This window comes from Lentzea californiensis (assembly GCF_024648825.1).
In the GTDB taxonomy this organism is placed as follows: domain Bacteria; phylum Actinomycetota; class Actinomycetes; order Mycobacteriales; family Pseudonocardiaceae; genus Lentzea; species Lentzea californiensis.
The window spans coordinates 342,198-532,705 of sequence record NZ_JANBBE010000005.1 but is presented as its reverse complement, the minus strand read 5'-3'; the positions used below and the strand labels follow the sequence as shown (position 1 = coordinate 532,705).

The window sequence follows — 190,508 nt, the reverse complement described above, 5'->3', positions numbered from 1 at the left end:
CCGTCACGGGACCAGCCGCCGCCGTTCTGCACGAAGAACCGTGCCTGCGTCGCGCCGTCGGAACGGTTCGGCAGCGCGAAGTGGTAGGAGCCCCTGATCATGCCGACGGCCGCGGAACCGTTGTACTGCTGGGTGAAGTTGGGGTTGCGGTAGGTGGTGCCCTCGGTCGCTTTGATGTAGACGAACCGCTTGCCCGAACGCCACCAGTGTCCCCAGTCGACGTTGCCCTGGTGGCTGCTGACGTCGATGCCGTCCACCCTGCCCACGTTGCCGGCGCCGAGATCCGGTGGTGTCATGAGCATCTCGCCGGTGCCTTCGTGCTTGGCGATCTGCGACCCCGCGGCGTGGTCCTCCGAACCTTCCTGCGCGTGAGCGGTCACCGGAACCAGAACGCTCACGACCACCGCGATCGCAGCAACGCCTGCGACGCGCCGACGAGCACGTGTTCGGGACGACATCGGCTACCTCCAGATGGATCGATGGTCCTGGAAACCAGCTACCCCCGCCCAGAAAGGGAAAACCGGACGTCGTTTTGTTAACACGAGCGAGTGATCGCGGTCCGGGTTGAGGCACTCCCGGTGACGGAGTTCCTGTGCTCTGTTCATCCGCCGGTGGACACCGCGCCGGATAACGCACGGGCATGAAGAACTGACATTGGTACGACCGAACCCCGCGCGCACAGACTGGACGGACCCCTGCCACTGTCCTGAGAGGTCTCCCAATGGCTGTGCGGAATCGACGAACACACTCCCTGTCGCTCTTCGGTCTGTCGCTGTGCTGTTCACTCCTGACCCCGGCTGTGGCGCACGCCGACGACACGATCGGCTCCGACGGTTACGTGCACGTCGCACCCAACGGTGTCGTGCTCGGCGTCGACCCCTACTACCCCACCGACGGCAACGGTGGTTACGACGTCGGCGACTACACCGTCGACCTGTCCTACGACCCGGTCTTGCGTTTCCTCAACGCCAAGGCCCTGGTCACCGCCACCACCACGCAACGTCTCAGCCGGTTCAACCTGGACCTGCGCGGCCTCACCGTGACCGCGGTGAAGGTCAACGGTGTGCCCGCGTCGTTCGTCCGGGCGAAAGTCCACGAGCTGGTGATCACGCCCGCCACCGAACTGGCGGCGGACACGTCCTTCACCGTGGAGGTCGTCTACTGCGGCCGCCCCCAGCCGGAGTACGTCCCCGGCCGGGGCGCCACCGGCTGGCGCACGACGCGGTCGGGTGGTGCGCTCGCGGCCGGTGCACCCCATTCCGCCGTTACGTGGTTCCCGGTCAACGACACCTCGGCGGACAGGGCGACCTTCCACCTCAACGCCACGGTTCCCGCCGGGTGGAGCGTGGTGTCGACCGGAGTGCGCGAGGCCGTCCACGAAGGAACCCACAGCTGGGCGGAGGAGGTCCCGGTCACGCCTTCCGGCACGATGATCGCCATCGACCGGTTCACCGTCCGCGAGTCCACGCTGCCCGGCGGCACCTCCGTGCTGGACGCGTTCGCGCCCGGCTCCGACACGACGCTCGCCCAGAAGCTGCCCGCGGTGATGGAGTTCCTGACCGGCAAGCTGGGCCCTCATCCCCTTCCGGCCACGGGTGGCGTGTACCTGCCCGACTGGGTGGGCTACTCGCATCCTTCGCAGGGACGACCGGTGCACGGTGCCGCCGCGGACCAGGCGGCGTTGGTGCAGGGCCTTGCATCGCAGTGGTGGGGCAACCAGCTCGCCATCAAGATGTGGAAGGACCAGCCGATGGTCGAGTCGTTCGCCCGGTACGTGATGTGGTTGTGGAACGAGGCGAACGGCGGGCCTGCCGTCGAGCAGCGTTACCAGGACGCCCTGCGCCGGGCGGGCGCCGACGCCCGGTTCTGGGGTCGCGAGCTGGCCGATCCCGGTGCGGGACGGGAGTTCTCCGTCGCCGACAAGGGCGTGTTGATGGTGCACGCGCTGCGCAAGCACATCGGTGACGACAAGTTCTTCACGGTGTTGCGGGACTACCCGGAGATCGCGACGCAGCTGAACCAGGGCTGGTACGACTGGGAGCTCTACACGGCGGCGGTGGCGGACAAGGACCTCACAGCGTTCCACGAGGCCTGGGTTCACGGGACGACCCTGCCACCGGCGGAGCTCCGCTGACGGTTCCGGCGGCGGTGTGCTCCTCCGGTTCCGGAGGGGCACACCGCTTCGTCAAGCCAGGTAACGGGAGTAGACCGGCGAGGCCTCGCACTCGAGCCGGTAGGCCAGCGCGGCGTCCCCGAGGACGTCGCCCGCCACCCGCGCGAAGTCGCTCTCCCGGTGCCACACGAGCAGGAACCTGCGCGACAGCGCGTCGTCCGCGAGCAGCCGGGCGGCGACCTGCAGGTGCCCCTCGCACGCGGCCTGCGACAACCCGACGGCGCCGTTGCGCACCGCGGCCACGGTCATCCCGAACGACTCCGAGACGTACTGCACCCGAGGGGTGAAACCCTTGCGGCGGCAGGACCTGTGGAAGTACTCGTGGAAACGCGTCGAGTCGGGCGGGGGCAGCACCCACGGCTCGCCGGCCAGCTGTTCCAGGCCGATCACCTTGTGCCGGGCCAGCGGATGGTCCTCGCGCAGCAGCACCAGCGTCCGGTCGTGCGCCACCACCGCGAAGTCCACCGACGCGGGCGCGACCGCCTCGAACCCCGGGTAGTCCTTGACCACGCCCACTTCCAGCCGTCGCTGCACCACCATGTCCACGACGAGGTCCCGGCATTCGCTGTCGAACAACGACGCGGACGGCCCGTGCGGCCGGTGGCTGTCGACGATCGCGGGCAGGTGGCACAGGACCGGTGAGCACACCCCGCCCACCCGCACGAGCTCGGACGGGCTGGTGCGGACCTCGATGTCCCGCGCCAGCCCCTCCATCATCGGCAGCACCGCGCTGATCCGGTCGAGCAGCAGTTCACCGGTGGGTGTCGGCACGACCGGCGCGGTGCTGGAGCCGCGGTCGAACAGCCGTTGTCCCAACGCGTTCTCGAGGCGCTTGAGGTTGCCGCTGACGGCGGGCTGGCTGATCCCGAGCCGCACCGCCGCTTCGGACAGGCTGCCAGTCTCGCCGATCGCCCGCACGAGCTTCAGGTGGTGGACGTCGAGTTCCATGCCGTCACTTCCCCATCAGCGGTGAGTGTCGACCCGGGATCGCGGGGCCGGCCGCATGATCCCGGCCGCCCTTCCGATCGCAGCGTACAACGCGAACGCGACCACCACGGAGTTGATCGTCGGAATGCCGAACGGCACCAGGAAACCGACCGCGGTTCCGGCCGCCCAGCACACCAGCGAGGCCGGGACCCAGTCCGGCGGAACGGCCGGCAGCTCTCCTCTCACGCGCGAGGAGTCCAGCTCCGCGCGCCACGTGCGCACCACGAAGTACTCGGCGATCATGATGCCCGCGACCGGTGGTGTGATCACCCCGACCCAGGTGAGGAACACCGTGAAGTGGTCGAGGATGCCCAAGGCGGACAGCACCGTGCCCAGGCCGCCCAGGCACAGCGTCGCGATCGATCGGCTGATCCTGCGGCCCAGCAGCACGTCGACGGTGTTCACCAGGCCGAGGGACGCCGAGTAGAGGTTCCAGTCGTTGATCTTCAGGATCGCCGTGATCATGATCAGCGTGCCGACCACGCCCGAGCTGGACATGATCATGCCGACCACGTCGGCGCTGCCGGCGGCGTGCGCGAGCAGCACTCCGGTCAGGCCGATCAGGTACTCGCCGAGGGTGACGCTGATCAGCGTCTGCTTCACGACGTCGGAGGGACGCCGGTTGAACCTCGTCATGTCGGGGGTCATGACGGCGCCCATGATGAACGCGCCCGCGACCAGCGTGGTGCCCTGGGCGAGGCTCAGCGCCGGGCCGGGCGGGGTCGTGCCGACCAGGTCCGAGAGGTCGTGCCGGTGCAGCTCGGAGACGATCGTCCAGCCGGTCAGCAGCAGGAACGCGGGAACGGTGAGGTAGGCCGTCCACGCCATGGTGTGGAAGCCCGCCACGACGATCACGGTCACCACGAGGCCGCCGAGCACCGCCCACGCCCAGACCGGCGGGCCGCCCATCAGCCGGTGCAGGCCGTGCGCGAACACGTCGTTCTGCACGCCGAACCAGCAGGCGAGGCTGAGCGTCACGAGCAGGCCGACCAGCGCGGAACCGCGTGCCCCGAACCCGGACCAGCGGGCCAGCACCGACGTCGACACGTTCTCCCGCACGCCCGCGATCCCCATCAGGATCGTGACGACCTCGAGCATCACCGACCCGAGCGTGATCGCGAGGACCGCGTTCCAGAACGTCATCCCGAGGCCGAGCGTGGCGCCGAGGAGGAACTGGTGGAACGCCGAGACCTGCCCGAACCGTTGCACGGCAACGGAGACCCACGACCTCCGGGCCTCGAGAGGCAGCCTGCTCAGCGAATAGTCGTCGTGTGCCACCGTCAGGCCGCCTCTTCACGAGGCGTCAGGACGACGAAACCCTGTGCGGGGTTCGGCAGCCAGGCCAGTTCCCTGGCGTACAGGCGTTCCAGGAACGCCACCCTCTGGTGGTAGGCGAACACGGAGCTGTCGACGCCCGCGATCGCCGGTGTGTCGATGAACATCGGCAGTTCCGCGAGGAAGTACCGGACGGCGCACCGCAGCTGGTCCTCGGTGGGCGCCTGGCCGTCGGGCAGACGGCGGTCGAGCACCCAGCGCGTGGCCTCCAGGCACTCCGCGGCGAAGGCGTCGTCGGTCATGAACCACGCACCCGCGTCGCGCAGCAGCTCCCGGTACCTGTCGTTGCGGGCCAGCGTCGCGCCGTCGAGCAGGTGCTCCTCCGGCTCCGGCACGCCGACGTCGCGCAGGGCGCGGCAGATCTTGTTCACCACGTACTGGCCCTGCCGTCCGGCCTTGCGCTGCGCACGGCCGGGTTCGTAGCCGAGTGCCTCCAGCGTGTACACGGCCGCGTGGTCGGGCACGAAGAAATGGAAGCGCTCGAATTCCCGCATCGCCCAGCGGGCGAGTGCGGTGATTCGTTCCACCGAGAAATAACTGTTGAACGGGCTCACACCGATGCACACGTGCCTGCCGCTCCGCAAAGGGGCGGCACAGTGCTCGGTCAGCGGAGTTGTCAGCAACACCGTCGGCTCCGAAAGGTTTATTCACAGGGGCAGGGAAATCCGGATTCGACCACTATCGGCAGATGCGGAACCGGTGGGTACTGCCGGAAGGTCATGCCGTCGCCTTATGCGTCCAACGCCCGAACGTCCTGCTCCGTTCGGCGCCGAACTGCTGACAGCGTGCGGCCAGGCGTGTCTGATGAGTGACATGGAGCTCCAGGTCCGCCATCTGCGGGTGCTCGTCGCCATCGCACGAGCGGGCAGCCTCAACCGGGCGGCCGGCGAGCTGCGACTGGCCCAGCCCGCCCTCAGCCACCAGCTGCGCCGCATCGAGCAGCTGGTGGGTGAACGGCTCTTCGACCGCGGCCCGCGCGGCGTGCGCCCGACCCGGATCGGAGAGCTGGTGCTCGCCCGCGCCGCGGCGATCATCCCGGCGTTCGACGAGCTGGACCGGGACTTCCGCCTGCAGCAGCCGTCCCCCGGCGGCCTGCGGATCGGCTGGAACGACAGCAGCCTCGTGCCCGGCCTGTTCGGGTGCGTCGAGCGGCTGCTGCCCGGCCACGAGCTCACCAGCCGCGCGGACCTGTCGCACAGCAGGCTGGTCACGCAGGTCGCCGGCGGGTGCGTCGACCTCGCGGTGGCGATGATCTGCGGTCCGCGGACGCTGGCCGTGCCGGACGGCGTGCGCGCCGAGCGGGTGGTCGTCGAGCCCTCGTTCGTGGCGCTGCCGGCGCGCCACCCGCTGGCCGCCTCGCCCGTCGTCGAGCTGGGCGACCTGGCGCAGGAGCAGTGGATCGTGTCCAGCTGCGGCGACGGCTGCCGGGTCGTGTTCCGCGAGATGTGCCTGGCGCACGGGTTCACCCCACGCATCGCGCACGACGTCGACGCGCTGAGGCACCGCCTGGTGTCCGGCGAGCACGGGGTGTGCCTGGTCCAGCCGACCACGCCCGAACCTCCCGGCATGGTGATCCGGCCGCTGGCCGGTGACCCCATGAAGGTGCAGCACGTCCTGCTCTGGCGCGCGGACCACCCGCTCGGTGACCGGTTCGCTGCCGTGCACCTCGCCGCCGTGACCGTTTACGAACGGCTCGTCGCGCAGAACGACCGCTATCGCGAATGGCTCGATAACGGCGTGGCATAGCGCGCTGGCAGTGGGCGTGAACCCCTGACCCGGCCACACTCGGAATCGGCGCGAAACACCGCGCGAACCGTGCCGGAAAGGGATCGCTCCGATGTTGCCGTTGATCTCCCGAGAGGAACTCCGAAAAGGAATCGACGCGGGCACGCTGGTGGTGGTCGACACCATGCCCGCGGGCTACTACGAGAGGGAACACCTGCCCGGCGCGGTGAACATCCCCGGATTCCCCTACGAGCAGGCGGCCGAGCTCACCGACCGGCACGCACCCGACGTCCTGCCGGACAAGGCCGCCGAGATCGTCGTCTACTGCGCCAACGTGCCCTGTCGCAACAGCGAGCTCGTGGGGTCCCGGCTGCTTCGACTGGGTTACTCGAACGTGCGCAAATACCGCGAGGGCATCGAGGACTGGGTCGGTGCCGGCCTCGCCACGACCTCCGGCTGAGCGCCCACGGGTGCCTGTACTTCCCCTGCCTACCAAGGAGTTCTGATGTCCCTGCTCAAGAACTGGCTGCGCGCGGGCGTCGCCGTCGTGGCGCTCGTGGCCTCGACGGTGTTGCCCGCGGCGGCCCAGGCCGCTCCGGTGGCCGGCTCGACCATCCAGATCAGCGCGGAGAACGTCGTCAAGGTGACGTCCGCGAACTACCAGCAGGTGATGGAGGAGTCCAAGACCAGGCTGGTCGTCCTCGACTTCGGCGCCACCTGGTGCCCGCCCTGCCGTCAGCTCAAGCCGGTGATCGAGAAGCTCGCCGCGGAGTACGGCGGCCGGTTCCTGCTCGGTGAGGTCGACGTGGACGTCAGCCGCGACCTCTCCTCCCGCTACCGCATCCAGTACCTGCCCACGCTGGTGCCGGTGCGCAACACGGCGGAGCTCCCGGGCTCCCGCATGATCGGGTTCAAGGGCGAGACCGCGCTGCGGACGTGGATCGACGCCCAGCTGGCCAAGGGCTGACCCCGGTCCGCCGCCCCGGCACGGGTGTCCTGCTCCCGTGCCGGGGCGGCTCCCACGCGAGAGGAACCCCTTGTCCCAGAACAGGCTGCCGTGGCGGGCGCTGCTCGCACTGACCCTGACGGTGCTGCTCGGCTGTCTTTCCGAGGTGCTGCCCGCGGGGCTGCTCCTGGGCATCTCCGAGGAGCTGCGGGTGTCGCCGTCCGCCGCCGGACAGCTCGTCACCGTCTACGCGGTCACCACCGCGGTCACCGCGATCCCGTTGACCGCGCTGACGTCCCGACTGCCCCGCAAGCGCGTGCTCGTGGCGCTGGTGCTCGGGTTCGTCGTGACGAACCTCGCGATCGCGGTATCCACTGGTTACGGTGTCGTCCTGGGCGCACGCGTGATCTCCGGCGCCATCACCGGTGTGATGTGGTCGCTGGTGGCGGTGTACGCGATGAGGATCGCGCCGCCGGGACAGGCTGGACGCGCGCTGGCGATCGCTATGGCGGGCACGCCCATCGGCTTCGCGGCGGGAGTGCCCGCCGGCACGGCTCTCGGTGAACTGGTCGGCTGGCGCTGGTCGTTCGCGGTCATGGCGGCGATCGCGGTGCCGTTGCTGTGCTGGATCCTGCTCGTGGTGCCGGCGGTCACGACCGAGCCCGCCCGGCCGGCGCGACATGCGTTGCCGATGCTGCGCCAGATCCTGGTCATGGTGTTCGTGTACTCGTTGGCACACAACATGCTCTACACCTACATAGGTCCGGTCCTCTCTCGGTTGGACCAGGAGGACCTGCTGACCACGGCGCTTCTGCTCTTCGGTGTCGCTGCCGTGGGCGGAATTCTCGCGGTCGGATCCACAGTGGACCGCAATCCCCGTGGTGTGCTGGGCTGGTGCCCGTTGCTGACCGCGGTCGGCATGGTCTTGCTGGCGGTGTCCGACGACCTGGCCACAACCCTGATGGCGTGCGCGGTCTGGGGCCTGGCGTTCGGCGGCGCACCCACGGCGTTCCAGTCAGTCACGGCTCTGATCGCGGGACGAGACGCGGATCGAGCCCAGTCGCTGACCATCGCGGCCTGGAACGGCGCGGTGGCAGGGGGTGCCGCGGTGGGCGGAGTGGTGCTCGACGCCGCGGCACCCGCGTTGGCCTGGGCGGCCGCGGCACTGGTGGTCGTGCCGTTCTGGGTCGCGATCCGCCTTCCCACCGCCGTGGGACGCAGCGCGCCCACAGTCTCCTGATGGTGAGGTACCCGATCGGTACACCTCCAGCGTTGCTCAGCGGTGACGCAGCGACTGCCTCACCACGTACGCGCCCGCCAGACATGCGCCCAGGAACAGCACGATCGGCATGATCAGGGGCCATTCGAGCAGCAGGGTGGCCACTCCGGCGGCACTGATCAGGAACACGGCCACCATGCCGTTGCGAATCTTCGGATCCACCTCACTCCTCCCTGTCAGCTCCCGGGAGCCGGACCCGGACGTTCGCCGCCGGGGTGAGGTAGGCGTCGCCGAAACGGCGCTGCAGCGAGATGTCCGTGGAACTGGCTGTCCGCGGACGGCCGTCGGGAACGGCTTTCACGACGAACTCCTGGATGCGCGCCGGCTCCACGGGAGTCAGGTGGATCATGCACAGCAACTCCCCGCGCTCACCGGGGATCGACCAGGTGACGTCGGCGGCGGTGGAGGCGGAGACGACGGAGGACGGTCGGGAGTCGAGCAGAGGGCCGACCTCGGCCACGAGCCGGTCGAGTTCCGCGCGGCGTTGCGACAGCGGCCGGTCGAAGTCGATGTTCTCGGCGAAGATCCGTGCGGCCAGCGAGTCGTCCCACTGCCGGATGAGCGAGTCCGCCTGCGCGCGGAGCGCGACCGTTTCCGGCCACAGCGTGGCGGTGGTCGCGTGGGCCTGGTTGTGGTTCAGCACGCGTCCGAGCGCCTCGACGCAGAGCCCGCCCGGATTGCCCCGGTTGCCGTTGGTCAGGACGACCGCGCCGTGTCCCGATTCGGGGTGCCAGGCCATGTAGAGCCAGAAACCGGGGAGTCCGCCGCCGTGGGAGACGACCGTCCCGCGATGCAGGTCGGTCGCGACCCCGAGGCCGAGGGCGTATCCGCTGGAGCTCAACCGGAGCTGCCCGATCCCGCCCAAGGTCAGCGATGGTGGCATGAACACGCGAACGCGCTGCAGGTCCCGCCGGGACAAGCGGCTCAGCACCGGGGTGTCGTCCTCGGGTCGCTCGGGCCGGAACGCGGAGCCGAGCCAGGTGATCCACCGCGCGAGGTCGCGCACCGTGCTCACCAGTCCACCGGCGCCGAGGAACGCGTCCGAGGTCTGCGGTGGGTAGGCGACCCAGTTCCCCTCCGGGTCCAGCGAGTAGCCGACGGCGCGCGGGAGGTGATCGGGCACGGCGGTGTCGCAGAACGTCGAGGTCAGGCCCAGCGGCCGCAGCAGTTCCTCGGTGACGAACTCCGCCAGGGGCCGGCCCACCGCCCGGCTGAGGGCCAGGGCGGCGATCGTGAAACCGAGGTTGGAGTACTCGAAGACCGCGCCCGGCAGGTGGCTGAGGCGGACTCCCTTGGACACCTGGGCGAGGAGGTCCTCGGTGGGGGTGTTGATGAACGGGTCCACCCAGGAGTTGTCCTCGGTGAGGCCGCCGCACATGCCCAGGAGCATCTCGATCGTGGGGACGTCCCGCTGGCCACCGGCGACAACGAACTCGGGGACGTGCCTGGTGATCGGATCGTGCAGGGACAGCCTGCCCTGGTCGCGGGCGATCAGCACGGCACAGGCGATGAAGCTCTTCGTCATCGAGGCGATCGGGAAGACCACGTCCGCGTCGGGAACGCCGCCGTGCTCGTCGACCCTTCCGAAACCAGCCGCGTGCGACAGCCCGTCCTGGTCGGTGACGCCGTAGACCAACGCCCGCGAGTGCCCGGCCGCCGTGTGCTGGCCGAACAACGCGTCGAGCTCCTTGTGGAGCGGCACCTGGAGCACTTCATCGGACATCCGCCAACCAACTCCCCCACCCGCACGGCCTGCGGTTCGACCGGGTCAGATCACTTCGCGCCACCGACGCTACCGAAAGGGGCCGGTCACGGGCGCGCAGTTGATCACGGAACGCAGGGCCGTCGACACCGTTGCGCACAAGGGCCGGGCTGGTTGGATGACGCCGTGCACTACGACGAGGTGGAGCAGGCCGTCCGCGAACTGGTCACGGCCGCCGGCGACGAGAAGCGCCACCGGTTCGGCGCGGAGACCGTCGTCCGGCTGACCGCGGGCGACGACCTCGCACACGCGGCGGAAGCCGAGTTCGACGACGACGCCCGGCAGGCGTTCGAGCAGGCGCGCACGGACCCGGCCGGCAGCACTCCCGACCGGCTTCGGGCGTGGCTGGACACGATCGACAAGGGCACGCTGTCCGACGGCGACATGGACCCGCAGGTGCTGTGGGCACTGGAGGCCCTGGAGCACTGGGCGAGCTTCCTCGCCGACCGCGACCCCGAGACCGTGGTGCAGCTGGCGATCCGGTCGCTGGAGGCGGTGGACCACGAGGTCTCCGCGCGCCTGGACGACTTCCTCGCGTCCCCGGAGATGGCGGCCGAGTTCGACCGCATCAGCGGGCACCTGCGCTAGACGAGCAGCGATGGCGACGCAGATTCACCTTTGCGGCGGCTACGCGCGACTTGGATCACGGCCGGCGGCGCGGTTGAGCGAGGAAACGGTGGGGTAGCTAAGACGAGGAAGGCAATCGACACCAGGAGGCTGACGTGATCGGGTTCATCGTCGCCGGCCTGATCATCGGTGCACTCGCCCGACTGATCAAGCCCGGCAAGCAGAACCTCGGCATCGTGGCGACGCTGCTGCTGGGGCTGGTCGGCTCCGTCATCGGCGGCGTCATCGCCAACCTGCTCGGCACCGGAGACATCTTCGAGCTCAACGTGCTGGGCTTCATCGTCGCCGTGATCGCCTCGGTGCTGCTCATCGGCGTCGCGGAGGCTGTCGCCGGCCGCAACCGCACGAGCGTGCGGTAGAGCACGACTGAACCTCCAACGGCCCCGGTCACCGCACAGGTGACCGGGGCCGTTCCCTGCCCGCCCCCGGCGGGGACAGCCGCCGGGGACCGGTGTGAGGTGCTGCCGTCAGAGCCGCTGCCAGAGGGCAGGGGTGTTCGGCGGCTCCCATCCGGGAACGGACGTGTGCGGCTGGATGACGCGGTAGGACGCGCCGCCGTAGGTGACCTGGGCGCCGTCGCCGTAGTTGGTGTACGGGGCCCACGAACCGCCACCGCCGGGGGGCGTCGTGGTCGTCGTGGTCGTGCTGGTCGGCTGGGTGGTCGTGGTCGGGCCGCCGGTGGTCATCAGGCGCAGGTTGTAGACCTGCAGGATCTCGGTCAGCGGCTGGAAGTAGATGGTGCCGCCGGACTGGCAGTTGCCGGACCCGCCGGAGGTGACGCCCTGGGCCTGGTCGCCGGTCAGCCACGAGCCGCCGGAGTCACCGGGCTCGGCGCAGGCGTTGGTGCGGGTCAGGCCGGTGATGGTGCCTTCGGGGTAGCTGACCGAGGCGTTCTTCTGCTGGATGGTGCCGCAGCGCCAGCCGGTGGTGGAGCCGGAGCGGCAGACCGAGGAGCCGACCGGAGCCTCCTGGGAGCCCGCGACCGGCACGGTGCCCGGGTAGCGGTTGACCAGGGCACGCGGGGTGTTGCCCGCGTCGGTGCGGACCCAGGCGTAGTCGTTGCCGGGGAAGCTGCTGCCCTGGATGGTGCCGCCGGGGTTGGTCGTGCGGCCGCCTGCGGCTCCGCAGTGGCCCGCGGTGACGAAGCCGCCCTCGACGGCGAAGCCGATGGAGCAGCGGCCGCCGCCGGGCAGGCCGTAGGCGTTGCCGCCGACGACGTCGATCAGCGGCTTGGGGTCCTCGGTGCTGGCCTCGAAGGCGATGATGTCGCCCCGCAGACCTGCCTCGGCCGTCCACGCCTTGGCCTGCGCCTCGCCTCCGGCGCGGGCGAGCACGACGATCTTGTTGGTGCGCACGTCGACGTACCAGCCGGGGACGGCGTCGGGTGCGGTGGTGGCCTTGGCGTCCAGCTTGATCTTGGCGCTGTCCAGAGCGGACGCGCTGTACTTCGCCGTGGTGGCGACGGCACCTCGTGAGCGCACCGCGCTCGCCAGAGCCTCGTCGGTGACCGCGACGGTGAGGGTGTGGCCGGTGCCGTCCAACCAGGATCCGGCGTACGCCGAGCCGAGGCGCGACTTCAGCGCGGCGTCGGTCTGGCCTGCGGCCTTCTCGGCGTCGAGGCGCTCACGCGCCTGCTCCGACGAGATGCCGAGGTCACGGGCCATTGCGGCCAGCAGGCCAGGGTCAGCCGTGTTGGCAGCCGTGGCGCTGGTTGTCAGCGCCACCGCGACGGTCAGTCCGACCGCCGTGGCCGCCGCCGTGGCGGCTGCGATGAGCTTGCGGTTCATGTCCGCTCCTTGCGTGCAGGGTGATTGCGCGCAGACCGTACGACGCGGATCACACCAAGTGGTACATACCAATTGGCCATAAGGTCGAGCGGCAGGAACCCGTGCTCGACGCATCCTCGCCGTCGCACGTTCTGGAGGGACATCGGTGCTCAGCCCGGTGCGACGGTGTGGTCACGGCGCCTGTTCCGGCCAGATGGCGATGCGCCGGCGTTCGATGTCGCGGATGTTCTCGCGCCGGTCGTGATGGCGTGCGTTGCAGGTGCTCTCACGCCCTTCGCACGCCACAACGCAGCTGATCGTCCCAGCGGCAGGCGCGGGCACTTGGAGGGCTGGGTGGTTCTCGCTGTCGAGGAGGGCGATCGTGTCCGACGAGCTGGTGAACGAATACAGCGGTTGCCGGCCGAACAGCTCCGGTGGAACGTCGGCGGCGCTGTCGAACACTTCGAGCCTGACGTGCGCCTGGTGTTCGCTGGTGACGCTGTTCAGCCCGAGACCGTCCCTGGCGGAAACAGCCAGTTCTCCTTCCGGCCCCCGCTTCAGCCGGGGATCCTCCTCGAACTGCTTCGGGTAGCTCACGAGGTAGAACCGCGCGAAGTAGACGGAAGTCGAGACCTCGTGGACAGCCATCAGGTGCTGAACTCCCTTGTCAACAGCGGTGTTCAGAAGCTGACCCAGAACAAGGAACGGCCTGCAGGCGCTAGGCCGGCTTGGTGAAGCCGGCTTCGGGGGCGGGAGAACCACGACCTCTCCGTGCCACCATGTTCGAGCAAGTCGGCCTCGACCGAAGGCGAAGGGCAGGCCCCGCGACGACACATCACCCCGGCGGCGTGAGCGACCGTTGTCCGAGATCAGGGACTCTCAGAGGTGGAGTGTGATGGAACGACGCGTGTCCGTGGCGACGCACTGGGGAAGTTTCGTCGCCGTAGTGGATTCCGGCCGGTTGGTGCGGATCGAACCGCGGCACGACGACCCCGTGCCATCGCCCATCGGCCCTGGAATGGTGACGGCCGCCGACGACAGCGCTCGCATCCTGCGTCCCGCGGTGCGCGAAGGCTGGCTGAACGGTGAGTCCCACAGGGCCAGAGGCTCGGACACCTTCGTCGAGGTGAGCTGGGACCACGCGATCACGCTGGTGAGCGACGAACTCCGTCGAGTCCGTTCACAGCACGGGGACAGCGCGGTGTTCGGCGGGTCCTACGGCTGGGCGAGTGCGGGCAGGTTCCACCACGCGCAGGGACAACTCCACCGGTTCCTCGCGCTGGGCGGCGGGTACACCGACTCCCGCAACACCTACAGCACCGCGGCTCTGGAGGTCATCCTCCCGCACGTGATCGGCGGTCATCCGTGGAGCTACCAGAGCCGGATGCCCATGTGGGACAAGATCGCCGAGAACTGCGAGCTCGTGGTGGCGTTCGGAGGGCTGGCCCTCAAGAACAGCCAGATCAACCCCGGCGGACTGGCCAAGCACCAGACGGAGGACCTGCAACGCCGGTGCCGTGAGGCCGGGGTGCGGTTCGTGAACATCAGCCCCATCCGCAGCGACGCCGCCGGCTTCCTCGACGCCGAATGGCTGCCCGTCGTGCCCAACACCGACACGGCCGTGATGCTCGGCATCGCACACACGATGCTGGTCAACGGGTGGCACGACGAGGACTTCCTCCGCCGGTGCTGCGTCGGGTTCGACCGCTTCGCCTCCTACCTGACCGGCGAGCTCGACGGCGTCGCGAAGGACGCCGGCTGGGCCGCGAAGATCTCGGGCATCAGCAGCGACACGATCATCGACCTCGCTCGCCGCCTCACCGCGCAACGGTCTCTCATCATGGTCAACTACGCGGTGCAGCGGGCGGACCACGGCGAACAACCGATCTGGATGTCCGTGGTGCTGGCCGCCATGGCGGGCTCGCTGGGCCGGCCCGGATGCGGCTGGGGTGCGGGGTACGCGACGATGGACGCGACGGGCGTCGCCCCGGACCGCGCCTTCGTGGCGACGATTCCGGCGGTTCCCAACCCGGTCGCGGACTTCATCCCCGTCGCGAGGATCGCCGACACCCTGCTGCGTCCGGGTGAGGTCATCGACTACGACGGCAAGCGCCTCACCTTGCCGGAGCTGCGCCTGATCTACTGGTGCGGGGGCAACCCGTTCCACCACCACCAGGACCTGCACCGGTTGACCCGCGCCTGGCAGGCCCCTGACACGGTGGTGGTGCACGAAGCGTGGTGGAACACGACGGCCAAGTTCGCGGACATCGTCCTCCCCGTCGCCACCAGTCTCGAACGCGACGACTTCGCCGCCGGGTTCTCCGACCCCCACGTCGTCGCCATGCCGAAGGTCCGCGAACCGGCGGGCGAATCCCGCACCGACCACGACATCTTCGCCGCCTTGGCCTCCCGGCTCGGGTTCGAGCAGGAGTTCACGGAGTCGCGCTCCGAGAGCGAATGGGTCCGGCACCTCTACGAGCAGACGAGGGCCGCGCTCGGCGACGACGCCGCCCTGCCGAGCTTCGACCACTTCTGGCAGAGCTCCACCGCTGAGCTGCCGGCGTCGACCGGGCCGTTCCCCGGCAGCTTCGAGGACCTCCGCTCAGACCCGGAGCGTTTTCCCCTGGCGACGCCGTCGGGCCGGATCGAGATCTTCTCCGAGGAGATCGACTCGTTCGGCTACGACGACTGTGCCGGGCACCCGAAGTGGTTCGAACCGGCGGAGTGGCTGCACGCCGATCTCGCGGACCGGTTCCCGCTGCACCTGATCTCGAACCAGCCCGCCTCACGCCTGCACAGCCAGTACGACAACGGCGGCCACAGCCTCAGTTCGAAGATCGGTGGACGCGAACCGGTGACGCTCAACCCGTCGGACGCCGCGGCGCGCGGCATCGAGAGCGGCATGATCGTGCGGGTCTACAACGACCGAGGCAGCTGTCTCGCGGGTGCGATCCTGTCGGACGCCGTCATGCCGGGCGTCGTACAGCTGTCCACGGGAGCGTGGTGGGATCCGGTCAAGCCGGGCACGAGCGGGACGATGGACCGCCACGGCAACCCGAACGTCCTCACCGCGGACCGGCCGTGCTCGCGCCTGTCCCAAGGACCGAGTGCCCACAGCGCGCTGGTGGACGTCGAGTGCTACGACGGTTCCCTTCCCGACGTGCTCGCCTTCGCACCACCGAACATCGTTCCGCCGGCAGAAGTAAGGCACGGTGATCGGCACCACCCGAACGAATGACCTGATTTCCCCTTCGGGTCACGCCGCTGGACCCCCACCTACCGGCCTGATTACGTTGCGCGGTCATGACTGCAGTTCAGGATCTCAAGTATCGCCAGTGGTTCAAGGGCGCGGACGTCGACGGCGACGGGGTGATCACCCGCCTGGACGTCCGGTTGATGGGCGAGCGCTACATCGCGGCCCGTGGTGCCGCACCGGAGTCCGCGATCGCCCGCCGGCTGACCGAAGGGCTGGACGCGTTCTGGGCCAACGTGATCGCGCCGATGGACCGGGACGGTGACGGGCAGGTCGACCTGCGGGAGATGACCGAGGGGTTCCGGCAGGCGCTGGCTGATCCCGCCCTGTACCCGCAGCAGGTCGGACCGGTGGCCGACTGCTACTTCGACCTGATCGACCTCGACGGTGACGACAGGGTCGACCAGGAGGAGTTCGAGGAGATCTTCAGCCTGGCCGGCAACGTGTCGTCCGAGGACTGTGCCGCGGTCTTCAGCGCGTTGGACCAGAACGGCTCGGGCGGACTGGATCGCGCCGAGTTCCACCAGGCGCTCACGGAGTTCTTCTACGGCGACGACCCGGACGCCCCCGCCACGCACCTGTTCGGCAGAATCGCCGCCTGACCGCTCCCGCAGCCCAGTAGGCTTCGCCCCCACATCGGATTCCGTTGTGGGGGCGAGGGGTTCTGAGCTGTGCTGGATCAGGTGTGGTGGGCACTGGACGCCATCGTCTTCGTGTTCTCGGATCCGCTGACCGCGGGCGGCGTGGTGGTCGGAGCGGCGGTGCTGGGCGTGGGTGCGTGGTTCGCGGCACGGCGGTTCGGGTGGCGGGCGGTTCCCTCCGTGTTCGCGGGGATCTTCCTCGGCGTCGTGCTCGCCGTGACGTTCTCGCGGTCGCAACCGAGCTGGGCGTTGGTCGGCACGCAGTTCTGCCTCCTCAACGGCTTTTCAGTGCACGGGGTGTCGGAGCTGTTCAACGCGCTGCTGTTCGTGCCGCTGGTGTGGTGCGCCGTGCTCGCGACGCGACGGCCGCTCGCCGTGCTGGTCTCGGCGGTCGCGTCGAGCGCGGCGATCGAGGTCCTGCAGCCTCTCGTCGGGCGGGGTCTGTGCGAGACGCAGGACTTGTTCAACAACAGCGCCGGAGCCGTGGTGGCGGCTGCTCTTGTGGCCGGCTACGTGGCGTTGCGCGACCGTGCGGCGGCACACCGCTGAACGGGGATCACCGACTGCTTGCGGACCGTGCGCGGGCCAGCGTCTCCAGGAGCGGGGCGGTGCGGTGCCAGCCGAGGCAGGCGTCGGTGAGGCTCAGGTCGTGCCGGTCCGGGGTCTTCTGGTTGCCGTCGGCCAGGTAGGACTCGATCATCACGCCGGCGATGCCGCTGCCGCCCGCCGCGATCTGGTCCGCCAGGTCCTCGACCACGGCGGGCTGGCGGTTGTGGTCCTTGCCGCTGTTGCCGTGGGAGGCGTCGACCACGACGCGGGGCGGGAGGCCGGCCTCGGTGAGCGCGGTGCGTGCCGCGGCGACGTGCGGGGCCGCGTAGTTGGGGGTCGGGCCGCCCCGCAGGACCAGGTGGGTGTCGGGGTTTCCCGTGCCGCGCAACGTGGTCAGGCGGCCATCCGGTCCGATGCCGGGAAACGCGTGCGGCTGGCGGGACGCCTGGACGCCGGCGATCGCGGTGTCGAGACGACCCGAGACGCAGTTCTTCAGGCCGATCGGCATCGGCAGCCACGACGCGAGATGCCGGTGGGGCTGGGCGGCGACGGTCCGTGCGCCGATCGCGCCCCACGAGATCGTGTCGGCCACGTGGTGGGCCAGCAGCGGGTCCACGAACTCGTAGGCCAGCGGCAGGCCGGTGGCCGCCGCCTCCACGAGGAACTCGCGGCCACGGCGCACGCCGGTCGCGATGTCGCCCTTGCCGTCGAGGGTGGGGTCGGTGAGGAAGCCGGTCCACCCCGCGACGGTGCGCGGCTTCTCCAGGTAGGCGCGCAGGACGACCACCAGGTCGTCGGACAGGCGCCGGGCCTCGTGCGCGAGCAGCGCGGCGTACTCGAGCGCGGCGTCGGTGTCGTGCACGGAACACGGCCCGACGACGACCAGCAGGCGCGGGTCGCGGCCGGCCAGCACGTCCGACACCGTCTCCCGATGTCCTGCGACACCGGGGTTCACCGGGTGCGCGGCGGTCAGGTCGGCAGGGGCGGGGATGAGGTCAAGAGGCATCGGAGGGTTCCCTCTCGGGGGCGGGACGGGGAAGTCTGGTCGCCGCGACGGCCGCGACGAGCACCATGCCGAGCACCCACCAGAAGGCGTCGGCGAACGCGGCGGACACGTCGGTGCCGCGAACTCGCAGCCGGTGCTCGAGCACGACGGCGAGCACCGCGGTGCCGACAGCGCCACCGACGGTGCTGAGCAGGCTCAACGCACTCGCGGCGCGCGGCAGGGCGGCGGGCTCGATGCTGCGGTAGACCAGGGTCATCACGGGAGTGCCCACCAGCGGCGCGCCAAGACCGCGGGCGAACAACACGAGCGCGATCGCCAGGTCGGGCAGACCGTGGTCTATCTGGGTCAGCGGGACGGTGCCGACGGCGATGAGCAGGATGCCGGCGAGCACGAGCGTGCGCGGTGCGACGGCGTCCACGAACCTGGTCACCAGCACCGAACCGAGCACCGCTCCCGCGCCCTGCGGTGCGAGCAGCAGGCCTGCCTGCAACGCCGTGAGGTCGGCCTGCAGGAAGAGCGGCAGCAGGAACATGGTGCCGAAGACCGAGGCGCTGAGCACCGCCAGCCCCAGCGCCGCGGGGCCGAACGGCGGCCTGGTGAACAGCCGCGGGTCGAGCAGCGGCACGCGGGTGGTGCGCAGGCCGTGCACGACGAACAGGACCAGCGCGGCCACCCCGACCGGCACGGCCACCACACCGGCGCCGGTCGTGAGGCCGTAGACGAGGGCGGCCAGGCCCGGTGCCAGCAGCAACGCGCCGCGCAGGTCGAACGCTCCCGGCTCCTCCGCACGCGGCACGGCGGGTACGTAGCGGCGGGCCAGGAGCAGGGCGGCGAGGCCGACCGGCAGGTTGATCAGGAACAGCCACGGCCAGTCCGCCACGCTCAGGATCACACCGCCGGCCAACGGCCCGAGCACGGGCGACAGCAGCGGGACGACACCGACCACGGCGATCAGGCGGCCGATCCGCTCCCGCCCGGCGACGCGCGCGAGCAACGCCTGACCGGCCGGCGGCAGCACGCCACCGCCGAGTCCCTGCAGGACGCGGAAGACGATGAGGCTCGGCAGCGACCACGCCAGCGCGCACAGCAGCGAGCCGAGCAGGAACACCACCACGGCCCCCAGCCACAGGTTCCGCCCGCCGAAACGGTCAGCGAGCCACCCGGACGCAGGCACGGCGGTCACGACCGCCAGCAGGTACGCGGTGGTGGCCCACTGGACGTCGGTGACCGACGCGTCGAACTCGCCGGCCAGGGTGTCCAGGCCGACTGCGACGATCGTGCTGTCCAGCGACGCCATGAAAGTGCCGAGCACCAGGACGAACGCGACCCGCCACAAGGAACGGTCCACTGTGGACGCGGTCACGGCAGATCACCCACGACCTTGGTCAGGCACTCCCCCAGCGACGTGATCTCGTCGGGCGTGAACAGCGCGGCGGGCCAGGTGAAGCGCACACCCAGCCGGCCCTCGCGCTCCACCGCGGTGATCATCAACGGGTGCGGCAGAGGCATGTCGTCGGCGGCGGCGGAACCGAGCGGGTCAGCGCCGGGAGGCACCTGCCACACCACCTCCGTCGTGGGTACAGCGGACATCCGGCCCAGGTAGTTGAACTCCAGGTGCGCCGGCGCGGCGACGGACTCGATCGTCGGCAGCGGGGGCCGGACGCGAGCGGTGCGCGTGGTCGTGAACCACCCGACGCTCTGCGCGTCCTCCTCGGTGCGGCCGTGGTTCTTCAACGCCACCAGCAGATCGGGCTCACCGCCACGCCACGCGCCCACGGCCAGCGCCAAGACCGTCGGCAGCACGGCCTCCGGGTGATCGGCGAGCACCTTCCTGGTGCTCTCCTCATCCAGTTCGATGATGTGGTGCACGGCGGTCGCGGCCGTGTCGCGCGCGAGATCGAGCACGGCGAGCGGCGCGGGCGGAGCTTCCAGAGGCACCGGTGGTTCGTCCCGCCGGTTCCGCGCCCAGGCGAGGAACGACCGGCCGTGCCGTGGCAGCGGGTTGCCCTCGTACGCGTGGACGAGATCGTCGACCAGTACACGCCACGACAGCGCGTCCATGACCATGTGGTGCGCCACGAGCAGAAGCCGCCCGAGCCGGTCCGGCCCGGCGTCGAACCACACGGCGCGCAGCAGCGGGCCGGTGCGCAGGTCCATGTCCTGCCGCGCCCGGGCCAGGTGTTCGTCGACCGCCGTGCGCAGGTCGGTCGCGGTCACGTGGGTGAACACATCGGCGGCGGTGACCTCTCCGGGTGCGGGGATGCGCAGCACAGGCCCCTCAGCGAGGTGGGCACGCAGCACGTCGTGCCGGGCAAGCAGTGCGTCGATCACGCGGCGCCAGGTGCCGGCGGACCCGCCGGCGGGCACGCTGATCTCCTGCCACACGCAGAACCTGGCCACGTCGCCACCGCGCCGCAGCAGGTCGTGCATCACCGGGCTCAGCGGCGCGTCGCCGACGGCAGGTTCGTCGTGCACCTCCTCGGCGATCCGGCAGCGCGCGGCGATGCCCGCGACCGTGACGCCCTCGAACACGTCGCGCGCACCCAACTCCAGCCCTTCCCGGCGGGCGCGGGACACCAGGCGCAGCGACACGATGCTGTCCCCGCCGACGTCGAGGAACGAGTCGTCCAGCTGCACGTCCGCCCGGCCGAGCACCTCGCGGAACACCCGCAGCAGCACGGTTTCCGCCGGTGTGGCGGGTTCGCGGGCCGCGGTGGCGACGAGCTCCGGCGCCGGCAGTGCGACCCGGTCGAGCTTGCCTCCCGGCGTCAACGGCAACGCGGACAGCTCCACGAACGCGGCCGGCACCATGTGGTCCGGCAGTTCGGTCGCGAGGTACGCGCGAACGCCGGCCAGGTCGAGGTCCGCGTCATCGGTCGGGATGACGTAGCCGACGAGCCGTCCGTCACGGACGATCACGGCGCACGCCCGCACGTCCGGGTGCTGAGTCAGCACGGTCTCGATCTCGGACAGCTCGATCCGGAACCCGCGCACCTTCACCTGGTGGTCGGCGCGGCCCAGGAACACGATCTGCCCGTCCGCACGCCACCGCACCAGGTCGCCGGTGCGGTACATGCGGGAGCCCGGCGGGCCGAACGGGTCGGCGACGAACCGCTCGGAGGTGAGGCCGGGCTTGTTCACGTAGCCACGCGCGACCTTCGGGCCCGCCAGGTACAGCTCTCCCGTCACACCGACACCCACCGGTAGCAACCCGCCGTCGAGCACGTACGCCCGCACCTCGGGGTCGGGCAGGCCGATCGGCAACGGGCCGGGGTCGTCGGGGTCGTAGTGCCAGGTCACCGAGTTGATCGTGGCCTCGGTCGGGCCGTAGGCGTTGAACAGCGCCCGCCTGGCGCCCCAGCGCCGCGCGAGCTCCGGGTCGAGACGTTCCGCACCGACGACGAAGAACACGTCCGGTGGCACGGTGCGGTCGTCGGGCATGGCCGCCAGGAACGACGGCAGCAGGTTCACCCCCGTGACGCGGTGCTCGGCGATGTAGTCCAGCAGCTCGTCACCGGGCACCCGCACCTCCTCCGGCGCGATCACGCAGGTGCCGCCGGACAGCAGCGGCAGCATGAACTGCCAGAACGCCACGTCGAAGCTGGTGGACGCGAAGTGCAGGTAGCGTTCGCGCTCGCCGATGCCGACGACGTCCTCCTGCAGCGCCACCAGGCTCGGCACGCCGCGGTGCGGGATGCCGACGCCCTTGGGCTTGCCGGTGGTGCCGGACGTGTAGATCACGTAGGCCAGCGACTCGCCGGTGATGCCCGCGCGGGCGTGCAACGGATCGGTGTCGGCGCCGCCGGAATCCGGCCGCACCAACGGGTAGGAGCCGAACGCCTCGTGCGCGATCACCGCGGCGGGCTTGATGTCGCCTGCCATGTAGGCGAGACGGTCGTGCGGGTAGTCCGGGTCCATCGGCACGTACACCGCGCCCGCCTTCAGCACGGCGAACAGCGCGACGACCATGTCCACGTCGCGCGGCAGCAGCACCGCCACCGGGTCTTGCGGGCGAACACCGCCGTCCAGCAACGCGTTCGCGAGGCGGTTGGCGTGCCGGTCGAGTTCGGCGTAGGTCAGCGACCGGTTGCGGCACACCACGGCTTCGGCCTGCGGGGTTCGCTCGACCCAGTTGCCGAACTCCTCCAGCGCCCCACCGCGTTCCCGCTTGGGCTCCGGGCCGTCGCTCATGCTCAGCACGGCCTTGTGCTCGTCGGCGTCGAGGTTGCTCAGCCGCGCGATCGGGCTGTCCGGCTCGTCGACGACGTGCCGCAGCAGGGTGACCAGCCAGCGGCCGTAACCGCGGACCGTGGCCTCGTCGAACTCGCTTGGCTGGTAACCGAATCCGAGCGTGATGTCCGCACCGGGCAGGACGATCACGGTGAGGGGGTAGTGCGTGGCGTCGATGATGTCCACGCCGGCCAGGTCGAGACCGGGAGCGAGGGTTTCGGTGCCCCGGCTGGAGAGCGGGAAGTTCTCCATCACCAGCATGGTGTCGAACAGCTCACCGATGCCCGCCGCGCGCTGGATGCCGGGCAGGCCGACGTGGTGGTGCTCGGCGAGCGCGACGCTGTCCGCGTGCACGCGGTCGAGCACGTCGGCGGCGGCGTCGCCGGGCTCGTACCGCACCCGGACCGGGATCGTGTTGCCCAGCTGACCGATCATCGCCTCGACTCCGTCCACTTCGGACGGGCGACCGGAGACGGGGCAGCCGAACACCACGTCGCGGCGGCCGGTGAGGCGGCCCAGCAGCACTCCCCAGGCGGTCTGCAGCACGGTGGCCGGGGTGACGCCGCGGTCGCGGGCGAACCCGCGCAGCCGCTCGCTGAACTCGGCACCCAATCCGACCGTGACCCGCTCAGGACGGGCCACCGCGGACGACTCGCGGGCCAGGCGGGTGCCGTCGTCCAGTCCGGAGAGCGCTTCCCGCCACGCGGCGAGCCCGGCCTCGTGGTCACGGGTGGCGAGCCAGCGGTGGTAGTCGCCCAACGCGGGCGCCGCCGGTACCGCCGGACCGCCACCGAGCTCGGCGTAGATCGCCAGCAGGGCGCGGCCGACGATCGGCATCGACCAGCCGTCGAGCAGGGCGTGGTGGATGGTGATGGCCAGCCGGTGGTCGTCGCGGCCGGAGGTGCCGAGCAGGAACCGGATCAGCGGCGGCCGGTCCGGCAGGAACGACCGGGTCTGGTCGGCGCGTACCTCGGCCTCGAAACCCGTGTCCACGCAACGGAAGTCGAGGGTCACCTCCGACGGGACGACCTGGACGACCTCTCCGGCCGCGGTGGTGTGCAGGTGGACGCGCAACGCGGGGTTGCGGCGCAGCAGTTCCCCGGCGGCGGCCCGCATCCGTTCCACGTCGACCAGCCCGCGCAACAGCGTGACGGCCTGCACCACGTACACGTCGGCGTCGTCCTGGCCGCGGACCAGGCTGTGGAACGCCAGCCCTGCCTGCAGCGCTGTGGCGGGCAGCACGTCCTCGACGCGGCCCAGGGCGTCGATGTCCGCCTGGTCCAGCGACACGAGCGGCAGGTCGGACGGGGTCAGGCCGCCGTAGTCACCGACCTCGTCGGCGTGCGCGGCCAACGCGTCGAGCGCGGCGTCCCAGGCCTCCTGGAGCTGAGCGACCCGCGTCGGCGGGAGGATGTCTCCCGCAGCGGTCCACTCGACGACCAGACGGTCACCGGAGTACACGAAGCTGTTGAGCGCCAGCACCTGTTCGAGTGCCTTGGCCGGCGGCTCGGTGACGGCGAACGCGTCACCCTCGGGCAGCCGCCACGGGCCGGGCAACGGCGCGAAGCGGCCGAGGTGGTTGAGCACCACCTCGGGACCGCGGAACTCGTCACGGGTGGCGGGGTCGAGGTGGCGCAGCACGCCGTAGCCGATGCCGTTGTCGGGGACGGTCCGCTTGGCCTCCTTGGCCGCGCGCAGCTGACGACCGGGATCGGGATCGACGGGCACGCGGACGGGGTACTCGCTGGTGAACCAGCCGACCGTGCGGGAGAGGTCCGCGCCGGGCAGCTCGCGGCCGTGGCCCTCGACGGTGAGGGTGACCGACGCGCGCCCCGTACCGAACGCCATCGCGGCCGCGGCGAGCAGCACCTCGTCCACGCCCGCGCGGTAGGCGGCCGGCAACGCGGTGAGCACGGCACGGCTCTGCCGTTCTGTGGCGGTCGTCGTGCTGCGGTGCGCGGTGGCGACGGTGTCCCGTGCCGGGTCCAGCGGCCGGTCGCCGAGGCGGAAGCCGTCGTGCGCGGAACGCCAGTGGCCGAGCTCGTGGCGCCGCGCGCCGGAGCGGCCCTGCTCGGCGAGCGTGACGGCGTGGTGCCGCCACGACGTGCCGACCGGCGTGAGCGCCTCACCCCGGCACGCGGCCTGCAGGTCGGGCAACAGCACACGCCAGGACACACCGTCGATCACCAGGTGGTGCGCGACGATCACCAGCCGGTCGCCGTCCGCGGTGTGCACGAGCGTCACTCGCAGCACGTCGCCGGTGCGCGGATCCAGTTGTGTGTCAGGGAACTCGGTGCTCTCCGTGACGTCCGGGTAACTGGTGCCCTTCGGCCGGATCTCCAGGCCGCCGGGGGTGAGCCGCAGGCGGAGCGCGTCGTGGTGGTCCACGACCGCGCGAACGCCCTCGTTCAGCGCTTCGAGCGTCAGGTCGTCCACGTGGAGCGCGGTCCACTGGGTGTAGCCGGGGACGCCGTCCGGGTGCGGGTCGAGCAGGGCCCGCACGATCGGCGGCGCGGGCACCTCACCGACGGGCTCGTGTTCGGGCACGTCCGTGCCGCCGATCTCGCGGGCCTCGGCCGCGAGCGAGGCCAGGGTGCGGCGGCCGAGCAGGTCACGGGGACGCAGCTCCAGGCCGTGTGCGCGCAGGCGGCTGCTCACCGCGATCGCGATGATGCTGTCGCCGCCGAGCGCGAAGAAGTCGTCGTCCACTCCCACGCCGGCCGCTCCGGTGGCCTCGGCGACGACGTCGACGAGCACGCGTTCCCGTTCGGTGCGCGGCGCCCGGCCACCACCGGACGTGCGCGGGGCGGGCAGTGCGGCGCGGTCGAGCTTTCCGTTGTGGTTCACCGGCAACGCGTCCAGCGGCACGACCACCGCGGGCACCAGGTGGTCCGGCACCCGCTGCGCCATCGCCTCCCGCACCTCGTCCGGTGCGAGATCCCCGACGACGTAGCCGACCAGGCGGGTGCCGTCGATCGCCGCGGCGGCCGCCCGGACTCCCGGCAGCGCACCGAGAACCGCCTCCACCTCGCCCAGTTCGACGCGGTGACCGCGGATCTTCACCTGGCCGTCGCGCCGTCCGGCGAACTCCAGGCCGCGACCGGGCACCCAGCGGGCGATGTCACCGGTGCGGTACATCCGCGCGCCGGCCGGGCCGAACGGATCGGCGACGAACCGTTCCGCGGTGACGCCGGGCTGCCCGAGGTAGCCGCGGGCGAGGTGCGGACCGGCGACGTACAGCTCACCGGAAGCACCGGCTGCAACCGGGCGCAACGCGTTGTCCAGCAGGTAGATCCGCGTTCCCGACACCGGGTGGCCGATGGTCGGGGTGTCGCCGTCGATCCGGGCCGTGGTGCTGTCCACGCTCGCCTCGGTCGGGCCGTACATGTTGCGTGCCGCGACACCGGTGGCCACGACTCGCCGCCACAGCGCGGGCGGGGTCGCCTCACCACCGAGGACGAGCAACGACGGCTTGTGCTCGCCGTGCAGCAGACCGGCGTCCAGCAATGGCCCCGCCAGCGACGGTGTGGTGTCCACGACGTCGATCCGGTCGCGCCGGTAGGCCGCCAGCAACGCGTCGGCGTCACGGGCCGTGTCGGCGTCATAGAGGTGCAGTTCGTGGCCGCACAACAGCCACAGCAACTGGTCCAGCGCCGAGTCGAACGCGAAGGAGTACGTGTGCGCGACCCGCAGCCTGCGTCCACCCGCGGTCTCGGCCACAGTGGTGGCGCGGTGGTGGTGGATCAGCGACAGCAGTCCGCCGACCCGGCCGAGCACGCCCTTGGGCCGCCCGGTCGAACCGGACGTGTGGATCACGTACGCCAGGTGTTCCGGTGAACGGTCGACGGTGAACTCTGGGCCGTCCAGTTCGGACAGTCGGACGTGGGGAACGCCCAGGTCCTTCCCGATCGTCAGCACGGCCTTCGTGTCGGCGACCAGCTCACGCAGTCGTTCGGCGGGATGGTCCAGGTCCAGCGGCTGGAACGCCGCACCCGCCTCCAGCACGGCGAGCAAGCCGACGACGAGGTCCACCGACCGGGGCAGCGCCAGTGCGACCACGTCGTCCGGCCGCACTCCCCTGGCTCGCAGCCCACGCGCCGCCCGGCGCACGCGGTCGACCAGTTCCGCCGCACCGACCCGTTCGTCACCGTGCACGAGCGCGGTCGCGGACCCCAGTGCCGCCACCGAGTCCAGCAGCGCGGGCACGTCGGCGGGCGCACCCGGCACCGCCGGGGTGGCCCACTCCGGCAGCACTTCCGCGCCGGCCAGCTCCACGGCACCGACGGGCGGCAGGTCCGGCCCGGTCAGCCCGTCGGCCAACGCGAGCAGGGACGCCAGCACGCGGTCGACCCCGGCCTGGTCGTGGCGGCGAGCGTCGACCTCGAAGCCGAGCAGCAGTCCGCCGTCCGCGGTCGGCAGCACGCTCAGCCCCATGTCCTCCGGCGGCCCGCCCGCGACGTTGCGCATCACGCCGGCCGCGCCGGCGAAGTCCAGTGCGAGGTCGAACGCCTTGAGGTTGACGCCTCGTCCATGCAGCAACGCACCCGCGCCCGGCACGTCCCGTGGCAGGTTCTCGCCCCGATAGCGCTGGTGCGCGCGCATTTCGCGCATCACGGTGGCCACCCGCCGGCTCAGCTCGTCGAGTCGGTCGTGGCCCCGCACGTCCACTCGCAGCGGCAACACGTTGACCGCCATCGCCGGGGTGCGCAGCGCCACGCCGGTGCGGCACATCAACGGCAGGGCGAACACGACGTCCGTGCGGCCCAGCACGCGGTGCAGGAACGCGGCGTAGCAGGAGATCAGCACCTCGCCCCAGGTGGTGCCGGCCGCCGACGCGACCTCGTGCAGGCGAGCGACCTGCGCCGCGTCCAGCACGGCGCGTGCGGTCAGGACGCTCCCAGGCGTACCCGAACCGGAGGCGGCGTCGACCTCGGGCAACGGCGTGAACCGCTCCCGCCAGTAGGCCCTGTCGGTCTCGGCCCGCTCGCTCGCCCGGTACTCCAGGTCAGCGGCGACGACGTCGGTGAACCGCCCGAACGGACAGGGAGGCGGCTCTTCGCCGCGCGTGAGCGCCGTGAAGTGGGCCGCGGTGCGGCGGGCGATCATGGCCGCGGTGTAGCCGTCGAACACCAGGTGGTGGCCGAGCTGCGTGAACCACGTCTCGTCGTCGCTCACCCGGATCACGGTGTGCGAGAACAGCTCCCGGCCGGTCATCTCCCGGCACGCCGCGGCGACCCGCTCCCGTTCCGCGGTCACGAACGCCTCGGCCGCGGCCCTGGGTTCGGCTCGCAGGTCGACGACGCGGGGCAGCGGAACAGGCTCGCCGGACAGCGCTTGGCGCGGTCCGTCCGGAGTGTCGAACACCCGCAGCCGCAACGACTCCGCCTCTTCGACGGTCGCGCGGACGGCGGCGGCCAGCAGGTCTGGATCGACGGCGCCCGTGATCTCGACGACGTCACCGACGACGTAGTAGCCCGACTCGGGCTCCAGCCGCTGGGCGTGCCAGATGCCCAGCTGGGCGCCGGTCAGCTCGAGCAGGGTCACGGGTGCGGTGGTCAACTCGACGCTCCTGGGAGTGGTACCACCATCGGGGTACCGGTGACGGGATCGGGGACGACGACGCACGGCAGCTCGAAGACCTCCTTGAGCAGCACGGCGTCGACGATGTCGGCGGCGGCTCCCTCGGCGACGATCCGGCCTTCCTTCATCGCCACCAGGTGGTCGGCGTAGCGGCACGCCTGGTTGATGTCGTGCAGCACGGCGATGACCGTGCGGCCCTGGTCGCGCAGCCCCCCGAGCAGCTCGAGCAGCTGGTACTGGTGGGTGATGTCGAGGAACGAGGTGGGCTCGTCCAGCAGCAGGTAGGGCGTGTCCTGGGCGAGGACGACGGCGATCCACGTGCGTTGCCGCTGCCCGCCGGACAGCTGGTGCACGGGCCGGTCGGCCAGGTCCTCGACCCCCGCCGCCTCCATGGCCGCGGTGACCGCGTCCTCGTCGGCGGCGGACCAGGTGGACAGCAGGGACTGGTGCGGAAAACGGCCGCGCGCGACCAGTTGCCGCACCCGGATGTCCTCCGGGGCAACGGGATCCTGAGGCAGGAACCCGAGCGAACGGGCCAGTGCCTTCGTCGGGTACGCGGTGACGTCGCGGTCGTCCAGCGTCACCTGCCCATCGGCGGGCTTGAGCAGCCGGACGAAGGCGCGTAGCAGCGTGGACTTGCCGCACGCGTTGGGTCCGACGATCGCGGTGAACGCGCCGTCCGGCACGTCGAGCGTGAGGCGCGCGGACACGACCCTGTCGCCGTAGCGCAGCGTCAGTTCACGGGCAGTCAGGCGGGCGGTCATGGACGCCGCACCTCCTTGGTGAGCAGCCAGATGAGGTAGCAACCGCCGATGGCCGTGGTGACCACGCCGACGGGGAGGGACACGGGCGCGAGCAGCATCTGCGCCACCAGGTCCGCGCCCTGCAACAACAACGCGCCGGTGAGCGCGGCGGGCAGCAGTGGCACACCGGGTGCCTTCGCGAGGCGCCTGCCGATCTGCGGCGCGGCCAGCGCGATGAACGCGATCGGCCCGGCGACGGCGGTGACCGTGGCGGTGAGCCCGACGCCGATGACCACGAGCTGCAGCCGCAGCCGGTCCACCCCGACGCCGGTGGTGACGGCGAGTTCGGTGCCGAGCGCGTCCTGGTGCAGCGCCTGGGAACGGACCACCATCGCGACCAGCAGCAGGCCGATGATCCCGAACGGCAGCCGCACGTCGGACCAGTCGACGCCGTTGAGGGAACCCGCGCTCCAGCCGACGGCGGCGATCGCGACCTCCAGGTCGGCCCTCAGCACGATCCACGAGTTGAGCGCCATGAGGATCGCGTTGACGGCGATGCCGATGACGACCAGCCGCAACCCGGACAGGCCGCCGCCCAGCGACAACAGGTAGACCGCCGCCGCCGCGACCGCGCCGCCGAGGACGGAGCCCACGGCGAGCTGCACGGAGGTGCCGGACAGCACGGTGATCGCGACGAGCGCCCCGGTGTACGCCCCGGCGTCGAGGCCGATGATGTCCGGGCTGCCCATGGGGTTGCGGGTGATGTTCTGGAAGATCGCGCCCGCGATCCCGAGCGCCGCGCCGAACAGCAACGCGGCGGCGACGCGCGGCAGCCGCCACTCGCGGATCACGACCCCGCCCCGGCCGCCGGACAACGCGTCGAAGACCTTGGCGGGGCTGGACCACGTTGCGCCGTAACTAAGTCCGAGCAGACCGACGCCCGCGATCAGGGTCAGCAGCACGGCGGTGAGCACGACCGTGCGGCGTTCCACGCGGACGGACACCGGGCCACCGCGCAGGACGAGTGCGCTCATGCCGCCGCCACCGCCCCGTGCCGGCGAACCGCCCAGATCAGCACCGGCCCGCCGAGGAACGCCGTCACGATCGCGACCGGCACCTCACCGGTCGGCAACAGCACCCGCGACCCGATGTCGGCCACGAGCAACAGCACCGGTCCCAGCACCGCGGCGAACGCGGTCAGCCACGGCACCGACGAGCCCGCGAACCTCCGCGCCAGGTGCGGCACCATCAGGCCCACGAACAGGATCGGTCCCGCGATGGCCGTCGCCGCGCCGGACAGCACGGTGATCAGCACGAGCGCGGCGAGCCGCACCCGGTGCACGTTCACGCCGAGCGTCTGCGCGACGGTCTCGCCGAGCTCGACGGCGTCGAGCTGCCGGGCGAGCAGCAGCGCGCACGCCACGGCGACCGCGATCACCAGCAACGGCACGGTGTTCGGCGCCTGCTCGCGTCCGGCCAGCGAGCCGACCGACCAGAAGCGGTAGCGGTCGAACACGTCCGGCAACAGCAACCGCAGTCCCAGCGACAGGCCGCTGAGCACGGCGGTCAGCGCCACTCCGGTCAGCACCAGCCGAAGCGGCGACCGGCGACCCACGGAGTACACCAGCAGCGTGGCGATCACCGCCCCTGCCACCGCCGCCCCCAGTTCCCCCGCGGGGGACGCGGCGAGGCCGAGCGCCGAGCCCGCGGTGATCGCGAACCCGGCACCCGCCGTCACCCCCAGAACCCCCGGTTCTGCCAGCGGGTTGCGCATCAGCACCTGGATCAGCACCCCCGCCACGGCCAGCGCCGCGCCGGCTCCGACCGCCAGCAGGGCACGTGGTGCACGGACGTCGCGCACCACGACGTGGTCGGGAGATCCGTTGTGGTCGAGCAACGCCCGGACTACCTCCACGACCGGGACGTGGTGTGCGCCGATGCCGACGCCCACCACCGCCACCACCACGAGCAGGACCAGTGCGCCGCTCAGCAGCGCGACCCGCCGGCCCGTCACTTCTTCAGCAGTGGCGCGAACGCCTCGTCGACGGACGCCAGGGCCTTCATCGCGCTCTGGTAGGTCGCGGCCTCGGTGTAGCGGAGGGGGAACGCCTTGCCCGCCTTCACGGCGGGCAGTTCCTTCCACAGCGGCGAGTCCAGGACGTACTGCACGCCGGCGGACGGCTTGCCGTCCGGGCCGACCGAGTAGCTGATGGCGTCGGCCTCGGCGAACGCCGCGGTCAGCTCCTCGATGGACGGGTACTCGCTGACGTCCTTCGCACCGCCGCCCTTGACCTTGACCTTGCCGTAGTAGTTCGCGCCCGCGTCCTGGGCGACGTTGGTGCCCCAGGAGCCGTTGAACTCGCGCTGGAAGTTGCCCTTCGCGACCTCGCCGTACGCGCCGACGTGGCCCAACTCGAGCTTCGGCAGGACGTCGGCGTACTTCTTGGCGACCTCGGCCGCCTTCGCCTTGTACTCGTCGCGGACGGCGTCGAACCGCTTCAGCGCGCCCGCCGCGTCGGCCTGGTTGCGGGACAGCTCTCGCCACGCCGACGGCACCGACGGCCCGATCGCCACGACCGGAGCGATGGCCTCCAGCCGCTTGACGTCGATGTCGGCGAGCACCGGCTTCGGCACGCCGATCACGATCAGGTCGGGCTCCGCCTGGGCGATGGCCTCGTAGTTGGTCTCCGCCGCCGCCTCACCCGCGATCTTCGGCAGTTCCTCGTAGGACTTGCGGTCCTCGTCGGTCATCAGCGGGATGCCGCGCTTCCAGGTGGAGATGCCGACCAGTGGTGCGTCGGCCTCCAGCAACGCGGGCACGGCGTAGCCCGTGGCCACGACGCGCTTGGGCGCGCCGGGAATCTTGATCTCGCCGTTGTCCGCCTTGAAGACGCGGGTCTCGGGTGCGGACTCGGCGGCGGGCGGCTCGGCGCCGCTGGAACCGCAGGCGGTGAGTGTCAGGGCGGCGGCTGCCGCGGCGGCGGCGAGGCGGATCGTTCTCATCAGTCTTTCCTCGGAGGTCGGTTCGTCAGTGGTCGTGGTCGTCGTAGGCGGAGACGCCGCGCTTCCAGTAGCCGGTGATGTCCTGGTCGGACTTCGGCAGGCGCAGCTCGTGGCGGGCCCAGGCGCGCAGCGGCTTGATCGCGCCCGCCTCCCCCGCCACCCACAGGTAGAGGCGTTCGCCGTCCGGCACCTCGACCGAGCGCACCGCGTCGGCCAGTGCGGTGGACGTGCCGTCGCCGTGCAGCCACGTCACCTCGACGCCGTCGGGCGCGTCCAGCGGGATCTCCGCGGACGCGCCGGGGACTTCGGCGAAGACCCAGCCGGTCGCGTCGCGCGGCAGCTCCTCGAGCGTGCGGGCGATCGCCGGCAGTGCCGTGACGTCACCGGCCAGCAGGTAGCGGTCGTAGGCGTGCGGCACGATCAACCCGCCGGGCGGGCCCGCGACGTGCACCTGGTCCCCCGGCCGCGCGGCCAGTGCCCAGGCCGAACCCAGTCCGCCGTCGTGCAGCGCCACGTCCAGGTCCAGCTCGCCGGACACCGGGTCGTACCGGCGCACGGTGTATTCGCGCGCCGTCGGCATCGGGCGCGGCCAGCGCAGCATCGTCCCGTCCCGCTCGGGCAGCCGCAGCGTGCCGTCCGGCTCCGGGAAGATCACTTTCACGTGCTCGTCCGGCGCGTGGGCCTCGAACCCCTCGGTGCCGGGTCCGCCGAGCGTCACGCGCACGAGCGCCGAGCCCACCGTCGTGGTCCGGACGACCTCGGCCTGGCGGATCCCGATCGGATAGCCGACCTTCTCCGGCGTGCCGCCCGCGCGCACCTCGGCGATCCGCTCGTGGTGCCGGTGCCGCTGGTCGGCGCGCGTCACGAGGAGCTCCCCGTGACGACGGCGGTCCAGCGGGCCAGCTCCGGCTGCTCGGCGAGATCGGCGAACTCGAGGCCGGGCACCCCCGCGGCGCGCCACCGCTCGACCAGGCTCATGATCCTCATCGAGTCGAGGCCCAGGTCGAGCAGGTCGGCCCGGGGGTCGAGACCGTCCGGTTCGACGCCGAGCAGAGCGGCGACGTCGGCGCGGACCTGGTCGGCGGTGATCATCGAGCTGCTCCGGCGGTGATCGGGCTCGACAGCGCGGCGAGCGCGTCGGCGGTCGTCGTGAGGGCCCCGCAGCGCTGTGCCACGTAGTCGCAGGCCTGGTCGTGCCGTTCGCGGGAGAAGTCGGCCATGGCGTCGGCCACCAGGAACGGCCGGACGTCGCGCATGAACGCCTCCACCGCGGTGGACTGCAGGCCGATGTGCCCGTAGACACCGGTGATCAGCAGCTGGTCGCGGCCGGCGGCGGCGAGCCGTGCGGCGAAGTCGCTGCGCTGGAACGCGCTGTAGCGCCACTTGACCAGCACCGTGTCACCCGGCCGCGGCGCGAGGTCGTCGACGACGTCCGCCGCGCTCGGGTCGGCGTCGATGACCGCCCCGATGCCGGCTCCCCAGAACTCGGTGAGCAGGCCGCGGTCGGCGGCGTCCTGCTGCCCCGGTTGCGCGGTGTAGAACACCGGCACGCCGGCGGCCCGTGCCACGTCCAGCAGCGCGCGGATGTTGGCGGTCATCTCCGGCACCGGCGCGCCCTGGTAGGGGGCGAGGAAGTAGCGCTGCACATCGTGGACCAGCAGCGCGGCCCTGCTCGGCTCCGGCCGCCAGGCGACCCGGCCGGGCGGCAGCTCAGCCGCTGTGGGCAGCGGATAGGGCTTGATCTTGGGCAATGACATCGTTCACCCCTTCTCGGCGACGGCCGCCAGTGCGGCCCGCAGTTCGCGCTTGCTGGTCTTGCCGACCCCGGTCACCGGGAACTCGGCCACCACCTGGACCAGGTCCGGCACCTTGAACGCCGCGACACCCCGCTCGCGGACGAACCGGCGCAGCTCGGCCGCGGTCGGGGCCGCGCCCTCCGCCGGCACGACGTAGGCGCAGGTGCGTTCCCCCAGGTACGGGTCGGGCACGGCCACCACGGCGGCGTCGAGCACACCGGGATGTGCCATGAGGTGGTTCTCCACCTCCTCCGCGGCGACCTTCTCGCCGCCGCGGTTGATCTGCTCCTTGGCCCTGCCGACGACCTCGAGGTGCCCGGTCGCGGTGCGCCGGACCAGGTCGCCGGTGCGGTAGAAGCCGTCCTCGGTGAACGCGGTCCTGTTGTGATCGTCAGCGTTGTAGTAGCCGCGGATCGTGTAGGGACCGCGGGTCAGCAGCGCACCGACCTCGCCGGGCGCCACCACGTCGGCGGACGACGCGGCCGGGTCGTCCGGGTTCACCAGGCGGATCTCGTCGTCCAGCGAGATCGGCCTGCCCTGTGTGCTCAGGACGAGCTCGTCCGGGTCGTCCAGGCGCGTGTAGCAGACGAGGCCCTCCGCCATGCCGAAGACCTGCTGCAACCGGCACCCCAGCGCGGGTCCGATGCGTTCGGCCAGCTCCCGCCCGCACTTCGCGCCACCGACCAGCAGCACCTCCAGGCTGGACAGGTCGCGATCGGTGCGGGCGGCCGCCTGCACCCACGCGGCGGCCAGCGGCGGCACGACACCGCTGATCGTGACGCCCTCTGCCTCGATGAGACCGAACACGGTGTCGGCGTCGGGACGGGGCGCCAGCACGGTCTTCGCACCCGCGTGCAACGCACCGAGCACACCGGGCGAGCTGAGCGGGAAGTTGTGCGAGACCGGCAGTGCCGCCAGGTAGACGCTGTCCGTCCGCAACCCGCAGATGCGGGCGCTTTCCCGGACGCTGTAGAGGTAGTCGTCGTGGGTGCGCGGAATCAGCTTCGGCAGCCCGGTGCTGCCACCGGACAGCTGCAGGAACGCCACCCCTGACGGGTCGGGGTCGGGCAGCTCGCGCGGCGCCGTCGCGGCGAGGCGGTCGAACTCGGGTGAGCCCACCACGAGGACGTCTCGCACCGAGGCCACCTCGTCCGCGACGGCACGGACCATCGTCGCGTGGTCGTGGCGTTCGTGTTCTCCCACGGTGATGATCGCGGCGGCCGCGCTGTGCCCGGCGAAGTGCCGCAGTTCGCTGCTCCGGTGCGCGGGCAACGCGAACACCGGCAACGCGCCCGCGCGCCACAGCCCGAACACGACGGACAGGAACTCCGGCACGTTCGGCAGCTGCACGACGACCCGCTCCCCCGGCTCGATCCCGAGGGCGGCGAATCCGGCGGCGAGGCGGTGCGCACGCTCGTCCAGTTCGGCGAACGACCACCGCGCGCCCTCTCCCACGACGGCGGTGCGCTCGCCGTGGGCCTGCGCCAGTGAGGTCAGCAGCGCTCCGAACGTCTGCCCGCGCCAGTGCCCGGACGCCCGGTAACGGGCGGCGAAGTCGGCCGGCCACGCACTCATACCGCGTCCTCCAACCCCAAGGCGCGCAACATGGTGCGAAACTTCGCGGACGTCTCGGCGAGCTCGGCCCGCGGGTCGGAGCCCGCCACGATCCCGGCTCCGGCGAAGAGCCGGACGGTCCGGTCGCACACCTCGGCGTTGCGGATCGTCACCACCCATTCGCCGTCGCCGCGCGCGTCCGTCCAGCCGACGAGACCGGAGTAGTAGCCGCGGTCGGCCGCCTCGATGCCGGCGATCGCGTCGCGGGCGTGGTCGACCGGCACCCCGCACACGGCCGGAGTCGGGTGCAACGCCTCGGCCAGCGCCAGCGCCGAGGAGCCCGGATCGGCCGGGTCGGCCAGCCTGCCCGTGACCGTGGTCGACAGGTGCCACATGGTCGGCGTGCCGATGACGACGGGTTCGGCGGGCGCGTTCAGCTCGACGCAGGAACGGCCGAGCACCTCGGCGACCTGTGCCGACACGTAGGCGTGTTCCGCACGGTCCTTTTCGGACTTCAGCAGCGCGGCGACGCGGCGGCGGTTCTCGCCTTCGTCGGCGACACGGGGAACGGAACCGGCGAGCGGGTTGGAGGTGACCGTGTCGCCGCGCCGGGTGACGAGAAGTTCCGGACTCGCGCCGACGAGCGTCCGCGGCGCGGGATCACCGGGCGCGCTCACGTCGACGGCGAACGCGTGCGCCGCCGGGTCGGCGTGCACGAGACGGCTCAGCAGCGCGGGCACCGGCACCGCCTCGTCGGCTTCCAGCTCGAGGCACCGGGCGAGCACCACCTTGCGCAGGGCGCCTTCGCCGATCAGGTCGAGCGCGCGGAGCACCCCGCGGGCATAGACCTCAGGCTCGGGTCTGGGCGTGATGTCCCAGCTGCGGAGGAACGGCGTGACCGGCCGCTCGGCCGCGGTGGGCGCACCCGCACGACGTACGACGGCGGGCACGACAAGACTCGCCTCGGCGTCGTGCCGGAAGCCGATCGCGCCGACCACCAGGGGTTCTTCCACACCGGTGGTCCTGTCCAGCAGCTCCGCGGCGGCGAGCGCGCGGCTGCCGTGCTGGGCGTCCACGACCGCGTGCACGCCGTCAGCGAGCAACGATCCACGTGCCGACGAGAAGTAGAACGACCCCGGCAGGTAGGCGGCGAGCAGGTCGGCCGCACGGTGCACCGGCCGCGGTCGCGCCAGCATTGGTAAGGACACGGCGTGATCCCTTTCGAGGACGTCTTAGTTTGGCTAGGCTAACCTTAGTTACCGGCGCCTAGAGGGCCGGTGGAGCGTCACGAAGATCACGCACAGAGCGTGGCGCCACCGTCGACGAAGAGGTTCTGCATCGTGATGTGGCGTGCCTGGTCAGACGCGAGGAAGAGCACCGCGCCGGCGATGTCGGCCGGATCAGCCAAGCGCCCCAACGGAATCCCGACGCGGAACGCCTCGAGGTCTCCCGCGACCACCTGGGCGGCCGCGGCGTCGTCCGTCCACAACAGACGTTGCATGTCGGTGTCCGTCGAGCCCGGCGAGACCACGTTGCACCGGATGCCGTGGCTCGCGACCTCCAGCCCGAGACACCGGGTGAGCATCGTGGCAGCGGCCTTCGACGCCGCGTACGCCGCCATCCCCTTGCGCGGCACGCCGGACGCGTTCGAGCCGACGGTCACCAGCACGCCGTCCCTGCGCGGAACCATCCTGCGAGACAGCTCGCGCAACACCGTGAACACACCGGTGGCGTTGACGGCGAAGGTCGCGGCCCAGTCCTCGTCGGAGGTCTCGCACACCCCGCCCGGCCGCAGCACGCCGGCGACCGACACGCCGATCCCGACAGGCCCCACCCGGCGTTCGACGTCGTCCACGACCCTTGCCACCGCGGCCGGATCCCCTACGTCGCAAACAAAAGGAACCACCCGGTCCCCCGCCCGCCCGGCCAGCCGATCGGCATCCACGTCCACCGCGGCGACCGTTGCTCCGGCCTCCACCAGGGCGTCCACCACGGCGGCCCCGATCCCACGCGCGGCCCCCGTGACGAAGGCGACCCTGCCCGCAACCCCGACTACGTCCACTTCATCCTCCACCCAGACTTAGGAAAGCCTCACCTAACAAGAGGGAAGAAGTCAACTGGGTGATCGCCCATGTGAACGTCGCCATACTGGTGATCGATTTGGGCGGTTTCGCTTGAAATCGAGCCGATTCAGTGCGAGAGGCAGGCTTTCCATGGGGATCTCACTCCACGCCGCCGACGTCCTCCCCCAGGACGCAGCGGTCGCCGCACTCGTCGCGAGGGTCTTCGACCCGTACGCCGGCGGCCCTTCGGTCGTGACGATCTGCGGCGACGAGGTGGTCGACCTGTCGCCGCTGGCGTCGACGGTGTCGTCCTTGCTCGAGCGGCCGGACGCGCTGGAGGTCGTCAGGAACCACCCAGGCGGCACGTCGTGGCCGCTCGCGGATGTGCTGGCCGCGACGACGAACCCGGCCGGTGCCGTTCCCCGGTTCCTGGCACCGGTCGACCTGCAGGTGCTCAAGGCCGCCGGCGTGACCTTCGTCCGCAGCATGCTCGAGCGGGTCATCGAAGAGCGCGCCGACGGGGATCCCAAGCGGGCCGAGGAAGTTCGCGAGAAGGTGGGCGCGATCGTCCAGGGTCACATCTCCCACCTGAAGCCTGGGTCCGCCCAGGCCGCGGAGGTGAAGAGGGTTCTCCAGGCCGAGGGCCTGTGGTCGCAGTACCTCGAGGTCGGCATCGGCCCGGACCCGGAGATCTTCACCAAGGCCCCGGTGCTCTCGGCCGTGGGGCTCGGAGCCGACATCGGCGTTCTCGCCCGATCAGCCTGGAACAACCCCGAGCCCGAGCTCGTCCTGGTGGTGGACTCACGCGGGAACCCGGTCGGCGCGACGCTCGGCAACGACGTCAACCTGCGCGACTTCGAGGGCCGCAGCGCCCTTCTGCTCACCGAGGCGAAGGACAACAACGCCTCCTGCGCCATCGGACCGTTCCTCCGGCTCTTCGACGAAGGGTTCACCCTGGCGGACGCCAAAGCCACCGAGATCGCGTTGGACGTCACCGGCCCCGACGGTTTCGAGCTGCACGGCGTGAACCCGGTCTCCGAGATCAGCCGGGAGCTGGAAGACCTCGTGTCCCACGCCTTCGGCGCCCACCACCGCTACCCCGACGGCTTCGTCCTGTTCACCGGCACGATGTTCGCTCCGACCGAGGACCGCGACCAGCCCGGCGAAGGGTTCACGCACAAGGTCGGGGACGTCGTCCGCATCTCCTCGCCCCGCCTGGGCGCGCTGACGAACGTCGTGAACACCGCCGAGGACGCGGAGGACTGGACGTTCGGCATCACCGCGCTGATGGAGAACCTCGCCGCCCGCGGCCTGCTGGGCTCGCCGCGCTCGTGACCTGGGCACCAACCTGCTCAACGCTCAGTGGGCGATCACGATCCAGGCACTGGCGCCTCGGGGAAGCCGGGCGAAAGCGGCCGTCTGGCTGGTCTCGTCGCGCGCGACGACGAACAGTGCCGCCCCGGCGTCGATCGTGTCACCCCAGACGAGACCGAACTCCGCACGCACCACACGCCGTCCGCCGCACTGGTGAAGGCGTTCCTGGTCAACGGTGCCGTGCCGCTGCGCGACCCCTGCGGGTTCGGCCGGGTCGACGTGAGCCGTTCGGTCGCGGCGGCCTGGTTCGCCGACGATCCCGAGGCGGCTGTCGGTACCGGGGAGGTGCGGAGGTACGAGTTCGACGTCGAACCGGTTCGTCTCGACGTGACTCCCGTGTGGACGGACGCTCCGTCGTCGCCGGGGGTGGGCGGGTTGGTCAACGAGCTGTACCTGCAGCTCCGCACGCCGGGCGGGACGGTCCTCGACGGTGACGAGCGGGGCTTCGGCGAGGCCGTCGACAACGTCCAGCGGATCCGGGTGCAGGCGCCGGAGCGCGGGACGTACACCGTGCTGGTGTGGGGCGTCTCGGTCGTGCTCGCGCCACCGGCGTCCCCCGAGGGCGCCGATCCGCGGCAGCCGTTCGCGCTGGTGGCGTCGAACGGACGCCTTCGTCAGCTTTCGTAAAGCGGTCTTCCAGCGGCTCGAAGCTGGTCCCCGTCACCTCGTCCGAGGCTGACGAACCCCCGCTGAGGAGCAGAAAGATGCGTTCCTGGAAACACTCGCTCTGCGCGGCGCTGGGCGTGGCCGCCATGGCGCTCGGCAGCACCACCGCGACCGCGGCACCTCCCAAGCCCACCCCCGCACCGGACACCACCTACGAGAACCTGCCCGCCGCCGACCGTGCCGCGATGAGGGCGCAGGACAAGGCCCGCACCGCTGCCGACCGCATCCGCCGCGCGGTCGAGGCCGGGCACGGGTTCGCGGGGCTGGAACTGCACGACGGCGGCGTCCGCCTGTGGTACCAGGGCACCGTGCCCACGGCCGTGCGCACGGCCGTGGACGACGCCCGCCGCACCGCCCCTGTCGAGGTCCTGCCGGCGCGGTACTCGCTCGCCGAGCTCACGGCGGCGTCCGACCGCGTGGTCGACCACCTCCGCGCACACCCCGGCGGTCCGGCACACCGCGTGTCGATCGCCGTCGACGGCAGCGGCCTGACCGTGGGCGTGGACGGTACTTCGGGCGTTCGGTCGGCCGGCCTGCCCGACGTCGGCGCGCCGGTGCAGGTGGTCGTGCAGGACCGCGTGCGGCCGGCCGGACGGAGCAACGACACCTCGCCGTTCTACGGCGGCGGCTACCTCGTCGCCCAGGAACGCTGGGCCTGCAGCGCCGGCTTCGGCGTGTGGCGCGGCGGCAGGAAACACCTGCTGACCGCGGGTCATTGCGGGCGTCCGGGCCAGACCTGGCGCAACGGCAACCAGTCCCTCGCGGTCGGCACCGCCGTCGACGAGAACCCGAGCCAGGACCTGCTGCTCATCGCCGCCAGCGCCGACAGCCACATCTTCACCGGCGTCCAGGCCGGCACCTCCATCGGCCACGTGATCGGCTGGCAGGGAGTCTTCACCGGCGAGGAGCTCTGCTCGTCGGCGGCGACCACCACCTGGCTGTGCGGCCACGTCGTTCTCGACGCGGGCAACTCCTCCTACTGCGGCCACGACGCGTACGGCACCTGGGAGTGCTACACCGGCCTGGTGCGCAGCAGGCAGGAGGACAACGTGATCGCCGTCCGTTCCGGCGACAGCGGCGGCCCGGTGGTCCTGCCCACCCCGTCCGGCGTGATCGCCAAGGGCATGATCTCCGGAGGCTCCGGCGCAGACCTGCTGTGGCAGGACTTCGCCACCGCGAACGCGATCTGGGGCGTCACGCCCGTCGTCTGACTCCATCGTCCGACCCCACCGTGTGCGCCCGTCTTGACCGCGGGCGCACACGTTCTCACGTCAGGGACAGCTGCCGGCGTCCGGCGCGCAGGGCCGCGATCACGCCGTCGACGAGCAGGTCGTTCCGGTGACGAAGGCGGCGTCGGGTCCGAGGAGGAAGGCCGCGGCGGTGGCGGCCTCGTCGGTGGTGCCCACTCGCCCGGCCGCGGAGGTGTCGATCATCTTCCGGTAGCCCTCGGCTCCGTGGCCGGACATCTCGTCGCGGGCCGGTGGCGTGAGGGTGATGCCGGGGCTGATGGAGTTGACCCTGGCGGCGCACGGCAAGTCGGTGGCGCAGGTGGTGCTGCGCTGGCTGGTCCAGCGCGACGTGGTCGTGATCCCCAAGTCCGTCCGCGCCGAGCGGATGGCCGAGAACCTCGACGTCTTCGGCTTCGCACTCACCGACGACCAGATGGCCCGCATCGCCGGCCTGGACACCGGTGCCTCGCTGTTCTTCGACCACCGCGACCCCGCCATGACCGCCCTGCTCGGCAACCACCGCCTGACGGACTGAACCACCGCTCAGCGCCGCGAACGCAAGGCGCCCCGTCAGACGGTGATCACGCAGCCGTGGTCGTCTTGCGCCGCCGCGTCCGAGTCGTCGAACCAGTGGCCGTCCGAACCGAGGTAGCGGAAGCGCAGCGTCGTGCCGCGCGGGACGACCACCGCGGCTGTGCGGCGGCCGTTGGAGCGGGCGCGGAGCTCGGTCGCTCCCGGCGTCCAGCCGTTGAAGTCGCCGACCACGCTCACCGGTCCCGGCGGCTCGTGCCGGGGCAGCGCCCAGGTCACCTTCACGTGCTTGTCCTTGGCGGGCATGATTCGAATCATTCGCTCGTCGTTCCTTCCCCGTGTTCCAGTCGCGACGCCGTGACAGCCTGCCGGTCGCGTCCACATCGGACGAGTCGGCGCGCCTGGGAAGGGCGTGAGATCGCCGGATCGGGTGATCCCGCCGAGGTCACCGGGTACCGACCGCCTCGTCGAGGAAGCCGCCGGACTGGTGACGCCACAGCTTCGCGTACGTCCCGTCGAAGTCGAGCAGTTCCGCGTGGGTGCCCTGTTCGACGATCCGGCCCCGGTCGAGCACGATCAGCCGGTCCATCCGCACGACCGTGCTCAGCCGGTGTGCCACGACGATCGCGGTGCGGCCCTCCATGAGCCGCCACAGCGCCTCCTGGACCAGCACCTCGCTCTCCGAGTCCAGCGCGCTGGTCGCCTCGTCCAGCAGCAGGATCGGCGCGTCGCGCAGGATGGCGCGGGCCAGCGCGACCCGCTGCCGTTGCCCGCCGGACAGCTTGATGCCGCGTTCGCCGACCATCGTGTCGAACCCGCCGGGCAGCGCGTCCACGAACTCCGTCACGTGCGCGGCGTGCGCGGCGCGGTGGATCTCGGCGTCGGTCGCGCCCGGCCGTGCGAACGCGATGTTCTCGCGCAGCGTCCGGTGGAACATGGCCGGGTCCTGGGGCACGTACCCGATCAGGCCGCGCAGGTCGCCTTGGCTGAGGCGGGCGATGTCCTGGCCGCCGATGAGGACACGGCCGCGATCGACGTCCATCAGCCGCAGGAGCAGCCGGGTGAGCGTGGTCTTGCCGCCGCCGGAGCGGCCGACGAGGCCTATCCGCGTGCCCGCCGGGATGTCCAGGTCGAGCCCGTCGAACAACGGCTCGGCACCGCCGTGCGTGAACACGACGTTCTCGAACCGGACCTGGGAGTCCTTCACGCGCAACGGTTCCGGGTGCTGCGGGTCGAGCACGGTCGGCGGGTCGAGCAGCAGTTCGGTGAACTGAGCCGCCTCGGTGAGCGCACTCTCCACCTGCCGGTAGATCTGGTTGAACTCGAACATGATCCGCGTCGCGTTCCCGAAGTAGGCGAACGTCACCACGATCGCCTCCACGCCGAGCCCGTCGCTGACCCCGATCGCGACCACGAGGCCGAGCACGTTGGTGAGCACGGACAGCGGCGCGATCACGGTGTCGATGCGCAGGTTGTTGTAGTCCCACGACCGCAGTGTCAGCCTTCGCTGCCTGGCGGCTCGGGTCCGGTGCTCCGCGCCCTCACGCCGCTCGGCCGCGAACGCCCGTACCGTCTCCATGTTCGTGAGCGTGTCCGAGACGTGGCCGGACACCTCGGCGATGGCGGCCTCGCGCTGGTCGACCAGCCGCTGGCGGTGGCGGATGAGCGGTGCGACCACACATCCCGTGACCAGGATCAGGCCGATCAGCACGGCGACGAGCACCGGGTTGTAGCTCCACAGCACGACGCAGGCGAAACCCAGCGGGATGACGTTGGCGAAGATCTTGAACGCCAGCGTGTCCACGAAGTCCTCGAAGCGGAACGCGAAGCTCAGCACCCGTTTGGTGAGCGACCCGGCGAAGTTGTCGTGGAAGAACGCCGCGTCCTTCCCCAGCAGCTCGTCCATCGCGAACGCGGACAGGTTCTCGATCCCGCGGCCGTCCACGCGGTTGAGGCAGTGCAGCCCGATGCGCCACAACAGTTCCGACAGCAGCATGAAACCGCCGAAGGCCAGCACGTACGGCAGCACGGTGCTCAGGCCCGTGTCGCCACCACCCGCAAGCTTTCCCACAAGCCCGCCCACCGCCAACGGTGCGAGGTAGAGCTGGCACGTGACGCCCAGCGCGGGCAACACGAGTGCGCCGATGGTCATGAACCCGTGGCGCCGCAGTTCCTTGCCGTACAGGCGCACGGCGAGCGGGACCGCGTTCTTGCGGACAGGCTTCTCCGATTCTGGCGCTACCACCCGATCCCCTCCGGACACCTCGGCTTCCTCATGCTGCCGCAGAACGCCGGGTCGTAGCGATCGAATATCGCGGCGTGTGGCGGGATCGGAAATGGGTTGCGCAGGTCCGGCCTGCCGTAGAAGCTGCGCCACGTGGGAATGTTGGACGTCGTCGCGGCTCGGGTCGCGCGCGGCGAAGAGGTGCAGTTCCGTCCGACCGGCTCGTCAATGGTGCCGCTCATCCGCAGCCGCCAGTCGGTGACCGTCGCTCCGGTCGACACGGCCAAGCTCGAGGTGGACGACATCGTGCTGGTGCGGGTCGCCGGAACGACGTACCTGCACCGGGTGACCGCGATCGCCGGGCAGCGGGTGCAGATCGGGAACAACCGCGGTCGAATCAACGGCTGGACCAACAGGGACCGCGTCTTCGGACTCTGCGTGGACGTGGACGGCGTGCCGCGCAAGAACGTCGAAGGCAAGATCGTCCACAGCGACCCGGCCGAGAACACCTGACCCGTTGCCTCAACCGCGGGAAGGACTTCTGGCCGCCACTCCCACGGGCTGGTCGCCGCGGACGGTGATCCGGTGCATGACGCGGTGCTGGTCGCCGTAGTCGTCGACGGCCAGGTGCGCGGTGCTGCGGTTGTCCCACACCACGACGTCACCGGGTGCCCAGCGGTGCCGGATGCTGTACTCCTGACGACCGATGGCGGCGAAGAGCAGGTCGAGCAGGGCGCGGCTCTCGATCTCCGACACGTTCTTGACGTGAGTGGTGAAGCCGGGGTTCACGAAGAGGCTGCGGCGGCCGGTCTCCGGGTGCACGCGCACGACCGGGTGCGTCACGGGGTCGAGCGACCGGACCCGCTCGCCCTCCCACAGGTTGCCCTCGCCGGACTGCCTGACGTGCAGGAGTTCCTCGAAGTCCTTGCGGCCGTCGTGGACCGCTTCGAGCTTGTCGGCCAGCTCGCGCAGCGGCGGTGACAACCAGAGGTAGGCGGCCTCCAGGTCGGTCCAGCAGGTGTCGCCTCCGGTCGGCGGCAGGTCCACGGCTCGCAGGACGGAACCCAGCGGCGGGGTGCGGGTGAACGTGACGTCGGTGTGCCATTCCGGCGCCTTGCCGCCGTCTCCGCTGTCCAGCACGTAGATCTCCGGGTGGTCCTCGTCGAGGCCGGGCACCACCGGGTGGGCCGGCGTGAGCTCGCCGAGCGACGCCGCGAACGCCCGGTGCGCGGACGGGTCCAGCCGCTGGCCGCGGAACACGAGCACCTTGCGTTCCAGCAGGGCCTGCCGGATCTCGGCTGCCACCTCGGGAGTGAGCTCCGCCGCCAGGTCCACTCCGGACACCTGCGCGCCGATCGCGACCGTCAGGGGTTCGAACGAGAGCGTCATGACTTCTCCGCGAGTTGGTCGGATCGGGAGGACAGGGTCGCCCGCACCGCGGCGCTCACTTCGCCGCGCAGGGCCGCGAACCGCGGCGATCCGCGCAGTTCGTCGGCCGGGAGGCCGTGGCGGGGCAGGTCGACGGGCAGGCTCAGCGAGATCCGGCCCGGCCGGTCGGTGAGCACGATGATGCGACTGCCGAGGAACACCGCCTCGTCCACGCTGTGCGTCACGAACACTACCGATCTGCCGTCGCCCGCGAGTGAGCGCACGTCCTCCTGGAGGCGCTCCCTGGTCAGGGCGTCCAGTGCGGCGAACGGCTCGTCCATCAGCAACAACCGGGGACGTGCGGCGAGTGCGCGGGCGATGGCGACGCGTTGCTGCTGGCCGCCGGAGATCTCCCAGGTGCGTCTCGGGCCGAGGCCGTCGAGGCCGACCAGCGACAGCAGTTCCGCCGCCCGCGCCGGCCGTTCCGGCTTCGGCACCTTCGCCCACTTCAACGCCGTGGTGATGTTGCCGTCGACGGTGCTCCACGGGAACAGCCGGGGCTGCTGGAACACCACCCCGACCTCGCGGCCCGGCACCGGCGGGTGGCCGAGCAGCGTCACGTCCCCTGTGGACGGACGTTCGAACCCGGCCAGCATGCGCAGCAGCGTGCTCTTGCCCGACCCCGACGGGCCCACGACGACCAGGAACTCCCCCGGCGCCACCGCGAGGTCCAGCGGCCCGAGCGCCGGCACCGGGCCCGCCTTCGTCGGGTAGGCGTGTTCGACCCCGCGCAGTGCGGCGATGTCAGCCACGCCCGGCTCCCGGTGCTCGCAGCGCGGCCTGGAAGGTCGTCAGATCCGGCACCTGTTCGACCTTCTTCTGCGCATGCAGGAACTCCGCCGTGTCGCGCAGGCGGTTCGCCAGCTGCCCCGGCGCCTGCGCGGTGCCGAAGTAGCCGGCTCCGCGTTGCTCGTCGTGGTCGAGGTAGATGTTCTGCTTCAACTGGGACAACGCATCGGCCTCGCCGATGCCGATCTGCCGGCTGACCGCGGCCGCGACCGTCGCGGGGTCCGTCTTGATCAGCTTGATCGCGTCGTTCGTCGCGGCCAGCCACTTGTCGACCACGTCGGGGCTGGCGTCAGCGAACTCCTTGCGGGCCACGGTGAACGTCAGCGTCGGCTTGCCGGCGGCCGCGAGTTTCGCGCTGTCGGTGAGCGTCACGCCGTCCTGCTGCAGGACGCTCAGCACCGGTGTCCAGACGTAGGCGCCGTCGATGTCGCCGCGCTGCCACGCTGCCTGGATGTTCTGCGGTTCGAGGTCGACCAGCGTGACCGAGGCCGCGTCCACCCCGCCCAGTTCCAGCGCGGCGAGCAGGCTGTAGTGGGCCGTCGAGCTGAACGGTGCGGCGATCTTGCGGCCGGCCAGCTCCGAGATCTTCGTGATACCGGTGGCCTTGCGCACCACGAGCGCCTCGCTGTCACCGATGACGTTCAGGAGCTCGATCACCTGGTAGGGGATGTTCAGCGGCGGGCAGAGGCCGGCGGCGGCAGGGCTGCTGCCGATGACCGCGAGATCGATCGCACCTCCCAGGAAGGCGGTGTTGATGCTCGCACCGGAGTCGAACGCGGTCCAGGTGAACTCGTGGTCCGGTAACGCCTTCTCCAGTGTCTTCTGGTCCTTCAGCAGCAGCGTGCTGTCAGCGAAGTTCTGGAACGCGATCCGCACCTTCTTCCCGCCGGTCGCCGACGAACCGCCCACGCCGCACGACGCGAGCACCGGCGCGGAAGCGAGCAGGGCGAGCAGGGTCCTGCGTGAGATCGGCATGAACGACTCCTCGGTTTCAGGCGCGTCCGCGCCACGGGGACAACGCGCGTTGGGCGGCCACGATCAGCGAGTCGATGACCAGGCCGGTGATGCCGATGACGAAGAGACCGAGGATGACCACCGCGGTCTGGTTGAAGCGCTGGGCGTTGAGCACCATGCCGCCGATCCCGTCCGCGCCGTTCACGGTCTCGGCCGCCACCACCGAGCTGTAGGCGATGCCGACGGCCAGCCGGACACCCGTCAGGATCTCCGGTCCGGACGCGGGGAGGATCACGGCGCGGATGACGTGGAACGCGTTGGCGCCCAACGCCTGCGCCGCCTCGACGTACTGCCGGTTGACCCCGCTCACCGCGGCCGCGGCGGCCACGGCCACCGGCGGGAACGCGGCGATCATGAGCAGGTAGACCTTGGGTTCCTCGTCGATGCCGAACCAGATCACCAGAAGGCTCAGGTAGGCGAGCGGCGGAAGGGCGCGCAGGAACGCCACGGCGGGTTCGGTGACCGCCCGGACGACCGGGATCAGCCCCATCGCCAGACCGAGCACGAGGCCCAGCAGCACGCCGTAGAAGCACCCGTAGCCGACCCGCCGCAGGCTGACGCCCAGCCGTTCGGCCAGCGTCGAGCCGGCGTAGCCGCCTTGACCGTTCGTGAAGTCCGATGTGGACAGCAGTTGCTGCCACACCTGGCCGGGACTCGGCAGCACGGCGGCCGGCCAGAGCTGGGCCAGCGCGACCAGCTGCCACACCAGGAACAGTGCCGCGACGGCACTCAGCCGCACCAGCAACCACCGTGACGCAAGGATCTTGGACACGCCGGTGAATGTACTGACGTACACATCTCCGGTCAGGACCGTTCCGTATCGTGGTCTCCGGCGAGAACGACTCTTGCGCGAAGGCTCACCGAACCGCTAGGGGACGAAGAAGATGGCACGGCGGCACGACCCCCACCGCCGAGAGCGGATCATCGAGGCCGCGGTCGAGGTGATCTCCGAGTCCGGCCTCGCGGCGCTGACCCACCGCACCGCCGCCGCACGCGCCGACGTGCCTCTGGGCTCCACCACCTACCACTTCCTGAGCCTGGACGAACTGCTCGATGCCGCCGTGCACACCGTTGCCGAACGCAACGTCGCACGCTTGCGCGACTGGGCGCTCTCACTCCCCGGCGACGCCGATCTGAGCACCGAGCTCGCGAGCTTCATCGTCCTGCTGGCAGGCGAGCACCGGCAGACCAGCGTGCTCGCCTACGAGCTGTACGGCGGCGCCCTGCGACGGCCGGCGCTCCGTGCCGCCAGCACGTCGTGGGACGAGATGCTCACCGAAGTCTTCGAGTCCAAAGTAGACGGCGTCACCGCACGGGCGCTCACCGCGATGTTCAACGGGTTGCTGTACCAGGCCCTGGTCTCGCCGGGCCGTCCCGAGCACGCCGGCCTCGAGGAGGTGCTGCGCCGCCTGCTGCGGTAGAGACCCCGCGGGTCACCCCAGCGCTCTCCTGGCGTAGGCGCGCACGTCGGCGTCGGTGTCGTCGGTCGCCCGCTTGAGCGCGAGGACCACTGACGGGTCCTCCAGCCACCTCGCCAGCGCGCGCACCGCCGCCTTCCTGACGTCGAGGTTGGTGTCGCCCGCCAGTCCGATCACGAGCTCGGGATCGGTGAGCGCCTTCGCGGCTCCGACGCGGACCTCCCACGCGGGATCGTCGCGCAGCCCGGCGGCCAGGTCGTTCAACGGCGCCGGGTGCCCGACCCGTTCGGCGGCCTCGAGTGCGGCGGCGCGGACCAGCGGGTCGTCGTCGCCGGTCAGGGTGGCGAGGACGGAGATGTCCGTGATCCCCTTCGCCACCTGCACCCGCAGTTCCCGGGAGGGGTCGCTCGCCGCGGTGGCCAGCAGCCCGTCCTCCCGCAACGCCACGAGGCCGCGCACGGCCGCCTGCCGGACCTCCAGGTCGTCGTCGGTGAGGCCGGCCGCGTAGACCGGGGCGGTGCCCAGTTTCAACGCCCACAGCACCTCCAGCGCGATCGCCCGTGCGGGCGAGAGTTCCAGCGCCTCCCGCAACGCCTCCGACGCCGGCACGACCTCGACCAGTTCGCGCAGGCCCGCCGCCGCGACAGCACGCGTCTCGGTGTCCGCCATGGCTTGGACGAGGGCGAACTCGAACCCCTCCGGCACCGCCTCGGTCAGTGCCGACACCGCCGCCCGGCGCACCACCGGATCCAGGTCGGCGAGGTACGGCTCCAGGTCCGCGAGTGCCGGCTGCGCGTCGGCCAGGGCCAGCACCTCCAGCACCCGTGCCGACTCGACCACGGCTTCGTCGTCGGCCACCTGTGCGACCTCGGACGCGACGCTGACCGTCCGGACGCCGAGGAACTCCTCCACGCCGGTGCGGTGGGGTACACCGTCGACCGGTACTAGGTAGGGCGCCACCGGGCGTTTGATGAACTCCATGGCACCGTCTGCGTTCTTGCGCAGGTTGAGGTGGTGGAACCACCGTTCGTCGTCGCGTTCGGGCAGGTCGACCCGCGAGTGGTAGAGCCCCCACCTCGACTCGTCGCGCATCAGTGACGACGCGGCCGCCATCTCCGCGCAGTCGCGGATGAACGAGACCTCGACGCAGCGCATGAGTTCGTGCGGTGAGCGGGCACCCATCGCCGCGATCTCGGACTCCATCCTGGCGAACGCCTCCAGGGCCAGCGACAGCTTCGTCTCGCTCTTGGGCGGCGCCACGTAGTCGTTCACGAAGCGGCGCAGCTTGTACTCGACCTGCGGCTGCGGCGGGCCGTCCGGCTGCCGCGAGTGCCGGAAGATCAGCTCGTGCGCCTCGGCCACCTGGCCGGCGGGAAGTGCCGCCGGGCGTTCGAAGTGCGCGGAGGCGTGCGCGCCGGCCAGGTCGCCGAACACGAAGGCGCCGATCATGTAGTTGTGCGGCACGCACGCCAGGTCGCCCGCCGCGTACAGGCCCGGCACCGTGGTCAGTCCGTTCTCGTCCACCCACACACCTGATGCGGAATGCCCGCCGCACAAGCCGATCTCCGAGATGTGCATCTCGATGTCGTGCGTGCGGTAGTCGTGCCCGCGTCCACTGTGGAACGTGCCGCGCGACGGTCGTTCGGTGGAGTGCAGGATGCCTTCCAGGGCGGTGATGGACTCCTCGGGCAGGTGCGTGGTCTTGAGGTAGATCGGCCCGCGCGCCGAGGCGATCTCGGCGGCGACCTCGGCCATCATCTGACCGGACCAGTAGTCGCAGTCGACGAACCGCTCCCCCAGCGAGTTCACCTGGTAGGCGCCGAACGGGTTGCCGACGTAGGCGCACGCGGGGCCGTTGTAGTCCTTGATCAGCGGGTTGATCTGGAAGCACTCGATGCCGGAGAGCTCGGCGCCCGCGTGGTAGGCCATCGAGTAGCCGTCGCCCGCGTTAGTCGGGTTCTCGTACGTGCCGTAGAGGTAACCCGACGCGGGCAGGCCGAGTCGACCGGAGGCGCCGGTCGCGAGGACCACCGCTCCCGCCGACACCGTGACGAACTCGCCGGTCCTGGTGTGGAAGCCCGCCGCGCCGACGGCACGCCCGTCCTCCACCAGCACGCGGACGGGCATCACGCGGTTCTCGATGCGCAGGCGTTCCCGCAGGCGCCGCTCGCGCATCACGCGGTACAGGACCTTCTTGACGTCCTTGCCCTCCGGCATCGGCAGGACGTAGCTGCCCGACCGGTGCACCTGGCGCACGTGGTACTCGCCGAACGAGTCCTTCTCGAACTTCACGCCATAGCGTTCGAGGCGCTGCACCATGTCGAAGCCGCGGGTCGCGGTCTGCATGACGGTGCGCTGGTTCACGATCCCGTCGTTGGCACGGGTGATCTCGGCGACGTAGTCCTCCGGCCGTGCCTTGCCCGGGATGACGGCGTTGTTGACGCCGTCCATGCCCATCGCGAGCGCACCGGAGTGCCGGACGTGCGCCTTTTCCAGCAGCAGCACGTCACGGCCCGCCTCGGCCGCGGTGATCGCGGCCATCGAGCCGGCCGTGCCGCCGCCGATCACCAGGACGTCGCAGGACAGTTCGATGGTCATGCCTTCACCGCCGCGAGGATCGCGTCACGCCGGCGCTCGACCTCACCCGTGCCGAGGACGACCACGCGGTCACCCAGCAGCACGGCCTCGTCGACGTCGTGCGTGACGAACAGAGTGGTGGTGCCGGAGAGCACCTCGGTCACCAGGGCCTGCATCGACGCGCGGGTCTGCGCGTCCAGAGCGCCGAACGGCTCGTCCATCAGCACGACGGACGGCTGTTGCGCGAGCGTCCTGGCGAGCTGGACGCGTTGGCGCATACCGCCGGACAGCTCGCGCGGCAGGTGGTCCTCGAACCCCGCGAGGCCGACGCGGTCGAGCCACTCCCTCGCTCGTGCCCGCCGTTGCGCCCGCGGAACGCCCTGCAACGCAAGGGGGAGCTCGACGTTGCGCGCCGCCGTGCGCCAGGGCAGCAGTCCGTCGTCCTGGAAGACGAGCGCCCGGTCGCGGGAGGACCCCCGCACCGCCTGACCGGCCACGGTGATCGAACCGGCGAACGGCACGAGCCCGGCGACGGCACGCAGCAAAGTGGACTTGCCGCACCCGGAGGGCCCTGCCACCACGACGAACTCGCCGGAGCCGACGTCGAGCGAGAAGTCGGACAGCACCGTGGCACGGCCGTAGCCGACGGTCAGCGAACGGACGTGCAGGCTCATCGCAGCGCCTCCCGAGGCAACCACCGGGTGACCCGGCGACCGAGCAGTTCCACCGCGGCGGACGTGAGGTAGCCGAGCGCTCCGATCGTGACCATGCCGACGATCACGCCGGGGTAGTCGACGATGGTGTAGGCCTGCCACGTGCGGTACCCGACACCGAACTGGCCGGAGATCATCTCGGCGGAGATCACGCAGATCCACGCCACACCCATGCCCACCGACAGGCCGCCGAACACACCGGGCAACGTGCCCGGCAGCACGACGCGGAACAGCACCTGCGGGGTGCTCGCGCCCATCGTGCGGACCGCGTCCTCCCAGATCGTCGGCAGCGCCCGCACGGCGTGCCGGGTGGACACCAGGATCGGGAAGAACGCCGCGACGAAGGTGATGAACACGATGCCCTGCTCGTCGGTCGGGAACAGCAGGATCGCGATCGGCACCAGCGCGATCGCCGGGATCGGCCGCACCACCTCGAGCGGTGGCCGCAGCAGGTCGCCCAGCCAGCGCGACCGCGCGATCACCACTCCGAGCGCGACCCCCAGCACGGCGGCCAGCAGGAACCCCGCCATGATCCGCCCGAGGCTCGCGCCCAGGTCGTGGTAGAACTCGGCCGCACCGATCTGCACCGCGAACCGCTCGACGACCTCGACGACCGTCGGCAGCTGGTCGAACCGCAACCAGGCCCGCGTGTCCGACGCCGTCAGCAGCTGCCACAGCACCAGGACGGCGGCCAGCGACCCGATCCGCACCGCCCAGCGCATCACCGCTCCACCGAGTCGAGCGCCTGTTGGAACGTCAGCACCGCACCGCGCTTCGCCGCGGCCGCCTCCGTCGTGAACGGCAGCAACTCGGCACCGGACCGCACCCAGTGCGCGTGCTCGGCGAACCACCGCGTGCCCGTTTCCGCATCCGGCACGTACGCGACCCGCAGCTTCGTCCCACTGTCGCGCACCAGCTCCAACAACGCGGTCGGCGACGCCACGGGCTCCGGTTCGGCTCCGTCGAACCACACCTCGCTCGCCGTCTTCGGGTCACCGCCCAGCGAGGCCGGGTTCGTCAGCTCCTCCGTCGGTTCCAGGACGTCCCGCAGCGGCTTGTCGTCGATGAACCGGTCCACGTCGAGCTCGTCGATGTTCCCGATCGACTTCAGGAACGGCACGTCCTCCTTCAAGGCCCCGCGCAGCACGGACTTGAGCGACAGGTCGAAGGTCGCGATGCCGTTCGGTCCGTTGTAGAGGTACACGACCTCCACCGGCAGCCCGGTCGCCTTCGCGACGATCTCGGCGGCCTGCAGGGGTTGCCCGTGCAGGAACTTCGTCGCGTCGAGCTGTGCCCGCAGGAACTCCCGCAGCACCTCGGGTTGCTGCCGGGCGAACGGGTTGCGGACGACCGTGCCGTGCAACGTCGGCAGGTTCAGCGCCGCGCCGTCGTAGAGCAGCTCGGCCTGCTCGGCGAACACGAGCTGGCCCGGCCAGGCCACGAACTGCGCGAGCGCGGCGACGTTGCCCGACTGCAGCGCCGAGGCACCGACCGACGGCTGCTGGTTCTCCACCGTCACCCGGGTGTCCCCCAGCGCCCGCACCAGCGTGCCGTGCCCGGCAGAGCCCACGCTCGCGGACACCTTCTGCCCGCTCAGGTCCGCGAGCGTCCTGGCCTGCGAACCGCGCGGCACCACGACCATGTTCAGCGCGCCGCGGGCGTTGTACCCGGTGACCGCGACCATCCGGGTGCCCTGGTCGCCCTGCTTCTGCGTGCGCGACCCGTTGATCAGCAGGGGGTAGTCGCCCATGGACCCGATGTCGATCTTGCCGGCGATCATCTGGGCGGTGATCGGCGCGCCCGTGTCGTAGTCCTGCCACGCCACCCTGTAGGTCTTGCCCGTCTTCTTGCCGAGCTCGGCGAGCCGTTGCTCGAAGAACCCCTTGTCCCGCAGCAACGTGCCCGCGGTGACCGTGTTGATCGTCTTGGACTGGTACCCGATGACGACCGGCACCTCGTCGCCGGACGCCGCCTCACCCGTGCCGCAGGCGGCGAGCAGGAGGACGGACGCGAGAACTGCGCGCTTCACCGTTTTTCCCTTCACCGCAGGAGGTAGGGCATGTTGATGGTCACCGCACCCGTGGGGCAGCGAGCGGCGCACGGGCCGCAGTACCAGCACTCGTCGACGTGCATGTGCGCCTTGCCGGTCTCGGGGTTGATCGACAGCGAGTCGAGCGGGCACATGTCGACGCACAGCCGGCAGCCGTCGATGCACTTGGATTCGTTGATCGTGACCGGTACGTCGGCACGGTTGTTGACCAGAGCCATGACTCAACTCCAGGAGATGTGGTGGGAATCATGAGGTTTTGTTAGCGGCAGATCTCCGCGCGCATGGTCAGGCGGTCGCCGCGCATGCGGATGAACTCGAGGTCGACCGGCCGGCCGTCCGCGAAGTGGCTGAGCCGTTCCACGACCATCAGCGCCGACCCGCGTGGCACCTCCAGCACGGTCGCGGAGTGCAGGTCGGCGTTCACCGCCTCCAGCGTCACCGCCGCGGTGCCGAGCCGCTGCCCGCAGGTCTGCTCGATCAGCGAGAAGATGTCGCGGTTGACGAGGTCCTCACCGAGCACCCGCTCCCCCACGTCCAGCGCGAGGTACGTCAGGTCCAGCGACAACGGCAGCCCGTTGAGCCGTCGCAACCGCTCCACGTACACCACCGAGGCGTCGAGTGGGAGCCGGAGTCGTTGCGCCACCGACGAAGGCGCCCGGATCACGGTCGCCGCCCGCACGTCGTTGGTGACTTCCCCTTGTTCGTGCAGGGTTTCCGCGAGTCCCATCAACTGGTTCAGCCCGTGCTCGACCTTGTGCGCCACGACCACCGTGCCGACACCGGGTAGCCGCTCGACGAGCCCTTCCTCGCGCAAAAGGTCCAGCGCCTCGCGAATGCTGTTGCGCGACACCGAGAACTCGGCGGCGAGGAACCGTTCGTCGGGCAGCACGCCGTCCGGGAAGGCACGGCGCACCACCTGCTGGCGGATGACGTCCGCGGCTTGGCGCGCCCGGTCGGCGCGCAACCGCCGCGCTGGTCGCGGGCTGCTGCTCATAGCCCACAGCATGGACGGGACGAGACGATCAGTTTGTTACGCTCGTGTTACGCCGCCTGGTCAGGGCGGCGAGCAGGCAAAAGGCGGCCGCTACGCCAGTCCACCATGTGGACTCCCGCAAAACAGGCCGATACCTCTGAATACGAGGTATAGCACGGACTCCAGCACCTTGCAGGCCGCGCTGATCTCACTGAGCGAGCAGCTTGGCGATCCCGAACTCGAACCGCGCGTCGAACGACTCCTCGGCGAGGAACGGAAGAACGCGCTCCAGCGACGGCCGCCCCCCGACGGCGAGCTCGCCCGAGCCGTGAGGCAGCGCCTGCTCCTCCTGCGCCAGCCCGAGCATGAAGTAGATGACGCTCCAGCACGTCCACGCGGCGTCACGAGTGGACAGTCCGCCGTCCAGCAGTGCGGCGACGAGCGCTTCCGCCATGTCCAAAGTGGCCGGTTCCGCGGCGTAGGTGCCCGCCACGACAGCGGCGCCGTCGCGGTGTGCCAGCAGCGCCTGCCGGTAGCGGCGTGCGATCCCGGCGGCGCGGTCGCGCCAGTCCTCCGGCAGGCCGTCGAGGGAGACGCCGGCGACGATCGCGTCGGCCATCAGCTCTTCCAGCCGCGCCTTGGTCTTGACGTGCCAGAGGACGGTGTTCATCCGCACGTCGAGCTTTTGCGCGATGGCGCGCATCGACACCGCCTCGGCGCCGCGCTCGTCGAGGATCTCCAGCGCGGTCCGCACCACGTCCGCTTGACTCTTGGTCACTGACCTAGTCTACTCGACCGCGAAGCGTTGGTCAGTGACCAAGGGAGAGAGTCGTGCACGACGTCGTCATCGTGGGAGCGGGGCCCACCGGGCTCTGGCTGGCAGGAGAGCTGCGGCTCGGAGGGGCCTCGGTCGTGGTGCTGGAAACGCGGCCGCGGCGGGACGAGAACTCCAAGGCGCTCACGATCCACCCCCGCACGATCGAGGTCCTCGACTGCCGCGGAGTGGCGGAGCCGTTCCTCGCGGAGGGCATCCGCATCCCGAACGGGCACTTCGGCGGACTGCCCGACCGCATGGACTTCTCCGTGCTGGACACGCCCTACCCGTTCACGCTGGCATTGCCCCAGGCCCGCACCGAGGAACTGCTCGAACAGCGCGCCGTCGGCACGGGCGCGGCGGTGAGACGCGGCTGCCGGGTGGTGGACCTGGCTCCTGAAGGAGTCGAACTGGCTGATGGCGAGATCGTCGCCGGACGCTTCGTGGTCGGCTGCGACGGCACGCGCAGCGTCGTGCGGGAGGCCGCGGGCATCGACTTCCCCGGCACCGACGCCACGACGTGGGGCTGGCTCGGCGACGTCGTCCTCGACGCACCGCCCGAGCGTGGGTTCGCGAGCATCACAGGCCCCGACGGTGGTCTGATGGTCGTGCCGCTGCCGGGTGGCGTGCACCGGATCGTCGGCGGCGACCCGGCCACCAACCGCCCTGAGTGGCCCGGCGAGCTGACGTTGGACGAGCTGCGCGCCACCGTCAAGGCGATCGCGGGTACCGACTTCGGCATGCGCGACCCGAAGTGGTTGTCGCGCTTCGGCAACGCCACCCGGCAGGCCGCCGCCTACCGGTCCGGCCACGTCCTGCTGGCAGGAGACGCCGCGCACATGCACTTCCCGACCGGCGGAGTCGGCATGAACGCCGGCATCCAGGACGCGCACAACCTCGGCTGGAAACTCGCCGCCGTCGTCACCGGCCGCGCGGACGACGCACTGCTCGACACCTACCACTCCGAACGGCACCCGGTGGGCGCGGACCTGCTCCGGAACACCAGGGCGCAGACCGCTTTGATCACGGCGTACTCAGCGGAAGGGCAGGCGTTGCGAGCGGTCGTCAGCGAACTGATCGCGTCCGCGCCGGACATGTCCGAGGTTCTCGCCGAGCGGCTGTCCGGCCTGGACGTCGCCTACACCACCGGCAGGCGTGTGCGTGACCAGCCGCTACCGGACGGCGGCACGCTTTTCGCACGGCTGCGCACCGGGGATCACGTCCGAACCGACGAGGGACTCGTGCGGCCCGACGGACATCTCGTCTAACTGTCGCCAAGAGGTTCGCCACTCACGGCGAACACCGTTCAGTCCTCGAACTCCAGTCGGCTCAGCCGGAGGAAGCCACGGGCTGTGCGTGGGTGGGCGCTGGTCAGGTCGAGCCGGAGCCGGGACGTGGTCACCGGGCCGAAAGTGATCAACGTGGGCTCGTCGGACCTGTCGGTCCAGGTGATCCGGATGTCCTGAACCGGGACGAAAGCGCTGCCGTCCCACCGGCTCACCGTGATCGCCGAGGGACGGGAATGGGCGCTGTCGGTGGTGAAACTGGCTCGAACGCCAGAGCAGCGCCGCTCGTCGTGCCAGTCGACCGATACCCAGGCCGTCTCGTGGGCCGAGCTGATCTCGGGCAGCAGCGCGGTGGCCTCCTGCCGGAAGTAGGTCGACCAGCCGGTGGCGGGATCGCCGTCCAGCATCGCCGAGGGAACGGCGGTGGCCGTTCCGGAGAAGCTCGCGTCCGCGCGGGGAAAGGCCTGCGCAGCGGGCGCCGGCGAGATCGGTTCCGGGAAATTGGCTGCGTAGTGGGAAGTGCGGCCCGCGGCGATCACGGTCGCCGTGCCGGTGCGCAGGCCGTCGGAGACTGCGCGGACGCGAATCCGTCCGGAACGGCCGTTGGCACGCACGATGGCGAGCGCGAGCCCGTTGAACGCGGTGCGCGCGGTGGACTGGTAGTTCTCGCCGCTCTCCTGCCTGCCGTTGTCCAGTCCGGCGAGCCGGCCACCGTCGACTTCGAACCGGATGAGGTGACCGGCGTCGGGCACGGTCACGCCGCGTGCGTCGACCACGCGGGCGCTGACGAAGCACAGTGACCGGCCGTCCGCGTCGATCCGGTCGCGGTCGGCGTCGAGCAGGACGGCGACCGGCGCACCGGCGGTGCGCACCGAGTCGCGGGCGACCTCGGTGGCACCGCGGCGGGCGATCGCGACCAGTTCGCCGGGCTGGAACGGCACCGTCCAGCTCAGGTACAGGTGGCCCGCGCTGCCGTTGGGACTGGTGTAGCTGCCGGGGAACGGTCCGCCGGCGACGGTCCGGTCGTCGCCGGTCGGTTCGGTCGTCTCCAGGTACGGCTCGCCGTGGACGGTCGTCTTGCGGTCGAACCGGCGCACGCCGAGAGACCTGCCGTCGAGGAACAGCTCGACGGTGTCGACGTTGCTGTGGACCCGGACGGCGACCGGTGCGCCCGGCCGGTGCGTCGTCCAGTCGACCGGCAGCAGGTGCACCATGGGCTCAGTGGTCCACTGGGAGCGGAACAGGTGGTAGAGGTCCTTGGGGAAGCCCGCCGTGTCGACGGCACCGAAGAACGAGGACTTCACCGGGAAGTCGTCCCAGAACGGGGTCGGCTCGCCGAGGTAGTCGATGCCGGTCCACAGGAACTGACCGGCGAAGAAGGGCCGGTCGCGATCTTTCTTCAGCGCGTACTCGCCGCTCATCGTCCACGACGCCAGGTTGTTGTCGTAGGAGGACATCCCGCGACGGCCCGGCGTGTGGTCCTGACCCGTGTTCAGCAGGTCCGGGCGGTCGTAGACGCCGCGGGTCATCGTCGACGAGGCCGACTCCGACTCGTAGAAGAACTTGTCCGGGTACTTCGCGTGCAGCGCGTCGACCGCGCCGGCGGTGTTGTAGTTGAGCCCCATGCCGTCGAGGAGCCGCAGGATGCGGTCGTTGGCCGAGCCGTCCGCCGGCACCGTCCGGTACCGGTCGGAGCCCATCGTGACCGGCCGGGTGGTGTCCACCGACCGCACGTGTGCGATGAGCTGCTCGGTGATCCGCACACCTGCCTCGGTGCCCATGTCCCACACCTCGTTGCCGATCGACCACAGCACGACCGACGGCGAGTTCTTGGCCGCGTGCACCATTTCCTTGATGTCGGACTCGCTGTGCTGGTCGAAGAAGCGGCCGTAGTCGTACTTGTTCTTCGGTGTGCGCCAGCAGTCGAACGCCTCGACGATCATGACGATGCCGAGTTCGTCGCAGAGTTCGACCACATCGGGTGCGGGCGGGTTGTGCGAGGTGCGCAGCGCGTTGACGCCCATGGACAGCATCAGCCGCAACTGCCGTTCGGCGGCGTCGCGGTGGAACGCCGCTCCCAGGGCGCCCAGGTCGTGGTGCAGGTTGACGCCGCGCAGCTTGACGCGCTCGCCGTTGAGCGAGAAGCCGTCGGCCGGGTGGAAGGAGAACCAGCGCAGACCGGACCGGGTGGTGGTCGTGTCGACCGTCCGGCCACCGACCTCCAGGCGGGTCTCCACGGAGTACAGGTACGGGTCGCGCATCGACCACAACCGCGGGTCGCGCACCCGCAGCTCCAGCGTCGTGGTGAGGGGTGTGCCGTCCAAAGCGGCCGGGGCACTGCGAGTGGCGACCCGCCGCCCACGCGCATCCCTGATCGTCACGACGACGGTGGCCCGCTCGGCTCGCGCTTCACTGACGGCGGTGACCGCCACGCGCACGGTGGCCGTTTCACGGTCCAATTGAGGCGTGGTCACGAAAACCCCGTGCCGGACGACGTGGACCGGGTCGGTGACCACCAGACGCACCGAGCGGTGGATGCCGCTGCCTGAGTACCAGCGGCTGCTCGGCACCTGGTTGCGGGCCCTCACGGAGATCACGTTCGGCGTCTTGCCGTCGGTGTGCGCCAGCCCGGTGAGGTCCACGGCGAAACCCGTGTAGCCGTAAGGGTGGTAGGCGACCTCACGACCGCCGAAGTAGACCCGCGCGTCCATGTAGACGCCGTCGAACTCGATCGACACCCGCTTGCCCGCCAGCGAACTCGGCAACGTGAAGGTTTTGCGGTACCAGCCCGTCCCGCCGGGCAGGAACCCGCTGCCGGCCGTCGTGTGCGGCCCGGCGACGGGATCCAGGCCGATGCTCCAGTCGTGCGGCAACGTGACATCACGCCACGTCCGGTCGTTCACAGCGGGCTCCCCCGCCTCCGCACCGTCGGTGTTGACCAGCGCGAAACGCCACCCGCCGGTGAAGTCCTCACTGCGCGCCGTCTTTTCCCGGCCCGGCGCGGAGAACGCGACTCCCGGCGACGCCACACCGCCGCCGACGACGACAACACCGGCCGCGCTGATGACCGCTCGCCGTGAGACCGGCATGGATTCCTCCTGATGTGCCGTCCAGAAGACTTCACCGAAGCCAATCGGTTGACCGGGCCGCAGGGCAACCCCGCGTCAGTTTCACGAATCGAACAGGTCGAACGTTCGTCGAAACGGGCGGGCTGAAGCCGGCCGACCGGCCACCGCTCAAGGTTTTGCGCAAGGTTTTGGGCAAGGTCGATCGCGCAGACTCCGGCAGCGCAAGCAACTTCGACCCTGAGGGGGGACGAACGTGAAGATTTCCTCAGCTGTCGCGGCCGTGCTGTTCGCGGCCTCGACATCACTCGCGTTGGTGGGAACGGCGAGTGCCGCGGACGAAAAGCCGCTGCCCGTCACCACGGGCGCCGCGGACACCGACCAGTCCAGCGTCGGCATCATGGCGTGCACCGGCCACTCGCACACCAACCGGGACTCGCGGACCGGCCGGCTCTTCGACGGCAGCAACGTCAACATCCGCCGCGGCCCGCACACCTCGTGCACGTCCGACGGCCAAGGCCAGCTCACCCACAACGTCGACTACCACTGCTACGCCGTGGGTGACGCGGTCACCAGGAACGGCATCACGTACAGGACGTGGACGTACCTGCGGGACACCACGACCGGTGTGCAGGGCTGGGTCAGCGACTCCTTGCTGGACCTCAACCCGAGTGGCGCGACGCGGGGCAGCCTGCAAGCGTGCTGACCCGGCCGCGGCGCTCCACGTGATCAGCCGCGGGTGAGTTCGGCCGGCAGCGTTGTGGTGTCGTCGTGACCAAGGCGGTGGCCGGTGCCGAGGTGGATCCCCAATGCCTCCTCGCAACCGGCCACCGCAACCAGCAACGCCCGCGACTCACACGCCGAGCTGGCGGGCGTACAGCCGCAACAGGCCGTGCATCACGAACCGGTCCGGCGCGGTCTGCTCGATCAGGTGCGCGGCTCTGAGCACGTCCAGCAACCGCCGCGCGGCGGGCAGGTCCACTCCGGCCAGCGCGGCGGCTGCCGCGGCGCTGTGATCGGGTCCGGGATGCCACCCCAGCAGGCGGAACAGCCGTGCGGCCGGCAGCGGCAACGCCCGGTAGGACCACGAGAACACGCTGCGCACCGAGGAGGCGGGGTCGCCGGGCACGTCCAGCGCGTCGAGGTCACCCAGGCCGTTCAGCTCCGCCACGAGGTCCGCCAGCCCGGCCGGCCGTTCCGCGGCGACGCGCAACGCGAGCGGCAGTCCCGCGCACCGCCGGGCCAGCTCGACCGCCGCCGGGAACTCCGCGTCGACCCGGTCCGCGCCGAGCATCTGCCGCAGCAGCTCCAGCGCCTCCGATTCGGTCAGGCGCCCCAACGTGATCCGGTGCGCGCCGTCGCGAACCACCAGCCCGGCCAGGTCGTCCTGGCTCGTCACCAGCACGACGCAGCCGTCCCGGCCCGGCAGCAGCGGCCGCACCTGGTCGGCCGACCGCGCGTTGTCCAGCACCACCACCATCCGCGACCCGGCCAGTGCCGAGCGGTACAGCGCGGACCGCTCGGCCACACCCGGCGGGATCCGCTCCACCCCCAGCGCGCGCAGGAACCCTTCCAGCGCGGCGGAAGCGGTCATCGGCTCGGCGGCGTCGTAGCCGCGCAGGTTCACGTACAGCTGCCCGTCGGGGAAGTCGCCGCTGTGCAGGTGCGCCCAGTGCGCGGCGAGCGCGGACTTCCCCACGCCACCGGTGCCCACGATCACCGACACCGGACGGCCGAGCTCCCGCAACGCCTCAGCCCGGCCGCCGAAGTGCGGAACACCGCCGGGCACCTGTGCCGGTGGCTGGACCTCGACCGGTGACGCCACCTCGCGCCCCTGCCGCAGCAACGCGGTGTGCAGTCGTTGCACTTCGGGCAACGGGTCGACACCGAGCGCGTCGGCCAGCCGGTCGCGCAGCCCCTGGTAGACCGCGAGCGCTTCCGCCTGCCGCCCCGACCGGTACAGCGCCAGCATGAACTGACTGGTCAGCCGCTCGTCCAACGGGTGCTCCCGTACCGCCGCGGCCAGTTCGGTCACCAGTTCGCCGTGCAGGCCCAGCGCGAGCCGCAGGTCCACCCGGTCCAGCTCGACGCCGAACCGTTCCTTCTCGAGGTTCTCGCGCACGTTGTCGAGCCACGGCGTGCTCATCCCCGCGAACGCCTCGCCCCGCCACAGCGCCACCGCCCGGTGAACAGCGCCAGGCGTGCCGCGAGGCCGCCCTCGGCCCGTCCGTGCGCCAGCAACCGGTGGAACCGGTGCAGGTCCACGGCCTGCGGGTCCACCGCCAGCACGTAACCGCCGGACCTGCGCGTGATCTCCACGTCCAGTCCGCGGAACACGTGCCGCAGCCGGGAAAGGTACGTGTACAACGTGTCGCGCCCCTGCTGCGGCACGCCGTCGCCCCACGCCCGCTCCAGCAGTTGCTCCGCCGACACCACCTGGTTCGCGTCGACCAGCAACGCCGCCAGCACACACCGTCTTCGGCCGTGCCCGAGCTGGACGGCCTGGTCCCCACTCCAGGCCCCCACAGTTCCGAGCAGCCGGAACTCGACTCCCCCCACCCGACTGGGATAGCACGCGGGCGAGGAGCGGCGGGCCGGGTTACCGTGCCGTTCGCCCGAGGGGACCAATGTCGCGATTCGCGATGAGTAGCGGCCGGGTCGGTGGTCTGCACCTGCATCCACCTTCCGTTTTGGAGGCGACTTTGAAGCTCTTGCTCACGTCAGGCGGCGTCACGAACCCGAGCATCCACTCGGCGCTCGTGCGGCTCCTCGGCAAACCGATCTCCGAGTGTCACGCCCTCTGCGTCCCGACGGCCCAGTGGGGGAACCCGATGAGCAGTCCGGCATCGGTGCGGGGATTCCTTGCCGCCACCGACCCCCTGTCGCGGCACTCCTCCGGCCTGGGCTGGGCGTCGCTCGGCGTCCTCGAGCTCACCGCCCTGCCCAGCATCGGCGCCCAGCGATGGGTCCCCTGGGTCCGCGAGGCGGACGTGCTCCTGGTCAACGGCGGCGACGCGACGTTCCTGTGCCATTGGATGCGGGAGTCCGGGCTGGCCGATCTGCTGCCTTCCCTGCCCGGCAAGGTCTGGGTGGGCGTGAGCGCCGGGAGCATGGTGATGACACCCCGCGTCGGCACGGAGTTCGCCGAGTGGCCCGCGGCTCCGGACGACCGCACCCTGGGCGTCGTCGGCTTCTCGATCTTCCCGCACCTGGAGGTCTTCCCCACGAACACCATGGCCGACGCGAAGCGGTGGGCCGCCGGCATCGGCGTCCCCTCCTACGCGATCGACGACCAGACGGCCATCGAGGTCGTCGACGGCTCCGTCGAGGTGGTCTCCGAGGGGCAATGGACGAAGTTCGAGGCATAGCCGCGCGGCAATCACGGCGTACCACCACAACACGCGCCGGAAGCGAACGGGCGACCCCGACTGGACCGTCGGCGCCCGGCTGCACCCCGACGTCGTCAAGAGCGTGCGACACGATCAGTTCGCACTGGACGGACGTGGTCTTCGTGCGGCTCCGCCGTGCGCTGGGACTGTGACAGCTCGGCGTCGGGCCGTGGCAGTTCGTCGTGCAGACTCTCGAAATCGTTCGACGGCAAGGGATGATGGACGGCGATGCGCGGCGAGCTGCATGCACGGCCGCGCCTTGATCTCGTCTACGACTCGGGTCCGTCCACGCCAGCCCCGTACACCGCATCTACATGCGCCAGAAGGCCAGGACCGGCCTCGGGCACAACGTCGTGCGCCGTCATTCGTTCTCCGCAGCAGTCGCACGCCAGGGTGACCCGGGCCTCGCCGGCGCAGTCGCGATGCCGGTAGTGCACCGGCGGCCCGTCAGGCGCCATGTGGGCGTCGCCCCAGTCCCTGATCGCCATCAGGATCGGGTAGAGGTCGTGACCCTTGCGGCTGAGCCGGTACTCGGCGTGGTCCCCGTCGGCGGCCTGCTGCCGCACCAGGATCCCGTGGTCCACCAGCCGCCCGAGCCGGTCCTGCAGGCGGCTGCGCGGGATTCCGAGGCCGCTTTGGAACGCGTTGAACCGCCGCACACCCGCGAACGCCTCCTTCAAGATCAGCAACGTCCACCTGTCCCCCAGCACCACCAGCGGGCGGGTGATCGAGCAGGGCAGGTCGGCGAGCTGTTCGTACCGCATGAACAGACCCTACCGAACGCGGTCTCTTTTCGAGACCACCTCGTGCTAGCGTCGGTCTCGAAAAGAGACCGCCTTTGGAGGTTCCCGTGAGCGCGGCCGTCGTCATGCCCCCAGACCCGCACGAGACGCTGCAGAGGTTGCTCGCCGAGAGGTGGACCTGCCGCCAGTTCCTGCCCGAGCCGGTCCCGAGGAAGACCATCGAGCAGGTGCTCGCCCTCGCCCAGCGCACCCCGTCGTGGTGCAATACCCAGCCGTGGCACGTGATCGTCACCGAAGGTGCCGCAACGGACAGGCTGCGCACGCGGCTGCTCGATCACCTGCAGAACAATCCAGGCCTGCCGGACTTCCCCTTTCCCGCGCAGTACACGGGCGTCTACCAGGAACGCAGGCGGGAGTGCGGCAAGCAGCTCTACACCAGCCTCGGCATCGAACGCGGCGATCACCAGGGCACGGTCCGGCAGATGCTGCGCAACTTCGAGCTGTTCGACGCACCACACGTCGCGATCATCACCACCGAAGCCGACCTCGGCGTCTACGGCGCGATCGACTGCGGCCTCTACCTCAACTCGTTCCTGCTCGCCGCACAGAGCCTCGGCCTCGCCGCGGCGCCACAGGCCGCGCTCGCGGGGTACTCCGGCTTCCTCCGCGACCACTTCGGGCTCCCGGACTCCCGGCGCGTCGTCGTCGGAGTGTCGTTCGGACACCCCGACACAGCGCATCCGGCCAACGGCTTCCGCACCACTCGCGCGAACCCCGACACCGCCGTGACGTGGCACTCCACCTGACGGCGAGGACGCGCCGGCTCGCACCGGGGTCGATCGACGGCGCGAAGGGCGCGATACTCCCGCCATGACGGCGAAAGCAGGCGCGGTGGTGACCGGAGCCGGGCGCGGCGTGGGCAAACTGGTCGCGCGGATGCTGGTCGAACGCGGCTACACGGTGCTGGTCACCGACGTCGACGAAGCGACCGCGACCGCGACGGCCACCGAGATCGGCGCGATCGCGCGGGTGTTGGACGTGCGCGACGACGCGGCCGTGGAAGCGGCCCGCGACGACATCGTCGCCCGCGCGGGCCGGCTCGACGTCTGGGTCAACAACGCGGGGGTCCTGGTGACCGGGCCCGCGTGGGAGCAGGACGCCGCCACCCGCAGGCTGATGGTCGAGGTCAACGCGCTCGGGACCATCAACGGCACGGTCGCCGCGATCCAGGCCATGCGCGGCAACGGCGGCGGACACGTCGTGAACATCGTGTCCCTCGCAGGCATCACGGCCGTCGTGGGCGAAGCGGTGTACGCCGCCTCCAAGCACGCGGCCATCGGCTTCAGCCTCAGCACCCTCGCCGATCTCCGCCAGGCGGGTGTCCAGGACATCGACATCTCGTGCGTCTGCCCGGACGGCATCTGGACGCCGATGCTCCACGACAAGGTCGACGATCCTGCTGCCGCGCTGTCGTTCTCCGGCACGCTGCTGCAGCCCGCCGGCGTCGCCGCCGCCGTCGCCGCTGTTCTCGACGAACCGAAGCCGGTCACCACCATCCCGAGGTGGCGCGGAGCACTGGCCCGGCTGGCCGACACGTTCCCGCGCTTCGGACTGCGCGCGATTCCGTTCATGGTGGCGCAAGGCCGCCGGACCCAGCGCAAGCTCGCGGCGCGCGACCGGTCTCGAACATAACCGGCGGACTCGGCACGTGCCCCTGATTTCTGCGGCCGAGTGGATCGATCACGGCAGCGTGCCGTTGCTGCGCAGGTGGTTTCGTGCGTGCTCGATGGCCTCGGGTGTGCTGGCGAACGTGCGGACACCGTGGGTCTCCAACTGATGACGGTGCTCGTCGCGCACGCCGGAGAGCAGCACGGTGACACCCCTGTGCTCCAGTCTCTCGACGGCGTCGCGCAGGACCAGCACGCCGGTGCCGTCCATTGTGGATACCCGGGACATGCGCAGGATCACCACGGAGACCGCCGCGATCTCGGTGAGCTCCAGCAGGAAGCGATGTGCCGCGGCGAAGAACAGCGGTCCGTCCAGGCGGTAGGCCACGATGTGCTGGGCGAGCAGTGCGTGCTCCTCCAGGGGTGTGGTCGCCGGGCTCCAGCGGTTCCTCGTCGATCCGCGCAGACCTGGCGACGGCTCGCAGGGCCAGCGCTCCCGCCACGACGAGGCCGACGATGACGGCGGTGACCAGGTCGAGCGCCAGCGTCGCGATCGCGGTGAGGGCGAGCACCACCGCGTCGGAGCGGTTCGCGCGCATCAGGACGCGGACCGAACCGACCTCGACCATCCGGACGGCGGTAGCGAGCAGGACCCCGGCCAGCACGGCCAGCGGGATGCGTCCGACCATCGGCGCCGCCGCCAGCATGATCGCGGCCAGCGTCACGGCGTGCACCAAGGCCGCCAGTCGTGAGCTCGCACCGGACCGGACGTTGACCGCGGTCCTGGCGATGGCCGCGGTCGCGGGCACGCCGCCGAACATCGGCGTGATGACGTTCGCGATGCCCTGGCCGAAGAGCTCGCGGTCCGGGTCGTGGCGCTGGTTCACGCTCATGCCGTCGGCGACCGTCGCGGACAGCAGGCTCTCCAGGGCGGCGAGCGCGGCCACCGCGACCGCGGACGGCAGCAGTGACCACAGCGCGTCCAGGTCCAGAAAGGACAGTGACGGCGCCGGTAGCAACGCGGGCAACGTGCCGATTCGAGGCACGGGGAGGGACCGGGTCTCCGCCACCACCGTGCCTGCCGCGACGGCCAGCAGCGAGAACGGGATCGCCGGCCTCCAGCGCGCGCCGACGAGCATGATGAGGACGACTCCGCCTGCGAGGGCGACAGCGGGCAGAGCGGGGCCGGAGCCGAACGCGCGGACGGCGTTCACCACGACGTTGTGCCCGGCGGGGGTGGGTACACCGAGTGCCGCCGGGATCTGTTGCAACGCGATGACCGCGGCGATCCCGAGGGTGAAGCCCTCGACCACCGGAGCCGGCACGTACCGCATGTAGCGTCCGGCTCCGGCGAAGGCCAGGGCGACGAGCAGCACGCCCGCGAGCAGGCCGACGGTCAGCACGCCGCCCGGCCCGAACATCGCGACGATCGGCACCAGCACCACCGTCATCGCGCCGGTGGGACCGGACACCTGCAGGCTGGAGCCGCCGAAGATCGCGGCCAAGGTGCCTGCCACTATCGCGGTCGCCAGTCCCGCGGCGGCGCCGAGGCCCGACGCCACGCCGAATCCCAGTGCCAGCGGCAACGCCACGACCGCGACCGTCAGCCCCGCGACGAGATCCCGCGGTGTCGCGGCCGACCAGTCCGCCTTGACGGGCAGGAAAGCTCTCACGCGGAGTCCTCGCGCAACTGCGCGAGCAACTCGTTCTGCCCGACCAGGAGTTCGGTGAGGATCCGCCTGGCCGCCTTCATCAGATCCGCCACGTCCGCACCCGCGAGCGCGTACACCACCGTCGAACCCTCGCGGGTCGCCGTCACGATGCCGGACCTGCGCAGCACGGCGAGCTGCGCGGACAGGTTGGACGCCTCGACCTCGATCTCGGCGAGCAGGTCACGCACCGCCTTCGGGCCGTCCTGCAACAACTCCAGCACCCGGATGCGCACGGGGTGCCCGAGCATCCGGAAGAACTCGGCCTTCGCCTGGTACAGCGGAACCGGCACCGCTCAGCCCTCCTCGGGCGAGTTGATCGGCACGCCGTGCTCCGCCGCCAGGCGCCGCAGGTTGGCGAGATCAGCGCCGTGCACCTCGGCCGCGTACTCGTCCTGCTGCTCCACCGCTCGCCGCACCGCTTGTTCCGCCTGCTCGACGCGGATGAGCAGGCTGTCCACGAACTCGTTCATCGGACCACAACCTGTCGAATTGAAGAACTCTTCAATTCGACAGCCTACAACTCCTCCGGCTCTGGTGGCGCCCCGTCTTGGTGAACGACTCGTCGACTCGTCCGGGTGCTCGGACAGCGTGTCCCGGTGCCCGACGAAGAACTGCTGCGCCGATGGGAAGAACTCTGGCCGGACTGCCCGCCCATCGGCCACGAACTGCGCTGTGAGCGGAATCGGTGGGTGCGCTTCCACAGCTTGCCGGAGTCCAAGCGCTACCCCGACACCGAGGACGAGTGGGCGATCGTGCTGGACCGCCACAACACCGTCCTCGACGAACTGTTCGCGGGCCTTGAGGTCTACGTCGCCTCATCGGACTGCTCCCGCACCCCGGTGCCACCCGAACGCCCGCACGTACAGACGCAGTGGCACCCAGGGGCCCATCACTGGACCTCGGCCTGTGCAGATCCGGATCCGGACGATCCGATCTACACGCACGTGTACGTCAGCCGAATCCCGTGGGAACGCGGCCACATCGACACACTGCTGCGCGCCGTCGCCGACGCCGTCACCCAGGGGGTGCTGATCACCGACATCGGTCTGCAACGGATCTACAACCCGTACGACGGCGGCGCCGACGTCATCCTCGCCACGAACACCGAACGCGACCAACTGCGCTCGCGGCACACCGGCTGGCTCTCCGCGCACCCGTTGGGGCTGTAGAACTTCAGCGGTCTGATCTGCGCATCCGCCAAAGCTGACAACTCCGCCCTCCACGTGGTGCGACGTCGCGGCCACATCCTCGATCAGCCTGTACATCGGCCCTGCACCGGCCGCGTTCTGTGGCCGAACCGGACCAGCGCATCCCGATTCGGCCAGATGCCCGAATACAACGCAACAAGGCAACTCTCTGCGGTATCTCTGTCACTGAGGGCAACATCGCTCTCGGTAACGCAGAACATGGGGGGTTCGCGTTGAAGAAATCGATTCTCGCCGCAGGGCTGGCGGCCGCCGTGGGTGTCACCACGGCGGCCGTGCCTGCGGCCATGGGGGAAATCACTGCGGCGCAACACGTCGACGCGGGTGGTGGTCTGACGACGACGGTCACGCTGATCACGGGTGACCTCGTGCACGTGTCTAACGGGAAGGTGCAGGCGCACGCGGCGAAGGGCCGTGAGGGCGTCCGCTTCCACCACTACACAGACGACCGGGGCGACCTGCACGTCATCCCGCTCGACGCCCAGCCGCAGATCACGGCGGGCACGCTCGACCGGCGGCTGTTCGACGTCTCGCTGCTCGCGCGGTCCGGGTACGACGACGCCGGGCGCGACACGATCCCGTTGATCGTCCAGGGCGGGGCGGCGCTGCGGTCGGCGGACGCGAAGTCGTTGCCGAGCATCGGCGCCTACGCCGTGAAGGCCGACAAGAAGGGCGGCTTCTGGTCGGCGGCACGCACCACCGGCGCGGCCAAGGTGTGGCTCGACGGAAAGATCACCGCCTCGCTCGACCGCAGTGCCGCGCAGATCGGCGCTCCGCAGGCGTGGCAGCAGGGCTTCACCGGGTCCGGCGCCACGGTCGCCGTGCTCGACACCGGCATCGACACCACTCATCCCGATCTGCAGGGCGCTGTCGTGGAGGAGAAGAACTTCACCCCGGCCGCCACCACCGACGACAAGTTCGGCCACGGCACGCACGTCGCGTCGACGATCACCGGTGACGGCAGGTACAAGGGCATCGCGCCGGACGCCAGGTTGTTCAACGGCAAAGTGCTCGACGACAACGGCGGCGGCAGCGAGTCCGGCGTCATCGAGGGCATGGAATGGGCCGCCTCCAAGGCCGACGTCGTCAACATGAGCCTCGGCACCAACGCGCCGAGCGACGGCACCGACCTCGTGTCGCAGGCCGTCAACCGGCTCACCGCGGAGCACGGCGCGTTGTTCGTGGTCTCGGCGGGCAACTCGGGCGGCCCGGTCGCTTCCCCCGCGGCCGCCGACGCGGCGTTGACCGTCGGTGCGGTCGACCGCACCGACAAGCTCGCCGACTTCTCGAGCCGCGGCCCTCGCGTCGGTGACGGCGCCATCAAGCCGGACATCACCGCGCCAGGCGTGGACATCGTTGCGGCGAAAGCGAAGAACGGCGTCATCGGCACCCCGGTCGGCGAGGGGCACGTGTCCCTGTCCGGCACGTCGATGGCGGCACCGCACGTCGCCGGGGCGGCGGCGATCCTCGCGGCGAAGAACCCCGCGTGGTCCGCACAGGACATCAAGACCACGCTGATGAACTCCGCCAAGCCCTACGCGGACTCCGGCGTGTTCGACCAGGGTGCCGGCCGCGTCGACGTGGCCCGCGCGGTCACCACGAGCCCGGTCGCCACACCGGCCAGCGTCGGCTTCGGCACGGCGCTGTGGCCGCACGACGACGACCAGCCGATCACCAAGAAGATCACCTACCGCAACACCGGCACCGAGCCGCTCACGCTCGACCTGACCGTCGCCGAGCAGAAGCCGGCGGCGGACGGCCTGTTCAGCGTGTCCCCGGCGAAGCTGACCGTCCCGGCGGGCGGCACCGCGGAGGCCGTGGTCACCGCCGACACCCGCGTGGCGGTCCCGGACGGCGTGTACGGCGCCGCGATCGTCGCGTCCAACGGCGTCCGCGTGCCGATCGGCGTGCACAAGGAGCCCGAGAGCTACGAACTGACGCTCAACTACATCGGGCACGACGGCAAGCCCGCCGACGCGTGGCGGTACCTGCTGCTGGGCTACGACCGCCGCACGTTCGTCGAAGGCGCGGCCCCGACCGGCACGGCGAAGATCCGGGTGCCCAAGGGGAAGTACCTCGTGAGCACGTTCTTCGACACGCCTTCCGGTGACCCGGCCGTGCGCAACAAGCTCACCGTGGCGTACGAACCGTCCGTCGAGATCACCGCTACCAAGACCCTGACCTTCGACGCCCGCACGGCCAACGAACCGTCGATCACCGTCGACCGCCAGGACGTCACGCAGGCGAGCGGGTCACTGAGCGTGCAGCTCGACGCCGGGGACTTCGGCTTCGGCAGCGGCTGGGGAACCCCGGACTGGACTGATTTCTACGTCCACCCTTCCGCCACGTCGGCCGAGGGCTTCACGTGGTCCGCGAGCAGTGTGCTGGCCAAGCAGAACGCCGAAGGCTCCTTCTACGGCAGCCCGTACCAGTTCCACTCGCAGGCCGAGGGCGAGGACAGGCTGCCCGCCGCGATCAGGCACAGCGACCGCGAACGGGACATGGCCCAGGTCGACGCCACGCTGAAGGCCCGCCTCCCCGGCTCCAGCGGCGGCCGCAACAACGGCGTCTACGGCCCGCTTCCCTTCAAGCTCAAGGAGTTCTACACGCCCGGCGTGGCGTGGAGCCGGTCGCTGTTCGAGGACTTCGGCCCGGCCGTGCCGCCGACCGTCGTCGCCGACGTGAACCAGAAGACGTTCCAGCGCGGCGCCAAGAGCACCGAGCAGTGGAACACCGCGGTGTTCGGGCCGGCCTTCCCGGCGATACCGGCCGAGGTGACCGGAGGCTGGGCGGGACGGCTGGGTGACCAGCTGTTCGTGAACACCCAGCTGTTCGCCGACGGTACCGGCGAACGCCAGACGATCGACTTCGGCAACGCCAAGGGAGGCACCAGGCTGACCGCGAACGGCAAGCTGGTGGCCGAGTCCGCGGAACCGGGCTACCTGTACGCCCCGGTGAGTGCGGCGAAGACCACCTACCAGCTGCACACCGAGGGCAACCGCGCCGCGCTGTCGTCGAAGGTGACGGCGGACTGGACGTTCAGCTCGGAAACCGTGCCGGGCGACCGCGCCAAAGCGTTGCCGCTGCTCGCGGTCCGGTTCGAGCCGAAGCTGGACGACCACAACCAGGGCCGCGCGGGCAGCGTGCTCACGGTTCCGGTGACGGTGCAGCGCAACGGTGCCAAGGCTGACGTCACCGACGTCCGCGCGCCCCAGGTCGAGGTCTCGTACGACGAGGGCAAGACCTGGCAGCGGACGATCGTGTTCAAGGCCGGCGACAGGTGGCTGCTCACGCTGCTGCACCCGAAGAACGCGAAGTCGGTGTCGTTCAAGGCGAAGACCGGTGACGCGCAGGGTTCCGTCGACCAGACGGTGATCCAGGCGTACACGCTGAAGTGACGCGAGTGGGGAGGGGCTGCCCGCCTCTCCCCATCTCCGGTCGAGCGCGCGGCCTCAGTTCAGGACGAACGTCCTGATGCTGCGAGCAGGCAGCTGGGCGTTGAAGGACCCGTTCGACATGGTGAAGTCGTTGTAGTGCGCGAGGGTCGCACTTTGACTGGTCAGCCAGGTCGAGATCGCCGCGGAACCGGTGTCCCGGACGGTGAACACGTGGTCGACCGGTGAGGTGTTCTTGTTGATGGCGACGATGACGATCCTGGCCCCGCTCTTGAACGCGGAGATGTAGACGTTCGACTGCGGGTTCGCGGTGGCGGTGATGCGCGAGTAGCCGGGGCGGACCCACTTCGAGAAGTGCGCCATGTTGGCGCCGCGCTTGCTGATCTGCCCGTCCTCGCGCATCGGACCGTAGGAGCGGCGGATGTACCACCACACATAGGTCTGGAACCGGCCGTCCACCAACGCACGGTGGACGTGCTCACCCACGTCGAGCGCCTGTGGCCACAGGTCGGCCGAGTCGCTGCTGTTGGGGTGGTAGACCTCGGTCATCCACAGCTCTTTGCCGTTGCCCTTCTGCCGGAAGAGCGGGTAGGGGAAGTCCGCGGGCTGGGTGCCGTAGAGGTGGGCGCCGATGACGTCCACGTTCGCCAGCGCGGCGGGGTCGTTGAGGATGGGGTCGGAGAGGTTCTTGCGGTACTGGAACGACTCCGGGGCGATGACCCTGGTGTTGATCGAGCCCGCGTTCTCGCGCAGGAACCTGACGATCTCGGCGGAGGTCCACGCCGTCCATTCCTGCGCGTAGTCCGGCTCGTTCTGGACCGAGATCCCGTAGAGGTTCACGCCGTTGTTCGCCATGAACGAGGAGAAGTCGTTCAGGTGCTGCGCATAGGCGCCGTAAGCGGAATAACGCAGCCGCTTTCCCCCGGAGAAGCTCTCGGTCATCGAGGCAGGCGGGTTCCACGGCGAGGCGATGACCTTGGCCCCGAGCCCGACCGCGCGTCTGGCCGTCGCGACCTCACGACTCCAGTTGGCCCTGTCCTCGTGGACGGGGATGCGCAGCACGGTGAACCCCAGCTGCCCCGCACCGTTGCCGAACGCCGTGTCGCGCTGGGCGGCGGTCAGATCGCTGATCCACACGGTGTGGTTCATCCCGCCGAAGCCCAGGATCGTCTGCTGCACGTTCGACGGCTCGACGACCACCGAGGTGGCCGCCGCCGCGGGTGTCCCTGCCGCCAGCACCGGTAGCGCGGCTCCCGCCGCCAGCAACGTCCGCCGGCGCAAGGGCTGCGAATCCGCGCTCTCGGAATGGTCTCGACCTGCTGGCATCGCATCTCCCCAAAGTCGATCTCGTTCAGGGTTGAGACGAACTCGGATGTCCGAACGGGACGAACACTCCGGGAGCGCTCCCAGCAATCAGTCCTAACAGTGCTCCTGGCTCACGGTCAAGTGGACCGATAATCGAACGAATCGAATGGCAGGAGTTGCTGCCGTCTCTCTCCAGGCTGACCTTGTCGAACGATTGTCGATCGGGACGCGATGTTTTAGAGCGTTCACGATTCCTCGTAGCCGAGCCAGTCGAAATTGATCGAACCGGTGTCGCCCGCGCCGTAGGACAGCGTCACCGCCGGGTCGCGGCCGCTCACCGGAACGTTGTCGAACGTGACGGTGCCCCAGGCGTCCCAGCTATCAGAGACCTTCGGGAGACTCACCTGGCGCACGGCGCGTCCGTCCACCGACAGCGTCATCGTCCGCGCGTCGCTGTGGGCGTTCGCGTACCGGACGGTGATCGCGCCCGAGCCTTGCCCCGCCGACGCGCGGTGCAGCGTGAACGACGACGTGGCGCCCTGCGCCCAGAGGCCGTCGATGAACGCCCTCCCTGAATAGCCCGCGTGGTTGACGTTCGTCTTGACGCCGCCGGTGTTGCGCGCGTCCTCGGCTTCCAGGCGAGCCGGTGCCGGGCAGCCGGAGACGGTGCCCGCGGTGTCGGCGCAGCGGTCCCCCGCGTCGGACACGCCGTCGCCGTCGCGGTCACCGCCGGCCGCTCCGGTCAGGGTGATCTCGACGGTGTGCGCACCCTTGAGCGTGGCAGGGATCTCGGCACGGGACGGCCGGCCGTCGACCGTGACCGAGCGGATCGTCGTGCCCGCACCGCGCAGCGTGAGCGTCAGGTCCGCGTCGCGGTAGCGCAGGTTGCGAAGGGTGACATCTCCCCAGCCCGCAGGCAGGTTCGGCGCGAACGACAACCCTCGTTCGCCGTACCTCAGTCCGAGAAGTCCACTGTGGACCATATCGATGAACGCCGTGGCGGACCAGGTCTGGTCGGGCTCGGAGCCCCAGTGGAACTTCACCGTGTCGCCCAGCCGCTGGTAGCCGCCGTCGACGACACCGGTCGTGCCGTTGTAGATCTCCCAGAACCCGCTGTTGTTGTTCGCGAGCTTCGCGAGCCGCGCGGTCTCCGCGGCGAAACCGCTCTGGTCGCCTTGCAGCGCTTGAGCCTTGGCCCACAGGCCCTGGACGAGCGGCCAGACGATCGCGTTGTGCCGGCCGGGCTGCGCCTCGGAGTAGCGGTCCCAGTGCGGGTAGGTGTCGGGCATGCCCCACGTCATCACGCGGGCCTTCGCGAGGATCGACCGCGCCTGAGCCGGGTTCGCGATGCCGAACAGGATCGCGAACGCGAGCCCGGTGCCCTCCTGGTGGGCGCCGGGCGTCCCGTCGGCGAGCAGCTGGTAGTTGTACAGGCCCGTCGCCGGGTTCCAGAAGTACCGGTTGATCGCGGCCTTGAGCGCGACGGCCTTCGCACGGTGCCCGGCGGCCTCCTGCGGCTGCCCCAGCCGCTCCGCCATGTTCGCCGCGTTCACGTAGGCGGCGTAGTAGACCTCGTTGGTGCTCAAGTACATCCCGCTCGCGATGCCCGGCCACGGCATGCTGCCGGTGCTGACCGACTCCGTGGCGTCGGCGGGCGGCGCGGGATAGCCGGCGATGCCGTCGTTGAAGAACGACGCGCCGGTGAACAGCCCGTAGGCGGGGTTGAAACCGGCTGTACCGGCGCGCTCCCGGATGGTCAGGGTGTTCTTGGCGGTGCGGTAGGCGTTGCCGAGGAACTCCTGGTCCCCGGTGACGAGGTAGTGGTGCCACGCGGCGGTGAGCCAGATGACCTGGTCCCACTGCTGGTCGTCCTGCTGCACCCTCAGTGCGCCGGCGGGATCCTTGTCGACGACGGCCCAGAGCGTGTTCCTCGCCAGGGCCGGGGACAGCAGGCTGGTCGCGTTCCAGCTGTTGATCGACGCGTCGCGCGTCCACGGCTGGGCGTACCCGCCACCCGCGCGGACCATGCCGGTGGCCGGGTCCATCAGACCGCTCTTGTCGTACTGCGCGTCGTAGCCCACGGTGTTGACTCGCAGCAGGTTGTCCAGCGCGGCAACGTAAGCGGTGCCGTACAGCGCCTGGCTGTGCGGGTTCACGAAGGTCAGGGACGGCGGGGTGGCAGCGGTCGCCGGCGAGGCACCGGTGACCACGCCGCACACCGTCATCGAGGCCACGAGCACACGAGCGATCCGCCGCCGGAAACTCATTCCGCGCACCTTTCCCGGCGCCCGGACCCGACCGGAGCCGAAACTGCAGTGCACCATGGAAACGCTCCCATGGAGAACGCCCGCCGAAGATCCTGTCCGCTTTTGCACGAGTTCGACACGATCGCGCCAGCGCCGCTCCCGGCTGATCGGCCCCACGTCCACGGCGTTCGGAGCATCCGCCACCAGGCTCAGCCGTCGGTGATGGAGCAGCGCGCGGCTCCATCACGTTCGGCCAGAACGCGCCGATCCTTGCTCCTGGATCACCGCAGCGGCACGGCGCAGTTCGTCGAGGACCGCTTGAACGGCTTTGCGCGCCAGGCGTTCGGGCCGGTGCAACACGTCGATGTCCCGGCTGGCCTGCACACCGCTCAGCGGTCTGAGCACCACGCCGGGGTGTGGACGGCCGGTCCACCGCGGCATCAGTCCGAGTCCGCCGCCGGCGGCCACCACCTCGGCGCTCACCGTGAAGTCGTTGATGCGGTGAACGATGTCGAGGCGGCGGTGGGCGACGCTGGCGATGGCCTCGATGATCGCCATGAGCGGAAAGCCGTCGCGGACGGTGATCCACGGCTCGCCGGCGACGTCCTCCGGCGAGAGTTGCGGCTTGGAGGCCAGTGGGTGTCCCGTGGGCAGGGCGACGTCGAGGGGTTCGTGCAACAGGGTCGTGGCGACCACGGTCCGCGGCCACGGCGGAGCGTGGTCGAGACGATGCGCGAGCACCAGGTCGTAGTCGCGGGTCAGGGCCGGGAAGCGTTGCTGGGTCACATCTTCGTCGGCGAGAGCCACCCGCGGGAGGCCCGGGCCGGCGAGACCGCGCAAGAGGAGTGGCCAGAACACCGAGGCCGCGCTGTGGAAGGCGGCCACTGCTACTTCGCCATCGGGTTGTTCCACGAAGTCGGTGACGGCGCGGCGCGCCCACGCCAAAGCGCTTTCCACCTCGATGGCTGCCGTTGCCAGGGCCTGACCGGCGTCCGTCAAGGACACCCGCCGGCCGGTGCGTTCGGTCAGCGGAACGGGAATCGAGCGCTGGAGCAGGCGCAGTTGCTGGGAGATCGCGGACGGCGTCACGTGGAGCGCCGCTGCGACCGCGGTGACGCTCCCGAGCTCCCCCAGCTCCCGCAGGATCCGCAACTGCCTCTCGTCCACCGCGATAGTGTAGGGCTGCTACATCTTCGTTGAAGAGTTTGGTCGTTTCCTTCAACGACCTGGTGATGCAGCGTGAACACCATGTTCGCCACCCGCCGCGCCGATCTCGTCCTGATCCTGGTCGCGCTCATCTGGGGCTCCAGCTACCTGTCGGCCAAAACGGCCACCGCCGCGCTGCCGGTCCTCGCGGTGCTGCTCGCCCGGTACGCCATCTCCGCCGTCGCGTGCGGCGCGTTGATCGGACTTCGACGACGACCGCGGCGCTGGACCCGGGACGAGATCCGCAGCGGATCTGTCCTCGGGATCACCCAGGCAGCCGTTCTGGCCGTGGAGACCTACGGAGTCGCACACACCAGCGCCGCCAACGCCGGCCTGATCATCAGCCTGACCATCGTGCTCACTCCCCTGCTCGACCGCCGCGAGGGCCGCCGCCTGCCACCGGCGTTCTTCGTCGCAGCGGGCCTGTGCGTCCTGGCTGTCGGGCTGCTCACCTCGAGCACCGGACTGCACGCACCTCGTCTCGGGGACGCGCTGATGCTCGCGGCCGCCGTCATCCGAGCCGGCCACGTCGCACTCGTCGGCAAGCTCACCGTGGGACGCCCCGTGAACCCGCTGCACCTCACGACCGTTCAGACCGTCGTCGGCACCGCGCTGTTCCTGCCGCTCGCGATCCCCCACCTGCCCGAGCTCGCCCACAGCAGCGCCACGACCTGGTACCAACTGGTCTACCTCGCCCTGTTCTGCAGCGTGTTCGCTTTCCTGGCCCAGACGTGGGCCGTGCAGGGCACCTCCGCCAGCCGGGCCAGCCTGCTGCTGGGCACCGAACCGATCTGGGCGGTCGCCATCGGAATCAGCCTCGGCGGTGAACGGCTCACCGTGTGGACCACTCTCGGCGCCGCCTTGATGATCGCCGGGACCTACTGGGGGCAGGCCGTCGAACGCGCCCACCGCACGACCACACCGGCGGAGGAGGAACTCCTGAGCCCTACGCAGCCGTCCTGCGGGGCCAGGCGATGAGGGTCGTCGCCAGGGCGGCCACCGCGAGCCCGGATCCGGCGACGAGCACGGCGACCGGGTTCCACAGGCCGCTCAGTGCCTGCACCAGCACGGGGAAGGCGAACCCGGCGTAGGCAAGGCTGTAGAAGACGGCGATCGCGGTGGCGGCGTGCTGCGGCGGGGCCAGCGACTCCACCAGCCGCAGTCCGCTCACCAGGAGCATGCCGTAGGCCGAGCCCAGCACGATTGCGGCGGTCACCAGCAGGACCAGGGAGCCGGTGCCCGCGGTGAGCGCCGCGAGCAGCATGCCGGCGATCGCGGCCGTCATGCCCGTGCGGAACGGGGCTGCCGGGGAGCGTCGCGCGAGCCGGCCAGCCCATGGCTGCACCGCGATGCCGGTGCCCAGCGTGATCGCGGCGACGACGCCGCTTCCGACGGACCCGAAGTCGCCGAGGGACACCAGTGCGGGCAGCACCGTGAACGACACCGTGGCGGCCCCGAAGATCCATGGTGCTGTGGGCACCAAGGCGGCCAGGAATGCCCGGTCGGTCAGAAAGGTCCCTGGGTCGCGGCCCGGTGCGGTGTGCCGCCGGCCCGTCTCAGGAGCTCCGAACACGAGAGGCAGCGCCAGCGCCACGAGTGCGATGTGGACGAGGTAGGACGTGGTCTGCGGCGAGGGAAACCACTGGACGACGGCCCCGGACAGGAGGGGCCCGGCCGCGAAACCAGCGGTCAGCGCCACCGCCGCACGTCGTGCTCCGCTGGATCGCGTCGGCGCGGTGCCGGACAGTTCCTTGATCCATGCCGTCCCGGGTCCGAACGCCGCGCCGGCACTGATGCCGATGAGGATCCGCCCGATCAGGACCGCCCCGAACGCCCCGTGCGAGAGCGCCAGCACCGCCGAACCGAACGCGGAGAGCAGCAGGGCGGCGAGGAGCGCCCGGCGCCGGCCGACCCGGTCCGACACTCGGGCCGCGATCAACAGGGCCGGGATGAGACCCAGGGCGTAGGCGCCGAACAGGCCGTTGGCCTGGGTCCCGCTCAGGTGGGTGTAGGCGTGCAGCAGGGACGCGAACATGTTCGCTCCCCACCCGACGACGAAGACCGCGGCGGCGGGCCGGGCCCACGCGAAGCGCTCGGTCTGCGGAGTGGTGGGCGGGCGTGACGGAGCATCGATGTTGTGGGGTCGGGTGTGAACGAGCATCGGTTCTCAGTCCCTGTGCGGCTGTCGGACGGCGTGGGTTGACGGAGCGGCTCGCCGGGCTGGAGCCGTGTCGGCCTCCAGCCCGGCGAGCCGCTCACGCGGCATCACGACCTAGGCGCTGGTCTTGGTGACGAGTTCGATGAGCGCATCGGCGGCCGGACCGGAGGAGGCGGGGTTCTGCCCCGTGATCAGCAGGCCGTCCCGCAGGACGTACGGCGCCCAGTCGTCACCCTTGGAGTAGTCGCCGCCCAGCTTCACGAGCTCGTCCTCGACCAGGAAGGGGACCACGTCGGTGAGCTGGACTCCCTCTTCCTCGCTGTTGGTGAAGCCGGTGACCTTCTTGCCCCGCACCAGCGGCGTGCCGTCCTCGTTCACCGCGTGCCGCAGGACACCGGGGGCGTGGCAGACCAGCGCGAGCGGCTTGCCGGCGCGCAGGGTGGTCTCGATCAGCCGGATGGAGGTGGTGTCCTCGGCCAGGTCCCACAGGGGGCCGTGACCGCCGGGGTAGAAGACCGTGTCGAAGTCGTCGACGGAGACGGAGTCGAGGCGGACGGTCTGGCCGAGAGCGTCCATGGCCTCGGAATCGGCTTCGAAGCGGCGCGTCTCGTCGGTCTGGCTGGCCGGCTCGTTGCTCTTGGGGTCCAGCGGGGGCCGGCCGCCCTTGGGCGAGGCGAGCACGACGTCGAAGCCGGCGTCCCGGAAGCGGTAGTAGGGCGCGGCCAGTTCCTCCAGCCAGAAGCCGGTCTTCCTGCCGGTGTCGCCGAGCTCGTCGTGCGAGGTGAGGACGAGGAGAACCTTCATGATTGCTGCTCCTTCAGGTGGTGTACTGCTAGTAGACCAGTCGTCTCTAGAGTGCCAGACCGCGCGGAACCTTGCCGGGCGGCCCGGTGGTGCTACAGGTGCAGGAGTCGGCGAGTGACCGTCATGGTCGTGTCCAGAGGGCCGATGTCACGGTGGATCTTGGCCATGACGCTGCCGCCGAGCCACATGTCGTACAGGGCCTGCGCGGTGGTGCGGGCGTCGTCGCCGACCGCGATCGAACCGTCCTCCAGGCCGGCGGCGATCACCTTTTCCAGTCGGTCGACGATCGCGGTGGTGCCTTCCTTCAGCGCGAGCCGCATCGACTCCGACAGGTCGGCGACCTCCGCGCCGAGCTTGACGGCCAGGCACTTGCCCTGGCACTCGTCGACGCTCTGCGTCTCGCGCCAGCTCTGCCAGTAGTTCATCAGCCGCTCCGCCGAGGTCAGACCGGGCCCTGCGAGGACTCGGTCCATGTCCGCGAGGTAGTCGATGAAGTACGACCGCATCATCGCCTCGCCGAAGGCGTCCTTGGAGTTGAAGTAGTGGTAGAAGGACCCCTTGGGCACTCCGGCCTCGGAGAGGACCTCGTTGATCCCCACCGCGGCGAACCCCTTGTGCGACATGATCCGCTGAGCCGCGTCGAGAATGCTGCGACGGGTGTCGCCCTGGGTGCCTGGCATGGGAGTGATCCTATCAGCGATTAGACCGGTCGTCTACTCAGCGACTGAGGAAGTCGAGCAGGACCTCGTTGACCTCGGCGGTGTGGGTGGTCAGGAGTCCGTGGGGAGCGCCTTCGATCTCGGCGTACCGCGCGGTGGGCAGCGCCTCGGCGAAGCGGCGGCCGGTGGCGTCGATGGGCAGGGTGCGGTCGGCGGTGCCGTGGACGATCAGCGCCGGCACGTCGATGCGCGGGATGTCGGCGCGGAAGTCGGTGGGCCAGCTCAGGGGCGCGGCCGCCGAAGCGATCGCACCGGCGCTCGTCGCCACGTTCCAGGCGTTGCGCACCGCTTCCTCGCTCACTCGGGTGCCGAGGTTCTCGTCGAGATTATAGAAGTCGTTGTAGAAGCTGGTGAAGAAGGCGTAGCGGTCCTTCTTGACGGCGTCGGAGACGCCCTGGAAGAAGGAGGCGGGCGCCGCACCGCCGGGGTTGTCGTCGGTGACGAGCAGGAAGGGTTCCAGCGACGCCAGGAAGACGGCCTTGGACACGCGGGCGGAACCGTAGGTGGAGAGGTAGCGGGCGACCTCACCGGTGCCCATGGAGAAGCCGACGAGGACCGCGTCGCGCAGGTCGAGGGTCTCCATGAGGGTGTTCAGGTCGGCGGCGAAGGTGTCGTAGTCGTAACCGGTGGCGGGCTGGCTGGACTTGCCGAAGCCGCGCCGGTCGTAGGTGACGACCCGGTTGCCGGCCGCCAGCAGGGCCGGGACCTGCCCCTCCCAGGAGTTGCCGTCCAGCGGATAACCGTGGATCAGCACGACCGGGCGGCCGTCCCCCTTGTCCTCGTAGTGCAGTTCGACGTCGGTGCTGTTCTCCGTGCCGACCTTGATGCGTCCCACGATGCTTGCCCCTCGAGTAGGTGACGCCGGCGAGTGCCGCGTTCCGTTGATGAGAAATATACGACCGGTCTACTTGGGCCGTCAAGGCCGCATGGGCGTTATGGGCTCGCTCACTTCAGAACGCGTACCGGACGCGCAGGTACGGGGCGTGTGCCTCGACGAGCGCGAGGAAGGAGTCGAGGAGGTCCCGCTTGAGCCCTCGCCGGTAGCGGACGTTGATCCCGCCACCCTCGCTGCGTTTGACCTCCTGCAGGTCCGGGCGCCACAGGAGGTCCTCGGCCCGTGGGTGCCAGCGCAGGTTGACCTCGTGCAGTGGCTGGTTGTGGGTGAGCATGATGACCTCGGCGGCCAGCTGGTCGCGCGTGGCGGACGAGGTCGCATCGCCCAATGAGTCGAGCAGCTGTCGCCAGTCCTCGAGCCAGCCGTCGTAGACGACGACCGGACTGAGGTTCACGTGCACCTCGTAGCCCGCGTCGCGGAAGTCGTCGAGAGCGGCGAGGCGTTCCGCGACGGGGGTGGTGCGGATGTCGAGCAGTTTCGCGGTGCGTTCGGGCATCAGTGAGAACCGGATGCGAGTACGGCCCTGCGGATCCCACTGCAGCAGGTCGCGGTTGACGTACTTGGTCGCGAAGGACGCCTTCGCGGTGGGCAGGCCGCGGAACAGCCCCACCAGGTCCTTCACGTTGTCGCTGACCATCGCGTCCACCGAGCAGTCGGAGTTCTCTCCGATGTCGTAGACCCACGCGTGGTCGTCGATCTGGCCGGGCTCCGCCATGGGGCCCTGACGGGCTACATGGCGGGCCAGGTAACCGGTGATCTGCTCGATGTTCGCGAACACCGTGATCGGGTTCGAGTAGCCCTTGCGCCGCGGTACGTAGCAATAGGCGCAGGCCATCGCGCACCCGTTCGCCGTGGACGGGGCGATGAAGTGCGCCGAGCGCCCGTTGGGCCGTGCGCTGAGGGACTTCTTCACCCCCAGCACCAGCGCTTCGCTCTTGATGCGTACCCAACGCCGTGCGTTGGCCTCGTCGCCGTGCAACTCGGGAATGCGCCAATGGCTGTCGACCTCGACGCGGTCCGCGTCGGGAAATCTGTCGAGCACCTCACGGCCCCGCGGCAGCAGCGCCGCGGCGGGCTCCACGTAGATCCGGGTCGGGCTCAGCAGTGGTGTCGAGGTGCTCACCCCTCCAGTGTCCACATGACACCGACAAAAACCGCCACTGGCGGATCCGGGGCGGGTGAATCGGTTCGTCGTCGATTCGATGGGTACCCGGACGGCAACTGAACTCACTCGCAGGGAGTCGCCGATGCCGGCCCTGACCCGCTTGATCGGGGCGGCCGGACAGGTTTGCTTTCGAAGAAGGGGACTGCACCGCTCATGAGCACCATCACCGAATCCGTCGACGTCGAGGTCGACGTCAGGACCGCCTACAACCAGTGGACCCAGTTCGAGTCCTTCCCCCAGTTCATGGAGGGCGTCGACCAGATCCGGCAGCTCGACGACACCCACACCCACTGGAAGATCACCGTCGCCGGAGCCACTCGGGAGTTCGAGGCGACCATCACCGAACAGCACCCGGACGAACGAGTGGCCTGGCGGTCCGACACCGGCCCCGAGCACGCCGGAGTGGTCACCTTCCACCGCCTCGACGACACCCGCACGCGCGTCACCGCGCAGATGGACATCGACCCCGAGGGATTCGTGGAGAACGTCGCCGACAAGCTCGGCATCCTGAACCTCCGGGTCAAGGGCGACATGAAGCGGTTCAAGGAGTTCATCGAGAACCGCGGCGGCCAGGAGACCGGTGCCTGGCGCGGCGACGTCGACCGCCCCGGCGCGTGACGCCGAGCCGACGATGACCTGGTGAGCAGCACGGCTCTCTCGGCCGCTCCCGCGGACCAGGACACCACCTGGACCGCGGGAGCGGTCGCGCGCCTGCTGGGCCTACCTGCTTCGACCCTGCGCGGCTGGCACCGCCGCTACCGCGTACCGGCCGGCCACACCGCCGCCGGCGCGGGGTCCGGACGGCACCGCCGCTACACCGCCGGCGACATCCAGGCGTTGCGGCGCATGAAAGAACTCATCGACCACGGCATGTCCGCCCAGTCCGCGGCACAGCAGGCCTTCTACCCCGCCCCGGCCACCACCGGTGACCTGCTCGCCGCCGTGTCGCGAATGGACACCGACGCCGCGGTCGCGTTGCTCGAAGCGCACGTCAGAACGCACGGCGTCGTGCACACCTGGCAGACGCTGTGCCGCCCCGCGCTCAACCAGCTCGGCGGCCCGCGAGCCACGGATGCCGGCCGATGCGTCGACCTGGTCCACGTCCTGTCCTGGTCCATCACCGTGGCCCTGCACCGCATACCCGTGCCCGCACCCATCGGACCGGTCGTGCTGCTCGCCTGCGTCGAGGACGAGCGCCACACCCTGGCACTCGAAGCCCTGCGCGCCGCCCTGGCCCTCGACGGCGTCCCCGCCCGCCTGCTCGGTGCGTCGATACCGCTGCAGGCCTTGCGGGAGGCACTGCGCCGCATCGACCCCGCGCCCAGAGCCCTCGTGCTCTGGGCTCATCGGCCCACCCGCCTCGACGCCGTCGCCGAACTGGCCACACCCGATACCCGGCTGCTGCTCACCGGCCCCGGCTGGCCCACCGCCCACGCACGATCGCTGGCCGACGCACTCAGCCTGCTCACGCCGTGAAAGGCGCCCTCAGAGCGAGGAGAAGTGGGCCGCGTCGCCGACGATCGTCGTGCTGGGCACTCCCTCGACGCTGACCGGCACGTCACCGGCGATCGTGATGCGGTGCAGGCGGCGCCGCTGGTCGTCGTAGTCGGCGACGCCGTAGTGCTGGGTGGCGCGGTTGTCCCAGATCGCGATGTCGCCGTCCGCCCACTGCCAGCGCACGGTGTTCTCCAGCCGCGTCACGCGGTTCTGCAGCAACTCGAAGATGGCCCGCGACTCCTGCGGGCTGACGCCGACGATCCGCTTCACGAAGTGGCCCAGCAGCAGTGCCCTTTCCCCGGTCTCCGGGTGCACGCGGACCACCGGGTGCTCGGTCTCGTAGCGTTGCGACACGAACTCGGCGCGGTAGGCCTGCTCCTTCACGTCCACTCCCCCGATGCGGTTCGAGTCGGCGTGGCCCGCGTAGTCGTAGACGTTGGTGTGCACGGCCCAAAGCCGGTCCACCAGCGCCTTCAACGCCTCCGGCAGTTCCGCGTACGCGCGGGCGGTGTTGGCCCACACGGTGCTGCCGCCGTAGGGAGGGAGCTCGATCGCGCGCAGGATGCTGATCGCGGGCACGCGGTCGACGAAGGTCACGTCGGTGTGCCAGCTGTTGGCCTTGCCGTGCTCGGAGTCGATCGCCAGCACGTTGCTGTGCTCCTGGCCCGCCACCGTGGGGTGGGCCAGCGTCGGCTCGCCCAGCAGCCGCGCGAACGCGAGCTGGCCCGCGTCGTCGAGGTGCTGCTGGTCGCGGAGGAACACGACCTTGCCGGCCAGCAACGCCTCCCTGATCTCGGCGACCGCGGCCGCGGGCATGTCCCCGCCGAGCCGGACGCCGTCGATCCGCGCGCCGATGCCCGCGCCGAGTTTGTGCACGGTGACAGTGCCCGAAAGCTGTGCGGTCATCGCGGAACTTCCTTTCCTGGAGCGGTGAACCTCCTCTCCACGGTGCTGAGTTCCACACGGCCCGCGCAACTCTTGCGACGAAGAAGAACAAGTCGTCCCAGCAGCTGGAAGAGTTCGCCCGGCGCAGTTTCTTCCAACGTGAAAGATAAACGCGACCGTCCAGCCCGCCTCCATGATGTGGGAAGGACGTTCCGGCCGTTGACCCGTGCCCGGCGCGGATGTGACGCTCCTCCCCGTGAGCCAAGCCGCCAATCTCACCTCGCGCCGGCACGTCGACCTTCGACGCCATGCCAGCGCCTTCTGTCGCGACGGTCGCTGAAACCACCTCACGCATTCCACTCGGGACAGATCGTCCCGCTACTTCGGCGTGCCCATTTTCCCTTCAGCAAAGGACCTGCCGTGACCACGACGCGACGGAACTTCCTCGGCCTCACCCTCTTCGGCCTGACCGCGGCGACGGTCGGCTGCTCGACCGCGTCCGGCGCGGGCGTGGAGACCAAGACGCTGCGCTACCAGGGCTGGGCGGGTGACGTGTCACTGCCCGAACTGGCCGCGGACCTCGGCTACCTCGGTGACGTGAAGCTGGAGTGGGTCGGCAACACGATCAGCGGCCCGCAGGACATCCAGTCCGCCGCCACCGGACAGGTGGACTTCGGCGGCGCGTTCAACGGAGCCGTCGTCAAGCTCAAGGCCGCCGGCGCGCCGATCCGGTCGGTGATCGGCTACTACGGCTCGGACGAGCACGCCTACAGCGGCTTCTACGTGCTCGACGACAGTCCGGTCAGAACGGCGCGCGACCTGCTCGGCAAGAAGGTCGGGATGAACACGCTCGGCGCGCACCACGAGGCCATGCTCGGCATCTACCTCAAGCGCGCGGGCCTGAGCCAGGACGAGGTCAAGAAGGTCGAGCCGATCGTCGTGCCGCCGGTGAACGTCGAGCAGTCGGTGCGGCAGAAGCAGATCGAGGTCGGCGTGCTCGGCGGCATCCTGCGGGACAAGGCCTTGGAGAAGGGCGGCGTCCGCAAGCTGTTCTCCGACTTCGACCTGCTCGGCCCGTTCACCGCCGGCACCTACGTCTTCACCGAGAAGTTCCTGCGGGACAGCCCCGGCACGGTCCGCACGTTCACCGGCGGCGTCGCCAAGGCGATCGAGTGGAGCCGCACCACGCCGCGCGAACAGGTGGTGGCGCGCAAGGTCGAGATCCTCACCAGGCGTGGCCGCAACGAGGACCCGGCGGCGCTGAGGTACTGGAAGTCCACCGGGGTCGCGCAGAAGGGCGGCAAGATCCTCGACGAGGAGCTCTCCATCTGGGTCGACTGGCTCGCCGAACGCGGGGAGATCACCAAAGACCAGGTGAAGCTCACCGACCTGTACACCAACGAGTACAACGAGCTCGCCCGATGAGCGCCCACATCGAGTTCCGCGGCGTCACGAAGCGTTTCGAGGTCAAGGTTCGCGGCTCCCGGCAGCACACCGAGTTCACCGCGGTGGACACCATCGACCTCGACGTGGAGCGGGGCGAGTTCGTCGTGCTGGTCGGGCCCAGCGGGTGCGGCAAGTCGACGTTGCTCGACCTGCTCGGCGGCCTTACCGCGCCGACCGGGGGCGAGATCGTGCTCGACGGCAAGCAGGTCACCGGGCCGGGGCTCGATCGCGGCATCGTGTTCCAGCAGTACGCGCTGCTGCCGTGGCGGACCGCTCAGGGCAACGTCGAGTTCGGGCTGGAGGCGACCGGCGTCCCCCGCCGGCAGCGCGCGGCACGGGCTCGCGAGTTCCTCGACCTGGTCGGCCTGACCGGGTTCGAGGACCGCCATCCGCACCAGCTGTCCGGTGGCATGCGGCAGCGCGTCGCGATCGCCCGCAGCCTCGCCTACGACCCGCAGGTGCTGCTGATGGACGAGCCGTTCGCCGCACTGGACGCGCAGACCAGGGAGTCGTTGCAGGACGAGCTGCTGCGCATCTGGCAGCGCACCGGCAAGACCGTCGTCTTCATCACGCACTCCATCGACGAGGCCGTCTACCTCGGCCAGCGCGTGGTCGTGCTGACGTCCCGCCCCGGCCGGGTCAAGGAGACCGTGACCATCGACCTCGGCGACCGGACGAAGCAGGACGACCTGCGCTCCAGCACCGAGTTCGCCCGCTACCGGCACCGCATCTGGGACCTGCTGCACGACGAGGTGTCCCGGGCACAGCAACAGGAGAAGGAGGTGGTGGGCGCATGACCGCAGTGCTGGAAACCCCGCCGAAGATCGATGACCGCCGTGCGCCCGCACCGAAAAGTCCACAAAGGACCTTGTCGCGGGTGGCCGACGCGCTGCTGACCGGCATCAGCAAGATCGCGGCGATCGCGGTGCTGCTGGCGGTCTGGGAGGCCGCTCCGCGGCTCGGACTGGTGGACGCCACGTTCCTGCCGCCGTTCTCGACCGTCGTGCAGGCCTGGTGGGACCTCGCGGTGAGCGGGAAGCTGCTCGACAACACCCAGGCGAGCCTGGTGCGGTCGTTGTCCGGCTTCGGTCTCGCGGTCGCCGCCGCCGTGCCGCTCGGTCTGCTGATCGGCTGGTACAAGCCGGTGGCCACCCTGCTCGGGCCGCTGCTGGAGGTCTTCCGCAACACCGCCGCGCTCGCGTTGCTGCCGGTGTTCGTGCTGCTGCTGGGCATCGGTGAGACGTCGAAGATCGCGATCGTGTTCTACGCCTGCGCCTGGCCGATCCTGCTCAACACGATCAGCGCGGTGCGGGCGGTCGACCCGACCCTGCTGCGGCTCGCGCGGTCGATGGACCTGTCGGGGTTCCGGTTGTTCCAGAAGGTGATCCTGCCCGCGGCGGTACCGACGGTGTTCACCGGCATCCGGCTCGCGGGCGCGGTGTCCATCCTGGTGCTGGTGGCCGCGGAGATGGTCGGTGCGAAGGCCGGCCTGGGCTACCTGATCAACGCCTCGCAGTTCAACTTCGCGATCCCGCAGATGTACGCGGGGATCATCACGATCTCCGCCATCGGTGTGCTGTTCAACCAGGTGCTGGTCAGCCTGGAGCGCCGCTTCACGTCCTGGCGCGTCCCGGTCGGAGCATGAGGGAGACTTCCATGACGCTCACAGCTGACGTGCTGGTGGTGGGCGGCGGACCGGCCGCCACCTGGGCCGCGCTCAAGGCCGCCGGACAGGGCGCCTCGGTGGTGCTGGCGGACAAGGGCTACTGCGGGACCAGCGGCGCGACCGCGTCCGGTGGCACCGGCGTCTGGTACGTGCCACCGGAGGAGAAGGCGCGGGAGGCCGCCATGGCGAGCCGGGAGGCTCTCGGCGGTTACCTCGCTGACCGGCGCTGGATGGCGCGAGTGCTCGACGAGACCTACGAACGGATAAACGAACTGGCCGATGCAGGCCGCTACCCGTTCCCCGTCGGCCTCGACGGCACCTCGCTGCGCAACGGGCTGCAAGGTCCGGAGTACATGCGGCGCCAGCGGATCCGCGTCAAACGCGCCGGAGTGACGATCCTCGACCACAGCCCTGTCACCGAACTCCTGGTCGATGCCGACGGCGCGGTCGCGGGTGCGGCCGGGTACCAGCGGCAGGCCGGCCGCCCGTTCGAGGTGCGCGCGGGCGCGGTGGTGCTCGCAACGGGCGGTTGCGCGTTCCTGAGCAAGGCGTTCGGCTGCAACGTCAACACCGGCGACGGCGCGCTGCTCGCCGCGGAGCTCGGCGCCGAGCTGTCCGGCATGGAGTTCTCGAACGCCTACGGCATCGCGCCCGAGCACACGTCGGTCACGAAGACCGCGTTCTACAACTACGCCACCTTCTACCGCGCCGACGGCGAGGTGCTCGAAGGCGCGGGCAGCCAGCGGGGTCGTTCGGTGATCGCGCGGACCCTGTTGTCCGAGAAGGTGTTCTGCAAGCTCGACCTGGCCGACGACGCGGCGCGGAAGGCGATGCGGCTGGCCCAGCCCAACTTCTTCCTCACCTTCGACCGGCTGGGCGTCAACCCGTTCACCGACACGTTCGCGGTCACGCTGCTGGCCGAGGGCACCGTGCGCGGCACCGGCGGGATCCGGATCGTGGACGACGGCTGCGGCACCACGGTTCCCGGCCTGTACGTGGCGGGTGACGCGGCGACCCGGGAGCTGATCTGCGGCGGGTTCACCGGCGGTGGCAGCCACAACGCCGCGTGGGCCATCTCGTCCGGCTCGTGGGCCGGCCGGGCCGCCGCGCAGTTCGCCCGTGCGCTGGGACGCGGGACCCGGCAGGTGAGCGCCGCGGGTGGCGCCGGACTGCGTCCCACCGGTGGTTCCTCGGACGTCGACGTGGCCGAGATCATCCGGACCGTACAGGCCGAGGTGCTCCCTTACGACAAGAACTACCTGCGCCACGGCGACGTGCTGCGGACCGCACTGAAGGAACTCGACGGTGCCTGGTCGTCGGTGCGGTCCGGGCTGCGCGCCGAGGGTGCCGCGGCCGTGCCCGCCCGCCAGGCGGCGGCGATGGTCGCGCACGCACGGTGGATGTACACGTCCGCACTGGCGCGCAACGAAAGCCGTGGCATGGCCAAGCGACTCGACCGCCCCGATCTCGACCCCGCCCAGCACCATCGGATCACCTCCGGCGGGCTGGACGAGGTGTGGGCACGACCGGAGGGAGCACTGACGTGATCGAACTCGTGTCGGCGGAGCGGTGCATCACCTGCGACAAGTGCATCGAGGTGTGTCCCACCAACGTGTTCGACCGCGGTGAGGACGGGCTTCCGGTCATCAGCAGGCAGTCCGACTGCCAGACGTGCTTCCAGTGCGAGGCGAACTGCCCGGCCGACGCGCTGTTCGTCGCCCCGCAGACGCACCCGCTGCCCGCGGAGTCGTTCGCGCACGACGAGGAACACCTGCGGCACAGCGGTCTGCTCGGCAGCTACCGCAGGGAGATCGGCTGGGGCAGCGGCCGCACGCCGGGAGCCGCGCGGGCGATCGGTCCCGCGCTGTCCCCGGCCGGCCAGCCGTTGATCTCGTGAGCGCGGCCGCGTCGGTGGTGCTCGGCGCGGTGCTGCGGCACGGGCCGATCGCGCGCAGTGCTCTCGCCAGGGCGTGCGGCCTGAGCCCGGCCGCGGTGACCCGTGCCTGCGCCGCGCTCAGCGACCTCGGTCTGCTCGTGGAGGTCCCGGAAGCGGTGCCCTACCAGGGAATCGGCCGTCCACACGTGCCGGTGGACATCGACACCACCAGGCACGTCGTGGCCGGCATCCACGTCGCGCACCTGCACTGCACGCTGACGCTGGTCGACCTGCGCGGTGGCGTGCTGGTCCGGCGGGAGATCCCGCACGGCACCCCGGACGACCCGCACGAGGTGCTCACCACGGCCGCCGACCAGCTGCTGGCGTTGCACGCCGAGCGGTTGCCGGGGCACATCCCGATCGGTCTCGGCGTGGCCGCGGGTGGCTGGGTCGACCCGGCGCACGGCGTGATCGTCCGGCACGCCTCACTCGGCTGGCGCGACACCGAGGTCCGGGACCTGCTGACCGCCCGCACCGGGCTGCCCGTGCGGGTCGACAGCCACGCCAGGGCACTCGCACGCGCCGAGCAGCTCTTCGGCGCCGCACGTGGCCGCGAGTCCTTGCTGCACCTCTTCGTCGGCAACGTCGTCGGCGCCGCGATCGTCACGGGCGGCGCAGCGCACCTCGGACCGCGCGCGGCGGCCGGCGACGTGGCGCACCTGGCCCTCGGTGACCCGGCCGTCACCTGCGCGTGCGGCAAGCGCGGCTGCCTGGAGGCCACCGTGTCGGACCGGGCGTGGGCCACGAGGGCGTTCCGCGCCGGGGTGATCAGCAGGCCGCTGATCTTCGACCTCGTCGACGCCGCGCTCGCCGGATCGGCCGAGGCCAAAGCGAACCTCGCCGAGCGAGCGCGCCTGGTCGGGCGTGCCGCGGCCGTGCTGTTCGACTTCCTCGACCCCGAGGTCCTGGTCGTCACCGAGCTCGGCACGAACCGGCTGCCCTCGTGCGCCGCCGCGTTGCGCGACGAGGTGGCGGCGATGTCACGCGCGTCCGGCGACGTGGTGCTGGCGAGCAGTTTCGGCGAGGACGTCCTGGCCGTCGCGGCGGGTGCCGTGCAGCTCGACGCCCTCTACGCCGACCCCCTGAGCATTCGAAACCCCGTCTGGCAAGGAGTCTGAAGTTGTCCGCACGCGAGCTCCACCTCAACGCGTTCCTGATGGGCGTCGGTCACCACGAGGCCGCCTGGCGGCACCCGCGCACCGACCCGCGCGCACTCGACGACGTCGCGCACTTCCAGAACCTCGCGCGCATCGCCGAACGCGGTACGTTCGACTCGGTGTTCCTCGCCGACGGCGTGCAGATCTGGGGCGACGTCAAGCACACCGCCGCAGGCCGGTTCGAGCCCCTGACCCTGCTCACCGCGCTCTCGCAGGTGACCGACCACATCGGACTGATCGCCACCGCGTCCACCGGTTTCAGCGAGCCCTACAACCTCGCCCGCCTGTTCTCCTCGCTCGACCACATCAGCGGCGGCCGCGCCGGCTGGAACATCGTCACCACCGCGCAGGACCGGTCCGCGCAGAACTTCAACCGCGAGGTCAACACCGAGCACGCCGAGCGCTACCGGCGCGCCGGCGAGTTCCTCGACGTCGTCACCGCCCTGTGGGACTCGTGGGAGGACGACGCCCTGGTCATCGACCAGGAGACCGGTGTCTTCGCCGACGACACCAAGGTGCACGAGATCAACCACAAAGGCCGGTTCTTCTCGGTGCGCGGCCCGCTCAACGCCGTCCGCAGCCCGCAGGGCCGTCCGTTGCTCGTGCAGGCGGGTTCCAGTGAGGACGGCAGGACGTTCGCCTCGGCCTGGGCCGAAGCCGTGTTCACCGCGCAGCAGACCCACGAGGAAGCGACCGCGTTCTACACCGACCTGAAGCGCCGCGTCGTCGCGTTCGGCCGTGCCGAGAACGACCTCCTGGTCCTGCCCGGCATCGTTCCCGTGCTCGGTGGCACCGAGGCCGAGGCGCTCGCACTGGCCGCCGAGCTCGACGACCTCATCATCCCCACGCGGGCGGTGCGCCAGCTGACCGAGCTGATCGGCATCGACCTGACCGGGCATCCGCTGGACGAGCGGCTGCCCGAACTCCCGCCGGTCAGCCACGTCAACGGCGCCAAGAGCCGTTTCGAACTCGTCCGCGACCTGGCCGAGCGGGAGAAGCTCACGTTGCGGCAGCTCCTCGGCCGGCTCGGTGGCGGACGCGGTCACCAGGTCGTGGCCGGCACTCCGGAGCAGATCGCCGACCACGTCGAGCTGTGGTTCACCACGGGCGCCGCCGACGGCTTCAACGTGATGGCACCGCTGTTGCCGTCCGGGCTGGAGGACTTCGTCGACCAGGTCGTACCGCTGTTGCGGGCACGCGGCCTGTTCCGGACGGAGTACACCGGCCGGACGTTGCGGGAGCACTACGGCCTGGCGCGGCCGGTCAGCCGGTACAGCCGCGTCCCGGTGTAGATCGACCCTCAGGCGTTCGCGATGTGCAGCACCAGCGCGGCCGCCGCGAGCAGCGTGAGCACGGCCGCGGGCACGGTCTCGGCGACCTTGTCCTTGGCACGCACGTGGACGATCACCGCGCCCGCCATCAGCACCGTGAGGCCGAGAGCCGCAGCGATGCCCAGCGGCGCCCACCACAGGCCGATGAGCAGACCCGCGGCGCCCGCGATCTCCAGCAGGCCGATGTTGCGGTAGCTGTCCGCGGTGAACCCGTGCGCCTCGGCGGCGGTGACCATCGCGGGCACCTTCATGACCTTCGAGACCCCGGCCCCGATGAAGGCGACGGCGAGTAGTGCACTGAGAACAAGCGTTGCGATGAACATACGGTGGAACATAGCAGATCATTGACCCGGCTCAATGATCTGGTCGGCCGCTATAGTTGTGGGGTGGACGGGGAACGGGTCGGAATGCTCCTGATGCACCTGGGCAGGGACGTCGACGCCCGGCTGCGCAGGCAGTTGAGCGCTTACGGACTCACGCCCAGGCACGGCTACACGCTGTCGCACCTGTGCGAAAACGGTCCGACGAGCCAGCAAAGCCTGCTGGACGTGCTGGACGTCGACCCCAGCGTCCTCGTCGCGATCCTCAACGACCTGGAGAACGCCGGCCTCGCCGAGCGCAAGCGCGACCCCGAGGACCGCCGCAGGCACATCGTCGAGATGTCCGAACAGGGCCGCTCCGCGCTCACGGCCATGGAAAGCACCATCGACACGATCGAACGCGAGCTGCTGGCCGACCTGTCCCCCGCCGACGCCGGCCAGCTGCGCTCGCTCCTGTCCAAGGTCCGCTCCCCTGCCGGGAACTCCTGCGCGGGCGACTAGGTCCCTGCGCGCAGGACGGGCATCACCGTTCCACTTTCGGGTGGTCAACGCGTGGCCGACGGGATTCCGGCTTCCCGCCGGTTACCCCTCGCGCAACGGATGTTCCGACCACACGGGGCGGTCGAAGTGGCGAAACGCGATCAGATGGCGGCTCGGAAGCGCTGGTGCCTCGCTGTGGCGGTCTCCGTGCTGGTCACGAGCTGCTCCTCCGGGCCGTTCGGGCTCACGCTGGACGGAGCGACCGCCGCGGTGACGGCCGAGGTGGCCGTGCCGTCCGAGCAGACCGTCGTGCTGGACGTCCAGCCTGGTGCGGACTCGGCGGTCGCGGTGAGTTCGGCCCTCTTCCGCAGCGCCCCCGTCGTGGTGGTGGCCGCGGACCGCGCGGCCTCGGCCGGCGCGAGCGCCATCGCGGAACGCCTGGGAGTGCCGGTGCTCCAGCTCCCCGCCCTGGACGGATCGGCCTCCCCAGGCGTCGCGTCCGTGCGCGACGAAGTGGGAAGGCTGTCACCACAGGTCGTGCTCACCGTCGGCGGCGACGCGCGCCGTGAGGTCGAGGCGTGGAAGGGCCCGGTCAAGGTGATCGGGATCGACACGCCGGAGAACGGTGCCACGGAACTGCCCGCCGGACTGCCAGCCGTCGAACCCGCCCGCCCCGTGGACGTCACGGTGCTGGCGGACACCGACCGTGACGACGTGGCCGCCATTGCCACGGCAAGGGCAGCGGGAGCGCGCATCGCCGCGGTGCGCGGCGACGATCCGCGGAGCGAACCGGCGGCGATCGACGCACTGCGCGCGGCGCCGTCCGCCACGCTGCTGGCTCTGGGCAAGGACTTCGGTCCGCCCGACCGGCTGCGCAGGCAGGCCGACACAGCGGTCCGCGGTGGTTCGCTGCCCGGCGGCGGGCAGGTCCTGTTCCCGGGCAGGCTGCTGGTCTGCCTCTACGGCCACCCCGACGGTCCCGCACTAGGCGCACTCGGTGAACAGGACCTCGAAGGCACCATCGCGCGTGCCAAGAAACTGGCCGCCGACTACGAGCCGCTGAGCGACGTTCCCGTCGTGCCCACCCTGGAGATCATCGTCACCGTCGCCCACGGCTCCCCCGGCCCGGACGGCGACTACTCGGGCGAGACCGACGTCGAGGCGTTGCGTCCGTGGGTGGAGAGGGCCGGGCAGGAAGGCCTCTACGTGATCCTGGACCTGCAACCGGGCAGGGCCGGCCTGGTGGACCAGGCCAAGAGGTACGCGCCGCTGCTGGAAATGTCCCACGTCGGCCTGGCCGTAGACCCCGAGTGGAAGCTGGCACCGAACCAGGTGCCGCTCCAGCAGATCGGCGGCGTCGACGCCGCGGAGATCAACGAGGTCTCGGCGTGGCTCGCCGACCTGACCGCCGCGAAGGTCCTGCCGCAGAAGTTGCTCGTGGTGCACCAGTTCCAGCTGTCGATGATCCGGAACGAACAGTCGCTCGACACCTCCCGTGACGAGGTGCAGCTGCTCATCCACATGGACGGGCAGGGCACCACGGGCGAAAAGGTGTCCACATGGGACTCCGTCGTGACAGCGCGTCCCAAGGACCTGCCGATGGGCTGGAAGAACTTCTACGACGAGGACAAGCCGATGCTCACCCCGGAGCAGACCATGGCCTACGAGCCGAAACCGTCGATGGTCTCCTATCAGTGACGCTGCGGACTCGCGGGCGGCCCGGATCAACAAGCCGACATCACGGGCATGTCGCTGCGGGCGAGGCCGTTGAGATCAGGACGAACGGCGCCCAGTGCTGGGGATGCGTGTACGGCGTTGATCCGGCGGGCCAGGTCGCGAGGTTGCGCGCGGAGTCCCTGAGCGCGTCCTTGAGAGACGGGTCGAACTCCGTCAGTTCGTCCAGTGCGGCTTGGGCGCTGTCCCGGTCGAGCCTGCGGATGAAACGGCACGCGGACTTCAACGCTGTGCTGTCCGGCATGCCCTCTTGGCGGTGCCGGTGGAACTCCGCCATCAGCAGCGCCGCGGAGAGGTCCCGCACCGCCCAGAGGCTCACCACGGCGGACCGGGCGCCGGCCGCGAGCAACGTGCGGCCGAGGCCGAGCAGTTCGTCGTTGCGCACCACCTGTCCTGTGCCGGTGTGGCAGGCGCTCAGCACGACGAGGCCGGCGGCGAGGCGCTGTCCCACGAGTTCCGCGGTCGAGAGGTTGTCGCCGAACGCCAGCAGGACGGCGGAAGCGAGTGGTGCTTCGGTCTCCAGAACGCCGTGTGTCGCGAGGTGGATCAGGGGCGCGTCCGATAGCGCCGCACGCACGGTTTCCCCTGTTGCTTCCTTGCCGAGCAGCAGTGTCGCACCGGGCAGCAAGCGTGCGACGCACACCGCCTCGACTCTGCTGCCCGGCAGGGCGCCGGCGGGTTGCCGGCCGAATGCCATGGCCTCCGGGTCACCGACGACGAGCGGCGCGCCGGTCCCGACGCCCGCAGCGGGTTCGCGGCACAATGCGCTCGCGCTCGGGAGCACGGTGAGCGGCAGCGTCTCGGCAAGTGGCGCGCCGTTCCACGGCAGCACGCCGAACGGCAGGCGCAGCAGCGGACCGGCAGGCACGACGAGCAGCGCCGTCGCACCGTCGATGGCGGCGCGCAACGGTTCGAGCACCAGATCGGACAGAGTTGTGGCGGTGTCGATGAACGTGCCGCCGTTCGCACAGGCGTGAACTGTGCGGTCGACGAGGTGACCTAGTCCGGTCAGGCCGGACACGCGATGCTCGGCCACCACACCGTCGGCGCTGATCGCCCACGACAGCAGGTCGCGGCGTCCCACGGCGTATGCGATCACCAGCGTGCCGGGAGGCAGGGCGGCCGCGATCTCGTCGAGGTCGCTGACCTCGGCCTGGGGGTTCACCAGTCCGGCGAAGCGGGGGTTCGTCCCGCGAAGCTCGGTCTCGACGGCCTGGAGCGCCGCGGTGGCCGCGTCCAGCCGCTTTCGCAGGTCTGAAGCCGTGCCACCACGCTGGACCGTGGCATCGACGCGTTGTCGGGCCAACGCGACTTCGGCACTCGCGGAGCGCCATCGCGCAGTCAGGTCCGGCGGCAGTCCTGCCGCGTCGAGCGCCTGGTCCGCCATCATGAGATCGAGCAGCGCGCGTGCGCGGCCCCGTTCCGCGCAGTTGACCGCGTGGCTGCTCCAGCGGGTGACCGCCGCGTCGTCGCCGTCCGCGCGGGCCTGCGCGGTGAGGGTCAGCGCGACCCGGACGGCGTCGAGGTAGGCGTTCTGGACGTCGTCGGTGCCGAAGAACGACCGTTTCGCGTCCTCGCGGCGAAGTGTGGCGCGCACCGACTCGATCCGCGTCAGCGCGTCGTCCAGCACCGCCGAGGCGGCCGGGAGATCACCTTCCAGTTCGAGCAGTCTGGCTCGCAGGTCCAGCATGAGCCAGGCCGGGCCGAGCGCCGCCCACCACGGATCGCCTGTTCGCGCCAGCTCCGCGAGGTGTGTTCTCGCCCGGTGCCGGTTGCCCGCGTTCACCTGCAACGCGAGCCCTTCCCGCCACAGATGGCGCTTCTCCCGCAGTCCCTCCACCGTGTCATCCACAGTGGACAGAGCTTGGGTGAGGTAACGCTCGAACGCGTCCGACGCCAGCGGGTGGTCGCCTTCGTAGAGCGCGATCACGGCCTCGTGGTGGTCGCGCGAGTGTTCGTTGCCGAGTGCCGCGCGTGCCTCGGCGAAGAACTCGGCGGCGCGCACCTCGTCGCCCTCGTCCTGTGCCTGCCGCGCCAAGTACAGCAGCGTCTCGATCCGATCGGCCGTGCTGTCGAGCAGCGACACGAGCAACTCTGCTTTGTGGCGCGGGGAGCCGGTGAGCTCCGGCAGCCTCGCTCGCAACGGTTCGACGACCTCACGGAGCATCGTCAGCGCGACGGACTTGCCTTCGAGGTCTCGCGTCGCGGACGCGAGACCGTGCGTCCACGCCGCGAGGAACGCCCGCCAGGTACGGCGGTCGTCCGAGGGATCGGCGGGCTCGGCCAGCGGAGCGGGGTCGGCCGCCAGTGCGTCGAGCCCTGCGACTCGAGCCGCGGCGACATCTCCGGTGGCGGCGGCGATCGCAGCGATCTCGGTGAGCGTCTGCGCGCGCAGACGTGGCTCCTCCACCCCGAGGAAGATCCGCTCGGCCAGCCCGAAGGACGCCGTCGCACGTTCCCGCTGGTCCCGCCGGAGCCAGACCCGGCCCATCCGCGCGCAGAGCATTCCCAGGCCGATCACCGGCGCGTGTCCGATCTGGGCGCGGCCGAGGTCGGCTGCGAGGTCGGCGGCCGCGACGTCCTCCGGCAACCGGCCGTCGGCGATCGCCGCCAGGGCGCCGTGCACGGCGGCGACGGCCGTGTCGAGCGGGCGGCCCGTTCGTTCGAACGTCCGGCGCGCCTGGTCCGCCAGCACCACCGCATCACCCGGGCGTTCGTCGGTCACCGCGAGGTAGGCACGCCGCAACGACACAGCGGCAAGGCCGGCGTCGCTGGCCAGCGCGGCATAACGCGCGGCCGCCTCGGTGTAGGCCAGGTCGGCTTCACGCGACTGACCAACGCCGAACTCCGCCCTTTCCACCTCGTCGTCGAAGATCCAGCCCAGGTTGGTGGCGACGACGGCGGGCAGGCAGTTCCACACCAGCGGCGATGTCATCGGTGCGGCGTACCAGTCCCCTGCGACCAGTGCGGCTGCGGCCAGTCCCGGCTCGTCCCGTGCGGACTCCATCCGGTCACAGGCGGACCGCCAGCGCTCCCACGCTCCCGGCCGTCCCGCTCGCATCGTCAGGTCCGCGGCCAGCAGGTCCAGGTGTCCCAGCAGATCCGCGCGCTCGGCCAGTGCGGCCCGTGCCTCGTCGATCTCGGCGATGGTCGAGTGGTACTCCGCGAGCAGGTCGTCGGGCGACACGAACCCGGCGGGCATCGGCCGCAGGATCGCGCGGCTGTCCCGCAACGAGGTCAGCAGCCCTCCGATGAGGACGTCCTCGGCGTCAGCGCCGCCGACGGGCCGAGACGGCCGTTCGAACAACCGGCCGCCGATGTCGGCCATCCCTCGCGCGGTGCCGTCCGGCAACGCCAGCCAGCACCCGTGCCAGGTGTAGTGCCGCCACGCCGTCACCGCGACATCGGCGGGTTCCAGGCGTTCCACCTCCCGCCAGGCCCGCGCATAGGCGGACACCGATGCCTCTGCGCGCACGGCCGCCGCACCCTCGCTGGTAGCGGTTGCCCGCAGGAGGTCGACAAGTCCTCCAGGCACGTTCTCGACTGCGGTTCCACCCACGACACACCCTCCACTAAGGACGACTGACGCTGATCTCGTGCGCGAGGGAGAAGGCGCCCGCCCGCAACAGCTTTCGTTCCGGGTGACGGCCGGCGCCGAAGTTCTCGCTCGCCAGCACGGTGGTGCGGTAGATCGCTGTGCGGGTGTTCGCAGTGGACAGCAGGCCGTCGGCGATGTCGACGATCTCCGCTGAGGCGACGGCACACGCCGGTGCGGCCGCCGCCCAGGGCTGCGCGGACGCGCGACCGGCGAGCCTGCCCGCCATCTTCCGGAGTCCGGCCGGGCCCACCCGCGCCGCCAGCAACTCCGGCAGTTCCGCGACGGCGCCGTCGTCCGCGGTGACCCAGACCGCCAGGTCCAGCTGACCGCTCGCCTCCCCCCGGTCGAGCACCACGCCGGACGGCGGCGCACCGTCGAACCTGATCGTCCTCGCCCGATAGGAGGGAACGCCGTCGGCACCACCCACGACGACGACCACGTCCACCCGATCACCGGGGACCTGGCCGTGCAGCACGAGTTCGGTCAGCCTGATCTCGACGGTGGCGGTGTCTCCGGATCGCGGCCGCAGCAACCGGACCGACCGCTCAGGACGTACGTCGACGAGGAACCGAGTGGTCTCCGCAGGAGGTCTTTCCAGTGGGGACAGCAAGAAGTCCAACCGGCGCGTGGCATATTTCGTACTCGCGCGGACGCGTTCCGGCACGATCTCCCGGGCGCCGCCGATCGCGGCGTGTGCGAGCATGCGCTGCAACGTGGAGCCCGTCCTCAGCGCGCGGCTCATCGGCTGGCCGGGCGGGAAGCCGCGCAGCCCCTCCTGGCACACGGCGGTCAGGTCCTCCCGCACGGAGGACACCAGGACCAAAACCGTTTCGAGCCTCGGCACTCCCGCCGGCAGGCCGTCGGGCCAGTAGAGCGCGACACCCTGCAGCACACCGTCGCCATGCAGACCGATGACGTACTCCTCGCCCGCGTCCAGCAGCAGGCCGCTTCGGTCCGCGTGGAGCACGAGAGTGACCGCGCTGTCCGCGCCGAGGTCGACGACGTTGAAGAAGAGAGCGCGGTTGCTCTCGTTGCGCAGCTTCACGTACACGCGATCGTCGTGGTGGAGCAAGGCGCCCACCAGGTCCAGTGGTCGCGGTTCGCCGTCGACGTCGGCGAGCACCGGGGCGTCGCGATCGTCGTCGGTGACCGCCCGCAGGACCGGGTCGGCCTCGATCGCGGCGCGCAGCCGATCCGCGGTCGCTCCGGTCCCGTTGACCCGCACCGGCCACGGACGCGCCGCGACCTGGCTCGGCCGGGCCACCGCACCCACCGGCACCGCGGCCACCGCGCCGCGGAACGTCACCCCGGCCACCGCCGCCAGTCCGTCGAAGCCCTGGACCGCGATGTCGGCGAGCACTGGTCGCTCGTCCGGCGGCTCGGCGACGGTGAACTCGTCGCCGACCGCCACGCCGGCAAGACGTGCCGCGGGCAGTGAGATCCGGCTCCGGTCAAGGGGAACGACCGCGAGCGCGCCGACCTCGTCGGAGCCCTCCTCCTCGAAGAGGAACCTGCGGGACGGCCCTTCCACCTCCGGTCGTTGCGTGGGTGCGAGCAGCTCGACCCGCCTGCGGATCCGGCCCATCAGCGCCGTCCACGTGACGCGCTGGGCACCGGCCTCGGCCAGGGCGAGGCAGAACGACTCCGTCATCAGGCCGATGCGCACCCCCTTGCCGTTGGTGTACTCGTAGGACGTCTGCTCCGGCGCGCACGCGACCAGTCGCACAGCGTTCGGGTTGCCGACGGGGTCGAGAAGATCGATTCGCATGCCTTCGCGGACTCTCCGCGCGTTGTGCGCCGCGACGTCCAGGTGGGCCGGGTGCGTGGTCGCGCGCGGCCGCATATCGGGGTCGCGCGACATGTGCGCGGCGTGGCAGCAGTCCAGCACCACCAAGGCGTTGCGGCAGTTCGCGGTGAGCCGGGCGAGCAGCACCCGCAGTTCGAGACTCGAGATGCCGAGGAAGTCGTCGGCGGTCGACTGGGCGAAGTCCATCGGAACGATGGACTGGACGTCCTCCTGCGGACCTCGGCGGTTCTCCTCACTGGAGAACAGGGCACCGTGACCCGAGAAGTGGACGACCGCACAGTCGCCCTGCGCGCTCTCGGAAATCAGTTTCTCGTATCCGTCGAGGATTCCGGCGCGGGTGGCGGCATGCCCTTCTCTCAGGTCGACGGCGAAACCACGATCCGCCAGCACCGAACTCATCGCCTGCACGTCGTTGTGAACCCCGGTGAGACCGAGTGTCTCCGCTCCCACCACGAGCGCTCTGCGTACCACCACTTCTTCCTCTCCGGTCCGGTGATCACCGTCCTCATCGGACGGTCAGGCGACCGGTCCCGCCGAGGCCACCACGGTGCGGACGACCTGCTGGGTCTGCGGCCAGTCGATCGCGTTCGAGGCGCCGTAGACGATGTAGTCGAGGCCCGCACGCCGCCAGTAACGCGCGAACGCGTGCCGCTGCACGCCTTCCACCGCGTACAGGAACTCCCATTCCACGACCTCGGCGCCCGACGACACGGTGGCCAGCTTGATCCGCTGGTATCCCGTCCTCACCCCGGACTCGTTGGCGGCGACGGCGTCGTAGAGCGGGCGTGCCTCGGAGGCACTCGCGCCGTAGCGGACCACAGCGCCCGGCGTGGCGGGGTCGTCGGCCTGGTGGTTGGTCACCTGGCTGCCCGAGGCGACCGTCCAGTTCTGCGGGATCGAGACGAAGATCCCGTTCGGGCCTGTCACACCGCGGTAGCCCACCGGAGTGGACGCGGAACTGGACGCCGGAGTGGACGGCCGAGTGGTCGTGGGTCTCACCGGTGGCGCCGTGGTCGCGGTGACGGAGGCGAATCCAGTCGTGGTCGCGGGGAATGGCGTTCCGGCGGCGTTGGTTCCGGTGGAGGGCTGCCCCTCATCGCGCACATAGCTCACGACGACCACGGCCGCGACGACCACGAACGACACGATCACGGCCGCGGCGACCGCCCTGCCCTCCATGGGTTTTCGGGCACTCGCGGGCGCGGCGGGTCCGCTCGTGAACTCGGTGGGCGCATCGGCCGGGGGCGGGTACTCGAACGCCGGCGCCGGCGGACCGGGTTGTCCCGGTGGACCGGAGCCCGGCGCGGGACCCCACAGCGGAACCCGTGGCGAACCTGCGTTCTCCCTTGTCACACCGGTGTTCTCGGTGTCTTCCATGCGGGTCCGTCCTTCCCTGAGCCACATCCACCAGAAACAATCGCCACCACCTCGCGCGATGTTTCCCACATGACGAGGAGAGCGCGATGACCGAGGACCTTCCCCCATCGGGAGAACTGACGGACCAGCAAGTACCGGGCCGGGTGGCGGTCGGCACCATCACCCGGATCGGGGCCGTCCGTCAGGAACCTCCTGTGAGACGAAGCACGGCTCCCGCCTTGTGGGGGAGCGTGGCTTTCGCCGTCGCCGAGGCGGCGTTGAGCCCGGTGGTGGGAGGGGTGTCGATGCTGGCCAAGGCGGTTCTGGTCATCGGAGTGGTCACGGCGGCGACGTTCGCCCTGCACCGCTGGGCGCCGAGACCGGGCGCGACCGAAGTGCACCCGTTCTGGGTGAAGGACGTGACCGGTGCCGAACACCCCTGCCAGGTCAGGGGTTCCACACGGCGCGGCCTGCCCGCGGAGGGCACCGGCGTCCAGGTGTACGGCCGGAGGGACAGGTCGGGAACGGTACTGGTGCGAGAGCTGATCGCGGACGACGGCCAGGTGTGCCGTCCGCGCTTGCCGCTGCGGCAACGGATCGCGCGCGGTGCCGAGCTCGTGAACGTCGCTCTGTGGGCTGCGGCCGCGCTGACCGTGGCGTGGCTGCTGGTGTTCTCCCGGTGAACGTTGCTCCGGTCGAGTGACTGTTCGATGGAAGTTCCGCCTGGCGTAATGGTTTCTCCGCTGCGATCGATGTGACCGGCATCGAACGCGTGACGTCCTGGATGGACATGAGGGAGCTGGTGGCGTGCCGAGGCCACTGATGAACAACAGATCCGACTCCGCCGCGCGGATCGGACGGACGACCGGCTCGATCGCCGGAGTGGGAACAAAGGTGCTCTCCGGGGGTCGTTCAGCGCGTTATCTGCGTTCGTTGAAGGCGCTCGACGGCGCCGGCAAGCTGGCCACGGCCGACATCAGCGAGCTCGTCGACGCCGTGCACCGGGAGTTCGCCGACAAGTTCTGTTCCACACCAGTGGGAATCGTCGCACGCTGCTACCTCGGCGCACCGTACGAAGTGCACACACTCGCGATGGACGGCTCCATCATCTCGCACTACCGCACCGGAGAAGCGTTGCCGCACGGCATGGACCGCGCGCGATCTCTTGCGGAGTCCGACCACTACCTCGCCATCGAGGTCTACCCGGACCGCCTGGTGTGCGTCCGCCCCGACGGCTCGATCGTTCTGCTGGAGAGTGACCGGTGAACACGGTAAACGTCCCCGACCTCAGCGGGGTGGTCCGCGCTCTGAACCAGGTGACGCGCAACCAGGAAGTACTTGGCCAGCAGCAGGTCGCCCTGCATGGCGCGGTGTCGACCGTGCAGCGCAACCAGGACAACACCCAGCAGGAACTCCTGGGCCTCAAGGCGCAGTTCGTCGAGTACGTCCGCCGCGACGAGCTGCGGCAGAACCTCCAGCTGGCGCAGGTCCAGATCCTGGAGGTGCGCGGTGAGCTCGGCGACAAGTTCGGGAAGTTCGCCGAGGTGCGCGAGCTCGCCACCGGCACGTTGCAGGCACTCGACGCGGGCATCGTCTCGCAGGGAGCGATCCGCGACCTGTCCGAGGAGCTGATGCTGCGCACCCCCGGCTACTGGCTCGCCCCCGCGCTCATCGCCGTCGCCGCCTGGATCAGGGACGAACCGGAGCTCGCGACCAAGGCCATCGGTGAGGCGCTGCGCAGGGACAACGACAAGGCCTCGTTGTTCTTCGCCCTTGTCCTGCGCCGGCACCAGCGCGATCGGGCGACCGCCGCCTGGGTGCGGCAGTACGCCGCGCGGCAGGATCCGGCGAAGCTGTCGCCGGAGTTCGTGGTCGTGCTGGACGCGGTGTCCACCGGCACGTTCGGGCGCGAGGCGAAACCCATGCTGCTGGAACAGATGTCCGAGTGGTACGGCCGGATGAGCCAGGACCAGGACACCGTGGACAGACAGGTCGGGCGCTGGGCCAAGATGATCGACACGATGCGCCGGCCGGTGGACGCGCGCTACCAGCTGCTGCCCGTGCTCAGCCCGACCTGGCCGCAGCTCAAGGACATGTTCGAGGGCGCGACCGTGCACGGCGCGACGGAGGAGATGCTGCGCGCCACGTTCGACACGCCCGTACCGCAGAGCCACGACCTCCACGTGCGGGTCGACAACATCCTCGACGGACTGGTGCGCGACTTCGACGCCGAGGAAGCCCCGTACCGCAAGAGGGAAGCGTGGCTGCAGGCCGTCGTGAACGCGGACGGCGACCACGACGTGGCGAAGAAGGTGATGGCCGCCGAGGACCCGCTGCACGAGCAGACGGTCGACTTCCTCACGCTGCTCAGCAACGCCGCGTTGCACGGCGACCGGGCGGGCGCCTCGCCCGGCACCCAGCGGTTCACGCTGGCACTGGCGCGCGACTGGCTGGTGCAGGGCGCGGGCAGGCTCGAAGCGGGCAACCTCGCCTCCATGCCGTCCAGGGTCGAGCTGCGCGCCGAGGGCTGGACCGGCTGGGTGGACGGCGACACCGACGAGCAGCGCCTGGTCGGTTCCCTCTCCGAGCACGTCGACCGGGAGACCGAGAAGGCCGTCAGCGCGGTGCGGATGAGCGGCGCGGCTCAGGTCGCCGCGGTCTTCGGCGGTCTGGCGCTGCTGGTCGCGTTGCTCTCGGCGATCGGCGGTGCCAGCGGGTTCGCCTTGTTCATGCTGGTCGTGGCGGCGGCGCTGGGCATGTGGGCCGTGTTCGACATCAGGGCGCTGCCTGCCCGCCGGGCGGAGATCCGCCGCAAGGGCGACCAGCGCCGCGTCGCCGCCGTCGTGAAGCTGCGAGGGGCGATCGCCGAGCTCGTGGACTTGCGCGGCGAGTGGCAACGGGAGATCGCGAAGGCGCAGTCGTTGCGCACGTTCGCGGAAGGGCTCACCGCGACCGCCTTCGTCGCCACCGCACCCGATCAGCTGCGAGGAGCCTGACCATGCCCGGTCCAGCCCACAGCCAGGACCAGACCCCGCCCCAGCCGGTGACGGCTCCGCGCCACGGTGTCGCCGAACGGGACATCGCGCTGGAGCTGCCCGAGTGGGACCTCATGCCACCCGCGGAGTTCCTCGACCGCCGTGGGAAGCGGTGATCCGGTGCGACACGCTCCCGGCCCGTACGCGGACTGGCGCGCGTGGCTCGACGCGTTCGCGGAGGGCACCGACCTGCCCTCCGCGCACCTCGCTCCGATCGACGAGCAGATGGGTCCCCATGTGCACGAACGTCTGCTGCGGCACGTCTCCGAGGCGTTCTCGCGACGCCAGCGCCGCTGGGCGGACGCGTTCCAGCGCGACCTCGGCACCCTGGCCGGCGACCCCGGGCGGGCGGTGCACTCGCTGGCCGCCGCGATGGTGAGCGCCCGCACGCGACTCGTGCCGTTGCACCGGTTCTGCGCACTCCCCGCGATGCCGCAGGCGCTGCGGGACGAGCTCAAGTCCGCGCTCGACGAGACCTTGCGGTCCTCGCAGCGCAGCATCGAGGACTCCGTCCGGCACGCGCCGATGGAGCTGCAGGCGGCGGTGCGCGGGAACCGTCTGACGGCGCCACCGGCGCCGCCGTCCCCTCCCCCGCCGCCGGGCAGGCAAAGCCCTGGCCGGCGAGTGATCATCTGACCATCGGAGAACCCCATGCCCAACGGAGCGGAGACCAAGGCCCGCGTCGAGTCGTACCTGCTCGCCCGGATCCCGTTCGTCTCCATCCGCACCGTCGAACGCGCCCGCGTGCTCGACGTGCTCGGCGAACTGACCCGGGAGAAGCAGCTCGACGTCCTGGTGCACACGCTGAGCCAGGGGTTGCGCGACCTGCGCACCAGAACCGTGATCAGCGAGGACAAGTCGTTGCTGGGCGCGCTCGACCTCGCCGGCGAGTGGTTCCAGACGAGGTCGAACCTCACGATCGTCTTCACCGACGTGCAGCACCTCTCCGACGACAACGACATCTCGCGGCGGTTCGCCGACCTGGCGGCGCTCGCCGAGGAGCACGGCGGCTGCATCGTGATCATCACCTCCGACCCGGTGTGGAGCACGCTGCAGCGCATGGGCATGTCGGTGCGGCTCGACCTCCCCGACTTCGACGAGATGCACCAGGCGATCAGGGAGTTCCTCCGCCCGTACACCACCGACATCCGCATCGAGTGGAGCCCGGCGGACTACGAGCAGGCGGCATCGATCCTCGCCGGCGTCACGAAGACCGAGGCGCTGAACATCCTCGCCACCTTCGTGGTGAAGAAGGAGATCACCAAGGCCGACCTCGTCGAGCTCAGCCGCGCCAAGGACTCGATCTTCAGCGAGCTCTCCGGGATCGAACGCGTGCAGCTGCGCCCCGGCGAGTACGAGGTGGGCGGCCTCGCCGGGCTCAAGCACTGGCTCGACCGCAAGCGCGACCTGCTCACCATGGACCTGCGTGACCGGGGCATCCGCGCGCCACGCGGTGTGCTGCTGGTCGGCGTGCCGGGGTGCGGGAAGTCCCTGTCCGCCAAGACGATCGCGTCGGACTGGCAGCTTCCCCTGTACCGGCTGGACATGGGATCGGTGCTCGGCGCGTACGTCGGCCAGTCGGAGAAACGCATGCGTGAGGCGCTTGCCACCGCGGACACCGTGGCACCGTGCGTGCTCTGGATCGACGAGATCGAGAAGGGCCTCGCCGGTTCCGGTACCGACTCGACCGGCGTCACCACGCGCCTGGTGGGCCAGTTCCTCTACTGGCTGCAGGAGTCACGCGCGAGGGTGTTCGTCGTCGCCACCGCCAACGACGTCCGCTCGTTGCCGCAGGAACTGCTGCGCAGCGGCCGGTTCGACGACATGTTCTTCGTCGACCTGCCCGAGCCCGACGAGCGCCGCGAGATCATCTCGATCTACCTGCGCAAGTACCTGCGCACCGCCGTGGAGCCCGCTCTGGTCGACGAGCTGGTGCGGATCAGCGAAGGGTTCGCCGGCTCCGACATCCAGTCGGCGGTGACGGAGATCTGCCACGAGGCGATCAGGATCGGCGACGACAACGTCGGCGAGGACTACTACCTGAAGTGCTTCCGCAACGTCATCCCGCTGGCACGGTCGGCACCGGAGAAGGTCGAGGAGATCAGGCAGCTACGGGACAGGGCCATCCCGGCGTCCGGCCGCACCCGTGTCACGGCCGACCAGCCGGCCGCGTCCCGCCGGGTCGTGCTCGGCTGACTCGCCCCGCCGAGGCCGGTGCTCATCGCGCGCCGCGCATGAACAACATGACGTCGAGATTCGCCCACTGGCCCAGGGGAAGCGGCTGTTCCTCTTTCACGACGAGCCGCTTGATCCGTCCGAAGAGGACCAAGGCGCGCCGGGCGGTCGGTGGAGCAGACCCGCGGATCGCCTTGGACACCTCGGAACTCACCCGCCTGACGACCGCGTCCGGCAGTGGCGGCACCACGATGACGTACTGCGCACCGTTGCTGACCGCGGCGGTGGCGAGCCTGATGAACTCATCACGCACATCGCCCAGAGGTGTCGCCGTGTCGGCGGGATCGGCCTGCAGCACGACGAGCGAGGTCGGTGTCATCATCATCGCGTCGAGGTCGACCAGTGTCTCGGAGGACGCTCTCCGCTTCGCGTCGAAGTCGCGCACCCTGAGCGAAACACCCGACGACGTGACCACGGTGGAGCCGATCAAGTGCACCAGTTTGTGCACGGGCGGTTCTCTCAGCGGCGGTTCCAGCGCCGGCGGTTCCAACGCACCGGGCACCGACCGTGCGAACAGCCGCTCCGGTCCGCCGTGCACCACATCACCGCGCGCCCAGTCCGCCTCGCGGATCACCGGCCGCCTGCCCGGCTGCAGGCGCAGCCACAGCAGGTTCGTCAGTTGTGTCGACTGCGGGCGATAACCGAGCCACTGCTCCCAGCCCAGCGGCTCGAGGGAGGGATGGACGTGCAGGGCGACCGCGGTCAGCCTGCCGTCGACGGCGGATCTGGTGCTGATGCTCGCCATCGCGAGGGACACCGTCTCGAAGGGGTCGGCCGGGTGGATCTCCGTCGCCCAGGAGTCCTGGTCGTCGCCCGCCGGGCGTCCCGGCGCGTGGTCGAGTTCCGCAGTGTCCCCGGAAGCCAGCGACAGCCGCACCTTTCCGTTCGCGACGGGCTCGATGACGATCCTGCTCGCGCTGGCGCCACCCAGCGCGCGATCGCGCGCCCTCAGGGCCAGCGCCATGAGAACCACGACGGGACCGAGCACCGCGAGGATGACGGAGATGAAGAAGATGACGGTGCTGAAGTAGAAGAGGACCGCGGGCAGGAGACTCAGGACCAGCAGGAAGAACAGTCTGGACGGTGTGGTGTCGTGGATCGCCTGGGCCAGGCTCATGGGCGGCCGCTCCACGTGCGTCGGCGTCCGTTCCTCCACCGGGGGTTCCGCCACGACGAGACGGCTCTCCAGCGCGGCGGCCCGTTCCGAGGCCTCGTCGAACCCGGACGCCTCCAGCAACTCGCGTGCGCGCCGTAGCAGTGGGGCGGCGTTGTCCGCGCTGACCAGCAGCAACGATTCCCCTGCCATCAGGGCGATCCGGCCGCGAAGAGCAGTGGCACCAACAGGCCCGAGCCTCAGCAGCCGTTCGGCCGCGGTAGGTGCCGAGGTGCCGAGCAGGCACGCCGACTCCCATTCGTCGACCAGGTCGGCGTCGGGGCGGTCGAGGGCCGACGGGTCGATCTCGCGCTCGCCGAGCAGGGCGAGCACGAGCGAGGCTTCCGCGCGGGTCCGTGGCGTCCCGTCCTGCACGAGCCGGTTGACCGGCGCCCACTGGGTCGTGCGGTGCCAGCGGCACAGCCGCAGCGCGGCCAGGTCGCAGGCCTCGACGATGTCCGGGTCGTCACCGCGCAGCAGGGCGGCGTCGCGCTGGCCGCGCAGCACGTCCGAGGCCTTGCCGGGATTCTCGGCCAACGACCAGGCGTCGGCGAGCGCGCCCGCCAGCGGGCGGGCCATCCGGTGGTGCAGCCAGCGCAGGGACGACTGGCCGGGTTCCAGCAACGCCTCGTGCTCGGGAATTTCGTGCAGGCGCCCGAAGCACAGGTCGTAGTCGACGATCGCGGCGGCGAGCCGGTCGGCGTCGATGTCGGTGCTGCGGCGAAGTGACTCGGCCTTCCACTCGTCGAGAACGTCCCTCGGTACCGCCTCGCCACCGTTCAGGGCGATCAGCACGCGCATCAGGCGTGCGCGATCGACGAGACCACGTGGGGGAAGCCAGTCCCGCCATTGCCCCTGTGACGTGTCGGCCCTTTCGGCACGCGCGACCGCGAGATCAGCGACGACGGCCGCGCCACCGAGGTCGTTGGTGCGCAACAGGTGAGCAGCGTGCAGGATCGCCGCCGTCACGCCCACCGCGTTCCGTTCGGAGTCGGTCAGCGCGACCAGTGCCGGCTCCAGGCTCGGGCCGGCGGCCGCCCCGTCGAACTGGCTCTCCAGCGCACCGATCAGGACGTCGGGACTGCTGAACCAGCTGCGCTCCCACCGGGTGAACGCACGACCGGGCTGCTCCGCGAGCACGTCCTGCCCGTCGGCGAGGCCGGCCTTGGTTCTCGTGGCGAGCACGCCCAGGACCGCCCGGTCTTCCAGCACCGTCCGCAGTGCGGGGTCGGGATGTCTGCGCGCGAACGCGATCACGCTCTCCCACAGCCGGGAGACCGTGGCGCGCTGGCCGGTGTGGATTCGTGCCGACGCCTGCGTCGCCAGCACGGCCGCCAGGATCGTCGGTCCCTCCCCGGTGTCGCGCTGGGCCTCCACCGCCGCGACCCGTGGCGTGATCTGCATGGCCCACGCCCACTCGGACTCGGCGCAGATGCGCGCGTCGACGGCCACCCACACCTCGGCGGCGCGGTCCGCCGGAAGCAGTCTCACCGCGGCCTCGACGGTCTCCGCGGGGATCTCCCGCAACGGTTTCGAGTCCATCGCGTGGACGGCGTCGCGGCCGAGTTGGATCCTGTCGATCGGGTAGCGCACGGGTGATTTCGCGACGACGGCTCTCATCCGGTCCCGGACGTGGTCGTCGACCTCGATCACCGCGGGCCTGCCGTCCGGGCGCGACGCGAGGATGTTGACCCACTCGTGCGCCGCGAGTCCCTGGAACGCCGCCAAGGGATCGACGCCGGCGCGTTTCAGGGAGGGCGTGATGAGGTCGAGGTCGAACCGCCCGAGCTCCACGGCGACCGGCAGCGCTTCTCGCACGTCGCGGTCGTTGATGCGGGCGATGATCCGCCGTTCGACGTACGGATCTGCGACGGAGTCCACCAGGTCGGCCGCGGAGAACGTCTCGGACTCCAGCACCCAGTCGCAGTAGACCGCCAGCTCGAACGGGTTGTGGTGGATGCCGTCGGCGCCGATGGCGCGGCGCAGCAGGAGACTCCAGAGGTCTTCGGGGATCAGGCGCTTGACCGCGTTCGACCGGTGCGCGAGGTAGCCGGCCGCCTCGTCCGCGGTGAACCCGGGCATGTGCAGCACGTTGACATGCGGGCGATCGCGCAGGTTCGGGCCGCCGTGCGGGCGCTGCTCTTCAGGCGGCAACGTGAGCCAGCGCCTGCCCGCGAGCACAACGCGGACGTGCGGCGATCGCCGGTGCACCATTTCCAGCAGTTCGAAGGTGTGGTCGATGGCCGGAGCGTCCACGCCGGGCGCGTAGAGCTTCGCCAGTTCCTCACAGGTGTCCAGCACGAGCACAACCGGCTGGGGCAGTTCGTCGACCAGGCTGCCGAACCGTTCGACCACCTTGTGCCGCAACGACCTCACCTGGGCCGCGGCGGACTCCGGCTTGGCGATCTCGGTGTGCAGCTCGTTCGCGGCGTCGTGCAGCCTGCGGTACGACGACTCCACGGCGCGGGTGCCCGCGTAGCCCAGCAGTTCGTCGGAGAGCCGGAGCACCAGTTCGGCGGGTCGTAGCTCGGGGAACAACGGGTCGAGGTGGTCGAAGTCCACCCGTGCCACCGACATCGGCTCCATGCGCTGGTCCGCCGCGAACTTCCCGGACGCCAGGTACCGGATCGTCATCGTCTTGCCGACGCCCGCGTCACCGAGCAGGTGCAGCATCCAGCGCTTCGCCGCCGGCTCGCACAACTCGCGGATCGCGTCCTCGGCCTTGCGTCGCCGGAAGTAGTGGGCGAGGTGGGCGACGTCGTCGCGCACCCGGTATTCCCTGCCGAGCCGCCACTGCGCGCGCTGGACCGCCTGCTCGAGCGGACCACCCACGACATCGCTGACGTGCTGCGCCACGGCGATCAGCGCGGCGGCCGCCGGGATGTCGGGCTTGCGCAACCGGCTTTCGACCGTCGCCATCAGTTCAGCGCCGCTCGGGTCCTGCCAGAAGTCCTCGACGTCGAGCCACCGCCGCAGCACCGCGTTGCTGGGCCGGGCCGCGCGCACGAGCGCGAACACCTGGCGCACCTGGCCGTCCAGGTCGCCGGAGAACTCGCGTTGCAGGTGCTCCCCGACGTCCTTGCGCTGGCGGGCCCGGACCCAGTAGACGATCTCGCTCGTCCTGCCCAGCGACCGCCTGCACTCGATCAGGTCGGCGTCGTCGAGTCGCTCGACGAGTTCACGGAAGTCCGACGGCGAGTCCACGAGGCCCAGCTCGATCGTCAACTTTTCCGTCCACTGTGGAATCAAGGTGGCCCAGCACAGGTGCTCGGGCGCGACGTCTTCCAGGTCGAGGGATTCGAGGGCCTCGGCGAGCTCAGCGAGCCGCACCCGGATGTCGGCGGGCAGATGGTCGCTCACGGGTGCAGCCGCCGGTAGTTGTCCCACGCTTCCTCGTCGTCGTCCGCGACGAACGTCTCGTTCACGCACAGGGCGACCGCGAGGTTGTACAGCTCTCGCTTCACCGCGACGGGCCTCCCGTCGAGCAGGTGGAACATGGCATCGAGCACCTCGGAACTCACATCCGCCTTGGCCGCGTACACCTTGCGGTACTGCGGCTTGTTCTTCTTCCAAGGATGCAGCAACACCCACTGGAATCCGACCACGGCTTCCTTGATGGTCAGCACATCGAGCTCGGGAAAGGCGTAGCCGGGCTTGCCGTCGTACGACTCGGAGAACGCTTTGACCCGCGCGCCGTCGTGCTCGCGGGAGGAGGCGGTGAAGATCACCGGTGCCGGTCGCGCCGAGGTGCCGAGCCCGTCGCGGCCGGTGCGCCCGAGGATCTGGAGGAGCGGTTCCAGCGCACCCCACCTGTGCACCTCGTCCGCGAGGACGACGACACGGGTGTCCTTGGAGAACGGATCGCCCGCGGTGCTCATGACCTCGGCGAACGCGGCCAGGTCCGTGGCGAGCCTGGGCGCCGTCGTCACCGGGTCCAGAGGCCCCGCGGACTCCCTGAACGCCACCAGGGTGTCCAGCACGCGATCACTGCGGTCCTCCGGTGTCAGCGCTGCCAACGCCTCCGGGGACACGTCTCCGCGCGGCTCGAACCGAGGATCCGCCCCGAGGGTCCTGAGCTTGGTCAGAGGCACGTCGAACTGGCGGGCCAGGTCTTCCAGGGCGAGGAGAATCCCCACGACGACGTCACGCAGGCCGCCGGGCGGTTCGGTGTCGAACGGCCCCAGCAGCACCGGCAGATGCCCGCGCAACAGGAGCTGGAACCCCATCTCCCGCAACAGCCGCGTGCCGCCCAGTCCTTTGATGGAGGCGTCCCGCACGGCGGCGATCGTGCCCAGCCTGGACGACGACTCGTACTCGAAGAGGTCGTCGAGCAACCCCATGATGGCGTTGCGGCCGATGAAGACCGGGGGCTCGCTCAGCCGAAGGCGCTTGGCGACGTCCACCAGCCGACCGGCGGCCTCGGCGTCGACCGGGCGGAACGACGAGCTCAGCTCCTCCCCGGCGAACAACGCCGGCATGGCCCAGTCGAGCTGCGTCGAAGGACTGGCCGACTGCTGCAGTGCCGCCCGCCGCCCCTTCGCGGCCGCCTCGACGACCGGCACGCCGCGGTACACCGCCTCGACCAACTGCTTCGTGTAGAGGCGGCAGGCAGGTTCGCTGACCGCGCCCGCGACGGCGGACACGATCGGAATGCCGCGAGCGACGAGCTCGGCGGCGAGCGGGCTCGCGTCGACGAGCTTCCCGCCGGTCAGGCCCGCTCCTCCGGACTGGCACGCGCTGAGCACGACGGCCAACGGCGCTCCACCGGCGGTGAGCGCGGGCATCAACGAATCCGCGCCGACGGGGAGGTGATCCGCGAGTCGGAGCAGCCCCTTGCCGTCGACGACCTTTCCGTGGGCGACGATGTGCACGATGTCGGGCTGGAACTGCTTGCAGTGCCACGCGAGGCTGTCGATCGTCACGCCCTGCACGGCTTTCGACGAGCAGTAGCCGTCCATCTCGAACGCCTTCAGCAGTCCCATGAACATGGCGCCTGGACGGATCGTGTCCTCGTCCAGCGAGCCGCCCACGGCGAACAACACCTTGGGCGGGCGGGTGATCGACTGTGGCTGCCGCGGTCCGGCCGGCACCACCCTGGTGATGGCGACCAGCAGGTCGGGGTGCCCGGCCAGCGCGTTGCGGCCGTCGTGCATCGCTTCCCAGGACAGCTGGTGCAGTTCGGCCTCGTCGGCTGGCCAGCGCAGTGCGAGTTCGACGCCTTCGACCGCGACCACGTCCGGCGCCTGACAAACGCTCGCCCAGGTCTCCTGGCCGAGCAGGCAGTCGAAGAGCCATCTGCCGTAGTGCTGCACCTCGCCGTTCGGGCAGTTCTTGGTGGCGAGGCGGCTCAGCAGGTCGCCGAGGTCGTCGGCCGGCATCCCGCCGCGACGCGCCGGCACGCCGCGGACCACGCCGTCGCAGCTGACCTCGCACCGGTCGAGTTCGTACTGCGCCGTGATGCCCGGCCCCGACACGGTGACCGTCCAACCGGCCTTGCGGTCCTGCTCGTCCACCTTCTCGTACCGGGGCACGAGATCTATGAACACACGTGGCAGGACCACATGCACCTCCCTGCCTCGCAAAGCGAGCCCTACACCGCGGTGAAACCAGAGCACCTGGTAGATCGCAATCACCGAGCGGTCGTTAGCGAAATCGGTGATTTGTTTCAAAATCGTCCGAACGGGTGGTCCGGCGCCGGGCAGCTAACGCACCACCGCCGGGTTCACGATGATCGCGTCGTGGACCGCTGGGCGGCCCCCTGACACAAGTGGCGGGCGAATGTCTTCAGATGTGGATGGCCCGAACCGGCTCCACCTGCGGGTCGAGCGCAGCAACCGCGCTCTCGACGCATTGTCCGACGAGATCTCGACCTGGGTGCGCGTCAGGAGAGCGGAGAAGGAATTCAAGCGTCTGGTGCGCCAGATCGGTGTGCTCGAGGTGATGCTCGTCAGGATGACCGAGCGGCTGCGGACCGAATTCGCCGCCGTCGAGTCGTTCACCGAAGACGGAGCGGGCTACGAACGGTGCCGTGAGCTCGACCGGAGCGTGGCGAATCTCCGCCGGGTATTCCACTGGTATTTGAATAAATACGAACAACGCCGTGATCCGCGATTCGCGACTGTTCTTCGCAGTGCCGACGAGGTCGTGCGCAGCTGCTGGACGCCGTCCGACAACGCCGAGCTGGTTCGGACCGCGCCGTTGTGCTTCATCGACAACTCGCCAGAAGCGTTCACCGTGCGCCGCTGCGTCGTGCCGGCGGAGCTGAAGGTCAAGTCGGACCGGCTGCTGGCGGACCTGATCGGCGAACTGCCGATTCCGGTGATTTTGCTGCCGGAGACGGCCGTGCGGGAAGCGTGGTGGCTGGTGCTCGCGGCGCACGAGGCGGGTCACCAGGTGCAGGACGACTTCGACCTCGGCAAGGTCGTCTCGGATGCGCTCACCGGCGCCGCTGGACCGCACGCCGTGGCCTGGACGCGCTGGGGTCGCGAAGTCTTCGCCGACGCCTACTCCGTTGTCATGGTCGGATACGCGGCGGCGTGGGCCATCGACGAACTGCAGCACGCCTCGCCCGAACGGATGCTCGTGGCGGACGGCGGATACCCGCCGCCGCTGCTGAGGACGGAGCTGCTGCGGGAACTGGCGCGGCAACTGGGCATCGACGTGCCCGGGTACGACGGCGGCGAGCTCGCGCAGGAGCGGAAGGCCCTGCCCGCGATCGCGGCCGCGTTGCTCGCGGTCCCGGTGGGCGACAGGACCCTGGCTGACCTCCGCTCCCCCGACGCGCTCGGCCTGACGAACCGGCGCCGGAGCTGGTCCGGGCAGCTGACGTCGGACGCGCCGATGATCACGCCTGTCAACACGCGCTTCGCCCCGCGCACGCTGATCGGGGCCGGCGTGGACAGCTATCTCGCACTGCTCTCCCGAGGTCACCCCGAGCAGGCGGGCCTGGTGCACCACAACCTGATCACGGCGCTCGCCGGCAGCGGTGGCGAAGGCGTGCTCGCGCCCGCGCCGCGGCCCGTGCTGCAGGCGCTCGCCGATCGGCTCGCGGACCGGCTGCTCGCCGGATGAACGAAAGGCCTCTGCCATGCCGCAGGACTTCTCCAACAAGGTCTTCCAGCGAATCAGGAGGTGGTTCGACGACGACACCCGCCAGACCACGCTCGAGTTCCTCCCCGACCCGGCGGCGGGCCCGCTCGCACCGGGAGAGGGCTACCTGCGGGTCTGGCTCGTCGAGGGCTTCCTGGCCAAGGCGAGGACCTGGGGCGCCCAGCACCACCCCGCCCTGTACGCGGGCGTGCAGCTCAACTTCCTGGGCGCGGGCAACAAGCCGACGCCGTTCAGCCTGCTGCAGAACCGCCCGACCTGGAAGGCGCCCGGCGCGTACCTGAACTTCCCCGTCACCACCCTGCTGCCCTACAGCGGTGGCACGGTCGAGATCAACGCCGCCCTCTACCGTTCGTCGGACACCGGACCGATCGGCCTCGCGGCGAAGGTCGTGAGCGGGCTGTCGTCGTTGATCGGCCTGCCGCTCGGCGTCGTGAGCACCATCGCCGACAAGGTCTCCGACGGACTCGACGTCATCCTCGACGCCCAGGAAGAGGACCCGGAGCTCGGACTGCACTGGACGATGGCGCCCGACGGCGGTGGCGGACAGTCCGTGCGACCCGGCTACCTCATCGTCGCCAACACGCCCCATGGCACGCTGCCGAAGGACCTCACCATCAAGAACGACCGGTTGCACGGCAACGGCGTTCCGCTCGAGGGCGTCGACTTCCTGGTGCTGCGCGTCGAATGCCGCGCCGCCCGGGACGAGTACTGGCTGCCGGAGCTCGAGGAACTCCGCGTTCGTGCCGTGGACGCGTACCTGAACCAGCAGCTGGAGACGTTCGAGAGCCTGCGCCGGACCGCGATCTACATCGCGATGACCTGCCCTGACTTCAGCCGTCACGACAGGCTCAGGGTGGCGAAGGTCGTCACGGACCGGATCGACGAGGTGAAGCTGGTCGGAGCGGTGCCGCCGGCGGAGTCCGGGTTGGGCCACCTCACCGCCGCGGACCTGCCCCACATCGACGAGGTGCGCGATCTGACGCTCGAGGAGCTGCTCGCGAACTAGTGTCCTGCGCCGGAAATTCGTCATCAAAGTATGAAGGTTGATGAGGGGAGCTTTCATCAACCTCAGGTTTGGGAAAGCTCCCCTCATCAACGTCGCGGGGCCTCAGCCACGCCGTCATCAACTGCACGCGGGGCGCTTTCGTGCGCTCCACGCGCACGAAAGCGCCCCGCGTGCGGCACAAACGGCACGGACTTCAGCGGCGGACTTCCGGCGTAGGGCACTAGTGGCGTGGCCCGGAACGTCGCCGGGCGAATTCGCGGCCGGACGGGCACATCGCGGCGCCGCCCCCACGTCCTCGTACTGGTGTACGGGCATGTGGGGGCGGCGCCGTGCGCGCAGAGGTTCGACTCGGAATACGCAGTGACCGCGCGCGCCGAATGGAGACATTTCCCAGCGCGAATCGCATCGGCGTGCGAGCGAATCCGCGTGGACGCCAAATGATTGCGCCGTCATTCACCGGCGTGCTCATAGCGCCCCGCCAGCCATCACGAGGTTCTATCGCCGCTCATCTGACGCAGTTCCCGCGCACGAACGATTATTCCACGCGTAACGGGATCGGGGGTCAATTCATATGTTTCGAGCATGACTACACCGCCGCAGAGGAAGAGTGGGTGCGGGCAGACGATATCGCCTCCCGCACTCCGCTCGAACAGCGTGTGTCATCGTCGTGCGGACTTGTCACTTCTTGCTGTCATCTCCGTTGCCGCCACCAGACATCTGCAATCACCTCCACCCGGAGATGGCGGCCCGGATGGCGGCCCAGCGGTTCATCAGCCGTCAGGAACACGCTTTCGCTGCCGTGACGCGGTCGCGCAGCATCGCGGTTTTCGCGTAGTAGCGGGACTTTTCGACCTGCCCGTCCGTGTTCTCCTTGAGCCACACCTCGACCAGCTGCACGAGTTCGTCGGCGCGCTGCAGCACCCGTGCCCGGTCGGCGGCGAGATCATGCTCCAGCGCGAGCAGCAGCACCGGCGCCGCCCTCAGTGCGAACAGGCAGTCGTCCAGCCTCGGGCCCAGCTTCTCCGGTGCGTACCTCCGGTCGGCCAGGACGCTGCCCACCCAGCCGAACGCCCGCTCGATCCAGCCCCGCGCCTCCTCCTGGGCACCGTTCGCCAGCAGCAGCTCGGCCAGCGCGGCCGCGGTGTCCGCGGCCAGGTACCAGCTGCGGGCCAGCGGCCGGATGTCCCTGTGCACGTTGAACAGCCGGGTGCGGCCGGGGATCACCGAGTGCGTGAACAGGTGCAGCGCGGCACGCAGGTCCGCCTCGCTGTCGCGGTTCCCGCCGAGGAAGGCCGCGTAGTTGTGCAGCTGGAAGCTCAGGCTGCTGTGGTCTGCGTCCTGGCTGAAGAGGTCGACCTCGACCGCTTCGGCGAACGCCCGCCAGTAGCGGTGCAGTGCGCCGGTCAACGCGGCCGCGTCCCCGGCGGTGTCGCGCAACTGGTAGAGCTCGATGCAGGCCACCACCAGCACGTCCGCCACCGCACCGCGGTCGAGCACGCCGGAGGCCAGGCACTCGTCGGCGGCGCGGATCAGCGCGGCCACGGTCTCGTCGCCGGCGTGACCGTCGTGCCGCTGGACGCTCGCCCGCTGCACCGCGAGGCGCAGCCTCGTCTCCGGCACGACCGGGTCGTCGGCGGGGACGGTGCCGAGCAGCGCCTCGACGTCGTCGAGCAGCGCGGCGAACTCCGGGCCGCACACCCATCGCGACGGTGCCAGCAACCCCATCTGCCGCACGACGCCCATCGCCGCGAGCACCACCGCGCGGCGGGCGAGCACCGGCAGTGCCGCGACCTCCCGCGGGGCGGGCAACCGCACCGGCTGCGCCATCTCCTCGCCCAGCGCGTCGGTGAACTCGTCCGGGTGCTCCAGCTCGCCGGGACCGTGGGCCCACGCCTCGACGAGCTCGCGGACCAGACCGGACGACGGCACCATCGCCTCGGCGACCAGCTGGCCGGGTTCGCGTGCGCTCACCCAGACGTAGCCGACGCTGTCCGGCGAGCCCATGTTCGCGAGCAGCCGCACCAAAAGCGCCGCCATCCGGTCACCGACGCTCGGGCCCCCGGCGGACGGCGCCGTGTCGGAGTCCGCCGGTGGCAGCCCACCCGCGGCGTTGAGCCGGCCGACCGCGATGCCGTCGATGAAGTCGAGCGCGCTCGGCCTCGTCAACGGGTCCGGCGCCAACGGCTCCACAGCGCCGATCTCGCAGCGCGCCTTCGGGCCTCCCGCGATCCGGTCCGCCCAGGGGAACCGCGGCGGGGTGAGCGACTCGCGCTGGATCGTGCGCGCCTTGATCGCCGCGAGCACCAGCGCCGGCTGCGACCGGTAGACCTCGACCGCGGTGGCGGCCCAGGCCGCGATCCATTGCACGGTGGGAAGTTCGCCGCCGTCGGCACCCCGCAGCAGTGGCAGCGCGGTGGCGATCGACTCAGTCGCCGGTGTGAGCAGGACGTTCGTCGCCGTCAGCACGATCGCGGCCTTGGTGTCGGGCCCGAAGCGGTTGACCGTGGCGGCCACGATCTCGTTCGGCAGCGTCTTGCCACCGGCGGGGAGCACGGCGCGGTCCTGTTCGAGCCACTCGCCCTCGTGCGCCTGCTCGCGCAGCCGCGCGGCGGCACCTCTGGCCGGCAACGGGGCGCCGCGGGCGATCTCGGACACCGTGATGGCGGTGAAGTCGCAGACCCAGGTCATGGGGCGGAACGGGTTGGCCTCGGACGGCACACCGAAGAGTGCGGCGACCTTCCGCGCGAACCGGGCGGGCACCAGCTCGGCCCTCTTCTCGATCAGCCCGGGCACGACAGCGGGCAGCAACGCCATCACTCACTCCTATTCCACGGCAGGGAAACACTCGCACACCCGGCGAGCAGGGATCGCGGAGGCGGCTCGTTCGTCACGGTTCGGCAACCCTCGTTCACATAGAATCTTACGTTAGTGTAGGAAACACTCATGATTTTGTCGCCGCAGACATCCCACCTTTCGGCCGAAGTTGTCAGGGTCACACTCGCGGAGTTGCACAAGTCCCGGAACGACCTGCATCGCAGCCACCTCGTGAGCGGGTGCGACATGACGCTCGCGATGCCGGGTCTGAGCACTGGACGCGCCGTGCGGTCCGCCCTCTTCGAGCTGACCGGTGAGTGCGTGTGTCGTGACTTGGTGGTGGACGTGTTGCAGGTTGTCTGCGAGTTCCTGACGGAACACGGTGCCGACCGCACCAATCTCCTCGGTGCGGTCCGGTCGCACGTGCGCAAGCGGGTCGTCGACGTGTTCCGCGGCTACCGCGCACACCAGGGCGCACAGGTGAAGCCGAGGACGGTCCGCCAGAACAGGTTCGGCCGCGCCCTGCCCGACGAGGAGCACCGCGCCGTGCTCGGGCACCTGGCCGACGAGGCCGGCTACTCGTCGCCCTTACCCGGCCACGGTTACCTGTTACGCAGGCTGGCCGAACGCTGTGCCAAGGAGTTCGACCGGCCCGTCCCGTACTACCTGGAACGCCTGCCCGCCATCCTGCACACCGTCAAGTCGGTCTGCAGCGCCGGGCACCGGGTCAACATCGGCACCCGCACCGCCCCCGAGTACGTCTCCTGGTACGACGCGTACATCGATCGGCCACTGGGCCGGCGCCCGGACACGAACACCCAGCCGCTCAACGACGACAACGCCTGGGCCTGTCCCGCTCTCGAGCCCGCCGGCGACTCCGACGCCGTGGTCGTCGACCTCATCGTCACCGCGGTCGCCGCCGCCCCGTCCGGCACGCAACCCCAGGCCCTGCGCACGGCGGTGCTCGACCTCGCCGACCGCGGCCTCGTCCCCCACCGCCGGGCGGCGTCACTGCTCGCTGACCAGACGCGGTTCGACGGCGTGCTGGCGGAGGCTCGTGAGGTCATCACCCATGTCTGACGACCTGTGCCACGAAGTCGCGCGGCTCACCGAGCTGTTGCACCTGCACGAGGACGACCTCGACCCGGCCGTCGCCGGAGCGACCGGCCTCGCGCTGATCGATCTGCGGCCCGGTGAAGGAGCCGCCGGGCCGGAGGACGTCGAGCGGGCCGTCGGCCTGATCACCTTCGCCCTGCGCCACCTGCCCCACCACCCCTGCGCCCACCTGTGGCGGTACCGGTCCGCCGGCGCGCTCACCCACCTCGCCGAGCACCACGAGTCGCAGGAACTTCTCGCCTCGGCGCTCTCCACCCTCGCCCTCGTCGCCGCGGACGCGACCGCGCCCGCCGACGTGGCCGAGTGGGCCGCCGTCGACGCCGCCGAGCTGACCAAACTGCGGCTGGCCACGGCGGACTTCACCGCCGAGGACGCGCGCCTGCACCTGGACGCCCTCGCCGCGCACTCCTCGGTGGTGCACAACCCCTACGAGGTGCTGGAGTTCCGGCGCGAGGTGGCGCTCGCGCACCGCTGGGCCTACCCGCACACGCTCGACCTCGACGACCTGGAGAACTCCGCGGCCGGCCTCACCACCGTGCTCGCCGAACTCTCCGAAGAGGATCCGGCCAGGCCGGAAGCCTTGGAAGCACTCGCACTCGTCCAGGAGGAACGTCATCGGCGCGGGGACGACCCCGAGCTGCTCGACGTCGCCGTCACCGCGGCGGCCGAGTTGCGCGCCCTCGTGACCGAGCCGCCGGCCGCCGCGTACACCCGCTCGCTTGTGGCAAGTCTGCTGGCCACCCGCTACCTGGAACGTGGCACGACGGCCGATGCCGACGAAGCCCTCGCCGAGTTCGCGGCCGTGCGGGAGCAGATCGAACTCGGCACCGAGCACGCGGCCCAGTACGGCGTCCTCAGGTGCATGCGCGGCGCCGATATCGGCGATGTCGCAGCGATGTCGGACGGCGTACGCACGCTGACCGAACTCTCCGCCACCGAGGAGGGAGGCTCGGCCTGGACGTCGAGCGTCCTGGCCGAGACGCACTTGGTGCTCGCCCGCCAGGCCGGGGCCGAGCACCTGTGGCCGGCGCTCGACTGGGCCGACGCCACCCTCGCCGACGCCGGCGAGGAGCACGACGGCACGATCCAGCTGAGGGTGACCCGGCTGGAAGCGGCCGAGAGCGCCGGACGCGAGTTCGGCGTGCACGCCGTCCTCGCACGCTATGACGTGCACGGCTGGTTGACCGACGCGGAACGGGCGGTGCTGGAAGCGCCTGCCGGCACGAGCGCACGACTGCGCACCCACCTCATGATCAGGCTGGCGCTCCTGCGCACCCAGTGGATGGCGGAGCTGGCCAGACCGGACGACGACCTCGGGTTGCTGCTGAGCAGCCTGTGCGACCTGGCGGAGGTGGTCCGGCACGACCTGCCGGCGGACGAGGAGGAGGCTCTGGCAGGTCTGGCCGCGTACCTGGCCTGGATGAGTCGCGCCTACCTGACCGGAGACGCCCCTGAGCCGTTGAACCTCGAAGCGCTGGGGCCGTTCTTCGACTGGATCGGCGCCGGCAAACCCGCGTCCGAAGTGGACGAGGTCGAGGGTGAGGCCATCGAACTGACACGCGCGCTCGCGCGGTGCGTCCGCTCAGGACAGGACTTCCGGGCTTTCACCGGCGACATCGTCGCGCTGGTGTGGCGCACCGACGCCCTTCCGCCGAGTGTGGAACGGGACCGCCTGCGGCAGTACGTGCAACTGCTGGCCAGGGTGCTCGGTCCACCGAGCAGCACCGAGCCGCTGATCCCCGCAGAGCTCCTGAACTCCGTCGACGGGCTCGGCGTCGTCATCCACAAGGCGGACGACCTGCGCACCGCGATAGCCGGGGGCGACGTGGACGGGGCGCTGTCGGTCCACCAGGCGATCGACCAGGCCGCCTCCGACGCGCTGCCGGGTTCCTCGCAGGAGCTCCTCGCCCGGATCGCCTCCGGTGTCTCGCGGGCCGCGATGGCGAAGATGCTGCCCGCACGGCCGGAAGCGCTCGACGAGGCGATCTCCGCGGCGGACGGGGAGTGGGCTCGCACTGGCCGGCCGGAGAGCGCGCTCGCCCTCGGCCGCCTGCTGCGCTCGCGCAACCGGCCCGCCGACCGCGCGAGGAGCCGTGAGCTCGGCCTGACGGCCTCGGTCGACGGCGAGCAGGTCGCGGCGTGGTGTCTCGCCGACGACGCACGCGACGATCTCGTGCGGGTGCTCGAAACCAGACGAGCCGCGACGTTGGACATCGCTCCGCACGCGTTCGGGACGGACGAGGTACGTGCCGCGCTGCGGGCCACGAACGCGGACGCTCTCATCTACCTGTTGCCGCACAACAAAGCCCACGGTGGCACGGCGGTGGTGGTCGCCGCGGACGGATCGGTCGGCGTGACGCCGTTGCCGAAACTGCGCACCGAGCGGATCTCCCGGTTCCGCACCGCGTGCGAAACGCTGCGGGCGAACGTCCGCACCGCGCCGCGCCGGCAGCTCTGGCAGGCCGAGCTGACCGAGCTCTGCGCGTGGGCCTGGGACGCCGCCGGTGTGGCGTTCGAACCCTGGCAGGGGAAGCGCCTCGCCCTGGTGCCGGTGGGCGAACTGGGGCTCGTGCCGTGGGAGGCGGCACACCGTGAGGTGGCCGGTGCCCGCAGATTTCTGTTGCAGGACAGCGAGATCACCCTGGTCCCAGCCGCTCGCACGATGGCCGGCGGCACGGCGGAGATCCACACCGGCGCGGTGATCGTCGGCAATCCCTGCAAGGACGACCCCGCGGCGGCGGTGCTGGCCGAGAGGCTGCGTGACGACTTCCGCCCGGACGGCGTCTTCCTCGGCGGCCACGGCGGTCCCCCGCGGCCGTGGCGACCGTCGCCGGACGGCGCGGGCACCCCGGACGAGGTCGGCGCCGCGATGGTGAACGGACTCGGCGTCCTGCACCTCGGCTGCCGGGCCACCTCCGACCTCGGTGACCCCGGGAAGTCCTCGATCGCACTGCACGGCGGTGAACTCCTGCCGCCACCGGCCGAGGTGGAGCTGGTCACGCTCACCGACCACGTGCTGCACGGGACCGGCCACGACGACGCCCGTGCGTTGCCCGCGCGCTTTCTCGCGAACGGCGCGCGGCACGTGCTGGCGGCCCGGTGGGCGCCGTCCCACGACCTGCTGCACCGCGCCCACACCCTGATGGACGGACGCAATCCCGGCGCCGCCCTGCGAGCCGCGCAACTGGAGCTGGTCGAGCGGTCCGCCATTGACGAGTGGACGGCGATCGCACATCACGGGGCCTGACGCGAGCAGGTCCTCAGTGGACGGGATCGATCCCATAAGACCGGCCGAGGCCGGTAGTCCGTCATGGAGACAACGTGGACTGGAACAACGTGTTGTGGGCGCTGCTGGCAGCGCTCGTCATAGCACTGGTGGCCACCGCGCTGGCCTGGGTTCAGGGCATCCGCCGCAAGCGCGTGCACGCCGCGTTGGTGCGCGACGCGGTGGCGCGCATGTGCGCACAGCGGCCGGATCGTCCCGGCCGGCTGACCCGGCTGACGCGAGACGTCGTGGACGTCCTGCTGCGCCAGGAGGCGGGCGCTGATCTGCTGGACAGCGGCGAGCGGCTCGACGACGCCGAGCGGCTGCTGTCCAACGCCGCCGACACCACGCTGCTGGTGTCGGCCGACGGGGCGACGGCGCCACGCTCGCCGGGACGCAGGCGGGTGGAGCCGGACGACAGCGTGTGGCACCGGCCGGGCCGGGTGCCGAGCGTCGCCGGGCACCCCGAGCTCGCCCAGCTCTGCACGCGGCTGCGCCGGACGACCGAACGCCGGATCGCCCGCGCACGACTGGTGGTCGGCCAGGCCGAGAAGCTCGGCGAACCGGAGGACTCGGACTGCCGCGCCCGGCTGCGGGCAGACCTCGACAAGGGCGTCGCCGGACTGCGCGACGCGGACGAGCTCGCCGCGGCCGGGCACGTCCTGGCGGCGTTGCAGGCCATCGCACAGCTCGAACTGCCGGTCGCCGAGGAAGGCGTGCCGGGCCAGGCAGACGTGCCCGAACTCCGGGCGCAGACCAACGCGCTGGCCAAGCTCGCGCTGCGGCACCGCGCCGCGCTCGACGCGCATCGCCAGGTCGTCGTGGTGTTACCACCGGAGGTGGGACGATGAGCAGACTTCGGTACCGGCCGCAGCAGAAGCTGAAGGACCGCGCCAGGGGACGGCGCGACGGGCGCGACTGCGTGCCGTCGCTGCGCACGGTGCAGGCGCTCGCCGAGGACGGCGAGGTCTTCTCCGCGCCCTATCCGGACGTCCTGCTGAGCAGGGCGTTGCAGGCCGTCGCGGGCGAGCACGAGAGGTTCGAGAAGCAGGTCGACAACGACCGGGCCACCCTCGCCAAGCTGCGCAAGGACTGGGAGCTCGCCGGGGAGACGCTCGGCAGGACCGCTCAGCTCGTCGTCGACGCGCACGCTCCTCTGACGGCGGAGGAACTCCGCCCGCGCAGCTACGACGAACTGGGTTCCGGCAACCAGCAGAAGCTGCTCAACCGCTGCGACACGCGACGCACCAACCGCATCGCCGAGGCCCGCGCCAGGCAGGAGTCGCAGCAGAACGCCCGCAACGAGATCAGCAGCCGGATCGCCGTCGTGGAGGAGCGGATCAGGAACGAGTTCGTGGCGGCGCAGACCAACGCACGCGCCATGAGCGAGCACTACGCGACGCGGGTGCAGGCCTACTGGGAGCACAACGTGCACATCCACCCGGAAGGCGTGTACATCGCCGCGCTCCTGCGCTTCACCGCACAACTCCTGCCCTCCTGGGTGCTGGAGGAACCGGACGGTGACCCGGCCGAACTCGGCCGCGGGCAGTTCGAGCTCCACCACCTCGCGAGGCAGGTGGCACCGCCGGTGCGCCGCACCGGCCGCAAGACGCCGTACCAGTACCCGGTCGAGGACATCGAGGAGCCCGCGTGAAGTCACTTCCCTTCCTCCGCGCCTCCTTGGCGCTCAGGCAGGTTCGCAAGCACCTGCCGAAGCTGCGCGGGCAGTCGTCGCCGGAGATCGACATGGCCGACGTCCGCACCCGCGCGCTCGAGCTGGCCGACGACGTCGACGACCGCAACGCGGTAGCCGCTCAACCCGTGCTGTTCGGGTACGTGGACGCCCACATCGCCGACTGGCTGGCGAACATGAAGACGCACCACGACACCGTCCAGGCCGAACTGGACCTGCTCTCCGTCCGGGTCACCGAGGTGAGGGCGTTCTACCAGATCCACCACGACGACCAGCAGAACGTGCTGGACGACCTGGAAGCCGCGGTGTCGCACGCACTGGAACGGCTGAGCGACCCCGACGCCCCCTTCTACGACCCCGAACCACGCAACAAGCGCCGAGGCAGGGACTCATGACCACACCCGCGAACTTCCCGAGATTCGGGCCGTTGCGCCGCCGCATCCCGATCCACGGCGACCCGTCGCTCATCGCCGGGCACTCCCCGTGGAGCACCGGTCTCTACTACTTCGTCCTGCTCGCCGCGATGGGCGTCGACCTGGTGACGTTCCACCAGGTGCTGCTTCCGGCGCTCGACGAGACCGAGGAGATGCTCTGGGTCGTCGTCACCGGATTCACGGTGATCTGCATCGCCATGTCGCACACCTTCGGCCAGCAGGCCAAGAAGGCCGTCAGCACCCGGCACGCGGCGGGTTCGCGCACGACGGCCTGGGTGAACCTGCTCGCCTGGGTGGCACTGGGTGCGGCCGCCTTCGCGTTCCGCTGGGAGTACTCGAGCCTCGACATCGGCAGCGCGTTCGTCGTCGACGGCGTCGAGCAGACCGGCATGTCCGACGCGGCCCTCCACGAGCAGCACCTCGCCGCATGGCTGTTCCTGGCGCTCTACGTCGGCACCGGCGTGGTGTCAGGCGGTGCCGGGTTCCTCCGTCACCAGCCTGAGGTGAGCAGGTACAACCGCGCCCTGTCGCTGCGGACCAAGGCCGCCGCGAAGCACAGCCGCCTCGATTCGAACCTCCAGGGCAGCACGAAACTCGCCGCCACGGTCGACAAGGCCCGCCTCGAGCACACCCAGGCGTGGGAAAGCCTCCAGGTCCGCTGCATCGCGGCCGCCGACCGCGTGAAGCGGGAGATCCAGCTCAAGTTGCTCGACAAGAACACCGGACAGGACACGGAACTGCCTCCCGCGGCGCCGCGGCCGGACGTGCCGCCGCGCTCCCCCGGAAACCCCGAGTCGCCCGACGAGGAAGACGAGTTGAGATGACGAACCACCACACGAATCGCGTGCTCGCCGGCCTGCTCGCGCTCACCACGGCCGCGGTGCTCACCGCCTGTTCCCAGAACAACGGGGGCACACCGGCGGGCGGTGAGACGACCGGCCCTGCCGGGGGTTGCCCCGCGAGTCCTGGGCAGGCGCTGACCCTCGTCGTCGGTGCCCGCATGGGCAGTCAGCGCCCCAGCCTGCCCAGCGAGGTGAAGGCGCTCGTCCAGACGACAGCGGAGCAGGGCGGGCGGGTCCAGGTCGTCCGGGTCGACGGGCAGCCGACGGTCGCCCTGAGCGCCGACGTGAAGGTCGACGCCCAGAACGACGCCCGCAAGCAGAAGAAGGTCGCTGAGGCCGTCGAGAAGGTGGCCTCCGTCGTCACCCAGCTGGAGCCGAAGAAGGCCGAGGCCGACGTGCTCGGCGCGCTCGCGGAGGCGGGCAGGGTCACGCCGTCCGGCGGCACGATCGTGCTGATCGACTCCGGGCTGTCCACCGCTGGTGCACTGTCCTACCAGGACAACAGGATGTTCAGCGTCGTGCCCGCCGACATGGCCGCGTACCTCAAGAACGGCAACCTGCTCCCCGACCTGACCGGCAAGTCGGTGGTGCTGGTCGGACTCGGCGGCACCGCCGAACCGCAGGCCCCGCTCGACGAGAACCTGCGCGGCAAGGTGGCCGAGTTGTGGCGCACGGTCGTGACGGCGGCGGGCGCCGGCTGCACAGCCGAGGTGCAGGTCGCCTCGCGCCGGGACGCGTTCGACACCACCGTGCCCGTGACGCCGGTGAAGCTGCCGGAACCGCCGCCGCCGTTCAAGGAGTGCGGCACCACCGTGCTGAGCGACAGCGGGGCCGTGGGGTTCGTGCCGGACCAGGCGGAGTTCCGCGACCCCGCCGCGGCCGAGCGGACGGTGCGCGACCTGGCCACGCCGGTGGCCGGCGGCAACGAGAAGTTCACCCTGATCGGCAACACCGCGACCGTCGGGCCCGAGGCGGGGTTGAAGGAACTGTCCAAGCGCCGGGCGGAGAAGGTGAAGGAGTTGCTGGTGCGGCTCGGCATCACCGCCGACCGCGTCACGACCCGCGGTGACGGCGCGTCCGGTCCGCATCACGTGCAGGACCTCGGCGCCGGCGGGGTGCTGCTGCCCGGCCCGGCCGCGCAGAACCGCTCGGTCGTCGTCGAACTGAGCTGCTCAGCACGATGACCACACCCGAGCAGGAAGCGCCGACGGTGCGCGACCCCGGCCGCGACGGACCCGTCGGCGCGGCCGGGCTGCTCGCGGAGGCGGTGACCGTGCTCGACGCCGGCCGCACCCGGCCGGGGAACGAACCGCCCACGGTGATCGACCCCGGCCGGGCGCCGATGCCCGCCGGCCACATGCTGCCGGCCGAGTTGCTGGAGCGCTTCGAGGTCGTGCGCGAGCTGACCGGGAACGGCTCGCAGGGCGGGGTCTTCCTCACGCGAGAACGCTCGTCGGGAGCGGACCGGGTGCTCAAGGTGCACCACGGTCCACCTGGGCTCGACGGGCACGTGGCCGCGTACCTGACGAGGAACCGGCCGCCCCACGTCGTGGAGGTGCACGAGGCCGGCGTCGCGTCCGGCCAGCCGTACGAGGTGATGCAGCACGTGCCAGGCGGCACCGTGCGCGCGTGGCGCGACGGCAACCCGTCCGGTGTGGATCCGGCAGTGCTGACTGAACTGGTCGGTCAGGTGAGCGCAGGCCTGAAGTCGTTGCACGACAACCAGATCGTGCACCGCGACCTCAAGCCCGCCAACGTGCTGGTGCGGTCGGCCGAACCGCTGGAGGTCGCGATCGCCGACTTCGGCATCAGCGTGCACGTTCCGCACGACGCGATCTACCGGCCGGAAGAGCGCGACACCGTCGGGACCATTCCCTACACGCCACCGGAGTACCTCGCGGGCGGCGCGATCGAGGCGGGGTTCGACTGGTGGTCGCTCGGGATCACTCTCCGAGAGCTCGCGACCGGAGAACTGCTGTGGGCAGGCGTCCACCCCGACATCGTCCGGTCCCAGCTCGTCGGCCGCCAGATCGATGTGGACGGTGTCCGGGACGAGCGCATCGCGTTGCTGTGCCGCGGACTGCTCACCACCGACCTCCGGTTCCGCTGGGGCGCCGAACAGGTGGACGCCTGGTTGCGCGGGGAGTCGCCGGCGGTCGCGGCGATCCCCTCTCCGACTCCGAGCAGTCAGGCCGCGCCGACGCCCTACGTGTTCCTCGGTGCCGAGTACCACGCGCGCGACCTGCTGGCGTTGTCGATGTCCAGGCACTGGAACGTCGCCCGCGAGCTGCTGTTCGGCGACGACGCCCGTCCCCGCAGGCGGGAGCTGACCGCCTGGCTGAAGCAGTTCCCCGACCACGGCGACCTCGTGCGAGAAGCGCGCGGACTCCGCTCTGCCGACACCAGGTTGCTGCACCTGTTGCGCCGCATGGATCCTGGACAGCCGGCGGTGTACCGGGAACGCGACATCACCCGTGCGGAGCTGGGCGTCCTCGCCCAGGAGGCGTTCGACGAGGTCGAGGGCCAGGCGACGGGCATCATCACCGATCTGTGGCAGGCAGACCTGCTGCCGTTGTTCGCCACCGCCCGCGGCGCCGACGGGCTGACGGAGATCCGAACTCAGTGGCACGCCGAGGAACGCCGGCTGCGCGACCTGGCACGCGGGCTGCGGCCCGATGACGTGCGCGCCGAGTTCCAGCGGTTGTCGCGGCAACGGGAGTCGTTCGGTCTCGTGCTCTCCCTGCTCGCCGCCTGCGCCACCGATGCCACGCAATCCGAGCTGCAGCTCAGACTTGGCCGTGAGGACAGGGCGCTGCAGCTGCCGTGGTTCGAGGATCTGGTGCGCCGCAGGGACTACTGGTGGATCGCCCTCGCGTTGGCGCCGTACGCCAACCGCGAGGCGGACAGGCTCGAAGCCGAGGAACGGCAGCGGCGTGCGCACGACGCGTGGTTGCGGCGCACCGCCTGGCAGCGCGAGACGCTGCGGCGCCTGAACCGGCCGATGGCCCTCGGGTACGCCGCGGTCGCCGTGGTGGTGCTGGCCGTGGCGTTGTACGCGCTCGTGACGTTCAGCGAGGTCGTCGGGTTCGCGTCCGAGGCGCAGATCCTCGACACGTACCTGGCTTCCGTCGTCGCGCTCACCGTGGTGCTGGTGACGGAGTCGTTGCTGGCGTGGGACGCGGGAGAGCGTTACCACCCGGCGTATTCGTTCTTCGGCGCCGGACGGATCGTCCTGGGACGGATCGCGCGGCGCCTGCTGACCAGACGGATCGCGGTGCCCGCGGTGCTGGTGGCGTTGGCCGGACTCGCTGCCCTCACGGCGTTCCAGCCGGTGTTCGTGCCGTTCGTGGTGGTGGCGCTGATGGTGGTGTGGGCGGTCCAGCGGTATCTCGCGTGGCGCGAGAAGGACCGCGAAGAACTCGCGATCATCGCGGCCGGTTGAGGTCGTCCGTCAGATATCCGGCGAGGAGGTCAGGATGAGTGCAGGTGGAATGGTTCTCGCGCCCGTCGTGCTGCCCGCGGTGGCGGCGGGCGCGGTCGTGCTCGTCGGTGCGGTGGTGATCGCGGCCGGCGCGGTGCTGGTGGTCAGGGCGGCCAACGCCGCCATCGAGGGTGGCGTCCGCGCGGTCGCCGAAGCTGGCGAACGGACCGCGGACGAGGTCGCGGCGATCGAGGCGCGGTCCGAGGACACGCTTCGGTGGCAGGCGGCCGCCGCCGACGTGGTCGCGGTCAACGCCCGCATCCGGCTGCTGCACGAGCGGGTCGTCGCGGCCGGCATCTCGATGATCGTGCCGCACCCGTTGCGGCTGACGTCGAGCAAGAGCCCGGCCGAACTGGGCAGGATGGCCGCGGAGGCGCAGGCAGCGGTCGCACTGGCGCAGGCCGAACTGGACCGGCGGCTCCCCCGCCCGAGGCTGGAGCTGTTCGCGTCCCAGGCGCGGAGCGAGTCGGCGGACAAGACGCTCGACGCCTACGAGGACGTGCTGCGGGCCCGCTACGCCGCCGTCGCCGCTCCCGCACCCACGGTCTCGCCCGACGAGGTGCACCGGGTGCTCGCACTGCTCGACCCGGACGCCGGCGACGACGAGCGCATCGAGGTGCTCGCGACAGCGGCCAGGGTCGCGCGGGCGCAGGGCGACGGGGACGTCTACTTCAGGCAGCTGCGCATGCAGGTCACCGACGAGATCAACCCGCGGGTGGCCAGGCGCAGGCTCGCGGCCACGTGGCTGCAGGCGCTGGAAGAAGGACCGCTGCCGGACGCTCTCGCGGAGGCCTCGATCACGCCGCCACCGTCGGTCGGCGACGCCGTGGAGGCGTTGCGCAAGGTCGTCTCCGGGGACGAGGACCTCACGCGGGAGCGCCGCGACGAGGCGGTGCAGGCGATGGCGTGGATGGAGGAGAAGGCCGACCAGGTCCTCACGCTCCGGGTCACCCAGCACTGCCTGCAGGAACAGGGTTACGAGGTGATCGGCACGTTCGACACGCGCAACGCCGTCGGGTTGAAGGTCGCGAAGCCGGAGTGGGGCGGCCAGCACAACGGAACCGTCTGGGTGGACCACAAGCGGACCGTCCACAGCAGACTGCAGCGGCCCGCTGGCGCCATCGGTGACGCCGCCAGGGCGCGCGACGGCGAGCGCTGCGAGGAGTTCGCCGACGACCTCGAGCAGGTCGGGAAGCAGGTCTCGGACAACGGCGCGAACATCACCGTGCGGATGAACCGCGGCATGCCGGTCGGCCAGGAGGCCAGGTACGTCGAGGAACCGGCCCAGGAGAACGGCAAGCTCATCGAGAGGCAGGTGAAGAGGAACTCATGACCGAGAACACCGCGGTGCTCCCCCAGCAGACCGGGAGCCTGCTGCCGGGACACCCCACCTTCGTCAACGAGATCGTCGGCACCCTGTCGGTGCACTCGCAGTACGTGCTGCACGGCAACCTGCGCGACGAGTTCCTGGTCGCCGGCGAGATCATGCCGCTGCACAGGGCGTTGTGGAGCGCGCTGCGGCCCAGCGGGTTCGAGGCGCTGATCACGTACGACCAGATCGACGGCATCGGCGTGTACCCGCCGAACGACCCGGCGGCGCTGCAGGCGGTCGAGCGGGTGCTCGGATCGAACGTCGTCGGCCGCCGTCCCTCGCCGGAGAGGTTGCGGCTGCACCTCGCCAAGGCGGTGGGAGTGCCGGAGCAGCCGCCGATCGAGGCCGGTGGGTCTCGCTCCGCGGCGCCCGTCGCGCCGGTGCTGCGGCCCGCCGCGCGGGTGGCCGTGGTCGTGGACCACGCCGCCCGGCTGGTGCGGGCACCCGGTCAACTCAGCGAGGAGGAGCGGGACTTCTTCCTGCTGTGCCAGAAGCTCGCCTCGGCGGCGAAGGCGCACACGTTCCCCGGCACCCGCCAGGCACCGCTGTACAACCCGGTGCTGTGGCTCGTCGACGGCGAACGCGACCTGCCCGCCTGGTTCACCGCGGGGGTGGAGTCGATCAGGGCCGTCGCCGTCGGCCTGCCGACGCTGGAACACCGGCTGGAGCGGGCCCGGTCGCTGATGCCGAAGTTCCCACCGTCCACCCAGGACGATCCGGTGGCCAAGACGGACCCGGTCGAGGTGTTCGCGAGCCGTACCGAGGGCATGACCCTGCAGGCGATGCGGCGGATCACGCTGCTGGCGCGGGACCGCGACCTGGGTGCCGACCGGGTGGCGGACGCGGTGCGCATCTACAAACTCGGCGTGGACGACAACCCGTGGCGCCGGAGCAGCGTCCGCGACCAGATCATCAAAGGCGAGCAGGTCATCACCGAGCGGATCAAGGGCCAGGGCCAGGCCGTCGCGAAGACGCTCGACATCCTCAAACGGGCAGCTCTCGGCCTGTCCGGCGCGCAGGCCAACACGTCGGACTCGCGCCCGCGCGGTGTGCTGTTCTTCGCCGGACCGACCGGCGTCGGCAAGACCGAGCTGGCCAAGCAGGTCGCCGAGCTGCTCTTCGGTGACGCGCAGGCCTACCTGCGGTTCGACATGAGCGAGTTCTCCGCCGAGCACGCCGCCGACCGGCTCACGGGCGCTCCGCCCGGCTACGTCGGGTTCGAGGCCGGCGGCGAGCTCACCGGCGCGGTGCGCAGGCAGCCGTTCCAGGTCGTGCTCTTCGACGAGATCGAGAAGGCGCATCCGCTGCTGCTGGACAAGTTCCTGCAGATCCTCGAGGACGGCCGGCTCACCGACGGGCAGGGCGTGACGACGTACTTCACCGAGTGCGTGCTCATCTTCACGTCCAACCTCGGGATCGTCCGCACCGATCCGAAGACCAGGGAGCGGGAACTGCTCGTCCGGCCCGGCATGCCGTACGTGGAACTGGAGCAGAAGGTCAAGGGAGCGATCCGCGACCACTTCACCACCGAGCTCGGCCGGCCGGAGCTGCTCAACCGGTTCGGCGACAACATCGTGATCTTCGACTTCATCGACTCGCGGACTGCCGGCGGGATCTTCGCCGGCCAGCTCAGGAACGTGATCCGCAAGGTCCACGCCGAGCTGGGCGTCGAGGTCGAACTGTCCCCGGCGGGCCTGCAGCAGTTGCAGGGCATGTGCACCGCCGACCCGGACAACGGCGGTCGCGGCATCGGCAACCAGCTGGAGAGCGTGCTGATCAACCCCTTGGCGCGGCTGCTGTTCCACGAGGACGCACAGCCGGGTGACCGCGTGGTGATCACCGGCGTGCGGGCGGGCGACGGCACGGCGGGCGCGACGCTGTGGGCGACGGTCCACCGAGGTGTGCGATGAGCATGCGCTGCCCGGACGACCCGACCGAGGTCTTCTCCGACGCGGAATCGTTCTGCGCCGCACACATGTGCTCTCTGGAGCCCGTGGTCGTGGAGAACGCTCCTGAATCCGAACCGTCGGCCACGAGCACGGCCGGCGGCGCACGCCCGGAACGGCAGCCGTGGTCCACGAAGGTCTGCTGGCACTGCGACACCGAGTCCCCGGTGGAGACCAACGTCGAATGCCTCCGGGACGGGTGCGGTCGTTCGCTCACACCTCCCGCGCTCTACCTGAAGTTCCGCGACGGCGAGGTGGAGCTCGACCGCGGCGGACAGGCCGACCTCGGCAGGCGGGGCGAGCACGGTCACGTGTTCCGCGGGTTCCCCAACGTCTCGCGCAGGCACGCCGTCATCGGTGTCGACGCGGACGGCAGGGCGTGGCTCTCGCCCTCCTCCACGCCCAACGGCACGTTCGTGAACGGCACCGAGCTCGCGCCGTCCATCCACACCACCCTCCGCTGCGGCGACGTCATCCGATTCGCCGCGGACGCCGAGGGCACGGTCACGCTCTACGACCTCTGACCAGCGATAGGACCACCGCAGTGACCACTCCCCTTGGCAGCAGTGCACGGACCCGGCGGCTGCGCACGGCGATCGGCGACGTGCCGCTGCCCGAATCGAAGGTCGACCCGCGCATCCCCGCCTCCGTGCTGATCGCCGACGCGCAGGCGCAGGGAGCCGCCGACGCGCGCAGGCACGTGCTGGACAGCTGGTCGTTCGGTGAGCCCACGGCACCGCACTCGGCCGAGTACGACCCGAGCTACGTCCTGAGCCTGCGGCACCTGCGCGACTGCGCCGTGCACTCGGCGCTGGAGCGCCACGTCGAGGCGAACGCCCGCACCGCGCACCTGCGCGAGCAGAGCGAGGAGGCGGGCAGCTTCATGGACTCGGCGCGCACCGCCATGAACAACCTGGCGGTGCTCAGGGCCCGCACGGGCGAGCCGATGGCGGACACCGTCGAAGCTCAGGCCGACCTGGACGCGGCGCGGGACGTTCCCGACGGCGACGACCCGGTGTGGGAGGGCGAGACCGTCCCGGTACGACTGGTGTGGCGGTTGCTGGTGCTGCTCCTGCTGGTCGTGGCGCAGACCCCGGTCCACCACCTGGTGTTCGGGCACTTCCTCGAGGACAGGACGGCTCCGGCGTCGATCTGGGCGCTGTGCGCGTCGATGGCCGTGTTCCTGGTGGCCACGCCGCACGTGGCGGCGTTCATGGCGCGATCGCGTCAGGCGACCGGCAGCGAGCGGCGGCTCACCGCCGGTGTGCTGCTCACGATGACGTTCTGGGTGGCGGTGGTGACCGTCCTGGGGTGGATGTGCGGCGCGGTGCTGGGCCTACAGCACGAGAAGCTCACACCCCTGCACGTCACGCCGGTCACGGTCGTGCTGATGTTCGTCGGGGGACTGCTGGTCACGGGAGCGACCTCGTACCTGCTGGGGTTGTCGCGCCGCCATCCGTTCCAGGAGTCCTACGCGCTGCACCGGCAACGGCGGGAGCAGGTCGAGGCCGAACGCCGGCTGCTGATCGCACGACTGTGCCCGGAGCACGCCGCCGGCGGCGACGAGGAGAACGTCGGGCCGGAGCCGCTCGTGCGCGCGATCAGATCCGCCTACGCGGCGGCCGAGGAGGCGTACTTCGCGTCGCTCACCCAGGCCGTCGGTGATCCGAGCTTCACCGAGGCCGTGCAGCACCGCCGGGGACTGCGGCCAGAGCCGGCACCACAACCGGCGCAGGACGCGGTGCCGCCGGTGGCAGAGGTGGCGTCATGAGCACGTTGCGGATCAGTCGCACCCACTTCCCCGTCACCGCGCTGGGCCCAGGTCTGCGGCTCGGCATCTGGGTGCAGGGCTGCACACTCGCGTGCAGGGGGTGCATGTCCCAGGACACGTGGAATCCGGTCGGTGGCACCGAAGTCGAGGTGGACGACCTCGTCGTGTTGTGGCGGGAGGCGGTCGGCGCGGGTGCCGACGGCCTCACGATCAGCGGGGGCGAGCCCCTGCAGCAACCGGCCGCGCTGCGCGACCTCCTCCGCGCCGTGCGCCGGGAAACGGGACAGGACAAGGACGTGCTGCTCTTCACCGGCTACGACGAGACCGAACTGGACGAGGTGCGCCGAGGCGCGGCCGACCTCGTCGACGTGCTGGTCACCGGCCGGTACGACGTGGCCGCGCCGACCTCGCGCATCTGGCGTGGCTCCGCCAACCAGCGCATGGTGCTGCGCACCGAACTGGCCCGTCGCCGGTACGCGGAGTACGTGGACCACGAACCCGAGTCACCGCGACTCCAGGTAGGACCTGCCGGCGACGGCGGCGTGTGGATCATCGGTGTGCCGCGGCGCGGTGCGCTGCCCGGTCTGACGCACGACCTGCGGGCGATGGGCCTGCCCCCTCAGGACGTCACCTGGCGGCCGTCCCGCGATTCCACGGCCAGCGGCGAATGAGCTTGTTCTCAACCGGTTGAGGCGAGTCTTTCAGCCGGTTGAGAACAAGCTGCAGACGGTTGAGAAAAAGCACCCGAGAAGACCGCGGACTACCTTCTTGTAACCATCTTAGGCCTGGTAGATGGCCTGCTACAGGACGACTCCCCTAGCGTCGCCAACATCGGATGAAGCGCATGTCGCCGAATCCGTTCACGGCGTCGGAGCGCATTTCCAGAACGACGCCGAATTCACCCAAGCGTTGTTCGGGAGATGCAGCCATGACCGAGGAAATGAACGCTGTGCGCCGGCTCGCCGCCGAGGGCCTGCTGGCCAAGACCGCCGCCGAGGCGTCCGTCCAGGAGCACCGCCGGTTGCGGGCCGCGCTGTACGAGATCGCGCACACCGTCGTCTTCACCCAGCTGACCAGGAAGCTGGAGCTCCAGCGCGGGCACCGCGGTTGCGCCCGTTCGGTGCTGCGGCTGGAGGCCGCGTGCCTCGACCGGTTCCACGACGACATGGACGCCGTGCTGGACGACGTCTTCCTGCACGCCACCATGCCCGTGCACAACCTGGAGGGGTGGGTGCACGGGCGGCTGCGGTTCGCCACGATCAACGCCTACCGGCGCAGGCGTGGCGAACGCGGCGCCCTGCAGAAGCCGCGGGTGCCGCGCTGGCTCGCCACGGCGCTGGGCGAGGAGCCCCGGCTCACCGCGCTGGCCGTCGACCTGCTGGAGTTCGTCGGCAACGACTCGGTGGCGGGCGCCGCGGTCTGGCCCGTGGAGTGGTGGGCGGAGCACCGCGCCATCCTCTGCGGCGACGACTACGAGTCGGCCTACCGCGAGGTCGTGCGCGACGTCGGGACGGTGCTGGCGGCGATGCGCTCCAAGCCGCGCTGGTACGCGGACTACGTCGAACGCCCGCTGGGGCACAAGGAGCACTCGACGGTGCCGCTGCCCAGGACGTCGTCGGACGGTCCCGACCTCGCGCACCCGGACGGCGACCCGTTCCGGGAACTGGCGGGCGTGGCCCTGCGCGACATCGGGGCCCGCGTCGCGCTGGGCCAGAACCCGGCCGGCGCGGCCACCGACGTGGTCACCGAGGTGTTCGTCCGCAGCCTCGGCAGCGACGAGCTGGACCGCACGCCGGGCTCCTCCCCGTGGCCGCCGGAGTTCCTGGCCCGCGGCCTGACCGAGCGGACGGTGCTCGAACTGCTCGAAGCCGCGGCCCGCGCGGAGGAGTGAGGTCTCCGTCCGTCAGTTCCTTTCGAACAGACCCGCCGCAGCAACGAGGAGAGGGCCGGATGGCCGAGGAGAACGGTTTTGCCGAGATCGTCGCGCGGTGCGACGCGGTGACGCGCCGCGCGACACCGGACTCGGTGAGCGCGGACGACCTGACCGCGTTCACAGCCGACCTGGCGCGCCTGCCGCAGGAGCACCCGGACCGCGGCAGGCTCGCCGTCACCCTGCTCACCACGGTGACCAAGGGCGGCGGTCCAGCCCGGTCGGTGCTGGTGCCGCACCTGGACGACCTGCTGCGACTCGTCGGCCGGGTCCCGGAGTCGATGGTCGGCTGGCCGCTCGTCGCCGCCGCCGTTCGCGCGCAACACCTCGCGTACCGCGCGGCGGCCGGTGAACAGATCGATCACGTGGCCGCCCAACGCGAGCTCGCCGGGTACGCGGAGGCGGTCCGGGACGTTCCCGTGACCAGGATGCTCGTCGACGCCGCCGGTGCCGCCGTCGACACGGCCGCGGACGGGCTCGAGGCCAACGGCTCCAAGATGATGCGAACCCTCGACGGGGTGTTGAACCAGCTCGGTGACCACCCGGTCGCGCCTGCCATGCACAGCTACGCCGCATCCCTGCACAGGTTGCTCGACGCGGCGAAGAAGGGCGACCTGCACGAAGCGGCGGGCGCCATGCAGGAGCTGAAGGCGTTGGTCGAGACTCTGCCGCCGGAGTTCCGCGACCGCATGGACCTGAGCGAGGCCGACCGCGGCATGGACGAGCTGTTCAGCGTCCTGGACCCCGCTGGCTCCGGTGCGAACGCCGGCGACCGCATCCGGAACGCGGGGCCGTCGCCGAGCGCCCAGCGACGCGCCAGGGTGCTCGCCGCGGCAGCGCTCTTCCAGAACGGCGAGCAGGCCGATCTCGCCCGCATCGACGAGGCGCTCGACCACCTCCGCGACGCCATCGCCATGGACCAGGGCGACGACCTCGACCTGCTCGCGTTGAACGGCCTCGCGACCGGTCTCCTGCGCCGGACGGAACTGACCGGCTCGGCCGAAGGCCTGGACGAGGCCGAGAAGGCGCTGCAGGGCGCGCTGGCCCGGATGCGGCAGCCCAGCCATCCACAGTGGACACTCACGCACGAGTTGCTCGCCATGGTGAGGCACCGGCTGGGCGACCTGCCCGGTGCCAGGCCGTTCACCACGGCCTCACAACGCGCCTACGTGTGGAGGGTGCTGCTGGAGACCGACCCGGCCCAAGCCAAGTGGGCGATCAGGGACGCGGTCAGTGGCGCGCTGGGCGCCGCGCGCCGTTGCCTGGCGGCGTCCAACGTCACCGGTGCCCTGCGCGCGCTGGACACCGGCCGCGGTCTGTTGCTGTTCGCCGAGGCCGAACTCCGCGCGCTGCCCGCGCGGCTCACCGCCGCCGGTCACGCCGGCCTCGCGGACCGCTGGCTGGACGAGGGCCGCCACTCGGAGGGGTTGCGCAAGCAGGTCATGACCGCGTTGCTCGCCAACGACGACATCGCGGCGACCCTGCTCGATCCGCCGTCGCTCGGGGAGATCAGGGCGGCGCTGGCCACGTCCCGTGCCGACGCCCTGGTCTACCTGGTGGCCGGCGAGCAGCTCGCTCCGGGGTTCATGGTGATCGCCCCCAGGGTGGGACCACCGGCGTACCTGATGTTGCCGAACCTCCAGGTGGACAGGGGAAGCGAGGTCGAGCTGTACCTGACGGCGCTGACCGACAGGGCACGCGGAACCACTCGCGAAACCGCTCCGGTCGGCGCCCGCGCGGGTTTCGCGGACCGGGTCGACGCGCTGTGCGACTGGGCCTGGCAGTCGGCGATCGGCCCGCTGCTCGAGTCGTACTTCGCCGGAGCCGCACCGGGTTCGGTGCCCTCGATCGTGTTGCTGCCCATGGGAGACCTGGCCCGCATCCCCTGGCAGGCCGCACGCAGGGCCGACGGCACGCGCGCGATCGAGCTGGCCTCGTTCTCCCAGGCCGTCTCGGCGAGGTTGTTCTGCGAGAACGCCAAGCGCGACCCGATCCGGCCCACGAGGACCGGTCTCGTCGTCGGCGATCCGGACACCTGCGGCGACGCCCCGCCGCTCACCGCCGCACGGGCGGAGGCCCAGGCGGTGCGCGCGGTCTTCTACCCCGGCGCGCGGTACCTCGGCCGGCGGGCGGACGACTCGCAGAGTCCGTCCGGCCGGGGCACCGTCACCGAGGTCAGCGAGTGGCTCGCGGACACGGCGCCGTACGCGGGCACCACGCTGCACCTGGCCTGCCACGGCCGGTTCGTGCCCGCCGACGACGGTGGAACCGCTGACCTGCAACTGGCTCCCGACGACCCGCACGAGAAGGCCGCGGGCAAGCTCGACGCCGACGAGATCATCCGGATCCTCGAGGCGGTGCCCGAGCGCCGGATCGGGCTCGTGGTCATGGGCGCCTGCCACACCGGCCGGTCGATCCACGGCTACGACGAGGCGTACAGCCTCGGCACCGCGTTCCTGGCCGCCGGTGCGCGCACCGTGCTGTCGACGCACTGGGCGATCCCCGACGCGGAGACGTCCGCACTGATGTTCCTGTTCCATCACTACCTGCTCACGGAAGGCCTGCCGGCGCGCGAGGCGTTGCGCGCGGCGCAGTTGTGGATGCTCAGCCCAGACCCGGTGCCGCCCGCCCGGATGCCCGCGGACCTGGTCTCGCTGGCAAGTGACCGCAGGCGGGTCGTGGCGTGGGCGGGATTCACCCACGCAGGCCACTGATTCCCACCACCCCGTCTCAGGGAGAACGCATGTCCTCGATAGACCCCGTCATCGACGAACTGCGCGCCGAACTCGCCGGGCTGACCGGTGTCGCGCGCATGGCCCCGCTGTGCCGTCTCGGTCAGGCGTTGTTGCAGCGCTTCAGCTTCAACGGCGTGCACGCACCGACGTCGATAGGCGACCTCAACGACGCCATCTCCGCGCTCGGGAAGTCGCTCGACCTCCTGGAGGAGACCGACCCGTTGCGGGCGAGCACCGCCTTCCTGCTGGGCACCGGGCTGAGCTTCCGCAGTCAGCTCCTCACGGACGACGACAAGGACGACACAGCGGCGATCGACTGCTTCCGCGAGGCACTCGACAGGGGCACTCTGCCGCCGGTCCAGGTGCCGATCGCGCGGTTGTTCCTCGGCTCCCAGCACATGCGCAGGGTCGCGAAGCCCGGCCCCATGCAGAAGATCATGCACGACCGGATGCTCCGGGTCGCCGCACCGAACCCGCAACCTGTCGCGGTCTCCGACATCGACGTCGCCATCGAGTGCTTCAAAACCGTGCTCGCCGACCAGTCGCTCAGTGCGGACATCCGGGAGATGGCCGAGCTGATGCTGGAGCTCACCGACGTCCTCGCGGTCCTGTACGGCGCGACCGCCGCCGAGTTCAACCTCGCCGACCTCGGCACCTTCATCGCGAAGTTCCAGGGCCTCCAGGAGCGGTTCACCACCCGGGCCAGGCCCGGATACGGTGCCTTCCGGATTCCGGACGTCTTCACGGTCAGCCTCGACAGCTGTAGCAGGCTGCTCGCGACGCCCGCCGGGGAGCGACCGGTGCTGGTCGTGACCGAACCGGTGCCGGCCGACGACGAGGACACGCCGCAGCCGGTCGAGGTCGAGCCCGCACCGGCTCCGGAGGCCCAGGCGGACGTGCGGAAGCTCTTGCGGCAGAGGCTTTCGCTGGCAACGGACGTGCCGGTCTGGGAAGCCGCCGCCGCGTTGTTGCTGCCAGGTGCGCCTGCCCTCGCCGTGCCCGTCGTCGACGACGCGGTGGCCATGGCGAGCACGATCGTGGACGAGCACCCGGAGGACGTCGCGCCGGAGGACGCCGCCGTCGACCAGTTCCTGCTGGCCGTCGTGTTGCTGCTGCGCCACCGGCTCGACCCCGCCGGCGACGCGGACGTGCGGGCGTCGGCCGACACCCTGCTGCTGGCCGCTCGCACGGTGCCCGCCGACCACCCCTCAGCGCCGGTCATCGTGCGGTCGGTCGGGGCGTTCCTGGACGCCGGCGACCCGTTCGGTGGTGTGCTCGAGCGGATCGGGGCGGGCTTCGCCGGACGGCTCGACGTCGTGCTCACCACGGTGACCGATCCCCGCGAGCAGGCGAACCTGCACGCGCTGAGGTGCGTGTGCCGCGCGGCCTGGGCGATCGCGGACGCCGCCAAGGCCGTCACGCGGCTCTCCCCCGACTACCCCTGGGCGGAGGCGCTGAGGGCCGCCGCCGGGCCGGCCAGATGACCAGGCTGATCGGCCGCGACCAGGAGGTCGCGCGGCTCACCCGGCTGCTCGAGGACGCCGTCACGGGCAAGCCGGTGGTCGTGATGGTCAACGGAGAGGCGGGCGTCGGCAAGTCCCGCCTGCTCGCCGAGTTCGCGGACTCCGCCCGTGCGACCGGCGCCGTCGTGCTGGCGGGCGGCTGCCTGGAACTGCAGAGCGGCGCGGTCCCGTACGGCCCGCTGGTGCAGGCGCTGCGGGTGCTGGTGCGTCAGCACGGCGAGCAGGAGGCACGCCGGCTGGCCGGACCGGTGTGGGACGAACTGGCCGCGCTGATCGCCGGTGTCGCCGGCTCTTCGCCCGCATCGGGGACCGGTCTGGGCGCGCAGCACCACGTCTTCCTCGCGGTGTCGCGGATGTTCGACCACATCGGCTCGCTGGCGCCGCTCGTCGTGGTGTTCGAGGACGTGCACTGGGCCGACACGGCGACACTCGACCTCATCGCCTACCTCGCGCTCACCGTGTCCGACCAGAGGTTGATGCTGGTCTGCGGTTATCGCTCCGGTCTGCGGCTCGGTCACCCGCTGCGCACCCGGCTCGCGCAGCCCGACTTCACCCGGCACACGCACCGGATGCCGCTGGCACCTTTCACCAGGGGCGAGCTGCGCGCGTTCGTGGCCGAGCTGACCGGCGGCGACGTCAGCCCGGAACGGGCCGACCGGTACTTCGAGCTGTCCGAGGGCAACCCGTACTTCACCGAGCAGCTGGTGGCGGCGGACGACCCCGCCAGGCCGGACCCGCACGTCCCGGAGTCGCTCACCGACCTGATGCACGCCCAGCTGGCCCAGCTGGGTCCGGACGCCGCGACCGTGGTGCGCGTGGCCGCGGTCGCCGGCCGCCAGGTCAGCGATGACCTGCTGGCGCAGGTCGCCGGCGTCACCGACTCCGCACTCGACTCGGCGCTCACCGAGTGCCTCGACCGGCAGGTGCTGGTCGACGTGCTGGGCGACTCCTACCGGTTCCGGCACGCCCTGCTGCGCGAGACCGCGTACGGCACGGTGCGCCTCCGGGAACGCAAGAGGCTGCACGCCGCGCTCGCCGAGGTGCTGGCCGACGAGGTCGTCCGCGATCCGCACGTGCTGCCCGAACTCGCCTACCACTGGTCCGCGGCCGACCGGGTGCCCGAGGCGCTGCGAGCGGCGATCGGCGCCGGTGACCTCGCCGTCCGCGTGCGGGCGTTCCAGGACGCGGAAGTCCAGTACCGGCGCGCGCTCGACCTGTGGGCACGGCACCCGGAAGCGGCGCCCGCCGCGGTGAACCGCGTGCAGGTGGTCAAGGTCGCCGCCGACGCCGCCCGCTGGGCAGGCCACCTCACGCAGGCGGTCGAGTGGGCGGAGGAGGCGGTCGCCGCGGCCTCGTCCGAGAGCCCGCAACTGCTCGGCGAGCTGCACGAACGCCTGGGCAGCTACCGGTGGGAAGCGGGGTTCGACGCGGAGAGCCTGTGGTCCTACCGCCTCGCGCACGAACTGCTGCGGGACGAACCGCCCAGCGCGCTGGGATCACGGGTGCATTCCGCACTCGCGACGGTCGAGGCCAAGAGCGGCAGGTACACCGAGGCGCTCGCCATGGCCCGCGAGGCCGAGCGGGAGGCGGAACAGGCGAACGCCCGCGCCGAGGTCGGCAGAGCCCGCAACAGCGCGGGGCTCGCGCTCACCCTGCTCGGCGACCACACGACGGGAATCGCCACCCTGCGCGACGCACACCGCATCGCCGAGGAGACCGACCACCTCGAGGACCTGTTGCGCGCCGCGGGGAACCTGGGCGTCTGCCTGGAAAGGGCGGGGCAGGACGCCGAGGCGGTCGAGGTGTTCCGGCAGGCGCTGGAACGCAGCAGGCAGCTCGGCCTGATGGGCTCGCGTCAGGCGGGTCTGCTCGCCAACAACGCCTGCGCGATGTTGTTCCTGACCGGCGGCTGGGAGGAGGCGAGCCGGCTGATCGCCGAGGTGCTGCGGTACTTCCCCAAGCGCGAGACGACCTTCCAGCGCTTGACCAAGGCCGAGATGGACCTCGCCACCGGCAGGTTCGCCGAGGCGGAACGGCTGCTGGAGAGCGTGCGGAACCATCCGAGCGCACAACCGAAGTTCCTCAGCCCGCTCTACCGATGCCTCGCGGAGCTCGCCGTGAGCCGGGGAGAGCCGCAAGCCGCGCTGGCGACGGTGCGGCACGGCATCGAGGCCATCGCCGGTACCGAGGAACACCTGCTGAGGCTTCAACTCTGCGCGTTCGGTCTCAAGGTCGCCGCAGACCACTCGCTCGACGCCGGCGACCTGCTCGGGCACGCGAGTCCGCCGGACGGTGACACGGAGTCGGCGGTGCTGGCCGCCGTGTGCAAGGCCGAGGCCGACCGGGCCGGAAATGCCGACACCGCAACGGCTTGGCACTCGATCACCGAAGCGTGGCGACAGCTGGACCGGCCGTACCCGATGGCGTGCTCGCTGGCGAGGCTGGCCGGTGCGGCGGCACGCGAGGGTGACCGCGAGCTCGCCGCACGGGCGGCCACCGAGGCTGCCGAGGTCGCCGCGCGACTCGGCGCGAAGCCGCTCGCCGACACGATCACGTCGATCCAGCGCACTCACCACCTGCTGCCGAGGGAGACCCGGTCCACCCGCAACCCGTTCGGGCTCACCGCCCGCGAGCTCGAGATCGTGCGCGAGCTCGACGCCGGCCTGACCAACCGGCAGCTCGGCACCCAACTGCACGTCACCAAGGCGACCGTCGGCCGCCATCTGTCCAATGTGTACCAAAAGCTGGGCGTCACCAACAAGACGGCGGCGCTGCGCAAAGCCCGCGACGCCGGGCTCCTCGACTGATCCGCTCTTCTCCTGGGAGGAACCATGGCCCGCAAAGCACTGCTGATCGGCTCACAGGTGGGCCTGTTCGGCGTCGGGAACGACCTCAAGGCCATGACGGCCGCGCTGGAACGGTGGGACTTCACCTCCACCCGGTGCGAGGGTGAGAACGCGAGCAGAGCCGGAATCCTCGACGAGTACGAGAGGTTCATCGGCAATGCCCGCGAGGACGACGCCCTCGTCGTCTACTACAGCGGGCACGGCGGCTACGCGCACGACCCCGAGCTCGGCCACGGCACCCCCGGCCCCGGCACCCTCCAGTTCATCGTCCCCACCGACTTCGAGGAGACGACCGAGGACGACTTCCGCGGCATCACCGCACCGGAGCTGTCGGTGCTGCTCGCCAGGCTGACCGAACGCACGCAGAACGTCACGGTGGTCCTGGACTGCTGCCACTCCGGCCACATGTCCCGCGCGCCGGGCCTGGTCCGCTCCTACCGTCGTCCCGTGCCGGCCAGCGTGATCAGCTCGCACGTCGAGACCCTGCGCCGGGAAGGGCTGGCGCTCGACCTCTGGAACCCGCCGGGCAACCCCCACGCCGTGCGCATCGTCGCGTGCGCACCGGAGGAACGAGCCTGTGAGGGCCAGAACGCCGACGGCGTGCCGATGGGGTATCTGACGGACGCGTTGACCCGCACGCTCGGCGAACTGCACGACAGCGGCCTGACCGCCTCCTGGGCCACGCTCGTCGACCGGCTGCGCCACCGCGTCAACCAGGTCTGGGCGGGGCAACGCCCGGAGATCGAAGGGCCCGCCCGCCGGATCATGTTCGGCACCCGTGAGATCGACCCGCTGGGGGCGCTCCCGGTCACGGAGGTCCGCGGCGGGGTCCGCATCGCCGGAGCGGCTCTGCTCGGCGCCCGTCCCGGCGACAGGTTCGTGGTCATGCCGGACGACTCGCCGGAGCCGGACGAGGAGCGCAAGGTCGGCGACGTGCTGGCCGACCGGGTCGACGCCCAGGCGGCCTACGGCGTGCTGGGCGTCCCCGTCCCGCTCGGCGCACGCGCCCACTTGGTCCACACCGCGTTGCCACCGCTGCTCGTGCACACCGACGACCCCGATCTCGTCACGTCGATCGAGTCCGTCGCGGTGCTCGGCACGGCCGCCGGCGACCTCGCCCACGTCCGGCTGGAGGCGGGCGAGGAGGGGTACACGATCCACGACGCGGCCGGTCCGCTGCACGAGCCGCGGCCCACCATCGCCGCCGTGGTGGCGGACCTGAGGCGCTTCGCCCGTGCCCGTGCGCTGAAAACCCTCGTCGAACCCGTCAACCTGGCCCTCGCGGAACCGGTCACGGTCCGCTTCGGGCGGGTGAGCGACGGCGCCACCACACCGCTCCCCCGCTCCGGCGCGACCATCCACTCCGGACAGTCGATCTGCGTGGAGGTGCGCAACGACAGCAAGACCGCGGCGGTGTACGTGTCGTTGCTCGACGTCGGCTTGTCCGGGCAGATCGCGTCGCTCTACCCGGCCAGCCCGAGCGGACTGCGCCTCGATCCCGGTGTCGGCTACGTGTTCGGCAGCGACGACTACACGAGAGCGCTGCCCGGCATGGAGGTCTCGTGGCCCGAGTCGGTGCCGGCCACCGCGCCCCGCGAGGAGACGATCGTGGTGCTCGTCAGCAGCGAGCCCACCGACACGAGAGTGCTCGAGCAACCCGGCATCGCCAAGAGCAGGGAACGGAGCATCTCCCGGCTGGAGCGCCACCTCTGCATGATCGGCGCCTCGGACGGCAGGGAGACCACGTCGGTGCGCGGCAGGCCGGTGACGTTCTCGGTGCACGCCATCAACTTCGACCTCGACCCGAGACCCGCTCCGATCGGCGAGAACACGGTGTTCGAGGTGGACGACCGGCCGTCCGCCCCGACCTTCTCGGACCACGGGGAGGTCACGTTGCGGCTGTCGAACCTCGTGGTGCACCACAACCGCGCATCACGGGGACCGCGCATCCGGCTGGACGCGCTCGTGCTCACCGAGGACGTCGCGGGGCAGCCGAGGCACTCCGTCCACACCGAACGCTTCAACGACGTCGCCGACGGCGAACGGCTCTCGCTGCGCGACTCCGACGTGTTCCGCGGTGACGCGCACGGCCGCCTCGACGTGGCCATCTGGATCTCGCAGGAGACCAGCGGCCGTCCCGGCCTGAACGCCCTTCTGCCACAGGGCGAACAGGTGTCCGTCGACATCGTCCAAGGCGTGCTCGACCAAGCACTGGGCGGAGCCACCGCCGTCTACCGCAACTCCCTGACCGCATCAGCGGCAGCGCACCGGGCGCAGTGCTTCGACGTGCGCGCCAAGGACTTCTCCTTCCGCTGCACCGTCAGCGGTCCGTCAGAAGACAGGTAACAGCACCGTTCGTTCCTACCCGAGGAGACAGAGATGACCGACGGTTCGAAGCAGCGCGTCACCATCGACGGCATGTCGTGGCAGTTCCCGCCCGCTGACGCCGCCAAGGTGATCGCCGAGATCGAGGGCGCCATGACGAACGGCACCGTCGCCAGGCTCTCCCTGTTCGACGACGACGGCGCCGCCACCGTGTTCTTCAACGGCAGGCTGGTCTCGAGCGTCGTCGTCGACAACGGCAACGGCCCGCGTCCCACCGAGATCTCCGGCCGCGCGGGCGGCGGCCAGCCCCGTCAGATCACCGATCTGCCGCACTGAGGCCGTGGGCCGCGCCGTACGCGGCGCGGCCCACAAGTCGCCTGCGCCAGCGCGAGGAGATCAGCAGGTGACCTTGACCGTCGCGGTCGCCTGGAACGACACGTGCACGTGGTCCATGTGGTTGGCCGTGGGGCTGCCACGGTCCTCCATCGGCGTGTAGCCGCTGCCGTCGTTGTAGCGCTGGCGCCAGATCACGTAGGTCACGCCGAACGCCTTGCGGTTGGCCAGCACGTAGTCGGCCAGGGCGTTGCCGGTGGCGGTGTCGACCATGAAGTCCAGCGCCAGACCGGTGGGGTGGTCGCCGGAGCCGCCGCGGCCGGCCGCGCCGCCGATGTCGTCGACGCCGAACTTGCCAGCGATGTGGTGGCCCACCTGCGCCACGTGCGGCTTGGTGCCGTCCAGGGTGGTCGGACAGGGCGGCGGCGGTGGGGGCGGAGGCGGCGCGGGAGGCAGCGTGGTGGTCGTGGTCACCGGGGGCGCCGTGGTGGTCGTCACCGGAGGCTCCGAGGACGGCGGCACGGTGGTCGACGACGTGACAGACGGCGGGCTTGCGGAGATCGACGAGGCGGCCAGGTTGGCGGCCGCTCCGGTCGGGTCGATCGGCTGGTCTGAATCACGGACCACCCAGAAGGTCGCGGCCAGTCCTGCGGTGAGGGTGGCGGCGACTGCGATGGGCAGTTTCTTGCTGGCTGTCTGGGGCGTTCTATGTCGGCCCGACATTCGGGACACCTTGCGTTGGGGACAGGGCATGGTCACACAGCGCGCCACATTACGAAATGAACACGGGAACATCACGGCCGAGTGTTGATGGTCACATTTCCGCCGGTGAGCGTGGTGTCACAGCAAGTGACGGCCCTGTGGATCCGGGGAGGTCACCGGTCCCGGCACCGCGAAGTCCATTGGCAACGGATCTTCGAACGGTCCCATCGCCACGGCCTGCCCGAGCAACGTGAGCGCGGCCTGTGCGGCCGATCCGGGTTGCGTCGTCACCACGGTCAGCGTCTGGTCCGGGGCGTGCGGGAGGCGGAGTGTCTGCTGCTTCACCGTGATCTCTCCCGCGATGGGGTGGTGCATCCGGTGCGCGGTGCTGTCGCACGCGCGCACCCGGTGGTCCGCCCACATCGTCGCGAACTCGGGACTGCGGGTCGCCAACTCGCCCACGAGGGCGCTCAGCTCGCGGTCTTCCGGATACTTGCCTGCGGTGAGGCGGAGGTTGCCCACCACCGCACGGGCCTTGACCGCCCAGTTCTCGTAGAGGGCGCGGGTGTGCGCGTCGAGGAAGACCAGCTTGGTCATGTTCGGACGGTCGGCGGGGCGTTGGGGACTGGACTGGTCGAGGTGGCCCGCGAAGAAGGCGTGGCCCAACGGGTTCCACGCCAGCACGTCGCCGCGCCTGCCCAGCAGGATCGCCGGTTGGGTCAGGGTGGCGAGGAGTTCGGCGGTGTCGGGCGAGACGCGTTCGGGCGGTGGTTTCGGCGCGGCCCGGTGGCGTCGAGGCTGGGCCAGTTCGCGGAGGTGGGCGTGTTCGTCCGGGTTCAGTTGCAACGCCCGGGCCAGTGCGGCCACGACCTCCTGCGACGCGTGCAGCGCCTGTCCTTGCTCCAGCCGGATGTAGTAGGAGGCGCTGACGCCGGCCAGGCCGGCGACCTCCTCGCGACGCAGACCGGGAACGCGTCGCCGTTCGCCGTAGGTCGGGAGGCCGACCTGGTCCGGTCGCAGGCGCGCCCGGCAGGCCTGGAGGTACTCGGCGAGCTGTCCCTGTCCGCTCATCCGGCCAGTATGCGCACACCGGCCGCGCCGAGCCTGACCACGCCAGTGGTAGGCAAGGGCGGGTCTGGTTGCCCACGGCCGGAGTTCGCAGCATCGACGGCATGGACACGATCGAACTGGGTGACGTCTCCGTCACCCGTGTGTGGGAGTACTACGGCTCGGTGAAGATGACGCCCGACGTCTTCTTCCCCGAGAGCTCGCGGCAGGTCTGGGAGGACACGGAGCCGGAGTTCCTCGACCCCGTCACCGGGAACGTGCGGGCCGCCGTCCAGACGTGGCTGTTGCGCAGCGAGGGCAGGACGATCCTGGTCGACACCGGGGTCGGCAACCACAAGGAGCGTCCTTACGCCGCGGTGTGGAGCCATCTCTCCACGGACTTCCTCGGCAACCTCGCCCGCGCCGGCGTCCGCCCCGAGGACGTGGACGTCGTCGTCAACACCCACCTGCACGTCGACCACGTCGGCTGGAACACCCGCCTCGAGGACCGCGCCTGGGTGCCGACCTTCCCCAACGCCACCTACCTGATGCCGAAGGACGACTTCGACTTCTGGAACCCCGCCAACGACCGGACGGCCGTGCTCGGCCGCGGCAACCAGAACGTCTTCGAGGACAGCGTCGCCCCCGTGCACCAGGCCGGTCTGGCGCACCTGTGGGAGCGCGGCCACCAGATCGACGCCAACCTGCGCCTGGAACCGGCACCCGGCCACACGCCGGGCTCCAGCGTCCTGACCCTCGCCTCCGGCACCGACCGCGCGGTGTTCGTCGGCGACCTGGTGCACGCCCCGGCACAGATCTTCGAACCGGACGCCAACAGCTGCTTCTGCGAGGACCCCGCCGAGGCCCGCGCCACCCGCCGCAGGATCCTGGGCGAGGCCGCGGACACCCGCACGCTGGTGTTCCCTGCGCACTTCCCCGGCGGGGGCGCCGTGGAGGTCGCGCGCGACGCGGACACGTTCGCCATCAAGGACTGGGCCTCCTTCTCCCCCTACGAGCAGAGGTGAGGCCGATGGAGGTCGTCACCACCCGAGGTGCCGTGCGCGGGCTGAGCCGCGACGGGATCGCCGCCTTCCTCGGCATCCCGTACGCCGCCGCGCCCTCCGGTGCCAGCCGGTTCGCGGCACCTGCGGAGCACGAGCCGTGGCGGGACGTGCGCGATGCCACCGAGTTCGGGCCCACCGCCCCGCAGGCGCCGCGCCTGCTCGGCAACATGGACCTGCGCGCCTACTTCGGCGAGGGCTGGCACCGCGGCGAGGACTACCTGACCGTCAACGTCTGGACGCCGGATCCCGCCGCCACCGGCCTGCCCGTCATGGTGTTCGTGCACGGTGGCGGCTTCGTCGCCGGCTCCGGACGCGCCGAGCTGTACGACGGGTCGGCGTTCGCCCGTGACGGCGTCGTGCTCGTCACCGTGAACTACCGCCTCGGTGTCGCCGGGTTCCTCGACGTTCCCGGCGCACCGGCCAACCGCGGCCTGCTCGACGTGGTCGCGGCCCTGCGCTGGGTGCGGGACAACGTCGCCGGGTTCGGCGGCGATCCCGGCACCGTCACGGTGTTCGGCCAGTCCGCCGGGGCGACCATCGTCGGCGGGCTGCTGGCCGCGCCTGAGGCCACCGGGTTGTTCCGGCGCGCGATCGTCCAAAGTGGAAGCGGTCTGGGTGCCTTCTCATCCGAGCAGGCGGCCCTCGTCACCCGCGCCGCCGCCGAACTCCTCGGCGTCGAGGCGAGCGCCGACGCCTTCGCGGGGATCTCCGACGAGCGTCTCGTGGAGACGGCGTCCAAGCTCGCGGGCATCGACCTGCGCACAGCAACGCACACCGATCCGCTGGTGGGGCTGAGCCCGTTCAGCCTGGTCCTCGACACGCAACCGGCGGACGCCCCCGTCGCCGAGGTCGATCTGCTCATCGGCACGAACACTGAGGAGGGCAACCTCTACCTGGTCCCGTTCGGCAAGTACGACAGCTCGACCAGCGCCGACGTGGACGCCGTCGCGGCCAAGGCGCACCCGGACCCCCTGCGGCTGGTCAGGACCTACCGCGAACAGCGGCCGGCGGCCACCGGCGGCGAGATCCGGTCCGCCGTCCTGGGCGACGCCCTGTTCGGCGCGGGCACCTGGGCGCTCACCGAGGCGCACGCCCGTCACTCCCGGGCTTTCGCCTACGAGTTCGCGTGGCGGTCACCCGTGCTCGGCGCCACGCACACGGTCGAGCTCCCGTTCGTGTTCGCGCGGACCGGCCTTCCCGCCTTGCGCGGGCCGAACAGGCTGCTCGGCGAGGACGAAGCACCGTCGTCTCTCGTCACGCGGGTCCACGACAGCTGGGTTCGCTTCGCCCGCACCGGAGATCCCGGCTGGCCGCGCTACACCGAGAACCGGCGCACCACCATGCGGTTCGACCTGGACAGCGGCACGGTCGACGACCCGCGCGGCGCGGAACGCCAGGCGTGGGAGCGGCCTGGCTGAGCTCATGCGGAGATCTCGCGGTAGAGGACCAGGTGCTCGTGGTAGAGCACTCCGTCGCGCACGTCGCCGGTGGCGGTGAACCCGGTGTCATCGACGTAGTCGAGGTGCGCACCGGTCACCGTGTAGCTGCCGGTGTACGCACTGGCGCGGCTGCCGCGGGCCTCGTCGTACCTGCCGTCGGCGCGCAGCTCCTGGCGGATGTGGCCGTCCGCGGTGACCCACATGCCCACCACGTCGACGTTGTCCTGGGTCTTCTGGTCGTTCACTCGGTTCGTCACGCTCCTGATCCTGCGAGCCTTTGGCTCAGGCGGCCAGGCCTCGCTCTTCCCGGGTGCGGCGCACCCAGGAAGAACCCTTCACCCGAGCGGTTCGAGCCGGGCCGGCACGTGCTTGTGCCACGGCGTGCCGGCCCACTCGTCACGGTCCTCCGCGGCGGTGAGCTCGTTGGGAGCGACGCCCGTGCGCTCCTTCACCGTGAGCCCGAAGCCGTTGGGAAGCGAGATGTGCCCGGAGCGCATGGTGTCCGTGGCGTCCACGGACACCTCCGCGCTGCCGCGCCGGGTCGTGAGCTTGACCCGGTCGCCGGTCGTGACGCCGAGCCTCGTCGCGTCGGTGACGCTCATGCGCAGGCGGCCGTCCGGGTCGCGCCGTCGCCAGCTGGGGTCGCGCATGATCGTGTTGGCGGTGAAGGCGCGTCGTTCTCCCGCGGACAGCACGAACGGCCAGTCCGGGTCCTGTCGCGGGACAGGCCTGTCACCCAGCGCGGCCACCGCGGCGAGCAGTTCCGGCACAGCGAGGTTGATCCGCTCTCCGCGCAGGCGCCGCCACGAGACGTCGTACTCGTCGTCGGTGATGTGCACGCCGTGCGCACCGTTCACGATCGCCTCGAAGAGCCGCTCCCCCGCCTCGAGCCCGGACCCGTAGCCCGCTTTCTCGACTCCGGCCGGGTTCTTGCGGGCGCACTCGTGCGCGGCCATCCACAGCACCGCGGCTGCCGAGGCGTCGTGCGGCAGCGTCGGGCCGAGCGTGCGGTACAGCAGAACGGACGCGAGCCGCCGTTTCACCGGATCCGCGAGTGCGGAGAGGAACGCCTGCGCGAACTCGGCTCGTCCAGCCTGTGCGGCCGCACGCAGTGGTGCGTAGTCGTTTTCGGTGAGCGCGCCGGAGGCCTCGACGAGACGGGCGTGGATCTCCGGCTCGGGCAGCACGCCCTGCGGTGCGGGCACCACGGGGTGTCGCAGGTGGAAGATGTTGCGCGGGAAGTCGAAGTTGAAGAACGTGGCCTCGAACTTCTCGAACTGCGTCGGCGCCGGCAGCACGTAGTCCGCCAGCCGTGCGGTCTCGGTCATCGCGATGTCGATGACGACCACGAGCTCCAGTGCGGCGAGCGCTTCCCGCATCCGGGCCGAGTCGGCCAGGGAGTGCGCGGGGTTCGCGCTCTCGACCAGCATCGCCCGGTAGCGGGCCGGGTGGTCGGTGAGGATCTCCTCCGCGATCACGTTGCACGGCACCAGGCCGCTGATGATCCGCGCGCCCGCGACCGGGCTGCGCGGTCCCTCGTCGCCGGCGTGCCCGCGGTCGCGACCGATCGGCACCAGGCTGGAGGGCACGTACTGGGCGCCCTGCTTGCCGAAGTTGCCGGTGAGCAGCCAGACCAGCTTCTCGACGTAGCTCACGAGCGTGGAGTCGCGGTTCATCTGGACCCCGAGGTCCTCGAACACGGCCACGGAGTCCGCGGCGGCGATCCGGGCGGCGACCGCCCGCACCAGCGCCTCCTCGACGTCGGCGACGGCGCAGTAGTCGCCGACGGGCACCTGCCGCAGGACAGCGGTGACGGCGTCGAGGCCGTCCGTGTGCTCGGCGAGCCAGTCCGCGGCGATCAGGTCCTCCTGCACGAGCACGGCGGCCAGCGCCGTCAGCAGGTAGAGATCGGTGCCCGGCTTGACCTGGAGGTGGAAGTCGGCCAGTTCGGCCGTCTCGGTCCGCACGGGGTCGATCACGATCATCGACCGGGCCGGGTCCTTGGCGATCTCCTTGAGCACCGAGCGGGCGCGCGGGAAACCGTGCGACTGGTAGGGGTTCTTGCCGACGAACAGCGCGACCTCGCAGTGCTCGAAGTCCGCGCGGGTCATGGTGCCGAGCATGCGGGCGCTGACCCAGAACTCGCCGGTCTTCTCCTGCGCGAGCGCGGACGAGCGGTACCGGGCACCGAACGCGGCCAGCGTGGCGGGCGAGTACGCGCCGCCGAGGTGGTTGCCCTGACCGCCACCGCCGTAGTAGAAGATCGCCTCCCCGCCGAAGGTGTCGCGAACCTCGCCCAGACCTGCCGCGATCTCATTGATCGCGGTGTCCCAGTCGATCTCCTCGAAGGTGCCGTCGGGCCGCCGGCGCAGCGGGTGCGTGATCCGGCCCGTGTCACCGTTCTGGTGCAGGTCGAGGCGCAGCGCCTTGTTGCAGGTGTAGCCGGCCGACGCGGGGTGGAGCTTGTCGCCGCGGATCTTGTCGAACGACCGGCCGTCGTCACCGACGAGGACCTCGATCCCGCAGTTGCACTCGCAGAGGATGCAGGCGCTGGGTTTCCACATGGGCCAGGCTCCTAGTCTCGTCGCTCGAGCAGGGGCGCGATCTCGGCGAGCACGTCGTCGAGTGGGCCCAGATCACGGTGAGCGCGACAGAGGATGACCGCTCCCTCGATCGCGGACACGACCAGCGTCGCCAGCCGCTGTGCGCGTTGTGCCGCGAACCCGTTGCCGGTCAACGCTTTCACGAGGCTGGTCTGCCAGCTGGTGAAGATCTCCCGCACCACGTCACCGGCGTCGGGGACGAGGTCGCGGCTGTCCAGGGTCATCGCGGCGACGGGACAGCCCGCCCGGTAGCCGGTCCCGGTCAGCGCCCGCTTCCAGAAAACGACGAGACGCTCCAGCGTCTTCCCGACGTCGCCCTCGGCCGCCGACTCGCTGACCATGGCGGTGATGTAGTCGCCGGCCTGGCGGACCGCATCCAGGACCATCTCGTTCCTGCCACCGGGAAAGTGGTGGTAGACGGAACCCCGTGGCGCACCACTGTGCGCCAGCACCGCGTCGACCGTCACGCCGGCGGCGCCACGTTCCCGCAGCAGCAGCACCGCGCTGTCCAGCATCCGCTGCTTGGTGCCGCGCCTGCCTTGCTCGCTCATCGCGCCGCCCGTGGCTCGGGAGTATGACAGAGACCATAGTCGGTGTCGGCGCCCGTCGCCACCGTCTCCGAAGCGAAAGATCGCGCCATCGACTTTCCTTACCTCGCAGGGGTTCGGCGGACTAGGCTTGGATCATCGAACTCTCCGATGGTCAGCGCGGTCCGAGGGAGCTACCGACGTGGTCGAGACGCACGACATCGTTCGCCCGCCCGCCGAACTGAGTGCGGGCCTCGCGGCCATCGGCAGTGCGACGGCCAGCGCCGAGCTCAGCCGCATGGGCATCCGCAGCGCGTTCATCCGCGGCCCGGTCTCGGTGACGCCCGGCGTGCGCGTGGCCGGACCGGCGCTGACACTGCAGTTCCTGCCGAAGCGGGAGGACCTCTACCCCGTCGACGAGTACGAGGAGCCGGAGAAGCAGCTGCACCGGCACGTCATGTACCACGCCCAGCCCGGCGACATGATCGTCGTCGACGCACGCGGTGACATGAGCAGCGGTGTGTTCGGCGAGATGATGCTGACCTACTTCAAGGGCCGCGGCGGCGCCGGTGTGGTGATCGACGGGTGCCTGCGCGACATCGGTGAGGCCAAGCAGCTCGGCCTCGGGCTGTGGATCCGAGGCGCCACACCGAACTACCACGCCCAGACCGACATCGTCCCGGCCGCCGTCAACGTGCCGGTGGCATGCGGTGGCACGCTCGTCGTGCCGGGTGACATCGTCGTCGCGGACGACGACGGGGCGGTCGTGGTGCCGGTCAAGCTCGCACCCGCTGTCCTGGCGGTCGCTCAGGAACACGCGGAATGGGAGGAGTTCTCCCGGATCCGGCTGTCCGAGGGCGGCGACCTGCGGCGGTACTACCCGCTGTCGGAGGAGGCGCGGCCCGAGTACGAACGGTGGCGTGCCGAGCAGGACCCGGCTTGACTCAACTCCACAACCGGTCGTGGCTCGACTCCGCGTCCCAGTGCGTCGTTTCGGCGAAGAACACCGGGTCGCGCGGGTCGAGGTGGCGCCGCAGCAGTTCCTCGTCGACGTCGCCGAATCCCAGTCCTGGTGTGTCCGGCACCGTGATGTGGCCGTTCTGGATCAGCGGCCGGGGCAGGCCGGTGACGAGGTCGCTCCAGAACTCCACCTCGGTCGCGTGGTGTTCGAGTGCGAGGAAGTTCTCCGTGGCGGCGGCCAGGTGCACGCACGCCATCGTCGCGATCGGTGACGCCGCGAGGTGCAACGCCATCGGGATCCCGCGTTCCTGCGCGTAGTCGCCGAGCCGCTTGGTCTCCGCGATTCCTCCCGCCGTCGCCGGGTCGGGGTGCACGACGCGGATGGCACCGGCGTCGAGCAGCGGCCGGAAACCGTCGAGCAGGTAGATGTCCTCCCCCGTGCACGTCGGGACGGCGACCGCCGAGGTGAGCCGGCGCCACTGGTCGGTCAGCTGCCACGGGATCAGGTCCTCGATCCACGCCAGGGTGAACGGTTCCAGCGCGCGGCCGATGCGGATGCAGGAGTCGAGGGCGATGTGGCCGAAGTGGTCGGCGGCGAGCGCGACGTCGTAGCCGACGACGGAACGCACTACGTCCACATAGGACGCCAGGTGGTCGGCGCCCTTCGCGGTGACCTGGATGCCGGTGAACGGGTGCATCGTCGTCAGGTCCGCGCGGGCGCCCGGCGGCGCGATCAGCGCCCCCGGCACGTCCCACAGCAGGTCGATGCCCACGTCCATCTTCAGCATCGTGAACCCGCGCTGCTTGCGCTCCAGCAGCCGGGCGCCCATCGCGTGCGGGTCCGGCAGCGACGGAGTGTCCGCGTAGCACCGGATCTCGTCCCGGAACCGGCCCCCGATCAACGCGTGCGCGGGCACCCCGTAGGCCTTGCCGGCGAGGTCCATCAGCGCCATCTCGACGCCGGAGACCCCGCCTCCCTGACGGCCGTGGTGCCCGAACTGCTTGATCTTGCGGAAGATCTTGTCGACGTTGCAGGGGTTCTCGCCGACGAGCCGGCTCTTGAGCACGAGCGCGTAGGTGGCGCTGGCCTGGTCGCGCACCTCCCCGTAGCCGGCCAGCCCCTGGTTGGTGTCGATCCTGATGATCGACGAGCGGAACGGCACGCCGGCCACGTTGGCGACCCGCAGGTCGGTGATGCGCAGGTCGCTCGGCCGGGACCCCGTCGCGACGTGCTCCTCCGTGATCGCCGGCGTCTCGCTCATCCCTTCACGGCCCCCGCGGTGAGGCCCTCGGTCAGGAACCGCTGCCCGAACGCGTACATGGTCACGACCGGGATGCTGATCAGCAGCGAGGCCGCCGCCAGCTGTCCCTGCGGCACGACGTCACCGAAGATCATCGACTGCATGCCGACGGGCAGCGTCTTGTAGCCGTCCTTGGTGATGAACACGAAGGCGAACAGGAACTCGTTCCACGCGTTGGTGAGCGTGAACAGCGCGACCGCGAGCAGCCCCGGCTTGGCCAGCGGCAGCACGATCCGGATGAACGCCCCGAACCGCGTGCAGCCGTCGACCAGCGCGGCCTCCTCGAGGTCGGCCGGGATCGACTTGAAGTAGCCGACGAGCAGCCACGTCGCGAACGGCAGGGTGAACGTCGGGTACGCGAGCACGAGCGCCCACAACGAGTCGTTGAGCCCGATCCCGCTCATCATCTGGTACAGCGGGATGAACAGCAGCGCGCCCGGCATCACGTAGGTGAGCAGGATCGTCACCGTGAAGCTCTCCGAACCCCGGAACTTCAGCCGTGCCAGCGCATAGCCCGCCAGTGCCGCGCAGACCAGGGCGATCAGGGTGGACGCCACCGACACCAGGATCGTGTTGACGTACCAGGTGCCGAACGCCCTGCCCGAGAACAGGTTGGTGAACTGCTCGGTGCTCCACGGCGTCGGCCAGAGGTCGTCGGTGCGCGCGACGATCTGGTTGTCGGACTTGAAGGCCGTGACCGTCATCCAGTAGAGCGGGGCGAGCACGAAGCCCAGCAGGCCCACGAGCGCGATCCCGCTGCCGGTGCCGCCGACCACGCGGGCGGCCAGCCGGTTCCCCCGCGCGGCGAGCACGGAGACGACCCGTCCGACGCCGGCCGCGAGCACCACGAACACGCCCAGCACGAGCGCGGCCTTCCACACGATGTGCGGCGAAGCCCAGACCAGGACGAGCACCGAGGCCACGACGACCACCCACGGCAACGCCCTGCGCTGAGCGGGGGTCAGCCTCCTGCGGCCCAGGTCGCCCGTGCCCGGGAGATCACTGCGCCGCATCATGCGCACGAGGATCACCACGAGGATGCCGATGATCGGCAGCATCACCAGCGTGACCGCCGCGCCCGCGCCCAGCTGCAACTGCTGGATGGCCTTCGAGTAGGCCACCATCACGTACGGGGCGGTGGCGTCCCCCGGCCCGCCCTGGGTCATCAGCCAGATCAGGTCGAAGTTGTTGAACGTCCAGATCGACGACAGCAGCACCGTCACGATCATGATGTGACGCAGCCCCGGCAGCGTGATGTGCTTGAAGCGCTGCCACGGCGAGGCACCGTCCACAATGGCCGCTTCGTAGAGACCGCTGTCGATCGCCTTGAGTCCGGCGAGGAACGTCACCGTGAAGAACGGGATGCCCTTCCAGACGTTGACCAGGATGACCGCCGGCATCGCGAGCGCTGGATCGGACAACCACTCCGCAGGCCACCTGTCGACGAGCCCGGTCGCCGCGAGGGCCGGCCCGATGCCCGAGTCGGTGAGCAGGACGTTGACGCTGCCGAAGATCGGGTCGAACAACGACCGCCAGGTGAAGGCCGTGACGACCGTCGGCACCACCCACGGCAACAGGATCACGCCGGCGATGATCGCCCGGCCGCGGCGCATGTGGTGCAGCATCAACGCCGCGATGAGGCCGAGGACCACCTTGAAGATCTCGGCGTACGCGGTGAAGACGAACGAGTTGAGCACGCCCTTGTGGAACACGGCGTCGTTGATGAGGGCGGTGTAGTTGTCCAGCCCGACGAAGACCGTCTCCGCACCGTGGCGTTCCGTCGTGCTGGTGAGGACCGAGCTGACGATCGGGAACAGGATCAGGCCCGAGACCAGCAGCAGCGTCGGCCCGATGAACACCGCGGCGAGGCGCCAGTCGCGTCCGAGCAGCCGCTGCGACCTGGTGAGCGAGGACGACCCGCGCGGCGCCGGACGAACCGGCGCCGGCCGCTCACGCAGGATGGTCACTGCTTGTAGCCCTGCTGCTCGAAGACCTGGACGATCCTGGCGTGGGTCGCGGCGACGGCGTCGGCGGGCCGGGTGCCCTGGATGACCGACTGCATCATGTCGGTCAGCAGGTAGGCGGCGGTGGCGGCCTGCTCACCGGGGCTCGGCGCCTGCGGGAACGAGAAGCCGGTCCTGGTGGTCAGCGGAAGCGGCGTGCGGGTCTGCTCCCGCAGCGCGGGGAAGGCCGGGTCACCGCCGGTGTAGTACGGGTCGGAGTCCCAGACCTTGTCCCACGAGGGGTTGACCAGGCACGGTGCCCCCTTCGCGACACCGAGCAGCGCGCTCCCGCTGACCATGTACTTCGCCACCAGCTTGGCGAGATCGGGGTTCTTCGCCCCCTTGAACACGACGAACGAGTTGGACTCGCCGAACGCGAGCGGCTTGTCGATCGCCGGTCCGGTGGCGCCGTTGAACGGGTGGGTGTTGGCGTAGACCGGGTTGTTCTTGGTCTTCGAGTCGGCGTAGACGCTGAACTGGTTGAGCGTGAGCCCCAGGATCTGGGCCAGCCAGTTCTCGTTGTTGCTCGAGTCGGTCCAGCTGCCGATCCCCGGCGGCAGCATCGGCGTGTACTTCGGGTTCGTGTAGATGTCGCCGATGAACGTGACGGCGGCGACGGTCTCCGGCGAGTTGAACACCACCTTCGTGCCGGTGTTGTCCGCGATCGCGCCGCCGTAGCAGTTGACGACGTTCGCGATGAAGCCGTTGGCGTCGCCGGAGCGGTTCACCGTGAGACCCCAGCCGAAGCGCTTCTTCGCCGGGTCGGAGACCGCCAACGCGTTGTCGCGCAACTCCTCCCACGTGTAATGGGGTTTGAGCGGGAGCCCCTTCTCCTGGTACCAGTCCTTGCGCAGGTACATCGCGGAGGCGATGAAGTGGTACGGGATCGCGAACCAGCGACCGCCGAACACGCAGTAGGTGGTCGCCTCCGTCGCGGGCTCCCCGTAGAGCTTGCGCATCTCGTCGACCACGTCGGTGACGTCGGTGAGGGCGCCGAGGTTGTGGAGCTGGCCGACGAACCGCCGGTCGCTCACGAAGGCGAAGTCGCGACTGGTGCCCGCCTTCACCTCGGCGTCCATCTTCGCGACCATGTCCCCGGCGTCACCGGAGACCAGGTCGTTGCGGACCGTGGTTCCCGTGGCCTGTGCGAACACCTGCAACGACCGGTCCAGCGCCTGGTTGGCGGCCTCGGAGTAGAGCTTCTGCGAGAGCATGCCCACCGACCCGCCGCGCAGCGACGCCGCCTGGTCCAGCAGGGCCTGGGGCACCTGGACGTCCACCTGCGGTGCGGGTGCGGGCCCTGGCCCGCACCCGGCGAGACCGAGCACGCCCAGCGCGCTCACCCCCAGGAAAGTGCGCCTGGATAAGTCCGTTTTCTCTTCCATGACCACTCCTCTCGCGTCCGGTCGAGCGGACGCGTACCGACGGGGCGACGTTGCAACCGGCGGGACAACGAGGCATGGGCCGCGCTGCCGGGTCGTTCATGCGCTGAAGAACGGTGATCTGGTGCTGTGGTGATCTGGTGCGCTAGCGCCGTCGGGCGGCCCGTTTGGTCTGCTGCTCCTTCTCCGCGAGGAGGTTGGAGTTGTTGGCCAGGTGCTTGCGCATCGCGGCGCGGGCAGCTGCCGGGTCGCGCGCCACGAGCGCCTCGTAGATCTCCGTGTGGTCACAGGTGGCCTTGCGCAGCGCGGCCGGCGCCTCGTTGGTGATGCGCCGGCTGGCCGTGCCGAGCCACCGGGCGGAGTACATGATCCGGTCGAGGATGCGGTTGTCGGCCGCCCGGCAGATCTCCATGTGGAACTCGTGGTCGACCTCGAGGTAGGCGTTGGGATCGGATTCGAGCGCCGCCATGCGGTCGAGCTCGTCCCTGAGCCGGTCCAGCGTCTCGCCGGTGACGCTGGTCGCGGCCATCGCGGCGAGTTCGGGTTCGAGCAGCACGCGCATCTGGTGCAGCTCCTGCAGCAGCTCGCCGACGATCTCCGTGGGCATCCACTCGATCAGCAACGGGCTCAGGTAGTCCCACTCGGCCGGAGGGCGCACGACGACGCGGCGGCCCTGCGCGACCTCGACGATGTCGAGCGAGGCCAGGATCTTGAGCGTCTCCCGCGCCACCACGCGGGACACCCCGAACTCACGCGAGATGTCGAGCTCCGACGGAGCACGGCCGTCCTCGATCTCACCGCTGACGATGCGCCGGGTCAGGTGTGCCGCCACCTGCACCGGGAGAGTCCGGACCTTGACAGCGTCCGAAGACTCTTGTCCCCTTTGCATGTCATCAGCTTATAGGACAAGTTAGACATCGCGACAGACTCCGTTCATCTGCACGACCCAGCGGCGGGAGAGCAATGCGGATCGTGAACGTCACGACGGCGGTGGTCGACTACCACGGCCAGGCCACGCTGGTCCGGATCGACACCGACGAGGGCCTCAGCGGGTTCGGCGAGGCCAATCCCGATGCCGGCGCGGGTGCCGTCGTCGGAATGATCGAGTTCCTGACACCCCTCCTGATCGGCGAGGACCCGCGCAACGTCGAGCGGTGCTGGGAGAAGCTGCGCCGCAACAAGGTCTTCGCCGGTCCCCAGGGCGGGGTGTTCGTGATCGCCCTGTCCGGCATCGAGCTCGCGCTGTGGGACCTCGCGGGCAAGGCAGCGGGCCAGCCTGTCTACCGGATGCTCGGCGGGAAGTTCCGCGACCGCATCCGCCTCTACGCCGACTGCGGCGACGGCGACGACCCGGCGGGGTCGATCGCCGGGTGCGTCGACCGGGCCCAGCGGATGGTCGAGGAAGGCTTCACGGCCATCAAGTTCGACATCGACAACCTCCACCACCCCGCGAAGTTCGACGCGTTCAACCACACGGTCAACGCCGCCGAGCTGCGATCGATGACCGAACGCGTGGCAGCCGTCCGGGAGGCGATCGGACCGGACGTCGACCTGGCCATCGACCTGCACGCCCGCTACGACGTGCCGAGCGCCTGCCGGATCTCGTGGGAGCTCGAACCGTTCCGCCTGATGTGGCTGGAGGAACCACTGCCGGCGGAGAACGTCGACGCGCTCGCACGGGTGCGCGCGCAGACCCGCACGCCGATCTGCGCGGGCGAGAACCTCTACCTGCGATGGGGTTTTCGCGACCTGCTCGAACGCGGCGCCGTGGACGTCATCGAGCCGGACGTGCCGAAGTGCGGCGGCCTCGCCGAAGCCAAGAAGATCGCCAACCTCGCGGAGATGCACTACATCCCGTTCGCACCGCACCTGGTGTCGACACCCTTGGGCACGATGGCCACGTCGCACCTCTGCGGAGCCATCCCGAACTTCTTCGTCCAGGAATGGCACGCGCTCGACGAGCGCGCGGTGTGGGACAGCTACGTCCACGCCCCCGACGGGAGCGGCTCGATCGTGAAGGACGGCTACATCACGCTGCCCGACACCCCCGGCATCGGCGTGGAGCTCGACATGGACGGCGTGCGGGCACACGCCGTCGCGGGCTACGGGCTGTTCGAGTGACGGCTAGCGGAGCTGGTCGTCGGTGTAGTACCCGGACTCCACGAGAACCTTGTGGTAGTTGCCCTTGTCGACGCTCACCGGGTTCAGCAGGAAGGCAGGGACGACCTTGACGCCGTTGTCGTAGTCGTTGAGGTTGTTCAGCTGCGGCGGCGTGCGGCCCTTCAGCACGGCCTCGGCCATCAACGCCGTGACCTTCGCCAGTTCGCGGGTGTCCTTGTAGATCGTCGAGTACTGCTGGCCGGCGAGGATGGACTTCACCGAGCCGAGCTCGGCGTCCTGGCCGGTCACGGTCGGGAACTCGGGGCCGTAGCCGCCGTTCTTCAGCGCGGTGAGGATGCCGAGGGAAATGCCGTCGTAGGGCGAGAGCACGCCGTTCACCTTGGCACGGCGGTATGTCGTGCCAAGGATCTCCTCCATGCGCTTGCGGGCGGTCTCGCCGTCCCACCGGAGGGTCGTGACGGCCTGGAAGTCCGTCTGACCGCTGCGCACCACCAGCTTGCCGCTGTCGAGGTGCGGCTGGAGCACGGACATGGCGCCGTTGAAGAAGAACGCCGCGTTGTTGTCGTCCGCCGAGCCGGCGAACAGTTCGATGTTGAACGGACCCGTGGCGGCGCCGGGGCTGCCGTCTGGGTTGCGCAGGCCCAGCCCGGTGAGCAGCGACTCGGCCTGGTAGACGCCGACCCGGAAGTTCTCGAACGTCGCGTAGAAGTCGACGTTCGGGCTGTTGCGCAGGAGCCGGTCGTAGGCGATCACCGGGATCTCGGCGTTCGCGGCAGTGTCGAGCGGCTTGGTCAGCGCCGAGCCGTCCACCGAAGCGATGATCAGGAGCTTCGCGCCCTTGGCGATCTGGTCCTCGATCTGCTTCACCTGGTCGGCCACGTCGTTCTCGGCGTAGCGGAGGTCGACCCGGTGCCCCCGCGCTTCCAGGTCGCGCTTGATGTTCTCGCCGTCGCTGATCCAGCGCTCCGACTTGGTCGTCGGCATGGTGACGCCCACGAGCGCACCGTCGCCGGAGCCGGGTTGCTGACCGGCCGCCGGTGCGCCGCACGCCGCCGCCAACAGCGCGACCGCCAGCACGGCGAACCTCGGGAATCCCATTCCTGCTCCTCGCGTGGATCAACGTTGACGGTCGCCACGGTCTCGGGGCAGGCCGGAACACGGCCTGTGTGTGATCGGCGCCACAAGCGGATGTGCACGTTAACAAGCGAACATGGGTGAATCAAGCGAAGACGCGAAGTCGTTGTCAGCTCCCGATTCGCATCTTGAATGACTCCTTGCAGCTGTCGTGGACAGGGCACTCGCCCGACTCGAAGGACATATGCGACAAAGCTGTTAGTGTGCGCCCCGTTCGCACGAGAACTGGAGCGCCGCGCCATGAAGTACACCCTCTCGATGGAGATCGCCCTGCCACGAGAGAGGGTGGTCCAGCTGCTCTCCGACCCCGAACACATGCCGAAGTGGTTGCGGGGCCTGGTGGAACACGAGCCGCTGAGCGGAGTGCACGGGCAGGTCGGCACCAGGTCGCGAGTGGTGATGCAGTCGGGTCAGCAGAAGTTCGAGGGGATCGAGACCATCACGCGCCGGGAACCGGTGGACCTGCAAGGGCTCGCGAGGGAGAGCGTCGTCCACTACGAACGCGAGATCGTCGCCAAGGGCATGTGGAGCGCCGCGCGCGAGCGCTTCACCGAGATCGGCCCGGAGACGACGCTGTGGGTGAGCGAGAACGAGTACAGGTTCAGCGGCGTGCTGATGCGACTGGTGGGGCTCTTGATGCCCGGCACCTTCCGCAAGCAGTCGCTGCAGCACATGCAGGACTTCAAGGCCTTTGCAGAGCACGGGCAGGACGTCCGCGAGGCGAAGGCCTGAACCGCGGTCTGCTGAAGGTGCGCCCCGCGGTTAGTCGCTGTTAGTGGATGGTTAGCGCGGTTCCCCAGTCTCGGTGACGGAGGCGAGATCGCCTCTTCCTGAGAAGGGGGAGTTCTCTTGATTCGCAAAACCCTGATGGCCCTGGCCGGAGCCGCGTTCGCGGCGTCGCTGGTGACGATGCCCGCGAGCGCGTCGTCCGTTCCGGAGATCACCGAGCCGAGCGGTGACGTGTCGGCCGCCGCCTACAGCGACTGCCCCGCGGCGCGGTTGTGCATCTGGACGGGTCTCAACGGCACCGGTGCGATCGGCATCTTCGCCGTCGGTGACGCCAACCTCGGTGCGGCTCCCGGGCCCAGCGGGCTCAACAACAACGCCGAGAGCATGATGAACCGCACCAGTCAGCGGTGGTGCCACTACGACGGCGCCAACTACACGGCCCTGATGGCGGCCGGTGGGCCTGGTGGCGGGGCGAACATGCTGGTGCAGTTCCGCAACCGGATCACCTCGTTGCGGGTGTGCCCCTGACCGGAGGTGAATCGTGCTGGCCAGCAGAGCAGCAGCGCTCCTGGCCGGCGCGGTGATGGCGGGGTCGCTGTTCGCAGCGGCCCCTGCCGTCGCCGGGCCGGTGTCACCGGACGCGTGGAACGAGTGCCCCGCGAGCCGGTTCTGCATGTGGACCGGTGTCGGCGGCACGGAGCGGATCATCATCCTCCAGGTCGGTGACCCCGATCTGGGCACCCCAGGTGCCCGGCCCGTCGTCAGGAGTGCGTACAACCGCACCGATGCGCGATGGTGCTTGTACCGCAGCACCTACTACAGGGACCTCATCGGCGCCGTGAACCCTGGCGGTCTGGCAAACCTCCGACCGAGTACCCGCGTGGCATCGGTGCGGCCCTGCCCCTAGGAACCGGTCAAATGCCAGTGCACCGCGCGGGACGGCCTGTCCTCAGGTCGGCCCGCGCGATGCACGGATCAGGAGTCGTTGTGTCCACAGTGGTCGAAGTACCGCTGGCACACCACGGCCAGTTCCCAGGCGTGTTCGGCCATACCGCGCACCGCCGCTGTCTCGACGACGGCCCGTAGTGTCGGCAGTTCGGTGTCGAACCACGCGATCGGGTCGCAGGCGTCGGCTTCCGCGTGGTGACGCAGTGCATTGCCGGGCAAGGGCTTCAGCACGCCCGCGGGCAGCCGGGCGACCATCGACTCCGCCATCGCGAGGCAGGCACCGACCGCGCGGGTGAGCACGGCACCCTGCTCGGGTTCGGCCTGTTCGGCTGCGAAGCAGCGCAGCAGGTCGTGCATGCCGTACCGGATCGAGGTGCCGCATCCGGCGGTGCTCAGCAGGTGCCAGCTGACCAGGTCCTCCAGCACCCGTTCCGCGCCGGTCTGCCCGACGTCCAGCAGTGCGGCCGCGAGCCAGCCGGGCACCGTGGTGGCGGGCAGCAGACCCAGGCGGCGGAACAACATCTGGTGCGACTGAGACAGCTGCCGGTAGCTCGCGTCGAAGCTCGCCCGCACGCCGAGGTCGCCCACCTCCAGCCAGTCGAGCCTGGTGCGTTCGTCGGCGAGCTGGGCGGCCAGGTCGTCGACCGTCCAGTGTGGATGGTCGAGCAACAGTGCTCCCGCGACGCGCAACGCCAGTGGCAACCCGCCGCAGTGCGCCACCAGCGCGTCGCCCGGCGGCACTCCGACGATCTTCGTCAGCAGCTCGGCCGACTCGCCGGCGTCGAGCAGGCCCAGCCGCACCAGTCGCGCGCCCTCCAGCTCGCCGAGAGTGCGTCTGCTCGTCACCAGCACCGCGCAGCCGGGTTCGGCCGGCACGAACGGCCGCACCTGGCGCGCGGCGGCCGCGTTGTCGACGACCAGCAACACCTCCCGTCCGGCCAGCAGGTCCCGCAGCAGTGCCGAGCACTCGTCCTCCGCGCCAGGCACGAGGTCCGCGGGAACCCCGAGCGCGCGCAGGAACTGTTGCAGCACAGCCATCGTGTCGTCGCCGCGCAACGTCGCGAAGAGCTGACCGTCCGGGAAACGCTCGCGCACCCGGTGTGCCAGCTGCACGACGAGCGCCGTCTTGCCGAGCCCCGCGGCACCTGAGACGGCGACGAGCGGTGAGCGTTCCCTGCCCGGCGCGGTGAGCACGTCCGTCAGCTCGGTGAGCAACTCCTCGCGACTGACGAAGTCGGGCAGCGCCGGCGGCAGCTGACGCGGCTGGTGTGCCTCGCGCGGCACCGGAAACGCGGGCCGCACGCCCGGTTCGCCTCGCAGGATGCGGGCGTGCAGCGAGCACAGCTGAGCCGACGGCTCGACGCCCAGCTCGTCCACCATGGTGCGGCGGAACGCGAGGAACACGTCGAGCGCCTCGGACACCCGCCCGCGCCGTGCCAGCGCGGTCATCAGCTGGGCGCGCACCCGTTCGCGCAACGGGTGCTCGGCCGCGGCGGCGGTGAGCTCGCCGATCAGGTCGGCGCTGCCGCCGAGCAGGAGGTCGGCGTCGGCGCGCTCCTCCAGCACCGTCATCCGCAGCTCGTCGAGCTGTGCGGCCACCGGCTCGGTGAGGTGCGGGTCGGCGGGACCGTCCCAGCGCCTGAGCGCCTCGCGCAACCGCGTAGCACCCAACGCCACGTCACCGGCCGCGATCAGCTCGCGCGCGGCCGCCAGGTCCTGCCGCACGAGCTCGACGTCGAGTTCTGCCGCAGCGCAGCGCAGCACGTACCCCGCCGCCGCGGTCGCGATCCGCTCCTTGCCGAGCAGCCCCCGCAGCCGCGAGACGATGCCCTGCAACTGCACCTTCGCCGACGCCGGCGGTACCTCGCCCCACAGCTCGTCGGACATCCGGCCGACCGGCACGACCTCGTTCGCGTGCCACACGAGCAGGGCTAGCACCGTACGCATCTGCGGTGTGCCCAAAGCGACCCCGGCACCGTCGCATTCCACCCGAAACGGTCCGAGCAACCTGAAACACCACATCCCCCGGTACCTCCCCGCCGCTGAGGGTGACACAGGGTCCGAGGCTGCCGCAGGTTGTTCGATGACATCCAACCTCAGGCGCGACGCACAGGATCCCGGTGCCGTCCAGGGGTTGATCAACCGATACAGGCGAGGGGACGTCTCCGCTACGTTCGGTCCTCACGACTGGGAAGGCATCATGAGCGTCATCGGCTCCGACCGGCCGCCGAGCCGGCTGGACGTTTTCAAGCAGCACGTGGAACAAGAGTTCGGTTCGAGGATCGCGCAACGGCTCGACACGTTCGAGGACGGGACCTTCTACGTCACGGCGGGCGGGTGGGCGCGCCTGCTGTCCTGGTTCGTGGACTTCGTCGTCTACCTGCTCAGCGCGTTCGCCGGTTTCATCGCGGTCGTGCTCGCCACCCGTGACAGCGAGATCTCCGACAACGCGGCGTTGCTGACCATCCTCGGTCTGCTGGTCGGCGTGCCGCTCGTCTACGGCCTGTTCTTCGGCAACGGCCGCGCGCTCGGCGCGGTGCTCACCGGAACCCGCCTGGTCCGCGTCAAGAACGGCCACCGGATCGGCGCGGCGGCCCCCTGGGCCATGCTCGTGCGCACCGTGCTGTTCCCACTGTTGATCGCTGCCATGACAGTCGGCGGGGCGGTCGACGGCTCGCTCAGCAGGGTCAGCATCGACGACGGCGCCACCCGTCGACTGCACGCGGCCGGCTTCCTGCGCGTTGAGTGATGATCTTCCGTGAACGCGGCACGGGCCTGGTAAGAAGATCACTGTGGGCACACGACCTCGTTTCGACCTCGCGGGCAGGGCGGCAGGCCTGATCGGTCAACGGCTGCTGAAGCTCCCTCCTGCCCTCTCGCGCGACGTGACCGTGGAGCGGGATCTGCGGATCCCCACCCACGACGGGGGGACGCTGCTGGCGAACCACTGGGCGCCGGCCGACGCGTCGAGTGGCGCGCCCACCGCCGTGGTGCGAACGCCTTACGGGCGCACCGGGCCGCTGGACTGGCTGTACGGGCGAGCGCTCGCCGAGCGGGGCCTGCACGTCCTGACCGTCAGTTGCCGGGGCACCTTCGGCTCGGACGGCGACTTCCGCGCGATGCGGCACGAACGCGAGGACGGTCTGTCGACGCTCCGCTGGCTTGCTGACCAACCGTGGGCGAACGACGTGGTGCTGACCGGCAGCAGCTACCTCGGCTACACCCAGTGGGCCATCGCGGCGGAGGCTCCCGCGCAGGTCAAGGCGATGGTGCCGCACGTGACGTCGTCGCGGCTCGCGCTGTCGTTCCTGCGACCGGACCGCTTCGAGGTCGAGACGCTGCTGGGCTGGTCGGTGAGCACTGCGACGCAGGAACGCCCGGGAGGCATCTGGCGTGCGCTGCTCGGCATCGGCCGCAAGCGCCTCCGAGCGGCCATGCGCACGTTGCCGCTCGTCGACGCCGACACCGCCGCGCTGGGCCACGCCTGGCCGTTCTACCAGGACTGCCTGCACCACGACCAGGACGACCCGTTCTGGAAGAACGAGGACCACTCCCCCGCCGTCGGCGACGTGACCGTGCCCGTCAGCTCGATCGCGGGCTGGTACGACATCTTCCTCGCCGACCAGCTCCGCGACTTCCAGGTGCTCAGGGCGGCCGGACGCGACGCGCACCTGACGGTCGGGCCGTGGTGGCACGGCCACGTCGGCGGGATGACCGCGGTGCTCGGCGACACGATCGGCTGGGCCGCCGCCCACGCCCGCGGCACCGAGCCGCCGCGCAAGCCGCCGGTCCGCCTCTTCGTGATGGGCGTGGACGAATGGCGTGACTTCGACCAGTGGCCGCCCACCGGCTACACCGGGCAGCGCTGGCACCTCGCTCCCGGCGGCGAGCTCGGTCCCGCGCCGAGCCCGCCGGCACCACCGACGCCGTTCACCTACGACCCCGCCGACCCGACGCCGTCGCTGGGCGGCCCGAAGCTGGAGAGCCGCGGCGCCGGACCCGTCGACAACCGCAAGCTCGAGGCACGGGACGACGTCCTGGTCTTCACCTCGGCCGTGCTGGACGCCGACGTGGAGGTGATCGGCGAGATCTCGGCCGAGGTGTGGCTGCGCGCGGACCGCCCGTCCTGCGACCTGTTCGTGCGCCTGTGCGACGTGGACGGGCGCGGCAGGTCCCTGAACATCTGCGACGACCTGGTGAAGGTGCGGCCGGACGGGGTCATGAAGGTGACCGTCGACCTGTCACCGACCGCGCACGTCTTCCGGCGCGGGCACCGGATCCGGGTGCAGGTGTCGGCCGGGGCGTTCCCGCACTTCGCCCGAAACCTGGGCGACGGCGGCCCGTCCCACACGGCGACGGAACTGCGAGCGACCACCGTGGAGATCTTCCACGACGCCGACCGCCCGTCCTCGATCGTCCTGCCGCAGCGGCGGCTCGCCGGTTGAAAGCGGCCCAGACGTGAACAATTCTCCCGGCCATCGACCGCAATTCCGCCGAATCCTCGACCAGCCATCCCGCACAGCTAGGCCGAAAACACCGAAATTCGCTCCAGCAGACCAACTCAGCAGGTCAGGCGCACACAGCTGATCCCCAGAAAAGTTTCTGCGGATTTGCCGCCCCGCGGGTAAATCGATCGCACTTGTCGCGACTGGTGTAGCATGGAGACAAATCGTCGATTTCACAATGGCCTGATGCTCCATCTCGGACCATTTGCTCGAACATCACCCGGCTGAATCACGCGACCGGGGAGCGGAGCGCCTTCGTGCGGGTGACCGTCGACCTGGCGGCGCCCACCGCACTCCAGCCGCCCGATCTCAGCGGCGACTGACTCTCCGCCGTCCGTGGGGCGGCAGCGCGGGCCGGGCTCTCCTGAGCCGCGGTCACCAGCATCGAGGAACAGGACACACGTGGACCAGCTCAGCCTCGGAGTCATCGCCCAGACCCAGAAGGAGAACGAACACCGGCTTCCCCTGCACCCGCTGCACCTGGACCGGATCGACGCGGACCTCCGCAGCCGCATATACCTCGAACACGGCTACGGAGAACGCTTCGGCGTCTCCGACGCGCAACTCGCGGCGTCCGTCGGAGGGCTGCGTTCGCGCGAGGAGCTCATCGCGGAGTGCGACGTCGTCCTGCTGCTCAAGCCGATCGCCGACGACATCGCACAACTGCGCGAAGGTCAGGTGCTGTGGGGCTGGCCGCACTGCGTCCAGGACGAGAAGCTCACGCAGCTGGCCGTGGAACGCCGGTTGACGCTCATCGCCTTCGAGGCGATGAACCACTGGACCTCCGACGGCTCGTTCAGCCTGCACGTCTTCCACAAGAACAACGAGCTCGCCGGCTACTGCTCGGTGCTGCACGCCTTGCAGCTCAGCGGTTCGACCGGTGACTACGGGCGGCGTCTGCGCGCCGTCGTGATCGGTTTCGGGGCGACCGCACGAGGCGCCGTGACGGCGCTCAACGCACACGGCGTGCACGAGGTCACCATCCTCACCAATCGCGGCGTCACCGCCGTCAGCGCGCCGATCCACTCCGCGCGGATCGTCCACTTCGACCACGACGCCACCGATCCGGCGAGCAGCCACGCCTTCACCGACGACGGCCGCGTGCCGCTGGCCGGATTCCTCGCGGAACACGACATCATCGTCAACTGCGTGCTGCAGGACACCGACGCACCGCTGACGTTCCTCACCAACGCCGATCTGTCCACCGTGGCCCCGGGAACGCTGGTCGTGGACGTCTCCTGCGATGCGGGCATGGGCTTCGAATGGGCGCGCCCCACTACGTTCGACGAACCGGACTTCCTGGTGGGCGACCACGTGCGCTACTACGGCGTGGACCACAGCCCGTCCTACCTGTGGAACTCGGCGACCTGGGAGATCAGCGAAGCGCTGCTCCCCCACCTGCGTCCGGTGCTCACCGGCGCCTGGGACTCCAGCGACATCCTCCGCCGCGCCGTCGAGATCCGCGAGGGAACCATCGTCAACCCCCGCATCCTCTCGTTCCAGCGCCGATCACCGGACTACCCGCACGCCCGGCTCTGAGCCGCGAGACGACGGTCGTGATCCCGGCATCCACAAAGGACAAGTGAGCAGATGAGCGAACTACCGCACGACACCACTGTCATCACCAACCGGCTGCACCTCGCGACCGGCTTCCTCGCGAACGAACACGACTGGGTCGCGGAACGCCTGGCCGCACTCGGCTCGCGGCTGCGTTCCTTCCGCGAGAACCAGGTCGACCTCGAGATCAGCGTGAAGGACCGCCGCGGTGTCGAGCAGCGAGTCACCCTCGAGTGCTGGATCAACCGCAACCCCCGCCTGCACCTCGTCGCCACCTCGTCCGAGCCGGATCTGCCGGCCGCGCTCAACGAGGTCCGCAACGAGCTGATCCGTCAGGTCGACGAGGCCAAGACGCGGACCGAACCGCGCCACAACCGCGCGCTGAGGTCCGTCCCCGCGCTGACCGAGCACGACCAGCACCAGCGTTGAACGGGGGCAGACCACGTGTCTGTCCACTCAGGACGGCGACCAGGCAGGCGAGGACCTGGCGTCGTCCGCAACGACAGTCCCGGCAAGGCCGGCGGAGGGCGCTCAACCCGCGTGACACGTCCGCCGACGCCGTGAGCGGAAACATCTCGGTGACCTCCTTGGCGCGTCAGCGACTCGACGCGTGCGCCGCCAAGGTCCGGAGCGGATGGGATGTCCCACCAGGGTAAAACTCCGCGGCGTTCGCTGAACAGGGCCGATGAGGGGACTGCGGCCATAGCTCAACGCGATGCCATGACGGCTGAACGGGCACAGATGACAACCCGATCGAGTGATGGCACCCCGGAGCGGCTTGTGCCCGGACTCCGCTGATACCCAACCTGCGGCTTCTCAGCCCTCCGCCCGCCCGGACCCCGCGATCGCCACGGTTCCCAAAATCCCGTGAGCACCGTCCGTCTGCACAGGGCATCCGTGATCGCCCAGAACCGCCCGTTGCGCGGTCACTCCGGCGCCGCACGATCCATCGTCACAGCACAGCTCGTCCGGCGAGGGTCCGTCGTCATCGCGGTTTTCGGCGAGGTCGACGCGCGTAGTGGTCCAGTGCTGCACACCCTTCTCCAGGAGCACGTCCGCAAGGCGGGCCCGGACCTCGTCGCGGTGAGTTTCCTCAGCATCGCCGGGCTGGCCACCCTGATGGCCGTGTGGGAGGCGACCGTGACCGCTGAGGTCGAGTTCGACGTGGTCCCCGGCCTGCTCCAGAACGACCGCGGTTGATCGTCGCGTTCCCTTCCTGCTCAGGCTCCGGGCGGCGCGCTGACGGCGGACACGAAGATCCGGGCGAGTCTCCCGTTCTCCCACTGCAGGCCGAGCCGGTGCGCGGCGAGGTCGTAGTTGACGGTGACCTCGCCGGAGGCGCGGTTCTCCCAGCTGTTGTGCACCAGGGCACCGTGCGCCCGCACGTGCGCGTCGACCGGTCCGCGGTGCCCGTCGAGGTCGAGCCCGGAGATCACGCGGTCAGCGGCCGGGCAGTGCGCGACCTCGACGGTCACCTTCTTCACCAGCCCGTCGAGCAACGCGATGTCGACGCCGCCGGAACTCGGGACCACGGGATCCAGCGCGCTCTGCCGGACCGTCGAGCCGGGGAAGAGCCCGCGCAGTTCCGCGTACGGCGCGGAGTCCTCGGACGCACCCAAAGCGGCGTACATCGTCGAGATGACACCGGTCAGCGTCGTCCCGGGGACAGCGGGCAGGTCGTCCGGGAGAGCCTCGGCCTTGCGAGGTGCCGGTCGCGGGTCCAAGCCGCCGAAGCCGGCCACCCGGTCCCAGATCCAGTCGGCCGTGGACGCGGCGACGGGCTGGTCGGGACGTCCTGGCCGGCGCTTGACCAGCGCCCCGAACGCGACGACGACCAGGTACGCCCCGGCGTCGTCGGTCATCACCTGTTCCCAGACCTCGTTCTCGGGCCAGTCCGGGTGCGCAGCCTGGTCGGCCTCGATCTCGGTGCTCATGGCGATGATCTCGGCCGCCGACATCAAGCGGAACGGCTCGGCCAGTCCCCAAGCGGCACCGGAGCCTGGTTGCTGGCCGTCGTGCCACGCCAGCAGGTCCTCCGCGGCCATGGAGCCGATCTTGTCGCTCTCGGGCTCGTCGGCGATCGAGACTCCCGGTCGCAGGGTCGCGCGCAGGCCGTCGGGCATCACCTCGTCCAACGCCGCGAGCGCGGACGCCAGGTCGGTGCCGAGGAGCTGGTCGCGGAGTTGCCGCCACCCCATCTCGATCACCCCGGTGCGGCGGATGTCCTCCAGCGTGATGGCCTGGGCGTGGGCGTTCTCGACGATCCGCAGCATGGTGCGAGCCGTCCCCACCAGGTTCTGCAGCAGGTCCTCGGTCGGGTTCTCGCGCAGCAGTCGCAGGCCGAGTTGCTCGGCGTCGACGAACCGGTACTGCACCAGGTAGGACCAGCCGAGCATCAGGGCGACCCAGGAGTTCGCGGCATCGGCCCGGACGGCCTCCTCGGCCGCGGGGACGAACCGGCCGGGTGGCGCGAAGCTCCCCAGCAGGTACGCCGCGCGCTTCCCGAGCGCGCCGGGAAGTCCGTCCGGTGCCGTCCGGGCGCACAGTGCCACCGCCTCGTCGAGCTGGCGCCACCCTTCGTCGTGCTCCCCGCACAGTGCCTGGGCGAAGCCCAGTTCCATCCAGTCGGCCCACTCCTCGTGGTCCTCGGCCAGCACCGTGCGCGCCCACCGCAGCGCCTCCGCGTGCTCGTGCTGGGCCAGCGCCAGGTGCCGCAGAGCACGAGCCGCGTTGACGAACTGGCCGTCGCGGCGACCGGCGACCTGGAGGTAGAGGCGCCGCGCCTCGGCGACCTCGCCACAGGCCTCGCGGTGGTTGGCGAGCAGCAACGACACGCTGCTGCGCTCGGGCTGGAGTGCGAGCACCCGCAACGCCAGCTCGGCGACCCTGGGATGCGCCGGCTGCGCCGCGAAGAGCTCCCAGGCCAGGTCCAGACTCCGCTCCACGGCGTCGTTGTCGTCGGCGGCCACACGGCCGAAGTCACTCATCGCATGCCTCGCCTGACCCGGTACGCCCGGAGTTGATCGAAGGTCCCGTCGTCGACGCCGTACTCCAGCACCGGCGCCACCTGGTCGAACCAGGACGTCGTGGACGGGATGACGCCGCGGACCGCGGCCAGCACCGCGCCGGTGGTGACCGGCACCAGCTCGCCCCTGCTCATCGACTCGACCATCGCCTGCTGCAGGACGGTGGTCGTCAGGTGGCTGAGGTCGGCACCGGAGAACCCCTCGGTCGCCACCGCGACGGCGGCGAAGTCGACGTCGTCGGCCGGCTTGCCCTCCAGCGCGCCCTGCACGATCGCCTCCCTGGCGGCGGCGTCAGGTGGCAGCACGAGCACGGTCTTGTCGATCCGGCCCGGCCGGCGCAGCGCGGGGTCGATGTCCCACGGCCGGTTCGTGGCGGCGAGGAAGTAGACGCCTTCGTTCGCGCCGGCCACGCCGTCGAGCTCTTCCAGCAGCTGGGTGACGAGCATCCGCATCGTCTGCGATCCGCCGCCACCGGAGGTGCGACGTCCGCCGAGCGCGTCGAACTCGTCGAAGAAGATCACGCACGGCGCGGCGGCGCGCGCGTTGCGGAACACGCTCTGGATCGCCTTCTCGCTCTCCCCGATGTACTTGCTGAGGAGGTCCGCGAGGGTCACGTGGATGAAGGACGCTCCGAGGTCGCCCGCGATCGCCCTGGCGATGAACGTCTTGCCACAACCGGGCGGGCCGTACATCAGCAGTGACCCGCCGGGCTTCTGCCCGAACGCCGCCGCCAGCTCGGGATTGCGCAGCGGAGCCAGGAACGTGGTGTCCAGGTGCCGCTTGACCTCGGCGAGGCCCGCGACGTCGGCCAGCGTCACCACCGGGCGTTCGGCGTCCCACAGCTTCTCCGAGGCGGCGGCGCCGCTGTCCTGGCGGTCGTGGTCTGCAGGGGCCGGGACCGGTGCGGTCTCGGCGGGCGGCGGCGGGTTCGAGGCCCGCATCCGTGCCGCCATCAGCCGGGCGCGCAGCACGCGGGCTCGTACCGGATCCCCGCCGGAGGCTTCGAACGCCTTCAGTTCGGTGGCGGCGCGGCCAGGGTCGTGCTCCAGCAGCAACGTGATGAAGTCCTCGCGCAACGCCAGGTTGCCGGGATCGGCCTCCACCTCGCGCGCGATCACCTCGACGAAGTCGTCACCCGAATCGCCGGTCACCGGCCGGACCCCTCGATCCAGCTCTTGAGCAGCCCCAGGTTCACCAGCGGGATGTAGTGGCCGATCCGCGGGTGGTCCAGCGTCACACCGAAGACACCGGCCCTGCCGAACGAGGCGACGTAGTCGATCGCCGCCGGCATCGGCACGCCGAACAACGGTGCCGCGCCACTCTCCGAACCGGCCGGCTCGAGGGCCCGCGCGGCCTCGCTCGCTCGTGCGGCGCTGCTGTAGAGGCAGATCATCGACCCCTGCTCGGCGGCCACGGCGTAGGGCCGGGGCCGGTCGGCCGGGCCCCGCGCGACGAAGAACCAGTGCTCCAGCGCGGTCGCCTGCCGCCACAGCGCGATCTGCGCCGACGTGTCTCCCGCGGGCGCTGCCTTGACCGCCGCGTCGAGGCGGTCCAGCTCGGCGATCATCTCGGGGTCGTTGTCCTTGATCATTCGGTTCTCTCTCGTCTTCTCAGCCCGGGCACCGCGACGGCCCGATGCCGGGCCTCGTCCTGCGCCGTGGCGCCGCGGTGATCCCGCACTTCGCGCACTGGTCTCCCACTCGCCGGCACGTTCACGTTGTGCTGCAACAGTTGTACACCGCAGCCCGGCCGGAACGCGGTGTCGGTCGTTCGACCGACTGTGCTCGCACGCACCGGCGGATATCGTGCGACCGATGTCCACGAGCACCTTCCGGAGGAGCACCATGACGACCACCCGGCGCGTTCTCACCGGTCTGGCCGCCGCAGGTCTGGTCATCTCCGCCCTCGGCACGGGATCTGCCTCCGCCGTGGCCAAGGGCAAGATCTACATCTCCAACAACTGCGGCAAAGCGGTCTCCACCACGATCCACACCACCGATGGCAGGAACATCGCGGGCACCGCGGCCGCCCCGGCCGGCAGCTACTTCGGCTACCCGGTCAACCCCGGCAAGTACCAGGTCCGCGTTCCCGCGGGCCGCAAGACCGTGACGATCCTCGACCTGGGCGGCAAGGCTCACTCGGTCGTCGTCAGGGCCTGCTGACGTTCGCGGGTCCTCTTCTCGCGGTTCGCGATTGTCGCCCGGTGATCGGCCTGGCGGCGGTCGGCGAACGTCGTGCTGACGGTGATCTCCTTGGCGCTCATGTCGTCGACGGTCGTGAACCAGCGCGGGTGGGCGGGTCTCGCTTCCGCCTTCGCCGGAGGCACGTTCGTCTACGCCGGCATCCGCCACCGCAAATGAGGACGCGGCAGGATCTGCCGGACCGTTGAAGTAGCGTGCGCGCGTGGAGATCACTGACGACCGCGTCTTCCCCGCCGCGCTGGCCGCGCTCAGCGGCATCGACTTCCCTTGGGAGTACGACGAGAAGGCCGACGAGCCCTCGCCCGGCAACATGGACTACGAGCCGTACCAGGAGTTCGACTCCGCCGAGGAGACGACCGACTGGATCAGGTCGTGGACGGGCGACAAGGAGCTGGACGGCGGCGCGTTCCGGCCGTTCGGGCAGGACGGCACCGGCGGGCTCGCCGTGCTGTGGCTGGTGCGGGAGGGGCCGCTGACCGCGCAGCCCGTCGTGTTCTTCGGGTCGGAGGGTGAGGTCGGGCCCGTCGCGACGAGCCTGGACGAGTTCCTCTGGTTGCTCGCGGGCGGGGTGGGGCCGCAGGAGGCCGTCGAGTTCGGGTCGGACAGCGGTGTGCCGAACGACGAACTGCGGGCTGTCGCGGAGAAGTACTCCGGAGTCGGGCCGCGCACGCCGGCCGAGGTGCTGGCGGCCGCACGCGCGGAGTTCCCCGACTTCGCCGAGGAGGTCCAGTCCTGGTGCCGCTAGACCCGTGACGGGAACCGGAACGCGTACCGGTTCACCGATGGTCTATACCACTTTGCGAACGCGGGTTACGCTCGATGAACCCTGTTGTGCCGCAAGGTAAACAGGACCTCGTCCCTCGGAGGCCTGCCCTGTGAGAAAGTTCCTCGCGGCCGCACTTCTGCTCGGTGCCGCCGTCATCCCCACCGGAACGGCCGCCGCGGCCGATCCGATCTACAAGGACCCGGCGCAGCCGATCCCGGCTCGTGTCGCCGACCTGCTGGGCCGCATGTCGCTCGACGAGAAGGTCGGGCAGATGACGCAGGCCGAGCGCAACTCGGTCAGCAACGCCGACCTGGCGAACTTCCGGATCGGCTCGCTGCTGTCCGGCGGCGGTTCCGCGCCGTCGCCGAACAACGCCACGTCGTGGGCGAACATGTACGACGACTTCCAGCGCGCGGCGATCGCCACGCCGCTGGGCATTCCCATGATCTACGGCGTGGACGCCGTGCACGGCCACAACAACGTCGTCGGCGCCACGATCTTCCCGCACAACATCGGCCTGGGCGCGACGCGTGATCCCGGACTGGTGCAGCGGATCGGCCGCGCCACGGCCGAGGAGGTGTCGGGCACCGGCATCGACTGGGACTTCGCGCCGTGCCTGTGCGTCGCGCGCAACGACCGCTGGGGCCGCACCTACGAGTCGTTCGGCGAGACGCCGCAGGACGCCACGTCGATGACGACGATGATCACCGGCCTGCAGGGTTCGACGCTGTCGGACTCCGGCTCGGTGCTCGCCACGGCGAAGCACTACATCGGCGACGGTGGCACGACCCACGGCACCGACCAGGGCAACACCCAGGTCAGCGAGGCCGAGCTGCGCGCGACGCACCTGCCGCCGTTCCGCGACGCCATCGCCAAGGGCGTCGGCTCGGTGATGATCACCTACAGCAGCTGGAACGGCACGAAGCTGCACGGGCACAGGTACCTGGTCACCGACGTGCTGAAGAACGAGCTCGGCTTCAGCGGCCTCGTCGTGTCGGACTGGAACGCCATCGACCAGATCGACGGCCAGGCCGGCTTCACCGCCGCCGAGGTGCGCGACTCGATCAACGCCGGGCTCGACATGATCATGGTGCCGACCGCGTGGCGCCAGTTCATCACCTACCTCAAGCAGGAGGTGCAGGCGGGCCGCGTGCCGATGTCGCGCATCGACGACGCCAACCGCCGCATCCTCACGAAGAAGTTCGAGCTCGGCCTCTTCGAGAAGCCGCTGACCGACCGCACCTACACGCCGACCGTCGGCAACGCCGCGCACCGCGCGCTGGCCCGTGAGGCCGTGCGCAAGTCTCAGGTGCTGCTGAAGAACCAGAACGGTGTGCTGCCGCTGTCCAAGACCTCGTCGAAGATCTTCGTCGCGGGCAAGAGCGCGGACGACATCGGCTACCAGAGCGGTGGGTGGACGATCTCCTGGCAGGGCGGCAGCGGTCCGGTGACGCCGGGAACCACTGTGCTGCAGGGCATCCGTTCGGCCGTGTCCACGTCCACCACGGTGACGTACAACCGCAACGGCACCGGCATCGACAGCACGTACCAGGCCGCCATCGCCGTCGTCGGCGAGACCCCGTACACCGAGGGCGCGGGCGACCGGCCGGGAAGTCTGGGGCTCGACGCCGAGGACATCGCGACCCTGAACACCCTGCGCGCCACCGGTGTGCCGGTCGTCGTGGTGCTCGTGTCCGGCCGCCCGCTGGACGTCGCGGCGCAGCTGCCGCAGTGGCACGCCCTGGTCGCGGCCTGGTTGCCGGGCACCGAGGGCAACGGCGTCGCGGACGTCCTGTTCGGCGACCACAAGCCGACCGGCACGCTGCCGTTCACGTGGATGCAGAGCGCCTCGCAGCAGCCGATCAACGTCGGCGACGGCAAGGCTCCCCTGTTCCCGTACGGCTTCGGCTCGCAGTTCCCCGCCACGCAGAACGCCTACGGGATCATCGGTGCCTCCTACTACGACGAGCAGCGCGGAACGCAGGTCGAGCGGTGCACCGACTCGGGCTGCGGGCAGAACGTCGGCTACCTGACGCCGGGCGACCACGTGGCCTACGCGGACGTCGACTTCGGCGCCACGCCACCGACCTCGGTGACCACGCGGATCGCGTCCGGCTCCACGGCGAACGGCACACTGCAGTTCCGCCTCGGCAGCCCGGCCGGCCCGCTGGTCGCGACCGTCTCGGCGGCGAGCACGGGCGGGTGGCAGACGTGGACCAGCCGCACCTCCGCCGCGTCCGGTGCCACGGGCGTGCACCGGCTCTACCTGGTGGCGACCGGCGGCACGGGCGGTGACCTGGCGAACGTGAGCTGGTTCCAGTTCGCCCGCTAGAAGCAGACCGCTGAACGGGGTTCCGAGCTGGAGCCCCGTTCAGCCTTGTCCCGCAGGAGACTCCGCCACGCGCACCAGCCGAGGAACCCCAGACCCAGCCAGATGTAAGTGTTGCCGACGACGTGCTGCCACCACGTCCACGCCAGCTCCTGGTCGCCCGCCGTGGGCATCAGCCAGTGCGGACCGACCGCGAAGACCGCCGCCACCGCGATCCGCACGCCGCCCTTCAGCAACAGCAACGCCGGCGCGATCCACACCCAGTGGTGAGACCAGGACACCGGCGAGATCAGCAGACCCGCTACCGCGACGGCGACGAGCGCCGTGAGGTCGTCGCGCAACCGGGGCAACAGCACGACCGTCAACGCGAGCAGGGCGACCACGCCGGCGAACCACACGAACTCCGGGGCGCCGAGCCGGAACAGCAGGCCGCGCAACGACTGGTTCGCGCTGTAGGACAGGCCTCCGACGCGTTCCGGGTCGAGCATCGCGTGGAACCAGAACTGCTTCGACTCCCCCGGTGCCAGCACCCAGCCGGTCAGACCGCACGCCGCGAACGTCGCCACGGCGGTCAGCGCGGGCCGCCACCGCCCGCGGCACAGGAAGAACAGCACGAAGATCGCCGGAGTCAGCTTGATCGCGGCGGCCAGCCCGACCAGCAGGCCGCGTGGCCACGGGGTGCGCGGCAGCAGGCAGTCGGCGGCGACCAGGCCGAACAGGACCAGGTTGACCTGACCCATGTCGAGGGTGATCCGCAGCGGTTCGAGCAGCAGGCACAAGGTGACCAGGCCGAAACCCGCCCACCTGTGGACCGCCGCCGTGAAGAGACCGATGCCCGCTGCCGTGAACAGAACCGCCGTGAGCGCCAGGGGAAGTGGTGCCAGCACGCCGAACACCATCGCCGCGAAGGGCGGATAGGTGAACGGCAGCCCTCTGGGGCCGTGGAAGTCCGCGGTGTACAGGCCGGTGCCGGCGAGCCACGCCTCACCGCCGGCGAGGTACACGCGCAGGTCCAGCACGCCGGTGCCGAAGCTCCGCACCAGGACCCAGACGAGCAGACCGGCAACCGTTGCGCCCCAGAGGTTTCTCACAGGACAGAACACTGCTGTGCGGCGGGGTTCCGCCGGATCGGCCGGAGAGCAGGAAGATCATGGCCGTCAGGACGACATGTGAAGCCGGAACTGGCCACTCGGCCAACGGTCAGCCGGCCACCACGTGCGCGCGGAACGCCCACGCGACGATCTCGACGCGGTTGCGCGCCCCCACCTTCGTCTGCACCGACGCCAGGTAGGCCTTCACCGACGACACCGAGACCTTGAGCGAAACCGCGATCTCGTTGTTGCTCAGGCCTTTCGCCACGTGCCGCACGACGTCCAGCTCACGTTCGGTGAGAACTTGCGCTTCGGCGGACGCGACCGGGGGCGTCGACCGGCGCAGCACCCGCAGAACCACCTGCGGCGACACGAGGACGTCACCGCGCGCCGCCGACCTGACCGCCTCGGCGAGCAACCCCGGACTGGCGTCCTTCGTGAGGAACCCGCACGCGCCGAGGTCCAGTGCCTTGTTCAACACCTCGTCGCTGTCGAACGTCGTCACGACCACGACACGGGTGTGCGGGGCGAGCTGCCGGGTGACCTCCAGACCGCCGAGCCCCGGCATCCGCACGTCCACCAGGCACACCTGCGGTTCCAGCGCACGGGCCTGCTGGACCGCGCTGACCCCGTCCGCGACGTCGGCGACCACGCTGATGTCGGGCTGCGACTCGAGGATCAGCCGGAACCCGGCGCGCACCATGTCCTGGTCCTCGGCGATGAGCACGGAGATCACGCGCGCACCTGCAGCGGCAGTTCAGCCGTGACGAGCCAGCCGTCGCCAGTGGCACCCGCGAAGAACCGCCCGCCCAGTTCGTGCACGCGTTCCCGCATGCCCACCAGGCCGAACCCACCGGAGTGCGACGGACGAGCCGTTCCGTTGTCCACAACGGACAGCATCACCGCACCGGCACCCAGCCGCACGTCCACCTCCACGTCCGTCGCGTCGACGGCGTGCTTGCGGACGTTGGTCAACGCCTCCTGCACCAGCCGGAGCACCGACCTCCCCAGCTCCGGCGGCACGTCCGAGGCGAGCTCGACGCTCGCGCGCACCTGCAGCCCGGACTTCTCCACGAGCTGCAGCAGATCGGCGGAGAGGTCGCCGGTCGCGGCCGCGGCACCGTTGTCCCGCAACGTCCTGACCATCAGGCGCATCGCGCCCAGCGCGTCGGTGCCGCCGTCGACGACGCCGTTCAGCATCGCGCAGGCCTTGTCCTTGTCCTGCTCCGCCACCACGAGGGCGGCCTGCGCCTGCACCAGCATGCCCGTGACGTGGTGCGCGACCACGTCGTGCAGCTCACGGGCCATGTCGAGGCGTTCGTCCCGCCGCACCCGTTCCTCCGCCGCAGCCGCCCTCTCTGCCCGCGACCGCTCCCACAGGCGCACGTACAGCCCGGCGGCCACGGCGGCCACGCCGAGCACCAGCACCAGCGGGAGGTAGGTGAAGCGGAAGCTGACCCACGTGGCGTGCATGGACACCAGTTCCAGAGCCACGAGCGCCACCACCGCCGGTCGCACCGTCGCCTTCCAGGCGAGCCAGAAGGCGACCCCCAGCACGAGAACCGCCTGCACGGACGCCACCGGAGGGGTTCTCCACACGTGGTCACCGACCCCGGGAGCGTCCTGGAACAACGCCCGGCTGAACCCGTTGCTGAGCCCGGTGACGACGAACACGGCCGCGCAGACGATCACAGTGGCGACGATCGGCCGATGGTGTACCCGCATGTGGGCGATGCTAGAGAGGGCGGTGGCCGCCCGCCTCGACCGTCCAGCCGAGACGGGTGGCCAAGTGGTCAGGCGGCGCCGATCGCCTCGTCCAGAATGCCGATCCCCAACGCCAGCTCCTCCTCCGTCGCCGTCAACGGCGGCGCGATCCGGAACACCCCGCCCATCCCCGGGATCTGCACGATGTTCATGTGCAGCCCGAGGTCCAGGCACTTCTGGGTGATCGGCGCGGACTGCGACTCGTCCGCGATCTCCAGCCCCACCAGCAGCCCGCGCCCGCGGACGTCCGTCACCAGGTCGTGCTTCGCGGCGATGTCCTCCAGCCCGTTGCGCAGGAACGTCCCGAGCTTCGCCGCCCGTTCGTCCAGCCGTTCCTCGATGAGCACGTCCAGCACGGTGTTGCCGACCGCGGCCACCAGCGGGTCCGACACGTGCGTGGTGAAGAACAGGTAGCCGCGGGCGTGCGCCTCCGCCTCGATCTCCGCGGACGTGATCACGGCGGCCAGCGGCAGTCCCGCGCCGAGGGTCTTGGACAGCGTCAGGATGTCCGGCACCACGCCGTCGCGTTCGAACGCGTACCAGTTGCCCGTGCGGCACAGCCCGGTCTGCGCCTCGTCCATGATCAGCAGCATTCCCCGCTCACGGCACTTCGCGGACAACGCGGCGAAGTACCCGAGGGGCGGTTCCAGGATGCCGGCCGACGAGAGGATCGGCTCGACGATGCAGGCCGCCAGCGAGCCGACCGACTGCGCGTCGACCAGGTCGAACGCCAGGTCGAGCTGCGTCTGCCAGTCACCGGACGGCGCCGGGATCGCGAAGTTGCCCGGAGTGGCGGGACCGTAGCCCTTGCGGCCAGCGCTGTAGGTCGCGGCGGCCGCGGCGGCGGTCATGCCGTGCCACGAGCGGGCGAACGCCACCACCTCGTACTTGCCGGTCACGAGCTTGGCCATGCGCAGCGCGGCCTCGTTCGACTCGGCGCCGGTGGTGAGCAGCTGCACCTTCGACAGAGACTCGGGCAGCGTGTCCGAGAGCCTGCGGGCCAGGTCCACGACCGGGCGGCTGAGCATGCCGCTGAACAGGTGGTCGAGGTTCGCGATCTGGCGCTGCACCGTCTCGACGATGCGCGGGTGGGAGTGGCCGAGGATGCCGCTCATCTGCCCGGACGTGAAGTCCAGGATCCGGCGGCCGTCCTCGGTGAACAGGAAGCTCCCCGACGCGCTGTCGATGATCTCGCGCGTGAACGTGCCGCCGTAGCGGACGAGGTGGCGGTCGACGTCGTCCCAGAAGGTGTCCATGGGAGAAAACTACGAGCGGGTGAGCATCAGGTCCATCTCACAATTCCACGCTCGCTGTTCGGAAATACTGCACAGCATGACGCTCAACCCATGGCGCCTGCGCCTGCTCAGCCAGCTCGACGCGCTGGGGACCGTGCGGGCCGTGGCGCAGGCCGCGAACCTGAGTGCTTCGAGCGTGTCCCAGCAGCTCGCGGTGCTCGAGACCGAGACGCGCACGCAGCTGATCGAACGGACCGGGCGGCGCGTCCGGCTCACGTCGGCCGGGCTCATCCTGGCGAGGAGGGCGCGGTCGATCCTCGACCAGATGGAGGCCGTCGAGGCCGAGCTGAGAGGCCTGAACGACGAACCGTCGGGCCTCATCCGGCTCGGCGCGTTCCAGAGTTCGATCCACACGCTCGCCGTGCCCGCGATCCAGGCCCTCCGGCACCCGCACCTCGACGTCGAGATCGTGGAGATGGAACCGCACGCCAGCATGCCCGCACTGCTCGCCGCGGAGGTCGACGTGATCATCACGACCACCGACTTCGTCGAGCTGCCGGTACCGGGCGACATCGACGTGGTGCCGCTCGGCCAGGACCCGATCGTGCTGGTCACGCCGCCGAACCACCCCGCGGCCGACGTCGCCGCGTGCAAGGACGAGCCCTGGGCGTTCGACATCCCCGGCTCGTACATGGCGAAGCTCGCGACGCGCCTGTGCCGGCAGTCGGGGTTCGAGCCGCGCGTGGTCGGCCGGTTCAGCAACTACATGCTCACTCTCAAGCACGTCGAGGCCGGGCTGGCGGTCGCAGTGCTGCCCGCGCTGGCCGTCGACCGCCGGTTCGACGTGGTCACGAGGGAGCTACCGGTGACGCGGAGGATCACCGCCGCCGTGCGCCGTGACTCGCGCGCCGCGATCACCGTGGTGCTCGACGCCCTGCACATGGTCGCCGGGGTTCCAGCATCTGGACGTAGTTGAGACGTCACCTAAACTCTGGGAGGAGACCCGATCGAGGAGGAACGGTGCCGCGGAAGTCAGAGCCGTTGCGAAAGCTGGGTTTTCTCACCATCGGGCTGTTCGACGAGCACGATCCCGGCGCGGGCCACCGCTCCACGCTGGACGTGATCGTGCTGGGCGAGGAGCTCGGGTTCGACAGCGCGTGGGTGCGGCACCGGCACCTGCAGTTCGGCATCTCCTCACCGGTCGCGGTGCTGGCCGCCGCGACCCAGCGGACCAGCCGGATCCAGCTCGGCACCGCGGTCATCCCGCTGGGCTGGGAGAACCCGCTGCGGCTCGCCGAGGACCTCGCGACGGTCGACGTGCTGTCCGGCGGCAGGCTGAATCCCGGCATCAGCGTCGGGCCTCCGATGCACTGGGACGACGTGAAGCACGTGCTCTACCCGGAGACCGCGGACGTCGAGAACTTCAGCTACGACCGCGTGCAGCGGCTGCTGGACTTCGTGGGCGGCGAGAAGGTCGCTTCGTTCAGCGGCGTCGAGGGCATCGAGGTCTGGTCGGACCGCGTGCAGCCGCACTCGGCCGGGCTGCGCGACCGGATCTGGTACGGCGGCGGCAGCCTGCGGTCGGCGAGGTGGGCGGGTGAGCACAGCCTGAACCTGCTGGCCAGCAACGTCATCCAGTCCGAGGAGTCCGAGGACTTCGCGGAGATCCAGCGCTCGCAGATCCGGACGTTCCGCGAGCACGGCGGCGGTCGCGTCTCCCAGGGCCTCGTCGTGATCCCGACCGACACGGCCACGCCCGAACAGCGCGCCAAGTACGAGGCCTACGTCGAGGGACGCGCCGCACGGGTCGGCAAGCCGTTCGGTCCGCGCAAGTACATGTTCGAGCGAGACCTGATCGGCACGTCCGCCGAGATCGCCGAGCAGCTGTACGCGCACCTCGGCTTCCAGGAGGTCGACGAGGTGGCGTTCGCACTGCCGTTCAGCTTCGCCCACGAGGACTACGTGCAGATCCTCACCGACATCGCCACGAAGCTCGGCCCGGAACTGGGCTGGTCACCCGCTTAGCGACCACCAGGTGTCCATTCGCGGCACCGAACTCGTGTCGCCCTGTTCCACGCGATCGGCGTGGAACAGGAACCCTGCGATCCCTGCCGCCCCCTGCATCCAGCCGATGCCGGGCGGCAGCAGCGGGTCGTCGTGGCGGTGCTCGGTGAACCGCCAGCACACGCCGGACTCCTCGGGGATGGCGCGCTCCACGATCACGTCGGCCAGATGGAGCGCCAAGTCGGTGTGCTGCCCGGCGTCGAGCAGCACGTCGCCGACGCCCGCCGTGCCGCAGCACCGGCCGTCGTTGTCCCAGAAGCCCGGGTACTTCCGTTCCGGCAGGCCGGAGGCGCGAATGCTGTGCAGGCAACGGCGATGCCACTCGGCGACGTCCACGCCCGTCACCTCGGCGATGCCCGCGTGCCGCAGAGCCGGCCACAGCAGCGAGGTTCCGGTCGGGCCGTGGCACCAGCCGTAGCTGAACGGATCCGGGTCCACCACGGGCACCCGGCGCCGCACCCGGAACCCTCCGTCGCCGGTGTCCGCCAGCGCCACGAGGTGCTCGGCGCCTTCAGCCGCGGCCGCCACGAGGTCCGGCCGCCCGAACTCGGCACCGGCCAGGGCGAACGCGGCGGCCACGCCTGCGACACCGTGCGAGAAGTTGGGGCTGTACCAGTCGTTCGTCGTGAAGCGGTCCGGCACCCAACGCCAGTTGGCGCCGGCCTCGGCCTGTTCCCGTTCTGCCAGCAGCACCCCGGCCGCCGTCCGAGCCAGCTCGTCCGCGCCCTCGACCTCATGCCGGTGGGCCCACACCGCGCCCAGCAGCACCCCCGCCGTGCCCACGACCAGGTCGTGCACGCGAGCGCCCGGCAGGTACCTCGGCGGCTCCAGGAAGTCCTGCGGCCATCCGTCCGGAGTGGACAGTTCGAGCAACCTCGCGACCGCGGCCCCGGCTCCGGGAGCGCCCAGGGTCGTCAGCACGCTGATCGCGCTGACCAGGCCGTTGAAGAACGTGGCGTCGGTCGTCACTCCGATGCTCGCCCGGACACGCGCCACGACGGCGTCCGCCAGGTCCTGCTCGCGCGCCGTCCACTCCCTGCTCAGGCGGATCTCCGCCAGCACGTGCGCGAGCCCGCCGACGCCCGTGTACATGCCCTCCCGGTACCGGACTCCCAGGTCACCGCCCGGGAACTGCGGGATCCACACACCGCTGTCGTCGTGACACACCTGATCCTGCACCCATCGCCAAGCTTCCTCGGCGGTCCCCCGGTACGTCCCCATCCGCCGATCATTACATTGGCGGAGGTGACTGTGCAGCGAACGCTCGCGGCCGCCGGGCTGACGGACGCGACGACGGCGCCGCTGGGCGGCGGCACCTACAACTCGGTGTTCCGGGTGTCCGCGCGCGAGGGCGAGTTCGTGCTGAAGGTGTCGCCCGGCGACCAGCCCGGCCTGACCTACGAGCGGCAGCTCATGCGGACCGAGGCGATGTTCTGCACGCTCGGGTCCGCGGTCGCGCCGGTGCCGGAGGTCGTCTACGCGGACGACACCGCGCTCCTGGCGACCTGCCTGCCGGGCCGGCCCGTCTTCGGACGGTCCGATGTCGACCGTCCGAAGCTCCGCCGCGAGCTCGGGCAGGCGGTCAGGGCTCTGCACGAGGTGACCGGGCCCGGTTTCGGCTATCCGCAGCTCGGCCTGCACGCCACGTGGACCGGAGCGTTCTTCGGGATGTTCGACGCGGTGCGGGCCGACGCCGAACGCTACGGCGTGCGGCTCCCGACGGCCGATCTGCACCGCCACGCCAAGGCGTTCGACGAGGTGAAGCGACCGGCGCTGGTCCACTTCGACCTGTGGGACGGCAACGTCCTCGCCGACACCGGGCTCACCGGACTGGTCGACGGCGAACGGGCGTTCTGGGGCGATCCGGTCGCGGAGTTCGTGTCGCTCGCGCTGTTCGGGTCGATCGAGGACGACGCGGACCTGCTCGCGGGCCACGGCTTCGAGTTCACCGACTCGGCGCGCGTCCGGCTGGCCGCCTACCAGGCCTACCTCTACTCGATCATGCTCACCGAGCGGGTGCCGCGCGGCAGCACCGACCAGGGAACGGAACGCGTGATCATGGACGCACTGACGTGCGCACTGGGCGTTCTCGCCTGATCGCGGCAGGTGATCTGGGAGGCTGGAACCGTGCGCGTGGCATTGCTGGGCCCGACGACCGTCGAGACCGAGGACGGCACACCGGTCGACATCGGTGGTGCCCGCGTCCGCATGCTCGTCGCACGCCTCGCGCTCGACCCCGGCCGTCCGGTGCCGGCGACGACGCTGATCGACGACCTGTGGGGCGAGCAGCCGCCGGCCGACGCCGTGAACGCGCTGCAGTCGCTCGTGTCGAGGCTGCGCAAGGTCTGCCCGGTCGCGCTGGAGCCGGGCGGCTACCGGCTGGGCGTGACGACCGAGGACGTCGACGTCTTCCGGTTCGAACGGCTGCGCGCCGCCGGGCGGCTGGACGACGCGCTCGCGTTGTGGCGCGGTGACGCGCTGGCCGACGTGCGGGAGGCGCCGTTCGCCGCGCCGACGGCCGCGCGGCTCGAGGAAGCACGCCTGTCCGCTCAGGAAGACCGAGGCGAGCTCGACGTCGCCGCGCTGACCGCGATGCACGAGAAGCACCCGCTGCGGGAACGCCTGGCCGGGCTGCTGATGCGGGCGTTGTGCGCGCAGGGCAGGCAGTCCGACGCACTGCACGTCTACGCGGAGGTCCGCAGCAGACTCGCCGACGAGCTGGGTGTGGACCCGTCACAGGAGCTGCAGGACATCCATCTCGCGGCACTGCGTGGTGAGCTCGGGCCGCGGGCGGTGGCCGACCGGTTGCCGGTGCGGCTCACCAGCTTCGTCGGGCGCGACGACGAGCTCGCGGAGATCTCCGGCCTGCTCGGCGGGGCCCGCCTGGTGACGCTGGTCGGGCCGGGCGGCGCGGGCAAGACGCGGCTCGCCACCGAGGTCGCGGCGCGGCATCCGTTGCACGCCAAGGGCCGCGTGTGGTTCGCCGCGCTGGCCGGCGTCCGGGCGGCGGAGGACCTCGCCGGAGCGGTGCTCAGCGCGTTCGAGGTGACGTTCGCCGGAGATCCGCGGCGGCGGGCCGGCGAGGGCATGAACCGGATCGCCGAGGTGCTCGGCGCCGGGGAGTCGTTGCTGGTGCTGGACAACTGCGAGCACCTGATCGCGGCGGCGGCCGAGTTCACCACCGAGCTGCTGCGCCGGGTGCCGAACCTCCGCGTGCTCGCGACCAGCAGGGAACCGCTCGCGATCGACGGCGAGTCGCTGTGCCCGATCGGCCCGCTCGCCGTGCCCGGCGGTCAGGCGGACGTGTCCGCGTTCGGCGCGGTGCGGCTGTTCCTCGACAGGGCGAGCGCGGTGAAGCCCGGGTTCCGGCTCGACGAGTCCACTGTGGACGACGTGAGGATGATCTGCCGCAGACTCGACGGCATGCCGCTCGCACTGGAGCTGGCGGCGGCGCGGCTGCGGTCGATGACGGTCCGGCAGATCACCCAGCGCCTGGACGACCGGTTCCGGCTGCTCACCTCCGGCAGCCGCACCGCGCTGCCGCGCCAGCGCACGTTGCGCGCGGTCGTCGAGTGGAGCTGGGACCTGCTGACCGAGGAGGAGCTGCTGCTGGCCCGGCGGTTCGCGGTGTTCCCCGCGGGCGCCGACCTCGCCGCGATCGAGGCCGTCTGCCTGCCGGACCCGTTCTACGTGCTCACGTCGCTGGTCGAGAAGTCCATCGTGGACGTCATCGAGATCGAGGGCGAGCCGCGGTACCGGATGCTGGAGACGATCCGGGTGTACGCCGACGAACAGCTCGACGCGTCCGGCGAGAAGCGGGAGGTCGTCGGCCGGTTCCGGCACTACTACCGCGAACTGACCGCGCGCTGGGAGCCGCTCACCCGCACCGCGCGGCAACTGGAGGCGATCGACGTCTACGAGGCGGAGCAGGACAACGTCGTGGCGGCGTTGCGCGGAGCGATCGACGACCACGAGGTCGAACTGGCCGCGGACCTGCTCGGCGGCACGTTCTGGTACTGGCTCGTCAAGGGCGACAACGAACGCGCGGAGATGTCGGTGCGCGACGTGCTCGCGCTCGGCGACCTGCTGCCCGCCGACCGCTTCGCGACGTTCCGGGCCATGCAGCTCATCATGGCCGCCGTGCCCGGCGTGACGGACGCGGAGGAGGCCGCGGCGGTCATCGAGAGCTGCGTGAACTCCGGTGCCGTCCAGAAGTACCCGTCGCTCGCGATCGCACTGCCCATGCTCGCGTTCCTCAGCCAGAACACCGAACTGGCGCGGCGCGAGGTGAAGCGGGCGGCGGCGAGCGAGGACCCGTGGGCGCGGGCGGGCGCGGAGTGGGCGCACAGCTTCATGCTGGTCGACGACGGTGACCTGGAAGGCGCCGAACAGGCCCGTGATCGCGCGTACGACCAGTTCACGGCCATCGGCGACCGGTGGGGTTCGGCGATGACGCTCGGCATGAAGGCCGCGTTCGTCTCGCACACGGGTGACAACCAGGGGGCGATCGACCTCTACCAGCGGGGGCTGGAGGTGGCGACGGAACTGCGGTCGCAGGACGACGCCGTGCAGCAGCGGTGGCGGCTCGCGGTGGAGTACGCGCGCATGGGTGATCACGGCGCGGCCGCGCGCGAGGTGGTCGCGGCGGAGCAGTTCGTCAGGGACGTCGGCAACGACCAGCTGTCCACGATGCTCGACTACGCGAAGGCCGAGGTCGCGCTGCGTGCGGGCAGGACCGAGGAGGCACGCGCGCTGAGCGTCAAGTTCAAGCAGCGCGACCTCGCGTCGTCCCTGCTCTCGACGTTCGTCACGGAGTGGGTGGCGATGCTCGACGCGCGCATCGCGATCGCCGACGGCAGGTTCGACGACGCCGGGGCGTCCGCGGCGGTGGCCGTCCAGACGACGTCCGATCGCGCCGACATGCCGGATCTCGCGGCAGTGGCGGAACTCCTGGCCCAGGTGCGGCACCTGCAGGGCCGCGCCGGCGCCGCGCGGCGGTTGATGGCACTCGCCCAGCTCATCCGCGGGCGGCTCGACATGGGCGATCCGGACGTGCGGGACCTCGTCGCCGAACTGGGTGAGCCCGCACCGCTGACGCTCACCAAGGCCGAGGCGCTGCGACGGGTGCGCGAAGAGGCGGGCCTCAGCACCGGCTGAGACCCGCCTCCCGATCGGTCACACGCGCTTGCGGTAGGCCCACATCGCCAGCGGGAAGAACACCGCGACCGCGCCGGCCATCCAGATCAGCGATCCGGTGAGCGGCCCGGCGATCGCGCCGCCGTTGAGCAGCCCGCGCAGCGCGTCCGACAGCATGCTCACGGGGCTGATGTCCGCCCACGCCTTGAGCCAGCCCGGCATCGTCGAGGTGCCGACGAACACGTTGCTGCCGAACGTCAACGGCATGATCAGCACGATCATGATGCCCTGCACGGCCTGCGGGGTCTTGAGCAGCATGCCCACGAACACCGACGCCCAGCAGAAGCACAGTCCGAACGCGATCGCGAGCCCCGCCGCGATCAGCAGCTCCGCCGGACCCGTCTGCACCCGGTAGCCCATGACCGTGGCGACGATCATCAGCACCACGACGCACACCACGTACCGCACGACGTCCGCCAGCACCGCGCCCACCAGCGGCGCCGACCTCGCGATCGGCATAGCGCGGAACCTGTCGAAGACGCCCTTGGAGACGTCCGTGTTCAGCTGGACGCCCGCGGTCATGCTGGCCTGCAGGATGTTCATCACCAGGATGCCCGGCACGAGCATCTGCAGGTAGGCGTCGGTGTTCCCGGCGAGCGCGCCACCGAAGAGGTAGGTGAACATCACCAGCAGGATGATGGGCGCGATCGTCACGTCCGCCAGCTGCTCGGGGTTCTTGCGGATCTTGAGGATTCCCCGCCAGGCCAGCGCGAAGCCGTGGCGCACTCCCCTGTCCAACGCGATGGTGCTCATACCAGGCTCCCCTCGTTCCGCTTTCCGGTGAGCGAGAGGAAGACCTCGTCGAGCGAGGGCAGCCGCAGCGCCAGTTCGTCCGCGGTGATGCCGGCCTCGTCGAGC

At 70.5% G+C, this 190,508-nt stretch carries 164 protein-coding genes and 2 pseudogenes (1 of these 166 only partly in view); 84 read left to right on the top strand and 82 right to left on the bottom strand.

From position 1 onward, the window contains the following. On the bottom strand, window positions 1–398 hold a 398-nt coding region (locus LX88_RS21965; protein WP_308203453.1), incomplete at its 3' end, for a GH25 family lysozyme. 323 nt (window positions 399–721) lie between these two features. On the opposite strand from LX88_RS21965, the gene LX88_RS21960 reads away from it, so the two are divergent. Continuing rightward, window positions 722–2,134, top strand: a complete 1,413-nt coding sequence (locus tag LX88_RS21960) for a gluzincin family metallopeptidase (protein ID WP_258949666.1) — start codon at window positions 722–724, stop codon at window positions 2,132–2,134. Between the two features lie 51 nt (window positions 2,135–2,185). Here the strand turns inward: LX88_RS21960 and LX88_RS21955 are convergent, their stop codons facing one another. Genes LX88_RS21955 through LX88_RS21945 form a run of 3 tightly spaced genes read right to left on the bottom strand, consistent with a single transcriptional unit; the run spans window position 2,186 to window position 5,121 of the window. Then, a complete protein-coding gene (locus LX88_RS21955; RefSeq protein WP_258949665.1) occupies window positions 2,186–3,121 on the bottom strand; it encodes a LysR family transcriptional regulator in 936 nt (311 codons plus the stop codon). 15 nt (window positions 3,122–3,136) lie between these two features. Then, the gene (locus tag LX88_RS21950) at window positions 3,137–4,438 is read right to left on the bottom strand and encodes a purine-cytosine permease family protein (RefSeq protein WP_258949664.1); all 1,302 of its coding nucleotides are present in this window, start codon (window positions 4,436–4,438) and stop codon (window positions 3,137–3,139) included. A gap of 2 nt (window positions 4,439–4,440) precedes the next feature. Next, a complete protein-coding gene (locus LX88_RS21945) occupies window positions 4,441–5,121 on the bottom strand; it encodes a tRNA-dependent cyclodipeptide synthase (RefSeq protein ID WP_258949663.1) in 681 nt (226 codons plus the stop codon). Between the two features lie 187 nt (window positions 5,122–5,308). Here LX88_RS21945 and LX88_RS21940 point away from each other — a divergent pair, with 187 nt between their 5' ends. From LX88_RS21940 to LX88_RS21925, 4 genes are all read left to right on the top strand, one after another. Continuing rightward, window positions 5,309–6,241 (top strand): LysR family transcriptional regulator, encoded by a 933-nt coding sequence (locus tag LX88_RS21940; protein ID WP_258949662.1) that lies wholly within the window; start codon window positions 5,309–5,311, stop codon window positions 6,239–6,241. A gap of 91 nt (window positions 6,242–6,332) precedes the next feature. Beyond that, window positions 6,333–6,680 carry a rhodanese-like domain-containing protein gene (locus LX88_RS21935; RefSeq protein ID WP_258949661.1) on the top strand — a complete coding sequence of 116 codons (348 nt, stop codon included), beginning with the start codon at window positions 6,333–6,335 and terminating at the stop codon, window positions 6,678–6,680. Window positions 6,681–6,725: 45 nt separating this feature from the next. After that, complete coding sequence (locus LX88_RS21930) at window positions 6,726–7,187, top strand: thioredoxin family protein (protein ID WP_258949660.1); 462 nt, start codon at window positions 6,726–6,728, stop codon at window positions 7,185–7,187. Between the two features lie 70 nt (window positions 7,188–7,257). After that, complete coding sequence (locus tag LX88_RS21925; protein ID WP_258949659.1) at window positions 7,258–8,406, top strand: MFS transporter; 1,149 nt, start codon at window positions 7,258–7,260, stop codon at window positions 8,404–8,406. 36 nt (window positions 8,407–8,442) lie between these two features. Here the strand turns inward: LX88_RS21925 and LX88_RS21920 are convergent, their stop codons facing one another. Then, window positions 8,443–8,607 carry a hypothetical protein gene (locus tag LX88_RS21920; RefSeq protein WP_258949658.1) on the bottom strand — a complete coding sequence of 55 codons (165 nt, stop codon included), beginning with the start codon at window positions 8,605–8,607 and terminating at the stop codon, window positions 8,443–8,445. A gap of 1 nt (window position 8,608) precedes the next feature. Next, entirely contained in the window at window positions 8,609–10,168 is a 1,560-nt protein-coding gene (locus tag LX88_RS21915; protein ID WP_258949657.1) for a serine hydrolase domain-containing protein, read from the bottom strand. 165 nt (window positions 10,169–10,333) lie between these two features. Here LX88_RS21915 and LX88_RS21910 point away from each other — a divergent pair, with 165 nt between their 5' ends. Continuing rightward, a complete protein-coding gene (locus LX88_RS21910) occupies window positions 10,334–10,795 on the top strand; it encodes a hypothetical protein (RefSeq protein ID WP_258949656.1) in 462 nt (153 codons plus the stop codon). A 134-nt stretch (window positions 10,796–10,929) separates the two neighbouring features. Further along, window positions 10,930–11,193 (top strand): GlsB/YeaQ/YmgE family stress response membrane protein, encoded by a 264-nt coding sequence (locus tag LX88_RS21905; protein WP_258949655.1) that lies wholly within the window; start codon window positions 10,930–10,932, stop codon window positions 11,191–11,193. 108 nt (window positions 11,194–11,301) lie between these two features. On the opposite strand, the gene LX88_RS21900 is transcribed toward LX88_RS21905, so the two are convergent. Continuing rightward, complete coding sequence (locus LX88_RS21900; RefSeq protein WP_258949654.1) at window positions 11,302–12,621, bottom strand: alpha-lytic protease prodomain-containing protein; 1,320 nt, start codon at window positions 12,619–12,621, stop codon at window positions 11,302–11,304. 171 nt (window positions 12,622–12,792) lie between these two features. Then, a complete protein-coding gene (locus LX88_RS21895) occupies window positions 12,793–13,197 on the bottom strand; it encodes a hypothetical protein (RefSeq protein WP_258949653.1) in 405 nt (134 codons plus the stop codon). Window positions 13,198–13,495: 298 nt separating this feature from the next. Between LX88_RS21895 and LX88_RS21890 the strand changes: the two genes are divergently transcribed. The 3 genes from LX88_RS21890 (at window position 13,496) to LX88_RS21880 (ending at window position 17,043) form a co-directional block, all read left to right on the top strand. Beyond that, window positions 13,496–15,838 (top strand): molybdopterin-dependent oxidoreductase, encoded by a 2,343-nt coding sequence (locus LX88_RS21890; protein ID WP_258949652.1) that lies wholly within the window; start codon window positions 13,496–13,498, stop codon window positions 15,836–15,838. Between the two features lie 65 nt (window positions 15,839–15,903). After that, window positions 15,904–16,455 (top strand): EF-hand domain-containing protein, encoded by a 552-nt coding sequence (locus LX88_RS21885; RefSeq protein ID WP_258949651.1) that lies wholly within the window; start codon window positions 15,904–15,906, stop codon window positions 16,453–16,455. 69 nt (window positions 16,456–16,524) lie between these two features. Next, complete coding sequence (locus LX88_RS21880) at window positions 16,525–17,043, top strand: VanZ family protein (RefSeq protein WP_258949650.1); 519 nt, start codon at window positions 16,525–16,527, stop codon at window positions 17,041–17,043. A gap of 7 nt (window positions 17,044–17,050) precedes the next feature. Here LX88_RS21880 and LX88_RS21875 read toward each other — a convergent pair whose 3' ends face one another. The 13 genes from LX88_RS21875 to LX88_RS21815 form a co-directional block, all read right to left on the bottom strand. Further along, complete coding sequence (locus tag LX88_RS21875; protein ID WP_258949649.1) at window positions 17,051–18,049, bottom strand: 3-deoxy-7-phosphoheptulonate synthase; 999 nt, start codon at window positions 18,047–18,049, stop codon at window positions 17,051–17,053. After that, entirely contained in the window at window positions 18,039–19,412 is a 1,374-nt protein-coding gene (locus tag LX88_RS21870) for an MDR family MFS transporter (protein ID WP_258949648.1), read from the bottom strand. The genes LX88_RS21875 and LX88_RS21870 overlap by 11 nt, the downstream gene beginning before the upstream one ends. Continuing rightward, complete coding sequence (locus LX88_RS21865; protein ID WP_258949647.1) at window positions 19,409–27,838, bottom strand: non-ribosomal peptide synthetase; 8,430 nt, start codon at window positions 27,836–27,838, stop codon at window positions 19,409–19,411. The genes LX88_RS21870 and LX88_RS21865 overlap by 4 nt, the downstream gene beginning before the upstream one ends. After that, window positions 27,835–28,623 carry an ABC transporter ATP-binding protein gene (locus LX88_RS21860; protein WP_258949646.1) on the bottom strand — a complete coding sequence of 263 codons (789 nt, stop codon included), beginning with the start codon at window positions 28,621–28,623 and terminating at the stop codon, window positions 27,835–27,837. The genes LX88_RS21865 and LX88_RS21860 overlap by 4 nt, the downstream gene beginning before the upstream one ends. Then, a complete protein-coding gene (locus LX88_RS21855; RefSeq protein ID WP_258949645.1) occupies window positions 28,620–29,636 on the bottom strand; it encodes a FecCD family ABC transporter permease in 1,017 nt (338 codons plus the stop codon). Before LX88_RS21855 ends, LX88_RS21860 begins: the two co-directional genes overlap by 4 nt. Next, entirely contained in the window at window positions 29,633–30,616 is a 984-nt protein-coding gene (locus tag LX88_RS21850) for a FecCD family ABC transporter permease (RefSeq protein ID WP_258949644.1), read from the bottom strand. The genes LX88_RS21855 and LX88_RS21850 overlap by 4 nt, the downstream gene beginning before the upstream one ends. Further along, window positions 30,613–31,605: an ABC transporter substrate-binding protein gene (locus LX88_RS21845; RefSeq protein ID WP_258949643.1), complete on the bottom strand. Its 993-nt coding sequence runs from the start codon at window positions 31,603–31,605 to the stop codon at window positions 30,613–30,615. Before LX88_RS21845 ends, LX88_RS21850 begins: the two co-directional genes overlap by 4 nt. A 25-nt stretch (window positions 31,606–31,630) precedes the next feature. After that, on the bottom strand, window positions 31,631–32,470 hold the full coding sequence (locus LX88_RS21840) for a siderophore-interacting protein (RefSeq protein ID WP_258949642.1): 840 nt from the start codon (window positions 32,468–32,470) through the stop codon (window positions 31,631–31,633). Continuing rightward, window positions 32,467–32,697, bottom strand: a complete 231-nt coding sequence (locus LX88_RS21835; RefSeq protein WP_258949641.1) for a phosphopantetheine-binding protein — start codon at window positions 32,695–32,697, stop codon at window positions 32,467–32,469. Before LX88_RS21835 ends, LX88_RS21840 begins: the two co-directional genes overlap by 4 nt. Further along, window positions 32,694–33,362 (bottom strand): isochorismatase family protein, encoded by a 669-nt coding sequence (locus LX88_RS21830; protein WP_258949640.1) that lies wholly within the window; start codon window positions 33,360–33,362, stop codon window positions 32,694–32,696. The genes LX88_RS21835 and LX88_RS21830 overlap by 4 nt, the downstream gene beginning before the upstream one ends. Before the next feature lie 3 nt (window positions 33,363–33,365). After that, on the bottom strand, window positions 33,366–34,976 hold the full coding sequence (locus LX88_RS21825; RefSeq protein WP_258949639.1) for a (2,3-dihydroxybenzoyl)adenylate synthase: 1,611 nt from the start codon (window positions 34,974–34,976) through the stop codon (window positions 33,366–33,368). Beyond that, window positions 34,973–36,163 (bottom strand): isochorismate synthase, encoded by a 1,191-nt coding sequence (locus tag LX88_RS21820; protein ID WP_258949638.1) that lies wholly within the window; start codon window positions 36,161–36,163, stop codon window positions 34,973–34,975. Before LX88_RS21820 ends, LX88_RS21825 begins: the two co-directional genes overlap by 4 nt. 86 nt (window positions 36,164–36,249) lie before the next feature. Continuing rightward, the gene (locus LX88_RS21815; RefSeq protein ID WP_258949637.1) at window positions 36,250–37,017 is read right to left on the bottom strand and encodes a 2,3-dihydro-2,3-dihydroxybenzoate dehydrogenase; all 768 of its coding nucleotides are present in this window, start codon (window positions 37,015–37,017) and stop codon (window positions 36,250–36,252) included. Window positions 37,018–37,168: 151 nt separating this feature from the next. On the opposite strand from LX88_RS21815, the gene LX88_RS21810 reads away from it, so the two are divergent. Then, window positions 37,169–38,353: a fumarylacetoacetate hydrolase family protein gene (locus LX88_RS21810; protein ID WP_258949636.1), complete on the top strand. Its 1,185-nt coding sequence runs from the start codon at window positions 37,169–37,171 to the stop codon at window positions 38,351–38,353. Window positions 38,354–38,377: 24 nt separating this feature from the next. Here the strand turns inward: LX88_RS21810 and LX88_RS21805 are convergent, their stop codons facing one another. Then, complete coding sequence (locus LX88_RS21805; RefSeq protein WP_258949635.1) at window positions 38,378–38,527, bottom strand: hypothetical protein; 150 nt, start codon at window positions 38,525–38,527, stop codon at window positions 38,378–38,380. 18 nt (window positions 38,528–38,545) lie between these two features. Between LX88_RS21805 and LX88_RS21800 the strand changes: the two genes are divergently transcribed. After that, on the top strand, window positions 38,546–39,019 hold the full coding sequence (locus LX88_RS21800) for a PPC domain-containing protein (RefSeq protein WP_258949634.1): 474 nt from the start codon (window positions 38,546–38,548) through the stop codon (window positions 39,017–39,019). A 77-nt stretch (window positions 39,020–39,096) separates the two neighbouring features. Further along, on the top strand, window positions 39,097–40,269 hold the full coding sequence (locus tag LX88_RS21795; protein WP_258949633.1) for a chymotrypsin family serine protease: 1,173 nt from the start codon (window positions 39,097–39,099) through the stop codon (window positions 40,267–40,269). A 99-nt stretch (window positions 40,270–40,368) separates the two neighbouring features. On the opposite strand, the gene LX88_RS21790 is transcribed toward LX88_RS21795, so the two are convergent. Next, entirely contained in the window at window positions 40,369–40,524 is a 156-nt protein-coding gene (locus tag LX88_RS21790; RefSeq protein WP_258949632.1) for a hypothetical protein, read from the bottom strand. A gap of 40 nt (window positions 40,525–40,564) precedes the next feature. On the opposite strand from LX88_RS21790, the gene LX88_RS21785 reads away from it, so the two are divergent. Continuing rightward, complete coding sequence (locus tag LX88_RS21785) at window positions 40,565–40,822, top strand: aldo/keto reductase (protein WP_258949631.1); 258 nt, start codon at window positions 40,565–40,567, stop codon at window positions 40,820–40,822. A gap of 35 nt (window positions 40,823–40,857) precedes the next feature. On the opposite strand, the gene LX88_RS21780 is transcribed toward LX88_RS21785, so the two are convergent. Together LX88_RS21780 and LX88_RS21775 are read right to left on the bottom strand one after the other, a co-directional pair. Then, a complete protein-coding gene (locus LX88_RS21780; RefSeq protein ID WP_372511378.1) occupies window positions 40,858–41,124 on the bottom strand; it encodes an early set domain-containing protein in 267 nt (88 codons plus the stop codon). Between the two features lie 139 nt (window positions 41,125–41,263). After that, the gene (locus LX88_RS21775; protein WP_258949629.1) at window positions 41,264–43,063 is read right to left on the bottom strand and encodes an ABC transporter ATP-binding protein; all 1,800 of its coding nucleotides are present in this window, start codon (window positions 43,061–43,063) and stop codon (window positions 41,264–41,266) included. A 132-nt stretch (window positions 43,064–43,195) separates the two neighbouring features. On the opposite strand from LX88_RS21775, the gene LX88_RS21770 reads away from it, so the two are divergent. Further along, on the top strand, window positions 43,196–43,555 hold the full coding sequence (locus LX88_RS21770) for a S26 family signal peptidase (protein WP_258949628.1): 360 nt from the start codon (window positions 43,196–43,198) through the stop codon (window positions 43,553–43,555). 9 nt (window positions 43,556–43,564) lie between these two features. On the opposite strand, the gene LX88_RS21765 is transcribed toward LX88_RS21770, so the two are convergent. From LX88_RS21765 to LX88_RS21750, 4 genes are read right to left on the bottom strand one after another with little or no spacing between them, the layout of a single operon-like run. Then, window positions 43,565–44,431, bottom strand: a complete 867-nt coding sequence (locus LX88_RS21765) for a TauD/TfdA dioxygenase family protein (protein ID WP_258949627.1) — start codon at window positions 44,429–44,431, stop codon at window positions 43,565–43,567. Continuing rightward, window positions 44,428–45,222 carry an ABC transporter ATP-binding protein gene (locus LX88_RS21760; RefSeq protein ID WP_258949626.1) on the bottom strand — a complete coding sequence of 265 codons (795 nt, stop codon included), beginning with the start codon at window positions 45,220–45,222 and terminating at the stop codon, window positions 44,428–44,430. The genes LX88_RS21765 and LX88_RS21760 overlap by 4 nt, the downstream gene beginning before the upstream one ends. Beyond that, the gene (locus LX88_RS21755; RefSeq protein ID WP_258949625.1) at window positions 45,215–46,234 is read right to left on the bottom strand and encodes a taurine ABC transporter substrate-binding protein; all 1,020 of its coding nucleotides are present in this window, start codon (window positions 46,232–46,234) and stop codon (window positions 45,215–45,217) included. The genes LX88_RS21760 and LX88_RS21755 overlap by 8 nt, the downstream gene beginning before the upstream one ends. A gap of 16 nt (window positions 46,235–46,250) precedes the next feature. Then, the gene (locus LX88_RS21750) at window positions 46,251–47,045 is read right to left on the bottom strand and encodes an ABC transporter permease (protein WP_258949624.1); all 795 of its coding nucleotides are present in this window, start codon (window positions 47,043–47,045) and stop codon (window positions 46,251–46,253) included. Between the two features lie 112 nt (window positions 47,046–47,157). On the opposite strand from LX88_RS21750, the gene LX88_RS21745 reads away from it, so the two are divergent. Next, window positions 47,158–47,694: a TetR/AcrR family transcriptional regulator gene (locus LX88_RS21745; RefSeq protein ID WP_258949623.1), complete on the top strand. Its 537-nt coding sequence runs from the start codon at window positions 47,158–47,160 to the stop codon at window positions 47,692–47,694. 12 nt (window positions 47,695–47,706) lie between these two features. Here LX88_RS21745 and LX88_RS21740 read toward each other — a convergent pair whose 3' ends face one another. From LX88_RS21740 to LX88_RS21710, 7 genes are all read right to left on the bottom strand, one after another. After that, on the bottom strand, window positions 47,707–50,289 hold the full coding sequence (locus LX88_RS21740) for a fumarate reductase/succinate dehydrogenase flavoprotein subunit (RefSeq protein WP_307790731.1): 2,583 nt from the start codon (window positions 50,287–50,289) through the stop codon (window positions 47,707–47,709). Next, complete coding sequence (locus LX88_RS21735; protein ID WP_258949622.1) at window positions 50,286–50,942, bottom strand: ABC transporter ATP-binding protein; 657 nt, start codon at window positions 50,940–50,942, stop codon at window positions 50,286–50,288. Before LX88_RS21735 ends, LX88_RS21740 begins: the two co-directional genes overlap by 4 nt. Next, window positions 50,939–51,703, bottom strand: coding sequence for an ABC transporter permease (locus tag LX88_RS21730; protein WP_258949621.1), 765 nt, complete (start codon window positions 51,701–51,703; stop codon window positions 50,939–50,941). Before LX88_RS21730 ends, LX88_RS21735 begins: the two co-directional genes overlap by 4 nt. Continuing rightward, window positions 51,703–53,010, bottom strand: coding sequence for an ABC transporter substrate-binding protein (locus LX88_RS21725; RefSeq protein WP_258949620.1), 1,308 nt, complete (start codon window positions 53,008–53,010; stop codon window positions 51,703–51,705). The genes LX88_RS21730 and LX88_RS21725 overlap by 1 nt, the downstream gene beginning before the upstream one ends. An 11-nt stretch (window positions 53,011–53,021) precedes the next feature. Then, window positions 53,022–53,249 (bottom strand): 4Fe-4S dicluster domain-containing protein, encoded by a 228-nt coding sequence (locus LX88_RS21720; protein ID WP_191299662.1) that lies wholly within the window; start codon window positions 53,247–53,249, stop codon window positions 53,022–53,024. Between the two features lie 41 nt (window positions 53,250–53,290). After that, window positions 53,291–54,025, bottom strand: coding sequence for a GntR family transcriptional regulator (locus LX88_RS21715; RefSeq protein ID WP_258949619.1), 735 nt, complete (start codon window positions 54,023–54,025; stop codon window positions 53,291–53,293). A 187-nt stretch (window positions 54,026–54,212) separates the two neighbouring features. After that, window positions 54,213–54,782 carry a TetR/AcrR family transcriptional regulator C-terminal domain-containing protein gene (locus LX88_RS21710; RefSeq protein ID WP_258949618.1) on the bottom strand — a complete coding sequence of 190 codons (570 nt, stop codon included), beginning with the start codon at window positions 54,780–54,782 and terminating at the stop codon, window positions 54,213–54,215. Window positions 54,783–54,835: 53 nt separating this feature from the next. Between LX88_RS21710 and LX88_RS21705 the strand changes: the two genes are divergently transcribed. Next, on the top strand, window positions 54,836–56,086 hold the full coding sequence (locus tag LX88_RS21705; RefSeq protein WP_258949617.1) for an FAD-dependent monooxygenase: 1,251 nt from the start codon (window positions 54,836–54,838) through the stop codon (window positions 56,084–56,086). Between the two features lie 38 nt (window positions 56,087–56,124). Here LX88_RS21705 and LX88_RS21700 read toward each other — a convergent pair whose 3' ends face one another. After that, the gene (locus tag LX88_RS21700) at window positions 56,125–59,193 is read right to left on the bottom strand and encodes a glycoside hydrolase family 2 TIM barrel-domain containing protein (RefSeq protein ID WP_258949616.1); all 3,069 of its coding nucleotides are present in this window, start codon (window positions 59,191–59,193) and stop codon (window positions 56,125–56,127) included. 232 nt (window positions 59,194–59,425) lie between these two features. Between LX88_RS21700 and LX88_RS21695 the strand changes: the two genes are divergently transcribed. After that, on the top strand, window positions 59,426–59,875 hold the full coding sequence (locus tag LX88_RS21695; RefSeq protein ID WP_258949615.1) for a hypothetical protein: 450 nt from the start codon (window positions 59,426–59,428) through the stop codon (window positions 59,873–59,875). A 147-nt stretch (window positions 59,876–60,022) separates the two neighbouring features. Here LX88_RS21695 and LX88_RS21690 read toward each other — a convergent pair whose 3' ends face one another. Both LX88_RS21690 and LX88_RS21685 read right to left on the bottom strand, forming a co-directional pair. After that, the gene (locus LX88_RS21690) at window positions 60,023–61,348 is read right to left on the bottom strand and encodes an AfsR/SARP family transcriptional regulator (protein WP_258949614.1); all 1,326 of its coding nucleotides are present in this window, start codon (window positions 61,346–61,348) and stop codon (window positions 60,023–60,025) included. Next, window positions 61,312–61,728: an AfsR/SARP family transcriptional regulator gene (locus LX88_RS21685; RefSeq protein WP_258949613.1), complete on the bottom strand. Its 417-nt coding sequence runs from the start codon at window positions 61,726–61,728 to the stop codon at window positions 61,312–61,314. The genes LX88_RS21690 and LX88_RS21685 overlap by 37 nt, the downstream gene beginning before the upstream one ends. Window positions 61,729–61,871: 143 nt before the next feature. On the opposite strand from LX88_RS21685, the gene LX88_RS21680 reads away from it, so the two are divergent. Continuing rightward, window positions 61,872–62,537, top strand: coding sequence for a Type 1 glutamine amidotransferase-like domain-containing protein (locus LX88_RS21680; RefSeq protein WP_258949612.1), 666 nt, complete (start codon window positions 61,872–61,874; stop codon window positions 62,535–62,537). Window positions 62,538–62,827: 290 nt separating this feature from the next. On the opposite strand, the gene LX88_RS21675 is transcribed toward LX88_RS21680, so the two are convergent. Next, window positions 62,828–63,322, bottom strand: a complete 495-nt coding sequence (locus LX88_RS21675) for a winged helix-turn-helix transcriptional regulator (protein WP_258949611.1) — start codon at window positions 63,320–63,322, stop codon at window positions 62,828–62,830. Between the two features lie 86 nt (window positions 63,323–63,408). On the opposite strand from LX88_RS21675, the gene LX88_RS21670 reads away from it, so the two are divergent. After that, window positions 63,409–64,107 (top strand): nitroreductase, encoded by a 699-nt coding sequence (locus tag LX88_RS21670; RefSeq protein WP_258949610.1) that lies wholly within the window; start codon window positions 63,409–63,411, stop codon window positions 64,105–64,107. A gap of 64 nt (window positions 64,108–64,171) precedes the next feature. Then, window positions 64,172–64,993 (top strand): SDR family oxidoreductase, encoded by an 822-nt coding sequence (locus LX88_RS21665; RefSeq protein WP_258949609.1) that lies wholly within the window; start codon window positions 64,172–64,174, stop codon window positions 64,991–64,993. A gap of 48 nt (window positions 64,994–65,041) precedes the next feature. On the opposite strand, the gene LX88_RS21660 is transcribed toward LX88_RS21665, so the two are convergent. The 4 genes and pseudogenes from LX88_RS21660 to LX88_RS21645 form a co-directional block, all read right to left on the bottom strand. Beyond that, window positions 65,042–65,356 (bottom strand): STAS domain-containing protein, encoded by a 315-nt coding sequence (locus LX88_RS21660; RefSeq protein WP_258949678.1) that lies wholly within the window; start codon window positions 65,354–65,356, stop codon window positions 65,042–65,044. Between the two features lie 229 nt (window positions 65,357–65,585). Further along, a pseudogene (locus tag LX88_RS21655) lies at window positions 65,586–66,530 on the bottom strand (SulP family inorganic anion transporter); the annotation flags it as partial. Between the two features lie 107 nt (window positions 66,531–66,637). Beyond that, a complete protein-coding gene (locus LX88_RS21650) occupies window positions 66,638–66,970 on the bottom strand; it encodes an ArsR/SmtB family transcription factor (protein WP_090072848.1) in 333 nt (110 codons plus the stop codon). A gap of 3 nt (window positions 66,971–66,973) precedes the next feature. Beyond that, a complete protein-coding gene (locus LX88_RS21645; RefSeq protein ID WP_258949608.1) occupies window positions 66,974–67,150 on the bottom strand; it encodes a hypothetical protein in 177 nt (58 codons plus the stop codon). Window positions 67,151–67,276: 126 nt separating this feature from the next. Here LX88_RS21645 and LX88_RS21640 point away from each other — a divergent pair, with 126 nt between their 5' ends. Beyond that, window positions 67,277–67,849, top strand: coding sequence for a DUF3885 domain-containing protein (locus LX88_RS21640; RefSeq protein ID WP_258949607.1), 573 nt, complete (start codon window positions 67,277–67,279; stop codon window positions 67,847–67,849). Between the two features lie 251 nt (window positions 67,850–68,100). Further along, window positions 68,101–71,283 (top strand): S8 family serine peptidase, encoded by a 3,183-nt coding sequence (locus tag LX88_RS21635; protein ID WP_258949606.1) that lies wholly within the window; start codon window positions 68,101–68,103, stop codon window positions 71,281–71,283. Window positions 71,284–71,337: 54 nt separating this feature from the next. On the opposite strand, the gene xynC is transcribed toward LX88_RS21635, so the two are convergent. The 3 genes from xynC to LX88_RS21620 all read right to left on the bottom strand — a co-directional run bounded on the left by xynC (window position 71,338) and on the right by LX88_RS21620 (window position 75,998). Next, window positions 71,338–72,606: a glucuronoarabinoxylan endo-1,4-beta-xylanase XynC gene (gene xynC / locus LX88_RS21630; RefSeq protein ID WP_258949605.1), complete on the bottom strand. Its 1,269-nt coding sequence runs from the start codon at window positions 72,604–72,606 to the stop codon at window positions 71,338–71,340. 224 nt (window positions 72,607–72,830) lie between these two features. Beyond that, window positions 72,831–74,852: an MGH1-like glycoside hydrolase domain-containing protein gene (locus LX88_RS21625; RefSeq protein WP_258949604.1), complete on the bottom strand. Its 2,022-nt coding sequence runs from the start codon at window positions 74,850–74,852 to the stop codon at window positions 72,831–72,833. Between the two features lie 222 nt (window positions 74,853–75,074). Further along, a complete protein-coding gene (locus tag LX88_RS21620) occupies window positions 75,075–75,998 on the bottom strand; it encodes a LysR family transcriptional regulator (protein WP_258949603.1) in 924 nt (307 codons plus the stop codon). An 81-nt stretch (window positions 75,999–76,079) separates the two neighbouring features. Here LX88_RS21620 and LX88_RS21615 point away from each other — a divergent pair, with 81 nt between their 5' ends. Next, window positions 76,080–77,015, top strand: coding sequence for a DMT family transporter (locus LX88_RS21615; RefSeq protein WP_258949677.1), 936 nt, complete (start codon window positions 76,080–76,082; stop codon window positions 77,013–77,015). On the opposite strand, the gene LX88_RS21610 is transcribed toward LX88_RS21615, so the two are convergent. From LX88_RS21610 to LX88_RS21590, 5 genes are all read right to left on the bottom strand, one after another. Next, complete coding sequence (locus LX88_RS21610; protein WP_258949602.1) at window positions 76,984–78,198, bottom strand: MFS transporter; 1,215 nt, start codon at window positions 78,196–78,198, stop codon at window positions 76,984–76,986. The two genes, LX88_RS21615 and LX88_RS21610, sit on opposite strands and share 32 nt — an antisense overlap. 111 nt (window positions 78,199–78,309) lie before the next feature. Next, window positions 78,310–78,999, bottom strand: a complete 690-nt coding sequence (locus LX88_RS21605; protein WP_258949601.1) for a type 1 glutamine amidotransferase domain-containing protein — start codon at window positions 78,997–78,999, stop codon at window positions 78,310–78,312. 92 nt (window positions 79,000–79,091) lie between these two features. Then, window positions 79,092–79,679 (bottom strand): TetR/AcrR family transcriptional regulator, encoded by a 588-nt coding sequence (locus LX88_RS21600; protein WP_258949600.1) that lies wholly within the window; start codon window positions 79,677–79,679, stop codon window positions 79,092–79,094. 37 nt (window positions 79,680–79,716) lie between these two features. Further along, window positions 79,717–80,553 (bottom strand): alpha/beta fold hydrolase, encoded by an 837-nt coding sequence (locus LX88_RS21595; RefSeq protein ID WP_258949599.1) that lies wholly within the window; start codon window positions 80,551–80,553, stop codon window positions 79,717–79,719. 115 nt (window positions 80,554–80,668) lie between these two features. Next, window positions 80,669–81,736, bottom strand: a complete 1,068-nt coding sequence (locus LX88_RS21590; RefSeq protein ID WP_258949598.1) for a spore photoproduct lyase family protein — start codon at window positions 81,734–81,736, stop codon at window positions 80,669–80,671. Between the two features lie 195 nt (window positions 81,737–81,931). On the opposite strand from LX88_RS21590, the gene LX88_RS21585 reads away from it, so the two are divergent. Together LX88_RS21585 and LX88_RS21580 are read left to right on the top strand one after the other, a co-directional pair. Next, window positions 81,932–82,396 carry an SRPBCC family protein gene (locus LX88_RS21585; protein WP_258949597.1) on the top strand — a complete coding sequence of 155 codons (465 nt, stop codon included), beginning with the start codon at window positions 81,932–81,934 and terminating at the stop codon, window positions 82,394–82,396. 21 nt (window positions 82,397–82,417) lie between these two features. Continuing rightward, window positions 82,418–83,254 (top strand): MerR family transcriptional regulator, encoded by an 837-nt coding sequence (locus LX88_RS21580; RefSeq protein WP_258949596.1) that lies wholly within the window; start codon window positions 82,418–82,420, stop codon window positions 83,252–83,254. 9 nt (window positions 83,255–83,263) lie between these two features. Here the strand turns inward: LX88_RS21580 and LX88_RS21575 are convergent, their stop codons facing one another. Continuing rightward, window positions 83,264–84,181: a TauD/TfdA dioxygenase family protein gene (locus LX88_RS21575; RefSeq protein WP_258949595.1), complete on the bottom strand. Its 918-nt coding sequence runs from the start codon at window positions 84,179–84,181 to the stop codon at window positions 83,264–83,266. Between the two features lie 205 nt (window positions 84,182–84,386). On the opposite strand from LX88_RS21575, the gene LX88_RS44610 reads away from it, so the two are divergent. The 8 genes from LX88_RS44610 to LX88_RS21540 all read left to right on the top strand — a co-directional run bounded on the left by LX88_RS44610 (window position 84,387) and on the right by LX88_RS21540 (window position 91,657). Beyond that, on the top strand, window positions 84,387–84,500 hold the full coding sequence (locus tag LX88_RS44610) for a putative leader peptide (protein ID WP_372511377.1): 114 nt from the start codon (window positions 84,387–84,389) through the stop codon (window positions 84,498–84,500). 80 nt (window positions 84,501–84,580) lie between these two features. Beyond that, window positions 84,581–85,585 (top strand): ABC transporter substrate-binding protein, encoded by a 1,005-nt coding sequence (locus tag LX88_RS21570; protein ID WP_258949594.1) that lies wholly within the window; start codon window positions 84,581–84,583, stop codon window positions 85,583–85,585. Next, window positions 85,582–86,403, top strand: coding sequence for an ABC transporter ATP-binding protein (locus LX88_RS21565; protein ID WP_258949593.1), 822 nt, complete (start codon window positions 85,582–85,584; stop codon window positions 86,401–86,403). Before LX88_RS21570 ends, LX88_RS21565 begins: the two co-directional genes overlap by 4 nt. Further along, complete coding sequence (locus LX88_RS21560) at window positions 86,400–87,251, top strand: ABC transporter permease (RefSeq protein WP_258949592.1); 852 nt, start codon at window positions 86,400–86,402, stop codon at window positions 87,249–87,251. Before LX88_RS21565 ends, LX88_RS21560 begins: the two co-directional genes overlap by 4 nt. An 11-nt stretch (window positions 87,252–87,262) precedes the next feature. Continuing rightward, window positions 87,263–88,819, top strand: coding sequence for an FAD-dependent oxidoreductase (locus LX88_RS21555; RefSeq protein ID WP_258949591.1), 1,557 nt, complete (start codon window positions 87,263–87,265; stop codon window positions 88,817–88,819). Next, window positions 88,816–89,169: a 4Fe-4S dicluster domain-containing protein gene (locus tag LX88_RS21550; RefSeq protein ID WP_258949590.1), complete on the top strand. Its 354-nt coding sequence runs from the start codon at window positions 88,816–88,818 to the stop codon at window positions 89,167–89,169. The genes LX88_RS21555 and LX88_RS21550 overlap by 4 nt, the downstream gene beginning before the upstream one ends. Further along, entirely contained in the window at window positions 89,166–90,326 is a 1,161-nt protein-coding gene (locus LX88_RS21545; protein ID WP_258949589.1) for an ROK family transcriptional regulator, read from the top strand. The genes LX88_RS21550 and LX88_RS21545 overlap by 4 nt, the downstream gene beginning before the upstream one ends. Window positions 90,327–90,328: 2 nt before the next feature. Then, window positions 90,329–91,657 (top strand): LLM class flavin-dependent oxidoreductase, encoded by a 1,329-nt coding sequence (locus LX88_RS21540; protein ID WP_258949588.1) that lies wholly within the window; start codon window positions 90,329–90,331, stop codon window positions 91,655–91,657. A gap of 8 nt (window positions 91,658–91,665) precedes the next feature. Here the strand turns inward: LX88_RS21540 and LX88_RS21535 are convergent, their stop codons facing one another. Beyond that, on the bottom strand, window positions 91,666–92,019 hold the full coding sequence (locus tag LX88_RS21535) for a DoxX family protein (protein ID WP_258949587.1): 354 nt from the start codon (window positions 92,017–92,019) through the stop codon (window positions 91,666–91,668). A gap of 63 nt (window positions 92,020–92,082) precedes the next feature. Here LX88_RS21535 and LX88_RS21530 point away from each other — a divergent pair, with 63 nt between their 5' ends. Both LX88_RS21530 and LX88_RS21525 read left to right on the top strand, forming a co-directional pair. Further along, the gene (locus LX88_RS21530) at window positions 92,083–92,517 is read left to right on the top strand and encodes a MarR family winged helix-turn-helix transcriptional regulator (protein ID WP_258949586.1); all 435 of its coding nucleotides are present in this window, start codon (window positions 92,083–92,085) and stop codon (window positions 92,515–92,517) included. 174 nt (window positions 92,518–92,691) lie between these two features. Then, on the top strand, window positions 92,692–94,194 hold the full coding sequence (locus LX88_RS21525; protein WP_258949585.1) for a hypothetical protein: 1,503 nt from the start codon (window positions 92,692–92,694) through the stop codon (window positions 94,192–94,194). A gap of 40 nt (window positions 94,195–94,234) precedes the next feature. Here the strand turns inward: LX88_RS21525 and LX88_RS44350 are convergent, their stop codons facing one another. The 3 genes from LX88_RS44350 to LX88_RS21510 are packed head-to-tail and all read right to left on the bottom strand — an operon-like array spanning window position 94,235 to window position 101,012. Beyond that, the gene (locus tag LX88_RS44350; protein ID WP_258949584.1) at window positions 94,235–97,789 is read right to left on the bottom strand and encodes a CHAT domain-containing protein; all 3,555 of its coding nucleotides are present in this window, start codon (window positions 97,787–97,789) and stop codon (window positions 94,235–94,237) included. A gap of 13 nt (window positions 97,790–97,802) precedes the next feature. Further along, on the bottom strand, window positions 97,803–100,109 hold the full coding sequence (locus tag LX88_RS21515; protein ID WP_258949583.1) for a caspase family protein: 2,307 nt from the start codon (window positions 100,107–100,109) through the stop codon (window positions 97,803–97,805). A 42-nt stretch (window positions 100,110–100,151) separates the two neighbouring features. Next, a complete protein-coding gene (locus tag LX88_RS21510) occupies window positions 100,152–101,012 on the bottom strand; it encodes a hypothetical protein (protein ID WP_258949582.1) in 861 nt (286 codons plus the stop codon). A 230-nt stretch (window positions 101,013–101,242) separates the two neighbouring features. Here LX88_RS21510 and LX88_RS21505 point away from each other — a divergent pair, with 230 nt between their 5' ends. The 6 genes from LX88_RS21505 to LX88_RS21480 all read left to right on the top strand — a co-directional run bounded on the left by LX88_RS21505 (window position 101,243) and on the right by LX88_RS21480 (window position 106,222). Next, entirely contained in the window at window positions 101,243–101,674 is a 432-nt protein-coding gene (locus tag LX88_RS21505; RefSeq protein WP_258949581.1) for a hypothetical protein, read from the top strand. 139 nt (window positions 101,675–101,813) lie between these two features. Continuing rightward, window positions 101,814–102,257, top strand: coding sequence for a hypothetical protein (locus LX88_RS21500; protein ID WP_258949580.1), 444 nt, complete (start codon window positions 101,814–101,816; stop codon window positions 102,255–102,257). Continuing rightward, window positions 102,254–103,987 carry a hypothetical protein gene (locus LX88_RS21495; RefSeq protein ID WP_258949579.1) on the top strand — a complete coding sequence of 578 codons (1,734 nt, stop codon included), beginning with the start codon at window positions 102,254–102,256 and terminating at the stop codon, window positions 103,985–103,987. Before LX88_RS21500 ends, LX88_RS21495 begins: the two co-directional genes overlap by 4 nt. Before the next feature lie 2 nt (window positions 103,988–103,989). After that, window positions 103,990–104,142 (top strand): hypothetical protein, encoded by a 153-nt coding sequence (locus LX88_RS21490; protein WP_170176405.1) that lies wholly within the window; start codon window positions 103,990–103,992, stop codon window positions 104,140–104,142. Between the two features lie 4 nt (window positions 104,143–104,146). Further along, on the top strand, window positions 104,147–104,662 hold the full coding sequence (locus tag LX88_RS21485; protein ID WP_258949578.1) for a hypothetical protein: 516 nt from the start codon (window positions 104,147–104,149) through the stop codon (window positions 104,660–104,662). Window positions 104,663–104,677: 15 nt separating this feature from the next. Beyond that, window positions 104,678–106,222, top strand: coding sequence for an AAA family ATPase (locus tag LX88_RS21480; RefSeq protein ID WP_258949577.1), 1,545 nt, complete (start codon window positions 104,678–104,680; stop codon window positions 106,220–106,222). Window positions 106,223–106,244: 22 nt separating this feature from the next. Here the strand turns inward: LX88_RS21480 and LX88_RS21475 are convergent, their stop codons facing one another. Then, window positions 106,245–110,774, bottom strand: coding sequence for a hypothetical protein (locus tag LX88_RS21475; protein ID WP_258949576.1), 4,530 nt, complete (start codon window positions 110,772–110,774; stop codon window positions 106,245–106,247). Beyond that, on the bottom strand, window positions 110,771–112,975 hold the full coding sequence (locus LX88_RS21470) for a CHAT domain-containing protein (RefSeq protein ID WP_258949575.1): 2,205 nt from the start codon (window positions 112,973–112,975) through the stop codon (window positions 110,771–110,773). The genes LX88_RS21475 and LX88_RS21470 overlap by 4 nt, the downstream gene beginning before the upstream one ends. Before the next feature lie 217 nt (window positions 112,976–113,192). Between LX88_RS21470 and LX88_RS21465 the strand changes: the two genes are divergently transcribed. Together LX88_RS21465 and LX88_RS21460 are read left to right on the top strand one after the other, a co-directional pair. Then, on the top strand, window positions 113,193–114,485 hold the full coding sequence (locus tag LX88_RS21465; RefSeq protein ID WP_258949574.1) for a hypothetical protein: 1,293 nt from the start codon (window positions 113,193–113,195) through the stop codon (window positions 114,483–114,485). Window positions 114,486–114,501: 16 nt separating this feature from the next. Beyond that, window positions 114,502–115,530 (top strand): hypothetical protein, encoded by a 1,029-nt coding sequence (locus tag LX88_RS21460; RefSeq protein WP_258949573.1) that lies wholly within the window; start codon window positions 114,502–114,504, stop codon window positions 115,528–115,530. A gap of 777 nt (window positions 115,531–116,307) precedes the next feature. Here LX88_RS21460 and LX88_RS21455 read toward each other — a convergent pair. Further along, window positions 116,308–118,344, bottom strand: coding sequence for a hypothetical protein (locus LX88_RS21455; protein ID WP_258949572.1), 2,037 nt, complete (start codon window positions 118,342–118,344; stop codon window positions 116,308–116,310). Between the two features lie 192 nt (window positions 118,345–118,536). Here LX88_RS21455 and LX88_RS21450 point away from each other — a divergent pair, with 192 nt between their 5' ends. The 19 genes from LX88_RS21450 to LX88_RS21360 all read left to right on the top strand — a co-directional run bounded on the left by LX88_RS21450 (window position 118,537) and on the right by LX88_RS21360 (window position 145,959). Then, on the top strand, window positions 118,537–119,424 hold the full coding sequence (locus tag LX88_RS21450; RefSeq protein WP_258949571.1) for a hypothetical protein: 888 nt from the start codon (window positions 118,537–118,539) through the stop codon (window positions 119,422–119,424). Continuing rightward, the gene (locus tag LX88_RS21445; protein WP_258949570.1) at window positions 119,417–122,707 is read left to right on the top strand and encodes a CHAT domain-containing protein; all 3,291 of its coding nucleotides are present in this window, start codon (window positions 119,417–119,419) and stop codon (window positions 122,705–122,707) included. The genes LX88_RS21450 and LX88_RS21445 overlap by 8 nt, the downstream gene beginning before the upstream one ends. Window positions 122,708–122,781: 74 nt before the next feature. Beyond that, the gene (locus tag LX88_RS21440) at window positions 122,782–123,576 is read left to right on the top strand and encodes a hypothetical protein (protein WP_258949569.1); all 795 of its coding nucleotides are present in this window, start codon (window positions 122,782–122,784) and stop codon (window positions 123,574–123,576) included. After that, the gene (locus LX88_RS21435) at window positions 123,573–124,379 is read left to right on the top strand and encodes a hypothetical protein (protein WP_258949568.1); all 807 of its coding nucleotides are present in this window, start codon (window positions 123,573–123,575) and stop codon (window positions 124,377–124,379) included. Before LX88_RS21440 ends, LX88_RS21435 begins: the two co-directional genes overlap by 4 nt. Then, window positions 124,376–124,813: a hypothetical protein gene (locus LX88_RS21430; RefSeq protein WP_258949567.1), complete on the top strand. Its 438-nt coding sequence runs from the start codon at window positions 124,376–124,378 to the stop codon at window positions 124,811–124,813. Before LX88_RS21435 ends, LX88_RS21430 begins: the two co-directional genes overlap by 4 nt. Further along, window positions 124,810–125,676, top strand: a complete 867-nt coding sequence (locus LX88_RS21425; protein WP_258949566.1) for a hypothetical protein — start codon at window positions 124,810–124,812, stop codon at window positions 125,674–125,676. Before LX88_RS21430 ends, LX88_RS21425 begins: the two co-directional genes overlap by 4 nt. Continuing rightward, entirely contained in the window at window positions 125,673–126,878 is a 1,206-nt protein-coding gene (locus tag LX88_RS21420; protein WP_258949565.1) for an OmpA family protein, read from the top strand. The genes LX88_RS21425 and LX88_RS21420 overlap by 4 nt, the downstream gene beginning before the upstream one ends. After that, window positions 126,875–129,136 (top strand): protein kinase domain-containing protein, encoded by a 2,262-nt coding sequence (locus LX88_RS21415; RefSeq protein ID WP_258949564.1) that lies wholly within the window; start codon window positions 126,875–126,877, stop codon window positions 129,134–129,136. Before LX88_RS21420 ends, LX88_RS21415 begins: the two co-directional genes overlap by 4 nt. A 34-nt stretch (window positions 129,137–129,170) precedes the next feature. Next, the gene (locus LX88_RS21410; RefSeq protein WP_258949563.1) at window positions 129,171–130,508 is read left to right on the top strand and encodes a hypothetical protein; all 1,338 of its coding nucleotides are present in this window, start codon (window positions 129,171–129,173) and stop codon (window positions 130,506–130,508) included. Beyond that, on the top strand, window positions 130,505–132,457 hold the full coding sequence (locus LX88_RS21405; protein ID WP_258949562.1) for an AAA family ATPase: 1,953 nt from the start codon (window positions 130,505–130,507) through the stop codon (window positions 132,455–132,457). The genes LX88_RS21410 and LX88_RS21405 overlap by 4 nt, the downstream gene beginning before the upstream one ends. Continuing rightward, a complete protein-coding gene (locus LX88_RS21400) occupies window positions 132,454–133,017 on the top strand; it encodes an FHA domain-containing protein (RefSeq protein ID WP_258949561.1) in 564 nt (187 codons plus the stop codon). Before LX88_RS21405 ends, LX88_RS21400 begins: the two co-directional genes overlap by 4 nt. Before the next feature lie 20 nt (window positions 133,018–133,037). Further along, window positions 133,038–134,264: a hypothetical protein gene (locus LX88_RS21395; protein WP_258949560.1), complete on the top strand. Its 1,227-nt coding sequence runs from the start codon at window positions 133,038–133,040 to the stop codon at window positions 134,262–134,264. Further along, the gene (locus LX88_RS21390; protein ID WP_258949559.1) at window positions 134,261–134,935 is read left to right on the top strand and encodes a 4Fe-4S single cluster domain-containing protein; all 675 of its coding nucleotides are present in this window, start codon (window positions 134,261–134,263) and stop codon (window positions 134,933–134,935) included. Before LX88_RS21395 ends, LX88_RS21390 begins: the two co-directional genes overlap by 4 nt. A gap of 257 nt (window positions 134,936–135,192) precedes the next feature. Beyond that, the gene (locus LX88_RS21385) at window positions 135,193–136,155 is read left to right on the top strand and encodes a hypothetical protein (RefSeq protein WP_258949558.1); all 963 of its coding nucleotides are present in this window, start codon (window positions 135,193–135,195) and stop codon (window positions 136,153–136,155) included. Between the two features lie 59 nt (window positions 136,156–136,214). Continuing rightward, a complete protein-coding gene (locus LX88_RS21380) occupies window positions 136,215–138,908 on the top strand; it encodes a CHAT domain-containing protein (protein ID WP_258949557.1) in 2,694 nt (897 codons plus the stop codon). Window positions 138,909–138,937: 29 nt separating this feature from the next. Then, complete coding sequence (locus LX88_RS21375; protein ID WP_258949556.1) at window positions 138,938–140,413, top strand: hypothetical protein; 1,476 nt, start codon at window positions 138,938–138,940, stop codon at window positions 140,411–140,413. Then, window positions 140,410–143,259, top strand: coding sequence for an ATP-binding protein (locus LX88_RS21370; protein WP_258949555.1), 2,850 nt, complete (start codon window positions 140,410–140,412; stop codon window positions 143,257–143,259). The genes LX88_RS21375 and LX88_RS21370 overlap by 4 nt, the downstream gene beginning before the upstream one ends. A gap of 24 nt (window positions 143,260–143,283) precedes the next feature. Then, complete coding sequence (locus LX88_RS21365; protein WP_258949554.1) at window positions 143,284–145,644, top strand: caspase family protein; 2,361 nt, start codon at window positions 143,284–143,286, stop codon at window positions 145,642–145,644. 33 nt (window positions 145,645–145,677) lie between these two features. Then, entirely contained in the window at window positions 145,678–145,959 is a 282-nt protein-coding gene (locus LX88_RS21360) for a hypothetical protein (RefSeq protein WP_258949553.1), read from the top strand. 60 nt (window positions 145,960–146,019) lie between these two features. Here the strand turns inward: LX88_RS21360 and LX88_RS43790 are convergent, their stop codons facing one another. Then, window positions 146,020–146,430, bottom strand: a complete 411-nt coding sequence (locus LX88_RS43790; RefSeq protein ID WP_307790728.1) for a VldE C-terminal domain-containing protein — start codon at window positions 146,428–146,430, stop codon at window positions 146,020–146,022. Between LX88_RS43790 and LX88_RS43785 the strand changes: the two genes are divergently transcribed. Beyond that, window positions 146,414–146,767, top strand: a complete 354-nt coding sequence (locus LX88_RS43785; protein WP_307790727.1) for a hypothetical protein — start codon at window positions 146,414–146,416, stop codon at window positions 146,765–146,767. The genes LX88_RS43790 and LX88_RS43785 overlap by 17 nt on opposite strands. 29 nt (window positions 146,768–146,796) lie before the next feature. Here LX88_RS43785 and LX88_RS21350 read toward each other — a convergent pair whose 3' ends face one another. Next, entirely contained in the window at window positions 146,797–147,729 is a 933-nt protein-coding gene (locus LX88_RS21350; protein WP_258949551.1) for a helix-turn-helix transcriptional regulator, read from the bottom strand. A 101-nt stretch (window positions 147,730–147,830) separates the two neighbouring features. Here LX88_RS21350 and LX88_RS21345 point away from each other — a divergent pair, with 101 nt between their 5' ends. Together LX88_RS21345 and LX88_RS21340 are read left to right on the top strand one after the other, a co-directional pair. Beyond that, window positions 147,831–148,730 (top strand): MBL fold metallo-hydrolase, encoded by a 900-nt coding sequence (locus LX88_RS21345; RefSeq protein WP_258949550.1) that lies wholly within the window; start codon window positions 147,831–147,833, stop codon window positions 148,728–148,730. Window positions 148,731–148,735: 5 nt separating this feature from the next. Next, a complete protein-coding gene (locus LX88_RS21340) occupies window positions 148,736–150,187 on the top strand; it encodes a carboxylesterase/lipase family protein (RefSeq protein ID WP_258949549.1) in 1,452 nt (483 codons plus the stop codon). Window positions 150,188–150,189: 2 nt separating this feature from the next. Here LX88_RS21340 and LX88_RS21335 read toward each other — a convergent pair whose 3' ends face one another. From LX88_RS21335 to LX88_RS21325, 3 genes are all read right to left on the bottom strand, one after another. Further along, a complete protein-coding gene (locus tag LX88_RS21335; protein WP_258949676.1) occupies window positions 150,190–150,411 on the bottom strand; it encodes an Atu4866 domain-containing protein in 222 nt (73 codons plus the stop codon). Between the two features lie 132 nt (window positions 150,412–150,543). Continuing rightward, the gene (locus LX88_RS21330) at window positions 150,544–152,772 is read right to left on the bottom strand and encodes a molybdopterin-dependent oxidoreductase (protein WP_258949548.1); all 2,229 of its coding nucleotides are present in this window, start codon (window positions 152,770–152,772) and stop codon (window positions 150,544–150,546) included. An 11-nt stretch (window positions 152,773–152,783) separates the two neighbouring features. Then, entirely contained in the window at window positions 152,784–153,362 is a 579-nt protein-coding gene (locus tag LX88_RS21325; protein ID WP_258949547.1) for a TetR/AcrR family transcriptional regulator, read from the bottom strand. A 178-nt stretch (window positions 153,363–153,540) separates the two neighbouring features. On the opposite strand from LX88_RS21325, the gene LX88_RS21320 reads away from it, so the two are divergent. Then, window positions 153,541–154,281, top strand: coding sequence for a ribonuclease activity regulator RraA (locus LX88_RS21320; RefSeq protein WP_258949546.1), 741 nt, complete (start codon window positions 153,541–153,543; stop codon window positions 154,279–154,281). A 1-nt stretch (window position 154,282) separates the two neighbouring features. Here LX88_RS21320 and LX88_RS21315 read toward each other — a convergent pair whose 3' ends face one another. From LX88_RS21315 to LX88_RS21300, 4 genes are all read right to left on the bottom strand, one after another. Next, window positions 154,283–155,560 (bottom strand): mandelate racemase/muconate lactonizing enzyme family protein, encoded by a 1,278-nt coding sequence (locus LX88_RS21315; protein WP_258949545.1) that lies wholly within the window; start codon window positions 155,558–155,560, stop codon window positions 154,283–154,285. Beyond that, window positions 155,557–157,566: an ABC transporter permease gene (locus tag LX88_RS21310; protein WP_258949544.1), complete on the bottom strand. Its 2,010-nt coding sequence runs from the start codon at window positions 157,564–157,566 to the stop codon at window positions 155,557–155,559. The genes LX88_RS21315 and LX88_RS21310 overlap by 4 nt, the downstream gene beginning before the upstream one ends. After that, on the bottom strand, window positions 157,563–158,987 hold the full coding sequence (locus LX88_RS21305) for an ABC transporter substrate-binding protein (protein WP_258949543.1): 1,425 nt from the start codon (window positions 158,985–158,987) through the stop codon (window positions 157,563–157,565). The genes LX88_RS21310 and LX88_RS21305 overlap by 4 nt, the downstream gene beginning before the upstream one ends. Before the next feature lie 142 nt (window positions 158,988–159,129). Then, on the bottom strand, window positions 159,130–159,873 hold the full coding sequence (locus LX88_RS21300) for a FadR/GntR family transcriptional regulator (RefSeq protein ID WP_258949542.1): 744 nt from the start codon (window positions 159,871–159,873) through the stop codon (window positions 159,130–159,132). A 74-nt stretch (window positions 159,874–159,947) separates the two neighbouring features. Here LX88_RS21300 and LX88_RS21295 point away from each other — a divergent pair, with 74 nt between their 5' ends. After that, window positions 159,948–161,105 carry a mandelate racemase/muconate lactonizing enzyme family protein gene (locus tag LX88_RS21295; protein WP_258949541.1) on the top strand — a complete coding sequence of 386 codons (1,158 nt, stop codon included), beginning with the start codon at window positions 159,948–159,950 and terminating at the stop codon, window positions 161,103–161,105. 3 nt (window positions 161,106–161,108) lie between these two features. On the opposite strand, the gene chvE is transcribed toward LX88_RS21295, so the two are convergent. Continuing rightward, window positions 161,109–162,203: a multiple monosaccharide ABC transporter substrate-binding protein gene (gene chvE / locus LX88_RS21290; RefSeq protein WP_258949540.1), complete on the bottom strand. Its 1,095-nt coding sequence runs from the start codon at window positions 162,201–162,203 to the stop codon at window positions 161,109–161,111. A 276-nt stretch (window positions 162,204–162,479) separates the two neighbouring features. Between chvE and LX88_RS21285 the strand changes: the two genes are divergently transcribed. The 3 genes from LX88_RS21285 (at window position 162,480) to LX88_RS21275 (ending at window position 163,875) form a co-directional block, all read left to right on the top strand. Continuing rightward, window positions 162,480–162,971 carry an SRPBCC family protein gene (locus LX88_RS21285; protein ID WP_258949539.1) on the top strand — a complete coding sequence of 164 codons (492 nt, stop codon included), beginning with the start codon at window positions 162,480–162,482 and terminating at the stop codon, window positions 162,969–162,971. 117 nt (window positions 162,972–163,088) lie between these two features. Beyond that, on the top strand, window positions 163,089–163,496 hold the full coding sequence (locus LX88_RS21280) for a peptidase inhibitor family I36 protein (protein ID WP_258949538.1): 408 nt from the start codon (window positions 163,089–163,091) through the stop codon (window positions 163,494–163,496). Window positions 163,497–163,509: 13 nt separating this feature from the next. Further along, window positions 163,510–163,875, top strand: coding sequence for a peptidase inhibitor family I36 protein (locus tag LX88_RS21275; protein WP_258949537.1), 366 nt, complete (start codon window positions 163,510–163,512; stop codon window positions 163,873–163,875). A 68-nt stretch (window positions 163,876–163,943) separates the two neighbouring features. Here LX88_RS21275 and LX88_RS21270 read toward each other — a convergent pair whose 3' ends face one another. Next, window positions 163,944–165,863, bottom strand: coding sequence for an AfsR/SARP family transcriptional regulator (locus LX88_RS21270; protein ID WP_258949536.1), 1,920 nt, complete (start codon window positions 165,861–165,863; stop codon window positions 163,944–163,946). Window positions 165,864–166,116: 253 nt separating this feature from the next. Here LX88_RS21270 and LX88_RS21265 point away from each other — a divergent pair, with 253 nt between their 5' ends. The 5 genes from LX88_RS21265 to LX88_RS21245 all read left to right on the top strand — a co-directional run bounded on the left by LX88_RS21265 (window position 166,117) and on the right by LX88_RS21245 (window position 171,178). Beyond that, a complete protein-coding gene (locus LX88_RS21265; RefSeq protein ID WP_258949535.1) occupies window positions 166,117–166,665 on the top strand; it encodes an RDD family protein in 549 nt (182 codons plus the stop codon). A 43-nt stretch (window positions 166,666–166,708) separates the two neighbouring features. Further along, entirely contained in the window at window positions 166,709–168,361 is a 1,653-nt protein-coding gene (locus LX88_RS21260; protein WP_258949534.1) for a CocE/NonD family hydrolase, read from the top strand. Between the two features lie 462 nt (window positions 168,362–168,823). Further along, window positions 168,824–169,960, top strand: a complete 1,137-nt coding sequence (locus LX88_RS21255) for a N(5)-(carboxyethyl)ornithine synthase (protein WP_258949533.1) — start codon at window positions 168,824–168,826, stop codon at window positions 169,958–169,960. A gap of 51 nt (window positions 169,961–170,011) precedes the next feature. Continuing rightward, window positions 170,012–170,407 carry an HPF/RaiA family ribosome-associated protein gene (locus tag LX88_RS21250; RefSeq protein WP_258949532.1) on the top strand — a complete coding sequence of 132 codons (396 nt, stop codon included), beginning with the start codon at window positions 170,012–170,014 and terminating at the stop codon, window positions 170,405–170,407. A gap of 438 nt (window positions 170,408–170,845) precedes the next feature. Further along, complete coding sequence (locus tag LX88_RS21245) at window positions 170,846–171,178, top strand: STAS domain-containing protein (RefSeq protein WP_258949531.1); 333 nt, start codon at window positions 170,846–170,848, stop codon at window positions 171,176–171,178. A gap of 20 nt (window positions 171,179–171,198) precedes the next feature. Here the strand turns inward: LX88_RS21245 and LX88_RS21240 are convergent, their stop codons facing one another. Genes LX88_RS21240 through LX88_RS21230 form a run of 3 tightly spaced genes read right to left on the bottom strand, consistent with a single transcriptional unit; the run spans window position 171,199 to window position 174,595 of the window. Next, window positions 171,199–172,965: a tetratricopeptide repeat protein gene (locus tag LX88_RS21240; RefSeq protein WP_258949530.1), complete on the bottom strand. Its 1,767-nt coding sequence runs from the start codon at window positions 172,963–172,965 to the stop codon at window positions 171,199–171,201. Next, window positions 172,962–174,155 carry an ATP-binding protein gene (locus LX88_RS21235; RefSeq protein ID WP_258949529.1) on the bottom strand — a complete coding sequence of 398 codons (1,194 nt, stop codon included), beginning with the start codon at window positions 174,153–174,155 and terminating at the stop codon, window positions 172,962–172,964. Before LX88_RS21235 ends, LX88_RS21240 begins: the two co-directional genes overlap by 4 nt. Beyond that, window positions 174,152–174,595, bottom strand: coding sequence for a hypothetical protein (locus tag LX88_RS21230; RefSeq protein ID WP_258949528.1), 444 nt, complete (start codon window positions 174,593–174,595; stop codon window positions 174,152–174,154). Before LX88_RS21230 ends, LX88_RS21235 begins: the two co-directional genes overlap by 4 nt. A gap of 223 nt (window positions 174,596–174,818) precedes the next feature. On the opposite strand from LX88_RS21230, the gene LX88_RS21225 reads away from it, so the two are divergent. After that, window positions 174,819–175,166 (top strand): hypothetical protein, encoded by a 348-nt coding sequence (locus LX88_RS21225; protein WP_258949527.1) that lies wholly within the window; start codon window positions 174,819–174,821, stop codon window positions 175,164–175,166. Here LX88_RS21225 and LX88_RS21220 read toward each other — a convergent pair. Beyond that, window positions 175,139–175,267, bottom strand: coding sequence for a hypothetical protein (locus tag LX88_RS21220; protein ID WP_258949526.1), 129 nt, complete (start codon window positions 175,265–175,267; stop codon window positions 175,139–175,141). The genes LX88_RS21225 and LX88_RS21220 overlap by 28 nt on opposite strands. A 140-nt stretch (window positions 175,268–175,407) precedes the next feature. On the opposite strand from LX88_RS21220, the gene LX88_RS21215 reads away from it, so the two are divergent. The 3 genes and pseudogenes from LX88_RS21215 to LX88_RS21205 all read left to right on the top strand — a co-directional run bounded on the left by LX88_RS21215 (window position 175,408) and on the right by LX88_RS21205 (window position 178,303). Next, window positions 175,408–175,950 carry an SMI1/KNR4 family protein gene (locus LX88_RS21215; RefSeq protein WP_258949525.1) on the top strand — a complete coding sequence of 181 codons (543 nt, stop codon included), beginning with the start codon at window positions 175,408–175,410 and terminating at the stop codon, window positions 175,948–175,950. Window positions 175,951–176,080: 130 nt separating this feature from the next. Continuing rightward, window positions 176,081–177,889 (top strand): annotated as a pseudogene (locus tag LX88_RS21210) (glycoside hydrolase family 3 protein); the annotation flags it as partial. 24 nt (window positions 177,890–177,913) lie between these two features. Further along, window positions 177,914–178,303 carry a carbohydrate-binding protein gene (locus LX88_RS21205; protein WP_258949675.1) on the top strand — a complete coding sequence of 130 codons (390 nt, stop codon included), beginning with the start codon at window positions 177,914–177,916 and terminating at the stop codon, window positions 178,301–178,303. On the opposite strand, the gene LX88_RS21200 is transcribed toward LX88_RS21205, so the two are convergent. From LX88_RS21200 to LX88_RS21185, 4 genes are all read right to left on the bottom strand, one after another. Further along, the gene (locus LX88_RS21200) at window positions 178,300–179,391 is read right to left on the bottom strand and encodes a glycosyltransferase 87 family protein (RefSeq protein ID WP_258949524.1); all 1,092 of its coding nucleotides are present in this window, start codon (window positions 179,389–179,391) and stop codon (window positions 178,300–178,302) included. The genes LX88_RS21205 and LX88_RS21200 overlap by 4 nt on opposite strands. 109 nt (window positions 179,392–179,500) lie before the next feature. Next, window positions 179,501–180,127: a response regulator transcription factor gene (locus tag LX88_RS21195; RefSeq protein WP_258949523.1), complete on the bottom strand. Its 627-nt coding sequence runs from the start codon at window positions 180,125–180,127 to the stop codon at window positions 179,501–179,503. Continuing rightward, window positions 180,124–181,116 carry a sensor histidine kinase gene (locus LX88_RS44345; protein WP_258949522.1) on the bottom strand — a complete coding sequence of 331 codons (993 nt, stop codon included), beginning with the start codon at window positions 181,114–181,116 and terminating at the stop codon, window positions 180,124–180,126. Before LX88_RS44345 ends, LX88_RS21195 begins: the two co-directional genes overlap by 4 nt. Before the next feature lie 68 nt (window positions 181,117–181,184). Next, complete coding sequence (locus LX88_RS21185) at window positions 181,185–182,411, bottom strand: aspartate aminotransferase family protein (RefSeq protein ID WP_258949521.1); 1,227 nt, start codon at window positions 182,409–182,411, stop codon at window positions 181,185–181,187. Between the two features lie 76 nt (window positions 182,412–182,487). Here LX88_RS21185 and LX88_RS21180 point away from each other — a divergent pair, with 76 nt between their 5' ends. Further along, complete coding sequence (locus LX88_RS21180) at window positions 182,488–183,366, top strand: LysR substrate-binding domain-containing protein (RefSeq protein WP_258949520.1); 879 nt, start codon at window positions 182,488–182,490, stop codon at window positions 183,364–183,366. A 44-nt stretch (window positions 183,367–183,410) separates the two neighbouring features. Next, a complete protein-coding gene (locus LX88_RS21175; protein ID WP_258949519.1) occupies window positions 183,411–184,415 on the top strand; it encodes an LLM class flavin-dependent oxidoreductase in 1,005 nt (334 codons plus the stop codon). Here LX88_RS21175 and LX88_RS21170 read toward each other — a convergent pair. Continuing rightward, entirely contained in the window at window positions 184,404–185,675 is a 1,272-nt protein-coding gene (locus LX88_RS21170) for a lanthionine synthetase LanC family protein (protein ID WP_258949518.1), read from the bottom strand. The two genes, LX88_RS21175 and LX88_RS21170, sit on opposite strands and share 12 nt — an antisense overlap. Window positions 185,676–185,699: 24 nt before the next feature. Here LX88_RS21170 and LX88_RS21165 point away from each other — a divergent pair, with 24 nt between their 5' ends. Together LX88_RS21165 and LX88_RS21160 are read left to right on the top strand one after the other, a co-directional pair. Then, window positions 185,700–186,551: an aminoglycoside phosphotransferase family protein gene (locus LX88_RS21165; protein WP_258949517.1), complete on the top strand. Its 852-nt coding sequence runs from the start codon at window positions 185,700–185,702 to the stop codon at window positions 186,549–186,551. Window positions 186,552–186,581: 30 nt separating this feature from the next. Continuing rightward, a complete protein-coding gene (locus LX88_RS21160) occupies window positions 186,582–189,611 on the top strand; it encodes an AfsR/SARP family transcriptional regulator (protein ID WP_258949516.1) in 3,030 nt (1,009 codons plus the stop codon). An 18-nt stretch (window positions 189,612–189,629) separates the two neighbouring features. On the opposite strand, the gene LX88_RS21155 is transcribed toward LX88_RS21160, so the two are convergent. After that, window positions 189,630–190,403, bottom strand: a complete 774-nt coding sequence (locus LX88_RS21155; RefSeq protein WP_258949515.1) for an ABC transporter permease — start codon at window positions 190,401–190,403, stop codon at window positions 189,630–189,632. Next, window positions 190,400–190,508 carry the 3' portion of an ATP-binding cassette domain-containing protein gene (locus tag LX88_RS21150; RefSeq protein ID WP_258949514.1) on the bottom strand. It continues 842 nt past the right edge of the window, so 109 of the gene's 951 nt are visible here — the last part of the coding sequence; its start codon lies beyond the right edge, outside the window; it ends in the stop codon at window positions 190,400–190,402. The genes LX88_RS21155 and LX88_RS21150 overlap by 4 nt, the downstream gene beginning before the upstream one ends.

What these genes read in the sequence shown, in the direction of transcription:
- LX88_RS21325 (WP_258949547.1), bottom strand. Translation starts at nt 153,362, where the DNA reads ATGAGCGAGCAAGGCAGGCGCGGCACCAAGCAGCGGATGCTGGACAGC.
- LX88_RS21230 (WP_258949528.1), bottom strand. Translation starts at nt 174,595, where the DNA reads ATGATCAAGGACAACGACCCCGAGATGATCGCCGAGCTGGACCGCCTC.
- LX88_RS21185 (WP_258949521.1), bottom strand. Translation starts at nt 182,411, where the DNA reads ATGGACACCTTCTGGGACGACGTCGACCGCCACCTCGTCCGCTACGGC.
- LX88_RS21900 (WP_258949654.1), bottom strand. Translation starts at nt 12,621, where the DNA reads ATGAACCGCAAGCTCATCGCAGCCGCCACGGCGGCGGCCACGGCGGTC.
- LX88_RS21755 (WP_258949625.1), bottom strand. Translation starts at nt 46,234, where the DNA reads ATGCCGATCTCACGCAGGACCCTGCTCGCCCTGCTCGCTTCCGCGCCG.
- LX88_RS21675 (WP_258949611.1), bottom strand. Translation starts at nt 63,322, where the DNA reads ATGCGGTACGAACAGCTCGCCGACCTGCCCTGCTCGATCACCCGCCCG.
- LX88_RS21890 (WP_258949652.1), top strand. Translation starts at nt 13,496, where the DNA reads ATGGAACGACGCGTGTCCGTGGCGACGCACTGGGGAAGTTTCGTCGCC.
- LX88_RS21615 (WP_258949677.1), top strand. Translation starts at nt 76,080, where the DNA reads ATGTTCGCCACCCGCCGCGCCGATCTCGTCCTGATCCTGGTCGCGCTC.
- LX88_RS21460 (WP_258949573.1), top strand. Translation starts at nt 114,502, where the DNA reads ATGCCGCAGGACTTCTCCAACAAGGTCTTCCAGCGAATCAGGAGGTGG.
- LX88_RS21955 (WP_258949665.1), bottom strand. Translation starts at nt 3,121, where the DNA reads ATGGAACTCGACGTCCACCACCTGAAGCTCGTGCGGGCGATCGGCGAG.
- LX88_RS21875 (WP_258949649.1), bottom strand. Translation starts at nt 18,049, where the DNA reads ATGCCTCTTGACCTCATCCCCGCCCCTGCCGACCTGACCGCCGCGCAC.
- LX88_RS21465 (WP_258949574.1), top strand. Translation starts at nt 113,193, where the DNA reads ATGTCTTCAGATGTGGATGGCCCGAACCGGCTCCACCTGCGGGTCGAG.
- LX88_RS21605 (WP_258949601.1), bottom strand. Translation starts at nt 78,999, where the DNA reads ATGAAGGTTCTCCTCGTCCTCACCTCGCACGACGAGCTCGGCGACACC.
- LX88_RS21625 (WP_258949604.1), bottom strand. Translation starts at nt 74,852, where the DNA reads ATGAGTTTCCGGCGGCGGATCGCTCGTGTGCTCGTGGCCTCGATGACG.
- chvE (WP_258949540.1), bottom strand. Translation starts at nt 162,203, where the DNA reads ATGGGATTCCCGAGGTTCGCCGTGCTGGCGGTCGCGCTGTTGGCGGCG.
- LX88_RS21225 (WP_258949527.1), top strand. Translation starts at nt 174,819, where the DNA reads ATGTCCACGAGCACCTTCCGGAGGAGCACCATGACGACCACCCGGCGC.
- LX88_RS21410 (WP_258949563.1), top strand. Translation starts at nt 129,171, where the DNA reads ATGAGTGCAGGTGGAATGGTTCTCGCGCCCGTCGTGCTGCCCGCGGTG.
- LX88_RS21645 (WP_258949608.1), bottom strand. Translation starts at nt 67,150, where the DNA reads ATGAACGAGTTCGTGGACAGCCTGCTCATCCGCGTCGAGCAGGCGGAA.
- LX88_RS21455 (WP_258949572.1), bottom strand. Translation starts at nt 118,344, where the DNA reads ATGGCGTTGCTGCCCGCTGTCGTGCCCGGGCTGATCGAGAAGAGGGCC.
- LX88_RS21845 (WP_258949643.1), bottom strand. Translation starts at nt 31,605, where the DNA reads ATGAGAACGATCCGCCTCGCCGCCGCCGCGGCAGCCGCCGCCCTGACA.
- LX88_RS21610 (WP_258949602.1), bottom strand. Translation starts at nt 78,198, where the DNA reads ATGCTCGTTCACACCCGACCCCACAACATCGATGCTCCGTCACGCCCG.
- LX88_RS21700 (WP_258949616.1), bottom strand. Translation starts at nt 59,193, where the DNA reads ATGCCGGTCTCACGGCGAGCGGTCATCAGCGCGGCCGGTGTTGTCGTC.
- LX88_RS21300 (WP_258949542.1), bottom strand. Translation starts at nt 159,873, where the DNA reads ATGCAAAGGGGACAAGAGTCTTCGGACGCTGTCAAGGTCCGGACTCTC.
- LX88_RS21370 (WP_258949555.1), top strand. Translation starts at nt 140,410, where the DNA reads ATGACCAGGCTGATCGGCCGCGACCAGGAGGTCGCGCGGCTCACCCGG.
- LX88_RS21810 (WP_258949636.1), top strand. Translation starts at nt 37,169, where the DNA reads ATGGGGATCTCACTCCACGCCGCCGACGTCCTCCCCCAGGACGCAGCG.
- LX88_RS21830 (WP_258949640.1), bottom strand. Translation starts at nt 33,362, where the DNA reads ATGTCATTGCCCAAGATCAAGCCCTATCCGCTGCCCACAGCGGCTGAG.
- LX88_RS21240 (WP_258949530.1), bottom strand. Translation starts at nt 172,965, where the DNA reads ATGAGTGACTTCGGCCGTGTGGCCGCCGACGACAACGACGCCGTGGAG.
- LX88_RS21740 (WP_307790731.1), bottom strand. Translation starts at nt 50,289, where the DNA reads ATGACCATCGAACTGTCCTGCGACGTCCTGGTGATCGGCGGCGGCACG.
- LX88_RS21940 (WP_258949662.1), top strand. Translation starts at nt 5,309, where the DNA reads ATGGAGCTCCAGGTCCGCCATCTGCGGGTGCTCGTCGCCATCGCACGA.
- LX88_RS21855 (WP_258949645.1), bottom strand. Translation starts at nt 29,636, where the DNA reads ATGAGCGCACTCGTCCTGCGCGGTGGCCCGGTGTCCGTCCGCGTGGAA.
- LX88_RS21575 (WP_258949595.1), bottom strand. Translation starts at nt 84,181, where the DNA reads ATGACCGCACAGCTTTCGGGCACTGTCACCGTGCACAAACTCGGCGCG.
- LX88_RS21885 (WP_258949651.1), top strand. Translation starts at nt 15,904, where the DNA reads ATGACTGCAGTTCAGGATCTCAAGTATCGCCAGTGGTTCAAGGGCGCG.
- LX88_RS21220 (WP_258949526.1), bottom strand. Translation starts at nt 175,267, where the DNA reads ATGAGCGCCAAGGAGATCACCGTCAGCACGACGTTCGCCGACCGCCGC.
- LX88_RS21385 (WP_258949558.1), top strand. Translation starts at nt 135,193, where the DNA reads ATGACCGAGGAAATGAACGCTGTGCGCCGGCTCGCCGCCGAGGGCCTG.
- LX88_RS21565 (WP_258949593.1), top strand. Translation starts at nt 85,582, where the DNA reads ATGAGCGCCCACATCGAGTTCCGCGGCGTCACGAAGCGTTTCGAGGTC.
- LX88_RS21250 (WP_258949532.1), top strand. Translation starts at nt 170,012, where the DNA reads ATGAGCGAACTACCGCACGACACCACTGTCATCACCAACCGGCTGCAC.
- LX88_RS21535 (WP_258949587.1), bottom strand. Translation starts at nt 92,019, where the DNA reads ATGTTCATCGCAACGCTTGTTCTCAGTGCACTACTCGCCGTCGCCTTC.
- LX88_RS21745 (WP_258949623.1), top strand. Translation starts at nt 47,158, where the DNA reads ATGGCACGGCGGCACGACCCCCACCGCCGAGAGCGGATCATCGAGGCC.
- LX88_RS21365 (WP_258949554.1), top strand. Translation starts at nt 143,284, where the DNA reads ATGGCCCGCAAAGCACTGCTGATCGGCTCACAGGTGGGCCTGTTCGGC.
- LX88_RS21335 (WP_258949676.1), bottom strand. Translation starts at nt 150,411, where the DNA reads ATGTGGGTCACCGCGGACGGCCACATCCGCCAGGAGCTGCGCGCCGAC.
- LX88_RS21600 (WP_258949600.1), bottom strand. Translation starts at nt 79,679, where the DNA reads ATGCCAGGCACCCAGGGCGACACCCGTCGCAGCATTCTCGACGCGGCT.
- LX88_RS21730 (WP_258949621.1), bottom strand. Translation starts at nt 51,703, where the DNA reads ATGCGCTGGGCGGTGCGGATCGGGTCGCTGGCCGCCGTCCTGGTGCTG.
- LX88_RS21510 (WP_258949582.1), bottom strand. Translation starts at nt 101,012, where the DNA reads ATGGAAGACACCGAGAACACCGGTGTGACAAGGGAGAACGCAGGTTCG.
- LX88_RS21345 (WP_258949550.1), top strand. Translation starts at nt 147,831, where the DNA reads ATGGACACGATCGAACTGGGTGACGTCTCCGTCACCCGTGTGTGGGAG.
- LX88_RS21415 (WP_258949564.1), top strand. Translation starts at nt 126,875, where the DNA reads ATGACCACACCCGAGCAGGAAGCGCCGACGGTGCGCGACCCCGGCCGC.
- LX88_RS21500 (WP_258949580.1), top strand. Translation starts at nt 101,814, where the DNA reads ATGAACAACAGATCCGACTCCGCCGCGCGGATCGGACGGACGACCGGC.
- LX88_RS21765 (WP_258949627.1), bottom strand. Translation starts at nt 44,431, where the DNA reads ATGACGCTCTCGTTCGAACCCCTGACGGTCGCGATCGGCGCGCAGGTG.
- LX88_RS21795 (WP_258949633.1), top strand. Translation starts at nt 39,097, where the DNA reads ATGCGTTCCTGGAAACACTCGCTCTGCGCGGCGCTGGGCGTGGCCGCC.
- LX88_RS21735 (WP_258949622.1), bottom strand. Translation starts at nt 50,942, where the DNA reads ATGAGCCTGCACGTCCGTTCGCTGACCGTCGGCTACGGCCGTGCCACG.
- LX88_RS21665 (WP_258949609.1), top strand. Translation starts at nt 64,172, where the DNA reads ATGACGGCGAAAGCAGGCGCGGTGGTGACCGGAGCCGGGCGCGGCGTG.
- LX88_RS21715 (WP_258949619.1), bottom strand. Translation starts at nt 54,025, where the DNA reads ATGAGCAGCAGCCCGCGACCAGCGCGGCGGTTGCGCGCCGACCGGGCG.
- LX88_RS21720 (WP_191299662.1), bottom strand. Translation starts at nt 53,249, where the DNA reads ATGGCTCTGGTCAACAACCGTGCCGACGTACCGGTCACGATCAACGAA.
- LX88_RS21860 (WP_258949646.1), bottom strand. Translation starts at nt 28,623, where the DNA reads ATGACCGCCCGCCTGACTGCCCGTGAACTGACGCTGCGCTACGGCGAC.
- LX88_RS21380 (WP_258949557.1), top strand. Translation starts at nt 136,215, where the DNA reads ATGGCCGAGGAGAACGGTTTTGCCGAGATCGTCGCGCGGTGCGACGCG.
- LX88_RS21555 (WP_258949591.1), top strand. Translation starts at nt 87,263, where the DNA reads ATGACGCTCACAGCTGACGTGCTGGTGGTGGGCGGCGGACCGGCCGCC.
- LX88_RS21585 (WP_258949597.1), top strand. Translation starts at nt 81,932, where the DNA reads ATGAGCACCATCACCGAATCCGTCGACGTCGAGGTCGACGTCAGGACC.
- LX88_RS21780 (WP_372511378.1), bottom strand. Translation starts at nt 41,124, where the DNA reads ATGCCCGCCAAGGACAAGCACGTGAAGGTGACCTGGGCGCTGCCCCGG.
- xynC (WP_258949605.1), bottom strand. Translation starts at nt 72,606, where the DNA reads ATGCCAGCAGGTCGAGACCATTCCGAGAGCGCGGATTCGCAGCCCTTG.
- LX88_RS44345 (WP_258949522.1), bottom strand. Translation starts at nt 181,116, where the DNA reads ATGCGGGTACACCATCGGCCGATCGTCGCCACTGTGATCGTCTGCGCG.
- LX88_RS21425 (WP_258949566.1), top strand. Translation starts at nt 124,810, where the DNA reads ATGACCACACCCGCGAACTTCCCGAGATTCGGGCCGTTGCGCCGCCGC.
- LX88_RS21930 (WP_258949660.1), top strand. Translation starts at nt 6,726, where the DNA reads ATGTCCCTGCTCAAGAACTGGCTGCGCGCGGGCGTCGCCGTCGTGGCG.
- LX88_RS21180 (WP_258949520.1), top strand. Translation starts at nt 182,488, where the DNA reads ATGACGCTCAACCCATGGCGCCTGCGCCTGCTCAGCCAGCTCGACGCG.
- LX88_RS21935 (WP_258949661.1), top strand. Translation starts at nt 6,333, where the DNA reads ATGTTGCCGTTGATCTCCCGAGAGGAACTCCGAAAAGGAATCGACGCG.
- LX88_RS21155 (WP_258949515.1), bottom strand. Translation starts at nt 190,403, where the DNA reads ATGAGCACCATCGCGTTGGACAGGGGAGTGCGCCACGGCTTCGCGCTG.
- LX88_RS21375 (WP_258949556.1), top strand. Translation starts at nt 138,938, where the DNA reads ATGTCCTCGATAGACCCCGTCATCGACGAACTGCGCGCCGAACTCGCC.
- LX88_RS21490 (WP_170176405.1), top strand. Translation starts at nt 103,990, where the DNA reads ATGCCCGGTCCAGCCCACAGCCAGGACCAGACCCCGCCCCAGCCGGTG.
- LX88_RS21790 (WP_258949632.1), bottom strand. Translation starts at nt 40,524, where the DNA reads ATGTCCGGCCACGGAGCCGAGGGCTACCGGAAGATGATCGACACCTCC.
- LX88_RS21295 (WP_258949541.1), top strand. Translation starts at nt 159,948, where the DNA reads ATGCGGATCGTGAACGTCACGACGGCGGTGGTCGACTACCACGGCCAG.
- LX88_RS21915 (WP_258949657.1), bottom strand. Translation starts at nt 10,168, where the DNA reads ATGTCCGATGAAGTGCTCCAGGTGCCGCTCCACAAGGAGCTCGACGCG.
- LX88_RS21835 (WP_258949641.1), bottom strand. Translation starts at nt 32,697, where the DNA reads ATGATCACCGCCGACCAGGTCCGCGCCGACGTCGCCGCTCTGCTCGGC.
- LX88_RS21305 (WP_258949543.1), bottom strand. Translation starts at nt 158,987, where the DNA reads ATGGAAGAGAAAACGGACTTATCCAGGCGCACTTTCCTGGGGGTGAGC.
- LX88_RS21315 (WP_258949545.1), bottom strand. Translation starts at nt 155,560, where the DNA reads ATGAGCGAGACGCCGGCGATCACGGAGGAGCACGTCGCGACGGGGTCC.
- LX88_RS21435 (WP_258949568.1), top strand. Translation starts at nt 123,573, where the DNA reads ATGAGCAGACTTCGGTACCGGCCGCAGCAGAAGCTGAAGGACCGCGCC.
- LX88_RS21825 (WP_258949639.1), bottom strand. Translation starts at nt 34,976, where the DNA reads ATGAGTGCGTGGCCGGCCGACTTCGCCGCCCGTTACCGGGCGTCCGGG.
- LX88_RS21560 (WP_258949592.1), top strand. Translation starts at nt 86,400, where the DNA reads ATGACCGCAGTGCTGGAAACCCCGCCGAAGATCGATGACCGCCGTGCG.
- LX88_RS21480 (WP_258949577.1), top strand. Translation starts at nt 104,678, where the DNA reads ATGCCCAACGGAGCGGAGACCAAGGCCCGCGTCGAGTCGTACCTGCTC.
- LX88_RS21360 (WP_258949553.1), top strand. Translation starts at nt 145,678, where the DNA reads ATGACCGACGGTTCGAAGCAGCGCGTCACCATCGACGGCATGTCGTGG.
- LX88_RS21390 (WP_258949559.1), top strand. Translation starts at nt 134,261, where the DNA reads ATGAGCACGTTGCGGATCAGTCGCACCCACTTCCCCGTCACCGCGCTG.
- LX88_RS21445 (WP_258949570.1), top strand. Translation starts at nt 119,417, where the DNA reads ATGTCTGACGACCTGTGCCACGAAGTCGCGCGGCTCACCGAGCTGTTG.
- LX88_RS21785 (WP_258949631.1), top strand. Translation starts at nt 40,565, where the DNA reads ATGGAGTTGACCCTGGCGGCGCACGGCAAGTCGGTGGCGCAGGTGGTG.
- LX88_RS21330 (WP_258949548.1), bottom strand. Translation starts at nt 152,772, where the DNA reads ATGTGGAAACCCAGCGCCTGCATCCTCTGCGAGTGCAACTGCGGGATC.
- LX88_RS21405 (WP_258949562.1), top strand. Translation starts at nt 130,505, where the DNA reads ATGACCGAGAACACCGCGGTGCTCCCCCAGCAGACCGGGAGCCTGCTG.
- LX88_RS21265 (WP_258949535.1), top strand. Translation starts at nt 166,117, where the DNA reads ATGAGCGTCATCGGCTCCGACCGGCCGCCGAGCCGGCTGGACGTTTTC.
- LX88_RS21960 (WP_258949666.1), top strand. Translation starts at nt 722, where the DNA reads ATGGCTGTGCGGAATCGACGAACACACTCCCTGTCGCTCTTCGGTCTG.
- LX88_RS21420 (WP_258949565.1), top strand. Translation starts at nt 125,673, where the DNA reads ATGACGAACCACCACACGAATCGCGTGCTCGCCGGCCTGCTCGCGCTC.
- LX88_RS21170 (WP_258949518.1), bottom strand. Translation starts at nt 185,675, where the DNA reads ATGGGGACGTACCGGGGGACCGCCGAGGAAGCTTGGCGATGGGTGCAG.
- LX88_RS21400 (WP_258949561.1), top strand. Translation starts at nt 132,454, where the DNA reads ATGAGCATGCGCTGCCCGGACGACCCGACCGAGGTCTTCTCCGACGCG.
- LX88_RS21340 (WP_258949549.1), top strand. Translation starts at nt 148,736, where the DNA reads ATGGAGGTCGTCACCACCCGAGGTGCCGTGCGCGGGCTGAGCCGCGAC.
- LX88_RS21285 (WP_258949539.1), top strand. Translation starts at nt 162,480, where the DNA reads ATGAAGTACACCCTCTCGATGGAGATCGCCCTGCCACGAGAGAGGGTG.
- LX88_RS21350 (WP_258949551.1), bottom strand. Translation starts at nt 147,729, where the DNA reads ATGAGCGGACAGGGACAGCTCGCCGAGTACCTCCAGGCCTGCCGGGCG.
- LX88_RS21270 (WP_258949536.1), bottom strand. Translation starts at nt 165,863, where the DNA reads ATGCGTACGGTGCTAGCCCTGCTCGTGTGGCACGCGAACGAGGTCGTG.